At 70.9% G+C, this 230686-nt stretch carries 190 protein-coding genes, 1 pseudogene and 1 riboswitch (2 of these 192 running past the window's edge); of the genes and pseudogenes, 91 read left to right on the forward strand and 100 right to left on the reverse strand.

All coding sequences use genetic code 11. The annotated features are described in order from the left end of the window. The 4 genes from ACMTAK_RS16780 to ACMTAK_RS16795 form a co-directional block, all read left to right on the forward strand. On the forward strand, positions 1 to 2977 hold the 3' portion of the coding sequence (locus ACMTAK_RS16780; RefSeq protein ID WP_413806971.1) for a sensor histidine kinase. The gene continues 62 nt to the left of window position 1, outside the view; only the last 2977 of its 3039 coding nucleotides appear in the window; the start codon falls outside the window, past its left edge; its stop codon occupies positions 2975 to 2977. Between the two features lie 10 nt (positions 2978 to 2987). Next, positions 2988 to 3401, forward strand: a complete 414-nt coding sequence (locus ACMTAK_RS16785) for a roadblock/LC7 domain-containing protein (protein WP_020868201.1) — start codon at positions 2988 to 2990, stop codon at positions 3399 to 3401. An 82-nt stretch (positions 3402 to 3483) separates the two neighbouring features. Next, a complete protein-coding gene (locus ACMTAK_RS16790) occupies positions 3484 to 4146 on the forward strand; it encodes a DUF742 domain-containing protein (protein ID WP_413806972.1) in 663 nt (220 codons plus the stop codon). Next, complete coding sequence (locus ACMTAK_RS16795) at positions 4127 to 4705, forward strand: GTP-binding protein (protein ID WP_075200410.1); 579 nt, start codon at positions 4127 to 4129, stop codon at positions 4703 to 4705. Before ACMTAK_RS16790 ends, ACMTAK_RS16795 begins: the two co-directional genes overlap by 20 nt. A 152-nt stretch (positions 4706 to 4857) precedes the next feature. Here ACMTAK_RS16795 and ACMTAK_RS16800 read toward each other — a convergent pair whose 3' ends face one another. From ACMTAK_RS16800 to ACMTAK_RS16820, 5 genes are all read right to left on the reverse strand, one after another. Continuing rightward, positions 4858 to 5097 (reverse strand): acyl-CoA carboxylase subunit epsilon, encoded by a 240-nt coding sequence (locus tag ACMTAK_RS16800; protein ID WP_413806973.1) that lies wholly within the window; start codon positions 5095 to 5097, stop codon positions 4858 to 4860. Positions 5098 to 5152: 55 nt separating this feature from the next. Continuing rightward, positions 5153 to 6736, reverse strand: a complete 1584-nt coding sequence (locus tag ACMTAK_RS16805; RefSeq protein ID WP_413806974.1) for an acyl-CoA carboxylase subunit beta — start codon at positions 6734 to 6736, stop codon at positions 5153 to 5155. Between the two features lie 331 nt (positions 6737 to 7067). Next, on the reverse strand, positions 7068 to 8666 hold the full coding sequence (gene cimA, locus ACMTAK_RS16810) for a citramalate synthase (protein ID WP_413806975.1): 1599 nt from the start codon (positions 8664 to 8666) through the stop codon (positions 7068 to 7070). A gap of 337 nt (positions 8667 to 9003) precedes the next feature. Next, entirely contained in the window at positions 9004 to 10089 is a 1086-nt protein-coding gene (locus ACMTAK_RS16815) for a branched-chain amino acid aminotransferase (RefSeq protein ID WP_413806976.1), read from the reverse strand. A gap of 203 nt (positions 10090 to 10292) precedes the next feature. Beyond that, on the reverse strand, positions 10293 to 11336 hold the full coding sequence (locus tag ACMTAK_RS16820) for a 3-isopropylmalate dehydrogenase (protein WP_413806977.1): 1044 nt from the start codon (positions 11334 to 11336) through the stop codon (positions 10293 to 10295). Positions 11337 to 11464: 128 nt separating this feature from the next. Between ACMTAK_RS16820 and ACMTAK_RS16825 the strand changes: the two genes are divergently transcribed. Next, complete coding sequence (locus ACMTAK_RS16825) at positions 11465 to 13048, forward strand: purple acid phosphatase family protein (RefSeq protein WP_413806978.1); 1584 nt, start codon at positions 11465 to 11467, stop codon at positions 13046 to 13048. On the opposite strand, the gene ACMTAK_RS16830 is transcribed toward ACMTAK_RS16825, so the two are convergent. The 3 genes from ACMTAK_RS16830 to ACMTAK_RS16840 all read right to left on the reverse strand — a co-directional run bounded on the left by ACMTAK_RS16830 (position 13042) and on the right by ACMTAK_RS16840 (position 16315). Next, a complete protein-coding gene (locus ACMTAK_RS16830; protein WP_020868213.1) occupies positions 13042 to 13164 on the reverse strand; it encodes a hypothetical protein in 123 nt (40 codons plus the stop codon). The two genes, ACMTAK_RS16825 and ACMTAK_RS16830, sit on opposite strands and share 7 nt — an antisense overlap. Before the next feature lie 524 nt (positions 13165 to 13688). Further along, complete coding sequence (gene pruA, locus ACMTAK_RS16835) at positions 13689 to 15320, reverse strand: L-glutamate gamma-semialdehyde dehydrogenase (RefSeq protein ID WP_413806979.1); 1632 nt, start codon at positions 15318 to 15320, stop codon at positions 13689 to 13691. Positions 15321 to 15388: 68 nt separating this feature from the next. Then, the gene (locus ACMTAK_RS16840; RefSeq protein WP_413806980.1) at positions 15389 to 16315 is read right to left on the reverse strand and encodes a proline dehydrogenase family protein; all 927 of its coding nucleotides are present in this window, start codon (positions 16313 to 16315) and stop codon (positions 15389 to 15391) included. 164 nt (positions 16316 to 16479) lie between these two features. Between ACMTAK_RS16840 and ACMTAK_RS16845 the strand changes: the two genes are divergently transcribed. Continuing rightward, positions 16480 to 17763, forward strand: a complete 1284-nt coding sequence (locus ACMTAK_RS16845; RefSeq protein WP_413806981.1) for a PucR family transcriptional regulator — start codon at positions 16480 to 16482, stop codon at positions 17761 to 17763. Between the two features lie 9 nt (positions 17764 to 17772). On the opposite strand, the gene ACMTAK_RS16850 is transcribed toward ACMTAK_RS16845, so the two are convergent. Next, a complete protein-coding gene (locus ACMTAK_RS16850; protein ID WP_413806982.1) occupies positions 17773 to 18414 on the reverse strand; it encodes a TetR/AcrR family transcriptional regulator in 642 nt (213 codons plus the stop codon). 109 nt (positions 18415 to 18523) lie between these two features. On the opposite strand from ACMTAK_RS16850, the gene ACMTAK_RS16855 reads away from it, so the two are divergent. Continuing rightward, positions 18524 to 20110, forward strand: coding sequence for an MFS transporter (locus ACMTAK_RS16855; RefSeq protein ID WP_413806983.1), 1587 nt, complete (start codon positions 18524 to 18526; stop codon positions 20108 to 20110). Positions 20111 to 20314: 204 nt separating this feature from the next. Beyond that, positions 20315 to 21271, forward strand: a complete 957-nt coding sequence (locus tag ACMTAK_RS16860; RefSeq protein WP_413806984.1) for a glycoside hydrolase family 6 protein — start codon at positions 20315 to 20317, stop codon at positions 21269 to 21271. 36 nt (positions 21272 to 21307) lie between these two features. On the opposite strand, the gene ACMTAK_RS16865 is transcribed toward ACMTAK_RS16860, so the two are convergent. Together ACMTAK_RS16865 and ACMTAK_RS16870 are read right to left on the reverse strand one after the other, a co-directional pair. Continuing rightward, positions 21308 to 21907 carry a Uma2 family endonuclease gene (locus ACMTAK_RS16865; protein ID WP_413806985.1) on the reverse strand — a complete coding sequence of 200 codons (600 nt, stop codon included), beginning with the start codon at positions 21905 to 21907 and terminating at the stop codon, positions 21308 to 21310. A 97-nt stretch (positions 21908 to 22004) separates the two neighbouring features. Then, positions 22005 to 22619, reverse strand: coding sequence for a TetR/AcrR family transcriptional regulator (locus ACMTAK_RS16870; protein WP_413806986.1), 615 nt, complete (start codon positions 22617 to 22619; stop codon positions 22005 to 22007). A gap of 71 nt (positions 22620 to 22690) precedes the next feature. Here ACMTAK_RS16870 and ACMTAK_RS16875 point away from each other — a divergent pair, with 71 nt between their 5' ends. Then, positions 22691 to 23275: a peroxiredoxin-like family protein gene (locus tag ACMTAK_RS16875; RefSeq protein ID WP_413806987.1), complete on the forward strand. Its 585-nt coding sequence runs from the start codon at positions 22691 to 22693 to the stop codon at positions 23273 to 23275. Positions 23276 to 23386: 111 nt separating this feature from the next. On the opposite strand, the gene ACMTAK_RS16880 is transcribed toward ACMTAK_RS16875, so the two are convergent. The 8 genes from ACMTAK_RS16880 to ACMTAK_RS16915 all read right to left on the reverse strand — a co-directional run bounded on the left by ACMTAK_RS16880 (position 23387) and on the right by ACMTAK_RS16915 (position 35827). Then, positions 23387 to 24889, reverse strand: coding sequence for an MFS transporter (locus tag ACMTAK_RS16880; protein WP_413806988.1), 1503 nt, complete (start codon positions 24887 to 24889; stop codon positions 23387 to 23389). A 44-nt stretch (positions 24890 to 24933) separates the two neighbouring features. Beyond that, on the reverse strand, positions 24934 to 25701 hold the full coding sequence (locus ACMTAK_RS16885; protein WP_413806989.1) for a TetR/AcrR family transcriptional regulator: 768 nt from the start codon (positions 25699 to 25701) through the stop codon (positions 24934 to 24936). 216 nt (positions 25702 to 25917) lie between these two features. Further along, positions 25918 to 27519 (reverse strand): phosphoglycerate dehydrogenase, encoded by a 1602-nt coding sequence (gene serA, locus ACMTAK_RS16890; RefSeq protein WP_413806990.1) that lies wholly within the window; start codon positions 27517 to 27519, stop codon positions 25918 to 25920. A gap of 272 nt (positions 27520 to 27791) precedes the next feature. Next, positions 27792 to 28790: a ketol-acid reductoisomerase gene (gene ilvC / locus ACMTAK_RS16895; protein ID WP_413806991.1), complete on the reverse strand. Its 999-nt coding sequence runs from the start codon at positions 28788 to 28790 to the stop codon at positions 27792 to 27794. A gap of 136 nt (positions 28791 to 28926) precedes the next feature. Continuing rightward, positions 28927 to 29451: an acetolactate synthase small subunit gene (ilvN, locus tag ACMTAK_RS16900; RefSeq protein ID WP_191065556.1), complete on the reverse strand. Its 525-nt coding sequence runs from the start codon at positions 29449 to 29451 to the stop codon at positions 28927 to 28929. Positions 29452 to 29484: 33 nt separating this feature from the next. Next, a complete protein-coding gene (locus ACMTAK_RS16905) occupies positions 29485 to 31338 on the reverse strand; it encodes an acetolactate synthase large subunit (RefSeq protein WP_413806992.1) in 1854 nt (617 codons plus the stop codon). 228 nt (positions 31339 to 31566) lie between these two features. Further along, positions 31567 to 34482 (reverse strand): putative bifunctional diguanylate cyclase/phosphodiesterase, encoded by a 2916-nt coding sequence (locus tag ACMTAK_RS16910; protein WP_413806993.1) that lies wholly within the window; start codon positions 34480 to 34482, stop codon positions 31567 to 31569. A 346-nt stretch (positions 34483 to 34828) separates the two neighbouring features. Continuing rightward, complete coding sequence (locus ACMTAK_RS16915) at positions 34829 to 35827, reverse strand: 2-hydroxyacid dehydrogenase (protein ID WP_413806994.1); 999 nt, start codon at positions 35825 to 35827, stop codon at positions 34829 to 34831. 75 nt (positions 35828 to 35902) lie between these two features. On the opposite strand from ACMTAK_RS16915, the gene ACMTAK_RS16920 reads away from it, so the two are divergent. The 3 genes from ACMTAK_RS16920 (at position 35903) to ACMTAK_RS16930 (ending at position 38547) form a co-directional block, all read left to right on the forward strand. Continuing rightward, entirely contained in the window at positions 35903 to 36901 is a 999-nt protein-coding gene (locus ACMTAK_RS16920) for an aldo/keto reductase (protein ID WP_413806995.1), read from the forward strand. 134 nt (positions 36902 to 37035) lie between these two features. Next, positions 37036 to 38235 carry a PQQ-dependent sugar dehydrogenase gene (locus tag ACMTAK_RS16925; protein WP_413806996.1) on the forward strand — a complete coding sequence of 400 codons (1200 nt, stop codon included), beginning with the start codon at positions 37036 to 37038 and terminating at the stop codon, positions 38233 to 38235. A 144-nt stretch (positions 38236 to 38379) separates the two neighbouring features. Continuing rightward, the gene (locus ACMTAK_RS16930; RefSeq protein WP_413806997.1) at positions 38380 to 38547 is read left to right on the forward strand and encodes a DUF6191 domain-containing protein; all 168 of its coding nucleotides are present in this window, start codon (positions 38380 to 38382) and stop codon (positions 38545 to 38547) included. Positions 38548 to 38651: 104 nt separating this feature from the next. Here ACMTAK_RS16930 and ACMTAK_RS16935 read toward each other — a convergent pair whose 3' ends face one another. From ACMTAK_RS16935 to ACMTAK_RS16945, 3 genes are all read right to left on the reverse strand, one after another. After that, positions 38652 to 42176: an AAA family ATPase gene (locus ACMTAK_RS16935; RefSeq protein ID WP_413812914.1), complete on the reverse strand. Its 3525-nt coding sequence runs from the start codon at positions 42174 to 42176 to the stop codon at positions 38652 to 38654. Between the two features lie 124 nt (positions 42177 to 42300). Continuing rightward, the gene (locus ACMTAK_RS16940) at positions 42301 to 42492 is read right to left on the reverse strand and encodes a hypothetical protein (RefSeq protein ID WP_413806998.1); all 192 of its coding nucleotides are present in this window, start codon (positions 42490 to 42492) and stop codon (positions 42301 to 42303) included. A gap of 150 nt (positions 42493 to 42642) precedes the next feature. Beyond that, positions 42643 to 45054 carry an MMPL family transporter gene (locus ACMTAK_RS16945; RefSeq protein WP_413806999.1) on the reverse strand — a complete coding sequence of 804 codons (2412 nt, stop codon included), beginning with the start codon at positions 45052 to 45054 and terminating at the stop codon, positions 42643 to 42645. 127 nt (positions 45055 to 45181) lie between these two features. On the opposite strand from ACMTAK_RS16945, the gene ACMTAK_RS16950 reads away from it, so the two are divergent. After that, positions 45182 to 46672, forward strand: a complete 1491-nt coding sequence (locus ACMTAK_RS16950) for a M81 family metallopeptidase (protein WP_413807000.1) — start codon at positions 45182 to 45184, stop codon at positions 46670 to 46672. Between the two features lie 579 nt (positions 46673 to 47251). Here ACMTAK_RS16950 and gatB read toward each other — a convergent pair. The 8 genes from gatB to ACMTAK_RS16990 all read right to left on the reverse strand — a co-directional run bounded on the left by gatB (position 47252) and on the right by ACMTAK_RS16990 (position 57512). After that, positions 47252 to 48757, reverse strand: coding sequence for an Asp-tRNA(Asn)/Glu-tRNA(Gln) amidotransferase subunit GatB (gatB, locus tag ACMTAK_RS16955; RefSeq protein ID WP_413807001.1), 1506 nt, complete (start codon positions 48755 to 48757; stop codon positions 47252 to 47254). 14 nt (positions 48758 to 48771) lie between these two features. After that, positions 48772 to 49011, reverse strand: a complete 240-nt coding sequence (locus ACMTAK_RS16960; protein WP_210951276.1) for a hypothetical protein — start codon at positions 49009 to 49011, stop codon at positions 48772 to 48774. Continuing rightward, positions 49008 to 50501, reverse strand: coding sequence for an Asp-tRNA(Asn)/Glu-tRNA(Gln) amidotransferase subunit GatA (gene gatA, locus ACMTAK_RS16965; RefSeq protein ID WP_413807002.1), 1494 nt, complete (start codon positions 50499 to 50501; stop codon positions 49008 to 49010). Before gatA ends, ACMTAK_RS16960 begins: the two co-directional genes overlap by 4 nt. Before the next feature lie 5 nt (positions 50502 to 50506). Beyond that, complete coding sequence (gatC, locus tag ACMTAK_RS16970) at positions 50507 to 50803, reverse strand: Asp-tRNA(Asn)/Glu-tRNA(Gln) amidotransferase subunit GatC (protein WP_020868242.1); 297 nt, start codon at positions 50801 to 50803, stop codon at positions 50507 to 50509. 190 nt (positions 50804 to 50993) lie between these two features. Beyond that, complete coding sequence (locus ACMTAK_RS16975) at positions 50994 to 53099, reverse strand: putative bifunctional diguanylate cyclase/phosphodiesterase (RefSeq protein WP_413807003.1); 2106 nt, start codon at positions 53097 to 53099, stop codon at positions 50994 to 50996. Between the two features lie 303 nt (positions 53100 to 53402). After that, positions 53403 to 55625 carry an NAD-dependent DNA ligase LigA gene (ligA, locus tag ACMTAK_RS16980; RefSeq protein WP_413807004.1) on the reverse strand — a complete coding sequence of 741 codons (2223 nt, stop codon included), beginning with the start codon at positions 55623 to 55625 and terminating at the stop codon, positions 53403 to 53405. A gap of 15 nt (positions 55626 to 55640) precedes the next feature. Next, complete coding sequence (locus ACMTAK_RS16985; RefSeq protein WP_413812915.1) at positions 55641 to 56594, reverse strand: methionine synthase; 954 nt, start codon at positions 56592 to 56594, stop codon at positions 55641 to 55643. Positions 56595 to 56822: 228 nt separating this feature from the next. Continuing rightward, entirely contained in the window at positions 56823 to 57512 is a 690-nt protein-coding gene (locus tag ACMTAK_RS16990; protein ID WP_413807005.1) for an SDR family oxidoreductase, read from the reverse strand. A 156-nt stretch (positions 57513 to 57668) separates the two neighbouring features. Between ACMTAK_RS16990 and ACMTAK_RS16995 the strand changes: the two genes are divergently transcribed. After that, a complete protein-coding gene (locus ACMTAK_RS16995) occupies positions 57669 to 57860 on the forward strand; it encodes a hypothetical protein (RefSeq protein ID WP_413807006.1) in 192 nt (63 codons plus the stop codon). Between the two features lie 83 nt (positions 57861 to 57943). On the opposite strand, the gene ACMTAK_RS17000 is transcribed toward ACMTAK_RS16995, so the two are convergent. Together ACMTAK_RS17000 and ACMTAK_RS17005 are read right to left on the reverse strand one after the other, a co-directional pair. After that, positions 57944 to 58471 (reverse strand): LOG family protein, encoded by a 528-nt coding sequence (locus ACMTAK_RS17000; RefSeq protein WP_413807007.1) that lies wholly within the window; start codon positions 58469 to 58471, stop codon positions 57944 to 57946. Positions 58472 to 58885: 414 nt separating this feature from the next. Beyond that, positions 58886 to 60103 carry a glycosyltransferase gene (locus tag ACMTAK_RS17005; RefSeq protein WP_413807008.1) on the reverse strand — a complete coding sequence of 406 codons (1218 nt, stop codon included), beginning with the start codon at positions 60101 to 60103 and terminating at the stop codon, positions 58886 to 58888. 3 nt (positions 60104 to 60106) lie between these two features. Between ACMTAK_RS17005 and ACMTAK_RS17010 the strand changes: the two genes are divergently transcribed. Next, positions 60107 to 61156, forward strand: a complete 1050-nt coding sequence (locus tag ACMTAK_RS17010; RefSeq protein ID WP_413812916.1) for a MerR family transcriptional regulator — start codon at positions 60107 to 60109, stop codon at positions 61154 to 61156. A gap of 83 nt (positions 61157 to 61239) precedes the next feature. Here ACMTAK_RS17010 and ACMTAK_RS17015 read toward each other — a convergent pair whose 3' ends face one another. The 3 genes from ACMTAK_RS17015 to ACMTAK_RS17025 form a co-directional block, all read right to left on the reverse strand. Continuing rightward, entirely contained in the window at positions 61240 to 62994 is a 1755-nt protein-coding gene (locus ACMTAK_RS17015) for a glycine/sarcosine N-methyltransferase (RefSeq protein WP_413807009.1), read from the reverse strand. A gap of 218 nt (positions 62995 to 63212) precedes the next feature. Continuing rightward, positions 63213 to 64364, reverse strand: coding sequence for a tRNA 2-thiouridine(34) synthase MnmA (gene mnmA / locus ACMTAK_RS17020; protein WP_413807010.1), 1152 nt, complete (start codon positions 64362 to 64364; stop codon positions 63213 to 63215). A 70-nt stretch (positions 64365 to 64434) separates the two neighbouring features. Beyond that, entirely contained in the window at positions 64435 to 65346 is a 912-nt protein-coding gene (locus ACMTAK_RS17025) for a TIGR03619 family F420-dependent LLM class oxidoreductase (RefSeq protein ID WP_413807011.1), read from the reverse strand. A gap of 226 nt (positions 65347 to 65572) precedes the next feature. Between ACMTAK_RS17025 and ACMTAK_RS17030 the strand changes: the two genes are divergently transcribed. Continuing rightward, positions 65573 to 66247: an N-acetylmuramoyl-L-alanine amidase gene (locus tag ACMTAK_RS17030; protein ID WP_413807012.1), complete on the forward strand. Its 675-nt coding sequence runs from the start codon at positions 65573 to 65575 to the stop codon at positions 66245 to 66247. Positions 66248 to 66257: 10 nt separating this feature from the next. Here ACMTAK_RS17030 and ACMTAK_RS17035 read toward each other — a convergent pair whose 3' ends face one another. Next, positions 66258 to 67691, reverse strand: coding sequence for a hypothetical protein (locus tag ACMTAK_RS17035; RefSeq protein ID WP_413807013.1), 1434 nt, complete (start codon positions 67689 to 67691; stop codon positions 66258 to 66260). 206 nt (positions 67692 to 67897) lie between these two features. Next, positions 67898 to 69067 carry a cysteine desulfurase family protein gene (locus tag ACMTAK_RS17040; RefSeq protein WP_413807014.1) on the reverse strand — a complete coding sequence of 390 codons (1170 nt, stop codon included), beginning with the start codon at positions 69065 to 69067 and terminating at the stop codon, positions 67898 to 67900. 158 nt (positions 69068 to 69225) lie between these two features. Here ACMTAK_RS17040 and ACMTAK_RS17045 point away from each other — a divergent pair, with 158 nt between their 5' ends. Further along, the gene (locus ACMTAK_RS17045) at positions 69226 to 70098 is read left to right on the forward strand and encodes an alpha/beta fold hydrolase (protein ID WP_413807015.1); all 873 of its coding nucleotides are present in this window, start codon (positions 69226 to 69228) and stop codon (positions 70096 to 70098) included. Between the two features lie 109 nt (positions 70099 to 70207). On the opposite strand, the gene ACMTAK_RS17050 is transcribed toward ACMTAK_RS17045, so the two are convergent. The 11 genes from ACMTAK_RS17050 to ACMTAK_RS17100 form a co-directional block, all read right to left on the reverse strand. Continuing rightward, a complete protein-coding gene (locus ACMTAK_RS17050) occupies positions 70208 to 71089 on the reverse strand; it encodes an SRPBCC family protein (RefSeq protein ID WP_413807016.1) in 882 nt (293 codons plus the stop codon). Then, the gene (locus ACMTAK_RS17055; protein WP_413807017.1) at positions 71086 to 71472 is read right to left on the reverse strand and encodes an ArsR/SmtB family transcription factor; all 387 of its coding nucleotides are present in this window, start codon (positions 71470 to 71472) and stop codon (positions 71086 to 71088) included. The genes ACMTAK_RS17050 and ACMTAK_RS17055 overlap by 4 nt, the downstream gene beginning before the upstream one ends. Positions 71473 to 71533: 61 nt before the next feature. Then, the gene (locus ACMTAK_RS17060) at positions 71534 to 72193 is read right to left on the reverse strand and encodes a trimeric intracellular cation channel family protein (protein ID WP_413807018.1); all 660 of its coding nucleotides are present in this window, start codon (positions 72191 to 72193) and stop codon (positions 71534 to 71536) included. A gap of 52 nt (positions 72194 to 72245) precedes the next feature. Beyond that, a complete protein-coding gene (locus ACMTAK_RS17065) occupies positions 72246 to 73322 on the reverse strand; it encodes an ABC transporter ATP-binding protein (RefSeq protein WP_413807019.1) in 1077 nt (358 codons plus the stop codon). Between the two features lie 20 nt (positions 73323 to 73342). Next, a complete protein-coding gene (locus tag ACMTAK_RS17070) occupies positions 73343 to 74485 on the reverse strand; it encodes an ABC transporter ATP-binding protein (RefSeq protein ID WP_413807020.1) in 1143 nt (380 codons plus the stop codon). Then, positions 74482 to 75480 carry an ABC transporter permease gene (locus tag ACMTAK_RS17075; RefSeq protein WP_413807021.1) on the reverse strand — a complete coding sequence of 333 codons (999 nt, stop codon included), beginning with the start codon at positions 75478 to 75480 and terminating at the stop codon, positions 74482 to 74484. Before ACMTAK_RS17075 ends, ACMTAK_RS17070 begins: the two co-directional genes overlap by 4 nt. A gap of 136 nt (positions 75481 to 75616) precedes the next feature. Continuing rightward, positions 75617 to 77377: an ABC transporter substrate-binding protein gene (locus tag ACMTAK_RS17080; RefSeq protein ID WP_413807022.1), complete on the reverse strand. Its 1761-nt coding sequence runs from the start codon at positions 77375 to 77377 to the stop codon at positions 75617 to 75619. A 131-nt stretch (positions 77378 to 77508) separates the two neighbouring features. Next, positions 77509 to 78513 (reverse strand): ABC transporter permease, encoded by a 1005-nt coding sequence (locus ACMTAK_RS17085; protein WP_413807023.1) that lies wholly within the window; start codon positions 78511 to 78513, stop codon positions 77509 to 77511. Between the two features lie 478 nt (positions 78514 to 78991). Next, positions 78992 to 79789 (reverse strand): enhanced serine sensitivity protein SseB C-terminal domain-containing protein, encoded by a 798-nt coding sequence (locus ACMTAK_RS17090; protein WP_413807024.1) that lies wholly within the window; start codon positions 79787 to 79789, stop codon positions 78992 to 78994. Positions 79790 to 79900: 111 nt separating this feature from the next. Beyond that, a complete protein-coding gene (locus ACMTAK_RS17095) occupies positions 79901 to 80707 on the reverse strand; it encodes an enhanced serine sensitivity protein SseB (protein ID WP_413807025.1) in 807 nt (268 codons plus the stop codon). Between the two features lie 176 nt (positions 80708 to 80883). Continuing rightward, positions 80884 to 81588: an AAA family ATPase gene (locus tag ACMTAK_RS17100; RefSeq protein ID WP_413812917.1), complete on the reverse strand. Its 705-nt coding sequence runs from the start codon at positions 81586 to 81588 to the stop codon at positions 80884 to 80886. Positions 81589 to 81751: 163 nt separating this feature from the next. Beyond that, positions 81752 to 81862: riboswitch (glycine riboswitch) on the forward strand. A gap of 170 nt (positions 81863 to 82032) precedes the next feature. On the opposite strand from ACMTAK_RS17100, the gene gcvT reads away from it, so the two are divergent. The 6 genes from gcvT to ACMTAK_RS17130 all read left to right on the forward strand — a co-directional run bounded on the left by gcvT (position 82033) and on the right by ACMTAK_RS17130 (position 88170). Further along, the gene (gene gcvT / locus ACMTAK_RS17105) at positions 82033 to 83160 is read left to right on the forward strand and encodes a glycine cleavage system aminomethyltransferase GcvT (protein WP_413807026.1); all 1128 of its coding nucleotides are present in this window, start codon (positions 82033 to 82035) and stop codon (positions 83158 to 83160) included. A 216-nt stretch (positions 83161 to 83376) separates the two neighbouring features. Beyond that, entirely contained in the window at positions 83377 to 83757 is a 381-nt protein-coding gene (gene gcvH, locus ACMTAK_RS17110) for a glycine cleavage system protein GcvH (RefSeq protein WP_020868267.1), read from the forward strand. A gap of 26 nt (positions 83758 to 83783) precedes the next feature. Then, positions 83784 to 85049, forward strand: a complete 1266-nt coding sequence (glyA, locus tag ACMTAK_RS17115; RefSeq protein WP_413807027.1) for a serine hydroxymethyltransferase — start codon at positions 83784 to 83786, stop codon at positions 85047 to 85049. A gap of 224 nt (positions 85050 to 85273) precedes the next feature. Next, positions 85274 to 86656 carry an L-serine ammonia-lyase gene (locus tag ACMTAK_RS17120; protein WP_413807028.1) on the forward strand — a complete coding sequence of 461 codons (1383 nt, stop codon included), beginning with the start codon at positions 85274 to 85276 and terminating at the stop codon, positions 86654 to 86656. Between the two features lie 102 nt (positions 86657 to 86758). Then, on the forward strand, positions 86759 to 87316 hold the full coding sequence (locus tag ACMTAK_RS17125) for a carboxymuconolactone decarboxylase family protein (protein WP_413807029.1): 558 nt from the start codon (positions 86759 to 86761) through the stop codon (positions 87314 to 87316). After that, the gene (locus ACMTAK_RS17130; RefSeq protein ID WP_413807030.1) at positions 87313 to 88170 is read left to right on the forward strand and encodes an RNA polymerase sigma-70 factor; all 858 of its coding nucleotides are present in this window, start codon (positions 87313 to 87315) and stop codon (positions 88168 to 88170) included. Before ACMTAK_RS17125 ends, ACMTAK_RS17130 begins: the two co-directional genes overlap by 4 nt. On the opposite strand, the gene mca is transcribed toward ACMTAK_RS17130, so the two are convergent. Further along, positions 88127 to 89020, reverse strand: coding sequence for a mycothiol conjugate amidase Mca (gene mca / locus ACMTAK_RS17135; RefSeq protein ID WP_413812918.1), 894 nt, complete (start codon positions 89018 to 89020; stop codon positions 88127 to 88129). The two genes, ACMTAK_RS17130 and mca, sit on opposite strands and share 44 nt — an antisense overlap. 143 nt (positions 89021 to 89163) lie before the next feature. On the opposite strand from mca, the gene ACMTAK_RS17140 reads away from it, so the two are divergent. After that, complete coding sequence (locus tag ACMTAK_RS17140; protein ID WP_413807031.1) at positions 89164 to 89790, forward strand: TetR/AcrR family transcriptional regulator; 627 nt, start codon at positions 89164 to 89166, stop codon at positions 89788 to 89790. A 4-nt stretch (positions 89791 to 89794) separates the two neighbouring features. On the opposite strand, the gene ACMTAK_RS17145 is transcribed toward ACMTAK_RS17140, so the two are convergent. Both ACMTAK_RS17145 and ACMTAK_RS17150 read right to left on the reverse strand, forming a co-directional pair. Then, positions 89795 to 90361, reverse strand: coding sequence for a Uma2 family endonuclease (locus ACMTAK_RS17145; protein ID WP_413807032.1), 567 nt, complete (start codon positions 90359 to 90361; stop codon positions 89795 to 89797). A 124-nt stretch (positions 90362 to 90485) separates the two neighbouring features. After that, on the reverse strand, positions 90486 to 91064 hold the full coding sequence (locus tag ACMTAK_RS17150; protein ID WP_413807033.1) for a MarR family winged helix-turn-helix transcriptional regulator: 579 nt from the start codon (positions 91062 to 91064) through the stop codon (positions 90486 to 90488). A 90-nt stretch (positions 91065 to 91154) separates the two neighbouring features. Here ACMTAK_RS17150 and ACMTAK_RS17155 point away from each other — a divergent pair, with 90 nt between their 5' ends. From ACMTAK_RS17155 to ACMTAK_RS17170, 4 genes are all read left to right on the forward strand, one after another. Further along, positions 91155 to 91889 carry a DUF4386 domain-containing protein gene (locus ACMTAK_RS17155; protein WP_413807034.1) on the forward strand — a complete coding sequence of 245 codons (735 nt, stop codon included), beginning with the start codon at positions 91155 to 91157 and terminating at the stop codon, positions 91887 to 91889. A gap of 148 nt (positions 91890 to 92037) precedes the next feature. Continuing rightward, positions 92038 to 92571, forward strand: coding sequence for a PrsW family glutamic-type intramembrane protease (locus ACMTAK_RS17160; protein ID WP_413807035.1), 534 nt, complete (start codon positions 92038 to 92040; stop codon positions 92569 to 92571). Between the two features lie 67 nt (positions 92572 to 92638). After that, positions 92639 to 97264 carry a DUF6531 domain-containing protein gene (locus ACMTAK_RS17165; protein ID WP_413807036.1) on the forward strand — a complete coding sequence of 1542 codons (4626 nt, stop codon included), beginning with the start codon at positions 92639 to 92641 and terminating at the stop codon, positions 97262 to 97264. Between the two features lie 2 nt (positions 97265 to 97266). Further along, positions 97267 to 97695 (forward strand): hypothetical protein, encoded by a 429-nt coding sequence (locus tag ACMTAK_RS17170; RefSeq protein WP_413807037.1) that lies wholly within the window; start codon positions 97267 to 97269, stop codon positions 97693 to 97695. Positions 97696 to 97728: 33 nt separating this feature from the next. Here the strand turns inward: ACMTAK_RS17170 and ACMTAK_RS17175 are convergent, their stop codons facing one another. After that, positions 97729 to 97953, reverse strand: coding sequence for a DUF397 domain-containing protein (locus ACMTAK_RS17175; RefSeq protein WP_413807038.1), 225 nt, complete (start codon positions 97951 to 97953; stop codon positions 97729 to 97731). Continuing rightward, a pseudogene (locus tag ACMTAK_RS17180) lies at positions 97950 to 98439 on the reverse strand (DUF5753 domain-containing protein). Before ACMTAK_RS17180 ends, ACMTAK_RS17175 begins: the two are co-directional and overlap by 4 nt. A 190-nt stretch (positions 98440 to 98629) precedes the next feature. Here ACMTAK_RS17180 and ACMTAK_RS17185 point away from each other — a divergent pair. The 6 genes from ACMTAK_RS17185 to ACMTAK_RS17210 all read left to right on the forward strand — a co-directional run bounded on the left by ACMTAK_RS17185 (position 98630) and on the right by ACMTAK_RS17210 (position 103844). Continuing rightward, the gene (locus ACMTAK_RS17185; RefSeq protein ID WP_413807039.1) at positions 98630 to 98899 is read left to right on the forward strand and encodes a hypothetical protein; all 270 of its coding nucleotides are present in this window, start codon (positions 98630 to 98632) and stop codon (positions 98897 to 98899) included. Between the two features lie 323 nt (positions 98900 to 99222). Then, positions 99223 to 100626, forward strand: coding sequence for a hypothetical protein (locus ACMTAK_RS17190; RefSeq protein WP_413807040.1), 1404 nt, complete (start codon positions 99223 to 99225; stop codon positions 100624 to 100626). A 17-nt stretch (positions 100627 to 100643) separates the two neighbouring features. Then, complete coding sequence (locus ACMTAK_RS17195) at positions 100644 to 101480, forward strand: YhjD/YihY/BrkB family envelope integrity protein (RefSeq protein ID WP_413807041.1); 837 nt, start codon at positions 100644 to 100646, stop codon at positions 101478 to 101480. A 56-nt stretch (positions 101481 to 101536) separates the two neighbouring features. After that, entirely contained in the window at positions 101537 to 102268 is a 732-nt protein-coding gene (locus tag ACMTAK_RS17200) for a DUF7873 family protein (protein ID WP_413807042.1), read from the forward strand. Positions 102269 to 102843: 575 nt separating this feature from the next. Then, entirely contained in the window at positions 102844 to 103476 is a 633-nt protein-coding gene (locus tag ACMTAK_RS17205) for a glycoside hydrolase family 25 protein (protein WP_413807043.1), read from the forward strand. A gap of 59 nt (positions 103477 to 103535) precedes the next feature. Then, positions 103536 to 103844, forward strand: coding sequence for a hypothetical protein (locus ACMTAK_RS17210; protein WP_020868286.1), 309 nt, complete (start codon positions 103536 to 103538; stop codon positions 103842 to 103844). 36 nt (positions 103845 to 103880) lie between these two features. On the opposite strand, the gene ACMTAK_RS17215 is transcribed toward ACMTAK_RS17210, so the two are convergent. From ACMTAK_RS17215 to ACMTAK_RS17235, 5 genes are all read right to left on the reverse strand, one after another. Further along, the gene (locus ACMTAK_RS17215; RefSeq protein WP_037960901.1) at positions 103881 to 104111 is read right to left on the reverse strand and encodes an EF-hand domain-containing protein; all 231 of its coding nucleotides are present in this window, start codon (positions 104109 to 104111) and stop codon (positions 103881 to 103883) included. A 129-nt stretch (positions 104112 to 104240) separates the two neighbouring features. Beyond that, positions 104241 to 104888, reverse strand: coding sequence for an N-acetylmuramoyl-L-alanine amidase (locus ACMTAK_RS17220; RefSeq protein WP_413807044.1), 648 nt, complete (start codon positions 104886 to 104888; stop codon positions 104241 to 104243). Between the two features lie 451 nt (positions 104889 to 105339). Continuing rightward, complete coding sequence (locus tag ACMTAK_RS17225) at positions 105340 to 105843, reverse strand: ATP-binding protein (RefSeq protein WP_413807045.1); 504 nt, start codon at positions 105841 to 105843, stop codon at positions 105340 to 105342. Between the two features lie 311 nt (positions 105844 to 106154). Then, a complete protein-coding gene (locus tag ACMTAK_RS17230; RefSeq protein WP_413807046.1) occupies positions 106155 to 106922 on the reverse strand; it encodes an enoyl-CoA hydratase/isomerase family protein in 768 nt (255 codons plus the stop codon). A 90-nt stretch (positions 106923 to 107012) separates the two neighbouring features. Beyond that, positions 107013 to 108236 carry a L,D-transpeptidase gene (locus ACMTAK_RS17235; protein WP_413807047.1) on the reverse strand — a complete coding sequence of 408 codons (1224 nt, stop codon included), beginning with the start codon at positions 108234 to 108236 and terminating at the stop codon, positions 107013 to 107015. A 390-nt stretch (positions 108237 to 108626) separates the two neighbouring features. Between ACMTAK_RS17235 and glgX the strand changes: the two genes are divergently transcribed. Genes glgX through ACMTAK_RS17250 form a run of 3 tightly spaced genes read left to right on the forward strand, consistent with a single transcriptional unit; the run spans position 108627 to position 114722 of the window. Then, positions 108627 to 110975, forward strand: coding sequence for a glycogen debranching protein GlgX (gene glgX / locus ACMTAK_RS17240; protein ID WP_413807048.1), 2349 nt, complete (start codon positions 108627 to 108629; stop codon positions 110973 to 110975). Positions 110976 to 111009: 34 nt separating this feature from the next. Next, the gene (locus tag ACMTAK_RS17245; protein ID WP_413807049.1) at positions 111010 to 112860 is read left to right on the forward strand and encodes an ABC transporter ATP-binding protein; all 1851 of its coding nucleotides are present in this window, start codon (positions 111010 to 111012) and stop codon (positions 112858 to 112860) included. Next, on the forward strand, positions 112857 to 114722 hold the full coding sequence (locus ACMTAK_RS17250) for an ABC transporter ATP-binding protein (protein ID WP_413807050.1): 1866 nt from the start codon (positions 112857 to 112859) through the stop codon (positions 114720 to 114722). Before ACMTAK_RS17245 ends, ACMTAK_RS17250 begins: the two co-directional genes overlap by 4 nt. A 64-nt stretch (positions 114723 to 114786) precedes the next feature. On the opposite strand, the gene ACMTAK_RS17255 is transcribed toward ACMTAK_RS17250, so the two are convergent. From ACMTAK_RS17255 to ACMTAK_RS17270, 4 genes are all read right to left on the reverse strand, one after another. Continuing rightward, positions 114787 to 115458: an aspartate/glutamate racemase family protein gene (locus ACMTAK_RS17255; protein ID WP_413807051.1), complete on the reverse strand. Its 672-nt coding sequence runs from the start codon at positions 115456 to 115458 to the stop codon at positions 114787 to 114789. A 120-nt stretch (positions 115459 to 115578) separates the two neighbouring features. Further along, positions 115579 to 116355: an AroM family protein gene (locus ACMTAK_RS17260; RefSeq protein WP_413807052.1), complete on the reverse strand. Its 777-nt coding sequence runs from the start codon at positions 116353 to 116355 to the stop codon at positions 115579 to 115581. A 61-nt stretch (positions 116356 to 116416) separates the two neighbouring features. Further along, positions 116417 to 118105 (reverse strand): OPT family oligopeptide transporter, encoded by a 1689-nt coding sequence (locus ACMTAK_RS17265; RefSeq protein ID WP_413807053.1) that lies wholly within the window; start codon positions 118103 to 118105, stop codon positions 116417 to 116419. Between the two features lie 36 nt (positions 118106 to 118141). Then, positions 118142 to 119104: a DUF1177 domain-containing protein gene (locus tag ACMTAK_RS17270; RefSeq protein WP_413807054.1), complete on the reverse strand. Its 963-nt coding sequence runs from the start codon at positions 119102 to 119104 to the stop codon at positions 118142 to 118144. A 211-nt stretch (positions 119105 to 119315) separates the two neighbouring features. Here ACMTAK_RS17270 and ACMTAK_RS17275 point away from each other — a divergent pair, with 211 nt between their 5' ends. The 5 genes from ACMTAK_RS17275 (at position 119316) to ACMTAK_RS17295 (ending at position 127444) form a co-directional block, all read left to right on the forward strand. After that, positions 119316 to 120128: an IclR family transcriptional regulator gene (locus tag ACMTAK_RS17275; protein WP_262701657.1), complete on the forward strand. Its 813-nt coding sequence runs from the start codon at positions 119316 to 119318 to the stop codon at positions 120126 to 120128. Positions 120129 to 120214: 86 nt separating this feature from the next. Next, positions 120215 to 120946 (forward strand): dipeptidase PepE, encoded by a 732-nt coding sequence (gene pepE / locus ACMTAK_RS17280; RefSeq protein ID WP_413807055.1) that lies wholly within the window; start codon positions 120215 to 120217, stop codon positions 120944 to 120946. A 500-nt stretch (positions 120947 to 121446) separates the two neighbouring features. Next, positions 121447 to 123693, forward strand: a complete 2247-nt coding sequence (locus ACMTAK_RS17285; protein ID WP_413812919.1) for a M4 family metallopeptidase — start codon at positions 121447 to 121449, stop codon at positions 123691 to 123693. A gap of 303 nt (positions 123694 to 123996) precedes the next feature. Then, on the forward strand, positions 123997 to 125628 hold the full coding sequence (locus tag ACMTAK_RS17290; RefSeq protein WP_413812920.1) for a M4 family metallopeptidase: 1632 nt from the start codon (positions 123997 to 123999) through the stop codon (positions 125626 to 125628). A gap of 145 nt (positions 125629 to 125773) precedes the next feature. Then, positions 125774 to 127444: a M4 family metallopeptidase gene (locus tag ACMTAK_RS17295; RefSeq protein ID WP_413807056.1), complete on the forward strand. Its 1671-nt coding sequence runs from the start codon at positions 125774 to 125776 to the stop codon at positions 127442 to 127444. 66 nt (positions 127445 to 127510) lie between these two features. Here ACMTAK_RS17295 and ACMTAK_RS17300 read toward each other — a convergent pair whose 3' ends face one another. After that, positions 127511 to 129223: a phosphate ABC transporter substrate-binding protein gene (locus ACMTAK_RS17300; RefSeq protein ID WP_413807057.1), complete on the reverse strand. Its 1713-nt coding sequence runs from the start codon at positions 129221 to 129223 to the stop codon at positions 127511 to 127513. Between the two features lie 36 nt (positions 129224 to 129259). Next, complete coding sequence (locus tag ACMTAK_RS17305; RefSeq protein WP_413812921.1) at positions 129260 to 129457, reverse strand: hypothetical protein; 198 nt, start codon at positions 129455 to 129457, stop codon at positions 129260 to 129262. 298 nt (positions 129458 to 129755) lie between these two features. Here ACMTAK_RS17305 and ACMTAK_RS17310 point away from each other — a divergent pair, with 298 nt between their 5' ends. Continuing rightward, positions 129756 to 130034: a hypothetical protein gene (locus ACMTAK_RS17310; protein WP_413807058.1), complete on the forward strand. Its 279-nt coding sequence runs from the start codon at positions 129756 to 129758 to the stop codon at positions 130032 to 130034. A 98-nt stretch (positions 130035 to 130132) separates the two neighbouring features. Here ACMTAK_RS17310 and ACMTAK_RS17315 read toward each other — a convergent pair whose 3' ends face one another. Both ACMTAK_RS17315 and ACMTAK_RS17320 read right to left on the reverse strand, forming a co-directional pair. After that, positions 130133 to 130561, reverse strand: a complete 429-nt coding sequence (locus ACMTAK_RS17315; RefSeq protein ID WP_413807059.1) for a hypothetical protein — start codon at positions 130559 to 130561, stop codon at positions 130133 to 130135. A gap of 309 nt (positions 130562 to 130870) precedes the next feature. Continuing rightward, positions 130871 to 131182, reverse strand: a complete 312-nt coding sequence (locus tag ACMTAK_RS17320; protein ID WP_413807060.1) for a hypothetical protein — start codon at positions 131180 to 131182, stop codon at positions 130871 to 130873. Positions 131183 to 131429: 247 nt separating this feature from the next. Here ACMTAK_RS17320 and ACMTAK_RS17325 point away from each other — a divergent pair, with 247 nt between their 5' ends. From ACMTAK_RS17325 to ACMTAK_RS17335, 3 genes are read left to right on the forward strand one after another with little or no spacing between them, the layout of a single operon-like run. Beyond that, complete coding sequence (locus ACMTAK_RS17325) at positions 131430 to 131633, forward strand: hypothetical protein (protein WP_413807061.1); 204 nt, start codon at positions 131430 to 131432, stop codon at positions 131631 to 131633. Between the two features lie 5 nt (positions 131634 to 131638). Further along, positions 131639 to 132175 (forward strand): DUF6879 family protein, encoded by a 537-nt coding sequence (locus tag ACMTAK_RS17330; protein ID WP_413807062.1) that lies wholly within the window; start codon positions 131639 to 131641, stop codon positions 132173 to 132175. Then, positions 132172 to 133014 (forward strand): helix-turn-helix domain-containing protein, encoded by an 843-nt coding sequence (locus ACMTAK_RS17335; RefSeq protein ID WP_413807063.1) that lies wholly within the window; start codon positions 132172 to 132174, stop codon positions 133012 to 133014. Before ACMTAK_RS17330 ends, ACMTAK_RS17335 begins: the two co-directional genes overlap by 4 nt. A 1-nt stretch (position 133015) precedes the next feature. Here ACMTAK_RS17335 and ACMTAK_RS17340 read toward each other — a convergent pair whose 3' ends face one another. From ACMTAK_RS17340 to ACMTAK_RS17360, 5 genes are all read right to left on the reverse strand, one after another. Continuing rightward, the gene (locus ACMTAK_RS17340; protein ID WP_413807064.1) at positions 133016 to 133222 is read right to left on the reverse strand and encodes a DUF397 domain-containing protein; all 207 of its coding nucleotides are present in this window, start codon (positions 133220 to 133222) and stop codon (positions 133016 to 133018) included. Between the two features lie 13 nt (positions 133223 to 133235). Beyond that, positions 133236 to 133793 (reverse strand): DUF5753 domain-containing protein, encoded by a 558-nt coding sequence (locus ACMTAK_RS17345; protein WP_413807065.1) that lies wholly within the window; start codon positions 133791 to 133793, stop codon positions 133236 to 133238. Positions 133794 to 134143: 350 nt separating this feature from the next. Then, entirely contained in the window at positions 134144 to 134437 is a 294-nt protein-coding gene (locus tag ACMTAK_RS17350) for a histidine phosphatase family protein (protein WP_413807066.1), read from the reverse strand. Positions 134438 to 134626: 189 nt separating this feature from the next. Beyond that, on the reverse strand, positions 134627 to 135724 hold the full coding sequence (locus ACMTAK_RS17355; protein ID WP_413807067.1) for a hypothetical protein: 1098 nt from the start codon (positions 135722 to 135724) through the stop codon (positions 134627 to 134629). 133 nt (positions 135725 to 135857) lie between these two features. Then, complete coding sequence (locus tag ACMTAK_RS17360; RefSeq protein ID WP_413807068.1) at positions 135858 to 136160, reverse strand: helix-turn-helix domain-containing protein; 303 nt, start codon at positions 136158 to 136160, stop codon at positions 135858 to 135860. A gap of 65 nt (positions 136161 to 136225) precedes the next feature. Between ACMTAK_RS17360 and map the strand changes: the two genes are divergently transcribed. Next, positions 136226 to 137008: a type I methionyl aminopeptidase gene (map, locus tag ACMTAK_RS17365; RefSeq protein ID WP_413807069.1), complete on the forward strand. Its 783-nt coding sequence runs from the start codon at positions 136226 to 136228 to the stop codon at positions 137006 to 137008. Between the two features lie 117 nt (positions 137009 to 137125). Here map and glgP read toward each other — a convergent pair whose 3' ends face one another. Further along, positions 137126 to 139894, reverse strand: coding sequence for an alpha-glucan family phosphorylase (gene glgP, locus ACMTAK_RS17370; RefSeq protein ID WP_413807070.1), 2769 nt, complete (start codon positions 139892 to 139894; stop codon positions 137126 to 137128). A gap of 228 nt (positions 139895 to 140122) precedes the next feature. Here glgP and ACMTAK_RS17375 point away from each other — a divergent pair, with 228 nt between their 5' ends. From ACMTAK_RS17375 to glgB, 8 genes are all read left to right on the forward strand, one after another. Continuing rightward, positions 140123 to 141958 carry a rhamnogalacturonan lyase gene (locus ACMTAK_RS17375; RefSeq protein WP_413807071.1) on the forward strand — a complete coding sequence of 612 codons (1836 nt, stop codon included), beginning with the start codon at positions 140123 to 140125 and terminating at the stop codon, positions 141956 to 141958. 27 nt (positions 141959 to 141985) lie between these two features. Continuing rightward, on the forward strand, positions 141986 to 142780 hold the full coding sequence (locus ACMTAK_RS17380; protein ID WP_413807072.1) for a pectate lyase: 795 nt from the start codon (positions 141986 to 141988) through the stop codon (positions 142778 to 142780). An 87-nt stretch (positions 142781 to 142867) separates the two neighbouring features. Continuing rightward, positions 142868 to 143731, forward strand: coding sequence for a helix-turn-helix domain-containing protein (locus ACMTAK_RS17385; RefSeq protein ID WP_413807073.1), 864 nt, complete (start codon positions 142868 to 142870; stop codon positions 143729 to 143731). Between the two features lie 131 nt (positions 143732 to 143862). Then, positions 143863 to 145095, forward strand: a complete 1233-nt coding sequence (locus tag ACMTAK_RS17390; RefSeq protein WP_413807074.1) for a S8 family peptidase — start codon at positions 143863 to 143865, stop codon at positions 145093 to 145095. Between the two features lie 279 nt (positions 145096 to 145374). Beyond that, positions 145375 to 147369: an alpha-1,4-glucan--maltose-1-phosphate maltosyltransferase gene (locus ACMTAK_RS17395; RefSeq protein WP_413807075.1), complete on the forward strand. Its 1995-nt coding sequence runs from the start codon at positions 145375 to 145377 to the stop codon at positions 147367 to 147369. Further along, a complete protein-coding gene (gene treS / locus ACMTAK_RS17400) occupies positions 147366 to 149111 on the forward strand; it encodes a maltose alpha-D-glucosyltransferase (RefSeq protein WP_413807076.1) in 1746 nt (581 codons plus the stop codon). Before ACMTAK_RS17395 ends, treS begins: the two co-directional genes overlap by 4 nt. 443 nt (positions 149112 to 149554) lie before the next feature. Next, complete coding sequence (locus tag ACMTAK_RS17405; RefSeq protein ID WP_413807077.1) at positions 149555 to 151105, forward strand: maltokinase N-terminal cap-like domain-containing protein; 1551 nt, start codon at positions 149555 to 149557, stop codon at positions 151103 to 151105. Between the two features lie 382 nt (positions 151106 to 151487). Further along, positions 151488 to 153698 carry a 1,4-alpha-glucan branching enzyme gene (gene glgB / locus ACMTAK_RS17410; protein WP_413812922.1) on the forward strand — a complete coding sequence of 737 codons (2211 nt, stop codon included), beginning with the start codon at positions 151488 to 151490 and terminating at the stop codon, positions 153696 to 153698. 41 nt (positions 153699 to 153739) lie between these two features. On the opposite strand, the gene ACMTAK_RS17415 is transcribed toward glgB, so the two are convergent. After that, on the reverse strand, positions 153740 to 156802 hold the full coding sequence (locus ACMTAK_RS17415) for an AfsR/SARP family transcriptional regulator (RefSeq protein WP_413807078.1): 3063 nt from the start codon (positions 156800 to 156802) through the stop codon (positions 153740 to 153742). Between the two features lie 278 nt (positions 156803 to 157080). Here ACMTAK_RS17415 and ACMTAK_RS17420 point away from each other — a divergent pair, with 278 nt between their 5' ends. Then, positions 157081 to 157275, forward strand: a complete 195-nt coding sequence (locus ACMTAK_RS17420; protein WP_191065479.1) for a hypothetical protein — start codon at positions 157081 to 157083, stop codon at positions 157273 to 157275. A gap of 202 nt (positions 157276 to 157477) precedes the next feature. Here ACMTAK_RS17420 and ACMTAK_RS17425 read toward each other — a convergent pair whose 3' ends face one another. Then, positions 157478 to 158917, reverse strand: coding sequence for a cation:dicarboxylate symporter family transporter (locus tag ACMTAK_RS17425; protein WP_413807079.1), 1440 nt, complete (start codon positions 158915 to 158917; stop codon positions 157478 to 157480). Between the two features lie 163 nt (positions 158918 to 159080). Between ACMTAK_RS17425 and ACMTAK_RS17430 the strand changes: the two genes are divergently transcribed. The 4 genes from ACMTAK_RS17430 (at position 159081) to ACMTAK_RS17445 (ending at position 165960) form a co-directional block, all read left to right on the forward strand. Further along, positions 159081 to 160703 (forward strand): sensor histidine kinase, encoded by a 1623-nt coding sequence (locus ACMTAK_RS17430; protein ID WP_413807080.1) that lies wholly within the window; start codon positions 159081 to 159083, stop codon positions 160701 to 160703. A gap of 524 nt (positions 160704 to 161227) precedes the next feature. Further along, complete coding sequence (locus ACMTAK_RS17435; protein ID WP_138917617.1) at positions 161228 to 161938, forward strand: response regulator; 711 nt, start codon at positions 161228 to 161230, stop codon at positions 161936 to 161938. A 135-nt stretch (positions 161939 to 162073) separates the two neighbouring features. Continuing rightward, positions 162074 to 163150 (forward strand): TDT family transporter, encoded by a 1077-nt coding sequence (locus ACMTAK_RS17440; protein WP_413807081.1) that lies wholly within the window; start codon positions 162074 to 162076, stop codon positions 163148 to 163150. Further along, entirely contained in the window at positions 163150 to 165960 is a 2811-nt protein-coding gene (locus tag ACMTAK_RS17445) for a multifunctional oxoglutarate decarboxylase/oxoglutarate dehydrogenase thiamine pyrophosphate-binding subunit/dihydrolipoyllysine-residue succinyltransferase subunit (RefSeq protein ID WP_413807082.1), read from the forward strand. The genes ACMTAK_RS17440 and ACMTAK_RS17445 overlap by 1 nt, the downstream gene beginning before the upstream one ends. 43 nt (positions 165961 to 166003) lie before the next feature. On the opposite strand, the gene ACMTAK_RS17450 is transcribed toward ACMTAK_RS17445, so the two are convergent. Then, positions 166004 to 167023 (reverse strand): GlxA family transcriptional regulator, encoded by a 1020-nt coding sequence (locus ACMTAK_RS17450; protein ID WP_413807083.1) that lies wholly within the window; start codon positions 167021 to 167023, stop codon positions 166004 to 166006. A 222-nt stretch (positions 167024 to 167245) separates the two neighbouring features. Here ACMTAK_RS17450 and ACMTAK_RS17455 point away from each other — a divergent pair, with 222 nt between their 5' ends. From ACMTAK_RS17455 to ACMTAK_RS17465, 3 genes are all read left to right on the forward strand, one after another. Beyond that, positions 167246 to 168256 (forward strand): chitinase, encoded by a 1011-nt coding sequence (locus ACMTAK_RS17455; RefSeq protein ID WP_413807084.1) that lies wholly within the window; start codon positions 167246 to 167248, stop codon positions 168254 to 168256. A gap of 143 nt (positions 168257 to 168399) precedes the next feature. Then, entirely contained in the window at positions 168400 to 169776 is a 1377-nt protein-coding gene (locus ACMTAK_RS17460) for an ABC transporter substrate-binding protein (RefSeq protein WP_413807085.1), read from the forward strand. A gap of 13 nt (positions 169777 to 169789) precedes the next feature. Continuing rightward, a complete protein-coding gene (locus tag ACMTAK_RS17465) occupies positions 169790 to 170707 on the forward strand; it encodes a carbohydrate ABC transporter permease (RefSeq protein WP_413807086.1) in 918 nt (305 codons plus the stop codon). 66 nt (positions 170708 to 170773) lie between these two features. On the opposite strand, the gene ACMTAK_RS17470 is transcribed toward ACMTAK_RS17465, so the two are convergent. The 3 genes from ACMTAK_RS17470 to ACMTAK_RS17480 are packed head-to-tail and all read right to left on the reverse strand — an operon-like array spanning position 170774 to position 175873. Then, on the reverse strand, positions 170774 to 174154 hold the full coding sequence (locus tag ACMTAK_RS17470) for a S8 family serine peptidase (protein ID WP_413807087.1): 3381 nt from the start codon (positions 174152 to 174154) through the stop codon (positions 170774 to 170776). Position 174155: 1 nt separating this feature from the next. Next, the gene (locus ACMTAK_RS17475; protein ID WP_413807088.1) at positions 174156 to 175232 is read right to left on the reverse strand and encodes a CU044_5270 family protein; all 1077 of its coding nucleotides are present in this window, start codon (positions 175230 to 175232) and stop codon (positions 174156 to 174158) included. Next, positions 175229 to 175873: an RNA polymerase sigma factor gene (locus ACMTAK_RS17480; protein ID WP_413807089.1), complete on the reverse strand. Its 645-nt coding sequence runs from the start codon at positions 175871 to 175873 to the stop codon at positions 175229 to 175231. The genes ACMTAK_RS17475 and ACMTAK_RS17480 overlap by 4 nt, the downstream gene beginning before the upstream one ends. A 305-nt stretch (positions 175874 to 176178) precedes the next feature. Here ACMTAK_RS17480 and pip point away from each other — a divergent pair, with 305 nt between their 5' ends. Continuing rightward, the gene (gene pip / locus ACMTAK_RS17485) at positions 176179 to 177144 is read left to right on the forward strand and encodes a prolyl aminopeptidase (protein WP_413807090.1); all 966 of its coding nucleotides are present in this window, start codon (positions 176179 to 176181) and stop codon (positions 177142 to 177144) included. A gap of 495 nt (positions 177145 to 177639) precedes the next feature. After that, entirely contained in the window at positions 177640 to 178032 is a 393-nt protein-coding gene (locus tag ACMTAK_RS17490) for a glycosyl hydrolase (RefSeq protein ID WP_413807091.1), read from the forward strand. Between the two features lie 59 nt (positions 178033 to 178091). Here the strand turns inward: ACMTAK_RS17490 and ACMTAK_RS17495 are convergent, their stop codons facing one another. The 3 genes from ACMTAK_RS17495 to ACMTAK_RS17505 all read right to left on the reverse strand — a co-directional run bounded on the left by ACMTAK_RS17495 (position 178092) and on the right by ACMTAK_RS17505 (position 180691). Beyond that, positions 178092 to 179357: a sigma-70 family RNA polymerase sigma factor gene (locus ACMTAK_RS17495; protein ID WP_413807092.1), complete on the reverse strand. Its 1266-nt coding sequence runs from the start codon at positions 179355 to 179357 to the stop codon at positions 178092 to 178094. After that, positions 179347 to 179568, reverse strand: coding sequence for a hypothetical protein (locus ACMTAK_RS17500; RefSeq protein WP_191065470.1), 222 nt, complete (start codon positions 179566 to 179568; stop codon positions 179347 to 179349). Before ACMTAK_RS17500 ends, ACMTAK_RS17495 begins: the two co-directional genes overlap by 11 nt. 196 nt (positions 179569 to 179764) lie before the next feature. After that, a complete protein-coding gene (locus ACMTAK_RS17505) occupies positions 179765 to 180691 on the reverse strand; it encodes a LysR family transcriptional regulator (RefSeq protein WP_413807093.1) in 927 nt (308 codons plus the stop codon). 118 nt (positions 180692 to 180809) lie between these two features. Here ACMTAK_RS17505 and ACMTAK_RS17510 point away from each other — a divergent pair, with 118 nt between their 5' ends. Further along, on the forward strand, positions 180810 to 181823 hold the full coding sequence (locus ACMTAK_RS17510) for an alpha/beta fold hydrolase (RefSeq protein ID WP_413807094.1): 1014 nt from the start codon (positions 180810 to 180812) through the stop codon (positions 181821 to 181823). Positions 181824 to 181859: 36 nt separating this feature from the next. Beyond that, entirely contained in the window at positions 181860 to 182603 is a 744-nt protein-coding gene (locus tag ACMTAK_RS17515) for an SDR family oxidoreductase (protein WP_413807095.1), read from the forward strand. Here ACMTAK_RS17515 and ACMTAK_RS17520 read toward each other — a convergent pair. Together ACMTAK_RS17520 and ACMTAK_RS17525 are read right to left on the reverse strand one after the other, a co-directional pair. Beyond that, on the reverse strand, positions 182584 to 182793 hold the full coding sequence (locus tag ACMTAK_RS17520) for a DUF397 domain-containing protein (protein ID WP_413807096.1): 210 nt from the start codon (positions 182791 to 182793) through the stop codon (positions 182584 to 182586). The genes ACMTAK_RS17515 and ACMTAK_RS17520 overlap by 20 nt on opposite strands. A 3-nt stretch (positions 182794 to 182796) precedes the next feature. Continuing rightward, positions 182797 to 183660, reverse strand: a complete 864-nt coding sequence (locus ACMTAK_RS17525; RefSeq protein ID WP_413812923.1) for a helix-turn-helix domain-containing protein — start codon at positions 183658 to 183660, stop codon at positions 182797 to 182799. 189 nt (positions 183661 to 183849) lie between these two features. Here ACMTAK_RS17525 and ACMTAK_RS17530 point away from each other — a divergent pair, with 189 nt between their 5' ends. The 8 genes from ACMTAK_RS17530 to ACMTAK_RS17565 all read left to right on the forward strand — a co-directional run bounded on the left by ACMTAK_RS17530 (position 183850) and on the right by ACMTAK_RS17565 (position 193674). Beyond that, on the forward strand, positions 183850 to 184296 hold the full coding sequence (locus ACMTAK_RS17530; protein ID WP_413807097.1) for an ATP-binding protein: 447 nt from the start codon (positions 183850 to 183852) through the stop codon (positions 184294 to 184296). Positions 184297 to 184350: 54 nt separating this feature from the next. After that, positions 184351 to 184959, forward strand: a complete 609-nt coding sequence (locus ACMTAK_RS17535; protein ID WP_413807098.1) for an acyl-CoA-like ligand-binding transcription factor — start codon at positions 184351 to 184353, stop codon at positions 184957 to 184959. A 33-nt stretch (positions 184960 to 184992) separates the two neighbouring features. Beyond that, complete coding sequence (locus ACMTAK_RS17540) at positions 184993 to 186447, forward strand: FAD-dependent monooxygenase (protein WP_413807099.1); 1455 nt, start codon at positions 184993 to 184995, stop codon at positions 186445 to 186447. A gap of 228 nt (positions 186448 to 186675) precedes the next feature. After that, positions 186676 to 187107, forward strand: a complete 432-nt coding sequence (locus tag ACMTAK_RS17545) for a cupin domain-containing protein (protein WP_413807100.1) — start codon at positions 186676 to 186678, stop codon at positions 187105 to 187107. A gap of 697 nt (positions 187108 to 187804) precedes the next feature. Then, entirely contained in the window at positions 187805 to 188746 is a 942-nt protein-coding gene (locus tag ACMTAK_RS17550) for a D-alanyl-D-alanine carboxypeptidase family protein (protein ID WP_413807101.1), read from the forward strand. Between the two features lie 395 nt (positions 188747 to 189141). Continuing rightward, a complete protein-coding gene (locus ACMTAK_RS17555) occupies positions 189142 to 191238 on the forward strand; it encodes a glycosyltransferase (protein WP_413807102.1) in 2097 nt (698 codons plus the stop codon). Between the two features lie 141 nt (positions 191239 to 191379). After that, the gene (locus ACMTAK_RS17560; RefSeq protein WP_413807103.1) at positions 191380 to 192651 is read left to right on the forward strand and encodes an LCP family protein; all 1272 of its coding nucleotides are present in this window, start codon (positions 191380 to 191382) and stop codon (positions 192649 to 192651) included. Between the two features lie 126 nt (positions 192652 to 192777). Continuing rightward, positions 192778 to 193674 carry a carbohydrate ABC transporter permease gene (locus tag ACMTAK_RS17565; protein ID WP_413807104.1) on the forward strand — a complete coding sequence of 299 codons (897 nt, stop codon included), beginning with the start codon at positions 192778 to 192780 and terminating at the stop codon, positions 193672 to 193674. 285 nt (positions 193675 to 193959) lie between these two features. On the opposite strand, the gene ACMTAK_RS17570 is transcribed toward ACMTAK_RS17565, so the two are convergent. The 3 genes from ACMTAK_RS17570 to ACMTAK_RS17580 all read right to left on the reverse strand — a co-directional run bounded on the left by ACMTAK_RS17570 (position 193960) and on the right by ACMTAK_RS17580 (position 197698). Then, a complete protein-coding gene (locus tag ACMTAK_RS17570; protein ID WP_413807105.1) occupies positions 193960 to 195138 on the reverse strand; it encodes a hypothetical protein in 1179 nt (392 codons plus the stop codon). Continuing rightward, positions 195129 to 196499: a hypothetical protein gene (locus tag ACMTAK_RS17575; protein WP_413807106.1), complete on the reverse strand. Its 1371-nt coding sequence runs from the start codon at positions 196497 to 196499 to the stop codon at positions 195129 to 195131. The genes ACMTAK_RS17570 and ACMTAK_RS17575 overlap by 10 nt, the downstream gene beginning before the upstream one ends. Before the next feature lie 173 nt (positions 196500 to 196672). After that, positions 196673 to 197698: a 6-phosphofructokinase gene (locus tag ACMTAK_RS17580; RefSeq protein ID WP_044569825.1), complete on the reverse strand. Its 1026-nt coding sequence runs from the start codon at positions 197696 to 197698 to the stop codon at positions 196673 to 196675. A 209-nt stretch (positions 197699 to 197907) separates the two neighbouring features. On the opposite strand from ACMTAK_RS17580, the gene pta reads away from it, so the two are divergent. The 3 genes from pta to pyk all read left to right on the forward strand — a co-directional run bounded on the left by pta (position 197908) and on the right by pyk (position 202694). Then, on the forward strand, positions 197908 to 200052 hold the full coding sequence (gene pta / locus ACMTAK_RS17585) for a phosphate acetyltransferase (RefSeq protein ID WP_413807107.1): 2145 nt from the start codon (positions 197908 to 197910) through the stop codon (positions 200050 to 200052). Next, positions 200049 to 201194: an acetate kinase gene (locus tag ACMTAK_RS17590; protein ID WP_413807108.1), complete on the forward strand. Its 1146-nt coding sequence runs from the start codon at positions 200049 to 200051 to the stop codon at positions 201192 to 201194. The genes pta and ACMTAK_RS17590 overlap by 4 nt, the downstream gene beginning before the upstream one ends. Positions 201195 to 201266: 72 nt before the next feature. Further along, positions 201267 to 202694 (forward strand): pyruvate kinase, encoded by a 1428-nt coding sequence (gene pyk, locus ACMTAK_RS17595; protein WP_413807109.1) that lies wholly within the window; start codon positions 201267 to 201269, stop codon positions 202692 to 202694. A 120-nt stretch (positions 202695 to 202814) separates the two neighbouring features. Here pyk and ACMTAK_RS17600 read toward each other — a convergent pair whose 3' ends face one another. From ACMTAK_RS17600 to ACMTAK_RS17615, 4 genes are all read right to left on the reverse strand, one after another. Further along, positions 202815 to 204146 (reverse strand): hydrogenase expression protein HypF, encoded by a 1332-nt coding sequence (locus tag ACMTAK_RS17600; RefSeq protein ID WP_413807110.1) that lies wholly within the window; start codon positions 204144 to 204146, stop codon positions 202815 to 202817. Next, a complete protein-coding gene (locus tag ACMTAK_RS17605) occupies positions 204124 to 204654 on the reverse strand; it encodes a DUF6114 domain-containing protein (RefSeq protein WP_210946907.1) in 531 nt (176 codons plus the stop codon). Before ACMTAK_RS17605 ends, ACMTAK_RS17600 begins: the two co-directional genes overlap by 23 nt. 136 nt (positions 204655 to 204790) lie before the next feature. Next, positions 204791 to 205408 (reverse strand): DUF6230 family protein, encoded by a 618-nt coding sequence (locus ACMTAK_RS17610; protein ID WP_020868364.1) that lies wholly within the window; start codon positions 205406 to 205408, stop codon positions 204791 to 204793. A 562-nt stretch (positions 205409 to 205970) separates the two neighbouring features. Next, positions 205971 to 206942: a tetratricopeptide repeat protein gene (locus tag ACMTAK_RS17615; protein ID WP_413807111.1), complete on the reverse strand. Its 972-nt coding sequence runs from the start codon at positions 206940 to 206942 to the stop codon at positions 205971 to 205973. A 138-nt stretch (positions 206943 to 207080) separates the two neighbouring features. Here ACMTAK_RS17615 and ACMTAK_RS17620 point away from each other — a divergent pair, with 138 nt between their 5' ends. Further along, positions 207081 to 207758 carry a TetR/AcrR family transcriptional regulator gene (locus ACMTAK_RS17620; protein ID WP_413807112.1) on the forward strand — a complete coding sequence of 226 codons (678 nt, stop codon included), beginning with the start codon at positions 207081 to 207083 and terminating at the stop codon, positions 207756 to 207758. Here the strand turns inward: ACMTAK_RS17620 and ACMTAK_RS17625 are convergent. The 4 genes from ACMTAK_RS17625 to ACMTAK_RS17640 form a co-directional block, all read right to left on the reverse strand. Next, positions 207734 to 209434 (reverse strand): acyl-CoA mutase large subunit family protein, encoded by a 1701-nt coding sequence (locus ACMTAK_RS17625; RefSeq protein ID WP_413807113.1) that lies wholly within the window; start codon positions 209432 to 209434, stop codon positions 207734 to 207736. The genes ACMTAK_RS17620 and ACMTAK_RS17625 overlap by 25 nt on opposite strands. A 139-nt stretch (positions 209435 to 209573) precedes the next feature. Then, the gene (locus tag ACMTAK_RS17630) at positions 209574 to 209906 is read right to left on the reverse strand and encodes a DUF3817 domain-containing protein (protein WP_413807114.1); all 333 of its coding nucleotides are present in this window, start codon (positions 209904 to 209906) and stop codon (positions 209574 to 209576) included. A gap of 88 nt (positions 209907 to 209994) precedes the next feature. Continuing rightward, positions 209995 to 210504, reverse strand: a complete 510-nt coding sequence (locus ACMTAK_RS17635; RefSeq protein ID WP_413807115.1) for a MarR family winged helix-turn-helix transcriptional regulator — start codon at positions 210502 to 210504, stop codon at positions 209995 to 209997. Positions 210505 to 210572: 68 nt separating this feature from the next. Beyond that, positions 210573 to 211877: an MFS transporter gene (locus ACMTAK_RS17640; RefSeq protein ID WP_413807116.1), complete on the reverse strand. Its 1305-nt coding sequence runs from the start codon at positions 211875 to 211877 to the stop codon at positions 210573 to 210575. A gap of 79 nt (positions 211878 to 211956) precedes the next feature. Between ACMTAK_RS17640 and ACMTAK_RS17645 the strand changes: the two genes are divergently transcribed. Then, positions 211957 to 212943 (forward strand): ArsR/SmtB family transcription factor, encoded by a 987-nt coding sequence (locus ACMTAK_RS17645; RefSeq protein ID WP_413807117.1) that lies wholly within the window; start codon positions 211957 to 211959, stop codon positions 212941 to 212943. A 24-nt stretch (positions 212944 to 212967) separates the two neighbouring features. Here the strand turns inward: ACMTAK_RS17645 and ACMTAK_RS17650 are convergent, their stop codons facing one another. Continuing rightward, on the reverse strand, positions 212968 to 213261 hold the full coding sequence (locus ACMTAK_RS17650; protein WP_020868372.1) for an MTH1187 family thiamine-binding protein: 294 nt from the start codon (positions 213259 to 213261) through the stop codon (positions 212968 to 212970). Continuing rightward, positions 213258 to 213602 carry a DUF3817 domain-containing protein gene (locus ACMTAK_RS17655; RefSeq protein WP_020868373.1) on the reverse strand — a complete coding sequence of 115 codons (345 nt, stop codon included), beginning with the start codon at positions 213600 to 213602 and terminating at the stop codon, positions 213258 to 213260. Before ACMTAK_RS17655 ends, ACMTAK_RS17650 begins: the two co-directional genes overlap by 4 nt. A 163-nt stretch (positions 213603 to 213765) precedes the next feature. Here ACMTAK_RS17655 and ACMTAK_RS17660 point away from each other — a divergent pair, with 163 nt between their 5' ends. The 4 genes from ACMTAK_RS17660 (at position 213766) to ACMTAK_RS17675 (ending at position 216302) form a co-directional block, all read left to right on the forward strand. Next, a complete protein-coding gene (locus ACMTAK_RS17660; RefSeq protein WP_413807118.1) occupies positions 213766 to 214404 on the forward strand; it encodes an AIM24 family protein in 639 nt (212 codons plus the stop codon). Beyond that, the gene (locus ACMTAK_RS17665) at positions 214404 to 215054 is read left to right on the forward strand and encodes an AIM24 family protein (RefSeq protein ID WP_413807119.1); all 651 of its coding nucleotides are present in this window, start codon (positions 214404 to 214406) and stop codon (positions 215052 to 215054) included. The genes ACMTAK_RS17660 and ACMTAK_RS17665 overlap by 1 nt, the downstream gene beginning before the upstream one ends. Next, positions 215051 to 215731, forward strand: a complete 681-nt coding sequence (locus ACMTAK_RS17670) for an AIM24 family protein (RefSeq protein ID WP_413807120.1) — start codon at positions 215051 to 215053, stop codon at positions 215729 to 215731. Before ACMTAK_RS17665 ends, ACMTAK_RS17670 begins: the two co-directional genes overlap by 4 nt. 94 nt (positions 215732 to 215825) lie before the next feature. Beyond that, entirely contained in the window at positions 215826 to 216302 is a 477-nt protein-coding gene (locus ACMTAK_RS17675; RefSeq protein WP_020868377.1) for a MarR family winged helix-turn-helix transcriptional regulator, read from the forward strand. Here ACMTAK_RS17675 and ACMTAK_RS17680 read toward each other — a convergent pair. Together ACMTAK_RS17680 and ACMTAK_RS17685 are read right to left on the reverse strand one after the other, a co-directional pair. Then, positions 216299 to 217762 (reverse strand): sensor histidine kinase, encoded by a 1464-nt coding sequence (locus tag ACMTAK_RS17680; protein WP_413807121.1) that lies wholly within the window; start codon positions 217760 to 217762, stop codon positions 216299 to 216301. The two genes, ACMTAK_RS17675 and ACMTAK_RS17680, sit on opposite strands and share 4 nt — an antisense overlap. Next, positions 217755 to 218411 (reverse strand): response regulator transcription factor, encoded by a 657-nt coding sequence (locus ACMTAK_RS17685; RefSeq protein ID WP_413807122.1) that lies wholly within the window; start codon positions 218409 to 218411, stop codon positions 217755 to 217757. Before ACMTAK_RS17685 ends, ACMTAK_RS17680 begins: the two co-directional genes overlap by 8 nt. Positions 218412 to 218523: 112 nt before the next feature. Here ACMTAK_RS17685 and ACMTAK_RS17690 point away from each other — a divergent pair, with 112 nt between their 5' ends. After that, the gene (locus tag ACMTAK_RS17690) at positions 218524 to 219090 is read left to right on the forward strand and encodes a PepSY domain-containing protein (protein WP_413807123.1); all 567 of its coding nucleotides are present in this window, start codon (positions 218524 to 218526) and stop codon (positions 219088 to 219090) included. Between the two features lie 45 nt (positions 219091 to 219135). Here ACMTAK_RS17690 and meaB read toward each other — a convergent pair whose 3' ends face one another. Further along, entirely contained in the window at positions 219136 to 220095 is a 960-nt protein-coding gene (meaB, locus tag ACMTAK_RS17695) for a methylmalonyl Co-A mutase-associated GTPase MeaB (protein WP_413807124.1), read from the reverse strand. A 105-nt stretch (positions 220096 to 220200) separates the two neighbouring features. Next, positions 220201 to 221379 carry an acetyl-CoA C-acetyltransferase gene (locus ACMTAK_RS17700; RefSeq protein WP_121825405.1) on the reverse strand — a complete coding sequence of 393 codons (1179 nt, stop codon included), beginning with the start codon at positions 221377 to 221379 and terminating at the stop codon, positions 220201 to 220203. 157 nt (positions 221380 to 221536) lie between these two features. Here ACMTAK_RS17700 and mce point away from each other — a divergent pair, with 157 nt between their 5' ends. The 6 genes from mce to ACMTAK_RS17730 form a co-directional block, all read left to right on the forward strand. Then, a complete protein-coding gene (gene mce, locus ACMTAK_RS17705; RefSeq protein ID WP_413807125.1) occupies positions 221537 to 221989 on the forward strand; it encodes a methylmalonyl-CoA epimerase in 453 nt (150 codons plus the stop codon). Between the two features lie 246 nt (positions 221990 to 222235). Beyond that, complete coding sequence (gene scy, locus ACMTAK_RS17710; RefSeq protein WP_461773811.1) at positions 222236 to 226264, forward strand: polarized growth protein Scy; 4029 nt, start codon at positions 222236 to 222238, stop codon at positions 226262 to 226264. 259 nt (positions 226265 to 226523) lie between these two features. Next, positions 226524 to 227462: a coiled-coil domain-containing protein gene (locus tag ACMTAK_RS17715; protein WP_037958439.1), complete on the forward strand. Its 939-nt coding sequence runs from the start codon at positions 226524 to 226526 to the stop codon at positions 227460 to 227462. Between the two features lie 555 nt (positions 227463 to 228017). Further along, the gene (locus tag ACMTAK_RS17720) at positions 228018 to 228926 is read left to right on the forward strand and encodes a hypothetical protein (protein ID WP_413807126.1); all 909 of its coding nucleotides are present in this window, start codon (positions 228018 to 228020) and stop codon (positions 228924 to 228926) included. An 81-nt stretch (positions 228927 to 229007) separates the two neighbouring features. After that, positions 229008 to 230300 carry an ABC transporter ATP-binding protein gene (locus tag ACMTAK_RS17725; RefSeq protein ID WP_413807127.1) on the forward strand — a complete coding sequence of 431 codons (1293 nt, stop codon included), beginning with the start codon at positions 229008 to 229010 and terminating at the stop codon, positions 230298 to 230300. Beyond that, positions 230297 to 230686: the beginning of an ABC-2 transporter permease gene (locus ACMTAK_RS17730; protein ID WP_413807128.1), read on the forward strand. 558 nt of this gene lie beyond the right edge of the window; only the first 390 of its 948 coding nucleotides appear in the window; it begins with the start codon at positions 230297 to 230299; its stop codon lies beyond the right edge, outside the window. Before ACMTAK_RS17725 ends, ACMTAK_RS17730 begins: the two co-directional genes overlap by 4 nt.

A 230686-nucleotide genomic window follows, 5' to 3' on the forward strand; every position in this document is an offset into this window, starting at 1 on the left:
TACAGGCACAGCGGCGTCGCCCGCCGAGGCAGCGGAGCCACCCGCACCCAGCGGTGGCCGGATCTCCCCTCGGAACTGGCGGGTGCGCGGCCGGCTGTACGCGATCCTGCTCATCCCCGTGCTCGTCGCCCTGGTCTTCGGTGGCTTCCAGGTCGCCTCATCGGTTTCCACCTGGAACGAGGCGCGGGACGCCGAGCGCACCGCCCAGGTCGTCCGGGCCGCCACCACCTACGCCCACGCCCTGGTCAACGAGCGCGACCTGACCGCGGGCCCGCTGCTCAGCGGCACCAACGAGGCCACGGTGGCCAAGGCCCGGGACGCCAGCGACGCGGCGAAGAAGGATTTCGACAAGGCCGTCGCCGACATGCCGCAGACGCCGACCTTGAAACGCCGCCTCAAAGCGTTCAGAGCCGCCGAACCGCAGCTGGCCGCCCTGCGCCGGAACGCCTACACCGACCGCCTCGACGGGGTGAAGACCGAAGAGGGCTATGTGGCCGTCGAGCACGGGCTGATCGAGTTCGCCAATGAACTGGGCCTGGGCACCGGCAATATCACGTCATACGGCCGTACCGTCTACGCGGTATCCCTGGCCAAGGGCGCGGAGTCGCTCCAGCGCTCCATCGGCACCCATCTGCTGGTGAAGCCCGGCCCGTCCGCGACCGACCGCAAGACCCAGCTCACCGCCTTCACCTCGTACGTCTACCTCGAGGGCATCGCGCTCGGGGAGTTCGAGGCCGCCGGCACCCCGCAGGACGTGACCCGGCTCGAGGACACCCTCACGGCGGCGGAGAAGCGTGCGCAGACGCAAATCGCCGAGGCGAAGCGGAAGGCCGAGGCGGCCGGCAAGAAGTTTGTGGCGCCGCCCGGCATGGACAAGATGCTCAAGGCCATGGGCAGCGGAGCGAGCCCCTCCGCGCTGGCCGCCCAGGGGGTCACCCCGGACTCCTGGTTCAACGCCTCCACGATCAAGTTCAACGCCTACCGGGACGTCGAGCAGACCCTGGTGAACAAGGCCGTGGACGAGGCGGCGCAGATCTCCTCGGACGCCCGGCGCGACGCGATCGTGAACGGCGCGATCGTGGTGCTGGCACTCCTCGCGGCCTTCTTCGTGGCCGCCCGGATGGCCCGCTCGATGAGCCATTCGATGCGGCAACTGCGCAACGCCGCCTTCGAGGTCGCCGAGAAGCGGCTGCCGGCGGTGGTCGGCCAGCTCTCCCGCACCGACCCCGGACGGGTGGACACCCGGGTCACCTCGATACCGATCAACACCCGGGACGAGATCGGCGAGGTGGCCCGCGCCTTCGACCAGGTGCACCGCGAGGCGATCCGGCTCGCGGCCGAGCAGGCGATGCTGCGCGGCGGCGTCAACGCGATCTTCACCAACCTTTCCAGTCGCAACCAGGGACTGATCGAGCGGCAGCTGACCCTGATCTCCGAACTGGAGAGCCGGGAGGCCGATCCGGACCAGCTGGAGCACCTCTTCCGGCTGGACCACCTGGCCACCCGTATGCGGCGCAACGGCGAGAACCTCCTGATCCTCGCGGGCGAGGAGCCCGGCCGGCGCTGGAACCAGCCGGTGCCGCTGATCGACGTGTTGCGGGCCGCCTCCTCGGAGGTGGAGTCCTACGAGCGGATCGAGCTGGCCGGGATCTCCGAGAGCGAGATCCACGGCACCGCGGTGACCGACCTGGTGCACCTGCTGGCCGAGCTGCTGGAGAACGCCACCACCTTCTCCTCCCCGCACACCAAGGTGCGGGTCACCTCGACCCGGCTGCCCGACGGCCGGGTGGTGGTGGAGATCCACGACAAGGGCATCGGCCTCACCGCCGAGGACTTCGCGGACATCAACCACAAGCTGGCCAATCCGCCGACGGTGGACGCCTCGGTGTCCCAGCGCATGGGCCTGTTCGTGGTCGGCCGCCTCGCCGACCGGCATGGCATCCGGGTCCAGCTGCGCCCCTCCGGGGAGCTGGCGGGCACCACCTCGCTGGTGATGCTGCCCGAGGCGATCACCCACGGCGGTGGCGGCGAGGAACTGCCCCAGGACGACTTCACGGTCTCCCGGATCGCTCCCGAGCCGCGGCCCGCGCCCACCTACGAGGACGCGACCGAGCTGTCCTCGCGCACCGCCGCCGAGCTGGGCTTCGACGACTCCGCATACGACCGGGACCAGGGGCAGAACCAGTTCCTGGGCCAGTACAGCGGAATGGGGGCCACCCCGCCCGAGCAGGATCCGCGGCATGACCAGGCTGCTTCCGATCCGTTGGCTCAGTCCCCCTACCAGAATTCCGCCTTTACGCAACCGGAAGCGGATTACACAACTCAAACGGAATCCGAACGGCAGCCGTACATCGACTACAACTCACCCTCTCAGCAGGGAGAGTGGGGCGATTCCGGATCTTTCGAGATGCCCTACGCGTCGCAGTTCGGGACCGAAGCGGAATCAGGACCCAGCGCTCCCGAAGTTTCCCGGGACCGCGTAGAGTTCCACCGTCCGGGCCCCTCCCCGAGCGGAATCCACTCGCTGACCGACGCCGGGCTTCCGCGTCGTGACAAGCAGTGGCAGCCGTCCGAGGAAACAGGGGCACAGGGGATGGTCGGGGACCCGGCGGCGCCCGCGGCGCCGGAGCGGCCCCATCAGGCTCCCCAGCAGCAGGAGGACGGTGCCCCGTGGCAGTCGGAGAACGACCACCGCTGGCACCGTGCCGAGCGGCTGCGCGAGCCGAAGGCCGGCGGGGTCACATCGTCCGGCCTGCCCCGCCGGGTGCCCAAGGCCAATCTGGTCGAGGGCGCCGCGGAGCCGACCGGACAGGGCGGCCCCCAGGTCTCCCGCGCCCCGGAGGACATCCGCGGCAGGCTGAGCAACCTGCGCCGCGGCGTCCAGCGGGGACGCGACGCGGGATCCGGGACCCCCGGGCGTGACCAGCATGACCAACAGGGCTTCGGCCCCGGCAGCACCTACGATCAGGAGCGTTAGTGTGAGCCCGATGAGCCAGGCGGCGCAGAACCTGAACTGGTTGATCACGAACTTCGTGGACAACACCCCCGGGGTGTCCCACACGGTGGTGGTCTCCGCCGACGGACTCCTTCTGGCGATGTCCGAAGGCTTCCCCCGTGACCGAGCCGATCAACTGGCGGCGGTGGCCTCCGGCCTGACCTCGCTCACCTCCGGAGCCTCCCGCATCTTCGAAGGCGGCGTGGTCAACCAGACCGTCGTCGAAATGGAACGAGGCTTCCTCTTCATCATGTCGATCTCCGACGGATCCTCCCTCGCCGTACTCGCCCACCCCGAGTGCGACATCGGCCTCGTCGGCTACGAGATGGCCCTGCTGGTCGATCGCGCGGGCAACGTTCTGACCCCGGATCTCCGCGCGGAATTGCAGGGCAGTCTTCTCAACTAGCAAACATGGAGTGCGTTTCGCGCCACCGCGCCATAGGGTGCGGTGGCGCGACCGGCAAGACAGGCGAGTTGGAGGAGGACACGTGGCAACGCCCCCTAGCGGATATCCGTACGCCCACGGGCAGCCGTCCGAGCCGCGCGGAGAGGGCCCAGTGAAGCGCTACAACTTCCCCTCCGCACCCAGCCGCCAGGCCCGCTCGCCACAGCAGCCGGAGCCCCAGCGGGAGCAGCAGCCCCCGCGGCGGCAGCAGCAGCGGCCCCAGCAACAGCCGTACACGCCCTCCTACGCGCCTCCCGGGCCGTCGGAGGGGTCCTGGTACGACGCGCCGCCCGCGCCCCGTATCGAGCCCGTACAGCCGCCTGAGCGCCCAGCCCCGGAACCTTCCTCCCCCGCGGGTGGCACTCATAACCCTCTGGTGCGCCCGTACGCCATGACAGGGGGCCGGACCCGGCCCCGGTACCAGCTCGCCATCGAGGCGCTGGTGCACACCACGGCAGACCCCGCTCAGCTCCAGGGCCAACTGCCCGAGCACCAGCGGATCTGCCAACTGTGCCGCGAGATCAAGTCGGTCGCCGAGATCTCCGCACTGCTCACCATTCCTCTCGGCGTAGCCCGCATCCTCGTAGCCGACCTGGCCGAGGCGGGGCTCGTCGCGATCCATCAGCCCGGCGGCGACGAGTCCGCCGGCGGTCAGCCTGACGTGACACTGCTCGAAAGGGTGCTCAGTGGACTTCGCAAGCTCTAGCGGTGCAGCCCGCTCCACCACCTCCGCGAAAATCGTGGTGGCGGGCGGCTTCGGCGTGGGCAAGACCACGTTCGTCGGCGCGGTCTCGGAGATCAACCCGCTGCGCACCGAAGCCGTGATGACCTCCGCCTCGGCGGGGATCGACGATCTCACCCACGCGCCGGACAAGACCACCACCACGGTGGCCATGGACTTCGGCCGCATCACGCTGGACCAGGACCTGATCCTGTATCTGTTCGGCACGCCCGGCCAGGACCGCTTCTGGTTCATGTGGGACGACCTGGTCCGCGGCGCCATCGGCGCGGTCGTCCTGGTGGACACCCGCCGCCTCGCCGACTGCTTCCCGGCGGTCGACTACTTCGAGAACTCCGGCCTGCCCTTCGTCATCGCCCTCAACGGCTTCGACGGGCACCAGCCCTACAACCCCGAAGAGGTCCGCGAGGCCCTCCAGATCGGCCCCGACGCGCCGATCATCACCACCGACGCCCGCCACCGCAGCGAGGCCAAGAGCGCGCTGATCACCCTGGTCGAGCACGCGCTGATGGCCCGGCTGCGCTAGCCGAGGCCGACGGCGGAAGCCAAAATCCCCTGCTCTCCGGAGGAGAACAGGGGATTTGTGCGTTTCAGCGGGCCTTCTCGGGTCCAGGCGGTGTGCGGCCGTCCGGGCCCGGCGGCGCCTGTGGGCGCTCTGCCGGCTGTGCGGCTGGGCGGTCAGCCCTGCCAGCTGTGCGGCGCGCTGAACGCCGGGCGGCGCTCCAGACGGCGCCAGCGGGCGGCGCTGCGGCTCGGGCGGGTGGAGCCGGCGGTCCGGTGGGTGCCGGCGGCCGCGCGGGCGAGCAGTACCGCGGTGACCGCGGCGAGCTCCTCGGCGTCGGCGTGGCCCTTCTCGACCCGGACCAGGGTGGCCGCCGCCGCGGCGGCGGGATCGGCGGTATCGCTGGGTGTGCTCACGGTTTTCTCTTCTCCCTTGTCGCGCGGGTCCCGCGCGAGGTCATGAACGTGAGGGTTACTGCGGCGGGTTGCCGTGCTTGCGGGACGGCAGGTCGGCGTGCTTGTCGCGCAGCATCGCCAGGGACCGGATGAGGACCTCACGGGTTTCGGCCGGGTCGATCACATCGTCGACCAGCCCCCGCTCGGCCGCGTAGTACGGGTGCATCAGCTCGGACTTGTACTCCTTGACCATGCGCGCGCGCATGGCCTCGGGGTCGTCGGCCCCGGCGATCTGACGGCGGAAGATCACGTTGGCGGCGCCCTCGGCACCCATCACCGCGATCTCGTTGGTCGGCCAGGCGTAGGTCAGGTCGGCCCCGATGGACTGGGAGTCCATCACGATGTAGGCGCCGCCGTACGCCTTGCGCAGGATGACGGAGATCCGCGGCACGGTGGCGTTGCAGTACGCGTACAGCATCTTGGCGCCGTGCCGGATGATCCCGCCGTGCTCCTGGTCCACACCGGGCAGGAAGCCGGGTACGTCGAGGAAGGTGACCAGCGGGATGTTGAAGGCGTCGCACATCTGGATGAAGCGCGCGGACTTCTCCGACGCCTCGATGTCCAGCACCCCGGCCAGCGACTGCGGCTGGTTGGCGATGATGCCGACCACCTGGCCGTCGAGCCGGGTCAGCGCGCAGATGATGTTGGTCGCCCAGCGCTCGTGGACCTCGAGGTACTCACCGTCGTCGACGATCTCCTCGATGACCTTGCGCATGTCGTACGGCCGGTTGCCGTCGGCCGGGACCAGGTCCAGCAGCGCGTCGCCGCGCCGGGAGGCCGGGTCGTCGGACTCGACGGTCGGCGGGTTCTCGCGGTTGTTCTGCGGCAGCAGCGACAGGAGGTAGCGGACCTCCTCGAGGCAGGTCTCCTCGTCGTCGTAGGCGAAGTGGCACACACCCGAGGTCTCGGCGTGCACATCCGCGCCGCCCAGTCCGTTCTGGCTGACCTTCTCGCCCGTCACCGCCTGGACCACATCGGGTCCGGTGATGAACATCTGCGAGGTCTCCCGGACCATGAAGACGAAGTCCGTCAGCGCCGGGGAGTACGCCGCGCCGCCCGCGCACGGGCCGAGCATCACGCTGATCTGGGGGATGACACCGGACGCCTTGGTGTTCCGCTGGAAGATGCCCCCGTAACCGGCGAGCGCCGAGACGCCCTCCTGGATGCGGGCACCGGCGCCGTCGTTGAGGGACACCAGCGGCGCCCCGGCCGAGATGGCCATGTCCATGATCTTGTGGATCTTGGTGGCGTGGGCTTCCCCCAGCGCCCCGCCGAAGATCCTGAAGTCGTGTGCGTAGACGAACACCGTCCGTCCGTGGACGGTCCCCCAGCCGGTGACGACACCGTCGGTGTAAGGCTTCTTGGCCTCAAGCCCGAACCCGGTCGCACGATGCCGCCGCAGCGGCTCCACTTCGTTGAAGGACCCCTCGTCAAGCAGCAGATCGATCCGCTCGCGAGCCGTCAGCTTCCCCTTGGCCTTCTGGGCCTCGGTCGCCCGCTCGCTCGGGCCGCGCCGAGCCTGCTCGCGAATCGCGTGCAGCTCGGCGACGCGCCCGCGAACGTCACTCGCCTCAGCAGGCGCACCTTCGAGATTGGTCATGCAATGACGGTACGTTCCCGGACCCCCGGAAACGCATGTCAATTCCCTACAACGTCAAGGGCGTTTTGGTGGGCAGGCGGAACAGAACTGGACAGCGGCTTTCTCACTACCTGGTGTCCTAAAGGACTATCGGCCCTGTCGGCACCCCACAAACCTCCAGGCCGTGATGGTGCGAGGGGCGGGCGCGACCACCCGGATGGGCGCCGTCCGCCGGAGCGGCCGTGCGGCCGGATCGGGCAACGGAGCACGTCGGCCGCGCTCCGCTCCCCGCACCCTACTCCCGCGGCCGCCGGAGCCGCACCATCCGGATATCCGCGCCATCCGGCCGGCGTCACTCCTGAGGGTCCACTCCGGCCCGCAGCAGCCCATAGGCGTAGGCGTCGTCCAGGGCCTGCCAGGACGCGGCGATCACGTTCTCCCCGACGCCCACGGTCGACCACTCCCCCTGGCCGTCCGCGGTGGAGACCAGCACCCGGGTGGTGGACTCGGTGCCGTGCTTGCCTTCCAGGATGCGGACCTTGTAGTCCACCAGCTCCATCGTCGCCAGCTGCGGATAGATCCGCTCAAGACCCACCCGCAGCGCCCGGTCCAGCGCGTTGACCGGACCGTTGCCCTCCGCCGTGGCGACGATGCGCTCGCCCTTGGCCCACAGTTTCACGGTGGCCTCGTTGGCGTGGGTGCCGTCCGGGCGGTCCTCGACGATCGCCCGCCAGGACTCGACGCGGAAGAAGCGGCGGGGACGGCCCTCGACCTCCTGGCGCAGCAGCAGCTCGAAGGAGGCGTCGGCGGCCTCGTAGGTGTAGCCCGCGAGCTCCCGCTCCTTGACCCGCTCCACGATCCGGCCCACCAGCGCCCGGTCGCCGCCGAGGTCGATGCCCAGCTCCTTGCCCTTGAGCTCGATCGACGCCCGTCCGGCCATGTCGGAGACGAGCATCCGCATGGTGTTGCCGACCCGCTCGGGGTCGATGTGCTGGTACAGATCCGGGTCGACCTTGATCGCGGAGGCGTGCAGTCCGGCCTTGTGGGCGAAGGCGGAAACACCCACATAGGGCTGGTGAGTGGACGGCGTCAGATTGACGACCTCGGCGATCGCGTGCGAGATCCGGGTCATCTCCTCCAGGGCGCCCTCCGGCAGTACCCGGCGGCCGTACTTGAGCTCCAGGGCCGCGACGACGGGGAAGAGGTTGGCGTTGCCCACCCGCTCGCCGTAGCCGTTGGCCGTGCACTGGACGTGGGTGGCGCCCGCGTCCACGGCGGCGAGGGTGTTGGCGACCGCGCAGCCGGTGTCGTCCTGGGCGTGGATGCCCAGCCGCGCCCCGGTGTCGGCCAGCACGGTGCGGACCACCGCGTCGATCTGGCCGGGGAGCATGCCACCGTTGGTGTCGCAGAGGATCACCACCTCGGCGCCCGCCTCGTGGGCGGCGGAGACGACCTGCTTGGCGTAGCCGGCATTGGCGCGGTAGCCGTCGAAGAAGTGCTCGCAGTCGAGGAAGACCCGGCGGCCCTGGGACCGCAGGTAGGCGACGGTCTCGCGGACCATCGCGAGGTTCTCCTCGAGCGTGGTGCGCAGGGCCAGCTCCACATGGCGGTCGTGGGACTTCGCCACCAGGGTGATCACCGGCGCCCCGGACTCCAGCAGCGCCTTGACCTGGGCGTCGTCCTCGGCGCGCACCCCCGCCTTGCGGGTGGCGCCGAACGCCACCAGCTGGGCGTGCTTGAAGTCGATCTCGGCGCGGGCCCGGGCGAAGAACTCCGTGTCGCGCGGGTTGGCGCCGGGCCAGCCGCCCTCGATGAAGCCCACGCCGAAGTCGTCCAGGTGACGGGCGATGGTCAGCTTGTCCGCGACCGTGAGGTTGATGCCCTCGCGCTGCGCTCCGTCGCGCAGGGTGGTGTCGAAGACATGCAAGCCGTCGTCGGGCAGATCCTTCATGGTTGGTCTGGCTCCTGTCGGATGGATCTCGGTCTACCGGAATATCCGGTTCCGCGCCCTCCTATGATCCCTCACGCTTCGCCTCCGGCGGGATGGTCCGGAAAACGAAAAGACCCCTCGCGGGTGCGAGAGGTCTGCGCGCGGGTCTGGGGCACGGTGGCCGCCCTGTACCGGGTCGTACGGGCGGTCACTGCGGACCGGCGCGCCTGCTGCCAATAATCATGGCGAACGAGAGCACGGAGGCAGTCTGGCACATTCCGCCCCCGCTCTCTCATCCGTCTCAGGATGCGAACCCCCGGTGTCAACGAGGTGACGCCCGAAGGTCGGCCCAGAGGGTTCAGCCCAGAGGGTGCATCCAGCCATGCGGGTCCGGGGCGGCGCCGGTCTGGATGTCCAGCAGCGCCCTGCGCAGCCGCATCGTCACCTCGCCCGGCTCACCGTCGGCCACCGTCCAGCTCGCCCGGGCGGACTTGACCGAGCCGACCGGGGTGATCACGGCCGCCGTACCGCAGGCGAAGACCTCGGTGAGGGTCCCGTCGGCGTTGCCCTCGCGCCAGTCGTCGACGGAGATCCGGCCCTCGGTGACCTCGTAGCCGAGGTCGGCGGCGATCTCCAGCAGCGAGGCGCGGGTGATCCCCGGCAGCAGCGAACCCGACAGCTCGGGGGTCACGATGCGGTTCCCGTACACGAAGTACAGGTTCATCCCGCCCATCTCCTCGATCCAGCGGCGCTCGATCGCGTCCAGCCAGACCACCTGGTCACAGCCCTGCTCGGCGGCCTGTGCCTGGGCGACCAGGGAGGCCGCGTAGTTGCCGCCCGTCTTGGCCGCGCCGGTGCCGCCGGGCGCCGCGCGGACGTACTCCTCCGAGAGCCAGACCGAGACCGGCCGCACACCGCCGGGGAAGTAGGCCCCGGCCGGGGAGGCGATCACCACGAAGAGGAACTCGTTCGCGGGCCGGACGCCGAGCCCGACCTCGGTGGCGAACATGAAGGGCCGCAGGTACAGGGACTGCTCCCCGTGGCCGGGCACCCACGCCTTGTCCTGGGTGACCAGCGCGTCACACGCCGCGATGAAGGTTTCGACGGGGAGCTCCGGCATGCCCATGCGGCGCGCGGACGCCTGGAACCGCTCGGCGTTCTGGTCGGGGCGGAACGTGGCCACGGTGCCGTCGGGCCGACGGTACGCCTTGAGCCCCTCGAAGATCGTCTGGGCGTAGTGCAGCGTCATGTTCGCCGGGTCGAGCGAGAGCGGGGCGTACGGCACGAGCTGGGCCTCGTGCCAGCCACGGCCCTCCGTCCACTTGACCGTCACCATGTGATCGGTGAAGTGGCGGCCGAATCCGGGGTTGGCCAGGATCTTCTCCCGCTCGGCGGCGGGAAGGGGGTGGGAGGAGGGCTTGAGCTCGATCGTGGGCGTCGTCATGGCAGGTAGTCCTTCACCTTCGGTTGTGGCGGACCGCGCTCACACCATCCTGCCCGCAAGCGGTACTAGGACTTCCAAGCTCTTCTTCACACAGCGGCCCCACCGGGGATTATCTCCTAGGTGAGGCCGGGGAAGTGAGCGTTGTGCAACGCGCGGCCCAAGGTCGATGGTCGCACCCAGCCGCGCACTGGCACAGGCTGGGGTCAGCCGGATACTCGGGCGGCGAGCGCGTCGCCGATCTCGTCGGTGGTGCGCGGCGCGGCCGCGTCCCGCTCGGCGAGGTCCGAGGCGACGGCGGTCTCGATACGGGCCGCCTCGTCCCCGTAGCCGAGGTGCGACAGCAGCAGGGCCACCGACAGGACGGTCGCCGTCGGGTCGGCCTTGCCGGTGCCCGCGATGTCCGGCGCGGAGCCGTGGACCGGCTCGAACATCGACGGGAAGGCGCCGGAGGGGTTGATGTTTCCGCTCGCGGCGAGTCCGATGCCACCGGTGACGGCGGCGGCGAGGTCGGTGAGGATGTCACCGAAGAGGTTGTCGGTGACGATCACGTCGAACCGCTCCGGCTGGGTGACGAAGAAGATCGTCGCGGCGTCGACGTGCAGATAGTCCGTGGTGACCTCGGGGTACTCCTGGCCCACCCGGTCGAAGATGTTCTTCCACAGGTGGCCGGCGTGCACCAGGACGTTGTTCTTGTGCACGAGGGTCAGCTTCTTGCGCGGCCGGGAGTTGGCGCGCTCGTAGGCGTCCCGGACCACGCGCTCGACCCCGTGGGCGGTGTTCAGGCTGACCTCGGTGGCGACCTCGTCCGGGGTGCCGGTGCGCATCGAGCCGCCATTGCCCACGTACGGGCCCTCGGTGCCCTCGCGGACGACCACGAAGTCGATGTCGGGGCGGCCGGCCAGCGGGGTCGGGGTGTTCGGGAAGAGCTTCGACGGACGCAGGTTGACGTAGTGGTCGAAGGCGAAGCGCAGCTTGAGCAGCAGCCCGCGCTCGAGCACGCCCGAGGGCACCGACGGGTCGCCGATGGCGCCGAGCAGGATCGCGTCGTGGTCCTTCAGCGACTCCAGCTCCGCGTCCGGCAGGGTGTCGCCGGTGGCGTGCCAGCGCTGGGCGCCGAGGTCATAACTCCTGGTCTCCAGCTTCACGTCCTGCGGAAGGGCGGCGGAGAGGACCTTCAGGCCCTGGGCCACGACTTCCTGGCCGATACCGTCACCGGGGATCACTGCGAGGCGAATGCTGCGAGACATACCGGGACCCTACCGCTCGTCCCATGGATTGACATAGGCGTTCCACCATTCGGACGGTCGCCCAGCGGCAATCGCCCGTTCATCCCCTGTATGGTGCGCCGTTGACCGCTCGGGGGACATTCCGGTCCATGGATACACCACGGTTCGGCGTACCGGAGCGGCTCGCCCGGCGGATGACCATGGCGGAGCAGCACGAGTATCTGCGGGCCCGGCTCTCCCGCCGCCGGGTGCTGCGCGGGGGCGCCGCCACGGCGGGCACGGCCGCGGGCGCGGGGCTGCTGGGCGGCGCGGCGTGCGCGGCCGACACCAAGCCGGCGCCGGCCGCGAGCCCGGAGCCGGGGGCCGCCACGGTGGACGGCGCGCTGGTCGCCCCGTTCGGCCGCCATCTGGCCTTCGGTGCCGATCCGCGGACGCAGATGCGGATCTCCTGGCAGGTGCCGTTCGCGGTGCGCAAGCCGTATGTGCGGCTCGGCACCAGCCCGTTGGAGCTCACCCGCAAGGTCGAGGCCGAGGTGCGCCATCTGCACACCCCGTCGCTGAGCGACAAGCTGCCCGCGGTCGACCAGTTCTATCTGCACGCCGCGGTGGACGGCCTGCGCCCCGGGGTCACCTACTACTACGGCGTCGGGCACGCGGACCGCGACCCCGCCGAGCCGCGTCACTTCGCGTCCGTGGGCACCTTCCGCACCGCGCCGGACCGGCCCGGGAAGTTCGTCTTCACCGCCTTCGGGGACCAGGGGGTGAGCTATGACGCGCTCGCCAACGACCAGTTGATCCTCGGCCAGAACCCGTCGTTCCATCTGCACGCCGGGGACCTGTGCTACGCGGACACCACCGGCCACGGGAAGAAGTCCGACCTCTATGACGCCCGGGTCTGGGACTCCTTCCTCGCCCAGACCGACTCGGTCGCGGCGAGCGTGCCGTGGATGGTGACCACCGGCAACCACGACATGGAGGCGTGGTACTCCCCCGACGGCTACGGCGGCCAGCTGGCCCGCTGGTCGCTGCCCGGGAACGGCCCGGACCCGCGCAAGGCACCCGGGGTCTATTCGTTCGTCTACGGGAACGTGGGCGTGGTCGCCCTGGACGCCAATGACGTGTCGTACGAGATGCCGGCCAACAAGGGGTACACGGACGGGGCGCAGACCCGCTGGCTGGACCGGGAGCTGGGGCAGCTGCGCAAGCGGCCCGGCATCGACTTCCTGGTGGTCTTCTTCCACCACTGCGCCTACTCCACCACCAGCGCCCACGCCTCGGACGGCGGAGTGCGCGACGCGTGGGTGCCGCTGTTCGACAAGCACCAGGTGGACCTGGTCATCAACGGCCATAACCACGTCTACGAGCGGACCGACGCCCTCCGGGGCGGCAAGGCCGCCCGCCGGGTCCCGGTGGAGGGGAGCGCCGACGCGGTGCGCGACGGGATCGTCTATGTGACGGCGGGCGGGGCGGGCGCGAAGCTCTACGAGTTCCCGGTGCCCGACAGCTACGAGGGGCACGTCAAGGACCTCGACGAGGTGAAGACCTACCACTGGACCAAGGACGGCGAGAAGGAGCGGGACGGCGCGGACTGGTCCCGGGTCCGCTACACCGGCTTCTCGTTCCTCGCGGTGGAGGTGGAACCGGGCCCCCGCCCCAGGCTCACGGTCACGGCCCTGGCGGAGTCGGGCGAGCGAGTCGACCGCTTCGAGGTGACCCGGGCCCGGCGTCAGTGACCGGTGGCGCCGCCGTTGTCCCGGCGGTCGAGGGCGCGCTGGAGCGCGGCGGCCGCCTTCTTGCGGTCGGTGTTGTCGGTCTTGCGGCGGATCCTGCGGACAGTCGTCTCGGCCATGATCACATCTCCTCTGCTGAACCCCGGTGAACGCCCGGGAGGAAGGAAAGCTCCCCGAGAAGGTGGCTGCCGGAAGGGGCGGGGGCCTGGGTGCGGCAGGGGTCGCCTGCGCGATGTGCACCGGCCGCGGCCGCCATCGCTGGATGCAGCGAGACGTTCGGCTTCCACAAAAGTAAGGCAGCGGAGCGTCAGTGTCTGCACAATTAGTCGGACGTCCTACTATCTGAGACGCGAACAGCGCGATATCGGCCACTGACCCAGGGTGATCATCTCTCGGCGTCACGCCGATGATCGAGGCCGACCCCCGTCCGACCTCGACCAACGGCGGCCGATCGCAAGTCCGTGGGCGATCCCGCGCCTGGTTACCCACGTAAACTGCGGTAAATAGTGCCTACTTGACTGCTTGACGCTAGCACCGCCGCGTATCGGGCGTCCACAGATTTCCCCCGACGCGCCCCCGGACAGCACCGCGCCCCCGGACCACTTCAGCGCGGTCCGGGGGCGCGGTTCGCCGGGCCCGAGGGTCAGCCCATGTGCGGGTAGCGGTAGTCGGTCGGCGGGACCAGGGTCTCCTTGATGGAGCGGGTGGAGGTCCAGCGCATCAGGTTCTGCTTGGCGCCCGCCTTGTCGTTGGTGCCGGAGGCGCGGCCGCCGCCGAAGGGCTGCTGGCCGACGACGGCGCCGGTCGGCTTGTCGTTGATGTAGAAGTTGCCGGCCGCGAAGCGCAGCGCCTCACAGGCGGCGGCCGCCGCCGCGCGGTCCTGGGCGATGACGGCGCCGGTCAGCCCGTACGGGGCGGCGGACTCCATCTGCTTCAGCATCGCGTCGTACTCCTCGTCCTCGTAGACGTGCACCCCGAGGATCGGGCCGAAGTACTCGTCCTTGAAGATCTCGTTCTCCGGGTCGGTGGAGACCAGCACGGTCGGGCGGACGAACCAGCCCTCGCTGTCGTCGTAGGAGCCGCCCGCGACGACCTCGATCGTCGGGTCGGACTTCGCCCGGTCGATCGCCGCCTTGTTCTTGGCGAAGGCGCGCTCATCGATGACCGCGCCCATGAAGTTGTCGAGGTCGGCCACATCGCCCATGGTCAGCCCGTTGACCTCGGTGGCGAACTCCTCCTTGAGGCCGTTCTCCCACAGGGAGCGCGGCACATAGGCGCGGGAGGCCGCGGAGCACTTCTGGCCCTGGAACTCGAAGGCGCCGCGGGTCATCGCCGTCTTCAGCACCGCCGGATCGGCGGACGGGTGGGCGACGATGAAGTCCTTGCCGCCGGTCTCACCGACCAGCCGCGGATAGGTCTTGTAGTTCTCGATGTTGTTGCCGACCGTCTTCCACAGGTACTGGAAGGTACGGGTCGAACCGGTGAAGTGGATGCCCGCGAGGTCCGGGTGGGCCAGCGCCACCTCGGAGACCTCCTTGCCGTCGCCCGTGACCAGGTTGATCACTCCCTTGGGCAGCCCGGCCTCCTCCAGCACCTCCATCAGCAGCACGGCGGCGTGCGTCTGGGTCGGGGACGGCTTCCAGACCACCACATTGCCCATCAGGGCGGGGGCGGTCGGGAGGTTGCCCGCGATGGCGGAGAAGTTGAAGGGGGTGATCGCGTAGACGAACCCCTCCAGCGGCCGGTGGTCGGTGCGGTTCCAGACCCCGGGCGAGTTGGTCACCGGCTGCTCGGCGAGGATCTGGCGGGCGAAGTGGACGTTGAAGCGCCAGAAGTCGATCAGCTCACAGGGGGTGTCGATCTCCGCCTGCTGCGCGGTCTTCGACTGGCCCAGCATGGTGGACGCGGCGAGCGTCTCCCGCCAGGGGCCGGAGAGCAGATCGGCGGCCTTGAGGATGACCGCGGCACGGTCGTCGAAGCTGAGCGCGCGCCACGCCGGGGCCGCGGCCAGGGCCGCGTCGATCGCGTCCCGCGCGTCCGCTTGAGTGGCGTTGGCGTAGGTGCCCAGGCGGGCGGAGTGCTTGTGCGGCTGGACGACGTCGAAGCGCTCCCCCGCTCCCATCCGCTTCTGGCCGCCGATGGTCATCGGCAGGTCGATGGGGTTCTCGCCGAGCTCCTTGAGCTTGGTCTCGAGGCGGGCGCGCTCCGGGGTACCGGGGGCGTAGGTGTGCACCGGCTCGTTCACCGGCACGGGGACCTGGGTGACGGCGTCCATGATGGCCCTTGTCTCCTTCGATCGTCGGGGGCGTCGGGGGTTTACGAGGTCTGCGATCCCGGGAGCGGTCAGCGGCGGCCGACCAGCGAGCGCAGGAAGAATGTGAGGTTGGCGGGACGCTCCGCGAGGCGGCGCATGAAGTACCCATACCAGTCTGTGCCATACGGCACGTAAACCCGCATACGGTGACCTTCCGCCACCAGCCGCTCCTGCTCGGCCACGCGGATCCCGTACAGCATCTGGAACTCGTACTCGTCCAGCTTGCGCCCGAGGCGGTGCGCCAGGTCCTGGGCGATGGCGACCATGCGCGGATCGTGCGACCCGATCATGGGGTAGCCGTCACCGGCCATGAGGATCTTCAGACAGCGCACATACGCGCGGTCCACCTCGCGCTTGTCCTGGTGGGCGACGCTCGCCGGCTCGTTGTACGCGCCCTTCACCAGCCGCACCCGGGAGCCTTCCCCGGCCAGCGCCCGGCAGTCGTCCTCGGTCCTGAAGAGATACGACTGGAGCACCGCGCCGGTCTGCGGGAAGCGGGTGCGCAACTCGCCGAGGATGGCGAGAGTGGAGTCCACCGTGGTGTGGTCCTCCATGTCGAGGGTGACCGTGGTGCCCGCCGCGGCGGCGGCCTCCACGACCGGGGTCACATTGGCCAGCGCCAGATCGTGGCCGCCGGGCAGCGCCTGGCCGAAGGCGGAGAGCTTCACGGACATCTCCGCGCGTCCGGCGAGCCCCTCGGTGGCGAGCGCCTCGGTCAGCGCCAGATAGGCGTCACGGCTGCGCAGCGCCTCCGACCGGTCGGTCACGTCCTCGCCCAGATGGTCCAGGGTGACGTCCAGGCCGCGGGCGGTCAGCGACCGCACCGCCCCCAGGGACTCGGCCAGCCGTTCCCCGGCGACGAAGCGGTCCACCATCGGGCGGGTGACCGGCGCGGCCGAGACGATACGGCGGATGGCGGCACTGCGCGAAGCGGCGAGCAGCACGGGTCCCAGCACGGGGCACCTCCACGATGACGGCCGATGAACGGCAACGGCAACTCACCGTGAAACTTAAGGATGGCGCGGATTCCGGACCATCGACAGCTGTCACGCATCCGTGGCCGGGATCTCAGACATCTGTATGAGAGTGTGGGAGGCGAAAGCGGGAAGAGGCGGGACCCATGCGCGACGACTACCAGCAGTTGGTGGACGAGATCACGGCGGTGCTCCGGGCACCCGCGACCCTGGAGAACCGCGACTTCGCGCTGATCGCCTTCGGTGCCCAGGACAGCGAGGACAGCGATGGCACAGCGGAGCCCGCGCTGGACCCGGTGCGCACCCGCTCGATCCTCCAGCGTCGCTCGACGGCGGCGGTGCGGGCCTGGTTCGAGGCGTTCGGGATCGCCCGGGCGCAGGCTCCGCTGCGGATTCCGCCCGACCCGGCGGCCGGGGTGTTCATGGGCCGCATCTGTCTGCCCGTCCGGCACCGCGGGGTGGTGCACGGCTATGTCTGGCTGCTCGACGACGGCCATCTCGCCGATCTGGAGCTGGGCGGCCCGGCGGGCGCGCGGGACCCCCGGCTGGTCCGCGCGATGGAGACCGCGGACCGCATCGGGGCGCTGCTGGCGGCCGAGGCACGGGCCGGGGAGGAACTCGGCGAGCTGCTGCGCGATGCGCTGACCGGACCGCCTGCCGGGCGGGACACCGCCCGCTCCGGGCTGCGGAGCGCGCTGCGTGGAGCGGCCGACGGGCCGCTGGCGCTGGTGGCGGTGGTGCCGTGGACGCCGGGGACCGGCGAGGACGCGGACCACCCGGGCCTCCCCCATCTGCCGGGCATCGTGGCGGCGTGCGCGCTGCTGGGGGACGCGGCGGCCGGGATGTCCGGGTCGCCCGGAGCGGCCGGGGCACCCGGCGCGGGGCTCGCGGCACTGGTCCGGCTGCGCGCGGCCTCCGCCCTGGACCCGGCCCGCGCGACGGCCGAGCAGCTGTTGCGCTCGCCCCGGGCCACGGCGGCCGGCCGGGGCCCGGGAAGACCGGCGCCCGGGGCCGCCGCCGGGATCAGCGCTCCCCGGCGCGGGCTGGAGGATCTGCCCGCCGCCTGGCAGGAGGCGCTGGCCGCCGCGCGGGCGGCGCACGCCGACACCCACCTGGGCCCGGTCGCGGAGTGGTCCGCCATCGGCCCGTACCGACTGCTGGCAGCGCTGCCCGCGCTGCCGCCCGACGCCGCCGTACGGCCGCTGCTGGAGCCCGCCCACGCCGAGCTCGCCCGCACCGCCGAGACCTTCCTCGACTGCGCGGGCCAGGCCGGGCGCACCGCCCAGCGGCTGGGCATCCACCGGCAGACGCTGTACTACCGGCTCTCGCGGGTGCGGCAGCTGACCGGTCTCGACCTGGACGCGGGCGAGGACCGGCTGCTGCTCCATATGACGCTGAAGGCGGCGCGTCTCGGGCCGCCGGGACACTGAGCCCGGGGGTCAGCCGACGGGGGCGTCGGGCGCGTCCGGGGCGTCCGGGGCGGCCGGTGCCACGGGGACGTCGCCGACGATCCGGCGCATCGCCTCGACGAGGTCATGGGCGCTGGGCATGAGGTCGGGGTCGATGGCCATCTGGACGACCATCCCGCTCACCAGCGTCATATAGAACGAGCCCATGACCCGGGAGGTCTCCTCGTCCACATCGCGCTCGTCGATGCCGTGGATCAGCCCCACCAGCCCCTGGCGCCCCTCCGGTTGGGCCCGGCCGAAGGCCGCGCGCAGCTCGGGATCGTTCTGGACCTGGAGGATGGCCTCCAGCTGGGAGCGCCACACCGCCTGGTGCTTGTCGAACAGCTCCAGCACTCGGGTCCACCGGGCCTCGAACCGCTCCCGCAGCCCGGTGTCCGGGCCCTCACCGGCCGGGGCGTCCGCCTCCAGGGACCGCTGGACGTCATCGGCCCAGTCGCCCATGGAGGCGAAGAGCGCCTCCCGCATCAGGGCGTCCTTGGAGCCGTAGTGGTAGCCGATGGAGGCCAGGTTGGCGCCCGAGGCGGCCACGATGTCCCGCGCCGTCGTACGCGACCAGCCCTTCTCCTCAAGGCAGCGCTTGGCCCCGGCCAGCAGATCCTCTCGATGTCCCATGGCGCCAGGGTATCCCGATCCCATACGACCGTCCTAGACGAACGTCTCACACGATCGTTTTACACAGACGTACTAGACGCTTGTTTAAGACGCTCGTATAGTCGCCGTCATGACCTCGCCTTCCACCGGCCCACGCGCCGGACGCAGGGAGTGGACCGCCTTCGTGGTCCTGATGCTTCCGCTCCTCCTGGTCTCCATGGATGTGTCGGTGCTGTACTTCGCGGTGCCGGCCATCAGCCGGGAGCTGCACCCCAGTTCCACCCAGCAGCTGTGGATCTTCGACATCTACGCCTTCGCCCTCGCCGGGCTGCTCATCACCATGGGAGCGCTGGGCGACCGCTTCGGACGGCGGAAGCTGCTGCTGTTCGGGGCCGCGGCCTTCGGCGCCGCGTCCGTGGCGGCGGCGTACGCGCAGAGCGCCGGGATGCTCATCGCCGCACGGGCGGTGCTCGGGATCGGCGGCGCCACCCTGATGCCCTCGACGATGGCGCTGGTCCGCAACCTCTTCCTCGACGAGAAGCAGCGGGCCAAGGCGATCGCGATCTGGTCGTCGGCCATGGCGGGCGGTATCGCGCTGGGCTCGGTGCTGAGCGGGGTGATGATCGAGCACTTCTGGTGGGGCTCGGTCTTCCTGATCAACGTCCCGGCGATGGTGCTGCTGCTGGCGCTGGTGCCGCTCCTGGTGCCGGAGTTCAAGGACCCCGCGCCCGGGCCGTTCGATCTGCCGAGCGTGCCGCTGTCGATGGCCGCCGTGCTCCCGGTGATCTATGGGCTGAAGAAGATCGCCGCCGACAACGGTGTCGGCCTGATCCCGGTGCTGTCCATCCTGGCCGGTCTCGTCATCGGCACCGTCTTCGTACGGCGCCAGCGCATCCGGCGCGACGCGATGATCAGCCCGGAGCTGTTCCACCACCGCGGCTTCGGCCCGTCGATCGCGCTCAACGCGCTGGCCACCTTCGCCATGATGGGCTCGGCCTACTTCACCACCCAGTATCTGCAATCAGTGCTCGGCAAGGGCCCGTTGGAGGCGGCGCTGTGGAGCCTGGCCCCGTCCGTCTGCGTCGGCCTCGCCGGTCCGGCGGCGGCCGCGGCGGTCCAGCGCGGCGCCAACCGGGCGTACGTGATCGGCGCGGGCTTCGCGACCGCGGCCATCGGCTACGGGATCCTGGCCCTGGCCGGTACGGACGCGCTGTGGACCGTGTTGATCGGCGCCGCGGTCCTGGCCAGCGGGATCGTCGCGGTGATGTCGCTCGTCACCGACCTGGCCATCGGCACCGTCCCGCCGAAGCGGGCGGGTTCGGCGGCCGCGCTGCTGGAGACGGGCCAGGAGTTCGGCGGGGCGATGGGCATGGCGGTGCTCGGCAGCGTCGGCACCGCCGTCTACCGGAGCGACGTCAAGGACTCGCTGGGCGCCGGACTGCCCGCCGACTCCCTCGACCAGGTGCGCGAGACGCTGGGCGCGGCCGCCGCGGTGGCGGGTTCGCTGAAGGGGCGGGCCGGTGAGCATCTGCTGGACGCGGCGCGCGAGGCGTTCACCCACGGGATGCGGATCGCGTGCGGCGCGGGGGCGGCCGTCCTGGTGGCGGGCGCGATCCTGGCCCTGGTGACGCTGCGCCGGGTCGGGGCGGAGGAGGCCGGACCGGCGGTCGAGGACGCGCCCTCGACCGACGCGGACGAGGCGGTGCCGAGTCACTGAGCCATGGCCTGACGCCTGTTGGGGACTCCACCGCGCGGTGGAGTCCCCAACAGGGCTTATGCACAGGCCGAGTTCAACGCACACGTACGGGTTTCCTCGAACACGACGGCAACCATTCCCCGCCCGGCGGCAACCAGAGGACGGCGGCCGGACACGGCGGCCAGAGGTCTGAGCAGCCACCCCACGCGAGAGGAGTGACGCACCGTGCGCATCACCAGAGCGTTAGCGGCGGCCGGGCTCGCCGCCGCCTTCCTGATCGGCGCGGCCCACACACCACAGGCCGTCGCGGGCGAACTGCCGGGCGACACCCGGTTCTTCAACAACCCCGACTCGCTCGTCAACAAGTGGGTCGCCGCCAATCCGGGCGACTCCCGGCAGCAGCGCATCGCCTCGCGGATCGCCAGTCAGCCCCAGGCCGTGTGGTTCTCCCGGTACTCCCCCGCCACCGTCACCGAGGACGTCCGCAAGGTCACCTCCGCCGCCTCCGCCAATGGCCAGACCCCCGTCCTGGTGACGTATCAGATCCCCAACCGCGACTGCGGCGGGGCCTCCGCGGGCGGCGCGCCCGACCTGGCGAGCTATGACGCTTGGGTGCGCGGCTTCGCCGCCGGGCTGGGCAGCGGGCCCGCCGTCGTCATCCTCGAACCCGACTCGATCGCGCTCATCAGCTGCCTCTCGCCCACCGAGCTGAGCGGCCGCTACGCCTCCCTGGCCCGCGCCGCCACCGCCATCCACAGCGCGAACCCCAACGCCCGGGTGTACTTCGACGCCGGGCACTCGGCCTGGAACAGCGCCGCCGTCCAGGCGTCGCGGCTCCGCTCGGCCGGGGTGCTGACCAGCGGCGACGGCATCTACAGCAATGTCTCCAACTTCCGCCGCACCGCCGACGAGGTGGCCTTCACCAAGAGCGTGCTCGCTCAGCTCGGCACCTCCTCCGGACTCACCGCCGTCGTCGACACCAGCCGCAACGGCAACGGCCCCGCCCCCGACAACGCCTGGTGCGACCCCCACGGCCGCAAGGTCGGCGAAAACCCCACGGCGAACACCGGCGACCCGGCCATCGACGCCTATCTCTGGGTCAAGCCCCCGGGCGAGGTCGACGGCTGCGCGGGCCCGGCGGGCACCTTCGCACCGGACTACGCCTACGAACTGGCGGGCTGACGGCCGGTCGACACGGCCGCCTGCCCGCCACTCCGGTCAGAGGTGGTCAATCTCGGTGAGGTCGATGTCGATGGTGAACGGGACCGAGACCTTCAGGCGGTCGTGGTAGATGCCCGTGGGCACATAGGTGCGGGTCACCGGGTCCAGCTCGAAGACGTGAACCACCGGACGCCGCTCCTCTCCCTTCTCGACCAGCCAGAAGTGCCGGATCCCCGCCTCGGCGTAGAGCTGCGGCTTGCGCTTGCGGTCACGTGCCTCCGAATCCGGCGAGACCGCCTCCACGACGAGCAGGACATCGGCCGCTTCGTAGCCCGTCTCATGCCCCTCAGCGGACACCGCATCGGCACACAGCACGGAGAGGTCGGGCTCAGGACGGTTACGCCGGTCCAGGGTCACCGTCATATCCCGGCACACCCGCAACGACTTCGGCGCCCACTGACGAAGAGCGGCATTCAACAGACAGACGACCAGTGAGTGGAAGGCTCTCTGCGGGCCCGCGAAGACGAGACTGCCGTCGATCAGCTCGGTGTGTCGCGGATGCTCCGGGATGCGATCGAGGTCGTCAGCGGTGAATCCGTCCGGAGGCGGAAAGACCCAGGCCGGGAGCGGCTCTTCAACGGCTGGGAGACCATCCATGGACGGGATTGTGGTCCCCCAAGCGAGGACAACGGCCAGGAACGCCGGGAACGCCCCCACACGGGTGAGCGGCGCCCCCGGCGTTGACGCGACCCGGCTATGCGCCCAGCCCGCGCAGGAACACCTCCAGCCCGCCGAAGAACTCCCGCTCCACCCCCACGCTCCGCGCCTGTCGTGCCGTGTCGGCCATGTACGGGAACTCGTCGGACGGCAGCTCGGAGATCGTGACCGTGCCCGCGCCGGACAGCGGTCCGAGGTGTTCGAGCTGGATCGCGCCGATCACATAGCCGAGGAGGGCGCGCAGGGCGAGGACCCGGCGTTCGCCGTCCAGGCCCGCCTCGGTGAGGATCGCGAGCGCCGCCTCCGCCCACCGCAGTGAGCTGGGGGAACGGTGCCGGTGGGTGAGGGTCAGCGGGAGGACCGCGGGGTGGGCGCTGACGGTGTCGCGCAGCCGGCCGACCATGATCCGGAGTCGTTCGTCCCATGGGGCTCCGGGATCGGGCGGGGCGGTGTCGACAGCACCGAGGACGCGCTCGACGACCAGCCCTTCGAGCTCCTCGCGATCGTCCACATAGCGATAGAGCCCCATCGTGCTCATCCCGAGTTCCTTGGCGACGGCGCGCATCGAGAGCCCGGTGAGCCCCTCACGGTCGAGGACGGCGAGGGCGGCCGAGGCCAGCTGGGCGGGGGTGAGGGAGCGGGGTCGTGGCATGGCGGTTGACAGCGTACGGCATACGCCTACGCTGGTAGGCGTATGCCGTACGCTTACGAAAGGGGGCTCCCGTGGAGCCCGGTTCCGTCGTCTCCGCCCGCACCCTCGCCCCCGTGACCGGTCCGGCCGTCGCCGTGCCCGACCCTGGCCGGCTGATCCACCTTCAGTTCCGGCGCTTCGCCGGATGCCCCGTCTGCAACCTTCATCTGCGATCGATCGTGCGGCGCCACCAGGAGATCGAAGCGGCCGGAATCCGGGAGGTCGTGGTCTTCCACTCCCCCGCCGAGGAGTTGCGCGAGCACACGGACGGGCTGCCGTTCGCCGTCGTCGCCGACCCCGGGAAGCGGCTGTACCGGGAGTTCGGGGTGGAGCAGGCGCGCAGGGCCCTGCTCAGCCCGCGTGCCTGGGGGCCGATCGTGTGGGCGCTGGTCACCGGCGTGTGGGCGGTCCTCCGCGGCAGGGAGAAGCTCCCCGAGCCCAGCCAGCCCGGGGGCCGCCTCGGGCTGCCCGCGGACTTCCTGATCCGCGGGGAGGGCATCGGCGGGGACGGCCGCGTCATCGCCGCCAAGCACGGCGAGCACGCCTATGACCAGTGGTCGGTGGATGAGCTGCTGGAGCTGGCCGCCCGCGCGCCGCGCCCCGACCCCACTCCCTGACCCACCACCGCCAGAGGCCCTCCGCTCCGGCGATGGGGCGAAGGACCTCCTGGGCCTCCTGGGCCTCCCGGGCGTCCGGGATATCCGGAACGCACCGGACGCGAGGCGTCGTCAGCCCATGTGGGCGGGGAGCGGGGTGGCGCCTTCGGCGCCGGGCTCGCGTACCGGGCGCGGGGTGTTCATCAGCAGGGCCACGACCACCGCGGCGCCCGCGAGGATCGAGGACGAGACGACGAAGGCGTGCGAGAAGCCCTCGACCAGACCGGCCTTGGCGGTCGCCTTGGCCGTCTGCGGTGTCATCTGTCGGGCGTGCGAGGCCATGTAGTCCGAGGTCGCGCTGGTGGCGATGGTGTTGAGCATCGCCGTGCCAATGGAACCGCCGATCTGCTGGGCGGTGTTGACGGTGGCGGAGGCGACGCCCGCGTCCCCCGCCCCCACGCCATGGGTCGCGTAGTTCATCGAGGGCGCCATCACCAGGCCCATGCCGAAGCCGACCAGGAGCTCGGCGGGCAGCACCCCCGCCGCGTACGAGCTGTCGACGTCCAGGGGCACCAGCAGGACGACTCCGGTGGCCGCGATCAGCAGACCGGGGGCCACCAGCAGGCGCGGCGGCACCTTGGGGATGAGGCGGGAGGCGACGCCGCCCGCGCCGATCAGCACCGCCCCGGTCATCGGCAGGAACGCCACACCGGTGAGCAGCGCCGAGTACCCCTTCACGAGCTGCATGTAGTACGTGAGGAAGAGGAACATCGCGAACATGCCGACCACCGAGAGGCCGACCGCCAGATAGGCGCTGCCACGGGTGCGGTCCGCCACCACGCGCGGCGGCAGCAGCGGCCGTGCCACGCTCCGCTCCACCATCACGAAGGCGAAGAGCAGCACCGCGCCCAGGATGAGCAGCCCGGTCACCAGCCTGGAGTCCCAGCCCTCGGACTCGGCCTCGCTGCATCCGTAGACCACGGCCACCAGCCCGCATACCGCCAGCACCACACCGGGGATGTCGAACCGGGCCCGGCCCTCGGCGCGGGTGTCGGTGGGCAGCACGGACCAGCTGATGGCGGCGACGACGGCGATCGGCACATTGACGTACAGGCACCAGCGCCAGTCGAGGTACTCGGTCAGCAGTCCGCCGACGACCAGCCCGATCGCACCGCCACCCGCCGCGATCGCGCCGAAGATGCCGAACGCCTTGGCGCGCTCGCGGGGCTCGGTGAAGTTCACCGCGAGCAGCGACAGCGCCGAGGGGGCGAGCAGCGCGGCGAAGGCGCCTTGCAGGGCGCGGGCCGCGAGCAGCATCTCGAAACCGGAGGCGGCGCCGCCGAGCGCGGAGGCCCCGGCGAACCCCAGCAGGCCGATGAGAAAGGTGCGCTTACGGCCCGTGTAGTCCGCGATCCGGCCGCCGAGCAGCAGCAGACTGCCGAACGCCAGGGTGTAGGCGGTGATGACCCACTGCCGGTCGCCGTCGGAGATGCCGAGGTCCCTCTGGGCCGACGGCAGGGCGATGTTCACGATGGTGATGTCGAGGACGATCATCAGCTGGGCCAGGCCGATGAAGACGAGGGCGAGCCAGCGCCGGGGGTTGGCTTGCGGCGGTGCCTGCGAGAGCTGGGACATGACGATGCCTTTCTGGTCTTGCGGAAGGCGAGCGGAGAGGGAGGTCAGGCGGGGCCGGAGTGGGTGTCGCGGGCGTCGTGGGCGCCTCGGGCCTCCCGGACGTCGTGGGTCTCGTGGGCGTCGTCGATCACTCGCTCCCGGATGCGTTTGAACGCCTCGGCGTCGACGGCCGGGCCGCCGAGCGGGGCAGTGGGGCGCGGGGAGCCGGTGGGGCGCAACCCGTCGATGTAGACATCCAGTTGGCGATGGGCGAGGGCGTCATCGGGGGCGAACCGGCCGCCGCCGGGCAGCGGCCGCGTCAGCCGGATGATCATCAGCGTGATGTCGCCGAAGACGACATCACTCCGGACCAGCCCCTGGGCCTGGGCGCGCAGGAGCATCGCGTCGATCGGGTCGACGGCGTCGCCGGGGACGCTGTCGAGGATCTCGTCCACGGTGAACCGGCCCAGCAGCGCGAGCATCACCGAGCCGATCTTGAGGTCGAGGGCGGCGTGCATGAAGCGGCGCAGCGCGAGACAGGGATCGCCCTCCTCGGCGGCGGCCCGGCTCGCGGCCTCGACCAGCGCGGTCAGCACCTCGATGGCGACCCCTCGGTGCAGATCGGCACGGTGCGGAAACCGCCGGTAGAGGGTCGCGATGCCGACCCCGGCGCGCCGGGCTATCTCATCCAGCGGGGCATCCGGCCCCTGATCGGCGAAGACCTCGCGGGCGGCGCGCAGGATCTGCTCCCGGTTGCGCCGCGCGTCGGCGCGCATGGGGGGCGACAGGACGTCGGCAAGGGCGTCGGTGTCGGTCTCAGCGTCTGCGGACACGGCACTCTCCTGACAGCACGGCACATACCTACAGCTATGTGGAGAAATTTTCTCCACATAGCTGCGAGCGTAGCGAGCCCACCGCCATTATTCAACACACGATGAAAAAGATCCGGAACCCCTCCGGCGCGCCTTGGCGCCATGGACGCACAAAGACCTGGGCCCGGCCCCCGCCGAAGCGGGGACCGGGCCCAGGTGGGTGATGCCTTGAGCGGCTCAGACCAGATTGACCGAGCGGGCCGAGGTGGCGCCGATCTCCTCGGCGATCTCGGTGAGCACGGGCTGCGGAATGGTGTCGTCCACCGTGAGCGCAACCAGCGCGGCACCGCCCGCCGTGGCCCGCGAGACCTGCATCCCCGCGATGTTGATCCCCGCCTCGCCCAGGATGCGGCCGAGCGTGCCGACCACACCCGGGCGGTCGGTGTAGCGGAGGAAGGCCATGTGGTCGGCGAGCGCCAGATCCACGTCGTACTCCCCCACCGCGACGATCTTCTGCTGGTGCTTGGGGCCGGCCAGCGTGCCGGAGATCGAGACCTCCTCGCCGTCCGACAGGGTGCCGCGCACGGTCACCACGTTGCGGTGCTCGCTCGACTCCGAGCTGGTGGTCAGCCGCACCTCGACCCCGCGCTCCTGCGCGAACAGCGGCGCGTTCACATACGAGACGGTCTCGTCCACGATGTCCTCGAAGACGCCCTTGAGCGCCGACAGCTCCAGCACCTTGACGTCGTGCTGGGTGATCTCGCCGTACACCTCGACATCGAGGCGGACCGCGACCTCGCCCGCCAGCGCGGTGAAGATCCGCCCCAGCTTCTCGGCCAGCGGCAGCCCGGGCCGTACGTCCTCGGCGATGACGCCACCCTGGACGTTCACCGCGTCCGGGACGAGCTCGCCGGCCAGCGCCAGCCGCACCGAGCGGGCGACCGCGATGCCCGCCTTCTCCTGGGCCTCACCGGTCGAGGCGCCCAGATGCGGGGTGACCACCACATTGTCGAACTCGAACAGCGGGGACTCGGTGCACGGCTCCTGGGAGAAGACGTCCAGCCCGGCCCCGGCCACCCGGCCCTCCTTGAGGGCGGCGGCCAGCGCCGCCTCGTCCACGATCCCGCCGCGCGCGGCGTTCACGATCCGGACCTCCGGCTTGACCTTGTGCAGCGCCTCGTCGCCGATCAGGCCGACCGTCTCGGGGGTCCTGGGGAGGTGGACCGTGATGAAGTCGGCGACCTCGAGCAGCTCGTCCAGCGAGAGCAGCTTCACACCCATCTGCGCGGCCCGCGCGGGCTGCACATACGGGTCGTAAGCGACGACCTTCATGCCGAAGGCGGACATCCGCTGGGCCACCAGGACGCCGATACGGCCGAGGCCGACCACGCCCAGGGTCTTCTCGCTCAGCTCCACACCGGTGTACTTGCTGCGCTTCCACTCGCCGTTCTTCAGCGCGGCATTGGCCTGCGGGATGTTCCGGGCCGTGGCCACCAGCAGACCGCAGGCCAGCTCGGCGGCGGTGACGATGTTGGACGTCGGCGCGTTGACGACCATGACGCCCGCCTTGGTGGCGGACGAGACGTCCACATTGTCCAGGCCGACGCCCGCGCGGGCGACCACCTTCAGCTTCTTCGCGGCGGCGATGGCCTCGGCGTCGACCTTGGTCGCGCTGCGGACGAGGATCGCGTCCACATCGGCGATGGCGGGAAGGAGCTCGGCTCGGTCCGCCCCGTTGCAGTTCCGGATCTCGAAGTCCGGGCCCAGGGCCTCGACCGTCGCCGGAGAGAGCTCTTCGGCGATGAGTACGACGGGCTTACCAGTGGAAGCAGTGCTCACGTGGTCTTCAGTCCTCACTAGTCCTCAGCGGACGGCCGTCCCGACGGCCGCTGGCGGTGAAGGGGTCAGCCGCGTGGGAGACGCACGACGCTGTGAGCCTGACGCGCTTGCTGTTGATGAGTGTAGTGGCGGTCGGGCCTTCGTCATGTGCCGTTGCGGCAGGATCACCCGCACGTGGTGGTGCGCGATGGACAAAGCGCGAACCGGGTGCGGCGGGGGTCCGGCGGACCCCCGCCGCACCCGGGGCACGGCCTCCGCGCCACCAGGCGCGGTTACGCCTCCTCGTCGACCCAGCTCATGAGCTTGCGCAGCTCCTTGCCGGTGGTCTCCAGCAGGTGGTTCTCGTCGGCCTTCTTCAGCTCGTTGTACTTCGGCAGGCCGGCGTTGTACTCCGCCATCCAGTTCTTGGCGAAGGTGCCGTCCTGGATCTCGCCGAGGATCTTCTTCATCTCGGCCTTGGTGGACTCGTTGATGATCCGCGGACCGGAGACGTAGTCGCCCCACTCGGCGGTCTCGGAGATCGACCAGCGCATCTTCTCCAGGCCGCCCTCGTACATCAGGTCCACGATCAGCTTGAGCTCGTGGAGGCACTCGAAGTACGCGATCTCCGGCTGGTAACCGGCCTCGACCAGGGTCTCGAACCCGGCCTTGACCAGTGCCGAGGTGCCGCCGCACAGCACCGCCTGCTCACCGAAGAGGTCGGTCTCGGTCTCCTCGGTGAAGGTGGTCTTGATGACGCCGGCACGGGTGCCGCCGATGCCCTTGGCGTACGAGAGGGCGAGCGGAAAGGCGTTGCCCGTGGCGTCCTGCTCGACGGCCGCGATGCACGGCACGCCGCGACCCTCCTCGTACTGGCGGCGGACCAGGTGGCCCGGGCCCTTGGGGGCGACCATGCAGACGTCCACGTTGGCCGGGGGCTTGATGAAGTCGAACCGGATGTTGAGACCGTGCCCGAAGAACAGCGCGTCGCCGTCCTTCAGGTTGTCCTTCACGGACTCCTCGTAGACCTTGGCCTGGATCGGGTCCGGGACCAGGATCATGATCACGTCGGCCTCGGCGGACGCCTCGGCCGGGGTGACCACGCGCAGGCCCTGCTCCTCGGCCTTGGCCTTGGACTTGGAGCCCTCGTGCAGGCCGACCCGGACATCGACGCCCGAGTCGCGCAGCGACAGCGCGTGGGCGTGGCCCTGGCTGCCGTAGCCGAGGATTGCGACCTTGCGGCCCTGGATGATGGACAGGTCAGCGTCGTCGTCGTAGAACAGCTCGGCCACTTCGGGAATCTCCTAGCGTGTGGGTTGTGCTTCCCACCGTATGACGGGCGGGCGGGCGAAGGTTTCGGGGTCTCGCCATCCGGTCCGGCGCGGGGTGGCGCCGGACCGTGGCTCCGCTGGTCGGGCGGGGCCGGGGTCAGGCGGACCGGTCGAGCGCGCGCAGGCTCCGGTCGGTGATGGAGCGGGCGCCGCGCCCTATGGCGATGGTGCCGGACTGGACCAGCTCCTTGATGCCGTACGGTTCCAGCATCTTGAGCATGGCCTCGAGCTTGTCGCTGCTGCCGGTGGCCTCGATGGTCACGGCCTCCGGGGAGACGTCCACGGTCTTGGCGCGGAACAGCTGGACGATCTCGACGATCTGGGAGCGGGTCTCGTTGTCGGCGCGGACCTTGACCAGGACCAGCTCCCGCTGGATCGCCTGGCCGTCCTCCAGCTCGACGATCTTCAGCACATTGACCAGCTTGTTGAGCTGCTTGGTGACCTGCTCCAGCGGCAGCTCCTCGACATTGACCACGATGGTGATCCGGGAGATGTCGGGGTGCTCGGTGACGCCGACGGCCAGCGAGTCGATGTTGAAGCCGCGGCGGGAGAACAGGGCGGCGATCCGGGCCAGGATGCCGGGGGTGTTCTCCACCAGGACGGAGAGCGTGTGCTTGGACATGGGCTCGGTCTCTTCTCTCTCTCGGTCCTGGTCTCAGTCGTCCGCGCCGTCGCCGAAGTCCGGGCGGGTGTCGCGCGCCGCCAGGATCTCGTCGTTGGAGGTGCCGGCCGCGACCATCGGCCAGACCATGGCGTCCTCATGGACGATGAAGTCCACGACCACCGGGCGGTCATTGATCGCGTTGGCCTTCTCGATCACGGCGTCGAGGTCGGCCGGGTCCTCGCAGCGCAGTCCGACGCAGCCCATGGCCTCGGAGAGCTTCACGAAGTCGGGGACGCGGGTGCCCAGGCTCGCTTGCGCGGGGGTGTCGGGGCCGGAGTGCAGGACCGTGTTGGAGTAGCGCTGGTTGTAGAAGAGGGTCTGCCACTGGCGGACCATGCCCAGCGCGCCGTTGTTGATGATCGCGACCTTGATCGGGATGTTGTTCAGCGCGCAGGTGACCAGCTCCTGGTTGGTCATCTGGAAGCAGCCGTCACCGTCGATCGCCCAGACCGTACGGCCCTCGTCGGCGCCGGCCTTGGCGCCCATGGCGGCCGGGACGGCGTAGCCCATCGTCCCGGCGCCGCCCGAGTTCAGCCAGGTCGCGGGGGTCTCGTAGTCGATGAAGTGGGCGGCCCACATCTGGTGCTGGCCGACGCCCGCGGCGAAGATCGTGCCCTCCGGCGCCAGTTGCCCGATCCGCTGGATGACCTGCTGCGGGGAGAGGCTGCCGTCGGTGGGCTGGTCGTAGCCGAGCGGGTAGGTCTCCCGCCACCGGTTCAGGTCCTCCCACCAGCCGCTGTAGTCACCGGCGCGGCCCGCGTCGTGCTCGGCCTGGACGGCGACGACCAGGTCCGCGATGACCTCGCGGGCGTCCCCGACGATCGGCACGTCGGCGGCGCGGTTCTTGCCGATCTCGGCCGGGTCGATGTCCGCATGGACGATCTTGGCGTACGGGGCGAAGGAGTCCAGCTTGCCGGTGACGCGGTCGTCGAAGCGGGCGCCGAGCGCCACGATCAGATCGGCCTTCTGCAGCGCGGTCACGGCGGCGACGGTGCCGTGCATGCCCGGCATGCCCAGGTGGAGGTGGTGGCTGTCGGGGAAGGCGCCCAGCGCCATCAGGGTGGTGGTGACCGGCGCGCCGGTCAGCTCGGCCAGCACCTTCAGCTCGGCGGTGGCCCGGGCCTTGATCACACCGCCGCCGACGTACAGCACCGGGCGCTCGGCCTGGGTGATCAGGCGGGCGGCCTCGCGGATCTGCTTGGCGTGCGGCTTGGTGACCGGGCGGTAGCCGGGCAGATCGGTCTGCGGCGGCCAGGAGAAGGTGGTCTGCGCCTGGAGCACGTCCTTGGGGATGTCGACCAGGACCGGGCCGGGGCGGCCGGTGGAGGCGATGTGGAACGCCTCGGCGATCGTGCGCGGAATGTCCTCGGCCTTGGTGACCAGGAAGTTGTGCTTGGTGATCGGCATGGTGATGCCGCAGATGTCCGCCTCCTGGAAGGCGTCCGTGCCGATGGACTTGGACGCCACCTGGCCGGTGATCGCGACGATCGGGACCGAGTCCATATGGGCGTCGCCGATGGGGGTGACCAGGTTGGTCGCTCCGGGGCCCGAGGTCGCCATGCAGACTCCGACCTTGCCGGTGGCCTGGGCGTAGCCGGTGGCCGCGTGGCCCGCGCCCTGCTCATGACGGACGAGCACGTGCCGGACCTTCGAGGAGTCCATCATCGGATCATAGGCGGGGAGAATCGTGCCACCGGGGATGCCGAAGACGGTGTCGGCACCCACTTCCTCGAGGGAACGGATGAGGGACTGCGCGCCCGTGACGTGCTCGACGGGGGCGGACTGCGGTCCGCCGCTACGGGGCCGAGGCTGGGGGTGATGGGACCCGGGGGCCTGCTCGGTCATCGGCATTCTCTTCTCGAAGATGAGGTTCGGTGCGGGAGGGAGGGGGCGGGGCGGTGCACCGGGCCCTGCCGGTGCAACAAAAAACCCCTCGTGCCGTAAGGCAAGCGAGGGGAGCGCGCCGGTGAGGGTCCGCAGGGCTTCGATGAGCCCTGCTCAGCCGACGCGCTGTCCAAGTACGAGAATTCGGGTGCGCATGGCTCCGACCCTCCCCCCCGCGCATATCGGGTGTCAAGTGGGTGGGACGGGCGTCTCAGTATTTGAGCGGGTCGGCGGGTGGGTGTGCGGCTCCGTACGGCGCGGGCCGTGGGAGCCGCCGTGCCCGCCATGACCGCCGTGCCGGATCGGCAGGGCGCCACCGACCAGCAGCGGGGGCTCCGGGCGCGGCACCGGATAGCCGCCGCGCAGCAGCGCCCGGCGCAGCCGGTGCTCGTCCAGCGGCCCACTGAAGGCCGCCCCCTGGGCGTGGGTGCATCCCATACCGCGCAGGGTGACAATCTGCTCGGGCAACTCCACCCCCTCTGCGATGGACTGCATTCCGAGGTCGCCGGCGATCCTCAGCAGCCCTGCGGTGATCTTGTGCAGCCGTGAGGACTCGACCACTCCCTCGACCAGTCCGGGGTCCAGTTTCAGCACATCGATGGGGAGCCTGCGGAGCGCCCTGATCGCGGCGTAGCCACTGCCGAAGCCGTCGAGGGCGATCCGCACCCCCAGACGGCGCAGCGCGCCGAGGCGGTGCTCGAGCTCGTCCAGCGGCACCCGTGGATCGCTGTCGGTGAGCTCCAGGATCAGCGCGCCGGACGGCAGCCCATGGCGGGCCAGCAGGGTTTCCACGGCCTTGGGCGGCATCGACTTGTCCACCAGCCGGCTCGCGGGGAGCCGTACAGAGACCGGGACCGGATGGCCGTCGCGGCGCCGCTGGGCGGCCTGCTCCACGGCCGCCTCCAGCATCCAGCGGGACAGCTCGGCGGTACGGGCGGTGTCCTCGCCGCTCCCCCGGCCGTTGTCGGCGACCCGGAGGAACTCGGCGGGGGTGAACAGGATGCCCTGGGCCGAGCGCCAGCGGGCCTGGGCCGCGACCGCGGTGATCCGGCCGCTGGTCAGCTCGACGACGGGCTGGTGCAGCAGTACGAACTCCCCGTCGTGCAGGGCGGCGCGCAGTCTGGTGGCGACCTCGGCGCGCCGCGCCACCTCGGCCTGCATCTGCGGTGCGTACAGCTCCACGCGGTTCTTGCCCGCGGCCTTGGCGCGGTACATCGCCAGGTCGGCGTTGCGCATCAGGGCGCCGGGGCTGGTGCCGGACTCGGCGAAGGCGACGCCGATGCTGGCGGCCACGCGGACCTCGGTGCCGCCCTCGACCCGGTAGGGCTGGGAGAGCCGGAGCCGCAGCCGGTCGGCGATCTCCATGATGCGCTGCTCTCGGGTGCCCGCGTCGCCCTCGCCGTCACCGAGGATGAGGGCGGCGAACTCGTCGCCCCCGAGCCGGGCCGCGCAGTCGCCGGACCCGGACCGCACGGACTCCTGGAGCCGGCGGGCCGCCTGGACCAGCAGTTCGTCCCCGGCGTGGTGGCCGACGGTGTCGTTGACCGCCTTGAAGCCGTCGAGGTCGATGAAGAGCACGGCGGTGCCGGCGTCCGTACGGCGGCGGCCGGCGACGGCGTGCGCGACCCGCCGGGTGAACAGGGCGCGGTTGGGCAGATCGGTGAGCGGGTCGTGCTCGGCGTTGTGCTGGAGCTGGGCCTGGAGCCGGACCCGCTCGGTGACATCGCGGCTGTTGAAGATCAGCCCGCCGTGGTGGCGGTTGATCGTGGATTCCACGTTGAGCCAGTCGCCGGAGCCGGAGCGGAAGCGGCATTCGATCCGCGTGGTGGGCTCCTCGCCCGGTGAGGCGGCCAGGAACCGGCGGACCTCGTGGACCACCGATCCGAGATCCTCGGGGTGGATGAGGGAGGCGAGCTCGGAGCCGATCATCTCGTCCGCGTCGCGGCCGTAGACCCCGGAGGCGGCCGGGCTGACGTAGCGCAGGATTCCGGTGGGCGCGGCGATCATGATCACATCGCTCGAGCTCTGCACCAGGGAGCGGAAGTGGTTCTCCTTGTGGGCGAGTTCCTGGGTGAGCCTGATGTTGTCCATCAGCATGATCGCCTGTCGGACGACGAGCGCGAGCACGACCGCGCAGGCGGTGAAGAGCACCACCCCGTCGATCGGCCGGCCGTCCATCACGTTGAACAGGACCCCCAAGGTGCAGACGGCGGCGGCGAGATAGGGCGCGAGTGCGGCGAGCGAGCCCGCGATGGGGACGCTCTGCTGCGGGGAGCGGCGCGCCGGCGGCGGGTTCTGGGCGGCCTCGCGGCGGGCCACCCATGGTGCGTACGCCAGCAGCGCGGAACCGGCGAACCACCCGGCGTCGAGTATCTGCCCGGAGCGGTAGTGCTCCCGCAGCAGCGGGGAGGTGAACAGCGCGTCGCACAGCACGGTGAGCGCGAAGGCGGCGATCGCGGTGTTGATCGCGGAGCGGTTCCCCGAGGAGCGCCGGAAGTGGAGCACGATCACCATGCTCACCAGCACGATGTCCAGCAGCGGATAGGCGAGCGACAGGGCGCCGCGGGCCACGGAGGCGCCGTCCGCGCCGAACTCCCCGGTGTGGGCGAGCGCGAGGCTCCAGGAGAGCGTGACCAGCGATCCGGCGATCAGCCAGGCGTCCAGCCCCAGACAGATCCACCGGGCCCGGCTCGTGGGGCGCTTGGCGAGCACCAGCATCCCGACGATGGCGGGCGGCGCGAAGAGCAGGAAGCAGAAGTCGGCGACCGAGGGGGTCGGCACGGAGCGGCCCAGCACCACCTCGTACCAGCCCCATACGGCGTTCCCCAGCCCGGCCATGGCCGAGGAGGCGGCGAACAGCAGCCAGGCCGGACGCAGCCGCCCGGCGTGCCGGCGGCCGTGCCACAGACAGGATGCCGTGGCGGCGAACGCGGCGGCACTCAACCCGAAGTCACCCATGAAGAGGGCCAGTTGGGACGATCCCCAGCCGATGATCGCCCCCGCCGCGTAACCGCCGCAGACCAGGGCGAGGACCACTTGCGGCAACAGCCCGGCCCCGCCGCCGGAGACCGACGGCCGGGCGAGCACCGCTCCCGTGGCGCTCACTGGACTGCCATCCACTGCGTGGCGGACCACTGGCGCCTCGGGGCTCCCGGCAGCGGTATCCCCGCGGACCTCGTCGAGTTGGAGAACCGCGCGGCTGCGCGGAAGTGTCGCGGTCGACGCCTGAGCTGCGTCGGGTTGTCGGTCCATCGGCCATACATCGCCCGTCGCCCCCCTCGAGTTCCGGTCCATCGCTGACGCCGTCAGGTCAGTGGCGCAGCCCCCGCTCGGGACGATACACCAGAGTGGTCACTCAGGGACATAGGTCATCTACGGACCGTAACCGACCAGGGCGTTGTATATACGGAGGGGAGTCAATCGGTGCCTGTATGTGGTGCCAGAGGCATGTCTACCCCGTCGTGGCGACGAGATGTGCCAGCGACTCGCCGCGCGCGTAACGATGCAGCTGATCCCTCAACAGCCGCTTGGCGCGCGGGAGGAAGGCCGACGTGGGGCCGCCCACATGCGGGGAGATGAGCACCCCTGGAGCGTGCCACAGCGGATGCCCGGCGGGCAGTGGTTCGGGGTCGGTCACATCGAGCGCGGCCCGGAGCCGGCCCGACTCCAACTCCGTGAGCAGGGCCTTGGTGTCCACGACCCCACCACGGGAGACATTCACCAGCAGCGCCCCGTCCTTCATCAGCGACAGGAATTCCGCCCCGGCCAGACCACGGGTGGCCTCGCTGAGCGGGGTCACCAGCACCACCACATCGGCTTCCGGAAGCAGTCGGGGCAATTCGTCGATCGGATGCACCGGACCGCGCTCGGACGTGCGCGGGGAGCGCGCGACGCGCGCCACCCGCTCGCACTCGAACGGCACAAGCCGATCCTCGATCGCGCTGCCGATGGCCCCGTAGCCGACGATCAGTACGGACTTGTCGGCGAGCGCGGGACGGAAGCCGGAGCGCCACTCCTCGGCGTCCTGGCCCCGGACGAAGTCGGGGATACCGCGCAACGAGGCCAGGATGAGGGTGAGGGCGAGCTCGGCGGTGCTCGCGTCGTGCACCCCGCGCGCGTTGCACAGCCGCACCCCGGGCGCGAGATCGGCCAGCGCGGGCCTGATGTGGTCTATTCCGGCGGTAAGGGTCTGCACCACCCGCAGGTTGGTCATGGCGGGCAGCGGGCGGGTGCACACCTGCGGCGGCTTCATGTAAGGCACGCAGTAGAACGCGCAGCGCGCCGGGTCGGTGGGGAAGTCCTCGCCGCCGTCCCAGTGGGCGTATTCGAGGGTGTCGGGGAGGCCTTCCATCTCCTCGGGCGGGATGGGCAGCCACACCAGGTCGCGCGCTTCGGATGAACCGTGAGTCGAACCGTGGTGGCGGAACGTATCGCTGTGATCTGCACTCATGCCAGGAGGCTATGCGATCACCGGCCGTTGGCAGAGGTTAGTTTGGGGTCCGAGGAACGGGAGGGGTCAGGCCAGGTGGAGCGCAGGAGAATCGGAGCGGCGGCGCTCGAAGTGGGGGCCATCGGCCTTGGATGCATGCCGATGAGCTGGGCGTACACCGCTTCGCAGCGCAGTGGCGAGCACTCGGTGCGCACCGTGCACACCGCGCTGGACTCGGGGGCGAGCCTGCTGGACACCGCCGACATGTACGGCCCCTTCACCAATGAACTGCTGGTGGGGCGGGTCCTCAAGGAGCGGCGGGCGGACGCCTTCGTGTCCACCAAGTGCGGACTGCTGGTGGGCGACCAGCACATCGTGGCCAACGGGCGGCCCGGCTATGTGAAGCGGGCCTGCGACGCCTCGCTGCGCCGGCTCCAGACCGATGTGATCGACCTCTACCAGTTGCACCGGGCCGACCCGGAGGTCCCCATAGAGGAGACCTGGGGCGCGATGGCGGAGCTGGTCGCGGCCGGGAAGGTACGGGCGCTCGGGCTGTGCGCCGTGGGCGCGCGGGCGCAGCGGAGGGCGGGAGCCGGGATGCACGACGCGACGGTGCGCCAGCTGGAGCGGGTCCAGCAGGTCTTTCCGGTCAGTTGTGTGCAGGCGGAGCTGTCGGTGTGGTCGCCCGACGCGCTGGAGGCGCTGGTGCCGTGGTGCGCCTCGCGCGGGGTGGGCTTCCTGGCGGCGATGCCGCTGGGCAACGGCTTCCTGAGCGGGACGCTCACTCCCGGGCAGGGCTTCGAGCCGGACGACATGCGGGCCCGGCATCCGCGGTTCACGGCGGAGATGATGGCGGCGAACCAGCCGATCGTGGCCGGTCTGCGACGGGTCGCCCAGCGGCACGGGGACGGGGTGACCCCGGCGCAGGTGGCCCTGGCCTGGCTGCTGGCGCAGGGGCCGCATGTGGTGCCGGTGCCGGGGACGAAACGGGAGCGGTGGGCGGCGGAGAACTGCGCGGCGGCCGGTCTGCCGCTTTCCCCCGAGGATCTCGACGAGATCGCGGGGCTGCCGCCGGCGCGGGGGTCGTGGGACTGAGCGCGTCGCGCCCGGCCGCCCGGCGCGGGCCGCCGTTGTGCGTTCGGCCCTGGTCCGGGCCCGATTCGGGGATGGGAACCCGGCGCGGGTCCGCGGTGTATAAGAATCAGTGCCGTGCCGCGGCACACGTGCCCATGGAGAGGAACCCGACCGTGCGACGTCATCGCGTCACCTCTGTTCTCGCCGCCGCTGCCGCTGCCGCCGTGGTGCTCGTGGCGGGCTGCTCGTCCGACGGTGACAGCATCAACAGACCGGGCGGCCGCTCGTCCGCGCCCACGAAGCCGGACGGCGGGGGCTCCTCCTCGGGCACGCCCTCGCCGACGGAGTCCGCGGCGCCCGCGAAGGGCTCGGTGAAGGTGGAGCGCACGCTCACCACGAAGCTGAACTCCCCCTGGGGGCTCGCGCCGCTGCCCGGCGGGGATCTGCTGGTCTCCTCGCGGGACACCGGGAAGATCTTCAAGGTCTCGGCGGACTCGGGGAAGAAGACCGAGCTGGGGTCCGTCCCGGGCGTCTCCGCCGCCGGTGAGGGCGGGTTGCTGGGACTGGCGGTCTCCTCCGACTTCGGCACGGACCATATGGTCTACGCGTACTTCACCACCGATTCGGACAACCGCATCGTCCGGATGGTGTACGACGACAAGCGCCCCGCCGGCGATCAGCTCGGCGCCCCGGACACGATCTTCAAGGGCATCCCCAAAGGCACGATCCACAACGGGGGCCGCATCGCCTTCGGCCCGGACAAGATGCTCTACGCGGGCACGGGCGAAAGCGGTGACCGCGGGCTCGCCCAGGACATGGATTCCTTCGGCGGCAAGATCCTGCGGATGACCCCGGACGGCGAGCCCGCGCCCCGCAATCCGGACGCCCAGTCGGTCGTCTACTCTCCGGGCCACCGCAATGTGCAGGGCCTGGCCTGGGATGCGGACAAGCGGCTGTGGGCCTCCGAGTTCGGCCAGGACACCTGGGACGAGCTCAATCTGATCGAGCCGGGCAAGAACTACGGCTGGCCGGAAGTCGAGGGCAAGGCCGGGAAGAAGGGCTTCGCCGATCCGCTCGAGCAGTGGAAGCCCAAGGACGCCTCGCCGAGCGGAATCGCCTTCGCCAAGGGCTCGATCTGGATGGCCGGGCTGCGCGGTGAGCGGCTGTGGCGCATTCCGCTGAAGGGCGACAAGGCGGTGGCGAAGCCACAGTCGTTCCTGGACGGGAAGTACGGACGGCTGCGCAGCGTGGTGGCGGCGGACGACGGGGGGCTGTGGCTGACGACGAGCAATACGGATGGGCGTGGTGAGCCGGGCCGGGAGGACGACCGGATCCTGCGGCTGGAGGTCCGCTGAGGGGAGAGCCGCTGAAGGAAGATCCACCGAGGGGAGGGCGAATCGGCTGGTCGTGGCGTCGAGTTCGGCCGACATGGTGCGGAGTGCCCGTTCTGTGACGGGTCTGCCTACACTGGCAGCAGTCGCACGCCTACGGGGGTCGTCATGTTCAACCTCATCGAGGAACTGTTCGCGCCCGGCCGCAAGCACACCGAGGAAGAGCGCAACCGGCTGGAGTTCACGCTCGACGAGACGCGCAGCAGCGACCCGGGGAAGGGCCCTATAGACCTTGACTCGGGGACAGTGGTGATCCGTCCCCGCGGAGGGGACTGACCCGGAAGAGGACTGACCCGGAAGGGGCCGGCCCGGCGGGCGGTCGGGGTACCGCGCGTTCTGTCAGCGCCCCGGCGTGCTGACGGTGCGCACCGCGCACCCCGTCAGCGGGCCGCCGCCGCGCCGTCGGCCAGGCCGTCCACCAGGCGCAGTCGGTGGGCCACGGCGGCAGCCTCGGCCCGGCCCGAGACGCCCAGCTTGGCCAGGATGTTGGAGACATGCACGCTGGCCGTCTTGGGCGAGATGAAGAGCTCCTCGGCGATCTGGCGATTGCTGCGCCCGTCGGCGACCAGCCGCAGCACATCCCGCTCCCGTGGCGTCAGCCCCAGCTCCTCGGCCGGATCGGCGGCCTCGGCGACCGGGGCCGGGGAGCCAGGGGCCGGGGGCAGCGCGGGGGTGCGGCCCGGGGACGCGTCGAGCGCGGCGCGGGTCGCGGCGGACGCCAAGGACAGCCGGGCGCGCCGGGCCAGCAGCTCGATCTCCTCGCGCAGCGGACGGGCACCCAGCCGGTCGGCCACGGCATACGCCTGGGCGAGCAGTTCTGCGGCATGCTCGCGATCAGCCTGGGCCGGGGTGCCCCGGCCCAGGACACCCCGGCCGGAGGCACCCACACCGGGGGCACCCCGGCCAGAGGCACCTGGACCGGAGGCACCCGGGCCGGGGGCACCCGGACCGGAGGCACCCACGCCGGGGGCACCCACGCCGGGGGCACCCACGCCGGGCATACCCGAGCCAGAGGCACCCTCGCCAGAGGCACCTGGACCGGAAGCACCCCGGCCAGAGGCACCCACGCCGGGCACACCCGGGCCAGAGGCGGCCTCGCCAGAGGCACCTTGGCCAGAGGCACCCTCGCCGGGGGCACCCTCGCCGGAGGCACCCTCGCCGGGGGCACCCCGGCCGGAGGCACCCACGCCAGAGGCACCTGGACCGGAAGCACCCGGGCCGGAGGGGCCCTCGCTGGGGGCGCCCGGGTCGGAGGGGGCTGGGCCGGGGGTGAGTAGTGCCTCTGCCCAGCGGTGGCGGGCGCGGGCCAGCGGGTAGGGGCGGTCCAGCGCGGCGAAGGCCGCCGTGGCCTCGGCCCAGAGGTCGGGCCGGTCCCGGCCCTCGGCGCGCGCCAGTTCGGCCCGGACCATCGCCGCGTGGGCCCGCCACACCGGCACGGGCTGCGGCACCCGCTTCACCGCCGCCCGGAGGCGGGCCAGCGCCTCGCCCCGGCCCGGCTCGGCCGTGGGCAGTCCGCGCGCGGCCGACTCGGCCGCGGCGGCCGTGTACAGCAGCCGCCAGGCGTAGCGCTGCATCCCGGGCGGGAAACCGGCCTCCACGGCCTGGTCCAGCAGGGCCCGGACCTCCAGGATCCGGCCACGGGCCGCCGCGAGTTCGATGGCGTGCCCCGTGATCTGGAGGGTGTACTGCGGTTCGGTGTTGCGGGCGCCGTAGTGCTCCCGGGCCGCGGTCAGCTCGCGCTCCGCCGTGTCCCACTCCCCGCGCGCGAGCGCCAGCTGGGCGAGCCGGTTGGCGGCGGTGCCGCGCGGCTTGGTGCCGAGGGCGAGCCGCCGGGTCTTCAGGGCCGCCGCCTCCGCCTCGTCCCAGCGGCCCAGGGAGAACAGCGACTCGGCCAGATTCCCGTAGACCCAGGCCCGGGAGTCCACCAGGCCGACGCGGTCCAGGGCCCGGGCGCCCTCCTCGGCGGTCTCCACCGCCTCGGCCGACCGGCCGACCCCCTCCAGCACCGAGGCCAGATTGACATAGCAGCGCCCCAGGACGCTGATGTCATCGAGGTCCAGGGCCCGCTCGCAGACCTCGCGCATCTCGGCCAGCCCGCGCTCGATGTCGCCGGAGTCACCGGTGAAGTAGCCCAGCGTCAGGCGGGCGTTCAGCTCCGTGCTCTCGGCACCGACCAGCCGGGCGACCTCCACCGCCCGTTCGGCGGCGGCCAGGCCCTCGGCACCTGGCCGGTGGGTCATCGTCCAGCCCGCCACCTGCGCCATGACCTCGGCGTGCACGGGGGACGGCGGCAGCCCGCGCACCAGCTCCTGGGCCCGGCTCAGCTCCTCCCAGCCGTCACCGCGGGCCAGGCCCTCCATCAGTTTGCCCTGCTGGGTCCAGAACCAGGCGGCCCGCAGCGGGTCGTCACCGCCCCGGTTCAGCGTCCGCAGCGCCCGCTTGCTGACGGCCAGCGCGCGCTCCCGCTGCCCGGACATATGCGCGGCCACCACCACCTCGGCGAGCAGATCGAGATGGCGCAGCGCCTGGTCCTCACAGCCGCGGGCGGGGTACACCTCCGCGTAGTCCATGGGCCGCTGCGCCCGCCGTATCTCCTTGGGGGCGTCCTCCCACAGCTCCATGGCCCGCTCCAGCAGCCGTAGCTGCTCCGCGTGGGCGTACCGCCGCCGCGCCGCGACGGACGCCTGGAGCACGGCGGGCAGGGCCTTGGCGGGGTCGTGCGCGTGGTACCAGTAGCTGGCCAGCCGGGCGGCCCGCTCATCGGCCCGTACCAGCGCGGGCTCGGCCTCCAGGGCCTCCGCGAAGCGCCGGTTGAGCCGGGAGCGCTCTCCGGGCAGCAGATCGTCGCGCACGGCCTCGCGCACCAGCGAATGCCGGAAGCGGTAGCCGGTGTCGTCGGCCGTGGGGCGCAGGATGTTCGCCCCGACGGCGGCCCGCAGCGCGTCGATCAGTTCGTCCTCGCCCAGCCGGGCGACCGCGCGCAGCAGTTCGTACTCCACCGAGGAGCCGCCCTCGGCGAGGAGCCGCACCACCCCCTGGGCCTCCTCGGGCAGCGCCTCGACCCGCACCAGCAGCAGATCGCGCAGCGATTCGCTGAGCCCGGTGGCGCAGCCCTCGTTGAGGGAGCGGGCGATCTCCTCCACGAAGAAGGCATTGCCGTCGCTGCGCTTGAAGATCCGGTCGACCAGCTCGCGCTCCGGCTCGGCCCCGTTGATCCCGGTCAGCTGGGCGTGCACCTCACCGCGGGTGAAGCGGGACAGCTCGATGCGCCGCACCTCGCGCATCCGGTCCACCTCGGCGAGGAAGGGGCGCAGCGGATGGCGGCGGTGGATGTCGTCGGAGCGGTAGGTGGCCACGACCAGCAGCCGGGCGCTGAGCAGCGAGCGGAAGAGATAGCCGAGCAGCTCGCGGGTGGAGCGGTCGGCCCAGTGCAGATCCTCGATCGCGACGACGAGGACGCGCTCCGCGGCCAGCCGCTCCAGCAGCCGGACCGTGAGCTCGAACAGCCGGGCCCGGCCGTCGCCGTCACGGGAAGCGCGGGAGGTCTCGCCCAGCTCGGGCAGCAGCCGGGCCAGTTCGCCCTCCTGCCCGGCGGCGGCCCCGTCCAGCTCGGTGCCCAGCTTGCGGCGCAGTGAGCGCAGCACGGTGGACACGGGCGCGAACGGCAGCCCGTCGGCGCCGATTTCCACACAGCCGCCGACCGCGGCGACCGCCCCCGCGGCCACGGCCGAGGCCAGGAACTCGTCGATGAGCCGGGTCTTGCCGACCCCCGCCTCTCCCCCCACCAGCAGCACCTGTGGCTCGCCCGCGGTGGCGCGGGCGAGCGCGTCCTCGAGGGTCGCCAACTCCTGGGCTCGGCCGATGAAGACCGGGCTGACGGACGTGGTGTGCACGTCGCCGAGCATCGCACAGGGCACCGACGGCGCGGCACCGGCTTTTCCGGCACCCGCCGTTCCGGGTTCCACCGCTCCGGCTCCGGACCCAGCTCCAGTTTCGGCTCCTATGACGAGCGGCACGGCCCGGCCGCCGTCAGGCCGCCGTGCGGTACGACCGTGGTGAGCGGTCGCCGCGCCACCGCCGGACCGGCCTCGGCCGACCTCCCCTCTCCCGCCCGGCCGACCGGCCGCTGGGCCCCTCGGCCGCCTCCCGGACCAGCCGGTGGGCGGCGGCCTCCCGCAGCAGCTGGGCCTCACGGATCCGGTACAACTCATGGTGCAGCATGGCGTTCTCCCTGGTGACGAGTGGTTTCGTGGAACGCGTCCACTGTCGTCGTCCAGGAGGGTCCGGCACATCGGCAGGCTGCCCGATCTTCGCTCGGGCCAAGGCCTTAGGCACCCCGCCCACACGGCTGAGAAGGCCCGGGGAGGGTCCTTAGGGCACCGGCGAACGTGCCGTACCGGTCCGCGCCGCGCCGTTCGCGGGCTGCCCCGGCAGTGGCACGGGCACCGTCACCGGCCCGGACGCCGGGCCATCGCCATCGCCATCGCCATCGCCCTCAGCGTCACCCTCGGTGTCGCCCGCGCCGGCGCCCTCCGCCTCGATGCTGATCCTCGGCAACAGCCGCTCCAGCCAGCCCGGCAGCCACCAGTTGGCGCCCCCGAGCAGATGCATCAGCGCGGGCACCAGGAGCGTACGGAGGACGAAGGCGTCGAGGGCGACCGCGGCCGCCAGTCCGATGCCGAACATCGCGATGATCCGGTCGCCGCTCAGCACGAACGCCGAGAAGACCGCGATCATGATGACGGCCGCGGAGTTGATGACCCGGCCGGTCTCGGCGAGCCCGACCCGGACCGCGGTGCGGTTGTCGCGGGTGCGCCGCCACTCCTCGTACATCCGGCTGACCAGGAAGACCTGGTAGTCCATGGAGAGCCCGAAGAGCACCGACACCATGATCACAGGCAGGAAGGGCTCGATCGGGCCCGCCCTGCCCAGCCCCAGCAGTTCGCTCCCCCAGCCCCATTGGAAGATCGCGACCACCACGCCGAAGGACGACGCGACGGCGGCCACATTCATGACCGCCGCCTTGATCGGGATGCCGACGCTGCGGAACGCGAGCAGCAACAGCACACATCCCAGCGCCACCACCACCCCCACGAACAGCGGCAGCTTGCTCACGATCACCGCGGCGAAGTCGTCGTAGCCCGCGGTCAGCCCGCCCACGTAGACCCGCAGCGAGCTGCCCTCCTCGGCCCGGGGCAGCACCTCGGCGCGCAGCCGTCCGACGAGGTCGGAGGTGTCCCGTGACTGCGGTGCCGTTGTGGGGACGACCGTGATGACGCCGGTGTCGCCGCCTCCGCCCAGGTCCGCGGCGCTCACCGAGGCCACCCCGTGGATGGTGCGCAGGGTCTCGGACAGTTGGGTGAAGGCCATACGGTCGTCGGCCCCGTCCATGCTGCCTATCAGCGTCAACGGGCCGTTGAAACCTGGTCCGAACCCCTCGGCCAGCAGGTCGTAGGCCCGTCGTGTGGTCGAGGCCGAGGAGCCGTTGCCCTGGTCCGAGGTGCCCAGGTGGAGCGAGAAGGTGGGGAGGGCGAGCACCGCGATGAGCGCGGCCGCGACCGCTCCCAGCAGTTTGGGGCGGCGCTCGACGTAGAGCGCCCAGCGGGCGCACAGGCCCTGGGACGCCGCGGCTTCCGGCCCGCGCTCGGCCAGCCGTCCGCGCTCCTTCCGGCTCAGGGCCCGCATGCCGATCAGGCCGAGCAGCGCGGGCAGCAGGGTGAGCGAGGCGGCGACCGTAAGGGCGACGGTGAGCGCCGCCGCGACCGCCACCCCGTTGAGGAAGGACAGCCGCAGGACGAGCATGCCGAGGAGCGCGAGACAGACGGTCGCGCCCGCGAAGACCACCGCGCGCCCCGAGGTGGCCACCGCGCGCTGGGCGGCCTGGTCGACCGACAGCCCCCGCCGCAGCCCCTTGCGGTGCCGGGTGACGATGAACAGCGCGTAGTCGATCCCCACGCCGAGGCCGATCAGCATGCCGAGCATGGGCGCGAAGTCGGCGATCGTCATGGCGTGGCCGAGCAGCCCGATGGCCGCGTACGCGGTGCCGACGCCGATGAGCGCGGTGGCGATCGGCAGCAGCGTCGCCGCGAGCGAGCCGAAGGCGAGGAAGAGCACCACGGCGGCCACGCCGACCCCGATGGCCTCACTCAGATGGGCGGGCCCGGTCCGCTCGGTGAGCCCGGCGCCCGCGCCGCCCATCTCGACCTGAAGGCCCTCGGCCCCGGAGGCGGCGGAGCGCACCGTGTCGAGCACTCGGCGCACCTCCGCCTCGCCCAGGTCGGCGGCGGGTTCGCGGAAGACGACGGTGGCGTAGGCGGTGTGCCCGTCGGCGCTGATCCGGCTGTTGTCGCCGGCTTCGCCGAGCCCGCCGGATCCGCCCAACCGGCCGGTGTCTCCGGCGCCGTACGGACCGGTCGCGGAGACGGCGCCGTACGGACCGGTCGCGGAGACGGCGCCGTACGGGCCGGTCACGGAGGCGACGCCGGGCAGGTCCGCCACCTGCCGCAGCGCCGCCGTCATCCGGCGCTCGACCCCTGGGGCGCGTACGGTGCCCGAGCCGTCCGCGGTGTGCCAGACGATGGTGTCGCTGTCCCCCGCCCGCTCCGGCAGTCGCCGCTCCATCAGGGCGGAGACCTTGGAGGAGTCGGTGCCCGGGATGTCGTAGTCGTTGGAGTACGCCGAACCCGTCACGGCCGCCGCCGCGGCGACCCCGGCGAAGGCGGCCAGCCACAGCGCGATGACGATGGCGCGGCGCCTGAGACACCAGCGGGCGAGTGCGGCCATGGCTGCTTTCCGGGTCGTGCGCCGGGGGGCGCCGTGATGTGCTTGTGACCTGGCACTCTGCCAGGCGGAAAAGATCCTTTGTCCCCTTTGTGGGCTTCACCACATACGGGAGGGGAAGTCGGAGAGCATGAATCCTGCCGCGTCCGGAGGCCGCCGCCCGCGTATCGGCGTCGGCGGTATGCACATCGAGTCCAGCACCTTCAGCCCGCACCGCGCGGCCTACTACGACTTCCGCGTGACCCGCGGCGCCGAACTGCTGGACCGCTACGCCTGGACCCGGCCGGACGGCGATCTGGCCGGGCGCGCCGAGTGGGTGCCACTTCTCCATGCCGTCTCGCTCCCCGGCGGTCCGGTCGAGCGCGGGACCTACGACCGGATCAAGGGCGAGCTGATCGAGCGGCTGCGGCGGGCCGGTCCGCTCGACGGGCTGGTCTACGACATCCACGGCGCGATGAGCGTCATTGGCCTGGAGGACGCCGAGGGCGATCTCACCGAGGCCGTACGGGAGGCGATCGGGCCCGACGCGCTGATCTCCGCCGCCATGGACCCGCACGGCAATGTCTCCCGCCGCTTCGCCGGCCGGCTCGATCTGATCACCGCTCACCGGCTCGCCCCGCACGAGGACGCCTGGGAGACCCGCGAGCGCGCCGCCCGCAAGCTGGTGGAGCGCCTGGCCTCCGGCCGGGGCCGTCCGCATCTGGCCTGGGTGCAGATCCCGGTACTGCTGCCCGGGGAGCGCACCAGCACCCGTCTGGAGCCCGCCAAGTCGCTGTACGGGCGGCTGGCCGCCGTGGAGGCGATGGACGGTGTCGTGGACGCGGCGATCTGGGTGGGCTACGCCTGGGCCGACGAGCCGCGCTGCCGGGCGGCCGTGGTGGTGACCGGCGACGACCCCGTGCTCGCCGTCGAGCAGGCCCGCTCCCTGGCCCGCGAGTACTGGGAGATGCGCCGCGACTTCGCCTTCGCCGGCCCCACCGGAGGCGCCGACGAGTGCGTCGCCGAGGCCGTCGCCTCCTCCGCCCGCCCCTTCCTGATCAGCGACTCCGGCGACAATCCCACGGCCGGGGGCGCCGGGGACCTCACCTATATGCTCGGGCGGCTGCTGGCCAACGAGGATCTGGCCGCCGGCCGCGCCACCGCCCTGCACCCCGGGATCACCGATCCGGCGGCGGTCGCGGAGTGCTTCGCCGCCGGGCCGGGCGCGACGGTCCGGCTGTCCGTCGGCGGCGGGATCAGCCGGGGGACGGCGGACCACGCCGCGCCCTGCGAACTGACCGGCGAGGTGGTCGCCCTGCGCCGGGACGACCCGGTCGGCGGGGACCTCGCGGCGGTGCGCCACGGGGGCGTCACGGCGATCCTGGCCAGCCGCCGCAAGCCGTTCCACACCCTGGCCGACTTCGGCGAACTGGACCCGCGCGGCTATGACCTCGTCGTCGTCAAGATCGGCTATCTGGAGCCCGAGCTGTACGACTTGGCGGCGGACTGGCGGCTCGCGCTCACGCCCGGCGGGGTCGACCAGGATCTGGCGCGCCTGGGCCACCGGCGCCTCGTACGGCCGCTGTACCCCTTCGACGACGAGGGGTTCGAGGTGCCGCATCTGGAGCCGATGCTGCTCTAGGGGTGTTCGGTGGATCGTGGCGCCTGCGGCGGGCTTCTCCCCTACCCGCCCCTTCCCACAACTGGGGCTCCGCCCCAGACCCCGCGGCCGGACACCCCGGATGTGCGCGGGATTCCGCCCGGTCATTCGCCGCGTCGGCGTGCCGATGGCGAACCGCGACCAGCCCCCGCCTCGCGGACGCCCTGGCCCCTGCCCACCGGCCGGCCGCTCGACCACCGCGTCACAGGCGGCGCGGACGGCGCCCCAGCCGGACACCCCGGATGTGCGCGGGCATCCGCCCGGTCATCCGCCGCGTCGGCGTGCCAACTGCGATCAGCCCGCCCGTGCAGGTGTTCACGGCGGCGACGGCCGACCCGTCGGCCCCCGGGGTCCAGGTGCGGAGCCCCTGCCACGCGGCGGAGTCGCATATCGACGCTGAGGGAAGGGGCGAGGAGGGGAAAACATCGATATGCGGCTCCGCCGCGTGGTCCGGCGGACAGCCCGTAGACGCGCGGAAGGGCGCGTACGACGACGGCGGCGGGGCGCGCTCTCGCGCGCCCCGCCGCCGTCAGGAACCGAAACGGACGAACGCCGAGCCGGTCAGCCCTCGACGCCCAGCTTCTCCAGGATCAGCTCGCGCACCCGCGCCGCGTCCGCCTGGCCGCGCGTGGCCTTCATGACCGCGCCGACCAGCGCCCCCGCCGCCGCGACCTTGCCGCCGCGGATCTTGTCGGCGATGGCCGCGTTGGCCGCGATCGCCTCGTCCACGGCGGTGCCCAGCGCGCCCTCGTCCGAGACGACCTTCAGCCCGCGCTTGGTGACGACCTCGTCCGGGTCGCCCTCGCCCGCGAGGACGCCCTCGATGGTCTGGCGGGCCAGCTTGTCGTTGAGCGAACCCTCCTTGACCAGCGCGCACACCCGGGCGACCTGCGCCGGGGTGATCGGCAGCGCCGTGAGTTCCACACCGTCCTCGTTGGCCCGGCGGGCCAGCTCGCCCATCCACCACTTACGGGCCTGGTCGGCCGGGGCGCCCTCGTCCATCGTGGCCGTGATCAGGTCGATCGCGCCCGCGTTGAGCACCGACTGCATCTCGTGCCGGGACAGGCCCCACTCCTCGCGCAGCCGGTTGCGGCGCACCCGCGGCAGCTCCGGAAGCCCGCCGCGCAGTTCCTCCACCCACGCCCGGGCGGGGGCGACCGGCACCAGGTCGGGCTCGGGGAAGTAGCGGTAGTCCTCGGCCTCCTCCTTGACCCGGCCGGAGGTCGTGGAGCCGTCCTCCTCGTGGAAGTGGCGGGTCTCCTGGATGATCGTGCCGCCGTCGTTCAGCACCGCGGCATGGCGCTGGATCTCGAAGCGGACCGCGCGCTCGACCGACCGCAGCGAGTTGACGTTCTTGGTCTCGGAGCGGGTGCCGAACTTGTCGGCGCCCTGCGGGCGCAGCGACAGGTTCACATCGCAGCGCATCTGGCCCATCTCCATGCGCGCTTCGGAGACCCCGAGCGACTTGATGAGCTCGCGCAGCTCGGTCACATACGCCTTGGCGACCTCCGGGGCCTTCTCCCCGGCGCCGACGATCGGCTTGGTGACGATCTCGATCAGCGGGATCCCGGCCCGGTTGTAGTCCAGGAGGGAGTGCTGGGCGCCGTGGATGCGGCCGGTCGCGCCACCCACATGGGTGGACTTGCCGGTGTCCTCCTCCATATGGGCGCGCTCGATCTCGACGCGGAAGACCTCACCGTCGACGTCGACGTCCAGATAGCCGTTGAAGGCGATCGGCTCGTCGTACTGCGACGTCTGGAAGTTCTTCGGCATGTCCGGATAGAAGTAGTTCTTCCGGGCGAAGCGGCACCATTCGGCGATCTCGCAGTTGAGCGCGAGCCCGATCTTGATGGCGGACTCGACGCCGGTCGCGTTGACCACCGGGAGCGAGCCGGGCAGGCCGAGGCAGGTGGGGCAGGTCTGCGTGTTGGGCTCGGCGCCCAGCGCCGTGGAGCACCCGCAGAACATCTTGGTCTTGGTGCCGAGCTCGACGTGCACCTCGAGCCCCATCACGGGGTCGTAGGTGGCGAGGGCGTCCTCGTACGACACCAGTTCAGTGACGGTCACGGAAAACTAACCTCTCAGTCCGCGAGGACGTCGTCGTCGCCCATGCGCTTGAGCTCGCGGATGAGCAGGGCGACGCCGGTGACGATGGCGGCGGCCGAGACCACCGCGTCGGCCAGCTGCAGCTTGTCGTTCTCGGATCGGGCCTTCTTGGCCTGCTTCGCCACACTGACCGCGCCGAACAGCGAGGTCGCGATGGACAGGTAGGTGCCGGGCCTGGACTTCTTGAAGCCCTTCGCCTTCTTGATCGCACTCATAGTGACGGTGCCTCCTCGATCAGCGGGTGGCCCCACTTGCCGATGAGCGCGGCCTCGACCGCGGCACCGACCTTGTAGAGCCGGTCGTCGGCCATGGCGGGGGCGATGATCTGCAGTCCGACCGGCAGACCGTCCTCCGGTGCCAGACCGCAGGGCAGTGACATGGCCGCGTTCCCCGCGAGGTTGGTGGGAATCGTGCAGAGGTCGGCCAGATACATCGCCATCGGGTCGTCGGCGCGCTCGCCGATCGGGAAGGCGGTGGTCGGAGTGGTCGGCGAGATCAGCACGTCGACCCGCTCAAACGCGCGTTCGAAGTCGCGCTTGATCAGCGTACGGACCTTCTGCGCGGAGCCGTAGTACGCGTCGTAGTAGCCGGAGCTGAGCGCGTAGGTGCCGAGCATGATCCGGCGCTTGACCTCGGCGCCGAAGCCCTCCGCGCGGGTGAGCGCGGTGACGTCCTCGGCGGACTTGGTGCCGTCGTCGCCCACCCGCAGGCCGTAGCGCATGGCGTCGAAGCGGGCCAGGTTGGACGAGCACTCGGACGGCGCGATCAGGTAGTACGCGGCCAGCGCCTTGTCGAAGGACGGGCAGGAGATCTCCTCGATCTCGGCGCCCAGCTCCCGCAGCAGCTCCACCGACTCGTTGAAGCGCTGCATGACGCCGGCCTGGTAGCCCTCGCCAGCGAACTCCTTGACGACGCCGATCCGCATGCCCCGCACGCTTCCGTTGCGGGCGGCCTCGACGACGGCCGGGACCGGCTCGTCGATGGAGGTCGAGTCCATCGGGTCGTGCCCGGCGATGACCTCGTGCAGCAGCGCCGCGTCCAGCACGGTGCGGGCGCAGGGTCCGCCCTGGTCGAGCGAGGACGAGAACGCCACCATGCCGTAGCGGGAGACCCCGCCGTACGTCGGCTTGACCCCGACCGTGCCGGTGACGGCGGCGGGTTGGCGGATCGAGCCGCCGGTGTCGGTGCCGATGGCGAGCGGGGCCTGGAAGGAGGCCAGCGAGGCGGAGGAGCCGCCGCCGGAGCCGCCGGGGACCCGGGTGAGGTCCCAGGGGTTGCCGGTGGGGCCGAAGGCGCTGTTCTCGGTCGAGGACCCCATGGCGAACTCGTCCATGTTGGTCTTGCCGAGGACGATCATGTCCGCGTCCCGCAGCCGCTGGGTGACGGTCGCGTCGTACGGCGGGATCCACCCGTCGAGGATCTTGGAACCGACCGTGGTCGGGATCCCCTTGGTGGTGAAGATGTCCTTGAGCGCGAGCGGAACACCGGCCAGCGGGCCCAGCTCCTCACCGCGCTCCCGCTTCGCGTCGACGGCGCGCGCCTGGGCGAGCGCCCCCTCACGGTCCACGTGCAGGAAGGCGTGCACCTTCTCGTCGACGGCCTCGATACGGGCCAGATGCGCCTCGGTCACCTCGACGGCGGTGACCTCGCCGGAGGCGATCCTGGCGGCGATCTCGGCCGCGGTGAGCCTGGTCAGGTCGGTCACGGTGGTCACTCCTCCCCCAGGATCTGCGGCACCTTGAAACGCTGCTGCTCCTGGGCCGGGGCGCAGGCCAGCGCCTGCTGCGGGGTCAGGGACGGACGGACCTCGTCCGGGCGCATGACGTTGGTCAGCGGCAGCGGGTGAGAGGTCGGCGGAACGTCTTGGTCGGCGACCTCGGAGACGCGGGCGACCGCGCCGATGATGTCGTCGAGCTGTCCGGCGAAGTGGTCTAGCTCTTCGGCCTTCAGCTCCAGACGCGCCAGCCGGGCGAGGTGGGCGACCTCCTCGCGCGTGATGCCAGGCATGCAGCGATCCTCTGGGTGAGTGTGGAGTGTTTCGGGCCCAATCCTATGGCTCTCCCCACACGGCGCGCGAAAGGCTTTGGCGCACCCGCGTTGTGGGCAATCTTTCCGCGGGCCGGAACGGGTGGGCACAACCCACCCACCGGCCCGCACCCGGCAACGAAACACCAAGGGCAGCACCGGCGCCGCACGCCTACGTCACCGGCTGATCCGCGTCCTCGTCCGCGGGAGCGTCTTCGCTCGACGGCTCCGCCGTCTCGCGGTGCCAGCCACTCTCACCCCGCGCCCGCAACCACGCCGTCATCTCCTCCGGCGGCATCGCCGCGGCCACCAGCCAGCCCTGGACCGCGTCGCAGCCCAGATCCCGCAGCCGCTCCCAGGTCTCGTCGTCCTCGACGCCCTCCGCGACCACGAGCAGACCCAGCGAGTGGGCGAGGTCGACCGTACAGCGGACGATCTCCGCGTCCTCGTTGTCCACCGCCAGCCGGGCCACGAAGGAACGGTCGATCTTGAGCTCGCTCACCGGCAGCCGCCGCAGATGGACCAGCGACGAATACCCCGTCCCGAAGTCGTCCAGCGACATCTTCACCCCATGGCCGGTGAGCCCGGCCAGGGTGTCGGCGGCCCGCTGCGGGTCCTCCAGCAGGACGTGCTCGGTTATCTCCAGTTGCAGGGCGCCCGCCGGGACCCCGTGCCGGGCCAGCCGCCCGGCGACCGCGCCCGCGAAACCGGGGGTGTGGACATCGCGCGGCGAGACATTGACGGCGACGGGCACCTCGAGGCCGTCGGCGCGCCACCGCGCGACCTGGCCCAGGGCCGTCTCCAGGACGTACTCGGTCAGCCGGGGCATCAGCCCGGAGCTCTCGGCCATGGAGATGAACTCGTCCGGCGGCACCTTCCCCCGGTCCGGGTGCACCCAGCGCACCAGGGCCTCCAGGCCCGCCACATGGCCGTCGAAGCCGACCTTGGGCTGGTAGTGCAGCTCGACGTCGCCCGCGTCCAGGGCGCGCCGCAGGTCGCCGAGCAGACCGAGCCGGTCGGGGGTGTTGCCGTCCCGCCGCGCCTCGTACAGCTCGACTCCGCTGCGGTCCCGCTTGGCCTGGTACATCGCGACGTCGGCGCGGCGCAGCAGCCCCTCGGCGTCCAGGGCGTGGTCGGGGTAGACGGCGACGCCCGCGCTGGCCTCGAGCACCAGGGTCAGCCCGTCCAGGTCGAGCGGGGAGCCGAGGTCGCCGACCAGGACGCGGGCGCTGCGCTGGGCGCTGGTGAGCGAGTCGGTGGTGGGCAGCAGCACCGCGAACTCGTCGCCGCCGAGCCGGGCCACCTCCGCCCCGCGCGGCAGGGCGAGCCGCAGCCGCTCGGCGATCTGGAGCAGCAGCCGGTCACCGGCCAGATGGCCCAGGGTGTCGTTGACCGAACGGAAGCGGTCGAGGTCCAGCAGCACCAGCGCGGTACGGGTGCCGGTCCGCTCGGCCTCGTCCAGCGCGGTCCAGGTGCGCTCCAGCAGCCACTGGCGGTTGGGCAGCCCGGTGAGCGGGTCGCGCAGCTGCTCCTCGGCGCGGACCCGGGCGATCCACAGCGTGGAGTCCAGGGCGACCAGCGGCACCGCGAACAGCGGGAGCAGCAGCGGGGTGTCCCCGGCGACGACCACGATGAGGGGGGCGATGCCGAGGAGCGCGATCCCGACGAGGGCCTGCCGGAAGAGGGCGGTGCGGGCGACGGTGGGCAGCCCGGCGCCGGGCGGGGCGAGGGAGCACCACAGCAGGGCGCGGGTCACCGCGAGATAGACGAAGGCGGCCAGGGCCGTCTGGGGAATGGCGGACGCATGCCAGGTGTCGGTGCGCCAGGGGTGTTCGACGGAGGGGGTGGTGCCGAAGGCGGCGAGGGTGAGGGCGGCCGCGCCCACCCCGAGGATGTCGACCGCGCCGTGCAGGGCGGCCTGCCGCCATCGGTGCCGGCGGGCGGCGCCGACCAGGACGACCACGGCGAGGCTGACCAGCACGGCCGGGATCCAGCCGTAGAGCAGCAGCGCCGCCAGGGTTAACGCGGCCCCGGAGCCGGTGCCGCCCCACCAGCGGTCCCGGCCGAGTGCGACCAGATGGCCGACGATGATTCCGGTGAGCACGGCGAGCGACCAGCCCACGGTTCCGTCGGGAAAGAGCGCATTGCCCGCGTCGAGCACTCGGAACACTCCGATACCGAGTGCGAAAGCCGCCATGGCGACCGCCGCGGCCGGCAGCGCGGGCAGCACGGCCCGGCGCAGCCGCGACGCCGGGGCGGCGCTTTCGGTCGGTTTCATACCCGTCCCTCTCACAGCCGGCGGTGCCAGCGCCACGGCGGGCGCACACCTCAACAGTAGGCGGCAGAAGGGGAAGACGGGCGGCGATCGGCGACGGTTCCCCGAATGCCGCCCGACGATCCATGACCTTCTGCTATGCGCTGTAAGAGTGATGCCCGCCGGCTGTACCCGGGAAGTGCTCCCAGTCGTAATCCGGCCAGGTTTGGGCCCATTGAGCGGACAAGATGGCCGGAGCGCTGCGCCGGATGGGTGGAGCGGCTACTCCAGGGGCTACTCCAACCGCCGCTCCACCGGCCATCCGTGCTACTCGGCGGGCTCTTTCGCGGACTCTCCCTCGGACTCTTCCGGGGGCGTCAACGCGACCTCTCTCGCCGCGTCGGGACCCTGTTCGAGCAGGACGCCAAATCCGTCCTCATCGAGCACGGGAACCTTCACCTGCATGGCCTTGTCATACTTCGAGCCCGGATTGTCGCCGACAACGACGAAATCGGTCTTTTTCGAAACCGATCCGGTGACTTTGGCACCACGGCTCTGCAGGGCCTCCTTGGCCCCATCCCGGGTGTACGACTGCAGTGTTCCGGTGACGACGACGGTGAGGCCCGCCAGCGGACGGGGGCCTTCGTCCTCGCTGCCCTCCTCCTCCAGCCGCACCCCGGCGCGCCGCCATTTCTCGACGATCTCGCGGTGCCAGTCGACCGCGAACCACTCCTTGAGCGAGGCGGCGATGGTCGGCCCGACCCCCTCCACGGCCGCCAGCTCCTCCTCGTCCGCCTCGGCGATCCGGTCCAGCGAGCGGAATTCCCGGGCCAGCGCGGTGGCGGCGACGGGGCCGACATGACGGATCGAAAGGCCGGTGATGATCCGGGCCAGCGGACGCTCCTTGGCCGCCTCGATATTGGCCAGCATCGCCAGGGCGTTCTTCTTCGCCTCGCCCTTCTGGGTGGCGAAGAAGGTGACGACCTTCTCCTCACCGGTCTCCGGATCACGCTTGGGCAGTCCGCTGTCCGGATCCAGTACATGCGACCGAATGGGCAGCAGTTGTTCGATCTTCAGGTCGAACAGATCGCCCTCGTCCCTCAGCGGCGGTTCGGCGGGTTCCAGCGGCTGGGTGAGGGCGGCGGCGGCGACATAGCCGAGGTTCTCGATGTCCAGGGATTTCCGCCCGGCGAGATAGAAAATACGCTCGCGCAGCTGGGCCGGGCAGGACCGGCCGTTGGGACACCGCAGATCGACATCGCCCTCCTTGGCGGGCTGGAGCGGTGTATCGCACTCGGGGCAGGCGGCCGGCATCACGAATTCCCGCTCGCTGCCGTCCCGCAGACCGACGACCGGGCCCAGAATTTCCGGAATGACATCGCCCGCTTTGCGGAGCACGACGGTGTCGCCGATCAGCACGCCTTTGGCCTTGACCACATCCTGGTTGTGCAGCGTCGCGAATTCGACCTCCGAGCCCGCGACGGTGATCGGCTCCACCACCGCATAAGGCGTCACCCGTCCCGTGCGCCCCACGCCCACCCGGATGTCCACCAGCTTGGTGTTGACCTCCTCGGGCGGGAACTTCCAGGCGATCGCCCAGCGCGGCGCCCGCGAGGTGGAGCCGAGCCGCCCCTGGAGCGGGATCTCGTCCAGCTTGACGACCGCGCCGTCGATCTCGTGCTCCACCGAGTGCCGGTGCTCGCTCTCGCCGTAGTACCCGATGTACTCGCGCACGCCCTCGATCGAGTCCACCACCGAGAAGTGGGCGGCGGTGGGCAGCCCCCACTCGTGCAGCAGCTCGTACGCCTGCGACAGCCGGTCGATGTCGAAGCCCTCGCGCGCCCCGATGCCGTGCACCACCATGTCCAGCGGCCGGGACGCGGTGATCTTCGGGTCCTTCTGGCGCAGCGAACCCGCCGCGGCGTTCCGGGGGTTGGCGAAGGGCGGCTTACCCGCCTCCACCAGCCGGGCGTTCAGCTCCTCGAACCGCTCGCGGGGCAGGAAGACTTCGCCGCGCACCTCCACCAGCGCCGGGACGCGGTCGCCCGTCAGCCGGTTGGGGATCTTGGCGATCGTCCGCACATTGGGCGTGATGTCCTCGCCGGTGCGGCCGTCGCCACGGGTCGCGGCGCGGGTCAGCCGCCCTTGCTCATAGGTGAGGTTGACCGCGAGGCCGTCCACCTTCAGCTCGCACAGGAAGTGGTACGAACCGCTGCCCAGCTCCTTGGCGATGCGGTCCGCCCAGGTGGCCAGCTCATCGTCGTCAAAGGCGTTGTCCAGGCTGAGCATCCGCTCACGGTGCTCGACCTCGGTGAACTCCGTCTCGTACGCCCCCGCGACCTTCTGGGTCGGCGAGTCGGGCGTACGGAGCGTGGGATGCTCCTCCTCCAGCGCCTCCAGCCCGCGCATGAGCTTGTCGAACTCGGCGTCACTGACGACCGGCGCGTCCTTCACGTAGTACCGGAAGCGGTGCTCCTCGATCTGCTCAGCGAGCCTGGCGTGCCTCTCCCGCACCTCGGCGGGGACCTTCGACTGCTGTTCGCCGGCCACCGTGTCGTCCTCCCGTTACTCAGGGTTGTCCGCGAGCGATCTCGCCGCCCGGACGCAGTGGGCCAGCGCGGCGCGGGCATACCCGGGCGAGGCGCCCGCGAGCCCGCACGACGGGGTGACCACCACCGACTCCGCGAGAGTCGCCGGTGCCAGCCCCAGCCTGCGCCACAGCGTCCTGACACCCCCGACGCTACCGGCAGGGTCCGACAATGGGGTGTCGGTGGCGGGTACCGCGCCGACGAGGAGTGCCGTACCGCCTTCCACGGCTTCCCCGATCGCCTCCTCCTCACCCTCCGTGAGCAGTGACAGATCGAAGGAGATCCCCGCGACGCCCGCGCGCCGCAGCAGCCCGAACGGCACGGCCGGCGCGCACGAGTGCACCACCACCGGCCCGTCGGCCGCCTCCACCAGGGTCCGCAGCGCGCCCTCGACCACGCTCCGGTCCACGGCGGCGTGGGTGCGGTAGCCGCTCGCCGTACGGACGTTCCCGCGCAGCACCGACGTCAGCGACGGCTCGTCGAGCTGGAGTACCACCTCGGCGCCCGGCACCCGGCGGCGCACCTCCGCCAGATGGGCGCGCACGCCCTCGGCGAGCGAGGCCGTGAGGTCCCGGCAGGCGCCCGGGTCGCTCAGCGCGGCCTCGCCGCCGCGCAGTTCGAGGGAGGCGGCCAGGGTCCAGGGCCCCACGGCCGACACCTTGAGCGCGCCCCGGTGCCCCTGGGTGAACTCCTCCAGCGCGTCCAGGTCCTCGCCCAGCCAGGAACGGGCCCGCCGGGTGTCCCGGCCCGGCCGGTCGCTGATCCGCCAGCCGCTGGGCTCGACATGCGCGTACAGCTCGGCCAGCATCCCGGCGGTGCGTCCGATCATGTCCGCGCCGGGCCCGCGCGCGGGCAGCTCCGGAAGGTGCGGCAGGGCCTCCAGCGAGCCGGTGACGGTCTTCGCGGCCTCCCGCGCGTCGCCGCCCGGCATCGATCCGACGCCGCTCGCGGCCCCGGGGGGCCATGGGTGGTGGGTGTTGGTGCTCTTCTCGCTCACCAGCGAAGCGTAAGCGCTCCGCTGAAAGCGTTGATATGCCGTCGGTCGTCTGCGGCAACATTGTGGCTGGTCGCGCCCACGCGGCGGAGCCGCACATCGATACAGCCCCGCGCCCCTGCGGGGCGCACCCGAACCGCGACCGGCCTCCGCCGCCGAGATGGCTCAGCCGCGCGGACGCACCTGGAGGTCGGTGATCTCGGCGTCGTGCGGCAGGTCGAGCGCGGTCAGGATGGTCGTCGCCACGGTCTCGGGCGCGATCCAGCGCTCCGCGTCGTACTCCTTGCCCTCCTGCTGGTGCACCTTCACCTGCATCGGGGTGGCCGTGCGTCCCGGGTAGACGGTGGTCACCCGGACGCCGTTGCCGCTCTCCTCCCAGCGCAGCGCGTCGGCCAGCGCCTTGAGCCCGTGCTTGCTGGCGGCATACGCGGCCCACTGGGCGTTGGCGCGCAGCCCGGCGCCGGAGTTGACGAAGACGACATGCCCCTGGGCGAGCCGGAGCTGCGGCAGCAGCAGCCGGGTCAGCTCGGCGGGGGCCACGAGGTTGGCGGCGAGCTGGCGGTTCCACGCCTTCGGGGTCAGCTCCCCGACCTCGCCCAGGTCGACCACTCCGGCGATGTGCAGCAGCGAGTCCAGCCGGTCGGGCAGCGTCTGATGGCCCAGCGCCCAGGACAGCCGGTCCGGGTCGGCCAGGTCACCGACGACCGTCCGCACCCCCGGGAACCGGCCCGCCAGTTCCTTCGCCCGCCCGGCGTCCCGGGCGAGGAGCCACAGCTCGTCGCCGCGCTCGGCCAACCGCTCGGTGACCGCCGCGCCGATGCCCGAACCTGCCCCAGTAATCAGATGCGTTCCCATGCTCCCCAGCTTGCCTCACCCAGGGACGCGCCCCGACCAGGGTCCCGGCTTGGCGCGATCCCATGCCCGAAACCCGCGCGGACTTCCCGCCGAGCGCTCCCATCCTGTAACGGGCGCGGTTACGGGACCAACGCTCGGGCGGGTTCCGGATACGTCATGAGCTCGCCCGCGCACCACTTCTGGTCGCGTCCCCGGGACGACGCCGCCGGACCACAGCTCGCGAGGGACAGCCGCGACGGCGTCGCGCCATCCGGAGTCAAGGGTCGGATGGGCGGCGGCGATCTCCTCGGCCAGGGCAAGGCGGAGCGCGGCGGGGTCAGCGGGCGCATTCGCGTCGGCCATCCCTGACACCCCCAGATACCCGCAGAGCGCACCCGGGCGTCGCGCGGTGAGCGCGACGCCGCGGATGCGTGTCTCCAGTGGCACCCGCGTCAGACGGACTCCAGATACGTCATGGCCTCCGCCCCGTTCTCCGCGAAGAAGACCAGCTCGCTCAGCGGCCGGGGCAGGAACCCCTCCTCCTCCATCCGCTGGAACTGCTGCTTCAGGCCGTCGTAGAACCCCGCCGCGTTGAGCAGCACCACCGGCTTGATGTGCAGCCCGTGCTTCTTGAGCTCCAGGATCTCGGTGGCCTCGTCCAGCGTCCCGGTGCCGCCGACCATGATCACGACAGCGTCGGCGCGGGCGAGCAGCTGCGCCTTGCGCTCGGCGAGGTCCGCGGCGATCACCATCTCGTCGGCGTTCTCCCGCGCCTTGGCGGCGAGGAACTCCACGGAGATCCCGACCAGCCGCCCCCCGTGCTCCTGCACCCCGTCCGCCATCACCTTCATCAGCCCGACGTCGGACCCGCCCCAGACCAGCGTGTGCCCGCCCTTGCCGATCAGCTCGGCGAACTCGCGGGCGGGGGCGGTGTAACGGTCGTCGAGGTCGGCGGCGGAGCAGAAGACGCAGATGTTCATGCGCGCCACTCTACGAGCCGGGTCGGACACCCCCGCCGCCCCGCGCCACGGGTCGCGCCGTGGGGCGGATCTTTCCCCTCCCCGCCCCTTCCCGTAACCAGGGGCTCCACCCCTGGACCACCCCTGGACCCGGTGGCCCGGGGGCCAAGCCCCTGCCATGCGGCGCAGCCGCATACCGATGCTGCGGGAAGGGGCGGAGCCCGGATTTCGGGGCCTGGGGGAAGGCCGTTTTGAGGCCTGAGGCAGAACCCCAGTTACGGGGTCTGGGCAGAGCTCCAGTTACGAGGTCTGGGCAGAGCCCCAGTTACGGAGTCTGGGCAGAGCCCCAGTTTCCGGGAGGGGCGGGGAGGGGAGCAGCCCGCCGCAGGCGTCAAGACCCGCCGGGCCTCAGACGCCCTGTCGCCGCGCCCGGCCTTACCCTCTGTCCACCGCGCCGACATGGGCCAGCACCGCCGCGGCGCCGTCCTCCGCACCGATCGCGTCGGCGAACTCCGCCGCCCGGCGCCGGAGGGCGGATTCGGTCAGGCAGGTGGTGATCGCCGCGCCGAGGGATTCGGCGGTGAGCTCGTCGAGCGGCAGCGGCCGGGGGGCGACTCCGAGCCGGTGCAGTCGCGCCGCCCAGAACGGCTGGTCGGCCATGGCGGGCACCGGCACCGCGGGGACCCCGGCGCGCAGTCCGGCCGCGGTGGTGCCCGCTCCGGCGTGGTGGACGACGGCGGCCGTGCGCGGGAACAGCCAGTCGTGCGGGAGGTCACCGACCGCCAGGACGTCGTCCCCGGCCGCCGTCAGCCCGGCCCACCCCGCCTGCACCACCGCGCGCACCCCCGACCGGGCCACCGCCGCCGTCACGAGCTCGCCCAGCCGCTCCCCCTCGCCCGGCGCCATGCTGCCGAACCCGATGAACACCGGCGGCGGGCCGGCCTGGAGGAAGTCGACCAACTCGGCCGGGGGCCGCCAGCCGCGGGGCCGGGCCGGCCACCAGTAACCGGCGACCTCCACCCCGGACGGCCAGTCCGCCGGGCGCGGTACGACCAACGGGCTGAAGCCGTGGAAGACCGGCCGGATGTCCGCCCCCGTCGTCTGTGCGGTGGCGGTCGGCAGCCCGAGCCGGGTGCGCAGCCCCGCCACGGCGCCCTGCTGGAGCGCCCCGGCATCCGCCAACAGCCGCTGTCCCGCCGCCAGATTGCCGTCCGGCCCGAGATCCTCGGCGTCCGCCGCACCGGCCGGCGGGAACTCCCTCGTGGCACAGGCCGGTGCGAGGAAGGTGCCGATGACGGGGACGCCGGACGCCTCACCGGCCGCCCGGCTGAGCGCCGCCGGGCCGAACGCGGTGAGCACCAGGTCGGCCCCGTCCGCCACCGCCGCCGCCACCCCGTCGGCGAGCCGGTCCAGGAACGCCGACATCGCCGCCCGCGCCTCGGCCCACGAGGCCGCCCGCGCCCTGGCGCGGATCAACTCCCGTGGATCGCCCGGCAGCGGCCGGTGATCCAGGCCGCATCCGTCGATGAGCCCGGCGAAGGGCGGGTGTGCGGCCACGGCCACCTCATGACCAGCCTCCGCCAGACGCCGCCCCAGTCCCGTGTACGGAGCGACGTCCCCGCGCGAACCGGCAGTCACGATCAGAATCCGCATGTGATGATCCTCCTCGGCGAGCGTCGCCCGGCGCGCACTCGGACGACGGCGTTCGCCACGGACGCTAAGGGCTCCTGCGCGGTGGAGGTTCAAGCAACGGTGACGGGCGGCACCCAGGGCGGCGACACGATGGGCATCGGCGAGCTGGCCGCGCGCACCGGACTGCCGGTGAAGACCATCCGCTACTACTCGGACGCCGGGCTGCTGCCCGAGAGCGGACGCAGCCCGGGTGGCCACCGCAGATACGCCGCGGACGCGCTGCCCCGGCTCCGGCTGATCCAGCGCCTCCGCGCGCTCGGCACCCCGGTCGCCGCGATCGCCGCGGTGATGACGGGGGAACGCCCGCTGGCCGAACTGGTCACCCGTGAACTGGACGTCGTCCAGGCGCGGTTGCGGGAGGCGACGTGGCGCCAGGGGTTGCTGCGGGCCCTGGACGACTGCCCCGGCCCGGAACGGCTGCGCCGCCTCGCCCTGCTCGCCGGGGTGGGCAAGCTGGACGACGCCCACGACCGGCTGGTGCGGTACTGGCGCTGGGCGCTCCCGGCCAGGCTGCCGCGCCGCCTCGCCCAGGCCGTCATCGACGGCGCGGTGCCCACGCCACCGGCCGCCCCGACCACCGCGACCGTCCTCGCCTACGCCGAGCTGCATGCCCTGGCCACCGCGGACGACCGGCGCCGCCAGCCGCAGCCCCACCAGGTGGGCGACGTGGCGTCGTTCTACGCCGGTCTCCTGGACGCCTGCGCGCTGGCCGGTGAGGCCCTGGCAGCCAGCTGCCAGGACCGGCTCGCCGAAGCGCTCGGCCACTTCGTGCGCGCCTACGCCCGCATCGACGGCCACGACGACACACCGGCGTTCCGCGCGCATCTGCGCGCACTGTTCCGCCGCGGGACGCGCGCCGGTTCCTTCTCGCTGCGCTACTGGCGACAGGCCCTCGTCATCACCGGCGAGAGCCCGCCGCCCTCCGCGACCTCCGGCCAGGGGCACCTGGCGGCACCGCTCGCCGCCCTGCACCACCGGGTCGCGGCGCCGCCCCCTGACCGCGAAACCCGGTGAACGCCCCGGGCGACCAGCAGCGGGTACGGAACCCGCCACCGGCCACCCGACCGGATCAGAGGTCAGGGTCCAGGGGCCCCGGGTCAGCGGGTGAAGTGGAAGATGCCCCAGGTCACATGGCGGTTCCTGCCGCCCTCGACCCAGTTGCTCAGCCCCTTCTTCATATGGGTGAGGTAGTCGGCGCTGACCTGCTCCGCCAGGCCGTCCGCCTCCTGGCGCCGGGTTTCCTCCAGGACCCGGGCGTAGTGGGTGATCAGATGCTCGCGGTGTTCCTGGAAGCCGCCGCCGACCTCGATGAAGCCGAGCCGCGCCAGTTCATGGCGGTAGAACTCGGGCGACCCCATGGTCTCCAGATGGATGCGGTCCAGGATGGGGCGGAGGGTTTCGGCGGGGCAGCCGTCGGCCGCCATGGGGTCGGTGAAGATGAGGTGACCGCCGGGGCGCAGCACGCGGGCGGCCTCCTCCAGGGGGCGGGCGCGGTTGCCGCTGTGCAGGAACGCGTCCTGGGACCAGACGACGTCGACGCTGTCGTCCGGCAGCGGGATGGACTCGAAGGAGCCGTCCATCACCTCGATGGCCTCGGTCAGCCCGCGCTCGGCGTTCAGCGCGCGATGCCGCTCGTTCTCCACCTCGCTGAGGTTGAGCGCCATGACGCGGCAGCCGTACGTCTCGGCCAGATAGCGCGCCGAGCCGCCGAAGCCCGCTCCGAGGTCGAGGACGACGGAGGACTCGGTCAGGCCCAGCTGCCCGGCCATACGGGCCACGGTGCGCCTGCTGGCCTCGGCGATCGGCTCGTCGGGCCGGTCGTAGAGGCCGATGTGGATGTCCTCGCCGCCCCAGACACTCCAGTAGAAGGCGTCGGCGTCCGCGGAGTTGTAGTAGTCGCGGGCGGTGCCCACGGCTCCCGAATACTCCCCGTTGGCCGTGGCCGAACCGTTCGGCCCGACCGGCTCGTCCGTCGTGCGGTATTCCTTCTCCGCGACGTGGATGAAGAAGTCGGGCCGCTCCTCCCGGTAGGTGTGCTGGAAGTCGCCGTAGGTCTCGATCCGCTGGAAGCCGACCTCCTCCATCAGCCTGCGCGTGTAGTCCTTGCGCAGCGGAAACATGTTGAGGTGGTAGACGGATTCGTCGGGGAAGCTGTAGCGCATGCGCACCAGCCCCTCGTCCACGTACTCCGGTTCGACGGCGACGTCTTCTCCGCAGTAGTAGTACACATGCTTGCTGCTGTAGCCGCGATCGAGGATCGCGTCGTAGTTGCGGTGGTCCAGGATCAGGATTCCGTCATGCTTGAGCATGGCGTAGAACTCCGCGAGGGCCTTGCGCCGGTCGCGCTCGGAGAACAGATGTGTGAAGGAGTTCCCGAGACAGACGATGGCGTCGTACTCGCCGTGGGCGTCGCGGTTGAGCCAGCGCCAGTCGGCCTGGACGACGCGGAGGATGTGGTCACCATGCTTGAGCCCGTTGGAGAATGCCTGGGCGAGCATCTCGGCACTGCCGTCGGCGCTCACGGCCTCGAATCCGGCCTCGAGCAGCCGGACCGAATGGAAGCCGGTCCCGGTGGCCACGTCCAGGACCTTCTTGACGCCGCGCTCGCGCAGCAGGTCGATGAAGAACGTACCCTCGCTCTCCGCCCTCCGGTCCCAGTCGATCAGCGAGTCCCACTTTTCTACGAAGCTGGGTACGTACTCCTCTGTGTAGTGATCAGTGTCCCTGACATCAACTGGATTGTCGCCAAATTTCTGTACAGGTTGCGCAGAAATAACGGAACCTCCGGTGCTGAGACAGCGGACCACGGCACCCGTGTCCGCGGGGCGCATTCCCAGATTCACGTGCCGCATGCCACTGGAATGGCCGGGCGCACGTTAATTTCAGAAAAACTGATCGCGCCAAACGGAGATCAACCACCCAATCCTGACTTTCGGCTTCTTTCTCACCAAAAGTGGATATCACCGTGGAATTCTCTGCGGTCTTCCAGAGCCTTCAAGAGGCTTCCGGAGCCTGCCGAGGCCTTCCGAGGCCTTCCAGCACCGTCGGGACGACACCGACGGCACCGACGCTACGAGGCGACCGCCTGGGCCCGCTCGGTCGCGGCGATGGTCGCGGAGCCGACCACCCGGGTGTCGTCGTAGAGCACGATCGCCTGCCCGGGGGCCACGCCCCGCACCGGCTCGGTGAAGGTCACCCGCAGCTCGGTTTCCCCGATCCGCTCGGCCATCACCTCGGTTTCGCCGCCATGTGCGCGCAACTGGGCGGTGTACGTACCCGGGCCCACCGGAGGCGCCCCGCACCAGCGCGGTTTGATGGCGGTGAGGGCGGTCACGTCCAGGGCCTCGACGGGGCCGACCGTGACCGTGTTGTCCACCGGGGAGATGTCCAGGACATAGCGCGGCTTGCCGTCGGGCGCGGGATGCCCGATGCGCAGCCCCTTGCGCTGGCCGATGGTGAAGCCGTACGCGCCCTCGTGGGTGCCCAGCCTGTGCCCGTCCTCGTCGACGATGTCGCCCTCGGCCGTGCCGAGGTGCCGGGCCAGGAAGCCCTGGGTGTCGCCGTCGGCGATGAAGCAGATGTCATGGCTGTCGGGCTTCTTGGCCACGGCCAGGTCCCGCCGCTCCGCCTCCGCGCGGATCTCGTCCTTGGTGGTCAGGGTGTCGCCGAGAGGGAACATCGCGTGGGCGAGCTGGCGCTCGTCGAGCACGCCGAGGACATAGGACTGGTCCTTGGCCATGTCGCTGGCGCGGTGCAGCTCGCGCGAGCCGTCCTCGCGCTCCACGATCGTGGCGTAGTGCCCGGTGCAGACGGCGTCGAAGCCGAGGGCGAGCGCCTTGTCCAGCAGCGCGGCGAACTTGATCTTCTCGTTGCAGCGCAGACACGGATTGGGGGTGCGGCCCGCCTCGTACTCGGCGATGAAGTCCTCGACCACGTCCTCACGGAAGCGCTCGGCGAGGTCCCACACATAGAAGGGGATCCCGATCACATCGGCGGCCCGCCGGGCGTCCCGCGAGTCCTCGATGGTGCAACAGCCACGGGCACCGGTGCGGAACGACTGCGGGTTGGCGGAGAGCGCGAGATGGACACCGGTCACATCGTGGCCCGCCTCGGCCGCCCGCGCGGCGGCGACCGCGGAGTCCACACCGCCGGACATGGCGGCGAGGACGCGCAGCCGACGGCCGTCGCGGGGACCTGTGGGCGCACCGGGGAAGTCAGTCATAACCCCGCCAGCATAAGTCGCCACATGCGCAACGACTAAATGGGTATGGAGCGGCCTGCCACCGCCCCGCTCAGCTCGCCCGCGCCCGCTCCAGCACCCGCTGGACGAGGTCCAGGGCCTGGTCGGCGTCCTTGCCGAGGTAGATCAGATCGACGAAGGCGTGCTGGATGCCCGCCTCCCGCTCGGCCCGGACCAGGGCCGTCGCGATGTCGTCCACGGAGGCGTCGGCGCTCGGGTTGACGCGCAGGATCGCGTCGAATGCCGCCGGGTCCCGGCCCTCCCGCTCGACCGCTTCCCGCACCCCGGGCAGCCGCTCGGCGAGGGCGGCGATGGGGTCGGGCGCTCCGGACGTGGCGGGGACGACCGCGATGGGCAGCCAGCCGTCGGCGCGCCGGGCCACCCGGCGCATGGCCGCGGGCGCGAAGGCGGCGAGGTAGACGGGCGGGCGGGGGCGCGAGGCCGGTTTGAGGTCCACGTGGGAGGCGGGCACGGTCCAGTGGTCCCCGCGGTACTCGACCGGGTTCCGGGTCCACCAGGCGTCCAGGGCGTCCAGGCATTCGTCCAGGCGCCGGCCGCGCTCGGCCATGGGGACGTCCACCGCCTCGTACTCCTCGGGCGACCAGCCGGTGCCGAGCCCGACCAGCAGCCGCCCCGCGCTCAGCAGATCGACGGTGGTGAGGGAGCGGGCGAGCAGCGCGGGCGGGTACCAGGGGGCGTTGATCACATCGGTGCCGAGCCCGACCCGCTCGGTGGCCGCGGCGGCGGTGGCCAGCACGGCGAAGGGGTCCAGCGCGGCGCGGAATTCGGGCGGGATCACATCGGTGCCCGCGTAGCCGACGATCGGGTCGACCGGGGCGAGCAGGCGGTCCCCGACCCACAGGCTGTCCGCGCCGAGCTCCTCGGCCTGGCGCGCGAACCGCGCGATGTCCTCGGGGTGGTGGGCGAGCGGACCGAACTGGGGAAGGGCGAATCCGATACGCATACCGTCAGCTCCTCGTCGAGCGGATGGACACATTCCGGCGGACACGTTCCGGCGGACGCACTCCACAGTACGGAGAGGTACCGGGAAGTACGGGAGGCACGAGGCCCAGAGACAGTTCAAAGTTCATCTACCCGGGAGGCCAGAGGGCCACCACCCGGGACGAACGGTTCCCGCCATGATCCCGGCGGCCGGAACCCGACGCCCTCCCCCGCGCGTTGAGCGTTCCGTGAGCGAGACCACGACCGGCGGTGGACGCCGCGTCAACAGGCGCACCCTCCTGATCGGCGGTTCGGCGGCCGGTCTCGGGGCGGGTGTCGCGGCCTATGCCGCGCGGGACGAGCTGGCCCGGATGTGGTGGCGGCTGCCAGGGATCGACAAGCCCCGTAAGGCGGGGGCGGTCGATCAGCCGGGCGCGAAGTGGATCGCGGCCTCGGGGGCGAACTGGCGATGGGCGGACCGCCCGGACGACTACGTCATCGACCGGGTGGTGATCCATGTGGTCCAGGGCAGCTTCGACGACGCGGTGCGGGTCTTCCGGGACCCCGGACACCGCGCCGCGGCGCACTATGTGGTGCGCCGCGACGGGCATATCGCGCAGATGGTCCGGGAGCTGGACGTGGCGTTCCACGCGGGCAACCGCTCCTACAACGAGCGCAGTATCGGCATCGAGCACGAGGGGTTCGTGAGCGACCCGAGCTCCTTCACGGACCCGATGTACCGCGCCTCGGCACGGCTGACCGCGTCGATCTGCGAGCGGTACGACATCCCCCGGGACCGTGAGCACATCGTCGGCCATGTGGAGGTGCCGGGCACCGATCACACCGACCCCGGCCGCCACTGGGACTGGGACCGCTATATACGGCTGGTGCGAGCGGTGCGCGTGGCACGGACGGCGAAGTGACGGACCCGGCTCAGGCTCCGAAGACGATCGCGAGCGGACGGGCCGCGCTGTCGCTGGTGGGCCTGCTCGCCCGGCTGTCGCCGATGTAGAGCTTCTTGCCGGTGTAGATCATGGTGCACTCCCCGTAGGTGTCCATGTCGGACTCCACGTCCTTCATGTCGTCCGGGTGGGTCTGGAGCGTCTCCATCGCGAAGGTCTTGGGGTCGACGCGCACGACCCCGCCGGCCTCGCTGTACATGGAGCCCAGATAGGCGATCAGGGAGCCGTCGTCATCGGTCTGGACGGGGATCAGCGACCGGCTCTCCGCCATCTTCGTCTTCCCGGTCTCCTTACCGGTCTTCAGATTCAGGCCGCTGATCCGGTCCCCCGGGCCGCCGTGGTCCACGTCCACCTCCGAGGAGAGGTAGAGGGTGCTGCTCGCCTTGTCGAGGGCGAGCTCGGTGCAGCCCTCCACGCTCGTGGCCGGGCAGTTGGGCTGGTAACCCTTGGCCAGCACGTCGATCGTGCTGAGCAGCTTGCCCTGCTTGCCGCTGTCGTCGATGGTCAGGATGTCCGTGGTGCCGGTCCCGGCGTCCGAGTCGCCGGTGTCGACGGCCACGACGAGCGGCGCGGTGGAGATCACATGCGCGTACTCGACCTTCTCGTCCAGCTTGTAGGACGACTTCACATCGCGGGTCTTGGGGTCGACCGTCTGAACCTCCAGCCGCTCGGTGCTGGAGTCCTCGCTGTCGCAGCCCCGGATCGCGACGATCTTGTCATCGCCGCCCGCGTAGCCGTTGTCGTCGCAGTCCGCGAGGTACGCGGGCTTCCACAGCGGCTTGCCGTCGAGCGACCAGGCTCCGCCGCCGCCGGTGCCGCCCGCGGCCACGGTGCCACCGCCGATGGTGACCTCGTCGAACTGCACCCCGGCGTTGCCCTCGCTGTCCGACCCCTCCTTCTGCCAGACCAGCTTGCCCTTCTTCAGGTCGACAAGACCGACCTTGGTGCACAGCGCGTCCTCGCCCGCGCCGTCCCGGAACAGGATCGCGGTCAGACCGTCCTTGGTCATATGCGGTGAGGCCCAGCAGAGCTGTCCGCCGAGTGGAATCCGCCACTTGGACTCGGCGCCGTCCAGCGAGTAGCCGACGAGCTTGTTGACGTCGCCCTTCACAAAGGTCGAGTCCGTCACCCAGGTACCCATGGTGTTGGCCTCCTTGCCGACCTTCGGCATGGCGACCTTGCCCAGCGTCTTCGCCTGGGCGCCCTTGGACGAGCCCCCGCTCTCACCGCCGTCGTCATCCCCGGACCCGCAGCCGCTCACCAGGGCGGCCGCGAGGACCCCGCCCGCGATCAGCTTCAGGGCGGGCTTGGAGCGCCACCCCCGCGACGGCGGCCGCCGTACCCCCTGCGGCTGCGGGGGCTGGTGCGACGGCTGGTGGTGCGGCGGCAGCGAAGGCTGCGACATCGATGAACTCCTGGATTTCCCCGTGAAGAAAACCTGTGCGCTTATCCCGCATGACAGGTCTCGTTGACGGGTAAATCCTTTCCCACGGCTCTCCGCCATTTCAAGCGGAGATTGATGTTCCGTAGGTTATGTGAAATGGCCGCCGGAACAATTCGAATTCCGTGGTTATGATGAGGCGGTCCGGGCGGGGGCCGCCGGCGAGGCCGTCAGCTGAGCCCCGCCCCGCGCGCCCGTTCCACCGCCGGGCCGATCGCCTCCGCGACGGCCTCCACATCGGCCTTGGTCGAGGTGTGGCCGAACGAGAAGCGCAGGGTGCCCCGGGCCAGCTCGGGGTCGCTGCCGGTGGCCAGGACCACATGGCTGGGCTGCGCGACACCGGCCGTGCAGGCCGAGCCCGTCGAGCATTCGATGCCCTGCGCGTCCAGCAGCAGAAGCAGCGAATCGCCCTCGCAGCCGGGGAAGGAGAAGTGGGCATTGGCGGGGAGCCGGCCCGCCGGATCGGGGTCACCGCCGAGGACCGCGTCGGGCACGGCGGTACGGACGGCGGTGATCAGCGCGTCACGCAGGGCGCCGACCTCGCGGGCGAACTCCTCGCGGTGCTCGGTGGCATGCGTACCGGCCACGGCGAAGGCGGCGATGGCCGGGGTGTCGAGCGTCCCGGAGCGCACCTGACGCTCCTGGCCGCCGCCGTGCAGCACCGGCACGGGCGTGTACTCACGGCCGAGCAGCAGTGCGCCGATGCCATAGGGACCGCCTATCTTGTGGCCGCTGACGGTCATCGCGGCCAGCCCCGAGGCGGCGAAGTCGACCTCGATCTGGCCGAACGCCTGGACCGCGTCGGCATGCAGCGGAACGCCGAATTCGGCGGCGGTGGCGGCGAGTTCACGGACCGGCTGGACGGTGCCGATCTCGTTGTTGGCCCACATCACGGTGGCGAGGGCGACAGCCGAGGGGTCGCGGGCGATCGCCTCGCGCAGCGCCTCGGGGTGGACCCGCCCGAGGGAGTCGACCGGCAGCCATTCGACCCGCGCGCCCTCGTGCTCGGCGAGCCAGTCGACCGCGTCGAGCACGGCGTGGTGCTCCACGGGGCTGGCGAGCAGCCGGACGCGGGCCGGGTCGGCGTCCCTGCGGGACCAGAAGAGCCCCTTGACCGCGAGATTGTCGGCTTCGGTCCCCCCGGCGGTGAAGACGACCTCGCTAGGGCGGGCGCCCAGCGAGGCGGCCAGGGATTCGCGCGACTCCTCGACGGTACGGCGGGCACGCCGGCCGGCGGCGTGCAGCGAGGAGGCGTTGCCCGTGACGGCGAGCTGGGCGGTCATCGCCTGCACCGCCTCCGGGAGCATCGGGGTGGTGGCGGCGTGGTCGAGATAAACCATGGTGGCCTCGATTCTACGAGGCGTTGCGGGGGTGCGTACCGGGTGCGCGGCCGAGTGCGCGTGGGCGTGGCTTGCGCAGGGCTTTTCGCGCCATCTCTTCGGATCGTCCCGCGGTAACCCCTCGACAGCGGCGGTAAGGAGTGTCTACGGTTTTGCTCATGACAGGCACTGAGTGGAAGACCGGATGGAAGACCGAGTGGAACCTGGACCGCACCTACCTCAGCTCCTCCGGCGAGGTCCGCTGGGCCGCGTTCGGCGCGCCGGACGCGTCGCCGGTCGTGCTGCTGCACGGCACGCCGTTCTCGTCGTATGTGTGGCGGGGCGTCGCCCGTGCGCTGGCCGACCGGTACCGGGTGTTCGTCTGGGACATGCCGGGCTATGGGACCTCCGAGAAGCGGGCCGACCAGGACGTCTCGCTGGCCGCCCAGGGCCGGGTCCTCGGTGAGCTGCTCGAGGAGTGGGGACTGACCGGGGAGGGGGCGGAACCGGCCGTCGTCGCCCATGACTTCGGCGGATGTGTCGCCCTGCGCGCGCATCTGCTGCACGGTGCGAGGTATCGCCGGCTGGCGCTGGTCGATCCGGTGGCCCTTCCACCCTTCGGCTCCGCCGCCTATCAGCTGTTCGGCGGTCACGCCGAGGTCTTCGGGCAGCTTCCACCGGCGCTGCACCGGGCGCTGGTGCGGGAGTACATCGGGTCGACGGGCGGGCCGGGGCTGCACCCGGCGGTGTGGGAGCGGCTCGTCGAGCCGTGGTGTGGTGAGTCGGGGCAGCCCGCGTTCTACCGGCAGATCGCGCAGAACGATCAGCGGTTCATCGATGAGATCGAGGGACGATATGGGGAGGTTGAGCCTCCGGTGCTGGTGTGCTGGGGCACGGAGGATGCGTGGATTCCGGTGGCGCACGCGGATGAGCTGGCCGCTCGGATTCCGGGGGCGCGGCTTCGGCTGATCGAGGGGGCGGGGCATTTGGTGCAGGAGGACGCGCCTGCGGAGCTCACGGCTGTGCTCAGTGGGTTCCTCGGCGACGGCTGAGGGGCGCCTACGGCGATTGCTCCCCTATCCCGCCCCTTCCCGAACCGGGGCTCCACCCCGGGCCCCGGTCCTCAAACGCCGGACGGGCTGGATTGGGTGGGCTCGAGGTTCAGGTGCTCATCCGGAGAAGTTCGGCCGCGAAGAGGGCGATGTGGTGGCGCCAGGCCTTTTGGGCTTCGGTGCGTTCCGCATCGGCGGCCGCCGGGCCCGTTTGGGTGAGGATGAGGCGGGCGCCGTGGCCGGTGCCTTCGGTGAGCTCCCAGCGGACCGTTCCGGCGGGGTGGCCGCCGCGCTGCCAGTCGTAGGTGAGCATCCGGGGCGGGCGCGCCTCGGTGATCGGGCCCGCCGGGACCGCGTCCGTGCGGAAGCCCGAGGGGACCGGCGCTCCGGCCGCCGGTTCGGCGGTGGTGTCGGCGGCCGGGCCGGTCAGCGCCCGCCATGCCGTCTCGGCGGGGCGGACCAGCTGGCGCTCGAAGCGCAGCCGCCAGCCGCCGTCCCCGGTGGTCTCCACCGTGCCCTCGGCGAGCCCGAACGCCTCGACGTACTGCTCGTGCAGTTCGGTCATGTCGCCGTGGGCGACCTCCTCGCCGCCGAGCAGGGCCGCGAGCCCCGTGATGCAGGCGTGCCAGCCGGAGGCGAAGCTGGCCGCGCCGAAGCGGTCGCCGAAGGTGTGGGTGAGGGTCAGCACAGAGCCGTCGCCCTCGGGGCGCAGCTCCCAGCGGAGCTCGTCCTCGCCCCAGGTGAAGGCGAAGACATGGGGCGGATCGAGCTCGGTGACGACGCCGTCCATGTCCGGGCCCTCGCGCCCGGGGAAGACGAAGCCCATCCTGCCCCCGACCTTCAGCTCCACCTGGACCTCGGAGGGGAACCAGTGGACGAGCTGGGCGGGATCGGTGAGCGCCCGCCAGACCTTCTCCGGGGGATGGGCGAGCCGGCGCTCGAGGCGCAGGGCCGAGCGGCCGCCGTCGGACTGGGCGAGGGTGTCTTTCATGGCGCTTCTCCGTCGGGTGCGTCGGGGGGTGCGTCGCGTGCGTCGGGTGGCTCGGGTTCGCCGGTCGCCTCGGGGAGCTCCGGCATCGTGTCCAGGTGCCGTTCGAGCGCGTCGAGACGGTCGGTCCACAGCCGACGGTACGGCGCCAGCCAGGCGTCCACCTCGGCGAGCGGCTCCGGGCAGAGCTCGTACCAGCGGCGCTGGGCGTCCCGGCGGACCCGCACCAGACCGGCCTCGCGCAGCACCCGCAGGTGCTTGGAGGTGCCGGGCTGGGTGAGCCCCAGGTGCTCGGTCAGCTCACCGACCAGGCGGGGCCGCTCCAGCAGGAGGTCCAGGATCTGCCGCCGACTCGGCTCCGCGAGCACATCGAACGGTATGGCCATGGCCTCAACATAACGCCTCGGCTATATAACCGCAAGGGAATGAAAGCGTGGAGCGAGCCCCTCAGGGCTCCTCCGTCGCCGTACTGCGCCGGTTCCACGCCCTCGGCGCGCGCCAGCCGAACCGCATCGCCGCCAGCCGAACCGCGAACGCCATGGCGGCCGCGAGCGCACTCGTGGCCGCCGTAAGGGCGTCGAAATGGAGCAGCAGCGCCGCTGTCGAGGAGCCGACGATGGCCGGGACGGCGTACAGGTCCCGGTCCCAGCGCAGCAGCGAGGGCACCTCATGGGCGAGGAGGTCGCGGAGCACACCGCCGCCGACCGCCGTGGCCATGCCGAGGGTGACGGACGAGGTGAGGCCCAGCCCGAAGTCATGCGCCTTCATCGTGCCCTCGACGCAGAACAGCCCCAGCCCGGCCGCGTCGAAGACCCCCACCGCCGCCGTGATCCTCTCGACCTCGGGGTGGAGGAAGAAGACGAGCGCGGTGGCGACGAGCGGGGTGAGGAAGTAGCCGAGGTCGGTGAAGGCGATGGGCGGCACCGCGCCGATCACCAGATCGCGGAAGACACCGCCGCCCAGCGCGGTGACCTCGGCGAGCACCGCCATGCCGAAGACATCGAAGTTCTTCCGGACGGCGAGCAGCGCGCCGGATATCGCGAAGACGAAGATCCCGGCGACTTCCAGGGCGTGCTGGACGGACGGGGTGAACAGTTCGATGGGCACGCGACATTGTTATCCGCGAAGGCCCACGGCCCCGTCCGGACCCCGTCCCGTCTCAGCTGTCGGTCTTCTTCGTCACCTTCTGTACCGACTCGGCACCGGGCCTCTCCTCCGGCGCCTGGTCAGCAGCGTTCTCGGGGTGGTGGCAGGCCACCTGGTGGCCGGTGGCCAGCGACACCAGCGGCGGCTCCTGCCGCTTGCACACCTCGGTCGCCTTCCAGCACCGGGTGTGGAAGCGGCAGCCGGAGGGCGGGGCGATCGGCGAGGGCACATCGCCCTTGAGCAGGATCCGCTCCCGCTTGGCGCGCCGCCTGGGGTCCGGCACCGGCACCGCGGACAGCAGCGCCTTGGTGTACGGGTGCATGGGGCGCTCGTAGAGATCCTTGCGGTCCGCCAGCTCCACGATCTTCCCCAGGTACATCACCGCGATCCGGTCCGAGACATGGCGGATGACCGACAGGTCGTGCGCGATGATCACATACGTCAGGCCCAGCTCGTCCTGGAGGTCGTCCAGCAGGTTGACCACCTGCGCCTGGATCGACACATCCAGCGCCGAGACCGGCTCGTCGGCCACGACCAGCTTGGGCTTGAGGGCCAGCGCCCGGGCGATGCCGATGCGCTGCCGCTGACCGCCGGAGAACTCGTGCGGATAGCGGTTGTAGTGCTCGGGGTTGAGCCCGACCAGCGCCAGCAGCCGCTGGACCTCCGCCTTGATCCCGCCCTCGGGGGTGACGCCCTGGAGCCGGAAGGGCGCGCTGACGATCGCGCCTACGGTGTGCCGGGGGTTCAGCGAGGAGTACGGGTCCTGGAAGATCATCTGGACGTCGCGCCGCATCGGCCGCATCTGGGCGGTATTGAGATGCGTGATGTCCTTGCCCTCGAACTCGATCCTGCCCGAGGTGGGTTCGAGCAGCCGGGTGACCAGCCGCCCCATGGTGGACTTGCCGCAGCCGGACTCGCCCACCACGCCCAGGGTCTCCCCCGGCCGGACGTCGAAGTCGAGCCCGTCGACCGCCTGGACCGCTCCGGACTGCCGCTGGAACAGCCCCTTCTTGAGGGGGAAGTGCTTGACCAGACCCGACACCTTGAGCAGGGGCTCGGGCGACGTCGTCGCCTTCTCCGGGACCGTCATCTTCGGATCCTTCGTGTCGGTCACAGCTTCGGCGCAATCTCTTCGGTCCAGATCCGGGTGCGCTCGTCCTGCGTCATATGGCACGCGGAGAAGTGCCCGCCGCCCCCGGCCTCGGTGAGCTCCGGCCGCTCGGTGCGGGTGATGTTGTCCTTCGGCACATCGGCGTACGGGCAGCGCGGGTGGAAGGCGCAGCCGGACGGCACGTTGATGAGGCTGGGCGGGGAGCCCTTGACCGGGATGAGCCGCTCGGTCTGGTCGCGGTCGATACGGGGCATCGAGCCCAGCAGCCCCCAGGTGTACGGGTGCTGGGGCTCGTAGAAGACCTTCTCGGCCGGGCCGCGCTCGACACAGCGGCCGCCGTACATCACCAGCAGATCGTCGGCGAGTTCGGCGACCACGCCCAGGTCGTGGGTGATGATGATGACCGCCGAGCCGAACTCCTTCTGGAGGTCCCGGATGAGGTCGAGGATCTGCGCCTGGACGGTGACGTCCAGGGCGGTGGTCGGCTCGTCGGCGATCAGCAGCTCGGGGTTGTTGACCAGCGCCATCGCGATCATGGCGCGCTGGCGCATACCGCCGGAGAACTCGTGCGGATAGCTGTCCACGCGCTTGTCGGGCTGCGGGATGCCGACGCGGTCCAGCAGCTCGATCGCGCGCTTGCGGGCCACCTCCTTGGTGACCTCGTGGTGCACCCGGTACGCCTCGATGATCTGGCGGCCGATGGTGTAGTACGGGTGCAGCGCGGACAGCGGATCCTGGAAGATCATCGACATCTCGCGGCCGCGCAGCTTGCGCACCTCGTCGGGGTCGGCGCCCAGCAACTCCTGGCCGTTGAGCCAGATCTCACCGGAGATCCGCGCCTTGCGGCGGCCGTACTGGCCCGCGGTGTGCAGCCCCATGATGCCGAGCGAGGTGACGGACTTGCCGGAGCCGGACTCGCCGACGATGCCGAGCGTCTTGCCCTTCTCCAGCCGGAAGCTGAGCCCGTCCACGGACTTCACCAGACCGTCGTCGGTGGGGAAGTGGACACGCAGATCGCGCACCTCGAGGAAGGCGGTGGGGGCGGGCGAGCCCGCCGCGGCCACCTCGCCCACGGCGGCGGTCCCGGTGGCCGGCAGATCGCCGTTCCCGGGCTGTCCTGAGGGCTTGGTCAGGTCGGTCATCCGAGCCTCACTCGCGGGTCGATGACGGCGTACAGGAGGTCCACGACGAGGTTGGCGACCACGATGAAGACGGCCGCGATCAGGGTGACGCCGAGGATGACCGGCAGGTCCTTCTCGGTGATCGCGTTCACCGCGAGCCGCCCGAGGCCGGGCAGGTTGTAGGTGGTCTCGGTGAGGACCGCACCACCCAGCAGCGCGCCCAGGTCGAGGCCGAGCAGGGTGAGGACCGGGGTCCAGGTCGAACGCATCGCGTGCCGGCCGATGACCACCCGCTCCCGCAGGCCCTTGGCGCGGGCGGTGCGGATGTAGTCCTCGCCCATGATCTCCAGCATGGTGGCCCGGGTGAGCCGGGCGTACATCGCCGCGTAGAGGAAGGCGAGCGTGATCCACGGGAGGATCAGGCTCTCGAACCACATCGCCGGATCGTCACCGAGCCCCTTGTAGTCCACGTTGACCCACTTCAGCGAGTAGCTGAAGATCGCCAGCGAGAGCAGACCGGTGAAGTAGATCGGCAGCGAGACACCGGCCAGCGCGACCGTCATCGCGGAGCGGTCCCACAGGGTGCCCCGGCGCAGCGCGGAGACGACACCCGTGGTGATGCCGCCCACCAGCCACAGCAGACAGGCGCCCGCGGCGAGCGAGAGGGTCACCGGCATGGCGTCGGTGAGCTGCGGCCACACGGCCTGCTCGGTACGGAAGGAGTAGCCGAAGCAGGGCGCCGGGCAGTGGGTGACGTCCGTGCCGTTGGCGTAGTCCCGGCCGACGAAGAGGCCCTGGACGAAGTGCCAGAACTGCACCAGGACCGGATCACCGAGGCTGAGCTTCTGGCGGATGCCCTCGATGGCCGCGGGGTCGGCCTGCTTGCCGACGAACAGCAGCGCGGGATCGGAACCGGCCCACTTCGGGATCACGAAGAAGATGGCGAAGGTCGTAAGGGTGACGACCAACAGCATCACGACGACGGCGAACAAGCGCCGGATGAGATAAGCAAGCACTGTGCGCGGCCCGGGGGTGGCCCGTGATACCCCGGTCGAGGGGTGTCACGGGCCACCGCCCGCGGCCATCACCTGCCCTTCGGGCCTATCGGGTGCGGCGATGGTTAACGTGTGCGGCGGGTCGGGTGACCGGCCGTCACTTGACGACGCCCAGCTGGGAGTAGTCGTAGCGGCCGTTGTAGGCCGCCGACGAGAAGGCGTTCGTCAGCCGCGAGCTGCGCCAGGTGATGTTCTTCTCGTAGATGAACGGCATCTGCACGGCCAGGTCGCTGACCTTGTGGTTCATCTTCTGGTAGATCTCGCCGGCCTTGTTGGGGTCGGTCTCCTTGAGCGCGTCGTCGAAGTACTTGTTGATCTCCGCGTTGTTGGTCTCGGAGACGTTGTAGTTACCGGTCTGCTCGATGAAGCGGCCGTCGATCAGCGGCTGGGAGAAGCCCTGGCCGGTCGGGAAGTCGGGGCCCCAGCCGGTCATGGACAGGCCGTAGCCGCGCTTCTTCATCACCGACGGCGAACCGGTGATGCTGGCGGAGGTGCTGCCCTGGATCGGCTCCACGTTGAGGCTGATGCCGACCTTCTTCAGCGACGCCTGGAGCGCCTCGGCGGCGTCGACCTCGGCGGGCTGGTCGTTGCGGGCCACGATGCTGGTGGAGAAGCCACCCGGCTTGCCGCACTGCTTGAGCTCGTCCTTGGCCTTGGCCACGTCCGCCTTGCCACCGCGCTTCAGGACACCGTACGGGTCGTAGTTGTCCGAGCCCTTCACGCTCTTGGGGAGCATGTTGGTGGCGATGTCACCACCGGCCTGCGGGCCACCGCGGGTGGTCTGGAGCGACTTGTAGTCGGTGCCGTAGATGACCGCCTTGCGGCAGTGGATGTTGTCGAACGGCTTGACCTTGGTGGTGAAGTCGACGTACCGGACGAAGCTGGTGGTGATGTTGTCGACGTTGCCCTTGTTGTGCTTGAGGGCGTCGTTGCGGCCCGAGGGGGTCATACCGGTGGCGCTGAGGAAGACGTCGTAGTCGCCCTTGATCAGCAGCCGGTCGATCGCCTCGAGGTTGGAGTTGAAGGTGACCGAGACCTTGTCCGGCAGGGCCGGGCGGATCGGGTCGGACGCCTTCTTCCAGTTGGTGTTGCGGACCAGCGACAGGCTCTTGCCCGGGGTGTACGACTGGACCTTGTACGGACCGGAGGAGAACGGCCGGTTGGTGTACTTGGCGCCGGTGTCCTTGTCCGCCTTCACCGGGGAGCCGGTCGGCATCGCGAGCATCTGCTCGAAGTCACCGTTGGGCTTGGCGAGGTTGAAGACGATGGTCTTGTCGTCCGGCGTCTGGATCGCCTTCAGGCCCAGCTTGTCCTTGGCCTTGTCCTTGTACGGGCCCTTGTACTCGCCCTTGGGGTCCAGGACCTGGCGCAGATAGCCGGGACCGCCGGAGACGACGTCCTTGGCCCAGATGCGCTCGATGCCGTACTTGATGTCCTTGGACGTGATCGGGGAGCCGTCCTCCCAGGTGATCCCGTCGCGCAGGGTGTAGGTGTAGGTCTTGCCGCCGTTAGTGATCTTGCCGGTGGAGGTGGCGAGGTCCGGGGTCAGCTCGTTCGCGGCGTTGCCCGGCTTCGGCGTGTAGGAGATCAGTTGGCGCGCGTAGAAGCGGGAGAAGTCCCAGGCGAACCCGTAGTACTGACGCTGCGGGTCGAGGGAGTCGAACTCCTGCTTGTTGATGAACTTGAGGGTGCCGCCCTTCTTGGCGGACTTGGCTGCGACACCCTTCACCGCGGCGTTGAACCCGGCACCCGAGCCCTCGTCGTCGGAACCGCCCCCACCGCAAGCGGCGGTGGCCAGGAGAGCGCCGACGACAGCCGCGGCTCCGGCGATCCGCCTGCTTCTCGACGAACGTTTCATAGTTGCTGCAACCTCCGGGTTAGAGCGGTCCTGAGCATGGCGCCGCGGAATACCTTGGGGAGCCGTCTGCCGGATGTGGCAGGGGCTGCTGATTGCGTTCGAGTACGACCGGGCGGCCGGGTGCCGCGCCGTCATCGGGTGCCCTTCGGATCCAGGGCGTCGCGGACGCCGTCGCCGAAGAGGTTGAAGGCCAGCACCGTGACGAAGATCGCCACACCCGGGATGATCATGAACATCGGGTCGTCCTCATAGGTGCCGACCGCCTTGGAGAGCATCTGCCCCCAGGAGGCGGTGGGCGGCTTCACGCCCGCGCCGAGGAAGCTGAGCGCGGCCTCGGTGAGGATGTTGGTGGGGATCATCAGCGTCGTGTAGACGGTGATCGGCGCCACCAGGTTGGGCAGCAGCTCACGGAAGAGGATATAGCGCCGGCCGGCGCCCAGGCTCCGCGCGGCCTCGATGTACTCCTTCTCGCGCAGCGACAGCGTCTGGCCGCGCACGATGCGGCCCACGTACGGCCAGCCGAAGAAGCCGATGACCGAGACCAGGATCGCGATCCGCACCCCGCTGCCGGTCAGCCCCAGCAGGTCGTTGGGGAGCACCGAGACCAGGGAGATGATGAAGAGCAGCTGCGGGAAGGCCAGCAGCATGTCCATCACCCGGCTGATCAGCGAGTCCACCCAGCCGCCGAAGTACCCGGCGATGATGCCGAAGATGGTGCCGAGGACCACCGCGACCACCGCCGCGAGGAAGGCCACCAGCAGCGAGATCCGGGCGCCGTAGATGACCCGGCTGAAGACGTCGCGGCCGTTGGACGGCTCCACACCGAAGAGGAAGTCCGGGCTGATACCGCCCAGGGATCCCTTCGGGGTGCCGAACAGCGGGTCGATCTCCTCCTGGTGGAACTCATTGGGCGGATGCCCGAGCAGACTCACGATGAGTGGAGCGAAGATCGCCACCAGTACGAGGAAGACGACAACGATGCCACCCGTCAGTGCGAGCTTGTCCCGCTTCAGGCGTGACCAGGCGATCTGCCGCAGCGATCTGCCTTCGACGGACGCTTTGACCACATCCGCCGCTACATCGGCAGTCGCGACCGGATCGCTGTCCGTGCTCGTGCCGTGCAATGGTGCCGTCATCGTGGTGGAGACCCCTCTCGGCCGGTGGTGACCGGCCCACGACTCGCCGCTGTGGCGGCTTCGTCCACAACCTGGGTGAAAGTCGCGTTCTGGTACGGAACCTTCTCGGAAGGGGTCGTACACAGGAACCGCACCCCTTGGAGCGGGAGTCTTCAACGCGTTTGTGATCACCCGCCAGTACTCCCGGACAATGGATGCCTAACCGTGATGTGGTGAGTACCGCTCCGCTATACGGACGGTCGCGACACGAGAACGCAGCAGTAACCTCGCGCCCGTAATGGGGGGTTCGGCCCGATAGGGGCGGAAGGCCGGTCGGGCAATCCCGTCAATCGGTGCGCGGCTCAGTACGCGATGGGACGCGGCGGGACGCGGCGGCTCAGTACGTGGGACGGGGGACTCGGCACGCGGGGCGCGGCGGCTCGGTACGCGGCGGCTCGGTACGCGGGGCGCGGCGGCTCAGGACGCGGGGCGCGGTGGCTCAGTACGCGGGGCGCGGCGGCGGATAGCCGTAGCCGTACGACGGCGGCGCGGCGGACGCGGCGCCATAGGCCTCACGGTCGAAGAAGGGCCGGGCGTTGGCCCGCATCCACATGGCGACGGGATCGTACTCGTCCGAGAGCGCGACCGTGGAGACCGGCAGCCCGTCCGGCACGGCGGTGATCGACTGCTCCATCATCACCCGCACCGACTGCACCGACGCGGCGCCGGTGTCGTACAGATCCAGGCCGATCGCCAGGTACGGGGCGCCCAGCGCGGGCTGCACCCAGACGCGACGCAGCGATCGCACCGCGGCGGTGCGATGCGCGTTCTGCCCCAACAGGGCGTAGAACTGGGGGATGTCGATGGCGGGCTCGGACAGCCGCAGCGGCCCGGCGGGCAGCCGGTCCAGACCGCCCGCGATCCGGCGCAGATCCGGCCAGGGGATGCCCACTCCGCCGCCGCGGGCGTGGGGGTTGAGCCAGAGGCCGTAGCGGTCGCGGTAGAGCGAGTCGGCGATGAGGCGTCCTTCGACCACCTCATGCGCGCGGTTCCAGCCACTGGCGGCCAGTTCCTGCGCGGAGGTCACACACGGGGCGTAACCGAGGCCGTCCACGTCCATGTTCCCGTACTGTGCGTCGGGGGAGCCGGGCGCGCCGTGCCACAGCAGCATCCAGACCTGGCCCTCGCCGATGGCGTGCAGCAGCGCCTCGTAGGCGTCGTACCGGCCGGGAGCGACCTGCTGCAACGCTCGCTCAACCTGGCCGGCCGCCGCCCCCCAATCCGCGCCCGCGCTCACCTGGGTCCGCCCCTTCTCATCGCCTTGCCCACACCTCACCGGGGAGCGTGCTCGCACCCCTCCTGGTCATCAAACCAGCTTACGGGCCGCGGCAGCGGACCCAGGGGTGAGTCAGAGGTCACGGTCGTAGAACGGCCGCACCCGTCCCAGCATCCAGTCGGCCACCGGATCGCCCTGCGCCACGTCCAGCAGTACCAGCTGAACCTTCCACGGCACCGGCACCGAACCGAGGGCGCGGCCCAGCGCCTCCACCGCGCGCGCCTGCCCCTCGGGGCCGGGCTCGTCGAGCTGCACACCGACGAAGAGCGCCGGCTCGTCGCCCTCGACGCTGGCCAGGGCGCGCCGGGCGGTCCGCACCCCGGTGCCCTTGGCGAACTCGATCCCGGCGGCGGCCAGGAAGTCCACCGGCTCGTCCTGCCAGTCCGGTTCGAAGAGCCGCACCCGGCCACCGTTGGCCGGGCCGTCGAGCTCGGTACGCCCGGCGCGGCACAACTCCCGGACGGCGGGCGGAGGCAGCGGTACGACCACCGCGCCACCGGGGTTCACCGCGATGCCGAGCTGGGGCGGCAGCCCGCGGGCGAACTCCACGGCCGGGGCGATGGTGAAGGACATATGGGAGCCGACGATTTGGAGGAACTGCTGCTCGGAGCTGAACACCGGGACATACGCGCCGCCGTCGATCTCCATCGTGGGCAGATCGAGGCTCGGGCTGCCCGGGCCCCCGCCGTTGGGCAGTGGAATCCAGAGGTGGCTGCGGGAGAGCGTCTCGACGATGCGCGCTCCGGCGCCGGGGACGTCGACGGAGGCGGCCATCACCTCTTCGAGCTCATTGCCGGGAAACGCCGGATGCGCGGCATACCCGCCGTCCGGGAATCCTCCGTGCGCCGGGGCCGCTCCGTACTGCTCCGGGAAGCTCATCTTCGTCCAACCGCCATCTCGTCCGACCTGCCCGAAGCACCCTAACCGCTGGGCGGCCCGGGGCCGGAGGGGGCGGCGGCGATCTCCACAGCACTTCCCCACCTCGCCCGGACTCGCCCTCGTCACGCTGTGTGATGCCAATGGCCGATTTTCGGCCACTTGGGGGAGAGGCGTGATCACTCGAAGGAGATGCAGCGCAGCGCGCTCGCGCCTCGCCGGTCCAGCAGCACCGCCGACGCGCACCCCCGCGGCGGCCGCCCCTCCTCCATCCCGGTGATCAGCCGCCGCATCGCGCGCAGATGCCGCCCGAAGGCGTAGGCGGAGACCCCGCGGCCACGGGCGGCCTGGCCCTCCAGCGCCTCCGTGGCGCCCACGTCCAGCAGCACCATGTGGAGACTGCGGCCCCGGCGCCGCACGTCCCGGGCCAGCCAGCGGCGGACCCACGGCAGCGCCCCGCAGTCGTGCACCACCACGCTCACGCCCGAGCGCAGCGCCCGGCGCAGCCCGGCGTAGTGGGCGTACCGGACCAGCGGTCGGTAGAGCGCGTACGGCAGCCAGCCGGGCAGCCGGCGCTCCCACGTCTCCCGGGTGTTCTGCGAGTCCACCCTGATCACGACCGCGCCCGTCTCGTCCAGGAGCGGCACCGTCCGGTTGATCAGGGTGCTCTTGCCACTGCCCGGCAGCCCGGAGGCGACCAGCACATCCCCTGCCGGAAACCGCAGCTCACGCGGGTCCGCGCCGCCACCCTCCGCCCCGGCGCGCAGATCGTGCACCGCGCTTCTTCGACCGGGCCGGGCCGTCGACCCGGAGGGGGTGCGCCCACGCCGCGCCGGCAGGAGCCTCTGTGTTGTCGCGTACGTTCCCTGCCCATGCACCGTGATCGTCCTCCCAGGTCGGTCAACGCTGCTCGTACCCGCAGAGTGTCAAGAAAAGGTAATGTCGGGCAAGGCTGCCCCTGACCGGGCGGCCGGAGCCCCGTCGGATCGGGGCTTCCCTTCTCGGCCATACATGCGATGATGTCCGCGCAACTCCATACCGGCCGCTTGAATCCGCGCGGGAGAGTCCTTGGTCATCGGCATCCGTGCCGGGTGTCCAGGGCGCCGAAGGAGCAAGTCCTCCCTTGAATCTCTCAGGCCCCGATACCGCACGGACGAGGCAGATCTGAAAAGCGGGCCGCGCGGGCGCGGCTCCACCCAAGGTGCAAACCGGGCCCCTTACGGGCGTCACGGCGAACCTCTCAGGTTCCGATGACAGATGGGGAGGACGCACGCGTCCTTGTCGTCCGTCCTCGCCGTCGCGCGACCCCGACCTCTGGAGCCTGAATCGTGACCGACGCCCCGCCCACCCCACGCCGTACCGCGCTGGACGCGCGGCACCGCGCGCTCGGCGCCACCATGACCGACTTCGCCGGCTGGGACATGCCGCTGCGCTACGGCAGCGAGCGCGACGAGCACACCGCGGTACGCACCCGCGCCGGGCTCTTCGACCTCTCCCACATGGGTGAGATCTCTCTCATCGGTCCGCGGGCCGGGGACGCCCTGGACCACGCGCTGGTCGGCCGGCTGTCCGCGCTCGCCGTGGGCCGCGCCCGCTACACCATGATCTGCGACGACGAGGGCGGCATCCTGGACGACCTGATCGTCTACCGCCTCGGGGACGAGGAGTTCCTGGTCGTGGCCAACGCCGCCAACGCGCAGGTGGTGCTGGACGCGCTGACCGAGCGGGCCGGCGGTTTCGAGGCGACCGTGAGGGACGACCGCGACGCCTACGCGCTGCTCGCCGTCCAGGGGCCCGAGTCCGCGGGGATCCTGAAGCGCCTGACCGACGCCGACCTGGACGGGCTGAAGTACTACGCCGGGCTGCCGGGCACCGTCGCGGGCGTCCCCGCCATGATCGCCCGCACCGGCTACACGGGTGAGGACGGCTTCGAGCTGTTCCTGGCACCGGACGACGCCGAGCGGGTCTGGGAGGCGGTGACCGAGGCGGGGGCCCCGGTGGGCCTGGTGCCCTGCGGTCTTTCCTGCCGGGACACCCTGCGTCTCGAGGCGGGCATGCCGCTGTACGGGCATGAGCTGACCACCGACACCACCCCCTTCGACGCGGGGCTCGGCCGGGTGGTGAAGTTCGACAAGCCGGGCGGCTTCGTCGGCCGCGAGGCCCTGGAGGCCGCGTCCCACCAGGCGGACACCGTCACCCCGCGCACCCTGGTCGGCCTGATCGCTTCAGGCCGCCGGGTGCCGCGCGCCGGATACGCCGTGGTGGCCGCCGACGGCTCGTCGATCGGCCAGGTCACCTCGGGCGCGCCCTCGCCGACGCTGGGCAGGCCGATCGCGATGGCGTACGTGGACCCGGAGTACGCGAAGCCCGGCACCGAGGGGGTCTTCGTGGACATCCGTGGTGCCCGGGAGCCGTACGAGGTCGTGGCGCTCCCCTTCTACAAGCGCGAGCGCTGAGCTACCACCGGCGTGAGCGCCGGGCTTCCATGAGCGCGGACGCCGGGCTTCCATGAGCGTGCGCGCCGGGCTTCCACAAGGGCGGGCGCCGAGCGGGCCCCCGGCCCATCGCGTCCCCTCGCCGCCGTATCCCTCGGCACCGTATTCCTCGGCGCCGCGTCCCACCAGCTAAGACCCGTTTCCCAAGCACTCCCCCGTATCCAGGAGAATCGGACCATGAGCAACCCCCAGCAGCTGCGGTACAGCAAGGAGCACGAGTGGCTGTCGGCCGCCGGCGAGGACGGCGTGTCGACGATCGGCATCACCGAATTCGCGGCCAACGCGCTCGGCGATGTCGTCTATGTCCAGCTCCCGGACGTCGGCTCCACGGTCTCCGCCGGTGACACCTGCGGTGAGCTGGAGTCCACCAAGTCGGTCAGCGATCTGTACACGCCGGTCTCCGGTGAGGTCACCGAGATCAACGAGGACGTGGTGAACGATCCGGCGCTGGTGAATTCCGCCCCCTTCGAGGGCGGCTGGCTGTTCAAGGTGAGGGTGACGAGCGAGCCGGAGGACCTGCTCTCCGCCGACGAGTACACCGCTTTCGCCGAAAACTGACCCTCCTTATTCGATCGGGACCCTCGATGTCGCTTCTCAACAGCTCCCTGCACGAGCTCGACCCGGACGTCGCCGCTGCTGTCGACGCCGAACTCCACCGCCAGCAGTCCACCCTGGAGATGATCGCCTCCGAGAACTTCGCTCCGTCGGCGGTCATGGAGGCCCAGGGCTCGGTCCTGACCAACAAGTACGCCGAGGGCTACCCCGGCCGCCGCTACTACGGCGGCTGTGAGCACGTCGACGTGGTCGAGCAGATCGCCATCGACCGGGTCAAGGAGCTCTTCGGCGCCGAGGCGGCCAACGTCCAGCCGCACTCGGGCGCCCAGGCCAACGCGGCCGCGATGTTCGCCCTGCTCTCCCCCGGCGACACCATCCTGGGGCTGAACCTGGCGCACGGCGGCCATCTGACCCACGGCATGAAGATCAACTTCTCCGGCAAGCTCTACAACGTGGTGCCCTACCACGTGGACGCCGAGACCGGTCTGGTCGACATGGACGAGGTCGAGCGGCTGGCCAAGGAGCACCGCCCCAAGCTGGTGATCGCGGGCTGGTCGGCATACCCGCGCCAGCTGGACTTCGCCGCCTTCCGCCGGATCGCGGACGAGGTCGGCGCGTACCTGATGGTCGACATGGCCCACTTCGCGGGTCTGGTGGCGGCCGGGCTGCACCCCTCGCCCGTACCGCACGCCCATGTGGTGACCACCACCACCCACAAGACCCTGGGCGGTCCGCGCGGTGGCGTGATCCTCTCCACCGCCGACCTGGCCAAGAAGATCAACTCGGCGGTCTTCCCGGGTCAGCAGGGCGGTCCGCTGGAGCATGTGATCGCGGCGAAGGCGGTGTCCTTCAAGGTGGCGGCGAGCTCGGAGTTCAAGGAGCGCCAGGAGCGCACGCTGGAGGGCGCCAGGATCCTCGCCGAGCGCCTGACCCAGGACGATGTCCGGGAGGTGGGCGTCGCCGTCCTCTCCGGCGGCACCGATGTCCATCTGGTCCTGGTCGATCTGCGCGACTCCGAGCTGGACGGGCGGCAGGCCGAGGACCGGCTGCACGAGGTCGGCATCACGGTCAACCGCAACGCGATCCCGAACGACCCGCGGCCCCCGATGGTCACCTCGGGCCTGCGGATCGGCACCCCGGCGCTGGCCACGCGCGGCTTCACCACGGAGGACTTCCGCGAGGTCGCCGACGTGATCGCGGAGACGCTCAAGCCGTCGTACGACGCGGAGGCGCTGAAGGCCCGGGTCACCGCCCTGGCCGACAAGCACCCGCTGTACGCGCATCTGTCCAAGTGAGCCGGAGCAACCCGGAGTAACGCGGACCCGGGGGCGCGTCCGCCCTGGCGCGCCCCCGCCGCACCACCCCACGCACGGCCCCGCACCGACCCCGCAGCACCTCACACACCACCCGCACCACCTCACACACCACCCGCACCGACCCCGCACCACCCCACGCACGGCCCGCACGCTTCCCCCGCGGGCACACGCTTCCCCCGGCGTGCAGACGAAGGAGTCCCCCGGTGGCCATTTCCGTATTCGACCTCTTCTCGATCGGCATCGGCCCGTCCAGTTCGCACACCGTCGGCCCGATGCGGGCCGCGCGGATGTTCGTCCGCCGGCTGAAGAACGAGGGTCTGCTGGCCCACACCGCGTCCGTCCGGGCCGAGCTCTTCGGCTCGCTGGGCGCCACCGGTCACGGCCACGGCACCCCGAAGGCCGTGCTGCTGGGCCTGGAGGGCAACTCCCCGCGCACCGTCGACGTCGATACGGCCGACGGCGAGGTCGAGCGCATCCGCACCACCAAGCGGCTGCGGCTGCTCGGCGCCGAGATCGGCCCCGGCCACGAGATCGACTTCGACGACTCGGCCCAGCTGATCCTGCACCGCCGCCGCTCACTGCCGTACCACGCCAACGGCATGACGCTGTGCGCGTACGACGCCGGGGGCCATCCGCTGCTGGAGAAGACGTACTACTCGGTCGGCGGCGGCTTCGTGGTGGACGAGGACGCGGTCGGCGAGGACCGCATCAAGCTCGACGACACCGTTCTCACCCACCCCTTCCGCACCGGTGACGAACTGCTGCGGCTCTCCCAGGAGACGGGCCTGTCCATCTCGGCCCTGATGCTGGAGAACGAGAAGGCATGGCGCACGGAGCCGGAGATCCGGGCCGGGCTGCTGGAGATCTGGCAGGTCATGGAGGCGTGCGTGGCCCGCGGCATGTCCCAGGAGGGCATCCTGCCCGGCGGCCTCAAGGTCCGCCGCCGAGCCGCCACCGCCGCCCGCGCCCTGCGCTCCGAGGGCGACCCGGGCGCCCGTGCCATGGAGTGGATCACCCTCTACGCCATGGCGGTCAACGAGGAGAACGCGGCGGGCGGCCGCGTGGTCACCGCCCCCACCAACGGCGCGGCGGGTATCATCCCCGCCGTCCTGCACTACTACACCCGCTTCGTCCCGGGCGCGGACGAGGAGGGCGTCATCCGCTTCCTCCTCGCCGCGGGCGCCATCGGCATGCTCTTCAAGGAGAACGCCTCGATCTCCGGCGCCGAGGTCGGCTGCCAGGGCGAGGTCGGCTCCGCCTGCTCCATGGCCGCCGGCGGCCTCGCCGAGGTTCTCGGCGGCTCCCCGGAGCAGGTGGAGAACGCCGCCGAGATCGGCATGGAACACAACCTCGGCCTCACCTGCGACCCGGTCGGCGGCCTGGTCCAGATCCCCTGCATCGAGCGCAACGGCATGGCCTCGGTCAAGGCGGTCACCGCCGCGAGGATGGCCCTGCGCGGCGACGGCCGCCACCATGTCTCGCTCGACAAGGTCATCAAGACGATGAAGCAGACGGGCGCGGATATGAAGGTCAAGTACAAGGAGACGGCGCGGGGCGGGCTCGCGGTGAACGTCATCGAGTGCTGAAACGGCCCTCGCGGCCCGCCGGATGTCACACTCCGGCGGGCTGCTCTGTCGCACCTGTGCACGGCATTGCCACCACAGGTACGACACGATGGAGAGCCCGCCATGGCCCGTATTTCGCTCACTCCGCCCAGCACGCTGCTCAACCGCGTCGGCGCCTGGTACTCCCGGCGCGCCTACGGCAAGGTGCTCGACCCCGGTCTGGCCGTCGGCCACAATCCGCGGGTGCTGCTCACCTACGTACGGCAGGAGCGCGGTGCCGCCAAGTGGAACCGCCTCGACCCGGGCCTCAAGCACCTCGCGGTCATGGCCGTGGCGGCCAGGATCAACTGCTCGTGGTGCATGGACTTCGGGCACTGGGAGGCCGACAACCTCGGCCTCCCGAAGGACAAGATCTCCAAGGTGCCGCGGTGGCGCGACCACCAGGACGCCTTCACCGAGCTGGAGCTGCTCGTCCTGGACTACGCCGAGGCGATGACCGAGACCGCGCCCCGTGTGACCGACGAGCTCGCGGCCGCCCTGATCGAGCGGCTCGGTGAGGCGGCGTTCGTCGAACTCACCGCCATGGTCGGCCTGGAGAACTACCGCTCGCGCGTCAACAGCGCCTTCGGCCTGACCAGCCAGGGCTTCTCGGACGCCTGCGAGGTACCGTCGCGGGCGTGATCGACACGACCACCTTCGAAGAGCACCGGCGGATGCTGTTCGGCATCGCCTACCGCATGCTCGGCTCCGTCGCCGATGCCGAGGACGTGGTGCAGGACGCCTGGCTGCGCTGCGGTCAGGTGTCCACGCCGGTGGAGAACCCGGCGGGCTATCTGGCCCGTACGGTCACCAACCTCGCGCTCAACCGGCTCACCTCGGCCGCCGCCACCCGCGAGCAGTACGTCGGCCCCTGGCTGCCCGAACCGCTGGTCACCCGGCCGGACGTCGGCGAGGAGGTGGAGCTGGCCGAGTCGGTCTCGCTCGCCATGCTCGTCGTACTGGAGAGTCTGTCGCCGCTGGAGCGGGCGGTCTTCGTACTCAAAGAGGTCTTCGGCTTCTCCTTCCGGGAGATCGCCGGAATGCTGGACCGCGGCGAGGCGGCCGTACGGCAGGTGGGCAGCCGGGCCAGGGCCCATGTCCAGGCCCGCCGGCCGCGTTACGACGCCCCGGCGGAGGTGCGGCGGCAAGTCACCGAGGAGTTCCTGGCCGCGTGTCTCGGCGGCGACCTGAACCGCATGATGGAGCTGCTCGCCCCCGATGTGACGGCGTGGAGCGACGGCGGCGGCAAGGTGAAGGCCGCCCTCCGCCCGCAGCAGGGCGCGGAGAAGGTCGCCCGTTTCCTCGCCGCCGTCATCGCCCAGCCGATGGACGACCCCCAGGTGCACGCGGTGGACGTCAACGGCCGGCCGGGACTGCTGCTCACGGTCGCGGGCCGCCCGGACACGGTCGCCTGTGCGGAGGTCGAGGACGGGCGCATCACCGAGATCCGCATCATCCGCAACCCGGAGAAGCTGCGGCACCTGCCGCCGCCGTAGGCCGCTGGGGGCGCCGCACACCGGCGAACAGGTCGTCCTCGGGAGTCGCGACATCGATGTCGACATCGACGTGGGACCGGGCCAGGTGGTAGTCCTCAGTGGGCCAGACCTGCCGCTCAGTGTCACGGTCATGAAGCATGAACCCGGCGTTCGGGTCGATCTGCGTGGCATGGGCGAGCAGGGCCCGGTCCCTGGTCGCGAAGTACTCCGCACACGGCACCCGCGTGGTGATCTCCAGCCCCGCCTCGGGCAGTTCGGCCAGCACCTCCCGCATGCCCGAGTCCATGCCGCGCGCGGTCATGGCGTCGTGCAAGGCCTGGAACCAGGGCCGCGACAAGCCGCCCTGGTAGTAGAGCTTCAGGGGGCGCCAGGGCGCGCCCGCCTCGGGATGGCGGTCGGCCTCCCCCGCCGCGTCGAAGGCGGCGACCGTCACCTCATGGGTCCTGATGTGATCCGGGTGCGGATAGCCGCCGGTCTCGTCGTACGTGACGACCACATGCGGCCGGAAGCTCCGCATCAGTCCCGCCAGGCGCCCGGCCGCCTCCTCCAGCGGCGCGAGGGCGAAGCACCCCTCGGGCAGCGGCTCGCCCGGCCCCGGGAGCCCCGAGTCGACGAACCCCAGGAAGTGCTGCCGTACGCCAAGGATCCGGCGGGCCTCGGCCATCTCGTCCCGCCGGATCGCGGCGAGGTTCTCCCGCACACCGGGGCGGTCCATGGCGGGGTTGAGCACATCGCCACGCTCCCCTCCGGTGCAGGTGACCACCAGCACCTCCACCCCCTCGGCGGCGTATTTGGCCAGCGTGGCCGCGCCCTTGCTGGACTCGTCGTCGGGGTGGGCGTGCACGCTCATCAGACGCAGGTTCAAACGCGCTCCTGGGATGGCTCGTGGTGGCTGAGTGACCGATTGACCGAGTGTTTGACGACCAAAAAATAGTCCGAACCCAAATTTAGGTCAACCACAAACTTAGAGCCGCCCATGCGAGGATGGGTGCCATGACAGCAGGACTGCGTGAGCTGAAGAAGCGGCAGACGCGCCAGATGATCTCCGACACCGCGACCAGGCTCTTCATGGAGCGCGGCTTCGAGGCGGTGACCATCGCCGAGATCGCGACGGCCGCCCAGGTGGCCAAGATGACGGTCACGAACTACTTCCCGCGCAAGGAAGACCTGGCCCTCGACTACCACGAGACCATCACCACCGCCCTGGCCCGGACGGTCGCGGACCGCCCGACCGGCGAATCCGCCCTGACCGCGCTGCGCCGCGCATATCTGGCCGCGGTCGAGCGTCATGACCCCGTCGTCGGCTTCTCCAGCCCGGAGTTCGCCCGCATGCTCGCCGACAGCCCCACCCTGACCGCGAGACTCCGCGAACTCCACGACCAACGCGAGGAAGCCCTGGCGGACGCACTCACCACCGCCACGGCCCCCGCCCCGGAGGACCCCACCCCCCGAGCCGCCGCCGCCCTCCTCACCGCCGCCCACCGGACCCTGTTCCACCACGTCCAGACCCTCACCCGCGCAGGCCGCCCCAACCACGAAATCGCCGCCACGGCAACCCGCTCAGCCGAGAAGGTCTTCGACCTGCTGGAGCCTTCCTTGGGCGGCTACGCGGTGCGCTGAGCCGTCAGAGCTGACCGAGATCGACCCGCACCGGAAACGGAGCCGCGACCTTCACCACACCGGTGAACACGTCTCCCTCCCGGTAGGTCCGGGTCGCGGGGTCGAGGACGTAGGTGTAGACGAGCGGGACACCGGTGGCCGCCTGCTCGATCCGCCAGTAGAAGGCGATGCCCGCCTTGGCGTACTGGTCCACCTTCACAACGCGGTCGGTGGTCTCCGAACCGGGCGACACCACCTCGGCGACCAGCAGCACATGCTCGGGGCGGGTGGGCGTGACGTCGATCGTTTCCGCGCGATACACGACCACGTCGGTACGACGATTGGTGAGCGGCACATCCTGAAGCCGGACGTCGAAGTCCGTATCGGCGTTCCAGTCAGGGCCCGCGGCGTCTTCCAGGGCGTTGGCAAGGATCCGGGCCAGGCGGTTGTGCCGCTTCGACGCGCTGGGGCCCACCACGACCATCCCGTCCACGATCTCGATCCCCGCGCACTGCTCCTCGGACCAGGAGTCGTACTGCTCAGCCGTGATCTGCTCATGCATCCACGCCGGAGCGACCATCTCGGCGGTCATGACTCACCTCCCTGACCCTGCGCGACGGGTGTGGCACTGCTGCGCTCAGCGTACCGGGGCAGGCGCCCCTGCTCCGGGCTCACGGCCCAGCGCAGGGACCCGCCGGCCCGCGTCCCCCGTCCCGTCACGGTTCACGGGTGAAGATCTCCACGTCGTCGAGCGCGTCGGCGGACGCCCCCTTACGGCGGCCTCCCCGGCGGCCGGGGCGTTCGGCGCGCATCGAGCGGAAGCCGGGGTGAACGCCGGGGCTGAGGCCCTGCCGGTCCGCCAGCCGCCGCAGCAGTCCGGTCAGTTGATCCCGCTCCTGCTCCGAGAGGCCATCGGTCATCCGGCGCTCGTGCTCCGCGCCCACCTTCCGCAGCCCTGCCAGCAGCTTTCCGCCCTCATCGGTCAGATGAACCGCGTACAGGCGCCGGTCGGCGGGGTTCCTGCGGCGCTCGATCAGCCCGCGCTCCTCCAGTTCGTCGGCGAACGCGACAAACCGGCTCGGCGGCATGCCCAGGTCGTCGGCGAGTTCGCGCTGGCTGCGGCCGGGTGAGTCGGCCAGCAGCCGGAGCAGGCCGCCCTGCGGCGGGGTCAGGTGCAGCTCGGCGAGGCGTTCGGCGAACAGCTCGGCGGCGTGGGCGCCGAGCTGGGCGAGCAGGAAGGCGGCACCGGTCGGGGGCGGACCCGGTGGCCGTTCACCTTCATTGGTCATTCCCATGCAGACATCATAGCCGCTTGACAATCGTTTCAGCTTGTAATCATTATCCTTCGTATCGGTTGTCCGAACCGACCCAACGGAGGAGAAGCCATGCCCAGCACGACCCCCCAGACGTCCCCCACCCCTTCCACCGCCCCTTCCACCCGGACCGCCCCCGCCGGGCACACCCCCGGCCGCCGCCCGCAGGGCGGGCCTCCGCTGCTGGCGCCCGTGCTGGCGTTCGCGGTCCTGACCATCGGCTACGTCGTCGTCAACAGCTCGACCCCACGCCCCGACGCCTCCGGCAAGGAGGTCCTGAAGTACGCGCGGGACAACGGCAGCACCATCGAGCTGGGTTCGCTCCTGCTGTTCGCCTCGGCCACGCCACTGGCGCTGATGGCGGCGGTGCTCTACCGGCGGCTGCGAGCGCTGGGCATCACCGCACCGGGCTCGGCGATCACGCTGGTGGGCGGGGTGCTGGCGGCCGGGGCGCTGACCGGCAGCGCGCTGTTCGGCTGGGCCGGCGGCCGTCTGCCCATGGACGCCGATCCGGCCCTGGCCCGCGCACTGGCCGACCTGTCGTTCCTGTCCGGCGGCGTCGCCTACTCGGTGACGTTCGCGATGCTCGTCTCCGGCATCTCGGTGACCGGGCTGATGACCCGCCTGCTGCCTCGCCCACTCACCTGGACCGGGCTGGCGCTGGCCGCCGCGGGCATGGTCTCGCTGCTTTCGCTGATCGCCGACCCGTTCGGCTACCTGCTGCCGGTCGTCCGCTTCGGCGGGCTCATCTGGCTGGTCATCACCGCGTTCCTGCTGCCCCGCACCCGCCCGTCCCGGCACCAGTGACCGTCGGACGCGCGCACCCGCCGAGGACACGCACAGAGCGTGGATCCATAGACCACATGACCATGAACTCCCTTGTAGGTCACCGCCGTTCGACTTAGCGTGACGGATCACTGACAACATTGAGGGGGCACGGGGCGTGGCGTTCTGGATGGCTGCGGCGTCGGTATGGGCTGTGCTGCAGCTGTTGTTGCTGTCCTGGCCGGTGCGGACGGTGCGGTGGCCGACGGTGCTGCTCGCCTTCGGGGTGGGCGCTTACGGCTGCGGTGTGCTCTCGATGGTGCTGGAGCTCGTGGTGGCGCGGCAGTTGGCCACCGCGAGGGGGACCTCGCTGTCGGCCGTCATGGATGCGGTGTCGTGGACGACGGCTCCGGTGGTGGAAGAGCTGATCAAGATCGCACCGCTCCTGATCGCGGGGTGGGCGCTGCGCGGGCGGATGCAGTGGGGCCTGGCGGACTTCGTGGTGCTGGGCGGGGCCGCCGGTGCCGGATTCGGTCTGCTGGAAAAGCTTCTGATGTACGCAGAGTCCGCGGGCAAGGCCGTTCCCCTGGATGAGGGCGGCTGGCAGATCGCGGAGGGGCTGATCGACCCCCCGTATGTTCCCGGCCTCGGGCAGATCGTCAGCAGCTGGTTTCCCGCACCGACCGGCACCGTCGAGGTCGGAGGGCCGGTACTTCCCCTATGAGGCGCACATCTTCACCAGCGCGCTGGCCGGGCTGGGGGTGGGCCTGCTGTGGTGTGGTGCCCGCGCAGTGACCCGGGCCGCGGCACTGCTGCCGCTGGCCGGGGCGGTGGCGATCCACTGGGTGACCAACTACGCCGCCGTCTTCCAGGGCGATGACACGGCGATGGAGTGGCGGGAGCGGCTGGCCGGGGAGTGGGGGCTGTGGATCATCCTGGGGTGCCTTGCCGCCGCGTGGATCTGGGATCTGCGCCGGTCCCGCCTCGGTCGACGCCGTGCGCCTGACGTCGCGCTGGCGGCCGAGCGCCAGGGCCAAGCCGCCCCCGAAGCTCTCTCCGGATACGCCCTGCTGCGCCTTCCGGCCACTTGGATCATCGCCCTGGGCTACGCCCGGCAGCGCCGAGCGCTGCTGTACGCCACGGCCCACCCCCGTACCCGCGCGGAGAAGCTGGAGCCGCTGCGCGAGTCGGTCGTCCAGCAGACCCACCGTATGGACGCCACCCACAGCCAGGAGGCATGGCGTGGCGTGACCTTACGGCAGCTGTGGCACCGGGCCCGGGAGCAGCGCCCCCGCTGGCCGCGGCACGAGAAGGCGCTTCTGGTGCTCAGTCTGCTGCTGGCCGTCCCCTCCCTGCTGTATCTGGCGGTGGGCTCCTTCCCGTCCACGAAGGATCTGCAGGAGTACTTCACCGGGGGTACCGGGCGGCGCGTCCTGGTCGGCGTCGGCCTGGCCGCGCTGGCCCTGACCCTGTGGCGCCTGATCTCCGCCGTACGCGGCTATCGGAGGGCGAGCGCGTCTCCGCTGGGCGAGGCCGTCGCCCTCGTCCAGTTCCGGATCGCCGTCTGCGCGGGCTCACTCGTCGTCGGCGTCCTGCTGCTGTCCCGCTGGTCGGCCATCGCGGCCGGCGAGGCCCCTCTGGGGGGTTACCGCATCCTCGGCACCGACCGCTTCCTGCTGGAAAAGCTCCTCGAGACCGGCCTTCCCCTTCTCCTTACCCTCGCCATGTTCGCCATGCCCTACGCGCTGCCGCTGGAGCTCGCCATGGGCGGAGGGCTGGCGGAGACGCTGTTGATGGGCCTCGCCCCGCGCGCCCTGGCCCCGGTCGCCTCACGCGTCGGAGCCAGGCTGGCGGCGCGTGAGGCGACGCAATGGGCGCGCGGCGCGCTCCGGAGCCGAGGCCGGGGGGTGTTCTCCCGTACCTGGGACCGGGTGCGGCACGGTCGCACCGATCCGGTGGATCTGGCGACCGGGCGGATGTTCCTGCCGCAGACGGATGTGGAGCTGCCGGGTGTGCTGCCGCTGGTGTTCTCCCGCCGAGTGGACTCCGGATACCGCGCCGGGCGGTGGTTCGGCCCGACCTGGGCATCGACGGCCGACCAGCGACTGGAGTCCGACGAGCAGGGCGTGCTCTTCTTCACCGAGGACGGTCTGCTGCTGGCCTATCCGCATCCGGTGCCGGGCGGCGCCGCGGTCCTGCCCGCGGAGGGCCCGCGGTGGCCGCTGGCACGGACGGCGGACGGGGTTACGTACACCCTCACCGACCCGGACGCCGGGCTCGTCCGCACCTTCACCCCTTGCGGCGACGAGGCGTCGGCGCTGCTCCGGGAGATCGCCGACCGCAACGGCAACCGCGTCATTTTCACCTACGACGACGCTTCCGGCGCGCCGGTCGAGATCCTCCACAGCGGTGGTTACCGGCTGCGGCTGACGTCGGAGAACGAGCGGATCACCGGCCTGTGGGTGGGGGACGTACGGGTGATGGGCTACGGCTACACCGACGGCCAACTCACCGAGGTCACGGGCTCCTCGGGCCTGCCGCTGCGTTTCGTCTACGACCGCGCCGGGCGGGTCACGTCCTGGATCGACACCAACAACCGCTGGTACTCCTACGCCTACGACGAGCGGGACCGGGTCGTCGCCGAGGGCGGCGAGGGCGGCCACTACACCTTTCGCATCGGATACGACGGGGTGGACCCGGATTTCCCCGGATGGAAGGTCACGACCCTGACCTCCCCGGACGGTGCGGTCACCCGCTATCTGATCGACGAGGCGCACCAGGTCGTCGGGGAGATCGACGCGGCCGGCGCGGTCAGCCGCACGGTGTACGACCAGGCGGGCCGTACGGTCGCCGAGACCGACCCGCTGGGCCGCACCACCGGCTTCCGCTACGACGAGCACGGGCATCTGACGGCCGTCATCCGGCCGGACGGCAGCGAGATCAGCGCGGCGCTCGACGCACAGGGCAACCCTGTACAGATCACCGATCCGGGCGGCGCGGTGTGGCGGCAGACCTTCGACGCGGCAGGCAACCGAACCACCCTCACCGACCCGCTCGCCGCCACCACCCGCTACCGCTACGACCCGCGCGGAGGTCTGCTCGCCGTCACCGATCCGCTGGGCGCGACCACCCGGGTGCGCTGCGACGGGGCCGGACTCCCGATCGAGATCACCGACCCGCTGGGAGCCACGACCTTCTTCCAGCGGGACGCGTTCGGCCGCGTCGTGGCCGAGACCGACCCACTAGGCGCGGTGACCCGCTACGACTGGAGCCCGGAGGGCGAACTCCTGCGCCGCACCGGGCCGGATGGATCGGCGGAGTCCTGGCGTTACGACGGCGAGGGCAACCGCACCACGCACACCGACCCCGTCGGCGGCACGACGGTGTACGAGTACACCCACTTCGACCTGCTCGCGGCCCGCACGGGCCCGGACGGGGTCCGCTACGAGTTCGAGCACGACGCGGCGCTGCGGCTGACGAAGGTCACCAATCCGCAAGGGCTGACCTGGAGATACGCGTACGACCTGGCGGGCCGCCTGACAGCGGAGACGGACTTCGACGACCGAACCGTGCGATACGCATACGACGCGGCGGGCCATCTGACCGCCCGGACCGATCCACTGGGCCGGACCATCACGTACGAGTACGACGTGCTCGGCCGACTGATACGCAAAGCGTCCGGCGACCGCACCACAACCTTCACCTACGATCCCGCCGGGCTCCTGGCCTCAGCTGCCGACCCGGACGCGGAGGTCGTCTACCAGCGCGACCCCCTGGGCCGGGTGACGTCCGAAATGGTGAACGGCCGCGTCCTGACGCATGCTTACGACCCCCTGGGCCGCCGCACCCGCCGCACCACACCCACCGGTGCCGTCACGGGCTACGCCTATGACACCGCGGGCAACCGCACCACCGTGACCGTCGGGAACCACACCCTCGCCTCGGCACACGACGCGGCGGGCCGCGAGACCACGCGCCACATCGGCAACGCCCTCACCCTCACCCACACTTGGGACCCGCACGGCCGCCTGACCACACAATCGCTGACCGGCGCAGCTGGCGGCATCCACCGGACGTACAACTATCGAGCCGACGACCACCTCATCGCGGTGGACGACCACTTGTCGGGCCGACGCACCTTCGACCTGGACGCGGCAGGCCGGGTGACGGCCGTCAACGCCCACGGCTGGACCGAGACCTACGCCTACGACGAGGCAGGCAACCAGACACACGCGACCTGGCCGAGCACACAACCCGCCCAGGAGTCGACGGGCCCCCGCACCTACACCGGCACGCGCATCACCGGCGCGGGCTCGGTCCGCTACGAACACGACGAGGCGGGCCGCCTCACTCTCCGCCAGAAGACCCGCCTGTCCCGCAAGCCGGATACCTGGCGCTACACCTGGGACGCCGAAGACCGCCTGGCATCGGTCACCACCCCCGACGGCACCGTCTGGCGCTACCTCTACGACCCGTTCGGCCGTCGCACCACCAAACAACGCCTCGCGGCCGACGGCGAAAGCGTCCTGGAGCGAACGGATTTCACCTGGGACGGTCCCACCCTCATAGAACAGACCACCACCACCCCGGGCCTCCCCCACCCGGTCACCCTCACCTGGGACCATGACGGCCTTCACCCCATAGCCCAGACCGAGCGCGTCACCGAAGCCACCACCCAACGCGAGATCGACGCCCGCTTCTTCGCGATCGTCACCGACCTCGTCGGCACCCCCACCGAACTCGTCGACGAATCGGGCACCATCGCCTGGCACACCCGCTCCACCCTCTGGGGCACCACGACCTGGGCCGCCGACAGCACGGCCTACACCCCGCTCCGCTTCCCCGGCCAATACTTCGACCCCGAAACCGGCCTCCACTACAACCATCACCGCTACTACGACCCCCACACCGCCCGCTACCTCACCCCCGACCCCCTGGGCCTCACCCCAGCCCCCAACCCGATCACCTACGTCCACAACCCCCACACCTGGACCGATCCCCTTGGCCTCGCCCCCTGCCGCGAGTTCCACACAGTGCAAGGCCCTGAAGATGCCGTGCGGCTACGAGGTGACGGCACCCCGTGGCCTACAGAAGCAAACCGGGGCCAATACGGAGAAGGTGTCTACTCGTGGGGGAGCAGGGCGGATGCCGAGCGCTATCTGGAACGTCGACAGAGCCGTGGGTATGACGTAGAGATACTGACCTTCAAAGTCTCCGAACGCGACTTTGCAATCCTACGCAAGGCCGATATCATCGAAATGAGTCCCAGGGAAGCGGAATTATTTATGGATCGCCATAGTCGACTATACGGAGATGGAATGCCACACGGTTACGACTACATACGAGGCAGAACGGGAATGGGCGAAGAGCATTTCTTCAGCAAATCCGTCTTTCACCTGCTGAAATTCCTGGAATAGCAATGACAGCCATTCGGACTTTCAAATTCCGTAAACGCTTCCCAAATGGGGGGCTTGCCGCCGACTTGTCCGCCGAGAGCGTCGCGAACGGCAGACCGGATCAACAGCACATCCAAATCCACCGAAATATTCACCTATCCCCTCCCCGGGGCATCAATTGGAAAGATCTGGCGTGGCTCTGCGTCGGCGTATCGCTTCACTCGGATAAACTCACCTCACGCTTCCCCGAAGGAATGGAGATCGCAGTCCATCGACTCACGTTTCCGCTCAGCGACTACCGCGCGGAAGTCGCCGCCCTCGCCATCGACGGATGGCTGCGAGAAGAATTCAACCTTCCCGACGCGGGAGCGCGAGTAGAGTATTCATCTGAAACAGGCTCACATGTATTCCATTGGGGAGGAATGCATGATCCGTTCGCGGATAACTTCTAGGCATCCGCCCAGCTGGCCGCGCGTCACTGCGGCTCAGGCGGTCGGGAACTGTCCGCTGCGCACGGCGCTCGTGAACGAAGTCCACGCCTCCACGGGGAAGACGAGGGCAGGGCCTGCCGGGTGCTTGCTGTCCCTGACGGGGACGATACCGGCAGTGATGGCTATGCCGGGTGCGAATTCCACGCACTCACCTTCGTTGCCGTTGCTGTAGCTGGACTTGACCCACTCAGCACGGGACAGGTCGAGGGCGGTCTTCATCGGGCGTATTCCTCCATCACTTTACGGATCATGGACAAGGATTGACCGGGGTGCAGAGCGGCAGCCCGCAACCGTTCGTAAGCGGCCGTAGCGTTTGCCACCCGCTCCGGCGAATCGATGAGTTGGCCTGCCATCGCCGTGTCCGCGTAGGCGACGTTCGGCCCTTCGTCGAACGTCAGGAGCGTGAAACTCTCCGCCGCCGGGGACGCTCCCACCGCGAACGGTAGTACCTGAAGGGTGATGTGCGGAGACTCGGCCTCCTTCAGGAGGTGGGCGAGCTGTGCGGCCATGACTTCGGAGCCACCCACCGCAGTCCGTAGGCACGTCTCGTTCAGAACGCTCCAGAGCAGCGGAGGTGCGTCCTTCTCCATCACCTCGCGCCTCCTCAATCGCCGCTCGATCTTCGCGTCGATTTCGTTGGCCCGCCCGGGGATGCGCGGCCTGGAAGACCTCCCGCGCGTACTCGGCCGTCTGAAGCATGCCCATGACTAGCGCCGCCGAGTAGTTCGAGATGCCCGTCAAACGACACCTGTCCCACCTGCCGCCACTACGCGGCACTGCGCGAACAGGCCAAACGAGCCGGGGACTACAGCAAGGCCACCGACTACGAGGTACTGCGCCGACGCCACCCCGCCCACACCGTCCACATCCCCCGGCAGCCCGAAGGACGAGCCGTATGAACCACCGGCTCCATCAGCCACAGCCCAACAACCACCGTCCAGTGCCCGCCCCCGGCCAGGTGGCGTACGACCCGGCCAGTGGCCGTACCGGCGTGGTGCAGGCGGTGGACAGTGTCGCCGAATTGCGCTTCGACCACCGGATGACCAGCGATCGCGTCGCATTCCTCCGGCCGGAGCGAGGCGGGGTCGAGTGGACGGCCGACGCCTGGGCCCTCCGTTTCCCGGCGGCCGGGGAGGGCGGCGCGCAGCACCCGCACGCGCCATAACCGTGATCGGTGCGGTCCGCGCCCCGCCGCCGTCATGTGACCTCCTGGGGGCAGTGGCCTCCCGGTCAGGGGGCGTGGGCGCCGGAAAGGGCCGTCCCACGGGTACCCCGCGCCGGGCTCGCCACCACGCCCCCCTCACCACCACATCGGCTCCCGGCTCCTGGCCGCGAATCAAAACGGCCCGTCGCCGCGTTTCCAGAACCTCGGACCGCGGATCGAGGAGATGCGCCGCCCGCCGGGGTGGCCAGCGCCCTGACGCCGCCAATCTTCGGCGGCGCCTCCGTCCGGTGGCGCTTCCCTCCGTCCCGCGCGAGGGAGGACCCATGGATCCGTCCGCCGACGCCTCCGGCCCCGCCGAGCCCCACCCGCTGAGCGGGAGCGAGCGACGGGAGTACGAGCGGCTGCGCGGGGCCGCGGCCGTACGCCACCGGCGGCTTCGCCACGCGGGCGCGTGTGTGCTGCTCGTCCTGGCGGTTCTGCTCTCCCCGCTCGCCGTCGTCGCCACCTGGCTGCACGAAGAGATCACCGACCCTCACCGGTATGTCCAGACCGTCGCCCCGATCGCCAGGAACCCCGGCGTCCAGTCCACCGTCACCAACCGGCTCACCAAACGCGTGGTCGACCGGGTCGACGTGCCCGCCATCACGGCCCATCTCGCCAGGAACCTGGACAAGACCGGAGCCCCGTCCGTCGTCGTGGACGGCACCCGGATGCTCGGCGGGCCGCTGGAGAGCGCCCTCACCAACGCCGTGCACCGCGTGGTCCACAAGGTGATCGCCAGCGATCAGTTCCCGTTGGTGTGGGACGCGGCCAACCGCCGCGCCCACGCCGCCGTCGTCAAGGTCCTCACCGGTGAGGGCACCAGCGCGGTCCAGGCCCGTGGGAACGCGATCGTCCTGGACATCGGCACCCTTGTCGACAACGTCAAACAGCGCCTCGTCCGGGCGGGCTACGAGAAGGCCGCCAGGATCCCGCACATCGACCGGCAGTTCACGCTGGTGCGGACGGACAAGCTGGACGAAGCACAAGGCGCGATGCGCCTCCTCGACATCGTCGGCATCTGGCTGCCCGCCGTGACGATCGTGCTCGCCGCGCTCGCCGTGTGGGTCTCCCCCGCGCATCGGATCACGCTGCTGGCCGCCGGGATCGGCACGGCGGTGATGATGATCGCGCTACTGGTCGGCCTGGCCGTGGTGCGCGGCGTCTACCTGGACTCCGTCCCGCCCACCACGACCCTGCCCCGGGGCCCGGCGGCCTTCATCTTCGACACGCTCGTACGCTTCCTGCGCGAAAGCACCCGCACCCTTCTCGTCGTCGCGATCGTCACCGCGCTCGCCGCGTATCTGTACGGCCCCGGGCGCGGGGCCCACGTCGTGCGCTCGGCCGCGGCACGCGGCACCGGCGCCATCGGCCGGGGCCTGGCTCGCGTCGGAGCCCGCACCGGGGGCTTCGGCCGCTGGCTGGACACCCATCGGGCCTGGACCACCGGCGTGGCGATCACGGGCGGCGCGCTGGCCCTGGTGCTGTGGAACCACCCCACTCCGGCGTCCGTCGGGCTCGTCCTCGGCATCGTGGTGGGGGTCCTGGCGCTGCTCGGCGTCCTCGCCGGGGCGTCCGGGCCAGCGCCGAACGGCCCCACGGCGAGCGGCCCCGCGGCGTCCGGGCCAGCGGCGAACGGCCCCGCGCCCGACGGCCCCGCGGCGGGCGGCCGTCCCGGGCATCCCTGACGGCCGGGCGGTATGCCATGAGGGCGCCGCGGACGCTGTGGGAGCGCGTCACGACCGCGATCGGCGGCGGCCCGGCCGCCCGGTTCCTGGAGCGGCTGGTGGCGGTGAACGTGCTGGAAGCCGCCACCCGTCTGGCGGCCCAGGCGTTCCTCACCGCTCTCCCCCTGCTGATGGCGGTGGCGGCCTTCGTCCCCGATACGCTGCAGAACCTCCTGGCCGACTCCCTGCGCTCGGTGGTGGGCGTGCGCGGTGACGTCCTCGACGAGGTGCGCCGTACGTTCACCACCCGGGGAACGGCCAAGAACACCTCGGGGATCGTCGGACTGCTGGTCGCCCTGGTGTCCGCGACGGCGTTCAGCAGGGCGCTCCAGGCGATCTGCGAACGGTGCTGGGGGCTGCCCAGGGCGGCGGTGCGCGTCACGGCGTGGCGCTGGCTGCTGTGGCTGCTCGTCTGGCTCGCGGTGCTCCTCGTCCAGGCGCCGGTGCGCAAGGGGTTCGGTACGGGCATCGTGTCCGGGCTGGCGCTGTCCCTGCTGTCCGCCGTTCTGCTGTGGTGGTGGACCCAGCATCTCCTGCTGAGCGGCCGCGTCACCTGGACGCACCTGCTGCCGGGCGCCGTGCTCGCCGGTGTGGGGACCGTCCTGCTGGGTTACCTCTCCCGGCTGCTCATGCCCGTGGCCATGGCCCGCAGCCTCGCCGACTTCGGCCCGCTCGGCCCGGTTTTCACCCTTCTGACCTGGCTGATCGTCGTCTTTCTCATCGCCGTGGCCGGTCTCGCGGCCGGGCCGGCGGTGACTTCGTCGGCCTGGTACGCACGGACTATCCGCCCGCTGCGGGGACGGGAACGCCCCTGAAGGCCGCCTCGAATATCGTTCGAGAGCGGGCGTTCCGCACTGCTAGCGTCCCTCACGTGGCGAAACTCAATCAGATCATCGCAGTGGAGAAGGGCGTCAAGTCCAAGACGCAAGCGGACCTGACGGCGTCCCAGCGCCGGCTGGACAAGCCGGTGCTGCTGGCGGGGATTTCCCGGACGTATCAGCCGAAGGACGAGGAGGGCGAGCAGTTGCCGCCCGAGTCGACGCGGGTGCAGGTGAAGGCGGAGGACATCCTTCGGGAGACCGCGACGACGCTGACCCGGCTGTTCGATGTGACCGCCACCAAGGACTGGACGAACTGCGAGGCCCGCGCGGACATCGAGGTCGAGGGGCGCACGCTGCTGCGTGAGGTGCCGGTCTCGTATCTGCTGTTCCTGGAGAAGCAGCTGACGGATCTCGCCACCTTCATCCGCAGGCTGCCGACCCTGGACGCCGCCGAGTCGTGGTCGCTCGACCCGTCGACGGACTGCTGGAAGACCGAGGCGGTGCGGACCGTCCGCACCAAGAAGGTGCCCAGGAACCATGTGAAGGCGGAGGCCACGGAGAAGCACCCGGCGCAGGTCGAGGTGTACTACGAGGACATCCCGGTCGGCTACTGGACGACCGTGAAGTTCTCCGGCGCCCTCCCGGCGCGGCGCGTCAACGAGGTGCTCGACCGGGTGGAGAAGCTCCAGCAGGCGGTCAAATACGCCCGCGAGGAGGCCAACGGCGTCGAGGTCACCGATCAGCGCGTGGGTGAGGTGGTCTTCGGCTACCTGTTCGGGTAGCGTCATGGACTCCCCGGCCGCCGGGTCAAGCGGCGGTGCGGGGTGCGCGAGGAGCGCAAGCTGATACTGAAGCTCGTCGTGATGCACGCGGTTGCGTTGGGAGGTATTGACCACCTCCCCGAGCACTTGGTCACGAGAGGGGACGGTCCGTCCCAGGAGGTAGCCGGGTTCAGCCCCCGGTCTTCGAGCGGACCGTGCGCCCGTGGCACGCGTTCAATCTCAGATTCTCGCTCCAGCCTCAGCATTCGCCGCCGATCGTCTCACCGACCGGGCACGGGCTCGGTCGTCGGATGCCGGTTCGAATCCGGCCCGCCCCGCTTCGTGGAGCGGTAGTTCAACGGAAGAACACGACGACATCAGACTGACCCGTTCCCATCCGGGCGGGCGTGCGCAGTTGGGCGGCATCACAGGGCCCGGGGGATGGCCAAACCCTCGGGTCCGCTTCTCCTCCCGCCCGTCCCCCTTGGTGTGGCGCCGAACGGCTGCGGATCGCGATCCCGTCCCAGTAGGGTCCTGCGTACGAGAGGGGGAATAACACCCGTGTATTCACCCGTTCTTGACCCGAGGTAGGCGCCATGCTGCACGGCATCGACGTGAGTTCGCACCAGTCCACGTTCGACGCGGACGGACTGGCCTTCGTCTTCATCAAGGCCACCGAAGGCCGGTCGTACATCAACCCGAAGCAGACCTCGCAGGCGTCCCGGGCGCGCAAGGCGGGATGTGTCGTCGGCTTCTACCACTTCCTGTGGCCGGGCAACATCTCGGCGCAGGCGCGCTACTTCGTCGAGAAGTGCGCGTCCCAGAAGCACGATCTGCTCGCCGTGGACTGGGAGACCACCGGTTCCGGGACCCGCGCCAGCAACGCCGAGAAGGACCGGTTCATCCGCGAGGTCAAGAAGCTGCGGCCCACCCACCGGGTCATGCTCTACTGCAACCGGAACTTCTGGCTCAACTACGACACCACGTCGTACGCGGGCGACGGCCTGTGGATAGCGGACTACGTGACGGCGGGCAAGCCGCGCATCAAGGCGAAATGGCGTATCCACCAGTACACCGACCGCCCGCTGGACAAGGACGTGGCGAACTTCTCCAGCAAGTCCGCGCTCCAGGCATGGGCCGACCCCAGCCGGGCGGCGCTCACCGCCGATGAGGAGGCGGAGGACATGGCGGAGGTCCACACGGCGGAGGACGTGGCGGACGAGACCTGACCGGCCCCGCCCCGGGCCCCTCGGGGGCGTTGTCGGTGGGGACGCCTACGCTGCCCGGTATGAGTTACGCAGACCTGCGCGAACTCCGCAGCGCGCTCACCACCGCGTCGGACATCGCCTTCTCGCTGGACGCCGCACCCTCCGGGCCGGAGACCGAGCTGCTCACCGACGCCCTGCGGCGGGCGCTCGCCGCGGCGGGATCGCTGACCGCCGAGCACGGATCGACGGGCTGCCCGGAGCATCCGCGCGGGGCCGTGGATCCGCTGTACGGGGATCCGGACGACCCGCTGCCACCCGGCTACGGCCGCTGTCTGCTGTGCAATGACCGCAGACGGCGGGCAGGCGCACAGCGGCGCGGCTGGCGCTGAACGCGCCGGCCGCGCCGCCGTCCGTACGGCCTGTTCTCAGGCGGTCTTCTCGCCGCTCTTGTTCTGGGCCGCCCAGAACTCGTCGAAGGTGAGCAGCCCGTCACCGTTGGAGTCGTGGGCGTTGATGACGGCCTGGGCGACGGGCTCCGTGACATACGGGTCCCCCAGCTGCGCCATCACGCTCTTGTACTCGGCCGCGGTGATCTGGCCGTCACCGTTGAGGTCATACCGCTCGAACGCCTTGCGCGCCGCCTCGATGTCCGCCACCTGTTCCGCCCCTTCCGTGCGTTCCTTGACCCGCACAGATTAGCGGTCGGGGGTGGCCGGTTCGTCCCGGCCGTGTCACGGCGCGCTCGGCTTCGGTGCGCGGCCTCGGACTCCGCGCGGTGCGCGGCCTCAGACTCCGCGGCGCACCCGGCTCCCTCCGTTGACCAGCCTCATATAGCGGTCCCAGTCCCACAGCGGGCCGGGGTCGGTGTGGTCGGTGCCGGGGACCTCCACATGACCGATGACGTGGTCGCGGTTCTTGGGGATGCCGTAGCGGTCGCAGACGGCCGCGGTCAGGGCGGCGGACGAGGCGTACATCTCGTCCGTGAACCACTTGGGGTCGTCCACCCAGCCCTCGTGCTCGATGCCGATGCTGCGGTTGTTGTAGTCCTTGTTGCCCGCGTGCCAGGCGACGTCCTTCTCCCGGACGAACTGCCCGATGTAGCCGTCGGCCGAGGCGACCATGTAGTGGGTGGAGACCTGCTTGGCCGGGTCCTGGAAGATCTTCATCGCGTCCGGGAAGGTCTCCTGCGTCACATGGATGACGATGAAGTCGATCGGATACGAGGTCGGGCGGCTGGAGACGCGGTAGTTGGCGGTGGAGGCCGGGATCCAGTGGGTGGGGGGATAGGCGGCCACGCGGCGGCGGTGTCTGCCGTCGGCGTGGGCGGTGGTGGCCGTCGCGGCCGTGGCGGCGAGTCCGGTGGCGGCGGTGGCGAGATAGGCGCCCGAGCGGAGCAGAGCGCGCCGGGTGGGGGTGCGGCCGTGCGCTTCCATGGAGGGTCTCCCGAATGTCGTAGCGGGGACAAAGGGGGTGACGCGTGGGGGTAGTGACGCGCGTAGCGCGGTTCCATGGTGGGTCCTCGGCAGGGCCATGCCAAGGACCGACGGGCAAAGAAAGATTTCGTGTCACGGTCTGGACCACTGGAGTTTCGAAAGAATCAGGTCGACAACGAAGGAAATTTGCCGTTCTACCCGCCATTAACAAGGCAAGTGTTACACCTCACCTTGGGTTGGCTTGGAACTGCTCTACCGTCTCTGCGATAGTCGGGGCCGCGACCCCCATTGACCCGAGCGAGGTCGCTTCCCCCGAATGCCACGGCGAACACCCCTTTCGCGCCATGGCCGGGAACGGAAGGGGTCCCCATGCCGTCGGCGCACGACGACACGGGGACCCCTTTCAGCCTCTTTCACCCTCCGCGTGAGGTCCGCATCGGCGCACGCACCATCAGTTTTCGGCCACTCGCATCTCGAACCAGGTCGTCTTGCCGCACGGCAGCAGATCGACGCCCCACCGCTGGGAGAGCTGGTCGACCAGCATCAGCCCGCGTCCGCTGGTGTCCAGCTCCCCCACCGGCATCAGACACGGCAGCCCCCGGGACGGGTCGCGGACCTCGATCCGGATCCAGCCGCGCCGCCGCAGCATCCGCAGCCCGAAGGTGCGGGCACCGGTGTGCCGCACGGCGTTGCCGACGAGCTCGGAGACCAGCAGCACCGTGTGCTCGGCGAGCTGAAGGCCCAGCCCCCAGTCCCGCGCCACCACGAATTCGGCCATCCTGCGGGCGGTCCCCGCGGACTCGGGGCGGGAGGGCAGCCGCACCTCCTCGCACGCCGGGTTCCCGAAGAGGTCAAGCGCTCTGAGGGCCAGGTCGTCCTCGACGGACGGCGCCCCCCGCACCGCAGCCGTACCAGTGCGCTGCTGCGGCTGCTCCATTCCCTCCAAGCCCGCCATGCCCCCCATCATGGCCGCCCAAAAGGCCATCCGGGGCGGAACCGTGGGATTCCGAACACCGGAGCCCCAGGCTCCATAAATCCGATCCGACATATGCCAAGGGCAGTTGGGGAACCGCAACACCCCACCTGACCAGCGATGTCACCGCGCGTACGCGTGATCACCCAGCGTACCGGACCGGGTCAGTCGAGGGCCGATCGTTGGCGAAGAAAATTCGCTCGCACGGGGCATACGCGACTCCACGCGACTCCACGACCTCGGCCGGGGTGGCTTCGCCAACCCCGGCCGAGGCGATCGGAAGCGGTCGGGTGTCAGCGGAACGTGGCCTTGCCCGGCCCGTCCTCGACAAAGCTGCGCATCCCGATCTCCCGGTCCTCGGTGGCGAACAGCCCGGCGAACCAGTTCCGTTCGATGGCGAGACCGCTGTCGAGGTCCGTCTCCAGCCCCCGGTCCACCGACTCCTTGGCCGCGCGCAGCGCGATCGCCGGGCCCTTGGCCAGCTTCGCCGCCCAGGCGTGGGCCTGCTCATAGACCTCCTCGGCCGGTACCACCCGGTCCACCAGGCCGATCGCGAGCGCCTCGTCGGCCTTGACCTGACGGCCCGTGAAGATGAGGTCCTTGGCCTTGGCCGGGCCGATCAGCCGGGCCAGCCGCTGGGTGCCGCCCGCGCCCGGGATCAGGCCGAGCAGGATCTCGGGCTGGCCGAGCTTGGCGTTCTCGGCGGCGATCCGGAAGTCGGCGCACAGTGCCAGCTCGCAGCCGCCGCCGAGGGCGTAGCCGGTGACGGCGGCGACCACGGGCTTGGGGATCCGGGCCACGGCGGTGAAGGACTCCTGTAGATCACCGGAGCGGACCACCATCGCGGCATGGTCCATCTCCCGCATCTCCTTGATGTCCGCGCCGGCCGCGAACACCTTCTCACCGCCCCAGATGACCACCGCGCGCACGTCGTCGCGGCGGGTCACCTCGGCCGCGAGCTCTCGCAGCCGGTCCTGGGTGGCGATGTCGAGCGCGTTCATCGGGGGGCGGTCAAGGCGGAAGGTGGCAACGCCGTCGGCGACCTCGAGGTTCACAGTCATGAGCGCAGGTTAGCGTCCGCTAACAAGGGAGCGGAGGGCCGGGGGCGGCGTCGGGACGCCCCCGACAGGGCGCCCGGGCACCGGCCGGGGTCATGCCTTCCACTTCTCCCAGGACATGTTCCAGCCGTTGAGCCCGTTGTCCGGCTGGATGGTCTCGTCATCGGAGTTCTTCACGATGACCACATCGCCGATGATCGACTTCCGGAAGAACCAGGACGCCGGGGTGGAGGAGTCCCCTCCGCCGCGCTGGTCGAACAGGCCCACACAGCCGTGGCTGACATTGGCCGAACCGAACGTGGGCCGCCCCGCCCAGTAGTTGCCGTGGATGAAGGTGCCGGAGGTCGACAGCCGCATGGCGTGCGGCACGTCCTTGATGTCGTACTCCCCGTCGAAGCCGACCGTGGCGCCGTCCATCCGGGTCACCGGATGCTTCTCGCTGATCACCATCTTGCCGTTGTAGGTCTCGTGGCCGGGCGCGCCGGAGGTGATGGGAATGGTCTTGATGGTCTTGCCGTCCCGCTTGACCGTCATCTTCTTGGATTTGGCGTCGACGACGGAGATCTGGCTGCGGCCGATGGTGAACGTCACGGACTTCCGCTGCTCGCCGTACACCCCCGGCCTGCCCTCGATCCCGTCGAGGTCCATGCGGAGCGTCACCTTGGTGCCGGGCTTCCAGTACTCCTCCGGCCGGAAGTCCAGCCGGTCGTTGCCGAACCAGTGGCCCTCGATCGGCACCGACGGCGAGGCGCTGACCTTTATCCCCTTCTCCACGTCCGCCGGGTGGGTGATGCCGCGGGTGAAATGGAGCGAGACCGGCATGCCGACGCCGACCGTCGTGCCGTCCTCCGGGGTGTAGATGCCCACGAAGGTGTTCTTGGGACGGAGAGTGGTGAAGGTGGCGTGCTCGCTCGTGGTCAGACCGTGGGCGTCCTTGGCGGCCGCGTCCACGGTGTAGGTGGTGTCCGAGCGGAGATGGGCGTCGGGCCGCCAGCTCTTCCCGCCCTGGGCGATCTTCCCCTCGACCGCGGTGCCCTTCGCGTCCTTGACCCTGACCGAGGACAGGGTGCCCTTCGCCGAGGTGACCTTCAGGGCGCCGCTGGTGTCCACGCCCTTGGCGCCGTCCTTCGGCGCGATGGTCACCACGGCCCGGGAGGTCTTGGGCCGGTCGCCCTTGCCGTCCTTGCCCTTATCACCGTCGTCGCCGGAGCCACCGCCGCCGCACGCGGCCACCGCCATCAGCAACGCCCCGAGCAGCAACGCGAGAAGCCCCTTGCGGCCGCCCCGCGCCGCCCCCGGTATCCGCCGCACCGTCACAACAGTTCTCCCCTCCCCAAGGCCGCGCCCCCGCGGCAACCCCGATCACGCGCAGGCGCGCCTGGCGATAGGTAATCACACGCCGCCGACAGTGGACTCCCCTCGATGGTCACGTTTCAGTCCCAGGCGGGAGGGGTTCCACGACGATCGGCCGGGGGCACCTCCCAGCGGTGGCCGGGGAAGACTGAGGCGCCCCGGCGGGGGCACCTCCCAGCGGTAGCTGGGGGAGAACCGAGCCTTATAGAAAGGGGATTGCGGGCAGAACAGGTGGGAGGGCGGGGGCCGGGCCGTGCGGAACGGGACACCGCGGGCCCACCGGCCCGCCATGAGGTGCTGTCCGCCTCCCTCCCACGGGGCGGAGGCGGTTGGCCGCGAGCCGCGGAGGCCGATGTGTCCAGCGCAGCCGAGCAGGAGACGCGTACAGCCCAGCAGGCGACGCGCGACGGCTCCCCCGTACGCCCCTCGGCGACGGCGGTGGGGCACCCCGTCGGCCACCGCACCCCGGCCGTCGCGCCGCGCCGCGACCGGACCACCGCCCCCGCGGCGGGCCCCGCCGTCCTGCCGGGCAGCCCGGAACCGCTCGGCGCCCGCCCCTGCCCGGGGCCTGACGGGGCGTGGGGGACCAACTTCGCGCTCTGGGCGGGCGGCGCCGAGGCCGTCGACCTCTGTCTGTTCGACGACGACGGCCAGGAGCTCCGCTGTCCGCTCACCGAGCTCACCCATGAGGTCTGGCACGGCTTCGTCCCCGGTGTGCTGCCCGGCCGCCGCTACGGCTACCGCGTACACGGCCGCTGGGATCCCTGGACCGGCGCCCGCTGGAATCCGGCGAAGCTGCTGCTGGATCCGTACGCCCGCGCCGTGGACGGGGACTTCGCGCTGCCGGCGGAGGTCTACGGACATGTGCGGGACTGGCCGCAGCAGCATGTGGCGGACACCGTACGGGACGATCGCGACTCCGCCCCGTACGTCCCCAAGGGCGTGGTCACCGGCGACGACGCGGCGGACGGCGCGCCCGACGAGTGGACCGAGGACCGGCGGCCCAAGACGCCCTGGGCCGAGTCGGTGATCTACGAGCTCCATGTGCGGGGCTTCACCATGCGCCACCCCGGGGTGCCGCCCGAGCTGCGCGGCACCTACGCGGGGCTGGCGCATCCGGCGGCGGTCGAGCATCTGACCCGGCTCGGGGTCACGGCGGTGGAGCTGCTGCCGGTGCATCAGTTCGCCCATGAGGACCATCTGCTGCGGCGTGGCTTACGCAACTACTGGGGCTACAACTCCATCGGCTACTTCGCGCCGCACGCCGGTTACGCGGCCGACGGCACCCGGGGCCAGCAGGTCGCGGAGTTCCGGCGGATGGTGCGGACCCTGCACGCCGCCGGGATCGAGGTGATCCTCGACGTCGTCTACAACCACACCGCCGAGGCCAATGAGCTGGGCCCCACCCTCTCGCTGCGCGGTGTGGACAACCGCGGCTACTACCGGGTGCAGCAGGACCCGCGCCGCTACGCCGACTTCACCGGCTGCGGCAACACCCTCAACGTCCTCCAGCCGCAGGTGCTGCGGCTGATCACCGACTCGCTGCGCTACTGGGTCACCGAGATGGGCGTGGACGGCTTCCGCTTCGACCTGGCCAGCGCGCTCGCCCGCGCCGCGCACGGCGTGGACATGCTCTCGCCCTTCCTGGCCGTGATCGCGCAGGATCCCGTGCTGCGCCGGGTCAAGCTGATCGCGGAGCCGTGGGACGTGGGCTCCGGCGGCTATCAGGTGGGCGCCTTCCCGCCGCTGTGGGCGGAGTGGAACGACCGCTACCGCGACGCGGTGAGGGACTTCTGGCGCGGGGCGCTGCCCGATGTCCGCGAGCTGGGCTACCGGCTCTCCGGCTCCAGCGATCTGTACGAGCGCGGTGGCCGCCACCCGTACGCCTCGGTCAACTTCATCACCGCACACGACGGTTTCACCCTGCGCGACCTGGTCTCGTACGAGCGCAAGCACAACGAGGCCAATGGGGAGGGCAACCGCGACGGCTCCCCCGACAACCGCGCCTGGAACTGCGGCGCCGAGGGCGAGACCGACGACCCCGGCATACGCGCGCTGCGCCGCCGCCAGCTGCGCAATCTGCTGACCACCCTGCTGCTGTCCACCGGGGTGCCGATGCTGGTCGCGGGCGATGAGCTGGGCCGCACCCAGGGCGGCAACAACAACGCGTACTGCCAGGACAACGAGACCGGCTGGCTGGACTGGTCGCTGCTGGAGGACCCCGGCTGGCGCGCCCTCACCGAGCTCACCGCCCGGCTGATACGGCTGCGCCGGGCCCATCCGGTGCTGCGCCGCCCGGCCTTCTTCTCCGGTCTGGCCCGGCCCCCGGAGGGGCTGCGCGACCTGGCGTGGTTCACCCCGCACGGCACCGAGATGACCGAATCCGACTGGTACGCGCCGACGACCGCCCTCGGGGCCTATCTGTCGGGCCGTGAACTGCCCCAGCGCGATCCGCACGGCGCCCCGGTCACCGACGACAGCTTCCTGGCGCTGCTGCACGCGGGCCCGCGGCCGGTCTCCTTCACCCTGCCCGGACCGCCCTGGGCCCGGGGGTACGAGCTCCTGCTGGACACCGCCCGCGAGGAGCAGGACGCGCCCCCGGGCACACTCCTCGCGGCGGGCGCGCCCATCGAGCTTCCGGAACGCTCGGTCCTGCTGCTGCGCGCCCTCACCTCCGTGGACCTACGCCAAAAAACCGAGTGAGCACTGTCAGTGGCGGACCGTAGTCTCCCCACTGATGGCTGTGACGAGTGAACCCCGCGCCCAGGAAGGCGGTGCCGCCCCGCGGCACCGCTCCGCCACGCGTTCGCTCCTGCGGCTGTGGCCATATGTGCGCCCGGTGCGGGCGCGGCTGTTCGGCGCGGCCGGGGTGGCGGTCGTCGCCTCCTGTATGGGGCTGGTCATCCCGCTGGTCCTCAAGTGGATGGTGGACGGGCCGGTGGCCCACCGGGACCCGGGCGGGGTCTGGCTGGGCGGTGCGCTGCTGCTCGCCCTCGGCACGGCCGAGGCGGGGCTGTTCGGGCTGCGGCGATGGCTGGTGGGGCGGCCGCTGGCGTCCGTCGAGGCCGCGATGCGCGCCGATCTCTACCGCCATCTCCAGCGGCTGCCGGTCTCCTTCCACGACCGCTGGGCCTCCGGGCAGCTGCTGTCGCGGGCCACGACCGATCTGATGCTGCTGCGGATGTTCCTGGCCTTCCCGCTCACCTTCCTGGTGGTCAACGGGGTGACCATCCTGGCCGGGTTCGCCATTCTGCTGTCCCAGGAGTGGACGCTGGGCCTGGTCCTGGTGATCCCGGCGGTGCCGCTGGTGATCCTCTGCTCGCTGTTCGAGACGCGGTACTCGACGGTGGCCCGCACCGTGCAGGACCAGACCGGCGATCTGACGACGGTCGTGGAGGAGGGCGTGCTGGGCGTCCGGATCGTCAAGGGCTTCGGCCGCCACCGCAGCCAGGCCCGCGCCTTCCGCACGCTGTCCGAGCAGGTCCGCTCCACCGAGCTGCACAAGGCGCGGCTGCTGGCCACGCTCTGGGCGCTGATCATGACCCTGCCGGAGCTGGCGATCGGCGCGGCGCTGGTGCTGGGCACGGTGCGGGTGGCCGACGGGGATCTGTCGGCGGGCACGCTGGTCGCCTTCCTCTCCACCGCCCTGACGCTGCGCTGGCCGGTGGAGTCCCTGGGCTTCCTCCTCGCCATGAGCCAGGACGCGGCCACGGCCACCGACCGCTACTTCGACGTCATGGACGCGGAACCGGCCACGGCCGCCGACCGGCTTCGGGCCGAGCCGTCGCGGGAGGGCGGCCAAGAGCGGGAGCGCGGCCAAGAGCGGGAGGGCGAAGGCGGGCTCCGGTTCGAGGGGGTGGAGTTCGCCTACGCGGACGCGCCGCCCGACGAGCCGCCCGTGCTGCGCGGGGTCGATCTCCACATCCGGCCCGGCGAGACCATGGCACTGGTCGGGGCGACCGGTTCCGGGAAGACCACCCTCACCGCACTCGTCCCCCGGCTCCATGAGGTCACGCGCGGCCGGATCACCCTCGACGGCCGGGACATCACCGCCCTCTCCCGGGAGGAGCTGCGCGCCCTGGTGGCCGTCGCGTTCGAGGAGCCCACGCTGTTCTCCGCCACCGCCGGGGAGAACGTCCTCATGGGCGCCGCCGACGCGGGGACGGAGGAGCTGCTGCGGGCCCTGAAGGTGGCGCAGGCCGACTTCGTGCACGCCCTGCCGGAGGGCACCGACACCGAGGTCGGCGAGCAGGGGCTGAGTCTGTCCGGCGGTCAGCGGCAGCGGCTCGCGCTGGCGCGGGCCGTCGTGGGCGGCCCCCGGTTCCTGGTGCTCGACGATCCGCTGTCCGCCCTCGACGTACACACCGAAGCGCTGGTGGAGGCGGCGCTGCGGCGGGTGCTGGCGTCCACGACCGCGCTGGTCGTCGCCCACCGGCCGTCCACCGTGCTGCTCGCCGACCGGGTCGCGCTGCTGTCGGGGGGCCGGATCGCCGCCGTCGGCACCCATCAGCGGCTGCTGCGGCAGAGCGCGGAGTACCGCTCGCTGATGTCCGGGCAGGAAGCCGAGGAGGGGGAGAGAAGCCCATGACCACGGTCGAGGAGGAGCGGGAGAGCGCGGACGACTGGGACGGCGAGGACGGGGGCCGGGCGGCGTCGTCCGACGACCCGTTCGACCGCGATGTCCTGCCGGTGCCCAAGGGCGCGTCGTTGGCCCTGCTGCGCTCGCTGCTCTCCCCGCGCCGGCAGCGAGTGTGGCTGGCGGCCGTTCTGCTGCTGCTCCAGCAGGCCGCCGTCCAGGCGGGTCCGCTGCTCGTGGCGTACGCCATCGACCGTGCCGTGCCCGCCTTCCGCGACGGTGGCCACGGCCCGCTGATCGCCGTCGGCGCGGGCTATCTGGGCTGTGCGCTCGCCTCCGGGGCGCTGCAGTACGCGTTCATCCGCGCCTCCGCCCGGATCAGCCAGGACGTGCTGCTGGATCTGCGCGGCCGGATCTTCCGCCATGCCCAGGCGCTGAGCGTGGACTTCCACGAGCGGTACACCTCCGGCCGGCTGATCTCCCGCGCCACGACGGACGTCGAGTCGCTGCGCGAGCTGCTCATCGAGGGCCTGGAGGAGCTGCTCGGGGTCGCCCTGTCGGTGGTCTACATCTCCATCACGCTGCTGTATCTGGACTGGGGCCTCGGCGGGGCGGCCGTGCTCTCCTTCTGGCCGCTGTATCTGCTGATCCGCTCCTTCCAGCGCCGCTCCATGCGGGTGTACCGCAAGCGGTCGACGGCCATCGCGGCGGTCATCGTGACGTTCACCGAGACCATGAACGGCATCCGCCCCGTGCAGGCGTTCCGCCGCGAGCGCGCCAATGACGCGCGCTTCGGCGAGCAGAACCACCGCCATGAGCGCGCCAATGGGGACGCGATCCTGGAGATGGCCCGCTATGTGGTCAGCTCCCGGCTGGTCGCCAACGCGGCGGTGGCCGCCATCGTGCTCTGGGGCGCCTACCGGGTGGCCTCCGGTTCACTCGCGCTCGGGGTGCTCGCCGCGGCCACGCTGTATCTGCGCAGGCTGTACGACCCGATCGACCGGCTGGGGATGTTCCTCAACTCCTACCAGTCGGCTGCCGCCTCGCTGGAGAAGATCGCGGGCCTGCTGGCCCAGCGCCCCTCCGTGCCCGAGCCCGCGGACCCCAGGCCGCTGCCGCCGCGCCCGACGAAGGCCCCCGGCCGGGAGGTGGTCTTCGACGGGGTGCGCTTCGCCTATCGCACCGGCGGCGAGGTGCTGCCCCGCTTCGACCTCACGCTGCCCGCCGGGCAGACGGTGGCGGTGGTCGGGGCCACCGGCGCGGGCAAGTCCACCCTGGCCAAGCTGCTGGCCCGCTTCTACGACCCCAGCGACGGCCGGGTGCTGCTCGACGGGGTGGATCTGCGCGAGCTGGCCATGCCCGAGCTGCGGCGCGGTGTGGTCATGGTGACGCAGGAGGCGTTCCTGTTCTCCGGCACGGTCGCCGACAACATCACCATCGGCCGCCCCGACGCCACCCGCGCCGAGATCGAGCAGGCGGCGAAGGCGATCGGCGCTCATGACTTCATCGCCGCGCTGCCCGACGGCTACGACACGGATGTGCGCAAGCGCGGCGGCCGGATCTCCGCCGGTCAGCGCCAGCTGGTGGCGTTCGCCCGCGCGTTGCTCGCCGACCCGTCCGTCCTCATCCTCGACGAGGCCACCTCCTCCCTCGACATTCCCGGCGAGCGGGCGGTGCAGCGCGCCATGGACACGGTGCTGCGCGGCCGTACGGCGGTCGTCATCGCCCACCGGCTGTCGACCGTCGAGACGGCCGACCGGGTGCTGGTCATGGCCGACGGCCGGATCGTCGAGGACGGCCCGCCGGACCGGCTGATCGCGGGCGAGGGCCGGTTCGCGGCACTGCACCGGGCGTGGCGGGACAGCTTGGTGTGAGGCGGGGGCCGGATTCGAGGTGAGGCGGGCGCCGGGTGCGGCCCGGCAGTCCGTTGCGGTCCGCTCAGTCCCCGTACGCGTACGAGGCCAGCAGCCCGGCGGCGAGCACCGGGTCCACGACCGGGACGCCCAGCCGCCGCTCCAGCAGGGGCCGGATGCCGATGGTGTTGAGGCCCGTACAGGCGAGGAGCAGCGTGTCCGCGCCCGAGGCGACGAGCCCGGCCGCGGCCTCCAGCAGCACCGCCTCGGGCCCCGCCGGGGCGAGCAGGTCGGTGGTGCGGTGCACGCCGTGGGGGCGGGCGGAGGCGGTGAACCGGTCACCGAGCAGGGCGCGTACGGCGGGCGGTGCCTCGTCCCGGATGCCCAGCACCCCGACCCGGCGGCCGAGGCCCAGGGCGACGGCGGCGGCGGCCGACCCCGCGCCGATGACGGGGACGCCGACGGCCAGGCGCGTCTCCTGGAGCGCCGGATCGGCGGCACAGCTGATGATCAGCGTCTGCGCCCCGGCCTCGGCCAACTCCCGGGCGAGGGCCACGATCTTGGGTTCGGCGCGGGACTCGGACTCGTCGTCGTGGATGCCGTACGGCTGGTCGGGGATGCACCGCGAGACGGTCGGCAGACCGTAGCGCCCCTCGATGGCCGTGCCATGGGTGGCGACGGCGGCGGGATCCTCGCTGGTGAGGACCCGGATCACCCCGATGGGCCGGGCCGGGGCTTCGGACGGGGGCACGGACATGGTGGACCTCCGGCGGGTGAGGCACATCGGGGCGAATGAATGGTCGGGCGGGGGCGGAGGCGCCGCACGCCCGTCGCGCCGAGGGGGCGAGTGGGGAACGCGGCAGACGCCGCACGCCCGTCATGCCGAGGCCGCCACCACCTCCGCCGCCATCCGGACGGCGATGGCGCGGGCCAGCAGTACGGGGCGGTCGGCGGCCCGCAGGGCGGCGGTACGCATCCGCTCGGTGTAGCCGATGCAGTCCAGGACGAGCCAGGAGCTGCCGCGCTCGACCAGGCCGCGCGCGGCGGCGGCCACGTCGTCCAGGACGCGCTCGGCGGGGCCGTACGGATCGGCGACCGCGGCCTCCACCCGGCCGGGCAGCAGCTCCGCCCAGCGCCGGGAGACGTCCTCCGCCTGGTCCGGGTGCGGGCAGACGATGCCCACGGGGTCGGTGCCCACTGCCGCCGCCACGGCCTGCTGCACCAGCGGTTCCGCGAACAGCAGCGGCCGCCTGGCCCGTACCGCCGGGAAGCGGCCGGTGCACAGCAGCAGCGTCGCGGCGGCGCCGTCCCGCTCCGCGCGGGCGACCGCGTCCGTGATGCGCGGGACGATCGCGCCATGCCCGAGCAGCACCGAACGGCCGTCGCGCAGCCGGGAGACCAGCGGTGCCTCGCCCTGTTCGGGGGCCAGCAGCCGGCGGGTCGCGGCCTCGGCGTCGCCGTCGAACCGGTCGGCGTCGAGCGCGCCGTGCTCGACCAGGCGCACCCCGGGCAGCAGCGGTTCGGCGTCCGGGCGGAGGTCGGCGCGCGGGGCCTGGCCGATGGTGACGAGGCCGAGGGCCGGGCCGCCCGCCGGGTCTTCGCGGTCCACGGTCTCCGTGGTGTCCACAGCCTCGGTGGTGTCCACAGCGTGCATGTCCTTCCTCACAGGGCCGTTCACAGAACTGTTCAAGGGCTCGGGCCCGCCACAGGCTCGTTCACAGCGCCTTGGTGAGCTGGCCGACGTCGTTGAGGGAGCTTCCGGCGACGAGTCCCGCGCCGACCAGCGACAGATCGTTCTCGGCCTGCTCGTCGGACTCCTTGCGCGCCCTCGCGTCGGCGATCCCGCGCCGCCGCCACACGGTGTAGAGCTGACGGACCACCAGGGCGCCGAGGACCATCCATCCGGCCTGGGGCGTGGCCACCAGAAGGCCGGTGGCCAGCAGGACGCCCATCTGCCGGGACGGTCCGCCGATGAGCTGGACCAGCGCGCCGGGGATCGCCCACAGCAGCATGGTGGTCATGGTGCCGGGCTCGAGGCCGGTCTTGATGGTGGTGACGTAGACCTCGGCGACCGGCGGCACCTTGCCGTCGGAGAAGAAGGCCTTCCAGGCGACGGCGACGACGACCAGCGCCACACCGAAGCCGACGAGCTGGGCGAGGTACTGCTGACGCCGCCCCTCGATCTCGAAGGGCCGCCAGGGCGCGGCGTCCCGGCGCAGCAGCCAGCCCGCCTTGAAGTCGTAGCCGAGGTCGGCGAAGGCGGGGCCGGTGGAGGCCGTGTAGCCGACCAGCAGGGCGAGCGGGACGGTCGGTATGTGCAGCACCAGGCCGATGATCAGGAAGATCAGGGTGACGGCGAAGGCCGGGAACCAGCCGGAGTGCATCGCCGCCAGCCCCACGATCAGCTGGTGGACGATGGCGGCGACACCGGCCAGCAGCACCCAGCCGACCAGGGCGGGCAGGGAGAGTCCGCCGACCACGCCGCCCGCGATCGCGATCACGACCGCGCCGCAGACGAAGAGGCCCATGCCCTCCAGCAGTCCCCGCCGCAGCTGGGGGGCCTGGACCGTACGGCCGCCGTCGACGCCTTCGGCCTCCGGGCCGGCGTCGGCGCCCTCCGCCCGATCAGCCCCATCGCCCCCGCCCTTCCGCGTCCGCATCAGCAGCAGCGCCTGGGTCAGGGCGACCAGCCCCGCGCCGATCATCAGCCCGTGCGGAACATGGTTCCCGCCCAGGTCGTAGCCGAAGTCGGGGGCGTACTGCCCCACGGTCAGCCCGACGCCGAACATGGCGAGCGCCCAGATGTTGCCCAGGAAGCCCACACCCGCGGCGCTGGTCGGCAGCTTGAACAGCGCGCCGACGAAGCCGACCACGGCGCCCACGCCCAGGATCGCGGCCTTGCGCCCACCGGTGTCCCCGGCCTTGATCGTCTCGGCCGCCGCGATACCGGCCGGCCAGGAGCCGGTGGCGGGCAGCAGCTTGGAGTCGAACACCCGGTACAGCACCCAGCTGTCGACGGCCAGGCCGATGACGGCCCCGCCGAGCATGGGCCACACCAGGTCGTTACGCCCGAGGGCGAACGGCACCGCGATGGGGGTGAGCAGGGAGTTGGCCGCGGCGAAGGTGGAGCCGGAGATCGCCGACTGCACCAGGTTCTGCCGGTGCTTGGAGCGCATCCGGGTCAGCGCGCCCACCGGGATGCGGCCGACGAGCATCGCCACCAGGGCTCCGATCACCGCCGTATTGGGCGACACCCCGAGCGTGGTGATCAGCACGATGCCGATCAGGGCGCCGAGGACCGACAGCACGATGGTCAGGACGAGGGTGACCGGTTCGAAGGCTCTGGGGTGCGGCCGCGGCGGGGCGTCCGCGGCCGCGGCGGTGGCCTGAGGGTTCGGGTTCATGGGGACTCCTGCGGGGTCCGGGTGGGGACGGGTCGGTCACCCCGCTGGGGTGAGGGCCTGGAGGTGGGTCATGGGTCCGTACAGCTCGACCAGGCGCGCGAACTCCTCGGCGTCCAGGAAGCGGGCGACGCCGCGTCCGAACTCCTTGGCGGTCTCGACGGCGAACCGGGCCGCGACGGCGATGTCGGTCTCGTGGCTGGCGCCGGTGGCGCATCCGGCCACCGCCGTGCCCGCCGTGATCGCGAGGCCGACGACGGGGGCGGTGGTGGCCACGGCGGGCTGGAGGATGGAGTTGAGGTGGTGCACTCCGTTGCCGTACGGGGTGATGTCCTGGGTGGTGATCGGCAGGATCCGCGCCGACTCACCGGTCACGCTCTCCAGGACGGACACCAGATCCTCGCTGACCCGCAGGATCCAGCCCTGGCAGACCGTGGGCGACAGGGCGACGCCGCGGTGGTTGAGCAGCCGGTTGCCCTTGGTGGTGTCGATGGAGACGACCGCGTCCATCGCGGTCGAGATCTCCTCGCGGTTGCACACCAGGGTGTCCACCGGGGAGTCCATGAAGGGCACGGGGTCGTGCGGCTGGGTGGGGGCCCAGCCGGAGACGTGGGTGGAGAGCGTGACATCGCCGTCCAGGACGTCGCCCCGGGCGTGCATGTCCAGCAGCTTGGCCGCGGCGGACAGCGCCGCGACCGCCCCGTCGGCGTCCGAGACCAGCCCGATCCGCTCCGGACGGGCGCCGACTCCGCCGAGCCGGCCGAGGATGCCCAGGGTCGGGGCGGCGCCGCCGGCCAGTTTGCCGCGGCGGCCGGGGACGGTGACGGAGACGAAGTCCGTGCTGCCCTTGTCGCCCTCGACGGTGCGCACCTCGATCGCGGGCGCCGTCTGCGGGTCGGCTCCGGCCGCGGCCTGGACCGCGCGCAGATGGTCGGCGAGGAGGGCGCCGCTGGTCTGCGGACGGTCGAGGAGTTCGATGATGTCAAGGACGTGTTTGAGCACGGCTGGCCTCTCACGGCGGGTAATGCGGTGGTCGGGGTGATGCGATCGGTCGGGGGATGCGGTCGGTGACGTCGATGGCCCGACCGGACACGAGCGGGGAAGCGGTGCGCGGGGCGGGCACTGCCACCGGGCACCGGCCTGGCCAGGGTCCGCCCGGTGTCGCGCAGTGCGCAATGTTTTCTCTATATCCGAGAATGTTTACCCTTTCGTCATGGCTGAACAGACGCCCGTAACCGGCGCCCCACCCCTCCAGACCGCGGACCGCGTGCTGAATGTGCTGCTGTCCTTCGACCGGGAGCGCCCGGAGTGGGGCGTCACCGAGATCGCCGAGGAGTTCGGGCTGGACAAGTCGGTGGCCCAGCGGCTGCTGGCCGCGCTCGCCTACCGGGGCTTCCTGGTCTCCGACAAGCGCTCACGCCGCTACCGGCTGGGCCCGGCGGTGTGGCATCTGTCCTGGGTGTGGGAGCGGGGCGGCGGCATGGCCAGCCTGGCCCGGCCCACCCTGGAGGCGCTGGCCGGGGCGGTCGGGGTGAACGCGCTGTTCGCGGTCCCGGACGGGGTGCATATGCGCTGCGTCGCGGCGGTGGACGGGGCCACCGGCCCGCTGCGGTACTACGTGCTGGCGGGCGAGCTGTACCCGGCGCACGCCGGGGCCACCTCCCGCGCCTACTTCGGTATGCTCGCGCCCGGTGACCGGGCCGTGCTGCTGTACGGCCGCCCGATGGCGCGCTTCGGCGAACACACCCTGACCGATCCGGTGCGGCTCGAGGAGCGCTTCTCCGAGGTGCGGCGCGAGGGCTACGCCTACTCCGAGGGCGAGTACGATCCGGACACCGCGGCGCTCGCGGCGCCGGTTCTGGTGGGCAGACGTCCGGTGGGCACCCTGACCCTGGCCGCCACCCCCGAGGTGCTGCGCCCGCGCCGGGAGCAGCTGGTGGCACCGCTGCTGCAAGGCGCCGCCGATCTGGGCCGGGCGCTGACGCCCGCCCGGCCTCGGCGCGCCCCGCACCGCGAGCGGCGCTAAACGGCGCGGCGTCGGCGCCGAGCCGCCCGGCGTCCCGCCGTCTCCCTTGTGACCCGTCTCGTGACCCGTCTCGGAAAGGCCCCCTCATGCAGTTGCTGCTGCTGTCGAACTCCGCCGCGCCCGGCCGTGGCTATCTGGAACACGCGCGGGAGGAGATCGCCTCGGCGCTGGACGGCGCGCGCCGGCTCGTCTTCGTGCCGTACGCGCTGGCCGACCACGACGGCTACACCGCCCAGGTGGCCTCGGCCCTGGAGCCGCTGGGCGTGGAGGTCACCGGTGCGCACAGCGCCGACGACCCGGCCGGTCTTGTGCGCGGGGCGCAGGCGGTGTTCGTCGGCGGCGGCAACAGCTTCCGGCTGCTCAAGGCGTTGCACGAGCGCGATCTGGTCCGGGCGATTCGGGAGCGAGTGGCCTCGGGCGCGCTCTACATGGGCTCCAGCGCGGGCACCAACATGGCCTGCCCGACCCTGCGCACCACCAACGACATGCCCATCGTCCAGCCGCCCACCTTCGAGGCGCTGGGCCTGCTGCCGTTCCAGATCAACCCGCACTACCTCGACGCCAAGCCGGACACCGCCCACATGGGCGAGACCCGGGCCCAGCGGCTCGACCAGTTCCTCGAGGAGAACGACGTCCCCGTACTCGGCCTGCGCGAGGGCACCTGGCTGCGCCGGAACGCGGACCGGCTGACCCTGGGCGGCATCGACGCCGGGGCCATCCTCTTCCGCCGGGGCGAGGACCCGGACGAGCTGCGCCCCGGCGCCGATCTGAGCGCCCTGCTGCGCGAGGAGCCACGCTTCGACTCCGCCGCGCGCTGACGGCGCGGATCGGGTTCGCCGAATTCAGGGGGCATGGGGAATGGGACATGGGGGCGGGATATCGCGGGTGATGCCGGGAAACGCCACTGACATCGCCCCTTACCGAAATTGACCGTAAATCACCGTCATATGAACACGGCACACCTGTCAACGGACGCTTTCCGGACAAGTTTTTGTCGCGATCCTGACAGGTCGAGTCCATTGGTGGCACTCTTCCCTCGGCCGAGGCGCGGCGCTTCCCCCCAGCCCATAGCCGCGCCCGAAGCCACAGCCACGCCACAGCCGCCCCAGCCCTTCACACCTGCACCCGCTCTGCCCTGCCCTGCCCGGACGGCGACCCAGCCGCCCGGTCGTCCCGGCCGTGCCACCGCGCGGCCAGCGCAGAAGGAGTCAGCGTGAGATCACTCCCCCAACGGCACCTCAGACCCAGGAGCCGCAGATCCGGCCGCACCCCGGGCAACCGGGCCATCGCGACCGGTGTGCTGGTCGTCGCGGCGGCGATGATCGGCGTCGGCTTCCAGAGCGGCACCGCCGCCGCCCGCCCGGACGACTCCGCGAACGCCGCGAACGCCGCCGACCGCCCCGCCGCCCGCACGATCTCCGGCGCCCCCGACCGCGGCGCCCTCCCCTTGAAGCTGTCCCCCGCCCAGCGCGCCGAGCTGATCCGCGAGGCCGATGCCGCCAAGGGCGGGGCCGCCAAGGACCTCAAGCTCGGGGCCAAGGAGAAGCTGGTCGTCAAGGACGTCATCAAGGACGCCGACGGCACGACGCACACCCGCTACGAGCGCACCTACGCCGGACTCCCCGTCCTCGGCGGCGACTTGGTCGTCGACCGGGCGAAGAGCGGCGCGCCGCTGACCGTCGCCAAGGCCACCAAGGCCCGGCTGACCGTCCCGACCACCAGCGCCGCCGTCGCGCCCGCCACCGCCGAGAAGGCCGCCGTGAAGGCGGCGAACGCGCAGGGCTCGCGGAAGACCTCGGCCGACCGAGCGCCCCGCAAGGTGATCTGGGCCGCGAAGGGCACCCCGACCCTCGCCTACGAGACGGTCGTCGGCGGCCTCCAGGAGGACGGCACCCCGAACGAGCTGCACGTCATCACCGACGCGGCCACCGGCAAGAAGCTGTTCGAGTTCCAGGGCGTCAAGACGGGCACCGGGAACAGCCAGTACAGCGGCCAGGTGGCCCTCGGCACCTCGGGCAGCGCGGGCTCGTACAACCTCACCGACTCCGGGCGCGGCAACCACAAGACGTACAACCTCAACCGCTCCACCTCGGGCACCGGCACGCTCTTCACCGACGCCGACGACGTCTGGGGCAACGGCACCACCTCCGACGCCGCGACCGCCGGGGTGGACGCGCACTACGGCGCCGCCGAGACCTGGGACTACTACAAGGACGTCCACGGCCGCACCGGTATCCGGGGCGACGGCGTCGGCGCGTACTCCCGGGTCCACTACAGCAGCGGTTACGTCAACGCCTTCTGGCAGGACGCCTGCTTCTGCATGACCTACGGCGACGGTTCGGGCAACGCCAAGCCGCTGACCTCCATCGATGTCGCCGCGCACGAGATGAGCCACGGTGTCACCGCGGCCACCGCCAACCTCACCTACAGCGGTGAGTCCGGCGGGCTCAACGAGGGCACCTCCGACATCTTCGCCGCCGCCGTCGAGTTCTACGCCAACAACGCGAGCGACCCCGGCGACTACCTCATCGGCGAGAAGATCGACATCAACGGCAATGGCACCCCGCTGCGCTACATGGACAAGCCCAGCAAGGACGGGGCCTCCAAGGACAGCTGGTACTCCGGTGTCGGCAACGTGGACGTCCACTACTCGTCCGGCATCGCCAACCACTTCTTCTACCTGCTCTCCGAGGGCAGCGGCGCCAAGGTCATCAACGGCGTGAGCTACAACAGCCCGACGTACGACAACCTCCCGGTCACCGGCATCGGGCGGGACAACGCGGAGAAGATCTGGTTCAAGGCGCTGAGCCAGCGGATGACCTCCAACACCAACTACGCGGGCGCCCGCGACGCCACGCTGTGGGCGGCGGGCGAGCTGTTCGGCCAGGGCAGCGCGCAGTACAACGCGGTGGCGAACGCCTGGGCCGGGGTCAACGTCGGCACCCGGATCGCCGACGGCGTCACCGTCACCCCGCCCGGCGACCAGACCAGCATCGTCGACCAGGCCACCAGCCTACAGATCACCGCGACCAGCTCCAACCCGGGCGCGCTGGGCTACGCGGCCACCGGGCTCCCCGCGGGCCTGGCCATCGACTCCGCCAGCGGTCTGATCTCCGGCACCCCGACCGCGGAAGGGTCGAGCGCGGTGACCGTCACGGTGACCGACTCGGCCGGCAAGACCGGTACGGCGTCCTTCACCTGGACGGTCAACACCAGCGGCGGGAATGTCTTCGAGAACACCGCCGACATCGCCATCCCGGACGCGGGTGAGCCGATCACCTCGCCGATCTCGGTGAGCCGGGCCGGCAACGCGCCCAGCAACCTCCAGGTGGGCGTGGACATCGTGCACACCTACCGCGGCGACCTGGTGATCGACCTGGTGGCCCCGGACGGCACGGCCTACCGCCTGAAGAGCGCCAGCCTCTTCGACTCGGCGGACGATGTGCGGACCACGTACACCGTGGACGCGTCCTCCGAGACCGCGGTCGGCACCTGGAAGCTGAGGGTGCAGGACATGTACGCCCAGGACACCGGCTACATCAACAGCTGGAAGCTGACCTTCTGACGGAGCCGTGAGGCTCACTCAGGACAGGCGCCGCCAGGGGTCGACCCGACTCCCCCTGGCGGCGCCTCTTTGAGGTCCACGACCCTTACGGCCGGTTGTCCGGAATCCGAAGGTTGATCAGCATTCAACGAACATTTTCCCTTCGACCTGTTGTGAAACCCGTGACATGTCCCGGACTTGTGTGACAGTCTGCCCAACGCATTACGCATCAGTACCTCTTGTTCAGCACCGGGCCGCACTTCCCCGCAGCCCGGCGCTGACCCCCCACAGCAACGAGGAGATCGCGTGCGCAAGACCTTCAGCATGCCCATATCCGGTGCCGCGAAGCGGCGTTCCGCCATCGCGGCCGGTACCGCGGTCGCCGCGGCGGCCCTGCTCGCCTCCGGACTGAGCACCGGCACCGCGGGTGCCGCCCCGGCCAAGTCCGGTGCCCAGCCCACGGCGCTCACCGCCTCGGCCCGCGCCGAGCTGCTCCGCGAGGCCAACGCGACCAAGGCGGACACCGCCTCGTCGCTCGGCCTCGGCGCAAAGGAGAAGCTGGTCGTCAAGGACGTCATCAAGGACGCCGACGGCACCACCCACACCCGCTACGACCGCACCTACGACGGTCTGCCCGTCCTCGGTGGCGACCTGATCGTCCACCGCGCCAAGGGCGGCGACGTCCGAAGCGTCACCAAGGCCACCAAGGCCACCGTCAAGGTCGCCTCCACCACGGCCGGGATCGCCCCGAGCGCCGCGGCGAAGTCGGCCGTCAAGCTGGCCAAGGCCGACGACACCGCCAAGGCCGCGGCCGACCAGGCCCCGCGCAAGGTGATCTGGGCCGCCGACGGCAAGCCCGTGCTCGCCTACGAGACCGTCGTCGGCGGGGTGCAGAAGGACGGCACCCCGAACCAGCTGCACGTCATCACCGACGCCGCCACCGGCAAGAAGCTCTACGAGTACCAGGGCATCGAGACCGGCAAGGGCGAGAGCGAGTACAGCGGCTCGGTCGAGCTCGGCACCAGCAAGGAAGGCAGCGGTTACACCCTGACCGACGCCGACCGCGGCGGCCACAAGACCACCAACCTGGAGAACAAGGAGGACGGCGAGGGCAAGGCCTTCACCGACGACGACGACAACTGGGGCACCGGCAAGCCGGACGACCCCCAGACCGCCGCCGTCGACGCCCACTACGGCGCCGCCGCCACCTGGGACTACTACAAGAACGTGCACGGCCGCGACGGCATCGGGGGCGACGGCAAGGGCGCCTACTCCCGCGTGCACTACGGCGACAACTACGTCAACGCCTTCTGGGACGACAGCTGCTTCTGCATGACCTACGGCGACGGCCAGGGCAACAAGGCCCCGCTGACCGCGCTCGACGTCGCGGGCCACGAGATGAGCCACGGCGTCACCTCCAAGACCGCGGGCCTGGAGTACAGCGGCGAGTCGGGCGGCCTCAACGAGGCCACCTCCGACATCTTCGGCACCTCGGTGGAGTTCAACGTCAAGAACACCACCGACGTCGGCGACTACCTCATCGGCGAGGCCATCGACATCAACGGCGACGGCACCCCGCTGCGCTACATGGACAAGCCCAGCAAGGACGGCCAGTCCGCGGACAACTGGTCCGACGGCGTGGGCGACCAGGACGTGCACTACTCCTCCGGTGTCGCCAACCACTTCTTCTACCTGCTGTCCGAGGGCAGCGGCGCGAAGGAGATCAACGGTGTGAAGTACGACAGCCCCACCTCCGACGGCTCCAAGGTCGAGGGCATCGGGCGGGACAAGGCCGAGAAGATCTGGTACAAGGCCCTGACCACGTACATGACCTCCAACACCGACTACCACGCCGCCCGTGAGGCCACGCAGAAGGCCGCCACGGACCTGTACGGCGCCGACAGCGCCGAGGCCAAGGGCGTGGACGCCGCCTGGGCCGGGGTCAACGTCAAGTAAAACCACCTGAGTTACCGCACGACACTCCGCCGGTGCCCGGGGCCTGAGGCCCCGGGCACCGGTATGTTTTATCCACGGCAAAGCGACATCTTTGTCGCGTTGGGCGGAAACTTCGCCCAACTCCCCATGACAACTGGAGATACGCGTGGATTCACGTTCGACGTCGGCCATATCCGGCATATCCCGTCTCAGACGCTCGCGTACCGCCCTCGCCGCCGGAGCGGCGACCCTGGCCGCCTCCCTGCTCGCCGCCGGCGCCACCGCCGGATCCGCGAACGCGGCCACCTCCTCGGCCACCCGCTCGGATGCCGCCACCGTCTCGCTCTCCCCCTCGGTCCGCGCCGAGCTGCTGCGGGAAGCGGGCTCCACCGCCGTCTCCACCGCCAAGTCGCTGGGGCTCGGGGCCGAGGAGAAGCTGGTCGTCAGGGATGTCGTCAAGGACGCCGACGGCACCACCCACACCCGCTACGAGCGCACCTACGCCGGACTGCCGGTCCTCGGCGGCGATCTGATCGTCCATGAGTCCGCGAGCGGCGCCTCCCAGGGTGTCGACAAGGCGACCGACGCCGACATCAAGGTCACCGACACCAGCGCCGCCATCGCCCCCTCCGGCGCCGAGCGGTCCGCCCTCAGCGCGGCGCGGGCCGCGGGCGACAAGAAGACGGACGCCGACAACGCGCGCAAGGTGATCTGGGCCGCCACCGGCAAGCCCACCCTCGCGTACGAGACGGTCGTCAGCGGCGTGCGGAAGGACGGTACGCCCAGCAAGCTGCACGTCATCACCGACGCCGACTCCGGCAGGAAGCTCTACGAGTTCCAGGCCGTCGAGAACGGCACCGGCACCGGTCAGCACAACGGCAAGGTCACCGTCGGCTCGGTCAAGAGCGGCAGCCAGTGGCTGCTCAAGGACACCGCGCGCGGCGGCCACCAGACGTACAACCTCAAGCACTCGTGGGACGACACCAAGAAGGGGTCGGCCTTCTACGACGCCAACGACGTCTGGGGCAACGGCAAGCCCACCATCGCCCAGACCGCCGCCGTCGACGCCCACTACGGCGCCGCGATGACCTGGGACTACTACAAGAAGGTCCTCGGCCGGAACGGCATCAAGGGCAACGGCAAGGCCGCGTACTCCCGCGTCCACTTCGGCGACGCGTACGAGAACGCCTTCTGGGACGACGACTGCTTCTGCATGACCTACGGCGACGGCGCGGGCAACAAGAAGCCCCTCACCTCGCTCGACGTCGCGGGCCACGAGATGAGCCACGGGCTCACCTCGGCCACCGCCAACCTGGAGTACAGCGGCGAGTCCGGCGGGCTCAACGAGGCCACCTCCGACATCTTCGGCACCGCCGTGGAGTGGTACGCCAAGAACGCCAAGGACCCCGGTGACTACCTCATGGGCGAGAAGATCGACATCAACGGCGACGGCACTCCGCTGCGCTACATGGACAAGCCCAGCAAGGACGGCCTGTCCTATGACTACTGGAAGAGCGGTGTGGGCAACGACGACCCGCACTTCACCTCCGGTATCGCCAACCACTTCTTCTATCTGCTGGCCGAGGGCAGCGGCCGCAAGGTCATCGGCGGGGTGACCTACAACAGCCCGACCAAGGACGGCCGCACCGTCAAGGGCATCGGCCGCGCCAAGGCCGAGAAGATCTGGTACAAGGCCCTGACCACGTACATGACCTCGACCACCAACTACGCCAAGGCCCGCACCGCGACCCTCAAGGCCGCGAAGGCGCTGTACGGCGCGAGCAGCGCCGAGTACAAGGCGGTCGACAACGCCTGGGGCGGCGTGAACGTGAAGTGAGCCCCGCCGGTCGGCCGGGCTTCCACACCCGCCCGGCCGACCGGTCGCGCTCCCCCATCGCTTCCCCTACCGTCCGCCGGCCGCCAGCTGGCACGCCCGCTGGTTCTCCGCGGCGGCGCAGGGCAGATGGCCATGTTTCTCGATGAGGTTCCGCCCGGTGTCCCCGGCCAGATAGTCGAGGAACTTCGAGGTCAGGGAGTTCGGGGGCGGCGCGGTGTAGGTGTACGCGTACTCCGGCTCCCAGAAGGGGTAGATCCGCTCCCGCACCGCGTCAATGGAAGGCTTGCGGTGATCGAGGGCCACCAGATGGAGACCCCCCTTCCTGGCGCTCTCCTCGGCGGAATGCAGTTCGGCGTACCCGATCGCACCGGGGGTGTTCGCCACTGTCTTCAACACCTCGCCGGTGCTGTCGAGTTCACAACGGACGACGGCGTCCCCGGTGAATTTCGGGGTCCGGCAGTTGTCGGATGTCCGCGAGATCTCATTACGCCTCAGCACCCGGTTCTCGAACACCCCGCGGGTCCCCGATTTCGCGTCCCGGCTCACCAGCCGCACCGGCAGATCGGGCCCGCCGGGCAGCTGGTTCCAGTTGGTGATCCGGCCCGAATAGAGCCTGCGGAGATCGTCGAGCGAGAGATCGGACATCATCCGTACGTCCTTGTTCACCACCACGCTGAAGACGGACAACGCCACCAGATGCTCCTTGAGCTTGGGGTCCCCATCCCCCTCCGGGCCGTCGGAAAAGGCGAGATACGACGGGAATCGGCCCTTCGCCGCCTCCCCGACGTCGATCAGCGTCTTCGTACCGCGCCCACTGCCCTGCGCCTCGACGGTGACATGGGCATTCCGGCAGTCCCCCTGATACGCCTCGCCCGCGTCCTGCGCCACCGGCTTGAACGCGGTCGAGCCGACGATGGTCAGATTTCCCTCGGCGCAGCCGCGCGGCAGCGGATCGTCCCGCCACAGCTGCATACCGAACGACTGGAGCATCAGCATGGCCAGCAGACTGCCGATCAGCCCGAGCATGCGATTGCTGGGCCGCCGGAACTTCTCATTGTTGCGGATCCTGCCCTCTTTGATCCGCCCGCCCACATGCGGCGGCTTATCGGTCCCGGCACCCGTCAGCAGCACCAGCAGCTTGAAGTGATCCCCCTTGTTCAGCGGCACCCGGGGCAGCGAGATCTCATTGCCCGCACAGACCAGCCCGGGATTCTCCGGAGTCCCGCGCTGCGGCAGATGCCGCAGCAGATCCGGATGGCTGGGCTCGGTGACCGCCACATCCCGCACGGTGCGATTGGGAAAGGTCGCGGTGAGCCCGCGATGATTCGTCGCCGGCGCCGTGATGTAGTCGTCGGCGTCGATGCTCCGAAACCCGTCATTCTCGATCCGCAACAGGACGAGCGAGGCCCCAGCCAGATCCGGGGTATTCTCCAACATCCGCAGCCGCTGATGAATCGGCCCGTCCTGGGTGCTGTCGTCTATCAACGTATCCATCTGCACGCGATAACCGATACGCTTCCGCCCGGGAATCAGCCGCTCATACGAGAGCCCCCCGACCGTCACCACGACGCCGAACAGCGCCAGCAGATTCTCGGGCGCCATCAACTGCTCCAGCCACTTCATGGTTGCCCCCCGTGCATGCAATGGCTTCAGGGGGGCGAATGTACGCTCCAAGAACGCACATGTGGCCGACGTGGCCCACCTCTCATCCAATGTTCGTCCCGCGTTCAACCACCACGGGCGCGGAGGCGCGAGCACCACGGCGGCGCCGCGCGGCAACCTGTCTGCCGCACGGCGCCGCCGCCTCATGCAGAGTCAGTCAGGCAAGGGCAGGCGGATGACGGGATCGAAGGGACGCTTCTGGAAACCGGTCCGCAGATTGCGACAGTCGGGCGCCTTGCACATGAAGAACTCCTCGACCGTCTTCCGCCCCGTGCGGTTCTTGAGCCACGCCTTCTCGTTGGCGGTGAGACGACGGTGCGTCTCGTCAGTTCCACAGGTGTAGCAGTACATCTTCTGGTCGCGCACGACACCTCCTGAAACGGGCGGACAGCCAACCCGCGAGCCTACGAGGCGCATTGAGCAACGGACAGTACACAACCGGACAACTCGACCCCTCCCCGGCGGACGCCTCACACCCCGGCGATGCGCACGGTCCGGGGAGGGTTCCCGAGGCAGGGGCGAAACCATCCCGGCTGGTGGCCGGGCGTCCTGGCCCCCATGGCCCACGGCGGAAGCGGGATGACGTGCGCGATGAGAGCACTTGTCGCCAGCGACCACGCCGACGCCGCGCCCCAGGCGGGTGAGCGGCGTGGGCGTGGTCGCGCTGGGCGGCGCGGTCGCCCTGGGCGGTTGCTCATCGTCGCCTCCCGGGCTGGTCGAGAGTGCCGACAAGAAGTGCGACACCATCACCGGCCGGTTCACAGGGGACCTGGCCTACGGCCAGGGAATCGGCCCGGACGACCTGACGAAGATCCGCAAGCGGAATGCTCCGATCAGAGACCTGCGGAAGGACATAAAAGAGCTGCCCAAACTCGATTCCACGTCCGACCGAGCCGCGTTGAACACCTGGACCTGCTGCTTGCCCTGACCGCCAACATAGTCAAGGACAGTGCGGAGGAGGCCGGGGCGGCAGCCGGGAAGGCCGGTTTGCACAGCTGTGAACGCGTCAAGCGGTGGGAGTATCTGCTACCGGATTGATCCTTCGGCAGCGCCAACGGGGCAGGGAATCTCCGGGCGCAGACGGTGCGGACTGCACGCGATAAGGCACACGGACAGGAATCTCTGTCCCGTGAGATACCAGCCGCCGACCACGTCCTCGCCGGTCGCCACCCGTTCGGCCATACGACGGATCGTGTCGGCGAGCCGGGTGGCGTCCCGGTCGCGCTCCGACGCGAATGCCGCTGCGGAAGCCCGCACTTGCCGACCGAACCATTCGGCCGCCTGTTCTGCGTCGCTCCAGGTCCCCTGGACGAAGGGGGCCGGTTTGAGCAGCCAGTGAGCACATTCCAGGGGGACGACCTTGCTGGATCTGAACTCCGGGTGCAGGGAGCGCCGGGGACCGTCCTTGAGTAATTCGTGGGCGGAGCCGAGCCAGGTGTAGCCGTGATGGTGCATGTACTCGCTCTCTCGGTGAGAGCGACCCCCACGAGACGTGAGGGCCGCCCGCCTACATCACGCGGCTACTGCCGACCGCAGCCGTCGCCGTCCCCACATCCGCCTTGCTGGCCGCCCTCGGTCGGCCCGTCGTCCTCCGGGTCCTGTCGGACGACGGCCTTGAATCCGCGTAAGCGCATCGAGATGATTCCCTTCGGTGCTGTCGACGCGGGGGCTCTCCTCGCGCCGTCGTGCACATGCACCCGTTCCGCGCTGGGCTCGACCTGCCAGGGCTCCGGTCCAGCCGGGACGAGGGTCTTAAGAGACGGCTCACCGAGTGGTGACCTTCTTGGTCTGCTCCTCCAGAGCGGCGCGCATGAGGATTTCCGCGAGCCGATTCGCACTGTCGAGCGGGATACGTCCCAGGGCGACCATCGGATGTCCCGAGACCGTCACCTCGCCTCGCAGAACCGGCCAGGACAGGACCTCGTCCTTTTCGCCGTGAGGCATGGCTACGTCCGGAGTGAAGCCGAGACGGCCCAGCGCCTTGCGGAGCAGTTCAGCGACCGCTCTCGCGTCTTCTCCGGCCGCTCGGTGACGCTCGGAACGCATGGCGTCGATGGTCTCTTCGGTGATTCTCATGGCTGCCAACTTCTCCGCACGAGTGGGTGACGGAGACGCTACGGAGCGCACTCATGGCTGCTCAACGCGATTGCTCGAAGTTGCTCGACCATCTCGTGCGAGCCGGAGATTGGCTTCCTCTCAAGGGAGCGCGCAGCAACCCGCACGGGTGAATGACCGCCGCAATCCCGCGCAATCGCCTCTTCCCTTCGACGTTATCCACGACATTCTGATGACCTGATCGACCACCCAAGGGAGGGGAAACGCTATGGCGTTGAGGTTCCTCGGCACGACGTCCGAGCACGGCAACTGCCCAACGCTCTACGAAATCGAAGAAACCGGCGATCTTATCGTCCAGGGAGATCCGCTCACCGACCCCAAGCACCTTGCCCAACTCCGAGACGTCAAGGCGTCAGAGGCATTTGTCGTCGTCCCACGCGAGTTGCTGACTCGTTACGCACCCAAGGAGTAGAAAACGTGCCCGACCTCGTTCCCTTCGAAGATGTCTCCCACTTCTTCGAGGACTTCAAGCACACTGCCTGGCGGCTGGAGACACAGCGGGGTTACGCCTCCGACCTCACCAGCCCCAACTGGCCGCGCTTCCAACGCGGGGAAACCTTCGGCTACAACCCGGACAGCCCGTGGCACGTCAACGTTCGCGAACAGACGACGCAGGGCAAGCGCTTCGAACGAGTGCGACTGGTGGACCAGCCTCCCACAGAGGGGCAACGGTTCCTGCTCGCGTCCGGGCTCGGCAACGTCGAGGCCGGAGAGGACATCCGGAACCTCTACCGTTCGGACGCGGAGCGTATCGGCCTGCCGGACTATGACTTCTGGCTGTTCGATTCCCGCTCCGTTGTCAAGTTCGTCATTGACAACGGCGGGACAACCCTGGGCGTACGCGTCCTGGAGGACGCCGAATCAGTGGTCCGCGCGTGTCAGGTCCGTGACGCCGCATGGCACCACGCCGTGCCCACGAAGGAGTTTGAGGCACAGGTACCGTCGTCCGTGTGAGCACTGACTTTCAGGCCGGCCGTATCGCCCTCGGTGCGCGGCTACGTGAGCTGCGCACCGAGGCCGACCTCAACGGCAAGGAGCTGGCGGCCCGACTCGGCTGGCAACCCTCGAAGGTCTCAAGGCTGGAGAACGGCAGACAGACCGCTACCGTCATGGACCTCGAAGCATGGGCCGATGCGGTTGGGGCCCGGTCTCAAGCCGAGGATCTGAAGGCACGCCTCCGCGGCCTCGAATCACAGCAGCGATCGTGGCGGCGCCAGCTCGCCTCTGGCCATCGCGGCGTACAAGAGAAATACGTCGTCGAGTACCGCCGGACGTCGACCGTTCAGGGCTATGAGGCCACCGTCATCCCGGGCTTGTTCCAGATTCCGGAGTACGCACGATGCCTGTTGCTACAGAACGCCGAGCTGATGCGGACGCCTCGGGACACCGAGGAGGCGGTACGTGCGCGGGTCAAACGCCAGGAGGTTCTCTACGAGCCGGGCAAGCACTTTGACATCCTCATCTGGGAGGGCGTACTGCACGCCCTGATCTGCCCCCATGACGTGATGGCGGCACAGCTTGACCGGCTCGTCGGCCTCATCGGGATGAGCAGCGTCTCGTTCGGCGTCATCCCTCTCGGCGCACCCCTCAAGCTCACGCCCAAGCACGGTTTCTGGATCTTCGACGACGAGCGCGTGATCGTCGAGACGATCAACACTGAGCTGCGTCTTGAATCGGCAGACGATGTCGCGCTCTACAAGCGCGTCTGGGAACGGCTGAGTGAGACCGCCGCTTACGGAGCCCAAGCGCACCGTCTCATCGCACGCGCAAGGGCCTGTCTGAGTCGCTCGTAGATCATCGCCTGGGCTCGCCAATGTGGTCGAACTGGCCCGCCTTGACGGCGCGTATGAAGATTCTCAGGCGCGTCCGGGTGGTCGTGAGTATGACCCCTGGCCGATCGCTCTCACGGAGCATTATCGCCTCGCGCTCCCCTGCTGCGATGTACAGGCAGTTGGACCCCTCCACGCTGTAGGAGGATTTCTGCCAACGGCATTCAGACACGTAGATTCCCTTCTCAGGTGTCGAGAGCGACGCGGCGCATCAGATCGCGCGATGCCTCGGGAGTCAGCGCGGTCTCCTCCAGCCGGTCCAGGACGGACCGGTACTTCGTCAGCTGCGCCTCCGCGTCCAGAAACTCGCAGCCGTGGTCGGTGTCCAGCGTCACCGTGTCGAGTTGGGGCACCGCACCGAATACGTAGTCGATCGGTTGGCCGGACCCGGGGAAGGAGCCACGCCCGAAAGGAATCACGAGCACAGTGATGTTGTCGCGCTCGCTCATCGCCACAAGGTGTTCCAACTGCGCGCGGGCGACCTTCGGCCCACCGCAGCCCAGCCGCAGGGCGGCTTCGTGAATGATGACCTTGTATGGCATCGGCCGGTCGCCGTGAAGGACTCCCTGTCTGCGGACACGGAACGCGACACGGTGCTCCACTTCGTACGGCTCCAGGGCCGGAACCGTCTCGTGGTAGAGCGCGCGGGCGTGGTCCACCGTTTGCAGCAGGCCAGGGATGTGAACTGCCAGGGCCACCCGAAACCCCGAGGCTTCGTGCTCCAATTCGGCGATGTCGAGCATGACCTTCGGGAGGACATCCCGGTAGTCCTCCCACCAGCAACGGTCCCGTCGCCCAGCCGTAGCTGCCAACGCGTCGCTAACACAATGTAGAAATTCTTCTAGCGCTTGCTCTGTGTTGTGAGGCAGGCCACTTCGAGTCGGCCGCTGCCGCCGATTCCGCATGCCCGGCCCCGAACTGACCAACCAGCTCCATCTCTCAGCAAAGGGGACTCACCATGACCGCCGTATCCCCGCAGGAAACCCCGTCCCAGTCGTTCGACCTCGGCAAAGAACTCCGCGCCCTCGTCCTCGCCACCGCGCCCCGCCTCTTCGCCGTGGCCCGTATCCACCCGTACGAGGACACCGGAGAATCAGACGTGGAGATCGCGGCATGGGGCATGGCCCATGAGGACGCACTCCCGCAGCCGAGGGTCCTGGTGGATGGGAATGGTGGTCCCAGCGAACGCGATCTGGGCGGTCTCCATCGCCCGATGGAGGTCGGAGACGAAGACGGCCGCGAAGTTGTCGTGGCGGCGGCGGTCGCCGAGCTCGGCGGCGACGCGCCGCCCAGCGGCGGAGAGCCTGCCTGGCAGCCAGCCGGTGGCGATGCCGTTCTCGTTGTCCTCCGTGATCGAATGAGTCTCGTAGGCGATGTCGACCGCCATGGCGGCTCCGTTCCGGTCGTGGTCCAGGCCATCTGTGCGCTGGGACGGGCATCGCCAGAGGACGCGCTTCTCGCTGCGGATGCGGGCGTGTTCGTGTCGTTGGGCGGCCAGGACGTCAGGCCAGCACCCTTTGGTGCTGCGCCGGACCGGGCCCACACCGGTTCTCCCACCAGGAAACGCGCCCTGTGGTCAACCGACCCTGCCGGTTGGGCGGCTGACCGCCGAAGGACCCACCGCCCCGGCGCCCCTCCCCGTCTCCTCACGGGCGCGCAGGTCTCCGTGGAGACGGGCGACCACCGCGCACACCAGCGGCATGACCACCGGGGGCAGCAGGAGAAGGGCCACGGCTGTGGGGAAGATCATCACCAGCACGCCGGTGATCCACACATTGTCGTCGCTGAGCCACAGCATGCCTAGTCCGGCGAAGTGGGCGAGGGGAGCGGCCGCGTACCGGGCCAGCCAGAAGACGAGCACGGCGGCCGCGGTGACCAGCGCGCCCAGGCCGAGGGTGTGCCGTCGTGCGCGGCGGGTCAGCACCCAGGAGCGGTACAGCGCCACGAAGGGGGAACGGCGCTCCAGCACCGTCTCGGCGGTGGCCGCCGACAGGCGGAAGTACAGCAGCGGGCCGAGACACCACACGGCGATCGGCAGTACCCATCCCACCAGTGTGTACTGCCAGGTCGCGGTTTCGTGCAGGGGCGTGGGCTCGACACCGGGCACCTCGCCGCCGTCGACGAGGCTGAACAGCACCAGGCCCGCCAGCTCCACGACGCCCACAGCCACTCCGGTCAGCGCGTTGACCACGAGGGCGGCGGGAAAGCGCCGGCGGTTGCGCCGCCACAACTCGCGGGTGGCCAGCGGTCCGCCGTCGCGGGTGGCGTGAGAGTCGCCGATGGCGTACGCGGTGTGCAGGACGGAGACGACGAGGAGTCCCAGCATGAGCAACAGCAGCGCCACCACGACACCGACCCGCACCAACGGGGGCAAGCCACCGTCGGCGTAGGCCACATAGGAGTCCTCGTTGGCGATGTTGCGGTCCGCGTAGTCCCGGACGCCCTCGAAGGTGTCCCACGCCGCCGCGAACCCGCCGGCCACGATCGCGCAGCCGAGCACGGCTGTCAGGGCGGACACGCGGAGGGTGAAGCCGTACAGCGTGCCGCGGTAGCGTCTGACGACGCCCAGCGACGACCGGAGCGCCCCACCGATGCTGCCGCCCTGCTGCTCGGTGGGGTTGTCGTCGATGCCATCGGCCACCCGGTCGGTCGACGGGGTTCCCTCGTGCGCCATGACCTGATCCGACCTCCGTGCGACTCTGTGGTGACGGCAGCCAAGACGTCGCGCCGGGCGCGTGGGTTCCCGGAGACCGGGTTCCTTCCCGCAGGTCCGCGTCACCGGCTACGGGCGTACCGCGCTCAGTTCCTTACGAGGCCAACGGCTCACGCGCGGTGTGACCGGAGGTGGTCGGTCCGACACCACCTTCGGGTTGGTTGATCTCGGTCCACACCGCGTCGAGGGAGAGGCCGAGGACATCGGCGATCGCCGCGATAGTCGGAAAGGCGGGGGTGGCTACGCGACCCGACTCGATCTTCCGGAGGGTCTCCGGTGAGACACCCGCGTCGAGCGCGATATCGAGCATCGAACGTTTTCCCCTGGCCCGACGCAGGAGGGCGCCGAGGCGCTGTCCGCGTTCGACCTCGGCGGGAGTGAGCGGCAACCTGACCATGGCCCGATTCTAGTACCGGTATAGTATGGCCGGTATAGTTATTGGTTACATGAGGAAGGCGCCGCGTGATCGAGATCCTGAACCGCACCAGGCTGGCCCGAGCAAAGGACACCGGCGCCCTGGTCGCCGACATCCTGCAGACGCTGAAGAGCCGCAGCACGATCGGCACGAACCTTCTGGACATCGACCGGTGGGCCCAGACCATGATCGTCGAGGCGGGAGCGCTGTCCTGCTACGTCGACTACGAACCGTCCTTCGGACGCGGCCCCTTCGGCCACTACATCTGCACGGCCGTCAATGACGCCGTGCTCCACGGACGGCCATACGACTACACGCTCGCCGACGGCGATCTGCTGACACTCGACCTCGCCGTCTCCCAAGGCGGAGTCGCCGCGGACGCCGCCATCAGCTTCATCGTGGGCGACGCGAAGCCGCCGGAGAGCGTCGCGATGATCAGCGCGACCGAACGCGCGCTGGCCGCGGGGATCGCCGCCGCCGGGCCCGGGGTTCGCATCGGCGACATCTCCCATGCCATCGGCACGGTCCTCAGCGAGGCGGGGTACCCGATCAACACCGAGTTCGGAGGCCATGGCATCGGATCAACGATGCACCAGGACCCGCACGTCGCGAACACCGGACGGCCCGGCCGTGGCTACAAGCTGCGCCCTGGGCTGCTGCTGGCACTGGAGCCGTGGGTCATGGCGGACACCGCTGAACTCGTCACCGACGCCGACGGGTGGACCCTCCGAAGTGCGACAGGCTGCCGGACGGCACACAGCGAGCACACGATCGCCATCACCGACGACGGAGCCGAAATCCTCACCTTGCCGAAGCAGGCGCGGCCGTGAGGTCGAAGCCCTCGTGTTCTTCCACTCGTCGGACGTGAAGTCGGACGTCAAGTCGGACGTGAAGGTGGCACCTTCCTCCGTGCCGGACGGTCCGTCGTCAGTTTAGCCGCCGGAGGCTCAGCGCATCAGGACTCCCGCCGCTCCGGTCGCCGCCTCCGACGGCAGAGCGATGAGGCCCGGTTCGGCGGGGTGGGAGAGGAGGGGGTGGGTGGGCAGGATGCGGATGGTGTAGCCGAAGGGGCCGGTGCGGTTGAGGGGCAGGGATGCTTCGTAGAGGCGGTTGCCTTCGAGGTCGGGGCCCGCAGTGGGTTTGAGGGGGACATGGGTGGCGTCGGTGATGTGGTCGGTGTCGTCCACCCGGCCCGCCACGGCTTGGACTTCGACGTCCGCCGGGTCCAGGGCGCCGAGGCGCACCCGGACGCGGAGGGAGAGTGTCGAGCCGAGTTCCGCGGCGCCGCCCGGGGTGGGTGGGGTGAGGTGGGCCTCGACGTGGTCGACGGTGACGTCCGGCCAGGCGGCGCGGATTCGGCTCTTCCAGGTGGCGAGTTCGGCTGCGGCCTCGAGGTGCAGGGCTCGGTGGGAGCGGGCGGCGGGGGCGTAGAGGCGCTCGACGTATTCGCGGACCATGCGGCCCGCGAGCACCTTGGGGCCGAGGGTGGTGAGGGTGCGGCGGACCATGGCGATCCAGCGGCCGGGGAGGCCGTCCAGGCCGCGGTCGTAGAAGCGCGGGGCGACCCGCTGCTCCAGCAGGTCGTAGAGGGCGGCGGCCTCCAGGTCGTCGCGGCGGGGCTCGTCGATGGCGTCGCCGTCGGCGGTGGGGATGGCCCAGCCGAAGTCCGGCTCGTACCACTCGTCCCACCAGCCGTCGAGGACGGAGAGGTTGAGACAGCCGTTCAGGGCCGCCTTCATACCGCTGGTGCCGCATGCCTCCAGCGGGCGCAGCGGGTTGTTGAGCCAGACGTCGCAGCCGGGGTAGAGGTTCTGGGCCATGCCCATGCCGTAGTCGGGCAGGAAGACCAGGCGGTGGCGCACCCGGGGGTCGTCGGCGAAGCGGACGAGTTCCTGGACGAGGCGCTTGCCGCCGTCGTCGGCCGGGTGGGCCTTGCCCGCGACGACGATCTGGATCGGCCGCTCGGGGTGGAGCAGCAGCTCCATCAGCCGGTCCTGGTCGCGCAGCATCAGGGTGAGCCGCTTGTAGGACGGGACGCGGCGGGCGAAGCCGATGGTGAGGACGTCCGGGTCGAGCACCCCGTCGATCCAGCCGAGCTCGGCGGTGCCCGCGCCGCGCTGCCGCCAGGAGGCGTACAGCCGCTGCCGGACCTCGGCGACCAGTCGCTTGCGCAGGGTGCGGCGCAGTTCCCACAGCTCGGAATCGCCGAGGTGGCCGAACTGGCGGGCGCCGAGCCGGGTGACCTCGGGGGCCGTCCAGGTGGGTGCGTGCACCCCGTTGGTGACGGAGGTGATGGGCACCTCCTCGGGGTCGAAGCCCGGCCAGAGCCCGGCGAACATCTCCCGGCTGACGCGGCCGTGCAGCGTGGACACCCCATTCGCGCGCTGGGCCAGCCGCAGCCCCATCACGGCCATGTTGAAGAGGTTGGGCTCCCCGTCGGGATAGGTCTCCATGCCGAGCGCGAGGATCCGCTCGACCTCGATCCCGGGCAGCTCGGCGTCGTCGCCGAAGTGGCGGGCGACCAGTTCGCGGTCGAAGCGGTCGATCCCGGCGGGAACGGGGGTGTGGGTGGTGAAGACGGTCCCGGCCCGCACCGCCTCATGGGCGGCGTCGAAGTCGGCACCGTCGGCGATCAGTTCGCGGATGCGCTCCAGGCCCTGGAATCCGGCGTGACCCTCGTTGGTGTGGAACACCTCGGGTTCGGGGTGGCCGGTGAGCCGGCAGTACGCGCGCAGGGCACGCACGCCGCCGATCCCCAGCAGCATCTCCTGGAGCAGCCGGTGCTCGCTGCCGCCGCCGTAGAGCCGGTCGGTGACCTCGCGCTCGCCGTGGCCGTTCTCCTCCACGTCGGAGTCGAGCAGCAGCAGTGGCACCCTGCCCACCTGGGCCTGCCAGACGCGGGCGTGGAGCGGACGGCCGCCGGGCAGGGTGAGCGGGATCCGGACGGGCCGGCCGTCCGCCTCGCACAGCTGGGTGAGCGGGAGCTCGTCGGGGTCCAGGACCGGATAGTGCTCCTGCTGCCAGCCGTCGCGGGAGAGCGACTGCCGGAAGTAGCCGTGGCGGTAGAGCAGTCCGACGCCCATCAGGGGGACGCCGAGGTCGCTGGCGGCCTTGAGGTGGTCACCGGCGAGGATGCCGAGGCCGCCGGAGTACTGGGGCAGGGCGGCGGTGATCCCGAACTCCGGCGAGAAGTAGGCGATGGCGGTGGGCGGTCCGGAGAGGGCGGGCGGGACGGATGGTACGGGCGAGCCTGAGGGCGCGGGCGGGACGGAGGGCGCGGACGTGCCAGAGGGCGCGGGCGCGCCTGAGGGTACGGACGCGCCTGACGGCACGGGCGCGCCTGAGGGTACGGACGCGCCCGGGGACACAGCAGGTACGGACTCGACCGGGATCGGCCCGGCTCTGTCCTCGGCGGCGACCCGCCCCTGATACCACCGGGGCCCGGTCAGATAGTCGTGCAGATCATCCGCGGCCGCCGTGAGACGGCGCAGGAAGGAGCGGTCCTCGGCGAGGTCCGCGAGCCGGGAGAGGGGCACGGCGCCCAGCAGCCGCACCGGGTCGCCGCCCGACTCCCGCCATCCCTCGGGGTCCACGGACTCGAAGAGCTCGCGGGTCTCGGGGTGCCAGGACCAGCGCAGATTGCGCGCCAGCCGGTTGAGCGGTCGCAGGGGCTCCGGAAGGACGGGGCGCACGCTGAATCGACGAATGGCCTTCACCCTTCGACGGTAGCGGCCGACGAGTCCCTGTTTCGACTGTTTCGCCCCGCTCCCGAGAAGTGGGCCCGAAGGCGGCAACCTTTCCGGCCAAGGGGACGACTAGGGGTCACACCTTCCCCCCATGCCTTGGAGGACCACGTGCGCTCTCGGGACAGTTCGCACACTCCGCCCCCCGCTCATCCGCCCAGATCCACCCCGCGCAGGGGCCGGACGCTGCCCCGCGGCCGGATGCCGGCCGCCGCCTGCGCGGCGGGCGTGCTGACCGTCACCTCGCTGGTGGGCGTCTCGGAGGCCGCCGGGGACAAGGGGCCCGCGCCGAAGGCGGCCGCAGCGGCCCAGCTCGAGAAGCTGGACCGGGGGCTGGTGAGCGTGCACACCGGCAATGACAACCTGGTCAGCTGGCGCTGGCTGGCCACCGACCCGGACGGGGTGACGTTCAACCTCTACCGGGGTGGTGTCAAGGTCAACTCCTCCCCCATCACCACGGCCAACTACCTCCACAAGGACGCCCCGAACAGCGCCGACTACACCGTGCGGGCTGTTCGGGACGGGGTGGAGCAGCCCGCCTCGCCGAGCGCGATCCAGTTCCGCCCGGGGTACTACGATGTGCCGATCTCACCCCCGGCGGGCGGCTCGGACTACACCTACGAGGCCAATGACGCCTCCGTGGGCGACCTCGACGGCGACGGCGACCTGGACTTCGTCCTGAAGTGGCAGCCGACCAACGCCAAGGACAACTCCCAGTCGGGCGTCACCGGCAACACCATCGTCGACGGCTACACCCTCCAGGGGCAGCGGCTGTGGCGGATCGACCTGGGCCGCAACATCCGCTCCGGCGCCCACTACACCCAGTTCCAGGTGTACGACTACGACGGCGACGGCCAGGCCGAGATCGCGATGAAGACCGCGGACGGCACGGTCGACGGGGCCGGTAAGACGCTCGGCAGCGCGTCCGCCGACTACCGCAACTCCAGCGGCTATGTCCTCAGCGGACCCGAATATCTGACGATGTTCAACGGCCGTACGGGCGCCGCGATGAGCACGGTGGACTACGTCCCGCCGCGTGGCACCGTCTCCTCGTGGGGCGACTCCTACGGCAACCGCGTGGACCGCTTCCTGGCCGGGACGGCGTATCTCAACGGCTCCACCCCCTCGCTGATCGAGGCGCGCGGCTACTACACCCGCACCGTGATCTCCGCCTGGAGGTTCAGCGGAGGCCAGCTCACCCGGCAGTGGACGTTCGACACCAACAGCTCCACCAACACCGGCAAGGGCTACGACGGCCAGGGCAACCACGCTCTGGCCACCGGGGATGTGGACGGCGACGGCAGGGACGAGATCGTCTACGGCTCGATGGCCGTGGACGACAACGGCTCCGGGCTGTGGACGAACAAAAACGGCCACGGCGACGCCGCCCACCTCGGCGACCTCGACCCGTCACGGCCGGGCCTGGAGTACTTCAAGGTGGACGAGGACTCCTCGAAACCGGGCTCGTACTTCGCCGACGCCCGCACCGGCCAGGCGCTGTGGTCCACCGCGTCCGGCGGCGACAACGGGCGCGGTGTGGCCGGTGACATCTGGGCGGGCAACGACGGCGCCGAGATGTGGTCCGCGCGGGACGACCAGATCCGCGACGAGGGCGGCGGCGCCAAGGGCCGCAAGCCCTCCTCGATCAACTTCCTGGCCTGGTGGGACGGCGATCCGGTGCGCGAGCTGCTGGACGGCACCCATGTCGACAAGTACGGCACCTCGGGTGACACCCGGCTGCTCACCGGCTCCGGGGTGCACTCCAACAACGGCACCAAGGCCACCCCGTCGCTGTCCGGCGACATCCTCGGCGACTGGCGCGAGGAGGTGGTCTGGCCGACGAGCGACAACAAGGCGCTGCGGATCTACTCCACGCCGTACGAGACCGACCGGAAGATCACCACGCTGCTCCATGACCGGCAGTACCGCGAGGCGCTGGCCTGGCAGAACACGGCCTACAACCAGCCCCCGCACCCCAGCTTCTTCATCGGCAACAAGATGGCGACCCCGCCGCGGCCGGCCATCACCACCCCGTGAAACCCCCCACAGAGAAGGAGATCCGACATGGCTGAACCACGTACCGGGTACCGGGCGATAGCCGGGGCCCTCGGCGCCGTCGCCCTCACCGCGGGCGCGATCACCACCGGGCTGACCCTGCCCACGGCCTCCGCCGCCACCTGGCCCACACCCAGCGGCACCCCGCAGGCGGTCTCCAAGACCATCAGCGTCAGCGGGACCACCGACGGCGGTATGAAGCGCTACTACGGCTCGGGCGACCTCGGCGGCGACGGCCAGGACGAGGACCAGGGCCCGCTGTTCGAGCTGAAGGACGGCGCCACCCTGAAGAACGTCATCCTCGGCGCCCCGGCCGCCGACGGCGTCCACTGCGAGGGCAGCTGCACCCTGCAGAACGTCTGGTGGGAGGACGTCGGCGAGGACGCCGCCACCTTCCGCGGCACCGGCAAGACGTTCAATGTCATCGGTGGCGGCGCCCGTAAGGCCGCGGACAAGATCTTCCAGTTCAACGGCGGCGGCACGCTCAACATCTCGGGCTTCGCCGGACAGGACTTCTCGACCTTCGTCCGCTCCTGTGGCAACTGCTCCTCGCAGTACAAGCGCACGATCAATGTGAGCAACTCCGAGATCACCGCTCCCGGCAAGGTCATCGGCGGGATCAACACCAACTACGGCGACTCGCTGACCCTGCGCGGGATCACGATCGTCGGCGACAGCAGCAAGAAGATCGTCCCGTGCCAGAAGTACATCGGGAACAACACCGGCGCGGAGCCGAGCAAGAACGGCAGCGGCCCCGACGGCACCTACTGCAAGTACAGCAGCTCCGACATCACCTACAAGTGATCGCCCACACGTGATCCCCATGGCCGCGCCGTGCCTGACCCTCACAGGGACAGGCACGGCGCGTGCCCGTACCGGACACTGGTGGGTATGGACACGACTGCTGAGCTGGGGAGCTTTCTGCGCACCCGCCGCGCCGGGCTGAGCCCCGAGGACGTCGGCCTGGTCGCGTACGGGACCCGGCGCCGGGTCCCGGGGCTGCGCCGCGAGGAGCTGGCGCAGCTGGCCGGGGTGAGCGTGGCGTACTACACCCGGCTGGAGCAGGGCCAGTCCACCGGCGCCTCGGACGGGGTGCTGGACGCGCTCGCCCGCGCGCTGCGGCTGAGCCCGGACGAGCGGGCGCACCTCGGCAACCTGGCCCGTCCGCCGCGCGCCGGGCGCCGCCCCGCGTGCCGCGCCGAGTCCGCGCGCCCGGCGACCCGGCGGCTGCTCGCCGCGATGGACGGCGTACCGGCCGTGGTCCTCGGCCTCCGCTTCGACGTCCTGGCGTGGAATCCACTGGGGCACGCCCTGATCGCCGGGCATCTGCCCGCCGACGCGCCCGAGCACCCCGACGACCGGCCCAACACCCAGCGGATGCTGTTCCTCGATCCGCACACCCGTGAGCTGTATCCGGACTGGACGGGCGAGACGCGGCGCGCGGTCTCCTCGCTGCGGGTGGTGGCCGGGGCGCACCCCGACGACCGGCGGCTGGCGGAGCTGGTCGGCGAACTGACCATGAAGAGCGGGGAGTTCGCCGCGCTGTGGTCGCGCCACCCGGTGCGCCGGTGCGCCTTCGGCACCAAGTCCTTCCACCACCCGCTGGTGGGGCCGCTGGAGCTGGACTTCGAGATGACCCGGCTGCCTGACTCCGGGGGCCAGGCCCTGCTGATGTACGGGGCGGAGCCGGGGTCGCCGTCGGAGGCGGCGCTGCGGCTGCTGTCGAGGGAGGCCGTCGCGTTTTACGCCCCCTGATGCGCCCTTGTCCGGATCTTTCATCCCACGTCAGGCTTAGGGTCCTTCCGACGGATCTCCGCGGCGTCGCGACGCCGCGGAGATCCGTCGGAAGGACCCTAGCGCCGTCGAGTTGGGGAGGGGATCGTGCCATGGCATGCGCATCTGCGGGCCCCCGTCGGAGGGTGGCGGCGCCGGCCGCCCTCGTCGCGGTGGTCCTGGTGGTCTTGTCGCCCGCTCAGACCGTTCCCGCGCAGGGGGTCCAGGCCTCGGGCGGGGCGGGGACCCACGGCTATATCGTCGCCCTGAAGCGGGGCCCGGGAGCGCCCGCGGCGGCGTCCGGGGCGGGCCGGGCGCTGGTCGAGCGGTACGGGGCGCGGGTGCGCCGGGTCTACCGCACCGCGCTCAACGGCTATGCGGTACGGGCGAACGCGGCACAGGCCGGGCGGCTGGCGGCCGATCCGCGCATCGCCTCGGTGACCCGGGACGAGCGGGTGTCGCTGCGCTGGTCCCGGGAGCGGTTACCGGCCCCGCCGCGCGGCCGGGCGCGGCCGCCGTGGGGTCTGGACCGGATCGACCAGCCGGACCGGCGGCTGGACGGGGCGTACACCGCGCCCCGCGGCGGCGGGCGCGGCACCACGATCTATGTGATCGACTCCGGGGTCCGCACCTCCCATGAGGACTTCGGCGGCCGGGCCCGCTCCGGCTGGGACTTCGTGGACGACGATCCGGTGGCCGAGGACGGCAACGGCCATGGCACCCATGTGGCCGCCACGGCGGCGGGCACCCGCTACGGCGTGGCGAAGGAGGCCACGATCGTGGCCGTACGGGTGCTGGACGACCGGGGCGAGGGCACCATCGCCCAGGTGCTGGCCGGAATGGACTGGGTGCTGCGACACGCCAGGCGGCCCGCAGTGGTCAATCTGAGCCTGGGCTCGGCGTCCGCCACTCCGCTGCCCGAATGGGACGCGGCGGTGCGGGCGGGGATCGCCGCCGGTCTGGTCTTCACCGTGGCGGCGGGCAACCAGGACCGGCCCGCCGCCTCGTTTTCGCCGGGCCGGGTGGAGGGGGCGCTCACGGTGGGCGCGACCGACCGCGCCGACCGGCGCTCGGGATTCTCCAACTGGGGCCCGGGAGTTGACCTGTTCGCGCCCGGGGACCGGATCGTCTCGGCGTCCGGCGCGAGCGATACCGCGGCCAGGACGCTCTCTGGTACGTCGATGGCGGCACCGCATGTCGCGGGCGCCGCCGCGCTGTATCTCGCCGGCCATCGCTTCGCGACTCCGGCCCAGGTGGGGGCCGCGCTGACGGCCGGGGCGAGCAAGGGCCGGGTGCGCGGCGCGGGCCCGGGGTCGCCGAACCGTCTGCTGCGGGTGGCCAACTGACGTAACGACAGAACGCATCGGGTGGACGGCCCCGCCTACGGGCGGGGTCGATTCATGCACCCGGCGTTACGAACCGGTAGTTAACGGGAACCCGGATTGTCTCCCCATTCCGCGGGGGAAGGCTTTCCACGCGCGCCCCCCATGGCCGACCCCATCCGCCCACCAGAGTGAACGCGGACAGGAGCTGTCATGCCCGCAACCCAACACCCGGCGGCAAAACCGATACAAAGGACAAAAGCCGCCCCCGCGTCTCCATCCGCACTGCCGTCAGGTGATCCTATGATCGGTCGCATTCCCATTCTGGATATCCGCCCGCTGATCGACTGCGGCCGCCGCCCCGCCAAGGCGGTGGTGGACGAGACCTTCGAGGTCAGTGCCACCGTGTTCCGGGAGGGCCATGACGCGGTCAACGCCAATGTGGTCCTCCGGGATCCGTCCGGCCGCTCCGGCCCCTGGACCCCGATGCGTGAACTCACCCCCGGAACCGACCGCTGGGGCGCCGAGGTCACCCCCGGCGCGCCCGGCCGCTGGACGTACACGGTCGAGGCGTGGAGCGATCCGGTCGCCACCTGGCGCCATCACGCCCGCATCAAGATCCCGGCCGGGATCGACACCGATCTGGTCCTGGAGGAAGGGGCCCGGCTGCATGAGCGGGCCGCGGCCGGAGTGCCCAAGAACGACGGCCGGGAGGCGGTCCTGGCGGCCGTCGACGGGCTGCGCGACGAGCGCCGCCCGGTGGCCGACCGGCTCGCCGCCGCCCTCGCGCCCGATGTGACCGCGGCCCTCGACCGCCACCCGCTGCGGGAGTTGGTCAGCTCCTCGCGCCCCATGCCGCTCCAGGTGGACCGGGAGCGCGCGCTGTTCGGCTCCTGGTACGAGCTCTTCCCGCGCTCGGAGGGCGCCAAGGTGTCCGAGGGGCGGCGGCCGGTCAGCGGCACCCTGCGCACCGCCGCCGAGCGGCTGCCCGCGATCGCCGCCGCGGGCTTCGACGTGGTCTATCTGCCGCCGATCCACCCCATCGGCACCGCCTTCCGCAAGGGCCCCAACAACACCCTCTCCGCGGGCCCCTTCGACGTGGGCTCGCCCTGGGCCATCGGCTCGGCCGACGGCGGCCATGACGCGATCCACCCCGACCTCGGCACCTTCGAGGACTTCGACCACTTCGTGGCGCGCGCCCGGGAGCTGCGCATGGAGGTGGCGCTGGACTTCGCGCTCCAGTGCTCCCCGGACCACCCCTGGGTCTCCCAGCACCCCGAGTGGTTCCACCAGCGCGCCGACGGCACCATCGCGTACGCCGAGAACCCGCCCAAGAAGTACCAGGACATCTTTCCCGTAGCCTTCGACCGGGACTTCCCCGGGCTGGTCCGGGAGGCCGAGCGGGTGCTGCGCTTCTGGATGGCGCGCGGGGTGCGGATCTTCCGGGTGGACAATCCGCACACCAAGCCGGTGGTCTTCTGGGAGAAGGTGCTCGGCGACATCCACCGCTCCGACCCCGATGTCCTCTTCCTCTCCGAGGCGTTCACCCGCCCGGCGATGCTCAACGCCCTCGGCGCGGTCGGCTTCCACCAGTCGTACACCTACTTCACCTGGCGGAACACCAAGCAGGAGCTCACCGACTACCTCACCGAGCTGTCGGGGGACGCGGCCGCCTGGATGCGGCCCAACTTCTTCGTCAACACCCCCGACATCCTGCACGCCTACCTCCAGGAGGGCGGCCGCCCCGCCTTCGAGGTGCGGGCCGTGCTCGCCGCCACCCTCTCCCCCACCTGGGGCGTCTACGCGGGCTACGAACTGTGCGAGGGCACCCCGGTGCGCCCCGGCAGCGAGGAGTACCTGGACTCGGAGAAGTACCAGCTGCGGCCGCGCGACTGGGCGGCGGCCGAGCGCGAGGGAAGAACGATCACCCCGCTGCTCGCCCGGCTGAACCGGGTGCGCCGCCGCCATCCCGCCCTCCGCCGGCTGCGCAACCTCAGATTCCACCACGCCGACAACGATTCCGTCATCGTCTACTCCAAGCGCGCGGGCGACTCGTGTGTGGTCACGGTCGTCAACCTCGACCCTCACCACACCCAGGAGGCGACGGTCTCGTTGAACATGCCGGAACTCGGCCTCGAGTGGCATGAGTCCGTCCCGGTGCGCGACGAGCTCACCGGCGAGACCTATCACTGGGGCAGGGACAACTATGTGCGCCTGGAGCCGGGGCGGGATATGGCTCCGGCGCATGTGCTGTCCCTGCGACCGTCCTCACCGATCGGAGGGTCACCCACAACATGATCGTCAACGAGCCCGTACCGGACACATTCGAGGACACGCCCGCGGGCGACCGCGATCCCGACTGGTTCAAGCGCGCGGTCTTCTACGAGGTCCTGGTCCGCTCCTTCCAGGACAGCAACGGCGACGGCGTCGGCGACCTCAGGGGCCTGACGGCCAAGCTGGACTATCTGCAGTGGCTGGGCGTGGACTGCCTGTGGCTGCCGCCGTTCTTCGCCTCACCGCTGCGCGACGGCGGCTATGACGTCTCGGACTACACCGCCGTGCTGCCGGAGTTCGGGGACCTCGCGGACTTCGTGGAGTTCGTCGACGCCGCTCATCAGCGCGGAATGCGCGTGATCATTGACTTTGTCATGAACCACACGAGTGACCAGCATCCGTGGTTCCAGGAGTCCCGCGGCGACCCGGACGGACCGTATGGCGACTACTACGTCTGGGCCGACGACGACAAGCAGTACCAGGACGCGCGGATCATCTTCGTCGACACCGAGACCTCCAACTGGACCTTTGATCCGGTACGTAAGCAGTACTACTGGCACCGCTTCTTCTCGCACCAGCCGGACCTCAACTTCGAGAACCCCGCCGTCCAGGAGGAGGTACTGGCCGCCCTGCGCTTCTGGCTGGACCTGGGCATCGACGGATTCCGGCTCGACGCCGTCCCATATCTGTATGCCGAGGAGGGCACCGACTGCGAGAACCTGCCCCGGACACATGAGATGCTCAGGCGCGTCCGGGCCGAGATCGACGCCCACTATCCGGACACCGTGCTGCTGGCCGAGGCCAATCAGTGGCCGGAGGACGTCGTCGACTACTTCGGCGACTTCTCGGCGGGCGGCGACGAATGCCATATGGCCTTCCACTTCCCGGTGATGCCGCGCATCTTCATGGCCGTGCGGCGCGAGTCCCGCTACCCGGTCTCGGAGATCCTCGCCAAGACCCCTGCCATCCCCTCCGGCTGTCAGTGGGGCATCTTTCTGCGCAACCACGACGAGCTGACGCTGGAGATGGTCACCGACGAAGAGCGCGACTACATGTACGCGGAGTACGCCAAGGATCCGAGAATGCGGGCCAACATCGGCATCCGCAGACGACTGGCGCCCCTGCTGGACAACGACCGCAACCAGATCGAGCTGTTCACCGCGCTGCTGCTGTCCCTGCCCGGCTCGCCGATCCTCTACTACGGCGACGAGATCGGCATGGGCGACAACATCTGGCTCGGCGACCGCGACGCCGTGCGCACCCCCATGCAGTGGACCCCCGACCGGAACGCGGGCTTCTCCTCCTGCGATCCGGGGCGGCTGTTCCTGCCGACCATCATGGACCCGGTGTACGGCTATCAGGTCACCAATGTCGAGGCGGCCATGAGCAGCCCGTCCTCGCTGCTGCACTGGACCCGCCGGATGATCGAGATCCGTAAGCAGAACCCCGCCTTCGGGCTCGGCTCCTTCACCGAGCTGCCGTCCTCCAACCCGGCCGTCCTCGCCTTCCTGCGCGAGGCCCCGAGGACCCGGGACGGCGAGGACGACCTGGTGCTGTGCGTGAACAACTTCTCGCGCTTCGCCCAGCCCACCGAGCTGGACCTGCAGTCCTTCGCCGGCCGCCATCCGGTCGAACTGATCGGCGGGGTCCGCTTCCCGGCCATCGGCGAGCTGCCGTATCTGCTCACCCTGGCCGGGCACGGCTTCTACTGGTTCCGGCTGCGGCGCGGCGAAACGGCGGGGCACTGGGCCGACCGCGTCAGCTGAGCGATGCTTTCCCCTCCCCGCCCCTTCCCTCAACTGGGGCTCCGCCCCAGACCCCGCTCCTCAATCGCCGGACGGGCTGAAAATCAGCCCGTCCGGCGATTGAGGACACGCCCGAAGGGCGTCCGGGGTCCAGGGGCGGAGCCCCATGGTTCGGGAAGGGGCGGGGAGGGGGAAGCACCTATATGCGGCTCCGCCGTGTGGTTTCGGCCGGGCACGGCCTTCACTCGTCCGTCCGCGTCCATCTCGGGCGCGTACGGGCGTTTTCGACCCCCTGTCATGGGCACTCTGTACTCACACCGTCACCGACGGGCCCGATGGCGTTCACCGGGCTCGCCGTACGGACGATCCTCGCCCGACACGTCCCGCACCGTCGCACAGTCAATGCCGCAATCCGGGACACTTTGCCCTGATCTGTCGTGTGCCCGGGGAAAGGACGCGACGCCATGCCGGAAGCTCCGCTCTCCCGGGGGGCACATCACCCGCCGACCGCCGTACCGCGGGACCAGCCCCCACCGGCCGCGGCCCGCACCACCGCGGCCGCGGGCCCGCCCGGGCTGCTCACCTCGCTCGCGCCACTGCTCGCCGAGTGGCTGCCCCGGCAGCGCTGGTTCGCGGGCAAGGGCCGTCCCGTCAGCGGCTTCGCGCTGGTCTCCGCGACCGAGCTGCTGCCGTGGCGGGCGAGCGGCGGCACGCCGGGGCTGCTCCATCTGCTGATCCGCGCCCAGCAGCCGGAGCCGCCCGGCCACCGGCACGGCTTCGGCTGCGGCCACCGGCGCGGGGCGGCGGCCAGCGACTGCTACCAGCTCCTGCTCGGGGCGCGCCCCGCCCTGCCGCCGCCGCTCGCCCCCGCGCTCATCGGCCGGCCCAGCGGCGGGCCGCTGGACGGGCAGACGGTGTACGAGGCGCTGGCCGACCCCCGGCTCACCACGCTGCTGCTGGAGCGGCTGCGGATGCCCGGACGGCTCGGCCCCTTGCGCTTCGTACGGGAGCCCTCCACCGCCATCCCGTCCGCGCTCGCGCCCCGGGTGATGACCGCGGAGCAGTCCAACTCCTCGGTGGTTTACGGCGATACGTTTATTCTCAAGCTCTTCCGGCGGGTCAGCCCCGGCACCAACCCGGACCTCGAACTCCCCCTCGCGCTCGCCCGCACCGGCTGCCCCCGGGTGCCCGCGCCCGCCGCCTGGTTCGAGGCCGAGCCCCCGGCCGAAGCCGCCGGGCCACGGCCGGAGCCGTTCACCCTGGGGGTGCTCCAGCCCTTCCTGGCCGGTTCCCGGGACGGCTGGCAGCTGGCGCTTGACGCCCTGGCCGCCGACGGCGACTTCACCGACGCCGCCCGCGCGCTGGGGCACGCCACCGCCGAGGTCCATCTGGCCATGGCCCGCGCGCTGCCCACCTCCGTGCTGCGCCGCCCGCAGATCGAGCATCTCGCCGCCGCGATGAGCGAACGGCTCGACTCGGCCGCCGCCGCGGTGCCCGCCCTCCAGCCGTACCGCACCGCACTGCACGGGGCGTACGAGGACTTGGCCGCGCTGGGGCGCGCGGGCCGCACCTGGGCGGCCCAGCGCATCCATGGCGATCTGCACCTGGGGCAGGCGCTGCTCACGGGAAACGGCGGGGACGGCGGGGACGGCGGCGGAGCAGGCGGGCGGTGGTCGCTCATCGACTTCGAGGGCGAGCCGTCCCGTCCGCTGGCCGAGCGGCGCCGCCCGCAGCCACCGGTGCGCGACATCGCGGGCATGCTGCGGTCCTTCGACTACGCGGCGGCCGTAGGACGCCATGAGCACCCGCAGCAGTGGGCGGGCCGCACCCGCGCCGCGTACTGCGCGGGCTACGCGGAGGCGTCCGGCACCGATCCGCGCGACGAACCGGAGCTGCTGCGCGCCCACGAGACGGACAAGGCCGTCTACGAGGTGCTCTACGAGGCGCGGCACCGCCCCGACTGGCTGTCCGTCCCGATGACCGCGATCCACCGCCTGGCCGCCACCCGCGCCTGACCCCGGGCCGGACCGGGGCGGCCCGCCCCGGCCCGGCCCCCTTGCCCGCCGTTCCCTCCGACACCTCCGACACCTCCGGGAGGACCACCCCGTGACCGCACGACCGCCGTCCGGCCAGTACCCGTCCGACGAGGGACCGGGCCACGCGCCCGCCGCCACCGGCGCCACAACCGGCCCGGCGGTCCCGGACACGTTCCTCTCCGGCCACCCCCATCCGCCCGGGCATCCGGGCTCCGAGGCCCGGGTGTCCTACGGCTCACCGCCCGTGCCCCGGGCGTCCCGCGCGGGCAAGGAGCGGCAGGAGGAGGACGGCGCCGTGGGCGGGCCGTCGCGGGTGGCCGGGCGGCCCGTGGCCGGGGGCGGCGCGGGCCCCGACGACGTGATGGAGGACGAGCGCGGGGTGCGGGCCGCGCCCTCGCTCGGGGAGGAGGACCGGCGGCGGCTGCTGGCCGGGGCGCATCACGATCCGCACGCGGTGCTCGGCGCCCACCCCGTGCCCGGCGGGGTGCTGTTCCGGGCCCTGCGCCCGTACGCCCGGTCGGTGACCGTCGCCGCCGCCGGGCTGCGCGCCCGGCTGCGGGCCGAGGGGGACGGGCTGTTCTCCGGGGTGCTGCCGCTGCGGGAGGTCCCGGACTACCGGCTGGTGGTGGCGTACGAGGACGCCGAGCTGGAGCTGCACGACCCGTACCGCTTCCTGCCCGCCATCGGCGAACTCGACCTGCATCTGATCGGCGAGGGCCGCCACGAGGAGCTGTGGCGGGCGCTCGGCGCGCGGCCGATGACCCACCAGGGTGTGGCCGGCACTCGCTTCACCGTATGGGCGCCCAACGCCCTCGGGGTGCGGCTGACCGGCGACTTCACCTATTGGGACGGCACCGCGCTGCCCATGCGCTCGCTCGGCGGCAGCGGCGTGTGGGAGCTGTTCCTGCCCGGCGTCGGCGAGGGCGCGCTCTACAAGTTCGAGATCGCCCGGCCCGACGGCGGCCACTCCCTGCGCGCCGATCCGATGGCGCGGCGCACCGAGTGCCCGCCCGCCACCGCCTCCGTCGTCCACGCCTCGCACCACGACTGGGGCGATGAGGCGTGGATGGCGGGCCGGGCGGGCGGCCGCGTCCACGAGCTGCCGTTCTCCGTCTACGAGGTGCATCTGCCGTCCTGGCGGCCGGGGCTGACGTACCGGCAGCTCGCCGAGCAGCTCCCGGCGTACGTCAAGGACCTGGGGTTCACCCATGTCGAGCTGATGCCGGTGGCCGAGCACCCCTTCGGCGGCTCCTGGGGCTACCAGGTGACCGGCTTCTACGCGCCCACGGCCCGGCTCGGCACCCCCGACGACTTCAAGTACCTGGTGGACGCGCTGCACCGGGCGGGCATCGGGGTCATCGTGGACTGGGTGCCCGCGCACTTCCCGAAGGACGCCTGGGCGCTGGCGGAGTTCGACGGCCGTCCGCTGTACGAGCCCGCCGATCCGCAGCGGGCCGCGCACCCCGACTGGGGCACGCTGGAGTTCGACTACGGGCGGACGGAGGTGCGCAACTTCCTGGTGGCGAACGCGGTCTACTGGTGCGAGGAGTTCCACATCGACGGTCTGCGCGTGGACGCCGTCGCCTCCATGCTCTACCTCGACTACTCCCGCGAGCCCGGCCAGTGGACGCCCAACGCGCACGGCGGGCGGGAGAACCTGGACGCGGTCGCCTTCCTCCAGGAGATGAACGCGACCGTCTACCGCCGCTGCCCGGGCGTGGTCACCATCGCCGAGGAGTCGACCGCGTGGGACGGGGTCACCCGCGCCACCCACCATGTGGGCCCCAGCGGCTTCGGCGGCCTCGGCTTCGGGCTGAAGTGGAACATGGGGTGGATGCACGACTCGCTGGCCTATCTCGCGCATGAGCCGGTGCACCGCGCCTATCACCACCACGAGATGACGTTCTCGATGGTGTACGCGTACAGCGAGAACTACGTGCTGCCGATCTCGCACGACGAGGTGGTGCACGGCAAGCGGGCCCTGGTGTCGAAGATGCCCGGCGACTGGTGGCAGCAGCGCGCCACCCACCGCGCCTACCTCGGCTTCATGTGGGCCCACCCGGGCAAGCAACTGCTGTTCATGGGCCAGGAGTTCGCGCAGGGCGCCGAGTGGTCGGAGGCGCACGGTCCCGACTGGTGGCTGCTGGACCCGTCGTACTCCGCCGAGCCCGACCACCGGGGCGTCCGCGATCTGGTCCGCGACCTCAACCAGGCGTACGCGGCCACGCCCGCGCTGTGGCAGCGGGACACCGACCCCGAGGGCTTCTCCTGGATCGAGGGCGATGCCCGCGAGGACAACGTCTTCGCCTTCCTCCGCTACGACGCCGACGGCTCCCCGCTGCTGGCCATCAGCAACTTCTCCCCGGTGGTCCGCCATGAGTACCGCGTCGGGACGCCGGAGGCGGTGCCGGTGTGGCGCGAGGTGCTGAACACCGACGACCGGCGCTACGGCGGCGGTGGCGTGGTCAACGCCGAGCCGCTGAAGGCCGAGCCCACGGGGTGGCACGGCCGTCCGGCCTCCATCCTGCCGGTGCTGCCACCGCTGGGAACGATCTGGCTGCGGCCCGCCTGAGCCATCCCGCTTCAGCCGAACCGCCCGATCCGTACGCCTCGTCAGCCGTCGGTCCCGCCCAGCCCGGTGAGGCCGTCCCGGACCCGGTGGGCGTCGGGGTGGCCGAGGGAGTCGAACCGGGTCAGGGCCCGCTGCCAGCTGCGGCGGGCCCCGGCCGGGTCCCCGGCGGCGAGCTGGGCGCTGCCGAGCCGGTGCAGGGACTCCGCCTCCCGGACCCGCTCACCGCGGCCGCGCCGCAGGTCCACCGCGTGCCGGTAGCAGCTGATGGCCTGCTGGTGGTCGCCGACGTGCTGATGGGCGTAGCCGAGGCTGTCCCAGGCGGCGGACTCCCCGCGCCTGTCCCCCGCCTGCCGCAGCATGGTCAGCGCCTTCTCGCAGTGGACGAGGGTCTGCTGGAAGTCGCCCAGCATGGCGTACGCCCAGCCGACGTTGTTCAGGGCGTACGCCTCGCCGCTGCGGTGGCCCGCCGCCCGGTACAGCTTCAGGGCGCGCAGCGCGTGGTGCAGCCCCTCGTCATGGCGCCCCTCCCGCTCACTGGCGAGGTTGAGCGCGCCATGGGCCAGGGCCTGGCCGACGGCGTTGCCGGTCTCGCCGTGCAGGTTCAGGGCGCGCACCAGATGGCCGCGGGCCCGGTCGTAGCGCCCCATCCGCAGATCGGCCAGGCCCAGGGCATAGCAGGAGTGGGCCTGGCCGACGAGGTCGCGGATGCGGTGGGCCGAGCCCAGGGCGATCCGGTGCACGGTGCGCTGGTCGTGCCAGTGGCCCCGCTGGTCCAGGAACTCCGTGAGCGACCAGGCCAGTTGCCAGGTGTGGGTCTCGAATCCGGCCTCCGCGGCCTCCTGAAGGGCCGCCATCAGCGCCGGATAGGTGACGATGAACCAGAGCAGCGCCTGGCCGTGCCCCGCGAACTCGCCGACGCTGACACCGGGCCTGACCGGCTCGACCGTGATCGGCTCCCGGTGCGGGGTGAAGGCCCTCCCGGCGGCCACGGCGGTGTGCAGATAGTGGTCGAGCATCCGGTGCAGCGCGGTGCGGCGCTCCTCCTGCGCGTCGTACGCCTGGGTGAGCTCCATGGCGTAGGCGCGCAGCAGATCGTGGAAGCCATACTGACCGGGGGCGCGCTCGGTGATCAGATGCGCCCGGGTCAGCTGGATCAGCAGCCGGCGGGCCTGCGGCACCGGGATCCCCACCAGGCTGGCGGCCGCGGGGGCCGCGATGTCGGGTCCCGGGTGTACGCCCAGCAGCCGGAACAGCCGGGCGGCGTCGGCGCCCAGGGTGTGGTACGACCAGGAGAAGACGGCCCGGACATCGGTGGTGGCGTCCCCGCCCTCGAACGCGTCGAGGCTGCCGCGGGCGTCGCGCAGCTCCCCGGCGAGCGCCTCCAGGCCGAAACGGGGGTGGGTGGCGGCGCGGGCGGCCACGATGGCGAGCGCGAGCGGCAGCCCGGCGCACACCGTGATGACCTCCTCCACGGCCTCGGGTTCGGCGGCCACCCGCTCGCCGCCCACCCGGCTGATCAGCAGTTCGCGCGCCTCGTCGCGGTCGAGCAGATCCAGCGGCAGCGGCTGGGCCTGCTCGGCGACGACCAGGCTGGTGAGCTCGTTACGGCTGGTCAGCACCACCAGACAGCCGGGGGAACCCGGCAGCAGGGGCCGCACCTGCTCGGCGTCCCGGGCGTTGTCGAGCAGGATCAGCATCCGGCGGTCGGCCAGCAGGCTCCGGTACAGCGCGGTCTGCGCCTCCAGGGTCGCGGGGATCCGGTGGGCGGGCACCTGGAAGGCGTCCAGGAAGCCCCGTACGGCCTCGGCGACGGTCATGGCCGAGTCGGTGGGGCCGAAGCCGCGCAGATTCACATAGAGCTGGCCGTCGGGGAACCGGTCGCGGACGCGGTGGGCCCAGTGCACCGCGAGGGTCGTCTTGCCGAGGCCGCCGCTGCCCGCGATCACGGTGATCCTCGCGGCCGTGGACGCCCGTCCCCCGCCCTCGCCCGTGCCGACGGGCAGCAGGGCGTCCAGCCCGGCCAGTTCGCGCTCACGGCCCGTGAAGTGGGCGACATCGGAGGGGAGTTGCTGGGGTACGGCGGTGACGACGGTGATCTGCTCGGGGGCGGTGGCGGGCATGCCCGAGGGCTCGGCGGCGGGTTCAGCGGCGGGTTCGGGGGCCTCGTCGGCGGCCGGGATGCCCTCCGGGGCGGGCGCGAGGGCCGGGGCGGGTGCCGCGTCGGGCGGCACCGGCGCCGCGGGAGCGCTCCCGTATGCGCCGGACGGCCCGGAGGCATCCACGGAACGGCCGTCCCTGACGTCTTGACTGTCCCGCCCGTCCCGGCTGTCCCTGCCGTCCCTGCCGTCCCGGCTGTCCTCGAGTGCCTGCCGGTGGAGCCGCTGCAGCTCGTCGCCGGGCTCGATGCCCAGCTCCTCCACGTACCGCCGGCGGGTGGAGCGGAACAGCGCGAGCGCGTCGGCCCGCCTGCCACAGCGCCGTAGCGCCTCCATCAGCAGCGCCACCGAGCGTTCCCGCAAGGGGTGTTCGGCCACCAGGGCGGACAGCTCCGCGGCGGCCTCGTGGTGGCGTCCGGAACGCAGATCGATCGCGGCGCACTCCTCGACCGCCGCACGCCGCTCCTCCTCCAGACCGGCGCCCAGGGTCTCGGGCAGCCAGCCGCCCGCGACATCCGCCAGCGCGGGCCCGCGCCACAGCATGAGCGCGGCGCGCAGCAGCTCCCCGGCCCGTGCCTCGGCGGCCACGGCGGCCTCGGGCTCCCCGGTGACCCCGGCGTCCTTGGGAGTCTCCCGCGCGGCCCGCACCAGATCGCGGAACCGGTGCAGATCGACCTGCTCACGCGCGACGGTGAGGGAATAGCCCTTCGCCGACGTCGTCAACTCGGCCCCGGGCAGGGCGGACAGGATCCGCCGCAGCTTGGAAATCTGTACCTGTACGGCGTTTCGCGCGGACCCCGGCGGGTCCTCGCCCCATACTGCCAACACCAGCCTGTCGACGGACACCACGCGGCCGGAGGCCATCAGCAGCATCGCCAGAACGGACCGCTGTTGTGCGGCGGTCGGCCCCAGGAGACGCTCGCCCTGCCATATTCCGACCGGTCCCAACAGGCGAAACTCGGTCCCATCCACACACTGCCCCCGTTGGTACCAGAGATTTCACTGTGACCACTTGGAAGCCTACCCACGGGTTCGGGTCAGCGAGGCATCAGCGGGATATCAGCGGCTCGTAGCACCCTACGAGTGTTCGAGGGTCCCACGGGCACCAGAAGCTCTCCCCGGTCACCGCTGACGGCGGCGGCCGGACCGGAACTCTCCGGTCTCCGGGCCCTCTTCCGACGATGAACGGGGGACGGTATGGCAGTGAGGTGCCGGGGAGGCGGCTCATGACCACCGCAGGAGGAACACGGAGCACACCACGGATCGGCGAACTCGTCTACGACCTCGAACGCGGGGCCATGGGCCGGGTCGCCTACGTGGACACCGGCGGGAACATCGCCTGGGTCAAACCCCTGCGCGAGGGCCCCGAGTGGACGGCCCTGCCGGAACAACTGCGCCGCGCGCCGGACGGCGAGCGGTAGGGCGCCTTCGGCGCCGAGGACCAGCCGAGTACCGCCAAGAGGCCCTTGGCGGCCGGGCCGATGCCGGCGTCTCGCGTCTTCCAACGGGGGGAAGACGCGGGGCGCCATTCGTCGTGTCCACCACGCCATGCGCCCCGGGCCCGTGAAACGCGCACGGCCCTGCCCCGATTCAGGAGGGCAGGGCCGCGTTGCGCGTGGGGTGTCAGGCGTTCACGTGCTCCTTCGCCGTGTCACCGTCACGCCGCTCGGGGAGGGACTTGCCCTCGGCCGCCTCGGAGTCGTCGGCGGCCGGACCGTGACCGCCACCGCTGCGGGCGAAGCTCTCCGCGTCGAACGGCAGCCGTCCGGCGAGGACTTCGTTCATCCGCTCCTTGTCGATCTCCTTGGTCCAGGTGCCGACCAGGACGGTCGCGACCGCGTTGCCCGCGAAGTTGGTGAGGGCGCGGGCCTCGCTCATGAAGCGGTCGATGCCGACGATCAGGCCGACGCCGTCCACGAGTTCGGGCCGGTGCGACTGGAGACCGCCCGCCAGCGTCGCCATGCCCGCGCCGGTCACACCGGCGGCGCCCTTCGACGCGACGATCATGAAGACGAGGAGCGATATCTGCTGGCCTATGGAGAGCGGGTCGCCCATGGCCTGCGCGATGAACAGCGAGGCCATCGTCAGGTAGATGGCGGTGCCGTCCAGGTTGAAGGAGTAGCCCGTGGGGACGGTGATACCGGCGACCGGCCTGCTGACGCCCGCGTGCTCCATCTTCGCGATCAGCAGCGGCAGCGCCGACTCGGAGGAGGACGTCGACAGGATCAGCAGGAACTCCCGCGCCAGGTACTTCAGCAGCAGGAAGATATTGATGCCCGCGACCAGCCGCAGGATCGTCCCGAGGACGAGGAACACGAAGAGCGCACAGGTCACATAGAAGCCGATCATGATGACCGCGAGCGCCTTGAGCGCGTCCAGGCCGGTCTCGCCGACCACGGCGGCGATCGCGCCGAAGGCACCGACCGGGGCGGCCCACATGACCATCGACAGCAGCTTGAAGACGAGCTGCTGTATGTGGCCTATGCCGCGCAGCACCGGGTCGCCCGCCTTGCCCATCGCCTGGAGGGCGAAGCCCGTGAGGAGGGCCACGAACAGGGTCTGCAACACCTGCTCCTGGGAGAAGGCGGAGACCAGCGTCGTCGGGATGATCCCGAGCAGGAAGTCCGCCGTCGACTCGGAGCCGCCCTCGGCCTGGCTCTGCCCGGCCTGGGCCGCCTCATGGCTCATGTGCAGGCCGCTGCCGGGGTCGAGGAAGTTGCCGACGACCAGGCCGATCGCGAGGGCCACGGTCGACATCACCATGAAGTAGCCGAGCGCCAGACCGCCGACCGCGCCGACCTTGGCCGCCTTGCGCACCGAGCCGACCCCGAGCACGATCGTGCAGAAGATGATCGGCGAGATCAGCATCTTGATGAGGTTGACGAAGCCTTCGCCGATGGGCTTGAGCTCCACCGCCACATCGGGGGCCACGAAGCCCACGAGGATGCCGAGCGCCACCGCGCCGATGACGGCGAGGTAGAGGTAGTGAATCCTTTCTTTCTTCGGCTTCGTCCCATCCGGTTCCGTACGCCCGGATGCGGGCGGCGTGGTGTCCGCAGCCACGGTGCTGCCTCCTTCTTTTCTGCCGTCCAACTGTCCCGGCGCTGTACTGTGTGCGGCTCGCACACCGCCTTGAACGGTCCCGGCGACTATGCCCCAGCCTGTGACGGGGGTCACCCTTCCGTTCATTTCGTTCACACAAAGATGCGTGTGCAGACTGATGGCCATGCGCATCCCCCACCCCCGGAGCCTGGCGGGCCAGCTGTTCGCGATGCAGGTCGTGCTGGTCGCCGCCCTGGTGGCCGGGTGTGCCGTCTTCGCCTACGTCACCGACCGGGAGCAGGCGGTGGTGGCCGCGCGGCAGCGGGCGACCGCCGCCGCGGTGGCCGTCGCCGACTCCCCGTCGGTCGCCGAGGCCGCGCGGTCCGAGGACCCCACGGCCCGGCTCCAGCCGTACGCGGAGAAGGTGCGCCGGGACACCGGCGTCACCTTCGTCACGATCATGGATACCCACGGGGTGCGCTGGGCGCACCCCGATCCGCGACAGATCGGCGCCACCTATCTCGGCCACATCAAGCCCGCGCTGCGCGGCCGGATCTTCGACGAGACGTACACCGGCACGCTCGGCTCCTCCGTGCGCGTGGTCGCCCCGGTGCGCGACGCCCGCGCCGACGACCGGATCACCGCGCTGGTCAGCGCGGGCATAACCGTGGACACCATCAGCGCCCAGGTGCGCCGGCAGCTGCTCGCGCTGCTCGGCGTGGCGGCGGCGGCGCTCGCGCTGGGCGGCCTGTGCGCGTATGTGATCAACGCCCGGCTGCGCCGCCATACGCACGGGATGAACGCGGCCGAGCTGAGCCGGATGCACGACTACCACCAGGCCGCGCTGCACGCCGTGCGCGAGGGGCTGCTGATGCTCGACGGCCAGCGGCGGATCGCGCTGATCAACGACGGCGGGCGGGAGCTGCTCGGCCTGCCCGAGGACTCCGTGGGCCGCTACGTCTCCGGCCTGGGCCTGCCACCCGCGCTGACCGGCGCCCTGCTGGCCACCGAGCCGCGCGTGGACGAGCTGCATCTGACCGCGGAGCGGGTCGTGGTCGTCAACACCTCGCCGGTGAGCAGCGGTGAGCAGCGCGGCACGGTCGTCACGCTGCGCGACCACACCGAGCTCCAGGCGCTCTCCGGCGAGCTGGACTCGGTACGCGGCTTCGCGGAGGCGCTGCGCTCCCAGGCCCATGAGGCCGCGAATCGGCTGCATGCCGTCGTCTCGCTGATCGAACTGGGCCGGGAGGACGAGGCGGTCGACTTCGCCACCGCCGAGCTGGAGCTGGCCCAGGCGCTGACCGACCAGGTGGTGGCGGCCGTCGCCGAGCCCGTCCTGGCCGCCCTGCTGCTGGGCAAGGCGGCCCAGGCCAGTGAGCGCGGCGTCGAGCTCGTCCTGGCTCCCGACAGCCGTATCGACGACGGCGTCCTCCCACCCGGCCTGCCCGCCCGCGACCTGGTGACCATCCTCGGCAACCTCATCGACAACGCCACGGACGCGGCCGCCGAGGGCGTCGGCAACGAGTCGGCCCCGCGCAGCGCCCGCGTCACGGTCACCGCCCGCACGGACGCCGGCGAGCTGACCCTGCGCGTGTCGGACACCGGCGCCGGGCTCGACCCGGCGGCGGCCGAGGAGGTCTTCCGCCGCGGCTGGAGCACGAAGTCCCCGGGCCGCGGCATCGGCCTGGCCCTGGTCCAGCAGGCCACCCGCCGCAACGCGGGCACGGTCGAGGTCACCACCTCCCCGGACGGCGGCGCCGAATTCACCGCCCGCCTCCCCCTGACAACCCCGGCCGCCACGCCTTGAGCCCCGCGTCGAGTGGAGCCGCCCCGACCGGCCGCCCGGCGGCAACGGGGGCGGGGGCGAGCGCCCGGCACCCCGGCGCGGGGCCGCCACCGAACCACCCCGCTGAGGGCGGGGTCAGGCGAGCCCGGCAGGACGAGCCCACCGGATGCCCGCACCCGCCGCCGGACGGCCGCCGGGGCCGAGGTGCGGCCACCCCGGGCGGGGTGCCGCCTTCACGCCGCTCCGCCGGGGCGGGCATGTCCGGCCGTACACGGGCAGGCCCGGCTGGACGGCCGGATGCCTCGCTCGGCATCCGGCGGGCGCGGCTGCGTCGGATGGGGCCCGCGCCATCCCGCCCGGCCCGGCCGCCGACGGCCATATCCGGCCGTCCGGGAGCGGGGGTCCGGGGGCGGAGGCCCCGGGAGACAGGGCGTAGGGGAATCGTCACCGTAGGGATCTGGCCACTTGCGGTTACCCTCCGTAAATTGGACCCCTGAGCTTCTGTGTGCACCGCGTTTCGACCGCGTTTCGAGAGGAATCCGTTCATGAGCCCCCCGCAGGCGAGACCGGGGGATCCGGCGCCGATCCGGGTTCTCGTCGTCGAAGACGACCCCGTCGCGGCGGACGCGCACCGGATGTACGTCGAGCGCGTTCCCGGCTTCGCCGTCGTCGGGGCGGCGCGCAGTGGCGGGGACGCGCAGCGGTTGCTGGAGCGGACGCCCGCCGACCTGCTGCTGCTGGACCTCTACCTCCCCGACGGGCACGGCCTCCAGCTCGTACGGGCGCTGCGCGCGGCCGGGAACGGGGCGGATGTGATCGCGGTCACCTCGGCCCGGGACCTCGCGGTGGTCCGTGACGGGGTCTCCCTCGGGGTCGTGCAGTACGTGCTGAAACCGTTCACCTTCTCCACCCTCCGGGACCGCCTCCTCCGGTACGCCGAGTTCCGCGCGACCGCTGGCGAGGCCAGCGGGCAGGACGAGGTGGACCGGGCGCTGGCCGCGCTGCGGGCGCCGCAGCCCGCCGCGATGCCGAAGGGGCTGACCCAGGCCACCCTCCACGCCGTCACCGAAGCGCTGCGCGGCGCGGAGGAGGAGGGCATCTCGGCCGCGGCCACCGCCGAGACCGTGGGGATCTCCCGGATCACCGCCCGCCGCTATCTGGAGCACCTGGTGGAGGCGGGGCGCGCCGCCCGCGCCCCGCACTACGGGCAGATCGGACGGCCCGAGCTGCTGTACCGCTGGCTCAGCGAGCACTAGGAGCTACCAGCTGGAACCCGCCGCGGCGGTCGCTCGATGTCTGCCATGCGGCGCTTACATCAGGACATGCACGGCAGTGCTGCCCAGGTCCACGCCTACGTTTGCGGAATGAATTGTTCCCCGAGCGTCGCCCCCTTGGCGCCGACGGCAGACAGCAAGCGGCGTCCGCTCCTCGGCCCCAGTTGGTTCGCGGCCGTGATGGGCACCGGCATCGTCGCCAATGCGGCGGTCACCCTGCCATGGAGCTTCCACCTGCTGCGGACCGCCGCCACGGTGGTCTGGCTGGGCGCCGCGCTCCTGCTGGTCCTGCTGGCCGTCGGTTACCTGCGGCAGCGGGCGCTGCGGTCGCACGCCGGTGATCCGGTGACGGCCCAGTTCTTCGGCGCGCCGCCGATGGCGCTGCTCACGGTGGGTTCCGGGGCGCTGCTGCTCGGCCGCTCGCTGATCGGGACCGAGACGGCGCTGGACGTGGCCTGGGTGCTGTGGTCGCTCGGCACCGTGCTCGGTCTTGTCACGGCCTGCACGGTGCCCTATCTGATGGTCACCCGGCACCGCTTCACGCCGGACGCGGCGTTCGGGGGCTGGCTGATGCCGGTGGTGCCGCCAATGGTCTCGGCCGCGACGGGCGCGCTGCTCGTGCCTCACGCACCGGCGGGGCAGTCGCGGCTCGCTCTGCTGCTGGGCTGCTACGCCATGCTCGGACTGGGCCTGGTCGCCGCACTGCTGGTGCTGGCCATGATTTACGGCCGTCTGGTGCACCATGAGGCCCCCACCGGAACGGTGGTGCCCACGGTGTGGATCGGGGTGGGGGCGTTGAGCCAGTCGGTGACGGCGCTCGGCGCGCTGGCGACGGTGGCGCCGAGCGCGCTGCCCGCACCCTATGCGCGGGGCGCCGAGGTGTTCGCGCTGCTGGGCGGGATCGTGGTGTGGGGCTTCACCATGCTGTGGGTGGCGCTGGCCACAGGACTGACGATACGGACGATCCGGGCCGGGCTGCCGTTCGCGCCCACGTGGTGGTCTTTCATCTTCCCGGTCGGCGCCTGCGTGACGGCCACCAGCGCCCTCGCGGCACGGACCGGTTCGCAGATGTTCGTCTGGATCGCGGTGGCGTTCTATGGGCTGCTCGTCATCGCCTGGGTGGTGGTGACCGGCCACTCCCTGCGTCATGCCGCCAGGCACCTCCTGCTCGACCCGGCAGGCGACATGTCCTGATGTGCTGCCTTTATGGCACATTCACCGGTCTTTCTCAGCTTTCCAACTGTTTTAGCGTGGATGGCATGACACAGTCGTATGAGCTGGAATTCGGCCTCAACGAATGGCTTGTCGAGGAGCAGCACGAGCGGTATCTGCACGACCCGGGCTCGGTCGACCAAGCGTGGCGGGACCTCTTCACCTCTTCCACCCCCGTGACGGGCCGGGAGCGTCACGACTCCAGCACGATGAGTGATCGTGCGGTCAAGGCGGTCCGCGTCGCGGCACTCATCCACGCCTATCGCGTGCGCGGACATCTGATGGCCGACACCGATCCGCTCACGGCGGAGCGGAGGGGCTCGCATCCGGAGCTCGACATCACGGCATTCGGGCTCGGCGACGAGGACCTGGAGCGGACGTTCGCCGTCGACGGCTTCGCCGGGCAGGTCACCATGTCCCTTCGCGACGTTCTGCGGGTCCTGCGGGAGTCCTACTGCGGGAGCGTCGGCACCCAGTACATGCACATCCAAAGCTCCGAAGAACGTCGCTGGGTCCAGCGGCGGATCGAATCACCTCGCCCCGAGGCGGACCGCGCCGAACAATTGCAGATCCTCTACCGGCTGGGCGCGGCGGAGGCCCTCGAGACGTTCCTTCACACCAAATACGTGGGCCAGAAACGGTATTCGCTCGAAGGCGGCGAGTCCGCGATCGTGCTGCTGGACGCCCTGCTGCACCGCTCCATCAAGGCCGGGGTGACGGAGGCCGTCATCGGTATGGCACACCGCGGCCGGCTCAATGTGCTCGCCAACATCGTCGGCAAGTCCTATGCGGAGATATTCCACGAGTTCGACGACGCGGTGGACATCCGGTCGGTCCAGGGATCCGGGGATGTGAAGTACCACCTCGGTGCCGAGGGGACCTATCGGGCCCTGAGCGGGGGCACCATCGCCGTCTCCGTCGTGGCGAACCCCTCGCATCTGGAGATCGTGGGGCCGGTGGCCCAGGGAGTGGTCCGCGCCAAGCAGGAGGTGGCCGCGGACGGTGCCGACACCTTCCCCGTCCTGCCCATCGTCGTCCACGGGGATGCCGCGTTCGCCGGTCAGGGTGTGGTCGGCGAGACGCTGAACATGTCACAGCTGCCCGGCTACCGCACCGGGGGGACGGTCCACATCGTCATCAACAACCAGCTCGGCTTCACGACCTCACCCGCCTACGGCCGTACGAGCGGCTACGCCACCGATGCGGCACGGACCATCGAAGCCCCGATCTTCCACGTCAACGGAGACGACCCCGAGGCCGTCGTCCGTATCGCACGGCTGGCCTTCGACTACCGTCAGGCGTTCCACAAGGACGTGGTCATCGATCTGATCTGCTACCGGCGCCACGGCCACAGCGAGGTCGACGACCCATCCATTACGCAGCCGGCGATGTATGACCGCATCGTCGCCAGACCTTCGGTGCGCAAGCTGTACGCCGAGGCGCTGATCCGCCGGGGAGACATCAGCGAACGGCAGGTGGAAGGCGCCCTCCGGAACTACCGGGAACGCCTCGAGCGTGCCTTCGTCGAGACCCAGGCGCTTTCCGTTCCCGGCCGCTCACCGGCACGCGTCGTTCCCGGGGACGCCGGAGACACCGGAGACGCCGGAGACGCCGAGGACGCGGCCGTCGCTCAAGCGCCCACCGCGATCACCGAGGCGACCGCCCGGCATGTGATCGCGGCCCAGACCAGTCCGCCACAGGACTTCACCGTGCACCCGCGCGTACTGCCGCAGCTGCGCCGACGTGCCGCGATGCTGGACGCGGGAACGATCGACTGGGCCACCGCGGAAACCCTCGCCATCGGCTCCCTGTTGCTGGACGGGGTTCCGGTACGGCTGGCCGGGCAGGACTCCCGCCGCGGCACGTTCGGGCAACGGCACGTCGTGCTCACCGACCGGCGCACCGGCGTGGAGTACACACCGCTGAGCTCCCTCGGCGCGCCGGCCGCGGGCTTCGCGCCCTACGACTCGATGCTGTCCGAACTGGCGGCACTGGCCTTCGAATACGGCTACTCCGTGGCACGGCCCGACGCTCTGGTGCTGTGGGAGGCGCAGTTCGGCGACTTCGCCAATGGCGCCCAGACCGTCGTCGACGAGTACATCGCGTCATCCGAACAGAAATGGGGGCAGCGCTCCGGGGTGACGCTGCTGCTGCCGCACGGCCTGGAGGGGCAGGGACCGGACCACTCCTCGGCCAGGGTCGAGCGGTTCCTCCAACTGTGTGCGCGGGGGAACATGAGCGTCGCCATGCCCTCCCTGCCCGGCAACTACTTCCACCTGCTCAGGCAGCAAGCGCTCGGTGAGCGCGAACGCAGAAGGCCACTGGTCGTGTTCACTCCGAAGTCGATGCTGCGGTTGAAGGCGGCCACCTCCGCGCTGACGGAGCTCACCACGGGTGCGTTCCGTGCGGTCCTGCCGGATGAGACGGCCGATGCCGCCCGGACCGGGCGCGTGCTGGTGTGCTCGGGCAAGGTCTTCTACGACCTGGACGCCCACCGGCGAAGCTCGAACCTGCCGGACACCGCGATCGTCCGCGTGGAGCGTCTCTACCCGTTCCCGGAGCGGGAGCTCGGCGCGGAACTCGCCCGTTTCCCCGCCGGCGCCGAGGTGCGGTGGGTGCAAGAGGAGCCGGAGAACCAAGGCGCCTGGTCCTTCGTGGAGCCGCGGGTGCGGCGGCCGGCGAACCGTCCCATCGGATGCGTCAGCCGACCGCCGGCGCCGGCCCCGGCCGTGGGCTCCGCCCGGCGGCACGCCGCCGAGCAGAAGGATCTTGTGGCATCCGCTTTCCGCTGACCACGCGGCCTGCCAAGCCGCGGAAGGGCCCGGCACGCCTCGGCTACGGCGAGTCGGCTTCGGACGCCGAATCCTCCGCGCCCACGCCGGTCGTGCGGAAACTGGTCCGGTAGGCACCGGGCGTCACATCCAGGTGTCGCACGAACGCTCTGCGCATCGACTCCGGCGAGCCGAACCCGGTACGCCGCGCCACCACCGTCATGGCGTCATCACCCGTCTCCAGCAGCACCCGGGCGGCCTCCAACCGGACCTGCTCCACATACCGGGCCGGAGTGGTTCCCACCTCTTCGTCGAAGAGCCGGGTCACATGGCGGACGCTGACGCCCGCCCTGCGCGCCATGGCCGACAGGGTGTGGTTGGCCCCGGGGTTCTCGGCGACCTCGTCCAGCACCCGGCGGAGGGTCTCCCGATGGGAGTGCGGGACCTGGGAGCGGACGCTGAACTGGGACTGGCTCCCCGGTCGTTGCATGAAGACGACCATGTCCTTGGCAACCGCCCGAGCGACCTCCGCACCGTAGTGATCTTCGACGAGCGCCAGGGAGAGGTCGATGCCCGCGCTGACCCCCGCCGAGGTCATCATGCGCCCGTCCCGCACGAAGATGGCGTCCGGTTTGACCCGCACGGAGGGAAAACGTGAGGCCAGCTGGTGTGACTGCCGCCAGTGCGTCGCGGCGCGACGCCCGTCCAGCAGTCCGGCCGCCGCCAGCAGAAACGCCCCCGTGCACACCGATGCCGTGCAGCGGGCCTTCTCATGCAGTCGCCGGACGACGTCCAGCAGCGCATCGTCCTTGATCAGCGTTTCCCATTCCGGACCGCCCGGGATCACCAGAACGTCGCACGGCTCACGCACATCATCGACACGCAGGTCGGCACCGAGGCGGGTCCCGGCGGAGGTGATCACCTCCGCCCCGTCCTCGGACGCGGTCCGCACCCGATAGCGCCCGCCGAACTCGTTCGCCGATGCGAAGACCTCGATGGGGCCGGTCACATCGAGCAGCCGCACCCCCGGGAAGACGAACACCGTCACGGTGAGCGGGCCCTTTCCAGGGCGCCTGTGGTTCATCGGATGCCTCCGGGCCATACGCGGACCTGCGGTCATTATCCGCCTCCGACCCGTACCGCGGCTATGACCGGCATCCTCCCTGCTGGGAGGCGCGTCCTCCCAGGCGCCCGCGAGCCCAATAGGAAAGTTTCCTATCCGACGTCTTGTCGCGGCCATGCCGCCTCGCTAGGTTCAGCCTCGCTCGACTTCCTCCCACCCCCCACCCAGGAGGCTCCATCAGCCATGCCTCTTTCCAAGCCGACGCACCGCAGACTCGCCCTCGCCGCCGCCATCGGCCTGCTCGCCGCGGGCGCCACCACGGCGGCCACCGCACAGGCGGCGCCGCGGGCGGCGCACACCGCCGCCGCCCCCAGTGGGCTCAACGGGCCGTATCTGTACCTGGGTTGGGGCTCCCCGCCCAAGGCCACGGACGTCATGTCGGCCACCGGTATCCAGCAGTTCACGATGGCCTTCATGCTGTCCGACGGCGGCTGCAACCCCAAGTGGGACGGCTCCCGCGCGCTCACCGGCGGCAACGACCAGTCGACGATCAACTCCATCCGCTCTGCGGGCGGCGATGTCACCGTCTCCTTCGGCGGCTGGAGCGGTAACAAGCTGGGCGAGAAGTGCTCCTCCGCGTCCGCGCTCGCCGGCGCGTACCAGAAGGTCATCGACGCCTACAAACTCAAGTCGATCGACATCGACATCGAGTCGACCGAGTTCGAGAACGCCACGGTCCGCCAGCGCGTGATCGACGCGCTCAAGACGGTCAAGCAGAAGAACAGCGGCATCAAGGTGTACATCACCTTCGGCACCACCACGAGCGGCCCCGATTCCAACGGCAAGGACCTGGTCAAGCGCGGTGCCACGGCCGGGCTCGACGTGGACGGCTGGGCGGTCATGCCGTTCGACTTCGGCCAGGGCTCGATCGACATGGCGGCGGCCACCAAGTCCGCGGTGGACGGCCTGAAGAACACGGTGGCGAGCGCGTACGGCCTCTCCTCCGACGCCGCCTACCGCAAGGTCGGCTTCTCCTCGATGAACGGCAAGACCGACGTCGCGGGCGAGACCATATCCCTGAACAACTTCAAGGACATGGTCTCCTACGCCAAGGGCCACCACCTGGCCCGCGTCAGCTTCTGGTCGCTCAACCGCGACCGCAAGTGCGGCTCCGGTACGGACGGGGACGCGTGCAGCGGTATCAACCAGGGCACGTACGACTTCACCAAGGCGCTCGCGGGCTACAACGGATGACACCGGGCTGAGCCGCGTCCCGTTCCGCGCGAGGTGGCGGCGATCGATCAAGTGACCATCCAGGTCACGGGGATTGACCTTCCGTTGAAGCCGACCTTACGGTCAGCCCGCAGCCCACAGAGGCCAGCAAGGAGGTCGTGCCCGTGCGCCCCACCGCCCCACTGATCCTCGCCGCCACCCTCGCCGCCACCGCCGGACTCACATCCTGCGGTGGCGGTTCGGGCAGCGACCCGGACACCGTCAAGGTCGCCTACAACCGCTCCACCGACAACAAGATCCGCTTCAAGGACAACCATCTGGCCGAGGTCAAGAAGCAGTTCGAGAAGGCCAACCCCGGCAAGAAGGTCAAGCTGATCCCGATCCAGGCGCAGGACAACGACTACGCCACCAAGGTCCAGCAGATGATGCGGTCCCCGAAGACCGCCCCGGACCTGGTCTACGAGGACACCTTCCGGATCAACTCCGACATCAAGGCGGGCTATCTGCGCCCCCTCGACGACTATCTGGCCAAGTGGAAGACCTGGGACCAGTTCGTCGACACCGCCAAGGCCGCGGCCAAGGCCGAGGACGGCAAGACGTACGGCGTCCCGGACGGCACCGACACCCGCGGCCTGTGGTTCAACAAGAAGATCTTCGCCAAGGCCGGGCTGCCCGCCGACTGGTCCCCCAAGAACTGGAACGAGATCCTCGCGGCGGCGCGCACGATCAAGAAGAAGGTCCCCGGCGTCACCCCGCTCAACGTCTACACCGGCAAGGCGCCGGGCGAGACCTCCGTGATGCAGGGCTTCGAGATGCTGCTGTACGGCACGGGCGAGGCCGGCGGGAACCCGCTCTACGACCCCGGCGCCAAGAAGTGGGTCACCGGCGGCAAGGGGTTCAGCGACGCCCTCGGCTTTCTCAAGACCGTCTACTCCGAGAAGCTGGGCCCGGACATCTCCGACGCCCTCGACCCCAACGTGGGCACCACCGTCTACAGCGAATGGCTGCCCCAGGGCAAGCTGGCCATCGCCCTCGACGGCTCCTGGCTGGGCCAGAACTGGCTGAAGACCGGCGGCAAGCCGTGGCCCGAGTGGTCCAAGACCCTCGGCCAGGCCCCGATGCCCACGCAGCACGGCCAGGCGCCCGGCAAGGTCAGCATGTCCGGCGGCTGGACGTGGGCGATCACCGCGAAGTCCAAGAACCCGGATCTGGCCTGGAAGTTCATCGAGCAGCTCCAGACCAAGGACAACGCGGTCACCTGGGACATCGTCGACGCGCAGATCGCGGTCCGCAAGGACGTCGCGCAGGACCCGAAGTACACCTCGTCCATGCCCGGGATCACCTTCTTCACGGGCCTGGTGAAGAACACCCACTACCGCCCCACCACCCCCGTCTATCCGCAGGTCTCCACGGCGATCGGCGAGGCGATGGAGGCCGCGACCACGGGTGACACCTCACCCGAGAAGGCCGCGAAGTCCTACGACGACCAGCTGAAGTCCATCGCCGACGGCGCCACCGTGGCGGCGGGCGGCCAGGGCTGAGGGCCGCCCCCCGATGGCAACCGCGACCAAGGTGGCGGCGGCCCCGACGGAGACCCCGGCCCGGCCGGGCCCCCGTCGCGGCCGCCCCCTGCGCTGGCTTCCGCTCGCCCCCGCCACCGTCATGCTGCTGCTCTTCCTCGGTGGCCCGATCGCCTACTGCGTCTATATCGCCTTCACCAATATGCAGCTCACGGGCGCGTCCTCCACCGACTTCGTGGGCCTGGACAACTTCCGGCGCGCCTTCGGCGACGACGACTTCCGCAACGCGGTCGTCCTCACTCTCGTCTTCACCCTCCTCTCCTCCCTCGTCGGCCAGAACACCCTCGGCCTGGCCCTGGCCGCCCTGATGCAGCGCGCCTCCCGGCCGGTGCGCACGCTGACCGGCTCGATCGTCATCGCGGCCTGGGTCGTCCCCGAGATCGTGGCGGGCTTCCTGCTGTACGCGTTCTTCCGCCGCGAGGGCACGCTCAACGCCCTGCTGGACTGGCTGGGCCTGCCGTCCCAGAACTGGCTCTACACCCTGCCCATCCTCGCCGTCTCCTTCGCCAACGTCTGGCGCGGCACGGCCTTCTCGATGCTCGTCTACTCCGCCGCGCTGTCCGAGATCCCCAAGGAGATCACCGAGGCGGCGGAGGTCGACGGCGCCGGCGGCCTCGGCCGCTTCTGGCACATCACCCTGCCGATGATCCGCCGCTCCATCGGCACCAATCTGATGCTGAACACCCTCCAGACGCTGTCGGTGTTCGGCCTCATCTGGGCCATGACCCGAGGCGGCCCGGGAAACCGCAGCCAGACCCTCCCGGTCTTCATGTACGACCAGGCGTTCAACAAGTCCCTGATCGGCTACGGCACGGCGGTGGCACTGCTGTTGCTGCTGGTGGGCGCGCTGTTCTCGATGGTGTATCTGCGGCTGATGCGCGAGGAGGTCTGACACCCCCGCCGGGACCGGCGTACCGGCCGCCCCGGCGGGGGTGCGTAATCGGCTATCGGCTATCGGCTAGGTGAGCAGATACGCCTTCACGATCGTCACCGCGTAGGTGTTGCCGTCGGTGTCGGTCAGGTCGGCCTTGAAGGAGACCGAGCGGGCTTCCCGCGGATGGGTCAGGTCCAGGCTCCTCTCGCCGTCCCGCGTGGTCACCGGGGCATCGGTCCAGGTCTCGCCCTCGTCGTAGGACACCTGCACGGCAAGCGACCTCAGACGCGTGGCGGCCGGTCCCTGGAGGGACAGCGGGACGGTGATCCGGCTGCCCGTCTTCGCCGCGCTGCCCGTCGTCAGCCCCGGATGGAAGCGGACGGTGGACAGGGGCAGGGACGCGGTCCCGGTGCCGTTCGGCTTCGCGGAGGCGAAACTCCAGTCGGCGGTGAGACGGCTGGTGACACCGGCGACGTCGGCCGGGCGCCGCACATCCGTGTGGAGCGTGTACCGCGACGACGCGGCCTGGAGGCCCCCGACGGTCTGGCAGAGGTCGAGGTCGTTGTCGAGCAGCTTCTCGCCGCCCGGTCCGGTGAGCGTCGTGTGCCGCTCACCGGCCCGGGATTCTCCGCCGTGGCCCGCGCCGTCGGCGAAGTCCGCGAGGCATATGTCGAGCGTGTCACCCGCTCGCCGCGCGGCGTGGTCCTCGTCCACCGCCGGGCTGAAGACGCCGACGTTGTAGGTCGATTCGTAGGTCCGGCCCGCCTGGTACGTCGTCGGGCGCGCCTCGGGGTAGTGCACATCGGTGTCGTCCTCCGCGGCGGGACCCCGCTGGCCGACGGCGACCGTCCAGGGGAAGCCCTCGGGCGTGGTCACGTACGTCTTCGCCGTCGCCGGGAGCGGGAACGGGGCGCTGGTCGTGCCCAGGGACAGCTCCGGCCCCCTCCACAGCGCGTTGACGACTCCCTTGCGGTCCGGGGCGGACGAGCCGATGTGCCGCTTCAGCAGGGCGAGTTCGCCCGCTTGGGCCGTGCGTCGGTAGCCGGTGGGGAAGCGGTCGGGCAGGTTGTAGAGCAGGTTGTAGGTGGTACTGCCCTTCTGCCACAGGCCGCCGATCTGCGTGCTGAATTTCCCGGCGTCCGGGGACGGGCCCAGGGTCGCGGTGCGCAGCCCCTTGAAGGATTCGCCGTAGAACAGGGTGGCGTTGAGAGCACTGGGCACGCCCAGGCGGTAGTTCAGATAGCCGATGGCCATCTTCGCGCTCTCCGGGGCGGTGACCTCGACCGGCTTCGTCTCGCGGGCGTCGAAGGTGATCGTGGTGTCCTTGGTGACCGCGAGCTTCGGCCGGACGAGGAGCGAGGTGTCCGTGTCCTCGGACATCACCGTGTCCACCACATAGTCGCCCCGGGGGATACGCAGCTTGTAGACGCCCTTCGAGGTCTCCTGGTGGTCCTCCAACGCGGTGGTCCAGTAGTCGGTGGTGTAGCTCTTGATCTCGGTCAGCGGCGAACTGACGGGCTTGCCCTGCCGGTCGAGGAACTTCAGGGTGACGTCGTACGCCTCGGCCTCGCGGATGACGCCGAAGGACGTCCGTACCTCCGTGTCGCCGCCCTGCGCGGTGGCAACCAGCGCGCCCGAGTACGCGCCGTCCGGCCCCTCGGTGCGGGTGTCCGCGGTGAGGTCGACGCTCGCGGTGCCGCCCGCCGGGACGGTGAGTCGGCGTGCGCTGAGGCTGAAGAGACCGTCCGGGGCGGCCTTGCCCTGCGGGCCGGTCGCGGCGGCCGACAGGTCCAGCGTGACGGGCTTGTCCCCGTGGTTGCGGTAGGTGATCCGCTTGGTGACCGGCTCGTCGTCGGTGTGGGGCCACATCTGCTTCCCGAAGGACACGGGCTCGCTGGTCACGCTCTGGGTGATCCCCTTGGCCACGTCGACCCGGCCGGTGCCCTGCTGGTACGCGTCGAGACCGGCGGTCGGCTTCGTGGACGCGGTGAGCGCCTGCTTGATCCGCTGTCCGGTCCAGTCCGGGTGCTCCTGGGCCAGGATCGCGGCGGCGCCCGTGGCGTGCGGTGCCGCCATCGACGTACCGGACATGGTGACGTAGCCGTCCGCGGCCGGGTCCCCCATGTCGCCGTGCGCCGCCTTCGCCGAGACGATGTCCACGCCCGGCGCGGTGAGGTCCGGCTTCAGCGTGCTGTCGGCGGTCGGGCCGGTGCTGGAGAATTCGGCGATGCCGTCCTCGCCGTCGACGGCTCCGACGGTGAGCGCCGAGTCCGCCGAGCCGGGGGTGCTGATGGTTCCGGCCGTGGGGCCGTCGTTGCCCACCGAGGCGACGGTGAGCAGGCCCTTGTGCTCCGAGAGGGAGTTGACGGCCGTCTCGACCGGGTCCTGCCCCGGGGTGTCCAACTGGCCCAGGCTGAGGTTGGCGACCTTGGCGCCCTGGTCGGCGGCCCACTCCAGGCCCGCGATGACGCTGGAGTCGGTGCCCTCGCCGCTGTCGTCCAGCACCTTGGCGTTGAGGATCTCCGCACCGGGCGCGACGCCCTTGTAGAGGCCACCGGACCGGGCGCCCGAGCCCGCCACCGTCGCCGCGACATGGGTGCCGTGACCGGACCTGTCGTCGGTGCTCCCCGTTCCGGAGAAGTCCTTCGCCTCCGTCACCGCCTTTTGGAGGTCGGGGTGGGTGGTGTCGATGCCGGAGTCCAGGACGGCGACCTTGACGCCCTTGCCGTCGTATCCGGCGTCCCAGGCGGTCGGCGCGCCGATCTGGGTGACGTTCCGGCCGACCTCCTTGCCCTTGCCCTTGGGCTCGGCCGATGCCTTGAACCGGCCGTCGAGCCAGACGTGGGCGATCCCCGGGGCCGCCGTGCGGGCGTGGGGTGTGCCGCCGGGCGCGGTGAGGGCCTGCCACGCGTCGTCCGTATCGGCCTTGCGCACGCTGAGCGCGGCTCCGTCCACGCTGGGCAGTGCGCGGCGCACGGAGGCACCCGCCTCCGAGAGCGCCGCCGCGCCCTTGTTCTTCCCGGAGCCCCCCTTGTACGACACGATCAGCGGCAGCGTCCCGCGACGGGCGTCGTCGTACCCGGCTCGTAAGAGCGCGTTGACGTCGAACAGCCGCTTGTCCAGGACACCTTGGCCGATCAGGGGGACGGCGTCGGCCGGCAGGACGAAGCTGTCGCCACCGGAGCGCCGGACGGATACCGGGATGTCCTTACGGCCCGGTCCCTGCTGGACGCCGGTCACCTGGCCCTTGGCGTCCAGCTGGACCCGGTCCCCGGTGACCAGGGTGATGCCCCTGACCGGGTCACCGGTGCCGGACCTCCCGGCGGTGGCGGCGCTCCCCGTCCGTATGCCGAGGCCGGACCCGGGGGCCGCGAGCGCGGCCCCCGCCATCACTCCCGCGACCACCAGGGCGCACACCGCGGTCCTGGAGGTCGCCGACGCTCGCTCACGCAGTGTCGGATTCACATCAGCCCGCCTGCGAGGGCGTCTGCTTGTTGCCGTCGACGACCGCGCGCTGAGTGATCGCGCTGGTGGAGACCACGGTGCCGGGCTTGATCGGGTCGTTCTTGTCCGGGCTCGGCTTGACCTGGACGGTGCGCTCGCCGAGGAACTTCAGGCTCTTCTTGTCGAAGATCCACTCCTCGCGCTGGCCGGTGTCGTCCATCCGCGCCACCGCGACCCCGTGACGGCCCGTGGCGTCAATCGCGTCGTCCACCGCGACCACCCCGGGGATCTTGGCGGCGGCCTTGTAGAGGGCGCGGGCGAGCTCGGCGGGCGGGTAGCTCTCGGTCAGCAGATCGCCGATGGCGACGAAGGCCGCCTGGTCGACGGGGACCCCCTTGTCCTTGTCCGCGCGGGCATGCTTATAGATCTTCCGCAACAGCGCGTCGGGGTCGGCGGGCAGCTTGACGAGGCTGTTGTACGCCGAGCCGATCGGGTGCGGACCGGCCAGGGTGGTGCCCTCGTCGCTGGTCTCGCCCGGCTCGATCAGCCAGCCGTCCTTGCCGTCCGCCGACTGCCAGACCTGACGGTCGTGCAGTTCGGTACTGACCACGGTGGTCTTGTCGTTCACGGTCTTGGGGTAGGTGTTGGCCACCTTGGAGGCGATGTAGACGTACTGGCCGTCGCGCACCACGGGACCGTCGGTGTCGCCGGATCCCGCCGCCAGGGAGATGCGGTCCAGCAGCTGGGGACCGCCCTTGGCGTCGACTGCGCCCAGCCGGGTGGTCAGCGCGGGACCGGTGGCCAGGGGGGTCACACCGTCGCTGTCGCCGTCGCCCCCGGACAGGGCGACACCGCCCACGATCGCCCCGGCCAGGGCGCAGGCCCCGGCGGGCAGCAGGATCGCCTTGCGCAGGAACGGGTTGCGCTGCCGGGCGGGGGCGGAGGTTCCGGTGCTGCGGATGTCGTCACGGATCTGGGCCATCAGGTGCTCCTTGTGCAACGCGTGGCGGCCCGCCGGCAGACTCCGCTCCTCGGTGTCCCGGAGCTCTTGGGTCTCCGGCCACTCAGCCGGGTGCGGCTGGGAGGGGCTGGCGTTCATCGGTTTCCTTCCTCTGCGGACCGGATCGCGTGGCTGCGATCACCTCTTATCTGCCGGATGAGAGAGGCGAGTTCCCGTTTTTTCCCGACGAGTTCGGCATCAGCGAGTTTGCGCAGCTTCGTGCGGGCGCGGGACAGCCTGGAGCGGACGGTTCCGAGGGGGATTCCGAGGGCGCGGGCGACATCGGCGTACTCCATGCCCTCCCACAGGCACAGCACCAGGACCTCGCGTTCGGCACGCTTCAGCGAACCGAGGGCGGTCAGTGTGGCGTTGATGCGCCGCCGGTCGTCCACCCGGCCCGCCGTCTCCTCGGCGTGGTCGGGAATCCGCTGGGCCTCGGGCCCCGCCTCGGCGGCTGCGGCGGCCGCGGCCCGGTAGCGGCGGTTGCCGCGGCAGTGCGAGCGGGCCACGTTGGTGGCGATCCCCAGCAGCCATGGCCGCAGCGAACCCCCTTCGGCCTCGACCGACGCATGGCGCCGCCACGCCTCCAGATACGTCGCCGACATGACGTCCTCGGCCACGGACCAGTCGGCGGTCAGCCGGAAGGCGTGGTTGTACACCGCGCGCGCGTAGTCGTCGAACAACTCCGCGAAGGCGTCGGGATCCCCGGCCCGTACCCGGGTTCGCATATCTGTGGTCACGTTGGTTGACTGACCGGCACTACCGACGAGTTCCGGTGATGCGGGTCACACCTCATTCTGCCGGGGCTCCTGAGTGAGGACACCCTGAGACATCGTTCCGGCCGTCGACCAAGCGGCCTCGCTGAGGTCCGGTGCGGTTCGGTGGCGCCCCGAAGGGGTGCGGGGCTGTGTCGATGTGCGGCTCCGCCGCGTGGGCGCGAACGGCCACGATGCGGCCGCGGATGAACGACCGCACCTCGCGGCACTTCCCGCGAAGCGCTTAGCCTCGTCAGGTTGCTCTTTCGCGCCTTCAGGAGGAGACCGCCATGGCCGAGCCGTTCCCGCCCGTCGAACCGTACGCGCAAGGCCTCCTCGATGTCGGCGACGGAAACCGGATCTACTGGGAGACCAGCGGGAATCCCCAGGGGAAGGCGGCCTTGTGCGTGCACGGCGGCCCCGGCGGCGGAGGGCACCGCGGCGATCGCGGGATGTTCGATCCCGAGGTCTTCCGGATCGTCCTGTTCGACCAGCGTGGCTGCGGTGAGAGCCTGCCGCACGCCTCGGACCCGTCCGTCAGCCTCGATCACAACACCACCGACCACCTCATCGCCGACATGGAGCGCCTGCGCGAGCACCTGGGCATCGACCGCTGGCTCCTCTACGGCGGCTCCTGGGGCTCGACGCTGATCCTCGCCTACGCCGAGCGCCACCCCGAGCGGGTCTCCGAGATCGTCATCGCGGGCGTCACCATGACCCGGCCGGACGAGACCGACTGGCTCTACCGCGGTGTCGGACGCCTGTTGCCCGGCGCCTGGGAGACCTTCCGCGACGCGGTGCCGGAGGCGGAGCGGGGCGGCGGTCTCGTCGCGGCCTACGACCGGCTGGTGAACAGTCCGGACGAGGCGGTCCGGGTCAAGGCGGCGCGGGCCTGGTGCGCTTGGGAGGACGCCGTCATCGCCCACGAGGCACTGGGGCATCCGGGCTACTACAGCGACAAGCCCGACAACGCGCTGATGGCCTTCGTCCGGATCTGCGCCCACTACTTCTCCCATGACGCGTGGCTCGAGGACGGACAGCTCCTCCGTGACGCGCACCGGCTGGCCGGCATCCCCGCGGTGCTGATCCACGGGCGACTCGACCTGGGCAGTCCGCTGCAGAGCGCATGGGAGCTGTCCAAGGCCTGGCCGGACGCCGAGCTGAAGGTGATCGACGACTCGGGGCACACGGGCAGTCCCACGCTGCGGGCCGCGGTCCTGGAGGCGATCGCCGGGTTCGGCAAGGAAGGCCGGTGACTGGCTCCGCGGTGCGCCGCGCGGCCGGAACAGGGGACTGAACCCGGGCGCGCGGCGATGGCCCCAGCCGGGTCCCCGGCGGCGGCCGCCGCGGCGGTGGCGGGGCTCCCGGTGACGGCTCCCCCGGCGGCGGCGGGGCCCTCCGTCCGTACGCCGAGGCCGGACCCGGGGGCCACGAGCGCGGCCCCCGTCAGCACCGCCGCGACCAACAGGGCGCACACCGCCGCCGTGGCGATCGCCGACGGTCCGGCGCCCGACGTCCGGCTCATGTCCTTGTCAGTGCTCACACCCTCAACTGTCCGCGGGAGCGATCGGGTTCACATGACGTACGTCACGGCCCCCGGGTACTAGGTCGTCGCGCCAGGACTCGTATGCGACGAAGCGGTTGCTTCAGGCCATATCCAGCCACACTGGGCGGGACCGGTCCCGGCGGGCGTGCGGTACACCCGGAATGTCGCCGAATGAGCGACTCACGCAACCGGAAGGACACCAGCCATGGGTACGCGCAACGCCCTCCTCGGGACCATCGCCGCAGCGGGGCTCACCGGAGCCATGCTCACCGCGGTGGCAGCGACTCCGGCTCAGGCCGCCGAAGGCTGCAACACCAACAACGCCAGGACGGTCGCGTCCGCCTCGACCCACTCCCGCGGCATCGAGCTGCGGTACAACGGGACATGCGCATGGGGCAGGATCTTCGGCTCCCCGGGTGACCTGGTGTGGGTGGACCGCAGCTACGACGGCGGCCGAACCTGGAACCAGCTCAGCGTCACCAAGATCAACACCGGCGGCAGCAACCACACCGACGCGTTCAACAACAAGGGCAATCTCATGCGGGCCTGCGGCAAGGCCGGCAACTATCCGGATGTCGCCTGCACCATCTGGTGGTGACCTGGGCGCATCTCCATGGCCCGTGGTGTCTGCTTCCGCAGGCACCACGGGCCGTGTGTTCAGCGTCTCGTTGCCTCAACCCCGGCCTTGTCCCAGGTGAAGACACCGTGGCAGGCGGAATCGGAGTCGGTGCGCCGCACGGCGAGGGTCAGGACCCGGGCCTGCCGCGGGATTTTCCCCGTCAGCGTCCTGGATTCGAGAGCGCCGTGGGTGGTCATGGTGCCGGAGGCGACCTGCCGCGAGCCCGCCGCGATGGACCACCGTACGGAGATGTCATCGAGGCCGCAGGGGTCCAGCCACAGCTGGCCACGCAGGGCCCGGGACGTACCGGCCCCGTCCAGGGCGAGCGTGGTTCTCAGCGGCTCATCGGCCGGGATGGACCACCACCACTGGTTGCCGGGGCATCGCGGGTAGCCGCTCACCAAGCAGCTCTCCAGGCCCGACCGGTTCAGCGTCGGCTCGGCCCCCGACGCGTAGTCCAATCCGGGGGTGCCGTCGGCGGAACGGCTCACGACGATCAAGACCACGACACATGCGGTGAGGCCCAGGGCCGCGGCTGCCGCCGGCCATTCCGCCCCGTACGTCATGATCCGCCCGCCCTCCCGCCTCAGCGAGTGGACCAACTTCCCGACGCCGGTGACGAGCAACACCAGGAGGCCGCCCACCCCACCGGCCAACGAGCCCGGTGGATGCACCAGAGCGAACGACACGGCACACGACAGGAGGAACAACCACAGGAGGAAGAGCCCTACCAACTCGGCGCGGAGCTTCGACAGTCCGCGGGCCCGATGTGCCGATACCGTCCCCACCTGCACACGCATCTGGGCAGCGACATCGGAGCGCGGCAACCCGTGCTCCACCGTTCCCTCGACCGCGCCGCGCTGCAAAGGGGTCAGCCGTTCCTTGGCCGCGGCGATCTCGCTCGCCGTCTCCTGTTGCAGCACCCGATACTCGACCGGGGAGTTCCACTCCTGCTCACGCTCGGTCGGGTACGCCTCGCCAAGCACGGGTACGTCATCGGAAGCCAGGGCCGTCGAGGCGGTCCGACGGCCTTCCCGGGCGGCCCGGCGGATCGCGTTCCGAGCCACGCTGTACGCGTATCGATCGGCCCACCGGATCTCCGCTTTCGCGCTGTGCAGCTCCAGCCAAGCGGACTGGACCACATCGTCGGCGTCCAGCCGGCCCGACGGCACACCGTGCTGTCTCAGTTGGCGCTCGGCATAGGCGCGAAGGTCCACCTTCCAAAACCGCCCGTTGTCACGATCCAGGTCGGCCACCGTCAAGCCATCGGGCCAGGGGCGACCGCCCGCAGCTTCATCGCGCACGCCCGCCGCCCTCCGTCCGGGCCGTCCGCACGTACCACGTCGCGCCGTCCCGCCCGCGCCCTCCCAGCTCAACCCCTTCCGGCGCCCTGGCGGCCGCCGCGGTCAGCCGGGCCCGCCCGCGCAGCACCCACACCTCGGCGGCGGCAGCGCCCAGGTGGACCACCAGGGACAAGCCCGCGCCGAGCACCGGAAGAAACAAGGGATCGATCATCACATCGCCTCGCGTTCGGACGGCCGCATCCTGATAACGCGGCACACGACCGGTATGGGTCGATGGACACCCGATCCGTTACGCCGACGCCGAACTTTCTTCCTCCAGCCACCGCCGCACCGCCGCCGCGAAGGTTTCCCACGCGGGGGGGTGCGGCGGAGTATTCGACCCTCCGGGTCCTTGGAGTCGCGTTTGGTCACACCGAGTTGAGACCCTGGGGGGAGGCACCCCGGAGTGGTGAGGGATGTCGTTCACCGAGCAGGTCCAGGAACGCCTCGGTGGCCGCGCTGGGGCGCCGGGTCGCGGCGGTGGCGACGGTGAGCCGCCAGCGCGGTTCGTGGTCCGCGACCCGCACCGTGTCGAGGCCGGTCCGGTCAGGGACCAGGAAATGGCCGAGAAAGCCGATTCCCAGCCCCGCCCGGATGAAGTTGACGGCAGTGCCGACGTCCGCGACCTCGACGGATACTTCCCTCCGCACCCCCGCGGCGGCGAAGGCCTGGTCGACCACGGCGCGGTTGCCGAAACCCGGCGGGGAGTCGATGAACGGGAACTCGGCCAGCCGCGCCAGTGGCACCCGGCCCGCCCCGGCCAGCGGATGTGAGTCGGCCACGTACACGACCATGGGTACGGTGGCCAGCAGCCGGGTGGTGAGATCGGCCGGTGGCGGCCCGGGCAGGGAGAGGAAGGCGACGTCGAGTCGCCCGTCGCGCAGCTGCTCCGCCAGGCCCGCCGATCCCGCCATGGCCGCTCGGAGCCGCACCGTGACACCGGGATGCCGGGCGCGCAGCGCGGCCAGGAGGCCGGGCAGGTCGACGAGGTCGACCGAGGTCTGGGTGCCGACCGTGACCGTGCCGTGCAGGGCGCCCTGTGTCCGGTGAACGGCGTCCTTGGCGGCGCGCGCGGCGTCGAGGGTCTCTCGCGCCCGGGGCAGGAAGGCACGTCCGGCCGCCGTCAAGGTGACTTCCTGTGGGCTCCGGGTGAACAGGGCGGATCCCAGCTCCCGTTCCAGCGCCCTGACCGTCGCCGACACGCCTGACTGGACGACGTGCAGCGTCTTCGCCGCGCGGGTGAAGCTCCCGGTGTCGGCGACCGCGAGGAAGTATTCGAGATGGCGCAGTTCCACGCCTTCCATTATCACTGATCGTGCTGGTGCCCAGCAGCAGACATCGTTGGACGTGATGGGCACACCCGGGTGAGGGTGGGCGGGTCGGCTCGACCCACGACCACCAGAGGAAACGTCGATGGACCATCAGTGGCACTACACCGAGCTGCCCGTGAGGGCACGGCAGGCCATCGAGAACTTCGTGCCGCCCGACGCCCTCGTGGCCCGGCGCCTTGAGCGCTACGCCGATGTGCGGCCCCGCCCCGCGGATCACGAGGGGGACACCGAGAAGCTCGACGGGGCCGTGTTCACCCACCACTTCGAGGACGTCCCGGGCGATCACGAAACGGTCCGGTGGCACTACGTCGAGACCGGGACCGGGGAGCCCGTGGTGTTCCTGCACGGGATGCCCGACTCATGGTTCCTGTGGCACCACCAGATGGCCGCGCTGTCGGACGCGTACCGCTGCGTCGCGATCGACCTCAAAGGCTATGGACAGTCGGAGAAGGGACGAGGCGACTACCGGCACTCCGGCGCGGCCGGGCAACTCGTCGCGCTGCTCGACGCGATCGGAGTGGATCAGTTCACTCTGGTCACCCACGACCGGGGCACCGTACAGGGCGACCACATCGCCGCCGCCCACCCCGGGCGAGTCCGCCACTATGTGCGCGGCGAGCAGCACCTCCACCACTTCCACCCCGACCTCGCCCCGCAGGACGACCTCCTCGCCGAGGCACCGTGGAGCGGGATGATGGAGGACCCGAAACGGTTCGTCGTCTGGGCGTACGCCTTCGTCGGGAACCTGCCGGTGGCCGACGAGGACATGCGCCGCGTCATCCAGGAGTACTCATACCCCGGGATCACCCGCGCCGTCCCGCGCTACAGCATGGCCTCCACCTTCCGGAAGGAGTGGATCGAGCGGCGCGGCGACCTGATCCCGCGCTGGCGCGCTCCGGTGACCCTGCTGCAAGGCTGGGACTCACGCAGCCAGCCCCGCGAGTTCTACGCCGACGCCGCCGAGCACATTCCCCATGCGGCCGGCGTCGAGGTCCGCTATGTCGCCGGGGGGCACTTCTGGCCCCTGGAGAGCCCCGAGGAGACCAGCGCCATCCTGCGCGAGGTACTCCGCGTCCGACGCTCACCGGCGTCCTGATCCTCGCCGCCACCGCATCCTCTTGGAGGGACAACCATGGATCTCATGCTCAAAGGCCGGACCGCGATCGTCTGCGGCGCCTCATCCGGACTGGGGCTGGCCATAGCGGAACGCCTGTCCGGCGAGGGCGCCAACGTCGTCGCCGTCGCCCGGCGCCGGGAGAGCCTCGAGTCGGAGGCGACGCGTATCGGCGCCGTTCCCATGGTCGCCGACCTCTCCGAGGAGGGTGCGGCGGAACGGGTCGTCGAGCACACCGTCAGCCGCTTCGGCGGTGTCGACATCCTGGTGTGGAACACGGGAGGGCCGCGTCCGGGCAACGCGCTACAGATCGACGAGCACGCCGCGCACGACGCGTTCCGCACCCTGCTGCTGCCGCTGGTCCGCATGGTCGGCGCCGCCGTACCCCACCTGCGGCACAGCCCGTACGGCCGGATCGTCGCGGTGACGACGACCACGGTGAAGGAGCCGTCGTCACTGGTCGCGCTGTCCAACCTGATCCGGCCCGGGGTGACCGGATACCTGAAGACGCTGGCCAACGAACTGGCGCCGGACGCCATCACGGTCAATTGCGTGGCACCCGGCCGGATTCTGACGTCACGAGCACGCGAGCTCTACCCGGACGGCGTGCCGGCGGACGCCACGGACGACATCCCCATGGGGCGGTTCGGCACACCGGACGAACTCGCGGCCGTCGTCTGCTTCCTCGCCACGTCGTTGGCCTCGTACGTCACGGGCACCACGATCGCCGTAGACGGCGGCCTCACCCGCTCGATGCTCTGACGCTCCGCTTGGGTTCGTGGGTGAGTGCTCCTCGGAAAGCCGCCCAGGCGGCGGGGGTGAACCGGAGTATTCGGCCCTCCGGGTCCTTGGAGTCGCGTATCGCCACGGTGTCGGGCACGTTCGTGGCCACCTCCACGCACTCCCGATCGCCAGTGCTGAAGCTGGACTTCCGGAACTCAAGAGCCGCCATTGCTCACATCTCTCCTCGGAGCGCTTCGATGAATGATCTGCTCTCCGACTCGGCGAGGGCGTGGTGGGCGATTTTCTCGAACAGCTCCTGGTGCTGAGCGGCTTCGTCACCTCCCTCAACCCAAAGCTGGCCGAAGGCAGTTTCTGTATACACCACGTCCATGGCTCCCGGCTCCGCGAACGAGATGACGTTGAATGCCCCGCCCATGCCCAGATGCTCTCCGGCATCGAACGGCAAGATCTGGACGGTGATGTTCGACTGCTGAGTGGCCTCCTCCAGGCGTTTCAACTGGTCACGCATCACCGTCGAACCGCCGACACGATGCCGGAGTGCGCTTTCGTGGACCACCGCCCACAGGCCGAGAGTCGGCTCCTCGGAAAGCCGTCGCTGTCGCGCGATTCTGCTGGCAACCAACGTCTCACCTCTGTCGGGGTGGCCCTTCGTCGAATTGCCCATCGCCAATGCACGTGCGTAGTCGGGGGTTTGGAGCAAGCCAGGCACCAGGCAGAGCTGCCACGTCCTGATGCTCGTTGCCGCGTTCTCCAACGCGACGTATTCCTGCATGTCCCCGAGGTTCGGGAACTCATTCCACCAGCCCTTCGCCTTGCGGCGCTCACGGTCAACGCGAGCCAGCTCCAGCAACCCGCCCACCGCCGCCGGGTCGCTCAAGCCGTACAGCTCGCACAGCGCGCGGATGTCCGGGTCCCGCATCGGGACCCAGCCGCCCTCCATCTTGGCGACCTTGGTCGTGGACCCGGTGAGCACCTTGGCGGCGTGGGTCTGCGTCAGGCCCGCCGCGGTGCGGAGCTTGGTCAGCTCACCACCGAGCCTGCGTCCCAAAACGGTCGAGGTGCTATTGCCCTGCATGGGCTGACTTGTCGTCACGCGCACAGTCTGGCCGCCGGGCGCGGCCGCCGCAAACCAGATTGGGGGAAATCCTCCAAGAGGAACTTGTGCACCACGAGACGACAGGGCTACGGTCCGTGATGAACCGCTCGCACAGGGACGTCAGTTGGCGGACGCACTCCGCCCTGCCCTGCCCACTGGAGGTACGCGATGGCATTCGCGCCCCAAGACCCCCGGATCCCGGACCCCAGCGACCCCCTCGTCCAGGAGTCCCGCGTCGACTACGTCCCGACACCGATAAGCGTGACCAGGGCCCGCCGGCACGCCACACGGCTGATCTCCGAGTGGGGGCACCCCGCGCTCGCCGACGACACGGCGCTCATCGTGGCCGAGCTGGCCACCAACGCCGTACGGCACGGGCACGTACCCGGGCGGCTCTTCCGCGTGGAGCTCACGCTCACCAAGACCCGCCTGCGGATCGCCGTATCCGACCCCCGGGGCGAGCGGCTCCCCCGCCCACGCCACCCGTCGCCCCGCGACAAGCACGGACGCGGCCTGCTCATCGTCCGCGCCCTCGCGGACCGCTGGGGCGTGCGCGAGCGCACCGTCGGCAAGGAGACCTGGGCCGAGCTGGACCTGACGGCCTCACCAACCTAGAACTTGCGGGCCACGCATATTTGCGGAGCCAGCAAGTTTTGCTACGCTCGCCGTATGGGACTGCGAGAGCGGAAGAAGGCCCAGACGCACGCCGCGCTCAGCTGGGCCGCGGTGCGGCTGACCGTGGAGCGTGGGTTCGACAAGGTCAAGGTGGAGGACATCGCCGAGGCCGCCGGGGTCTCGCCGCGTACGTTCAACAACTACTTCTCGAGCAAGGCCGAGGCGATCGCGTTCCGTCACCTCGACCGCTGTCTGCGCGTCGCGGAGGAGTTGCGCGAACGGCCGGACGAGCCGCTGTGGGACGCGATCACCGGCTCCGTGCTGCGGCAGTTCGCGCCGGACGCGGAGGCGATCGCCCATCCGCCCGTCGCCGACGCGGCGCAGTGGACGGCGGGTGTGCGGGTGATGGTCGCGGAACCGGCCCTGCGGGGCGAGATGCTGCGGGCCGGGGCCGTCGCCGAGGCCGAGATCGCGGCGGCCGTCGCGGAACGCACCGGCGGCGACCTGGAGCAGGATCTGTATCCGCACCTGGTCGCTTCGGCGGTCATGGGCGCGGTCAACACCGCCATCGCCCACCATCTCCGCACCGACGCGGCCGTGCCGGTGAGCCGGCTGCTCACGGATGCCCTCGCCCGGATCGCTCCGGGGCTGTCCACCCCGTAAAGCCCCCAACCAACCTGCCCCGAAGGGGAATTCATGAAAGAGGTCGTCATCGCAGGCGCGGGGCCCAATGGCCTGATGCTCGCCTGCGAACTCGCCCTGGCCGGTGTGCGCCCGGTCGTCCTGGAGCGCCTCACCGAACCAACCGACACGCAGCGCGCGAACGGCCTCGTGGGCCAAGTCATCCGCATGCTCGACCGGCGCGGACTCTACGAGCGGCTGACCGCGCCCGGCACCACGCCCGAACCGGCGCCCCGTTTCACCTTCGGCGCGTTCCCGCTCCATCTGAGCGATCTGCCGGACAACCCGCTCTACACGCTCCTGGTGCCGCAGCGCCGGATCGAGCGCATGCTCGCCGGGCGCGCGGCCGAGCTGGGCGTCGACATCCGGCGCGGCCACGAGGTCATCGGCCTGACGCAGGGCGAGAAGTCGGTGACGGTCGAGCTGCGCGATCAGGACCCGATCGAGGCGGAGTTCGTGGTCGGCGCCGACGGCGGGCGCAGCACGGTCCGGAAGCTCGCCGGAATCGCGTTCCCCGGCGTGACGACGGACGACTCGGTGTCGCGCACCGGACATGTGAGCGTGGACCCGGACGCGGTCGGTGCCGACGGCGGCCTGGCCGTGCCCGGTTTCGGCGTCATACCGCCGTACCAGCATCTGCGGACCGAGCAGGGGCTGATCGCCTGGGCGCCGTCCCCGGACGGTGACCCGAAGCTGACCACCGTGGAATGGGGGCAGCCGGCCGAGGGCGAGGCGTCGCTGGACGAGCTGCGGGCCAGCGCCCGCCGGGTGCTCGGCGCGGACATCAGCCTCGGCCCGCCGACCGGTCCGGGACCGCATCTGATGCGGCGGCTCTTCGGCGGCAACACCCGGATCGCCGAGCGGTACCGCGCGGGCCGCGTCCTGCTGCTCGGCGACGCGGCGCATGTGCACTCGGCGATCGGCGGCCCGGGGCTCAACCTGGGCCTCCAGGACGCGGTGAACCTCGGCTGGAAGCTGGCCGCGGAGGTGCGCGGCCACGCGGCGGAAGGGCTGCTCGACACGTACGAGTCGGAGCGGCACCCCGCGGCCCGGCGGGTCGCCATGCACACGCAGGCCCAGTCGCTGCTGACCCGGCCGGGCGGCGATGTGACGGCGCTGCGCGCGCTGTTCGGCGAGCTGCTGGAGCAGCCCACGACCCGGCAGCACATCGCGGGGCTGCTCTCCGGCGCGGACGTCACCTACGCCATGGGCCCTGCGACCGGCCCCCTCGTCGGCCACTGGGCCCCGGACCTCCCGGGCCTCCGCGACCTGACCCGCACCGCCCGCCCCCTCCTCCTGGACCCCACCGGCACCCTCGACCCGGGCCCCTGGTCCCCCCACGTCGACACCGCGACCGTCCCCGGCCTCGACACCGCCCTGCTGCTCCGCCCCGACTGCTACATCGCCTGGCAGGGCGCCACGAACGAGGGTCTGCACGAGGCCCTGGGCATGTGGTTCCGGGCCGCCTGAACCCGCCGCGGCTCCCAGCGCCACCTCGACGTCCGATACCCGCCGGACCCGGCCGGACAGTCCTCAGGCTCAACCTCTGACTGCTTGTCAATTGAACCTTGACGCCATGCCCTACGTTGGCACTGACCGGTGGGCTCTGGGCATACCTGGGGCCGCGCCGCACAGGCAGTTCGCCGACGCCGCGTCTTCTGCGGCCAGGCGAGAACCGTCGACGAGAAAGACTTCGACATGAACAAGCGCATCCGGGCTGCAATGATCGCGGCTCTCGCCGCGACAGCAACGCTGGCGGGCGTCGCCACGGCCGAGGCGACACCGGCTGGTCCCGGTGTGACCGGCAAGACCATTTCGCAGACAACGGTGGGCGGCAGGGACTACATCTTGCGCCAGATAACCATCCCTGCCGGTCAGAGCACCGGCTGGCACTTCCATGACGGCACTCTGTACGGCTACGTCGAGAAGGGAACGCTCAGCCACTTCGACTCCACTTGCAAGTCCGACGGTGTCTACAAGTCAGGCAGTTCGCTGACTGAACCTTCCGGCCCTGTTCACATCGGGCGCAACCTCGGCACCACACCAGTCGTCCTGGACGTGCTGTATGTCCTCCCTCATGGTGCACCGCTGTCGGAGGATGCCCCCAACCCTGGCTGTGACTTCCAGTAGCCAAAGGGTTTCGTCGGTACACCAAGTGAGACCCCCCAAGCGCTGATTTGTCGCGCGTCGCGCATATTCACGGCGCTCTTTTCCGCTGCGGTCTTCTCGCTGGAACCGGTGTATCCGTGTGTCGCGGCTATGCCCCTCGAATCCGAAGGCCCGGTCCGCCGCGCGGACATCGCGGAAGACCTGGGTGGCCAGGATGACCTCCGGCACCCGGAACCCGGCCTCGCTCCTGCCTCACGGCGGTCACTGTCCACGCGTAGCAACCGGCAAGGCGACCGCGACACACAGCGCCCCTCGCGCTTCCCGTCACCGGGGAAGCGCGAGGGGCGCCTCGCTGTCGGCGCATTACGCGACCCGGTGGCCCCGCGTTGAACGGCTGCCCCGGCCCTGGGCCACCTGGCCAACCTCGGACCGCTGCCCAACGACATCTCACCTCGCCGCTCAGGACCGGCGACAGGCCGCCACGCCGCGGGGCATTGAACCGAGGGCCACTGTTTCCCGTTGCAGCTAACAGTCGGGAGCAACCGCACAACCACCGAAGTCCGTGCGGTGACCGTACCCGTGCACAGCCGGGTTCACCACGACATCGCGAAATCGGACTGGAGTGGCCCTGGAAGTCGCCACCCCGGTTTTTCGTCGTCAGTTCGTTGGTGAGCGGCGCGCCGACCCCTGTCAACTCTGAAAATGAAGCGGAGGGCGAATGCTTAAACAACGTCGTGGAATACTGGCCCACCGCTGGAGAACGGCGGCCGTCGCCTCCACGGTGGCCGCGGCGATCGCGGTACCGGTGGCCATGGCTCAGGCCTCCCCCGAGCCGCCGCCGGAGGTCAGCGCCAAGGGCGCCTACCTGCTCGACACCGGTTCCGACAAGGAACTGATGGCCAAGGCCGCCGACACCAGGCGCCCGATGGCGAGCACCACCAAGATCATGACCGCTCTCGTGGTGCTCCAGACCAAGGGCCTGAACCTGAAACAGCAGGTCACGGTCAAGCAGGAGTACCGCGATTACGTGGCCGAGGCGGGAGCCAGCACGGCCGATCTGCAGACCGGCGACAAGCTCACCGTCAATCAGCTGCTGTACGCCATGCTGCTCCCGTCCGGGGCCGACGCGGCGATGGCCCTGGCCGACACCTTCGGCACCGGCGCCACCACGGACGAGCGCACCAAGTCGTTCATCTCCAAGATGAACACGAAGGCGCGCAACCTGGGGCTGAAGAACACCAAGTTCGACTCCTTCGACGGCCTCGCCCCGCGCAGCGACAACTACACGACCCCGCGCGACCTGGCACACCTCACCGAGCGCGCGATGAAGAACAAGACGTTCGACACCGTCGTGGGATCGGTGTCGACCGAGCAGGAAGCACCGGCGGCCAACGGCAACACCCGGTACTACTCCTGGGACAACACCAACCAGCTCCTGGGCTCCTACAAGGGCGCGATCGGTGTGAAGACGGGGACCACCACCCCCGCCGGCCCCTGCCTGGTGTTCGCCGCCGAGCGCGATGACCGCACGGTGGTGGGCGTCCTTCTCAACGACCAGAAGAACCGCTACCCGGACGCGCAGAAGATGCTGGACTGGACGTACGACACCGAGACCAAGGTGAAGTGGCGCCAGCTTCCCAAGGGCGCTCAGCACGACTGACACCCGCGGACAGCAGGGCTCACGGGCCCACCAGGTGCCCCGGCCGGACCCGTTCCGGCCGGGGCACCGTCGCGACCGGCCGGGTACGGGCACGCTGTCGGCGCATTACGTAAACCGGCGCCCCCGCGTTGAACGGCAGCCGATTCTTATCCACAACCGCCGGTTCGCGGATCCCCCTGCGCGCCCGTGACTACGGTGCGAGCGACCATGTTTGAGGGCAACCGGCTCAGAAATCCCCAGTCCATGTTGAACGACCGTTCATGCGTCGGCCCATCCGGCCGACGCGTATACGCCCGCCCGTGCGCGGCGCCGACGGCCGCCGCTCCCGGCCGCAGACGCGCCGCGCCGACAGCGGCGGCTCGTGCGGCCCCGACCGCTGGGGGACGATCCGCCCGATGAGCGATGCAATCCGAGGAGGTCGGCACAAGGCGGCCCGTGATCCGCGCGCGCACTGGCTGCTCCTTCTCCTCGTCCTTCCCGTCATGTTCGGCCTGCTGATGTTCCAGGGCTGGACCAACCACGAGGTCGACGCGGCGAAGGCGCGGCGGCCGTGCACCAGCCCGGTGCCGCGGGCGCTGGCCGACGGCGGGCCGGTGGTGCAGATCAACGGGGCCCGGGTGCGGACCGTGGGAATGCCCGCCGGGACGGTGGCGCTGACCTACGACGGCGGTCCTGACCCCGTCCAGACGCCGCGGCTGCTGGACCTGTTGCGCCGGTACGACGCGCGGGCCACGTTCTTCGTCTCCGGCGCCAAGGCGGCCCAGTACCCCGACCTCGTACGCCGGATCCGCGCCGAGGGCCATGAGATCGGGTCGAACACCTACACCGGCGCCGACATGGGCACGGCGTCCGCCAGCCGCTCCCGGATGGAGCTGTCCCTGACCGAGTCGGCGCTGGCGGGGTCCGTGGGGGTTCAGCCGAGGCTGCTGCGGCTGCCGCTGACCACCGATGTGGACACGCTGTGCGGCGACGAGTGGCAGGCGGCGCGGCGCGTGGCGGCGGAGGGCTATGCGCTGGTGGCCGCCGACCGGTCGGGCACGAAGCCCTCGCAGGGGATGGTCCGGCAGTTCAGTCAGACGGACACCGCGTACCAGGAGACGGAGAAGCTGCTCAAGGACCCGCGGGCCAAGAAGTTCACCACCGTGACCGGCGGGCTCGGCGTGCCCCCGGTCGACGTCCCGGTCTCCGGCCTGGAGCGCTGGGAGGGCAAGGCGCTGATCTGGGTCGCGGCCATCGGCCGGGGCTTTGTGTCCACCATGGCCTGGGTGCTGGGGATCGCGGGAGCGCTGGGGGTGCTGCGGCTGCTGATGCTCGTGCTGTTCGCGCGTACCCACGTCCGGCGGCTCACCCGCTTCCGGCCCGGCGCGCCCTGGCTGCGGGAGGTGAACGAGCCGGTGACGGTGCTCATCCCCGCGTACAACGAGGAGGCGGGCATCGAGGCCACCATCCGCTCGCTGCTCGCCTCCACCCACCAGCGGCTGCAAGTGGTCGTGATCGACGACGGCTCGACGGACCGTACGGCCGACATCGCCGCGAGCGTCAGGGACCGCCGGGTGCTGGTGGTCCGGCAGCCCAACGCGGGCAAGGCGGCGGCCCTCAACACCGGTCTGGTGCACACCAAACACGACATCGTGGTGATGGTCGACGCCGACACCGTCTTCGAACCGGACGCCATCCACCAGCTCATCCAGCCGCTCGCCCACCCGGCCATCGGCGCGGTCAGCGGCAACACCAAGGTGGGCAACCGGCGCAGCCTGCTGGGCAGGTGGCAGCACCTGGAGTACGTCTTCGGGTTCAACCTCGACCGGCGGATGTTCGAGGTGCTGGAGTGCATGCCGACCGTGCCCGGCGCCATCGGGGCCTTCCGGCGGGACGCGGTGATGGGCGTCGGCGGGGTCAGCGAGGACACCCTCGCGGAGGACACCGACCTCACCATGGCGCTGTGGCGGGCGGGCTGGCGGGTGGTGTACGAGGAGACCGCCGTCGCCTGGACCGAGGTGCCCACCTCGCTGCGCCAGCTGTGGCGCCAGCGGTACCGCTGGGGGTACGGCACGCTCCAGGCCATGTGGAAGCACCGCCGCGCGATGATCTCGCTGGGCTCGGTGGGGCGGTTCGGCCGCCGGGGGCTCAGCTATCTCACGCTCTTCCAGGTGCTGCTGCCGCTGCTGGCGCCCGTGATCGACCTCTTCGCCCTGTACGGCGCGCTCTTCCTCGACCCGGCGGAGGCGGCCGGGGTGTGGTTCGGCTATCTCGCCATCCAGATGGTCTGCGCGGGATACGCACTGCGGCTGGACGGGGAACGGATGCGGGCGCTGTGGTCGCTGCCGTTCCAGCTCTTCGTCTACCGGCAGCTGATGTATCTGGTGGTCATCCAGTCCGTGGTCGCCCTTCTGCTCGGGACGCGGCTGCGGTGGCACCGCATCCAGCGCTCCGGAACGGCCGCCCAGGCGCTCGGCGGGGCACCCGCGCACCGGAGCCTGACATCGAGGTGACGTACGGAGGGTGACGTACGGAGGGATACGTGCGTCGCGGTGACGTACGGCCACCGGGTCCGCGTTCAACGCGGCACCGAACTTGTCATACCTCTATGAATGGACGGCGGGCGGCTCCGGCCGCTCGGCAGACTGCCGTCCATGAGCGATCGGTTGGACGGGTGGGCCGCCGGGGACCGGCCGTCGGCGCGGGCCTGGGACATCTCCACGGCGGACACGCAGAGCATCCCCGTGCAGGGAGCCCAGGGCATGCCGCCAGCAGGACCCCAGGGTGTCCCCGCGCCCCGTGGCGTCCCCGCGCCCCATGGCGTGCCCACCAAACCGGCCCCCTACCGGACGGGCGACGAGACCAGCACCCTCGAACCCGTACCCCCACCGGTGCTCACCCCCACCGTCCGGCGCCGCGCCCCCAAGGAGCCGCTGAGCAGGCGCCGCCGGATCGTCCGGCTGGCCATCGTGGCGGTCTCCGCGCTGCTCCTCGCCTCCGGCAGCGCCTACGTCTGGGCCGACACCCAGCTCAACCGCGAGGTCGACCTCGGCAGGGCCCCGGACCGCCCACCGCCCGGCAAGGGCACCAACTACCTGATCGTGGGCTCCGACAGCCGGGAGGGCCTTTCCGAGGAGGCCAGGAAGAGCCTGCGCACCGGATCGGCCGAGGGCCGCCGCACCGACTCGATGATGGTGCTGCACACCGGCGCAGGCGGCACCACGATGATGAGCCTGCCGCGCGACTCCTGGGTGAACATCCCCGGTTTCGTCCGCCCCGAGACCGGCAGGCGCTACAACCCGTCCCAGAACAAGCTGAACGCGGCCTATTCGATGGGCGGCCCCGATCTGCTCGTCTCGACCATCGAGCGCAACACGGGACTGCGCATCGACCACTACGCGGAGATCGGCTTCTCCGGGTTCGTGGACGTCGTGGACGCGGTCGGCGGGGTGCGGATGTGTGTGGACCGGGACATCAAGGACCCCAAGTCCGGGCTGGACCTGAAGAAGGGCTGCCACACCCTCGACGGCGCGAAGGCGCTCGCGTTCGTCCGCCAGCGCAAGCAGGAGGCCAAGGGCGACCTGGGCCGCACCCGGAACCAGCAGAAGTTCCTGGCCGCGCTCGCGGCCAAGGCCGCCACACCGGGCGTCCTGGCCAACCCGTTCGCCGCCTTCCCGACCGTACGCGCGGGTCTGGACACGCTGATCGTGGACAAGGACATGAGCCTGCCGACCCTGATGTCCCTGTTCGAGGCGGTGAAGGGCGTCACCTCGGGCAACGGCAAGCAGCTCAACGTCCCGGTGTCCAACACCAACCTCCGGACCTCCAAGGGCAGCGCGGTGCAGTGGAACGTGACACAGGCGCGGCGCCTCTTCGACCAGCTGCGGAACGACCAGCCGGTGACGATCGCCCCACCGGCGCCGTAAGGAGGCGCCGCAAGGGGACGCCGTAAGGAGCGAACCGCGCACGCGTCTTCCCCAACGCGAGTGGCAACCGGTTTCATGGACGGACGCTGATCGACTGCGCTCGCAAGCGCGCGAGGAGGTCCGAGGTTGTCCGCGCTCTCCGCCCGCACCGCCCGCCCCTGGCCCCGCTCCGCCAAGCGCCGTACCGGCGGCCCCCGCTGGTCCCCACGGCTGCGCCGCCGGCTGGCCGCCGACGCCGCGCTGCTGCTCATCGCCGCCGCGTTCCTGCTCCCGCTCGCCTGGCTGGTCCTGGCCTCGATCGACAACGATGCCACCCTGCGGGTCTCGGCGCCCGGCTCGCCCACGATGGACAACTTCTCGGCGGTGTGGACGGACGAGATCACCTTCACACCGATGCTCAACAGCCTGCTCCTGTGCGGCGGCGCCACCGTCCTGACCGTCGCCTGCGCGGCCCTCGCCGCCTATCCCCTCTCCCGCTTCCGCTCCCGCGTCGTGCGCCCGTATCTGCTGACGGTGCTCTTCACCACCTGTCTGCCGATCACCGCGATCATGGTTCCGGTCTACGGACTCTTCGTCCAGGTGGACCTCGTCGACACCATGTCCGGTACGGCCCTCTTCCTCGCCGCCTCCCAACTCCCGTTCGCCATCTGGCTGATGAAGAACTTCATGGACGGCGTGCCGGTGATCCTGGAGGAGGCGGCGTGGACCGACGGCGCGTCCTGGCTGCAGAGCCTGATCCGGGTGATCCTGCCCCTGATGGGGCCGGGCATCACGGTGGTGATGATCTACAGCTTCATCATGATGTGGGGCAACTTCTTCGTCCCCTTCATGCTGCTGCTCTCCCCCGAACAACTCCCCGCGTCCGTATCGATCTTCACCTTCTTCGGCAACTACGGCCAGGTCGTCTACGGCCAGCTGGCCGCCTTCTCGATCCTCTACTCCACGCCCGTGCTCCTGCTCTACGTCCTGATCTCCCGCCGCCTGGGCGGCGGCTTCGCCCTGGGCGGCGCCGTCAAGGGATGACGGCGCCGCCACCACGGGGTATCCGGCCGGTCTTTCCCCTACCCGCCCCTTCCCGATACCAAGGGCTCCCGCCCCTGGACCCCGGGGCCTGGGGGAGAGCCCCACCTTCCAACCCCTCCGGCACTTGAGGAGCGGGGTCTGCGGCGGGAGCCCCGCCTCCCAGCCCCTCCGGCGGTTGAGGAGCGGGGGCTGGGGCGGAGCCCCAGTTGTGGGAAGGGGCGGGGAGGGGAACAGCACGCCGCAGGCGTCAGGGCCCGACGCACGCCCCCTCGTTCGGCCGGTGGTTCAGCCCTGGGGCAGGCTCGGCGCCGCGCAGCCGTGGTGTTCGGCCGATGCGGCGGCGAAAGCCGCCAGGGCGGCGCGTTCGTAGGCGAGGTCGGGGCGGCGGCGGGTCTCGCCGTCGGCGGCGTCGGCGCGGATGAGGTAGAGAGCGGACTCGGCGCCGCGCGGGCAGGTGGCACCGGCCCAGTAGGCGCTCCGGCCGAGCCGCCCGGCGGGCTGCTCGGCGGGGGTCACGTTCTCGTAGTCGTAGTCCCGGGTGTACTGGGAGCGGGCGTCCTCCGCGTAGGGGCCGTAGTACGCCTCCAGCCGGTAGAGCGGTGAGCCGTCCCGGGTGCCGAGGACGCAGGCCTCGCGCGGTGCGCGGTCGCGGGCGGTCTCGCGGGCGGTGGAGACGGCGGAGCGGGAGGCGGTGGGGACGGCCGCGCAGGTGCCCTTGGCGCCCAGCAGCGGTTCGTACTCGTCCTCGTTCACCGGCAGGCCGACGGTGCGGACCGGCTTGCCCAGGCGCGCGCCGCAGCCCCAGTGGTCGTTGGCCGCCTCGGCGGTCGCGGTGGCGGTACGGACGAAGTCGGGGCGGACGGCGGGGTCGTCGAGGGTGGTGTGGCCGCGCAGCGCGGTCTCGACGGTGATCAGCAGACTGTCGCCGCGCCGGGCGCAGTCGAGGGTTACGGCAGTGGTGGCGGTGCCGTCCTCGGCGTCGTCCAGCCGTGCGCTGTCGGTGGCGAACAGGCCGGACCAGCCGTGGCCGAGGGGGACGGGGAGCGTGCGGCGGGCGGGTACGGCGGTGTAGAGGTCGTCGTATCCGTACTCGGCGCGGGGGCGGGGCGAGCCCGCGATGGAGACGGCGATGTGGCCGGTGTCCTCGGCGGTGATCCGGCAGTGGACGGAGAGGGAGTTGGCCCGCCCGGCGCCGTTCTCGTCGCCCTCTTCGCCCTCTTCGCCCTTGGCGGCCGTCCTGCCGAAGGAGCCCTCGGTGCGGTTCGTGACGTCCAGTTCGGTGTCGTCGCCGAGCACCGCGCGGACCTCGCCGACCGGAAGCACCCCGTCGCAGGCCCCTTCCAGCGCCCGGTCCTCGCTGCCCGCGAACCAGACGAACGCTCCGGTGAGGGCGGCCAGCGCCACCGCGACGGCCACCAGGGCGCGGGCCTGTCGCCGGGTGAGTGTGAGCCGGGTCAGTGCCACTGCTCCACCTCCCCGAGCACCTTGGTGTCGCGGCACTTCGCGGACGCGGGCCAGCCGCTGTCGGCGTCGAGATAGCGGTCCAGGACCGTACGCGCGGCGGTGGAGAGCCTGGCGCGGTCCTTGCCGCCGATGACGGCCGTCTCGCCGTCCTCGAGCCGGATCTCGGGGAGGACGGCGACCCGGTGGTAGGTGGTGCGGCCGCCGCACACCGACCGGGCCCACAGGGCGAGTTGGGGCCGTCCGGCGTAGGAGGAGACGCGGTCCTCCTGCCGCACACCACGATCAGCGTCCGTCTCGGAACCGGCCTCGGAGGGGCGTTCGTCGTCCTCCGCTCCCCACCCGGGCACATGGCCCTCGCGTTCGTAGGAGTCATACGCCGACCGGCCGAGGATCCCCGACCAGCTGGCCGCCTCGACCTCGGTGACCTGCCACTGCTTCGGGCGTGGGCGCTCACCGGCGTTCTTCTCCGCGTCCCACTCCCCGGCGCACGCGCTCTGGGCAGTGGACTCCTGGAGATCGCCGAGGGTGGTCCAGGAGCCGGAGGCGACACCGGGGAGCGAGGAGCCGTCGATCCACTCGCATTTGCGCAGGCCCTGACCGGGCGCGCCATGAGTCTCGTCCGTGTCCACCACGGCGGTGGGCGTGGTGAGCGGGCCGGAGCCGCAGTGCTGGGCCTTGGTGAGGGCGTTGGCCACGTGCACGGCGGTACGGAAGCCGAGGAGCGCGGTGGCGCGGTCCGGCTTGCCGTTCCCCGCTGCCGCCTCGTCGGCCTCGTCTGGTTCCTCTGCTTCGTCGGCCTCGTCTGCTTCGTCTGCCGAGCCGGTCCCGTCAGTCCCGCCGGTCCCGTCCGTCACCCGGGCCGTCACATACAGATCGGTCGTGGGCCGGACCCGGCCGCCGAGCCCGCCCAGGCAGTCGGCCACCAGCCAGGCACCCCGCTTCCCGTACTGGCCGGTGGTGCCCGGCGCCACGAACGTGCCATGGCCACCGGCCGGTTCGAGGAGGTCCCGGGTCTCGACGGCCTCGGGCACATCGGAGACCAGCGCCTCGGCGTGGACCGTGACCCCGTAGCCGTCGCCCCACGACAGCGAGCAGTCCAGCAACGAGCGGCTCTCCTGACCGGGGGCGAGTACCGTGCCGTGCTCTCTGAGCTCGCCCGGCCGCTCGTCACGCACCAGCCGTTCGAGGTCCCCGTACGGCAGGGTGCCGTCGCATGCCTTCCTCAACTGGGCCCGGTTGGCGGCGAGATGGCCGCCGCCGCTGTCCCGGGTCACGAGGACGGCCCCCGCGATCCCCACGACCGCCATCAGTACGACAAGGGGCGTGCGGCGCTGCCACACACGGCCCCATAAACCACGCATCCCGCCCGTAACTCCTTACATCCCCTGACCAGTTCCCCCCTTGATCAGGCGGGGACAGTACCAGAGGGCCGGAACCACCACGGCAGCCCGGCTACCCCTTCGCCCCGGAGCCCACCGGGTCGAAGCGGAACGTGTCCCGGACGCGGGACAGGGCACCAGAAGGCCGTGGCGGATCAGAAGACCGACTCGGCCTCGTCCATCCGGTCCACCGGCACGGTCTTGAGCTCGGTGACCGCGTTGGCGATCGGCACCATCGTGATGTCCGTGCCGCGCAGCGCGGTCATCATGCCGAAGTCGCCCCGGTGCGCCGCCTCGACGGCGTGCCAGCCGAAGCGGGTGGCCAGCACGCGGTCGTACGCGGTGGGCGTGCCGCCGCGCTGCACATGCCCCAGGATGACCGGGCGGGCCTCCTTGCCCAGGCGCCGCTCCAGCTCGGCCGCGAGGCGGTTGCCGATCCCGGTGAACCGCTCATGGCCGTACTGGTCGATCTCGCCCTTCTGGTAATCCATGGAGCCCTCGGCGGGATGCGCGCCCTCGGCGACGCAGATGACGGCGAACTTCTTGCCGCGGGCGAACCGCTCCTCGACCATCTTCACCAGCCCGTCGACCTCGAAGGGCCGCTCCGGCAGGCAGATGCCGTGGGCGCCGCCGGCCATCCCGGACTCCAGCGCGATCCAGCCCGCGTGGCGCCCCATGACCTCGACGACCATCACCCGCTGATGGGATTCGGCGGTGGTCTTCAGGCGGTCCATGGCCTCGGTGGCGACGCCGACGGCGGTGTCGAAGCCGAAGGTGCGGTCGGTGGAGGAGATGTCGTTGTCGATCGTCTTGGGGACGCCGACGATCGGCAGCCCGGCGTCGGAGAGCATCCGCGCCGCGGTGAGGGTGCCCTCGCCGCCGATCGGGATCAGCACGTCTATCCCGTAGTCCCGGGCGTGGTCCTTCGAGGTCTCGCACGCCTCGCGCAGCCGGGCGCGCTCCAGTCGGGAGGAGCCGAGGATGGTGCCGCCGCGGGCGAGGATGCCGCTGACGGCGTCGAGGTCGAGCTTGCGGTGACGGCCGTCGAGGAGCCCCTTGAAACCGTCCTCGAATCCGATCACCTCGTCTCCGTGGCCGGCGACCGCGCGGTGCACCACCGACCGGATCACAGCGTTGAGACCGGGGCAGTCGCCGCCAGCGGTGAGAACTCCGATGCGCATCGTGCTGTGTCTCCTGCTCCCTACGGGTAGATGTGAGCCAGTCCGATTGTTTCATGGGCGGGGTGGTGCTGTATCCCCCGAGCGACAAGCGCCTTAATCACGGTCGCAGGTATTGTCAAGAGGACTGGGCCGGTCAATGTGGCCGATTTGTGTCCGTTGGGCGCACATAAGGAAAACACCGACGAACGCCAGAGGAACGGAGAGCACGCGTGACACGCAGCGTGTACGTGACCGGAGTCGAGCGTGGCGACGGACGCCAGGTCGTGGAGCTGGGAGTCATGGAGCTCCTGACCCGCCATGTCGACCGGGTCGGCGTCTTCCGCCCCCTGGTGCACGACGACCCCGACCGCCTCTTCGGCCTGCTGCGGGCGCGCTACCGGCTCAGCCAGTCTCCGGAGTCCGTCTTCGGCATGACGTACGGAGACGCGGCGACGCTCCAGGCCGAGCGGGGCACCGACGAACTGGTCTCGCAGCTGGTCGGCCGCTTCCACGAGGTCGCCGGCGCGTATGACTACGTCCTGGTGCTGGGCAGCGACTACGCGGCCACCAGCCTCCCCGACGAGCTGGGGCTGAACGCACGGCTGGCCAATGAGTTCGGCGCCTCGGTGATCACGGTGGTCGGCGGGCAGAAGCAGACCGCCGAGTCGGCCGGTGCCGAGGCCCACAACGCCTACCGCGCCTATGAGGGGCGGGGCTGCGACGTGGTCGCGGTGGTCGTCAACCGGGTGGCGCCCGGGGACCGCGCGGCCATCGCCGAGCGGCTGACCGCCAAGCTGCCGGTCCCCAGCTATGTGCTGCCGGAGGACGGGGCGCTGTCGGCGCCCACCGTCTCCCAGATCGTCCGCTCCCTGGGCGCCGAGGTGCTGCTCGGCGATCACACCGGGCTCTCCCGGGATGTGCGGGACTTCGTCTTCGGCGGCGCGATGCTGCCGAGCTTCCTGCCCGCACTGACCGAGGGCTGTCTGGTGGTGACGCCCGGGGACCGCGCCGACCTGATCGTCGGCGCGCTCGCCGCGCACAGCGCGGGCGCCCCGCCGATCGCCGGGGTGCTGCTCACCCTGGACGAGCGGCCGGGTCCCGACATCCTGGCGCTTGCCTCGCGGCTGGCCCCGGGGACCCCGGTGGTGTCGGTGGCGGGCGGGTCCTTCCCGACGGCGGCCGAGCTGTTCGCCATCGAGGGCAAGCTCACGGCGAGCGCGCCGCGCAAGGCGGAGACCGCGCTGGGCCTCTTCGAGCGGCATGTGGACACCGCGGCGCTGACCGAGCGCATCTCGGTGGGCCGCTCCAGCCGGGTCACCCCGATGATGTTCGAGCGCGAGCTGATCGAGCGGTCCCGCTCCAACCGCCGCCGGGTGGTGCTGCCCGAGGGCGCGGAGGAGCGGGTGCTGCGCGCCGCCGACGTACTGCTCCGCCGCGATGTGTGCGATCTCACACTGCTGGGCGAGGAGGACTCGATCCGCAAGCGCGCCGCCGAGCTCGGCATCCAGCTCGCTGAGGCGCAGATCATCGATCCGCAGACCTCTCCGCTGCGGGAGCGCTTCGCGGAGGGCTACGCGAAGCTGCGCGCCCACAAGGGCGTCTCCTACGAGCTGGCGTACGACGTGGTGGCCGATGTGTCGTACTTCGGCACCCTGATGGTCCAGGAGGGGCTGGCCGACGGCATGGTCTCGGGCGCGGTGCACTCCACCGCCGCCACCATCCGGCCCGCCTTCGAGATCATCAAGACCGCCCCGGGCGCCCAGATCGTCTCCTCGGTCTTCTTCATGTGCCTGGCCGACCGGGTGCTGGTGTACGGCGACTGCGCGGTCAACCCCGACCCGGGCGCCGAGCAGCTCGCGGACATCGCCATCCAGTCGGCGACGACGGCCGCCCAGTTCGGGGTGGAGCCGAGGATCGCGATGCTGTCGTACTCCACCGGCACCTCGGGCTCCGGCGCGGACGTGGACAAGGTGCGCAAGGCGACCGAGCTGGTCCGCGAGCGCCGCCCGGATCTGCTGGTCGAGGGCCCGATCCAGTACGACGCGGCGGTGGACGCCGCGGTGGCGGCGACCAAGCTGCCCGAGTCCGAGGTGGCGGGCAAGGCCACCGTGCTGATCTTCCCGGACCTGAACACCGGCAACAACACCTACAAGGCCGTGCAGCGCTCGGCGGGCGCCGTCGCGGTCGGCCCGGTGCTCCAGGGCCTGCGCAAGCCGGTGAACGACCTGTCCCGAGGGGCACTCGTACAGGACATCGTCAACACCGTCTCGATCACCGCCATCCAGGCCCAGTCCCCCACGTCTCCGGCGTCCCCGGCGGCCGCCACCTCCCCGGCCTCCCCGACCTCCCCGACACAGAAGGCGCAGTCCGCGTGAACGGCTCCCGAGTCCTCGTCCTCAACTCCGGCTCCTCGTCCGTGAAGTACCAGCTGCTGGACATGGCCGACGGCTCCCGTCCGGCCTCCGGCATCGTGGAGCGGATCGGGGAGGGCCCCGTCACCGACCACGCGGCGGCCCTCAAGCAGGTGGCCGACGAACTGGCCGCCAAGGGCCTGGGTCTCGACTCGCCCGAGCTGGCGGCGGTCGGCCACCGGGTGGTGCACGGCGGCACCCGGTTCACCGAGCCGACCCTGATCACCGACGAGGTGGTCGAGGAGATCGAGAAGCTGATCCCGCTGGCCCCGCTGCACAACCCGGCCAATGTCACCGGGATCAAGGTGGCCCGCTCGCTGCGCCCGGACCTGCCGCAGGTCGCGGTCTTCGACACGGCGTTCCACTCCACCATCCCGGAGGCGGCGGCGCGCTACGCGATCGACGTGGCGACCGCCGACCGCTGGGGGGTGCGCCGCTACGGCTTCCACGGCACCTCGCACGCGTATGTCTCCCGGGCCACCGCGGAGCTGCTGGGCAAGGAGCCCGCGGAGGTCAACACCATCGTGCTGCACCTGGGCAACGGGGCCAGTGCCTCGGCGGTGCGCGGCGGGGTGTGCGTGGAGACCTCGATGGGGCTGACCCCGTTGGAGGGCCTGGTGATGGGTACCCGGTCCGGGGACATCGACCCGGCGGCGATCTTCCATCTCTCCCGGGTGGGCGGCATGTCGACCGATGAGATCGACACGCTGCTCAACAAGCGCAGCGGGCTGGCCGGGCTGTGCGGGGACAACGACATGCGCGAGATCGGCCGCCGGATGGGCGAGGGCGACGAGGCCGCCCAGCTCGCCTTCGACATCTACATCCACCGACTGCGGAAGTATGTGGGCGCGTACACCGCGGTGCTCGGACGGGTGGACGCCATCGCGTTCACCGCCGGTGTGGGGGAGAACTCCGCGGCGGTACGGGAGGCGGCGATGCGCGGCCTCACCGCGTTCGGCATCGAGGTGGACGGCGTCCGCAACGCGCTGCGCTCCGCCACGGCGCGGCTGATCTCCACGGAGGCCAGCCGGGTCGCGGTGGCCGTGGTGCCCACCGATGAGGAGCTGGAGATCGCCAGCCAGACGTATCACCTGGTCAGCGCCTAGGCTCCGGTTCCGCTCCGCTATGCCCTTGACTTAAATATTCCGCTCCGAAACAAACCCGATAGGATCCGCCTCATGCGCCGTTCCAAAATCGTCTGCACTCTGGGCCCCGCCGTCGACTCCTATGACCAGCTGAAGTCCCTGATCGAGGCCGGGATGAACGTGGCCCGGTTCAACATGAGCCACGGAAGCCACCCGGAGCACGAGGAGCGGTATCACCGCGTCCGCAAGGCATCCGAGGAGACCGGGCACGCGGTCGGCGTCCTGGCCGACCTCCAGGGCCCCAAGATCCGCCTGGAGACCTTCAAGGACGGACCGGTGGAGCTGGTCCGCGGGGATGAGTTCATCATCACCACCGAGGACGTGGACGGTGACCGGACCATCTGCGGCACCACCTACAAGGGGCTGCCGGGCGACGTCTCCAAGGGCGACCAGGTCCTGATCAACGACGGCAACGTCGAGCTGCGGGTCACCGCCGTCGAGGGCCAGCGGGTGCGGACCATCGTCATCGAGGGCGGGGTGATCTCCGACCACAAGGGGATCAACCTGCCGGGTGCGGCGGTCAATGTGCCCGCGCTGTCCGAGAAGGACATCGAGGACCTGAAGTTCGCCCTGCGGATGGGCTGCGACATGGTCGCCCTGTCCTTCGTCCGGGACGCGGGCGACGTCCGGGACGTCCACCGGATCATGGACGAGGTGGGTCGCCGGGTGCCGGTGATCGCCAAGGTGGAGAAGCCGCAGGCGGTCGCCAACATGACCGAGGTCGTCGCGGCCTTCGACGGCGTGATGGTGGCCCGTGGTGACCTCGCGGTGGAGTATCCGCTGGAGAAGGTCCCGATGGTGCAGAAGCGGCTGATCGAGCTCTGCCGCCGCAACGCCAAGCCGGTGATCGTCGCGACCCAGATGATGGAGTCGATGATCACCAACTCCCGGCCGACCCGCGCCGAGGCGTCCGACGTCGCCAACGCGATCCTGGACGGCGCCGACGCGGTGATGCTCTCCGCCGAGTCCTCGGTCGGCTCGTACCCGATCGAGACGGTCAAGGTGATGTCCCGGATCGTCGAGGCCGCCGAGCAGGAGCTGCTCTCGCGCGGCCTCCAGCCGCTGGTGCCGGGCAAGAAGCCGCGCACCCAGGGCGGTTCGGTGGCGCGTGCGGCGTGCGAGATCGCCGACTTCCTGGGCGCCAAGTCGCTGGTGGCGTTCACCCAGTCCGGCGACACCGCCCGCCGGCTCTCCCGCTACCGCGCCCAGCAGCCGATCGTGGCCTTCACCACCGACGCGTCCACCCGCAACCAGCTCACGCTGAGCTGGGGCGTGGAGTCCTACGTGGTGCCGTATGTCGAGCACACCGACGCGATGGTCGACCTGGTGGACGCCGAGCTGCTGAAGCTGGGCCGCTACTCCGAGGGCGACACCATGATCATGACCGCCGGTTCGCCCCCCGGCGTCCCCGGCACCACCAACATGGTCCGGGTGCACCACCTGGGCGGCGCGGGCCAGTAGCGCCGAACGCGCCCGTAACGCGTCCGTGGGCACCGTCTCCGGGTGGAGGCGGTGCCCACGGGCGTTTCCCTCCTCATGGAGGGGTGTGCGGCTCCCGAACGGGTCGGTGGGGGCGCGGGATCACTCCCCGGTCTTGAACAGATGCATACCCGGAACGGTCAGATCGCCACCGAACTGACCGGCCTGGGTGACCGTGACATCGGTGAAGAACACCTCGGGGATGTTCACCGGCGGCGGGCTCTTGGGGCTGAAGGTGATCGGGATGAGCCCCAGGAGGTTCCCCTTCAGCTCCTCGGTGTACATGGTCACCGTGCCGTTGCGAATGGTCGAGGTGGACCCCTCGCGCGCCTGCACATGCGTGGTGGTCCCGGCCGGGCCCACCACCAGCTGGTGGAGATCCTTGATGTCCACGCCCGAGGCGGTGAACTTCAGGACCTTCTTGATCTGGCCCCCCTGCGTCTTGACCTCCACGATGCCCTTGTAGTCCAGGCCGTGCAGGCTCAGCAGCGTGCTCTTGAGGGTCCAGGGGTCCTCGGGCAGCAGGCTCGAGGTCGGGTCCGTCTCGGCGTTCTCGTACGCGTCGGCGTCGAACTTCGGGCAGGGGAACGCCTCCTTGCCGTCCGCGTCCTTCGAGGCGGACGCGGAGGGCTTGGGAAGCGCCTTGTCCGCCTTGTCCTTGGCGTCGTCGACGGTCTTGCCCACTCCGTCCACGGTGTCCTTGACGCCCTTGCCCACCTTGTCCACCGTGTCCTTGACCGGATCGGTGGGCTTGTCGGAGGACTTGGACGGGGACGGCGACGGCGACGAGCCGGGCTTGTCGCTGGAGGACGGGCTCGGCGAGGCGCTCGGCTCGGCCGAGTCGTCCCCGCTCTTGTCGTCGGGCGTGAGGACGTCGTGGAGCGTGTCCCCGAGTCCCAGCGGGTCCAGCGGGTTCTTCGACTTGGAAGGGCTCGGCGAGGCCGAGGGCTCCTTCGACTCCGTCTCGTCCTCGGAGCCGGACGAGGGAGCGGAGGAGGAACTGGACGGAGACGGCCTGGGAGCGGCCTTGTCGTCCCGGGACCCGGTCTGGCCGCCCGAGGACTCCTCAGAGCCCTTGGAGCCGTCCTCGGAGCCCTTCTCGGACGAATCCTTGGCGTCCTTGTCCTGGCCCTGGGCGTCCTTGCCGCCCTTGGCGTCGTCCTTGTCCGCCTCGTCCGGTTGCGACACACACGGGCCGGGCTTGTAGCGGTCCTCGGGCCGGGGGTTGGCCGAGGCGAGCTGCGGAGTGAGCCCCATGCCCATCAGCACGGCCGTCGGCATGGCGGCCAGCGCTATGGCCTTGCCGGCGGGCACCTGAAGGCGGGTGAGTACCGACTTCTTCGGTGCCGCGTGCCGCGGGCCGGTTCTGACCCGGCGTGGGCTCACTCCCTCCGGCTGCTCGGGTCGGTCTTCACCCCGCACGGTGCCTCCCATTCCTGGCTTCCTGGTCCGACGCGGACCCGGCCCCGGCCGGCTCCGGCACGCTGTCACCGTTCCCGTCGTCCTCTGACGCGTTTCCCGGCCCCTCGGCCGGCTGCGCGGAGGGAGTCTCCCCGGGTGCCCAGGCGATGCTCATGCCGCCGCCGAACAGCGCGAGCAGGAATCCCATCAGGAAGCCGCCGAAGTTCGAGACGGGGATCGACACCAGACCGAGCAGGATCGTGGCGACTCCGGCGAACACCCGCACCATGGGCTGGAACCACATGGTCAGGCCCAGGACCACCAACAGCACCCCGATGATCAGCGAGGCCGATCCGGCGGTGGTGGACATGTTGATGGTGAATCCACCGGCGTTGAGGTCGTTGTACGGGAAGTACATGATCGGTACGCCCGCCAGCAGGCTCAACAGCCCGGCCCAGAACGGGCGCTGCCAGCGCCATGCCCTGAAGGACCCCCGCCAACGGCTGATACGGTCACTCGCCCCCGGCGACTCGGCACTCATTGAAAACAGCTCCCTGGGGCCGGCGATCGGTGTGATCGCGGTTGTTCTACAGCGGTACAAGCCTGGCGCATACCCGCTGCGGGTCGATGCCCGGGTGAGGGGCAGCACGGCGGCCCCCCACCCTTGGCTCAGCTGATCAGAAGCACTCGTTCTTGCCCTTGCTGACCTTCATCGAAAGGCCGGAGAGCTTGAACGTGCCCGCACTGGTCGCCCAGGCGGTCTGCTTCACACCGGTCAGCGTGGCGGAATCGGACTGCTGGCCGAACGAACCGGGATCGGCCACGTCGCCCTTGTTGATCCCGGGACCCTTGTGGGCGTCACCCGCCGCGACACCGATGTCGATCCCGCGGAACGTGGCGTCCGCGTTGAGCTGATCGAGATCGATGAAGAGGTTCTTGGCCTCAACCTGCTTGCTGCCGTTGCCTGCCGTCAGCTTCAGCGACACATCGCCGAAGACCGGAACCGGGATCACGACGGACTGGCACAGGCCCTTGAGCTTCGCGCTCTTGAACGCCGACACCGCGACGGGGATCTTCTTGCCCCCGTGCTGGGTGTCAAGCGCGCCGTACTGCGCGAACCCGGTGCCGTCGAGCCGGTCGACCGAGACCTTGAACTGCTGACCGGACACGTTGAACGAGGCCGCGAGCGCACCCTGGGACAGGGCGACGCCGATCGCGGCCGTGGCAGCAACGCTCGGCACCATGACAACGGCGAACCGCTTCCATCTGGTGCCGCCACGAGCCACGGACTCCATGACTTTCCTCCTTCTCGGACGTACATCTCCGGCCGGGGCGGGGCCCCGGACCTGGGATGGGAGAAGTGCTACGTCCTCGGGAAGGAGAGCGCCCACGTCTCACAGGCGCACACCGCACCCGCAACACCGGCGATCACCCCCGAGCGACAACCACTGGCCACGCAATCTCGCGCAACCTCCTGGACAGGCCCTGCTTTGTGGGCAGAGACCCCCCTGTCCACGGTCGGCGCCACTGCCGCCGACCTGCCCGGTGGGGACCCAACCACACCGACGCGCCGACCGGATGCCGAGCTACGGGGGGATGGACCGAGCTTGGCCGATCGTGGTCCATTCCCGGCCTGGACACAAGGGGTTCGTTACTAGCGAGTAACGGACGGATAACCGAACTGCGGCAGGACGGTCGAGATCGGCCACACAGGGTTGCCGGACAGTGACCGGAAAGAGACGGAGATTTACTCCAAGACCGGACAAAGCCCGGACTCGCATTTACTGGCAGTAACAGCGACCGCGTTTACCAAGTTTTAGTAAAGAGCGGTCGCTGTGTTGTTTGAGGAGCCGGAGGTCAGAACAGCACCCGCGCCAACGCGCCGCGCGCCGCCACCACTCGGGGGTCCTCACCGCCGATCACATCGAACAGACTCAGGAGATGAACCCGGGCCGCGTCCCGGTCCTCCCCCGCCGTGCGGCGCACCGCGTCCACCAACCGGCCGAAGGCGTCCTCCACATGACCGCCCACCAGGTCGAGGTCGGCCGCCGCGATCTGGGCCTTGACATCCGCCGGGCTCTCCGCGGCCGCCTTGCGCACCTGCGTGGCGTCCACTCCCTGGACGCGCTCCAGCAACTGGGCCTGGGCCAGGCCGAGCTTGGCCTCGCTGTTGCCGGGGTCGTCGGCGAGCAGGCCCTGGTACGCCCGCACCGCACCGCCCAGGTCACCGGCGTCCAGCGCCTGATGGGCCGCGGCGAGCGCGAGATCCTGCGGCGACTCGGGGACCTCCGGGGCGGCCTCCTCGGCACCCTCGTCCTGGGCGCCGGGTTCAACCGGTGTACCCACGATGCCGAACTGCTGCTCCGCCGCCTGGATCAGCTGGTCCAGCACCTGGCGGATCTGTGCCTCGGGCGCGGCGCCCTGGAAGAGCGGCACCGGCTGGCCCGCGATCACCGCGAAGACGGCGGGGATGCCCTGGACGCCGAACTGCTGGAAGAGCATCTGGTTGGCGTCGACGTCGATCTTCGCGAGGACGAACTGCCCCGCGTACTCCGTGGCCAGCCGCTCCAGGACGGGGCCGAGCTGCTTGCACGGCTCGCACCACTCGGCCCAGAAGTCGATGACGACCGGCACTTCGGTGGAGCGCTGCAGGACGTCCTGCTGAAAACCCGCCTCGTCGACATGGAAGATCAGACGGCCGGGCGCGGGGGCGCCCCCGGTGCGGGCCGACTCGGCCCGCGCCCGCTCCGCCTTCTGCTTCGCTTCTCCGGCCGCCTTCACCGCGGCGAGGTCGACCACTCCACTCATGGACATGTTCCGTGGCTGCATGGTCCCATCCTCCCCTCTTCGCGCGGTGAAGGGAAAAGCGCGTCAGCCGATGGACCGGCCGTGGCACACCCTTACGCTACGAGTCGTAGCGTAACTCACCCGGGACGATGCGCGGTACTGGCGGGTAGGGTGCCGCGCATGAGCCCGTCCGCACGCCGCACCGGGCGCCCGCGCAGCGCCGAGGCCGACCGCGCCATCCTCGGCGCCACGCGTGCCGCCCTGGTGGAACTGGGCTGGGCGAAGCTGACCCTGGGCGATGTGGCGGCCCGCGCCGGAGTCGCCAAGACGACCCTCTACCGCCGCTGGGCGAGCAAATGCGAGCTGGTGGTGGACGCGGTCGCGGCGGTCTTCGACGAACACCTGGAAGCGGGCGACCACGGCAGTCTGCACGCCGATGTGGAGGCCGCGGTGATCCGGCTGGGGGCGCTGCTGGAGCGCCCCGAGACGGGCACCGCGCTGATGGCCGTCCTCGCCGAGGCCATGCACGACGAGTCGCTGCGGTGCCGGGTGCGCTCGGCGATCGTGGACCGGCAGAAGCGGCTGGTGACGATCGGCCGGGAGCGCGCCCGGCTCCGAGGTGAGCTGCCGCGCGCGGAGGACCCGGAGGCGTCGGCCCGCAACGCGGACCTGATCTTCGACGCGGTCGCCGGGACGGTGCTCCACCGGCTGATGGTCAGCGCGGAGCCGGTGGACCCGCACTGGGCGCGGGACTTCACGGATCTGCTGCTGTACGGGATGACCGGGGCGGACTCCGGCGGCGCGGCGGCCGCCGGACCCGCCCCGGACGCGGCTCAGAAGCCGGCCGGTTCCGTATAGACGCCCCACTCGTCGCGGAGGGCGTCGCAGATCTCGCCGAGTGTCGCCTCGGCGCGCACCGCGGCCAGCATCGGCTCGATCATGTTGGACCCCTCACGGGCGGCGGCGATCATGGCCTGGAGCCCCTTGGCGATCTCGGCCTCGTCACGCCCGGCCTTACGGCCGCCCAGCGCCCGCACCTGCTCGCGCTCGACCTCGTGGCCGACCCGCAGGATCTCCAGATCGCCGGTGACCGAGCCCTCGTGGCAGTTGACGCCGACGACCTTCTTGTCGCCCTTCTCCAGGGCCCGCTGGTAGCGGAAGGCGGATTCGGCGATCTCGCCGGTGAACCAGCCGTCCTCGATGCCCTGGAGGATGCCGGCGGTGATCGGCCACTGGGGCTCCTGCCCGTCCGGCACCGTGCGGCGGCCACGCTCCTTGATCTGCTCGAAGATCTTCTCGGCGTCGGCCTCGATCCGGTCGGTCAGCGCCTCGATGTACCAGGAACCGCCCAGCGGGTCGGCCACATTGGCCACCCCGGTCTCCTCCATCAGCACCTGCTGGGTGCGCAGGGCGATCTCGGCGGCCTGCTCGCTGGGCAGTGCGAGGGTCTCGTCCAGGGCGTTGGTGTGCAGCGAGTTGGTGCCGCCGAGTACGGCGGCGAGGGCCTCCACGGCGGTCCGCACCACGTTGTTGTACGGCTGCTGGGCGGTGAGCGAGACCCCGGCGGTCTGGGTGTGGAACCGCAGCCACTGCGCCTTCTCGGTGGTCGCCCCGTAGACATCGCGCATCCAGCGGGCCCAGATCCGGCGGGCAGCGCGGAACTTGGCGATCTCCTCGAAGAAGTCGACATGCGCGTCGAAGAAGAAGGACAGGCCGGGCGCGAAGGTGTCGACGTCCAGGCCCCGGGAGAGGCCCAGCTCCACATAGCCGAAGCCGTCGGCGAGGGTGTACGCGAGCTCCTGCGCGGCCGTCGCCCCGGCCTCGCGGATGTGGTAGCCGGAGACGGACAGCGGCTTGTACGCGGGGATGCCCTCGGAGCAGTACTCCATCAGGTCGCCGATCAGCTTCAGATGCGGCTCGGGCGGGAAAAGCCACTCCTTCTGGGCGATGTACTCCTTGAAGATGTCCGTCTGGAGCGTGCCGTTCAGCCGTGAGGTGTCCACGCCCTGGCGCTCGGCCGCGACCAGGTACATACAGAAGACGGGGACGGCCGGACCGCTGATGGTCATCGAGGTGGTGACATCGCCGAGCGGGATGTCCTTGAAGAGGATCTCCATGTCGGCGGCGGAGTCGATGGCGACACCGCAGTGGCCGACCTCGCCGAGCGAGCGCGGGTCGTCGGAGTCGCGGCCCATCAGGGTGGGCATGTCGAAGGCGACCGAGAGCCCGCCGCCGCCCGCCTTGAGGATCATCTTGTAGCGCTCATTGGTCTGCTCGGCATTGCCGAACCCGGCGAACTGGCGGATGGTCCAGGACCGGCCCCGGTACCCGGTGGCGTAGAGGCCACGGGTGAAGGGGAACTCCCCCGGCCAGCCGATCCGCTCGAACCCCGCCACGGAGTCGCCCGGGGCGGGTCCGTAGACCGGATCGACGGGGTCTCCCGACAGTGTGCTGACGTCCTCGTCGCGCTTGCGTGCCGCGTCGTACCGGGCCTGCCACCGTCGGCGGCCCGCCTCAATGCCTTCGGTGTCCATGCCTCAAAAGTACTTGGACGTCCTACTAATTGTCGAAGGGAGACACGCCGCACCCGGCCGATCGGGTGACCCGGCACTCGCGTCCGCGCGCCTCGTCCGGGCTCGGACGGGACGCACGGAAGGGCTACAAACCGCCGGGTCAGACCTGCGCGGGCGCCGGCTCGGCGCCGCTGACCAGCGGCTCCACCTCATGGGTGACCTTGCGCTCGACGAAGAACGCGGCCGTCGGGATGGTGCCCGCCACCAGGACCCACAGCAGCTTGCCGAACGGCCACTTGGCCTTGGAGCCGAGGTCGAAGGCGAAGACCAGGTAGATGATGTAGAGCACGCCGTGGATCTGGGAGACCACGAGCGTGAGGTCCTCGCCCGTGTCGAAGCCGTACTTGAACACCATGCAGGTGCAGAGCACGAGCAGCATCACTGCGGTGATGTAGGCCATGACCCGGTAGCGGGTCAGCACGCTGCGTTTCATGCCCTGAGCGTAACCGTCCGTTCCGGGGCGATCTTCGCCACCCCCGGTCTTCGGCGGCGGTCTTCGGCGGCCGTTCCCCAAGCCCCGCTCAGTCGTCCTCGAAGTCCTCCGCCGAGACCCTCAGCGGGCGCAGCATCTCGAAGATCTTGCCGCAGTCCTCGGCGTCGTAGACCCCGAGCCCGAACTCCATCGCCATCAGATCGCGGCTGGCCGACTCGACCACCTCCCGGCCCCGGTCGGTGATCGAGGCGAGGGTGCCGCGGCCGTCGTTGGGGTTCGGCCGCTTGTCGACCAGACCCGATTTGACCAGGCGGTCCACCGTATTGGTGACCGAGGTCGGGTGGACCATCAGCCGCTCGCCGATCTTGGACATGGGCAGCTCACCGGCCTTGGAGAAGGTCAGCAGCACCAGCGCCTCATAGCGGGCGAAGGTCAGACCGTAGGGTCTGACGACCGCGTCGACCTGGCTGAGCAGGATCTGGTGGGCCCGCATGATCGAGGTGATCGCGGCCATCGAGGGCACGGACCCCCACCGCTGCTTCCAGAGCTCATCGGCGCGGGCGATGGGGTCGAACGAAAGGCTGAGCGGCTTCGGCACACCACCGACCCTACCGGCCGGTCATATCGTGGTCAGCCTTATCTCGCACTTCGGGCCGGACGGGCCCTTCAGACCGTACGCCGCACCTCCAGCGCCACCAGCAGCGAGCAGAGCGCCCCGCAGCCGCCCGCGGTCGCGGCCACCACATGGACCGGTACGAACTCGGCGACCGCGCCCGAGACCGCCATGCCGAGACCCTGCGCGGTCATCAGCCCGGCCGTCATCACCGTCATCGCCCGGCCGCGCAGCTCATCGGGGACGGCGGCGAAGAACCACTGGTCGAGGCCGAGGCTGTAGGCGATACCGCAGCCGGTCAGCACCTGGAGGGCCAGCGCCCAGCCGAACGACGGATGGACGGCGTACCCCAGGGCGGGCAGCATCGCCGCGACGCCGACCGGCAGCGTCAGCCGGGCCCGGGCGCGCGGCCCCAGCAGCGAGCCCACCAGGGCCTCACTGACGACCGCGCCCACCGGCATCCCGCACATCAGCAGCCCAAGACCCACCGAGCCGAGGCCCAGCCCATCGGAGTACGGCGTCAGCAGAGCCTCGGGCATCACCACGAACATCGGCGGCACCCACGACAACAGCATCAGCGCCCGGATCCGGCGGTCCCCGAACAGCCGCCGGATCCCGCTCAGCGAACTCCCGAACAGCGCCCCGCCCCCGGTCAGCTGCCGCGCGGGGCGGCGCCGGGTGCCGAAGCGGAGCACCAGCGCCGAGCCGACGAGCGCCGCCGCGGTGATCGCCAGCGCGGCCCGCGGCGAGACGGCGGCCAGCAGCAGCCCGCCGACGCCGAACCCGGCGAGCTGCGCGGTCTGGGCGGTGATCCGGATGACCGAGCGGCCCAGCACGAAGGGGTCGCCCTCGCCGAGGATGTCGCCGAGCGTCGCCGACCGGGTGCCGCTGAACACCGGGGAGATCGCGGCGGGCACACAGCGCAGCGCGAGCAGCGCCGCCACCGGCATCCCCGGCACCACCATGGCGGCCACGCACGCGGCGTGCACCAGATCGCAGACCACCAGCACCCGGCGGGCCGGGAAGCGGTCCGCGACGGCGGACAGCAGGGCGCCGCCGATCACGTACGGCAGCATCGAGGTGGCGAACGTCAGGGCGCTCAGCAGCGGCGATCCGGTGAGCCGGAAGACCAGGACGGACAGCGCGAGCTGGCCGACCACTTCGCCGAGCATGGAGACCAGGTGCGCGGCGAAGACGGCCCGGAACTCACCGACCGCGAACACCGCGCGGTAGCCAACGCTCCCCGGGCCCCGCGGCGGCCCCTCGTCGGCGCCGGGCGCGAGCTCGGGTCGGGAGGCGGGCGCGTCGGGGCGCGACTCGAGGGGGCCCGTGGTGCCGGGCCCGGAGGGCGTTGCCATGCCGGAAGCGTGCCCGTACGGGCGGGGCGGGCTCTAGTGTTTCGGACTGAGCCGAATCTTCGGGATCCCGGGGGCGCAGATGCCACTGCACATGCAGTTCGGTACGGATGATCTGCTGCGCTGCCGGTTCGCCATCTCGCCCTTGTGCCAGACCCATGAGGCGGTGCGCACGCTGCGCAGGACCGAGCGGCACGGCTACCACCTGCCGTGGCTGCGCCGGGTGCGGGAGGCGCTGGCCGGGCTCGATCTGTCGGAGCTGTGGCTGCTGATGCCGGTGCGCGGCTACACCCCGGACTTCCTGGGCCCGCCGCCGGAGGTGCCGTACGCGCCGTTCGAGGACGAGCTGGCGCGGATGCGGGCCACGGCCCCCGCCGTCGCCCGGCGTGAGCTGGCCCTGTCCCTGGAGTGCACGCCGGGGGCGGCAGACTCCGCGCGGGGCCGGGCGATGCTGGACGATCCGGCGCGGGCCGTCCAACGGCTGGCGGATGTGACCGAAGCCGCCTGGCGGGCCCTGGTGGCACCGGACTGGCCCCGGCTGCGGGCGTTACTGGAGGCCGATATCGCCCATCGCTCACGGCAGCTGGCCGAGGGCGGCCTGGAGCGGCTGTTCGCGGATCTGCGCCCGGCGCTGCGCTGGGCCGACTCCACGCTCACCATCCGCAACTCCGTGGTGCCCGCCCAGACGCAGGATCTTGACGGCCGTGGGGTGCTGCTGATGCCCAGCGTCTTCGTCTGGCCGGATGTGATCAGCGGCTTCGCCCCGCCGTGGCAGCCCACGGTGATCTATCCGGCGCGCGGGGTCGGCGGGCTGTGGCGGGAGCCGGACGCGGTCACGGCGGACGCGCTCGTACGGCTCCTGGGGGCCAGCCGCGCCGCGATCCTCTCCGGTCTGGAGGAGCCCGCGTCCACCACGGCCCTGGCCGCCCGGCACCGTCTGGCGCCGTCGTCGGTCTCGGCGCATCTGGCGGTGCTGCGCGCCGCCGGGCTGCTCAGCTCACGCCGCCAGGGCCATCAGGTGCTGTACGAGCGGACCCCACTGGGCATGGCCCTGGTGGGCGGGGGCTGAGGCCACCCGCCCGCACCGGGGCGCTCAGTCGGAGAGGTGACGCTCGACCGTCTCGACCTTGGAGGTCAGACCGTCCGTGACACCCGGGCGGATATCGGCCTTGAGGACCACCGAGACCCGGGGCGCCCGCGCCTCCACCACCGCGACGGCACGCTTGACGACGTCCATGACCTCGTCCCACTCGCCCTCGATCGAGGTGAACATCGCGTCCGTACGGTTCGGCAGCCCCGACTCCCGGACCACCCGCACCGCGTCGGCCACGTACTCCCCCACGTCCTCGCCGACGCCCAGCGGCGTCACCGAAAAGGCGACGATCATGCGTTGACCACGCCCTCCTTACGGGCGCGGGCCGCGATCACCCCGGCCTCGGTCTCCCGCTTGAGCTTGCGCTCGGCGAAGAAGCCGCCGGTGGGCAGGACGGAGAGGACGAAGTACAGGGCCGCGGTCTGCCACTTCCACTTGGCGCGGTTCCAGGCGTCCGCCCAGAAGACCACGTAGAGGATGAACAGCACGCCGTGCACCATGCCCATCACCGGCACCGCGTTGAAGTCCGTGGTGCGCTTGAGCACCGAGCAGATGAGCAGCAGCAGGAACGACACGGCCTCGGGCGCGGAGACCAGGCGGAGCCGGCGCAGCGCGGTGGCGGTCTTGAAGTCCACGAGAGCACCTTCGTGTGAAGAGAGGGACACGGACCAGCTTGTGAAGCGATGCACAAGCTTTCGCCCATTGTCGCAGCCGCGCGGGCGATCTCCGTCCGGGGGGCGCCTCACGCCCCTGGCGCTCCCTGTCCCCCGACGTCGCCGGACCGCTACCGTCGGCTCCGTGGCTCAGTTTCGGCTCCAGGGAAGCAGGGTGCTCGCGGTCGATCTGACCGGCGACTCCGTGAAGGCCAAGAACGGCGCGATGGTCGCCTACGAGGGGGACATGACCTTCAAGAAGAGGACGGGCGGCGGGGAGGGGCTGCGGGGGATGGTGACCCGGCGGCTCACCGGTGAGCAGATGGCGGTCATGGAGGTGAAGGGGCACGGCACGTGCTACTTCGCCGACCGGGCGAGCGAGATCAACCTGGTGTCGCTGCAAGGCGAGAAGCTCTATGTGGAGTCCAGCAATCTGCTGTGCACGGACTCCGCGCTGCGCACCGGCACCTCCTTCACCGGGCTGCGCGGCTCCGCCCAGGGCAACGGGCTGTTCACCACGACCGTCGAGGGCACCGGCCAGGCCGCGCTCGTCTCCGTCGGCACGGCGGTCGTGCTGCGCGTCACCCCGCAGACGCCGCTCCAGGTCGATCCGGGCGCGTACATCGCCCACACCGGCGGTCTCAAGCAGCACTTCCAGGCGGGGGTGAACTTCCGCGCGCTGATAGGCGAGAGCGGCGGGGAGTCCTTCCAGATCCGCTTCGAGGGCGATGGGCTGGTCTACGTCCAGCCCAGTGAGCGCGACACGATCGGGGGTGAGGTGTGATGCCGTTCACCATGCTCACCTCGCGGATGGTCGAGGCCCAGGTGATGCCCGGGCAGACCCTGTTCAGCCAGCGTGGCGCGATGCTCGCCTACCGCGGGGACGTCCGGTTCACCCCCAGCATCACCGGCGGCCAGGGCGGGGTGCGAGGGATGATCGGGCGGCGGGTCGCCAATGAGGCCACCCCGCTGATGACCGTCGAGGGCCAGGGCGCGGTGATGTTCGGGCACGGCGGCCACCACGTCCATGTGATCGACCTGGTCGGCGACACCCTCTATGTGGAGTCGGACCGGCTGCTGGCCTTCGACGGCTCGCTGCGCCAGAGCACGATGTTCCTGGGCTCCCAGGGCGGGGTGATGGGCATGGTGCGCGGCCAGGTCACCGGCCAGGGGCTGTTCACCACCACCCTGGAGGGGCACGGCTCCGCGGCGGTCATGGCGCACGGCGGGGTGCTGGAACTGCCGATCGGCCCGGGACGTCCGGTGCATGTCGATCCGCAAGCCTATGTCGCCCACCGGGGTGATGTTCGCAATAAGCTCTCGACGGCGATCGGCTGGCGCGAAATGGTGGGCCGCGGCTCGGGCGAGGCGTTCCAACTGGAGCTGTCCGGCACCGGCATGGTCTACGTCCAGGCATCGGAGGAGAAGCTGTGAACGGCCCCGTCATCCATGACGCCTGGACGCTGCCCGTCGACGACAACATCAATCCGTACGCCTTCAGCGTGGATCTGAACGGCCAGTGGTTCCTCCAGAAGGGGAAGATGGTCGCCTACTACGGCCAGATCGACTTCCAGGGCGTCGGGCTCGGCCACCTCGACCACCTCATCGCCCACAGCTTCCACTCCCCGCTGCACGCGGCGGACTGGGTGGTGGCCGAGGGAAAGGGCAAGATGGTGCTCGCGGACCGCGCCTTCGACGTCAACTCCTACGACCTGGACGACGGCAACCTCTCCATCCGGTCCGGCAATCTGCTCGCCTTCCAGCCCTCGCTGTCCCTGAAGCAGTCCATCGTTCCGGGCTTCCTCACCCTCCTCGGCACGGGGAAGTTCGTGGCCGCCTCCAACGGGCCCGTGGTCTTCATGGAGCCGCCGATCCGGGTGGATCCGCAGGCGCTGGTCGGCTGGGCGGACTGCCCGACGCCGTGCCACCACTACGACCACCAGTATCTGCGCGGCTTCCTCGGGGCCGTCCGGTCGCGTACGGGTCTCGGGGGCGCCTCGGGCGAGGAACACCAATTCGAGTTCGTGGGCGCGGGGACCGTACTGCTCCAGTCCACGGAGGAGGTCGTCGCCGAGATATCGGTCGGCGAGACGGGGGGTACCGGTTCGTGAGCGCGAAGGTGCGGAGTGTAACGTCGAACAGGTGACCTCTAGCCCGATGCATCCATTGGTTCGGAATTCAACTTCTATAGGTAGAATACATCCCATGGAGACCGAGAACGGCACGCGCTGGCTCAGCGACGAGGAACAGCGCGCCTGGCGCACCCACCTGGATGTCAGCCGGCTGCTGACCTACCAGCTCGAAAAGGACCTGCAGCCGTTCGGCCTGACCATGAACGACTACGAGATCCTGGTCAACCTCTCGGAGTCGGAGGACCACCGGATGCGGATGAGCGATCTCGCGTCCGCGACCCTGCAGTCCAAGAGCCGGCTGTCCCACCAGATCACTCGGATGGAGAACGCCGGCCTGGTCCGCCGCGAGAACTGCGAATCGGACCGGCGGGGGCTGTACGCCGTGCTGACCGAGCAGGGCTGGGACACCATGCGCAAGGTCGCCCCCCACCATGTGGCGTCCGTGCGCAGGCACTTCATCGATCTGCTCGCGCCGGAGGACCTCAAGGCGCTGTACGGATCGCTGGTACCCGTCGCGGAGCATCTGCGCACCCAGCGGGGCCGGGTCTAAGTGGTGTCCGGCGGGTCGTGACGCCCGCGGCGGGCTGCTCCGTGCCGCACCGGCCGCACCGCCTGCGTCGGCAGCCGCAGCTCGAACAGGGCGCCGCCCTCGGGTGCCGTCCCGACGGTCAGTGCGCCACCGTGGCGCACCGCGACGTCCCGCGCGATGGCGAGGCCGAGCCCGGCCCCGCCATCGTCGCGGCTGCGGGCGTCGTCGAGCCGTACGAACCGCTCGAAGATCCGCTCCCGCTCGGCCCCGGGCACCCCCGCGCCGTCGTCCGCGACCTCCAGCACGGCCCACCGGCCCTCCTCGCGCACCGTCACCCGCACCCCGCTCCGGGCGTGCCGCTGGGCGTTGTCGACCAGGTTGCCCAGCACCTGGGCCAGCTGCCCGCGCGAGCCCGGCACCGCGACCGGCGCCGCCTCGTCCCGCACCGGCACCCGGTCCGCCACCCGCTGGGCCAGCTCCTCGCGCACCAGGGCGTCCAGCGCCACCGGTGTCTCCCCCGTGGGCCGCTCCCCCGCGTCCAGCCGGGCCAGCAGCAGCAGGTCGGCCGCGAGCCGCTGGAGCCGCACCACGTCCTCCACGGCGCCGTCCAGGTCCAGCAGCTCCGGATGGGCGGCGCCCACCTCCAGCTGGGTGCGGAGCGAGGCCACCGGGGAGCGCAGCTCATGGGAGGCGTCGGCCACGAAGGCCCGCTGCCGCTCCACGGACGCCTCCAGCGCCGTGAGCGTCTCATTGGTGGTCCGGGCCAGCCGCGCCACCTCGTCGTGCGACCCCGGCTCGGGCACCCGCCGGGCCAGGTCCGTGCTCGCCGTGATGGCGGCCATCTCGCGCCGGATGCCCTCCACGGGCCGCAGCGCGCGCCGGGTCACCAGCCAGGTCACGGCCGCCACGACCACCAGCAACAGCGGCAGCCCGAGCAGCATCGCGTTCCGCACCGTGGTGACCGCGCCGCGCTCCGTGGCCAGCGGGGCGCCCGCGTAGACGGTGACGTCCTCGCCGGAGGTGTCGGTGGCCTCCACGGCCGCCCAGACGTAGTCGGCGGTCTCCCCGTCGACACGGGCGGAGCCGTCGCCGTACTCCTCCCCGGAGGAGACCTTTCCGGCGCCGCGGTCGTCATCGTCGGTGTCGTCGTCCCCGACGCCCGCCGCGACGGGCCTCACGGACGCGCTCCCGGTGCCCTTCACGGCCTCCAGATCCTCACTGACCGCCCGCACCCGGCCGTCCTCGTCCACGACCTGCACCGGGACGCTCTCGTCCAGCTTCAGCGACCCGTAGTCCGCCCCGGCGGCTATCTTCGACGCCACCTCCCGCGCGTCCACCTGGGCCTTCAGCCGCGCCTGGTCCCCCAGATCGGCGCGCAGCACCTGGAGCACCGCGATCCCCGCCGACACCAGGGCCACCGCCACCACCAGGGTCGCCCCCAGCGCGGCCCGCGCCCGTACCGAACCGAACACCTTACGCACGGAGCCGGTACCCCGCTCCCCGTACGGTCTCGATGAGCCCCGCGCCCAACTTGCGGCGCAGGGCGCTCACATAGACCTCGACGATGTTGGGGTCGCCGTCGTAGGCGAAGTCCCACACATGCTCCAGGATGTCGGGCTTGGAGACGACGTCCCCCGCCCGCCTCGCCAGCTGCTCCAGCACGGAGAACTCCTTGGCGGTCAGCGGCACCTCCCGGCCGTCCCGCTCCACCCGGCGCGCGCCCCGGTCCACGGTGAGCGGCCCCACCCGCACCACGGGCGAGGCCCCCGGGCCGCGCCGCCGCAGCAGCGCCCGTACCCGCGCCACCAGCACCACATACGAGAACGGCTTGGTCAGATAGTCGTCGGCCCCGGTGTCGAGCCCCTCCGCCTCGTCGTACTCGCCGTCCTTGGCGGTGAGCATCAGGATCGGCACCTCGTTCCCGGCCGCCCGGAGCGCCCCGCATACGCGGTAGCCGTTCAGCCCCGGCAGCATGATGTCGAGGACGACGAGGTCGTACACCCCCTCCTGCGCACGGTGCAGCCCCTCCTGGCCGTCGTGCGCCACATCGACGGCGAACCCCTCCGCCCGCAGCCCCTTGGCCAGCGACAGGGCCAGCCGCCGCTCGTCCTCCACGATCAGCAAACGCATGCGACCAGCGTCGCAGAGCGAACCTGAAGATCTCTTCAGGCGCCTTCAGCCGGGCTTCAGCATCGATCGGCCAGGGTGGTTGACGTCCAAACACGAATGGGGAGGAACCCACATGAAGCGCGTCATCATCGCATCTGTCGCCGCGGCTGCCCTGGTCGGCGGCGGTACGGCCGTCGCCGTGGCGGGCACCCAGTCCTCGTCCCCGGCGGCCCGGTCCGCGTCCCCGGCAGCCGCGTCCACCGGCGCCTCGCTGACCCAGGCCGCCGGCGCCGCGCTCAAGGCCGTCCCGGGCACGCTGGACTCCATCGACCGCGACCACGGCCGCTGGGAGGCGGACGTCCTGGGCAAGGACGGCAAGTGGCACGAGGTCACGCTGGACGCCAACGGCAAGGTGATCGACCAGCGGGTGGACCCGGACGACAACGACCCCGAGGACGCCGCCGAGGCCAAGGCCCTGCGGAACGCCGGCGTCTCGGCCATCGAGGCGGCCGGGAAGGCCGCGTCGCGATCCACGGTGACCTCCGTGGAGTTCGACGGCGACCGCACCCCGGTGTGGGAGGTCGAGACCGTGAAGAACCACAAGGAGCGTGACCTGAACGTAGACGCCCACTCGGGCAAGGTCATCCAGGCCCCGGCCGACGACGACCACGGTGACGACGACAGCGGCGACGACGACTGACCAGGCGTCGGCCGAGAGGGGGAGCGGGGGCGGGCCCCGCTCCCGTCACCCCTGTTCGGTCACCGCCGCCACCAGCTCGTCCGCCGCCGTGTACGGGTCCAGCTCGCCCGCGACGACCCGCTCCGCGAGCGCCCCCAACCGCCGGTCGCCGTGCAGATCGCCGATCCGCTCCCGCAGGGCCGTCACCGCGATCGTCTCGACCTCGCCCGCGGCCCGCCGCATCCGGCGCTCCGCGAGCACACCGTGCTCCTCCATCCACGCCCGGTGCTTCTCCAGCGCCTCGACGACCTCCTCGATCCCCTCGCCGCGCGCCGCCACGGTCTTCACGATCGGCGGCCGCCAGTCGCCCGGCGACCGCGACTCGCCCAGGCCCAGCATGTGGTTGAGCTCGCGGGCCGCGGCGTCGGCGCCCTCCCGGTCGGCCTTGTTGACCACGTACACATCGCCGATCTCCAGGATCCCGGCCTTGGCCGCCTGGATCCCGTCGCCCATCCCCGGCGCGAGCAGCAGCACGCTGGTGTCGGCCTGGGCGGCGATCTCGACCTCGGACTGGCCGACGCCCACCGTCTCCACCAGGATCACATCGCAGCCGGCCGCGTCCAGCACCCGGATGGCCTGCGGGGCGGCCCAGGCGAGCCCGCCGAGGTGGCCGCGGGTGGCCATGGAGCGGATGTAGACGCCGGGGTCGGAGGCGTGCTCGGACATCCGTACCCGGTCGCCGAGGAGCGCCCCGCCGGAGAACGGCGAGGAGGGGTCCACGGCGAGCACGCCCACCCGCTTGCCCGCCCGCCGGTAGGCGGAGACGAGCGCGGAGGTCGACGTGGACTTGCCGACCCCCGGTGAGCCGGTCACCCCGACCACATACGCGCCCCCGGCCAGCGGAGCGAGCGCGGCCATCACCTCGCGCAGCCGCGGCGAGGCGCCCTCGACCAGCGAGATCAGCCGGGCGATCGCACGCGGCCGCCCCTGCCGTGCCTGCTCCACCAGCGTGGGCACATCAGCCATGGGTGCCGTACTCCTTATCGCTTGAGCACCATCACTTGAGCGCGATCGCTTGATCACGACGGAAACGGACGTCCCGCGCGGGGACCGCGACCGTCCACTTCCCGTCTACTTCCCCGCCGGCACCCGCAGGATCAGCGCGTCGCCCTGCCCGCCGCCACCGCACAGCGCCGCCGCGCCGGTGCCGCCGCCGCGCCGCCGCAGCTCCAGCGCCAGATGCAGGGCGATGCGCGCACCGGACATTCCGATGGGGTGGCCGAGGGCGATCGCGCCCCCGTTCACATTCACCTTTTCGGGGGAGACGCCCAGGTCCTTCATTGACTGCACGGCGACCGCGGCGAACGCCTCGTTGATCTCGATGAGATCGAGATCGTCCACCGTCAGCCCGTCCTTGCCCAGGGCGTGCGCGATCGCGTTGGACGGCTGCGACTGGAGGGAGTTGTCGGGTCCCGCCACATTGCCGTGGGCGCCGATCTCGGCGATCCACTCCAGCCCGAGTTCCTCGGCCTTGGCCTTGCTCATCACGACGACCGCGGCGGCACCGTCCGAGATCTGCGACGACGTGCCCGCGGTGATCGTCCCGTCCTTGGTGAACGCGGGCCTCAGCCGGGCCAGCAGCTCCGCGGTGGTCTCGCCGCGGATGCCCTCGTCCTTGTCGAAGACCACCGGCTCGCCCTTGCGCTGCGGGATCTCCACCGGGGTGATCTCGGCGTCGAAGAGGCCGTTCTTCTGCGCGGCGGCGGCCCGCTGGTGGGACTGGGCCGCGAACTCGTCCTGCTCGGGGCGCTGGATGCCCAGCCGGGTGTTGTGCTTCTCGGTGGACTCGCCCATGGCGATGTGCTCGAAGGCGTCCGTCAGCCCGTCGTACGCCATCGCGTCGAGCATCTCGACCGCGCCGTACTTGTACCCCTCACGGGACTTGGGCAGCAGATGGGGGGCGTTGGTCATGGACTCCTGGCCGCCCGCGACCACGATGTCGAACTCACCGGCGCGGATCAGCTGGTCGGCCAGGGCGATCGCGTCCAGCCCGGAGAGGCAGACCTTGTTGATCGTGAGGGCGGGGACGCTCATCGGGATACCGGCCTTGACCGCCGCCTGACGGGCGGGGATCTGTCCGGTGCCCGCCTGGAGCACCTGCCCCATGATCACGTACTGCACCTGCTCGGCACCGACCCCGGCGCGCTCCAGCGCGGCCTTGATCGCGATCCCGCCCAGATCGGCGCCTTCGAACGAGCGCAGACTGCCGAGCAGCCGTCCCATGGGCGTGCGCGCGCCCGCCACCATCACAGAGGTCGTACGAGTCATTGGTGCGTCCCCTTCACGAGGAGAAGGAAGTTAACGAGGGTTATCGTCAATGTACTGACGAGTACCCGCGCGGTCACCGGCCCATCGGTGTGATCGCGCGCACGTTGCGTAACCGACCGTACGGCGGTGCACTGTTCCCATGCTGACGAGAATCGACCACATCGGAATCGCCTGTTCCGACCTCGACAAGACCGTCGAGTTCTACCGTGCCACGTACGGCTTCGAGGTGTTCCACTCCGAGATCAACGAGGAGCAGGGCGTCCGCGAGGCCATGCTCAAGATCAATGAGACCTCCGACGGCGGGGCCTCCTACCTGCAGCTTCTCGAGCCGATCCGGGAGGACTCCGCGGTCGGCAAGTGGATGGCCAAGAACGGTGAGGGCGTCCACCACATCGCCTTCGGCACCGCCGATGTCGACACCGACTCCGAGGCCATCCGCGACAAGGGCGTCCGGGTCCTCTACGAGCAGCCCCGCCGCGGCTCGATGGACTCCCGGATCACCTTCCTCCACCCCAAGGACTGTCACGGTGTGCTGACCGAGCTCGTCACCGCCGCGAACCCCGCCGCGGACAAGGACGAAGAGGATCACTGAAGCGGACCACTGACCTACCCCTTCCCCGGCCGGTAGAGTGCTGCATCGGCCGGGGTACGGAAACGGAGAGGGTTCGGGGTCCGGCCCGGGCTTCGCCGATGATCTGACACCATTTCTCGGAAGGGCCAGCTCCGGTCCGACCCGGCACGCACCTCGCCTGGTCGGTACCGCAAGGGAAACCGTCGAGGGACCCCCGGGCACCGCAAGGGACCACGGGAGCCTGGAGGGTTACGGAGCCGGCCGCCAATGCGACCAGGGGACGGATGGGACCGCGCAGTGCGGGGCTACGACCGCTACGAGCCTGACGATCAGCTCTCGAAGTTCGAGGCCGAGATGGAGCGGCTGAAGACCGAGCGGGAGAAGGCCGTCCAGCACGCCGACGACCTCGGCTACCAAGTCGAGGTGCTGCGCGCCAAGCTGCATGAGGCGCGCCGTAATCTGGCGGCCCGCCCCGCCTACGACAGCGCCAACGCCGGCTACCAGGCTGAGCAGTTGCTGCGGGACGCGCAGCTCCAGGCGGACCAACTGCGCGCCAACGCCGAGCGGGAGCTGCGCGAGACCCGGGCCCAGACCCAGCGGCTGCTCCAGGAGCAGGCCGAGCGGCAGTCCCGGCTCGAGGCCGAGCTGCACGCCGAGGCCGTGGCCCGGCGCCAGCGGCTGGACCAGGAGCTGGCCGAGCGCCGCGCCACCGTCGAGTCCCACGTCAACGAGAACGTGGCCTGGGCCGAGCAGCTGCGGGCCCGTACCGAGGCGCAGGCCCGCCGGCTGATGGACGAGTCCCGGGCGGAGGCCGAGCAGGCCCTGGCCGAGGCCCGCGCCGAGGCCCAGCGGATGACCGAACAGGCGCGCCAGCGGCTGGGGTCGGAGGCGGAGGCCGCCCGTGCCGAGGCCGAGGCGATCCTGCGCCGGGCCCGTACCGATGCCGAGCGGCTGCTGACCAACGCGGGCACCCAGGCCCAGGAGGCCACCGACCACGCCGAGCAGCTGCGCACCTCCACCGCCAGCGAGGCGGACCAGGCCCGCCGTGCCGCGGCCGAGCAGACCCGCGCCGCCGAGCAGCGGATGCACGAGGCCGAGCAGGCGCTGCGGGAGGCGCGCAGCGAGGCCGAGAAGGTGGTCGCCGAGGCCAAGGACGCGGCGGCCAAGCGGCTCGCGGCCGCCGAGTCGGACAACGAGACCCGCACCCGTACCGCCAAGGCGGAGGTCGCCCGGCTGGTCGGCGAGGCCACCAAGGAGGCCGAGCGGCTGCGCGCCGAGGCCGAGCAGCTGCGGGACGACGCCCGCGCCGAGGCCGAGCGGATGATCGCCGAGGCGGGCGACGACGCCCGGGCCAGGGCCGCCGAGGACTCCGCGGCCCAGCTGGCCAAGGCGGCCCGGAGCGCCGAGGAGGTGCTGACCCGCGCCTCGGAGAAGGCGCAGTCCACCACCAAGGCGGCCACCGACGAGGCGGAGCGGATCCGGCGCGAGGCCGAGGAGGAGGCCGACCGGCTGCGGGCCGAGGCGCACGACACCGCCGAGCAGCTCAAGGGCACGGCCAAGGACGACACCAAGGAGTACCGCGCCAAGACCGTCGAGCTGCAGGAGGAGGCCCGCCGGCTGCGGGGCGAGGCCGAGCAGCTGAAGTCGGACGCGGTCGCCGAGGGCGAGCGGGTCCGCGCCGAGGCGCGCCGGGAGGCGGTCCAGCAGATCGAGGAGGCGGCCAGCACCGCCGAGGACCTGCTGACCAAGGCCAAGGCCGACGCGGAGGAGACCCGCTCCGGTGCCACCGCCGAGAGCGAGCGGGTGCGCACCGAGGCCATCGAGCGGGCCAACGCGCTGCGCCGGCAGGCCGATGAGCTGCTGAAGCGGGCGCGGGGCGAGGCCGAGGAGCTGGTGACCTCGGCCGAGGAGCAGGCCGAGCGGGTCAAGTCGGAGGCGGCCACCGCGGCCGAGGAGCTGCGCGAGGAGGCCGAGCGGGCCGCCGAGGACCGCCGCGCCGAGGCCGAGGGCGAGCTGAACCGGCTGCACCAGGAGGCCGAGCAGCGGCTCTCCTCCGCCGACCAGGCGCTGCGGGACGCCCGCGAAGAGGCGGAGCGGCTGCGCAAGGAGACCGGCGAGGAGATCGAGCGGCAGCGCGCCGAATCCGCCGAACGGCTGAACGCGCTGCGCCAGCAGGCCGAGGACGAGGCCGCCCGGCTGCGCGACGAGGCCGCCGCGGACGCGTCGAACGCGCGCGCCGAGGGCGAGTCGGTGGCCGTACGGCTGCGCGGCGAGGCCGCCGCGGAGGCCGAGCGGCTGCGCTCGGAGGCCCAGGAGACGGCCGACCGGGTGCGCGCGGAGGCGGCGAGCGCCGCCGAGCGGATCGGCACCGAGGCCGCGGAGGCCCTGGCCGCCGCCCAGGAGGAGGCGGCCCGCCGCCGCCGCGAGGCCGAGGAGCTGCTCGCCGACGCCCGCGAGGAGGCGCAGGCGGAGCGTACGGCGGCGCGGGAGCAGAGCGAGGAGCTGCTGGCCGCCGCCCGGAACCGGGTCTCCGAGGCACAGGCCGAGGCGCAGCGGCTGGTCGAGGAGGCCGAGCGGCGCTCGGCCGATCTGGTCGCCACCGCCGAGCAGACCGCCCAGCAGGTGCGGGACTCGGTCGCCGGGCTGCACGAGCAGGCCGAGCAGGAGATCACGGGGCTGCGCAACGCCGCGGAGCACGCCGCGCAGCGGGTGCGCGACGAGGCGCAGGCCGAGGCCGACCGGGTCCGCGCGGACGCCTACGCGGAGCGGGAGCGCGCCTCGCAGGACGCCACCCGGGTGCGGCGGGAGGCCACGGAGGAGTCCGAGGCCGCCAAGTCGCTCGCGGAGCGCACGGTCGCGGAGGCGATCGCCGAGTCGGAGCGGCTGACCGAGCAGGCCCGCGAGGAGGCGAACAGGCGCCGCGCCGATGCCGCCGAGCAGGCGGACCGGCTGGTCACCGAGGCCACCCACGAGGCCGAGCGGCTGCGCGCCGAGGCCAACGAGACACTCGACGAGGCGCGCCGCTCGGCCAACAAGTCCCGTGCCGAGGCCGCCGAACAGGCCGATACGCTCATCAGCGGCGCCACCGAGGAGGCCCAGCGGCTGGTCTCGGAGGCCACCACACGGGCGCAGGCGCTGCGTACGGAGGCCTCCGACGCGCGGGCGACCGCGGAGCAGGACGCGGCCCGCACCCGGGCCCAGGCCCGCGGCGACGCCAACAGCATCCGCTCGGAGGCGGCCGAGCAGGCGGACCGCCTGGTCACCGAGGCCCGGCACGAGGCCGACCGGCTGCACGCGGAGGCGAGCGGCGAGGCGGAGCGGCTGCGTAGCGAGGCCGCGGAGACCGTCGGTTCGGCGCAGCAGCACGCGGCGCGCACCCGCGCCGAGGCCGAGCGGGTCGCGACCGAGGCGGCGGCGGAGGCGGAGCGGATCCGCAACGAGGCACAGGCCGAGGCGGACCGGTTGATCGACCGGGCGCGCGAGGACGCCAACAAGCGGCGTTCGGACGCCGCCGAACAGGCCGACCGGCTGATCACCGAGTCCTCGGCGGAGGCCGAGCGGCTCACCTCCGAGGCGCAGGAGGCCGCGCTGCGCGCGGCGACCGCGGCCGAGGAGCAGGCGGACACCATGGTGGGCGTGGCCCGCCATGAGGCGGAGCGGCTGGTCTCCGAGGCCACGGCCGAGTCCAACGCCATGGTGGAGAAGGCCCGTACGGACTCCGACACCATGCTGGGCGAGGCCCGGGGCGACGCCACGGCCATCCGGGAGCGCGCCGAGGAGTTGCGGGCCCGTACCGAGGCCGAGGTCGAGGAGTTGCACGAGCGGGCCCGCCGGGAGTCCGCGGAGCAGATGAAGGCGACCGGCGAGCGGGTCGACAAGCTGGTCGCGGCGGCCACCGCGCAGCTGATGAAGGCCGAGGAGAAGGCCAAGTCGCTGGTCGCGGAGGCGGAGAGCGAAGCGAGCCGGGTGCGGATCGCGGCCGTGAAGAAGGCCGAGGGTCTGCTGAAGGAGGCCGAGCAGAAGAAGACCGAGGCCGAGCGGGAAGCGGCCCGGCTCCGGACCCAGGCCACGGACGAGGCACAGCAGATCGTGGACGAGGGCAAGCGCGAGCTGGAATTGCTCAAGCGCCGCCGCGAGGACATCAACGCGGAGATCTCCCGTGTCCAGGACGTCCTCGAGGCGTTGGAATCCTTCGAGACCCCCGCGTCGGGTGGCGCGGGCGGCAAGGAGAACGGCCAAGTCAAGACAGCGGCGGGTGCGGGTGCGACGAGGAGTGGAAAGCGGTCGGAGGGGTAACCGTATCCGGGGGGACGAGTCTCAGCTGTGCCTATCGAGGTTTCGCTTAAGTCTCGCGTCGGTTTCGCGTAAGTCTCGCGTCAGGCTGCGTCCATCACGGCATGTCCGTATCATCCCGACGAGTGACGAGGTCTCCGTCTTACTGCCACTCAAAAGGCTGGAGATTCAGCAGATCAAACAGACGTTGACTCGATGACACGCCGTTCGGCCCCCTAGGATTCCCTCTATCACCTCACCGGTCTCTTTCGACAGGAACCCCATGAGCGACACTTCCTCCCCCTTCGGCTTCGAGCTCGTGCGGCGTGGGTACGACCGCGGTCAGGTGGACGACCGCATTTCCAAGCTCGTCGCCGATCGTGACAGTGCACTGGCCCGTATCACCTCTCTGGAAAAGCGCATCGAGGAGCTGCACCTCGAGACGCAGAACGCTCAGGCCCAGATCAACGATTCGGAGCCGTCCTACGCGGGGCTCGGCGCCCGGGTCGAGAAGATCCTCCGTCTCGCCGAGGAAGAGGCGAAGGATCTGCGCGAGGAGGCTCGGCGAGCCGCCGAACAGCACCGTGAGCTGGCCGAGTCGGCCGCCCAGCAGGTCCGCAACGACGCCGAGTCGTTCGCCGCCGACCGCAAGGCCAAGGCCGAGGACGAGGGCGCGCGGATCGTCGAGAAGGCGAAGGGCGAGGCGGCCACGCTGCGCCAGGAGGCGCAGAAGGACGCCCAGTCCAAGCGCGAGGAGGCGGACTCCCTCTTCGAGGAGACCCGCGCCAAGGCCGCGCAGGCCGCCGCCGACTTCGAGACCAACCTCGCCAAGCGCCGCGAGCAGTCCGAGCGCGATCTGGCCTCGCGTCAGGCCAAGGCCGAGAAGCGGCTCGCGGAGATCGAGCACCGCGCCGAGCAGCTGCGCCTGGAGGCCGAGAAGCTGCGCACCGACGCCGAGCGCCGCGCCCGCCAGACGGTGGAGACCGCGCAGCGCCAGGCCGAGGACATCGTGGCCGATGCCAACGCCAAGGCGGACCGCATCCGCAGCGAATCCGAGCGCGAGCTCGCGGCCCTCACCAACCGCCGCGACAGCATCAACGCTCAGCTGACCAACGTCCGCGAGATGCTGGCCACGCTGACCGGCGCGGCGGTGGCCGCGGCCGGTGCCCCGGGCGAGGACGAGGCGGCCACCCGCGGCGTCCCGGCCCAGCAGTCCCGGTGACCCTCGGTCACACCCGAGCGCCCGATGCCCCGCGCCGCCCAAGCGGCGCGGGGCACGCGCACGTTATGGGCAACGATCGCCTTCCCGGCCAGGCCGGCTACGGCATTGCGGCCGCGTTCCGACGCGAGGGGATTCAGGGCCAGGGCAACCCGCCCTCCCGGAGGCGCAGCACGGACAACCGGCCCCTCCGGACGCCCAATCCGGCCCTTCCGGCGGCCAATCCAGCCCTCCGGGCGAACATCCACCGCCTCCGGGCTGACAAACCAGCCCCTTCGGGCTGACAAACCAGCCCCTTCGGGCGAACAATCCGGTCCCTCCGGGCGAACAAATCCAGCCCCTCCTGGGCAAAAGTCCAGCCCCTCCTGGCGGAACAGTCCAGCCCCTCCGGCGATTGAGGAGCAGGGACCCGGGACGGAGCCCCCGCACACCCGGGCGGGGCACCGACAAACCCAGCCCCTCCGGCGATTGAGGAGCGGGGGTCCGGGGGCGGAGCCCCCGGTGGGGCCGGGCGGGGCCCGGTTTCGGGGAGGGGCGGGGTGGGGGAGGCAACCCCCCGTGACCGACCGCACCCTGAAAACCCTCGGCTTCGCCGACGTCCCCGCCCAACAACCCCTCACCTACCCCGGCCGCCCCATCACCCGCCCCACCCTCCTCACCACCGGCGAACTCTGGGACCTCACCCCCACCCCCGGCCCCCACCTCGGCACCTGGACGGTCAACCCACGCCCCGACGACAACGAAGCGCCCGAAGAGCCACTGGACGCCGTCCTCAGCCACCTGGGCCACCCCCCAACCCCCCACCGCCACCCCGTCATCGCGGTCGGCTCCAACGCCTCCCCCGCCCAGCTCCACCACAAGCTGTCCCGCCCGGGCCACCCGGCCACCGTCCCCATGGTCCCGGTCGACGTACACGGCATCGCGGTCGGCTGCTCGGCCCACATCGGCCGCTACGGCTACGTGGCCTCCGCCCCGTACACGGCACCCGGCGCCCGTACCCCGCTCGTCATCAGCTGGCTGGACGCCGAGCAGCTCGCGGCCGTGGACGCCACCGAGTACCCCAACTACCGACGCGTCCTGCTGCCCGGCAGCCAGTACCCGATGGTCATGCCGTCCGGCGAGCGGCTCGGCGGCGCGTACCTCTACGTCGGTGAGCGCGGAGTGCTGATGTCCCCGGACGGCACCGAGCGTCCCCTCCCCGGCGGCGGTGATCAGAGCGCGCTGCTCACCCGCCTGCTCGCCGGCTCACCTCGGCTGCGCGCACTCCTCGGCCCGGACCCCCGCGCCTGGGTCACCCGCGCGGGCGCCGACCCCGCCGTACGCGGAACCGGTACCCGGATCTTCCAGGAGGAGGGCTGGGCGCTGCCGCAGCCCGACCTCCTCCGCTGCCCGGAGGACGAGCGACATGGCGGGCCCGGAGGGCACGACGGCCCAAAGAGTTACGATGCGCTCTCATCTCCCGAGTAACGGGAACCGTCAACGCGCCGTTAGGCTCCTAAGCCTCATCGGGGGCGAGCACGCCCGACCCATGCTCATGAGGGGCGGAGAATGATCGAGGCAGTCGGTCTGACGAAGCGCTACGGTGCCAAGACGGCCGTGTACAACCTGTCCTTCCAGGTGAGGCCCGGTGCCGTCACCGGCTTTCTCGGGCCCAACGGGTCGGGCAAGTCCACCACCATGCGGATGATCCTGGGCCTCGACGCGCCCACCGCCGGCCATGTCACGGTCGGCGGCTACCCGTTCCGCAAGCTCCCCAACGCCCCCCGCCAGGTGGGCGCGCTGCTCGACGCCAAGGCGGTGCACGGCGGCCGCAGCGCCCGCCAGCACCTGCTCTGCCTGGCCCAGCTGTCCGGCATCCCGGCCCGCCGGGTGGACGAGGTGCTGGGCGTGGTGGGGCTCCAGAACGTGGCACGCAAGCGCTCCAAGGGCTTCTCGCTCGGCATGGGCCAGCGGCTGGGCATCGCGGCCGCCCTCCTCGGCGACCCACAGGTGCTGCTCTTCGACGAGCCGGTCAACGGCCTGGACCCCGAGGGCATCCTCTGGGTCCGCAACTTCATGAAGCAGCTGGCCGCCGAGGGCCGCACCGTCTTCGTCTCCAGCCATCTGATGAGTGAGATGGCGCTCACCGCCGACCATCTGATCGTGATCGGGCGCGGCCAGCTGCTCGCCGATATGAGCGTCAAGGACTTCATTTCCTACAACTCCGCGGACTTCGCACGCGTCCGCACCCCCGAGGGCGACCCGGGGCAGCGCGAGAAGCTGACCGCCGCGCTGAGCGAGGCGGGCGGCCAGGTGCTGCCGGAGCAGGACGGCGCGCTGCGGGTGACGGGGCTGCCGCTGCCGCGCATCAGCGATCTGGCGCGTGCGGCGGACGTACGGCTGTGGGAGCTCTCCCCGCACCAGGCGTCGCTGGAAGAGGCGTACATGCGGATGACGCAGGGCGCGGTGGACTACCGCTCGACCATCGACGAGCGCGCCGGCCTGCAACAGCAGATGCCGGGCGCGGTGCCGCAGGGCGGGCCGTACGGCCATGCGCCGGGCGCTCCGGCACAGCAGGTGGGCTTCCCGCAGGGAACCGTACTGCCGGGCTACGCCGAACCCCCGGCCCCGCCACAGCAGCACGCCCCGGGCGCCCCGCACACCCCGGGCGCCCCCATGCCCACCGCACCGGCGGCCCCGTCCGCCGCTCCAGCCGCCCCCGCGATGCCGCCCACCGCTCCCCCCGCGGTTCCGGCGGCCCCCGCGACCCCCGTGGCTCCCCCCACTCCCCCGGCTCAGCCGCCCGCGGCGCCGTCCGCCCCCGCCGATCTGACCAAGAGCGACACCGAGGACGCCCGATGACGACCCCGTACCAGCAGCAGTACCAGGCGCCCGTCCCCCCGCAGGGTCCTCCGCAGGGTGGTCCGCAGGGTGGTCCTCCGCAGATGCCGCCGCAGGCGGCCCCGCACCAGCCGGTGCCCTCCGGGCCTCCGTCGCAGCCGTACGCCGGTGTCGGCCCGTACACCTCGCCGATCCCGGTCCGCCAGACCCACCTCGGCAATGCCCTCGCCTCCGAGTGGACCAAGATCAAGTCGGTGCGCTCCACGATCTGGACGCTGAGCGTGATGGTCGCGCTGGTGGCCGGGATCGGACTCCTGGTGGCGGCGAGCACCAGCGACGGCGACTACGAGACCGTCCCCACCACCCTCCCCGGGTTCTTCGGCACCCTGCTCGGCCAGTTGTGCATC

The sequence above is a fragment of the Streptomyces lacaronensis genome, assembly GCF_047337785.1.
GTDB classification, from domain to species: domain Bacteria; phylum Actinomycetota; class Actinomycetes; order Streptomycetales; family Streptomycetaceae; genus Streptomyces; species Streptomyces lycopersici.

Bases quoted from the DNA above. Each gene is read 5' to 3' on its own strand.
- ACMTAK_RS16785 (WP_020868201.1), top strand. From the start codon at position 2,988: ATGAGCCAGGCGGCGCAGAACCTGAACTGGTTGATCACGAACTTCGTG.
- ACMTAK_RS16805 (WP_413806974.1), bottom strand. From the start codon at position 6,736: ATGACCAATCTCGAAGGTGCGCCTGCTGAGGCGAGTGACGTTCGCGGG.
- cimA (WP_413806975.1), bottom strand. From the start codon at position 8,666: ATGAAGGATCTGCCCGACGACGGCTTGCATGTCTTCGACACCACCCTG.
- ACMTAK_RS16815 (WP_413806976.1), bottom strand. From the start codon at position 10,089: ATGACGACGCCCACGATCGAGCTCAAGCCCTCCTCCCACCCCCTTCCC.
- ACMTAK_RS16820 (WP_413806977.1), bottom strand. From the start codon at position 11,336: ATGTCTCGCAGCATTCGCCTCGCAGTGATCCCCGGTGACGGTATCGGC.
- ACMTAK_RS16825 (WP_413806978.1), top strand. From the start codon at position 11,465: ATGGATACACCACGGTTCGGCGTACCGGAGCGGCTCGCCCGGCGGATG.
- ACMTAK_RS16830 (WP_020868213.1), bottom strand. From the start codon at position 13,164: ATGGCCGAGACGACTGTCCGCAGGATCCGCCGCAAGACCGACAACACC.
- pruA (WP_413806979.1), bottom strand. From the start codon at position 15,320: ATGGACGCCGTCACCCAGGTCCCCGTGCCGGTGAACGAGCCGGTGCAC.
- ACMTAK_RS16845 (WP_413806981.1), top strand. From the start codon at position 16,480: ATGCGCGACGACTACCAGCAGTTGGTGGACGAGATCACGGCGGTGCTC.
- ACMTAK_RS16850 (WP_413806982.1), bottom strand. From the start codon at position 18,414: ATGGGACATCGAGAGGATCTGCTGGCCGGGGCCAAGCGCTGCCTTGAG.
- ACMTAK_RS16855 (WP_413806983.1), top strand. From the start codon at position 18,524: ATGACCTCGCCTTCCACCGGCCCACGCGCCGGACGCAGGGAGTGGACC.
- ACMTAK_RS16865 (WP_413806985.1), bottom strand. From the start codon at position 21,907: ATGGATGGTCTCCCAGCCGTTGAAGAGCCGCTCCCGGCCTGGGTCTTT.
- ACMTAK_RS16870 (WP_413806986.1), bottom strand. From the start codon at position 22,619: ATGCCACGACCCCGCTCCCTCACCCCCGCCCAGCTGGCCTCGGCCGCC.
- ACMTAK_RS16880 (WP_413806988.1), bottom strand. From the start codon at position 24,889: ATGTCCCAGCTCTCGCAGGCACCGCCGCAAGCCAACCCCCGGCGCTGG.
- ilvN (WP_191065556.1), bottom strand. From the start codon at position 29,451: ATGTCCAAGCACACGCTCTCCGTCCTGGTGGAGAACACCCCCGGCATC.
- ACMTAK_RS16905 (WP_413806992.1), bottom strand. From the start codon at position 31,338: ATGACCGAGCAGGCCCCCGGGTCCCATCACCCCCAGCCTCGGCCCCGT.
- ACMTAK_RS16915 (WP_413806994.1), bottom strand. From the start codon at position 35,827: ATGAGTGCAGATCACAGCGATACGTTCCGCCACCACGGTTCGACTCAC.
- ACMTAK_RS16925 (WP_413806996.1), top strand. From the start codon at position 37,036: ATGGAGAGGAACCCGACCGTGCGACGTCATCGCGTCACCTCTGTTCTC.
- ACMTAK_RS16930 (WP_413806997.1), top strand. From the start codon at position 38,380: ATGTTCAACCTCATCGAGGAACTGTTCGCGCCCGGCCGCAAGCACACC.
- ACMTAK_RS16935 (WP_413812914.1), bottom strand. From the start codon at position 42,176: ATGCTCGGCGACGTGCACACCACGTCCGTCAGCCCGGTCTTCATCGGC.
- ACMTAK_RS16940 (WP_413806998.1), bottom strand. From the start codon at position 42,492: ATGCTGCACCATGAGTTGTACCGGATCCGTGAGGCCCAGCTGCTGCGG.
- ACMTAK_RS16945 (WP_413806999.1), bottom strand. From the start codon at position 45,054: ATGGCCGCACTCGCCCGCTGGTGTCTCAGGCGCCGCGCCATCGTCATC.
- ACMTAK_RS16950 (WP_413807000.1), top strand. From the start codon at position 45,182: ATGAATCCTGCCGCGTCCGGAGGCCGCCGCCCGCGTATCGGCGTCGGC.
- ACMTAK_RS16960 (WP_210951276.1), bottom strand. From the start codon at position 49,011: ATGAGTGCGATCAAGAAGGCGAAGGGCTTCAAGAAGTCCAGGCCCGGC.
- gatC (WP_020868242.1), bottom strand. From the start codon at position 50,803: ATGCCTGGCATCACGCGCGAGGAGGTCGCCCACCTCGCCCGGCTGGCG.
- ACMTAK_RS16975 (WP_413807003.1), bottom strand. From the start codon at position 53,099: ATGAAACCGACCGAAAGCGCCGCCCCGGCGTCGCGGCTGCGCCGGGCC.
- ACMTAK_RS16985 (WP_413812915.1), bottom strand. From the start codon at position 56,594: ATGCCGGGCGGCGACGCGCGGGAGGCCGCGAAGACCGTCACCGGCTCG.
- ACMTAK_RS16990 (WP_413807005.1), bottom strand. From the start codon at position 57,512: ATGGGAACGCATCTGATTACTGGGGCAGGTTCGGGCATCGGCGCGGCG.
- ACMTAK_RS16995 (WP_413807006.1), top strand. From the start codon at position 57,669: ATGAGCTCGCCCGCGCACCACTTCTGGTCGCGTCCCCGGGACGACGCC.
- ACMTAK_RS17000 (WP_413807007.1), bottom strand. From the start codon at position 58,471: ATGAACATCTGCGTCTTCTGCTCCGCCGCCGACCTCGACGACCGTTAC.
- ACMTAK_RS17005 (WP_413807008.1), bottom strand. From the start codon at position 60,103: ATGCGGATTCTGATCGTGACTGCCGGTTCGCGCGGGGACGTCGCTCCG.
- ACMTAK_RS17010 (WP_413812916.1), top strand. From the start codon at position 60,107: ATGATCCTCCTCGGCGAGCGTCGCCCGGCGCGCACTCGGACGACGGCG.
- ACMTAK_RS17015 (WP_413807009.1), bottom strand. From the start codon at position 62,994: ATGCGGCACGTGAATCTGGGAATGCGCCCCGCGGACACGGGTGCCGTG.
- mnmA (WP_413807010.1), bottom strand. From the start codon at position 64,364: ATGACTGACTTCCCCGGTGCGCCCACAGGTCCCCGCGACGGCCGTCGG.
- ACMTAK_RS17025 (WP_413807011.1), bottom strand. From the start codon at position 65,346: ATGCGTATCGGATTCGCCCTTCCCCAGTTCGGTCCGCTCGCCCACCAC.
- ACMTAK_RS17035 (WP_413807013.1), bottom strand. From the start codon at position 67,691: ATGTCGCAGCCTTCGCTGCCGCCGCACCACCAGCCGTCGCACCAGCCC.
- ACMTAK_RS17040 (WP_413807014.1), bottom strand. From the start codon at position 69,067: ATGGTTTATCTCGACCACGCCGCCACCACCCCGATGCTCCCGGAGGCG.
- ACMTAK_RS17045 (WP_413807015.1), top strand. From the start codon at position 69,226: ATGACAGGCACTGAGTGGAAGACCGGATGGAAGACCGAGTGGAACCTG.
- ACMTAK_RS17050 (WP_413807016.1), bottom strand. From the start codon at position 71,089: ATGAAAGACACCCTCGCCCAGTCCGACGGCGGCCGCTCGGCCCTGCGC.
- ACMTAK_RS17055 (WP_413807017.1), bottom strand. From the start codon at position 71,472: ATGGCCATACCGTTCGATGTGCTCGCGGAGCCGAGTCGGCGGCAGATC.
- ACMTAK_RS17065 (WP_413807019.1), bottom strand. From the start codon at position 73,322: ATGACGGTCCCGGAGAAGGCGACGACGTCGCCCGAGCCCCTGCTCAAG.
- ACMTAK_RS17070 (WP_413807020.1), bottom strand. From the start codon at position 74,485: ATGACCGACCTGACCAAGCCCTCAGGACAGCCCGGGAACGGCGATCTG.
- ACMTAK_RS17080 (WP_413807022.1), bottom strand. From the start codon at position 77,377: ATGAAACGTTCGTCGAGAAGCAGGCGGATCGCCGGAGCCGCGGCTGTC.
- ACMTAK_RS17085 (WP_413807023.1), bottom strand. From the start codon at position 78,513: ATGACGGCACCATTGCACGGCACGAGCACGGACAGCGATCCGGTCGCG.
- ACMTAK_RS17095 (WP_413807025.1), bottom strand. From the start codon at position 80,707: ATGAGCTTCCCGGAGCAGTACGGAGCGGCCCCGGCGCACGGAGGATTC.
- gcvH (WP_020868267.1), top strand. From the start codon at position 83,377: ATGAGCAACCCCCAGCAGCTGCGGTACAGCAAGGAGCACGAGTGGCTG.
- glyA (WP_413807027.1), top strand. From the start codon at position 83,784: ATGTCGCTTCTCAACAGCTCCCTGCACGAGCTCGACCCGGACGTCGCC.
- ACMTAK_RS17125 (WP_413807029.1), top strand. From the start codon at position 86,759: ATGGCCCGTATTTCGCTCACTCCGCCCAGCACGCTGCTCAACCGCGTC.
- mca (WP_413812918.1), bottom strand. From the start codon at position 89,020: ATGAGCGTGCACGCCCACCCCGACGACGAGTCCAGCAAGGGCGCGGCC.
- ACMTAK_RS17140 (WP_413807031.1), top strand. From the start codon at position 89,164: ATGACAGCAGGACTGCGTGAGCTGAAGAAGCGGCAGACGCGCCAGATG.
- ACMTAK_RS17145 (WP_413807032.1), bottom strand. From the start codon at position 90,361: ATGACCGCCGAGATGGTCGCTCCGGCGTGGATGCATGAGCAGATCACG.
- ACMTAK_RS17150 (WP_413807033.1), bottom strand. From the start codon at position 91,064: ATGGGAATGACCAATGAAGGTGAACGGCCACCGGGTCCGCCCCCGACC.
- ACMTAK_RS17155 (WP_413807034.1), top strand. From the start codon at position 91,155: ATGCCCAGCACGACCCCCCAGACGTCCCCCACCCCTTCCACCGCCCCT.
- ACMTAK_RS17160 (WP_413807035.1), top strand. From the start codon at position 92,038: ATGGCTGCGGCGTCGGTATGGGCTGTGCTGCAGCTGTTGTTGCTGTCC.
- ACMTAK_RS17170 (WP_413807037.1), top strand. From the start codon at position 97,267: ATGACAGCCATTCGGACTTTCAAATTCCGTAAACGCTTCCCAAATGGG.
- ACMTAK_RS17175 (WP_413807038.1), bottom strand. From the start codon at position 97,953: ATGAAGACCGCCCTCGACCTGTCCCGTGCTGAGTGGGTCAAGTCCAGC.
- ACMTAK_RS17185 (WP_413807039.1), top strand. From the start codon at position 98,630: ATGAACCACCGGCTCCATCAGCCACAGCCCAACAACCACCGTCCAGTG.
- ACMTAK_RS17190 (WP_413807040.1), top strand. From the start codon at position 99,223: ATGGATCCGTCCGCCGACGCCTCCGGCCCCGCCGAGCCCCACCCGCTG.
- ACMTAK_RS17195 (WP_413807041.1), top strand. From the start codon at position 100,644: ATGAGGGCGCCGCGGACGCTGTGGGAGCGCGTCACGACCGCGATCGGC.
- ACMTAK_RS17205 (WP_413807043.1), top strand. From the start codon at position 102,844: ATGCTGCACGGCATCGACGTGAGTTCGCACCAGTCCACGTTCGACGCG.
- ACMTAK_RS17210 (WP_020868286.1), top strand. From the start codon at position 103,536: ATGAGTTACGCAGACCTGCGCGAACTCCGCAGCGCGCTCACCACCGCG.
- ACMTAK_RS17220 (WP_413807044.1), bottom strand. From the start codon at position 104,888: ATGGAAGCGCACGGCCGCACCCCCACCCGGCGCGCTCTGCTCCGCTCG.
- ACMTAK_RS17225 (WP_413807045.1), bottom strand. From the start codon at position 105,843: ATGGCGGGCTTGGAGGGAATGGAGCAGCCGCAGCAGCGCACTGGTACG.
- ACMTAK_RS17230 (WP_413807046.1), bottom strand. From the start codon at position 106,922: ATGACTGTGAACCTCGAGGTCGCCGACGGCGTTGCCACCTTCCGCCTT.
- ACMTAK_RS17245 (WP_413807049.1), top strand. From the start codon at position 111,010: ATGGCTGTGACGAGTGAACCCCGCGCCCAGGAAGGCGGTGCCGCCCCG.
- ACMTAK_RS17250 (WP_413807050.1), top strand. From the start codon at position 112,857: ATGACCACGGTCGAGGAGGAGCGGGAGAGCGCGGACGACTGGGACGGC.
- ACMTAK_RS17255 (WP_413807051.1), bottom strand. From the start codon at position 115,458: ATGTCCGTGCCCCCGTCCGAAGCCCCGGCCCGGCCCATCGGGGTGATC.
- ACMTAK_RS17260 (WP_413807052.1), bottom strand. From the start codon at position 116,355: ATGCACGCTGTGGACACCACCGAGGCTGTGGACACCACGGAGACCGTG.
- ACMTAK_RS17265 (WP_413807053.1), bottom strand. From the start codon at position 118,105: ATGAACCCGAACCCTCAGGCCACCGCCGCGGCCGCGGACGCCCCGCCG.
- ACMTAK_RS17275 (WP_262701657.1), top strand. From the start codon at position 119,316: ATGGCTGAACAGACGCCCGTAACCGGCGCCCCACCCCTCCAGACCGCG.
- pepE (WP_413807055.1), top strand. From the start codon at position 120,215: ATGCAGTTGCTGCTGCTGTCGAACTCCGCCGCGCCCGGCCGTGGCTAT.
- ACMTAK_RS17285 (WP_413812919.1), top strand. From the start codon at position 121,447: ATGATCGGCGTCGGCTTCCAGAGCGGCACCGCCGCCGCCCGCCCGGAC.
- ACMTAK_RS17290 (WP_413812920.1), top strand. From the start codon at position 123,997: ATGCCCATATCCGGTGCCGCGAAGCGGCGTTCCGCCATCGCGGCCGGT.
- ACMTAK_RS17305 (WP_413812921.1), bottom strand. From the start codon at position 129,457: ATGTACTGCTACACCTGTGGAACTGACGAGACGCACCGTCGTCTCACC.
- ACMTAK_RS17315 (WP_413807059.1), bottom strand. From the start codon at position 130,561: ATGCACCATCACGGCTACACCTGGCTCGGCTCCGCCCACGAATTACTC.
- ACMTAK_RS17320 (WP_413807060.1), bottom strand. From the start codon at position 131,182: ATGAGAATCACCGAAGAGACCATCGACGCCATGCGTTCCGAGCGTCAC.
- ACMTAK_RS17325 (WP_413807061.1), top strand. From the start codon at position 131,430: ATGGCGTTGAGGTTCCTCGGCACGACGTCCGAGCACGGCAACTGCCCA.
- ACMTAK_RS17345 (WP_413807065.1), bottom strand. From the start codon at position 133,793: ATGCTCGACATCGCCGAATTGGAGCACGAAGCCTCGGGGTTTCGGGTG.
- ACMTAK_RS17350 (WP_413807066.1), bottom strand. From the start codon at position 134,437: ATGGCGGTCGACATCGCCTACGAGACTCATTCGATCACGGAGGACAAC.
- ACMTAK_RS17355 (WP_413807067.1), bottom strand. From the start codon at position 135,724: ATGGCGCACGAGGGAACCCCGTCGACCGACCGGGTGGCCGATGGCATC.
- ACMTAK_RS17360 (WP_413807068.1), bottom strand. From the start codon at position 136,160: ATGGTCAGGTTGCCGCTCACTCCCGCCGAGGTCGAACGCGGACAGCGC.
- ACMTAK_RS17375 (WP_413807071.1), top strand. From the start codon at position 140,123: ATGCCGGCCGCCGCCTGCGCGGCGGGCGTGCTGACCGTCACCTCGCTG.
- ACMTAK_RS17380 (WP_413807072.1), top strand. From the start codon at position 141,986: ATGGCTGAACCACGTACCGGGTACCGGGCGATAGCCGGGGCCCTCGGC.
- ACMTAK_RS17385 (WP_413807073.1), top strand. From the start codon at position 142,868: ATGGACACGACTGCTGAGCTGGGGAGCTTTCTGCGCACCCGCCGCGCC.
- ACMTAK_RS17390 (WP_413807074.1), top strand. From the start codon at position 143,863: ATGGCATGCGCATCTGCGGGCCCCCGTCGGAGGGTGGCGGCGCCGGCC.
- ACMTAK_RS17395 (WP_413807075.1), top strand. From the start codon at position 145,375: ATGATCGGTCGCATTCCCATTCTGGATATCCGCCCGCTGATCGACTGC.
- treS (WP_413807076.1), top strand. From the start codon at position 147,366: ATGATCGTCAACGAGCCCGTACCGGACACATTCGAGGACACGCCCGCG.
- ACMTAK_RS17405 (WP_413807077.1), top strand. From the start codon at position 149,555: ATGCCGGAAGCTCCGCTCTCCCGGGGGGCACATCACCCGCCGACCGCC.
- glgB (WP_413812922.1), top strand. From the start codon at position 151,488: ATGGAGGACGAGCGCGGGGTGCGGGCCGCGCCCTCGCTCGGGGAGGAG.
- ACMTAK_RS17420 (WP_191065479.1), top strand. From the start codon at position 157,081: ATGACCACCGCAGGAGGAACACGGAGCACACCACGGATCGGCGAACTC.
- ACMTAK_RS17430 (WP_413807080.1), top strand. From the start codon at position 159,081: ATGCGCATCCCCCACCCCCGGAGCCTGGCGGGCCAGCTGTTCGCGATG.
- ACMTAK_RS17435 (WP_138917617.1), top strand. From the start codon at position 161,228: ATGAGCCCCCCGCAGGCGAGACCGGGGGATCCGGCGCCGATCCGGGTT.
- ACMTAK_RS17445 (WP_413807082.1), top strand. From the start codon at position 163,150: ATGTGCTGCCTTTATGGCACATTCACCGGTCTTTCTCAGCTTTCCAAC.
- ACMTAK_RS17450 (WP_413807083.1), bottom strand. From the start codon at position 167,023: ATGAACCACAGGCGCCCTGGAAAGGGCCCGCTCACCGTGACGGTGTTC.
- ACMTAK_RS17455 (WP_413807084.1), top strand. From the start codon at position 167,246: ATGCCTCTTTCCAAGCCGACGCACCGCAGACTCGCCCTCGCCGCCGCC.
- ACMTAK_RS17465 (WP_413807086.1), top strand. From the start codon at position 169,790: ATGGCAACCGCGACCAAGGTGGCGGCGGCCCCGACGGAGACCCCGGCC.
- ACMTAK_RS17475 (WP_413807088.1), bottom strand. From the start codon at position 175,232: ATGAACGCCAGCCCCTCCCAGCCGCACCCGGCTGAGTGGCCGGAGACC.
- pip (WP_413807090.1), top strand. From the start codon at position 176,179: ATGGCCGAGCCGTTCCCGCCCGTCGAACCGTACGCGCAAGGCCTCCTC.
- ACMTAK_RS17490 (WP_413807091.1), top strand. From the start codon at position 177,640: ATGGGTACGCGCAACGCCCTCCTCGGGACCATCGCCGCAGCGGGGCTC.
- ACMTAK_RS17500 (WP_191065470.1), bottom strand. From the start codon at position 179,568: ATGATCGATCCCTTGTTTCTTCCGGTGCTCGGCGCGGGCTTGTCCCTG.
- ACMTAK_RS17510 (WP_413807094.1), top strand. From the start codon at position 180,810: ATGGACCATCAGTGGCACTACACCGAGCTGCCCGTGAGGGCACGGCAG.
- ACMTAK_RS17515 (WP_413807095.1), top strand. From the start codon at position 181,860: ATGGATCTCATGCTCAAAGGCCGGACCGCGATCGTCTGCGGCGCCTCA.
- ACMTAK_RS17520 (WP_413807096.1), bottom strand. From the start codon at position 182,793: ATGGCGGCTCTTGAGTTCCGGAAGTCCAGCTTCAGCACTGGCGATCGG.
- ACMTAK_RS17525 (WP_413812923.1), bottom strand. From the start codon at position 183,660: ATGCAGGGCAATAGCACCTCGACCGTTTTGGGACGCAGGCTCGGTGGT.
- ACMTAK_RS17530 (WP_413807097.1), top strand. From the start codon at position 183,850: ATGGCATTCGCGCCCCAAGACCCCCGGATCCCGGACCCCAGCGACCCC.
- ACMTAK_RS17535 (WP_413807098.1), top strand. From the start codon at position 184,351: ATGGGACTGCGAGAGCGGAAGAAGGCCCAGACGCACGCCGCGCTCAGC.
- ACMTAK_RS17540 (WP_413807099.1), top strand. From the start codon at position 184,993: ATGAAAGAGGTCGTCATCGCAGGCGCGGGGCCCAATGGCCTGATGCTC.
- ACMTAK_RS17545 (WP_413807100.1), top strand. From the start codon at position 186,676: ATGAACAAGCGCATCCGGGCTGCAATGATCGCGGCTCTCGCCGCGACA.
- ACMTAK_RS17550 (WP_413807101.1), top strand. From the start codon at position 187,805: ATGCTTAAACAACGTCGTGGAATACTGGCCCACCGCTGGAGAACGGCG.
- ACMTAK_RS17555 (WP_413807102.1), top strand. From the start codon at position 189,142: ATGAGCGATGCAATCCGAGGAGGTCGGCACAAGGCGGCCCGTGATCCG.
- ACMTAK_RS17560 (WP_413807103.1), top strand. From the start codon at position 191,380: ATGAGCGATCGGTTGGACGGGTGGGCCGCCGGGGACCGGCCGTCGGCG.
- ACMTAK_RS17575 (WP_413807106.1), bottom strand. From the start codon at position 196,499: ATGCGTGGTTTATGGGGCCGTGTGTGGCAGCGCCGCACGCCCCTTGTC.
- ACMTAK_RS17580 (WP_044569825.1), bottom strand. From the start codon at position 197,698: ATGCGCATCGGAGTTCTCACCGCTGGCGGCGACTGCCCCGGTCTCAAC.
- pyk (WP_413807109.1), top strand. From the start codon at position 201,267: ATGCGCCGTTCCAAAATCGTCTGCACTCTGGGCCCCGCCGTCGACTCC.
- ACMTAK_RS17600 (WP_413807110.1), bottom strand. From the start codon at position 204,146: ATGGGAGGCACCGTGCGGGGTGAAGACCGACCCGAGCAGCCGGAGGGA.
- ACMTAK_RS17605 (WP_210946907.1), bottom strand. From the start codon at position 204,654: ATGAGTGCCGAGTCGCCGGGGGCGAGTGACCGTATCAGCCGTTGGCGG.
- ACMTAK_RS17610 (WP_020868364.1), bottom strand. From the start codon at position 205,408: ATGGAGTCCGTGGCTCGTGGCGGCACCAGATGGAAGCGGTTCGCCGTT.
- ACMTAK_RS17615 (WP_413807111.1), bottom strand. From the start codon at position 206,942: ATGCAGCCACGGAACATGTCCATGAGTGGAGTGGTCGACCTCGCCGCG.
- ACMTAK_RS17620 (WP_413807112.1), top strand. From the start codon at position 207,081: ATGAGCCCGTCCGCACGCCGCACCGGGCGCCCGCGCAGCGCCGAGGCC.
- ACMTAK_RS17625 (WP_413807113.1), bottom strand. From the start codon at position 209,434: ATGGACACCGAAGGCATTGAGGCGGGCCGCCGACGGTGGCAGGCCCGG.
- ACMTAK_RS17630 (WP_413807114.1), bottom strand. From the start codon at position 209,906: ATGAAACGCAGCGTGCTGACCCGCTACCGGGTCATGGCCTACATCACC.
- ACMTAK_RS17640 (WP_413807116.1), bottom strand. From the start codon at position 211,877: ATGGCAACGCCCTCCGGGCCCGGCACCACGGGCCCCCTCGAGTCGCGC.
- ACMTAK_RS17645 (WP_413807117.1), top strand. From the start codon at position 211,957: ATGCCACTGCACATGCAGTTCGGTACGGATGATCTGCTGCGCTGCCGG.
- ACMTAK_RS17650 (WP_020868372.1), bottom strand. From the start codon at position 213,261: ATGATCGTCGCCTTTTCGGTGACGCCGCTGGGCGTCGGCGAGGACGTG.
- ACMTAK_RS17665 (WP_413807119.1), top strand. From the start codon at position 214,404: ATGCCGTTCACCATGCTCACCTCGCGGATGGTCGAGGCCCAGGTGATG.
- ACMTAK_RS17675 (WP_020868377.1), top strand. From the start codon at position 215,826: ATGGAGACCGAGAACGGCACGCGCTGGCTCAGCGACGAGGAACAGCGC.
- ACMTAK_RS17685 (WP_413807122.1), bottom strand. From the start codon at position 218,411: ATGCGTTTGCTGATCGTGGAGGACGAGCGGCGGCTGGCCCTGTCGCTG.
- ACMTAK_RS17690 (WP_413807123.1), top strand. From the start codon at position 218,524: ATGAAGCGCGTCATCATCGCATCTGTCGCCGCGGCTGCCCTGGTCGGC.
- meaB (WP_413807124.1), bottom strand. From the start codon at position 220,095: ATGGCTGATGTGCCCACGCTGGTGGAGCAGGCACGGCAGGGGCGGCCG.
- mce (WP_413807125.1), top strand. From the start codon at position 221,537: ATGCTGACGAGAATCGACCACATCGGAATCGCCTGTTCCGACCTCGAC.
- scy (WP_461773811.1), top strand. From the start codon at position 222,236: ATGCGACCAGGGGACGGATGGGACCGCGCAGTGCGGGGCTACGACCGC.
- ACMTAK_RS17715 (WP_037958439.1), top strand. From the start codon at position 226,524: ATGAGCGACACTTCCTCCCCCTTCGGCTTCGAGCTCGTGCGGCGTGGG.
- ACMTAK_RS17725 (WP_413807127.1), top strand. From the start codon at position 229,008: ATGATCGAGGCAGTCGGTCTGACGAAGCGCTACGGTGCCAAGACGGCC.